Origin of the sequence: Zunongwangia sp. HRR-M8, from assembly GCF_027594405.1 — a bacterium.
Lineage (GTDB): Bacteria > Bacteroidota > Bacteroidia > Flavobacteriales > Flavobacteriaceae > Zunongwangia.
The window spans coordinates 865,069-1,095,754 of sequence record NZ_CP115161.1 but is presented as its reverse complement, the minus strand read 5'-3'; the positions used below and the strand labels follow the sequence as shown (position 1 = coordinate 1,095,754).

At 34.6% G+C, this 230,686-nt stretch carries 189 protein-coding genes and 7 tRNA genes (2 of these 196 running past the window's edge); 69 read left to right on the top strand and 127 right to left on the bottom strand.

Going from position 1 to position 230,686, the window contains the following annotated elements:
* Window positions 1-2,260: the 3' portion of an alpha/beta hydrolase family protein gene (locus PBT89_RS04730; RefSeq protein WP_270063613.1), read on the top strand. Its footprint begins 203 nt before the window's first position; only the last 2,260 of its 2,463 coding nucleotides appear in the window; the start codon falls outside the window, past its left edge; it ends in the stop codon at window positions 2,258-2,260.
* A gap of 120 nt (window positions 2,261-2,380) precedes the next feature.
* Here the strand turns inward: PBT89_RS04730 and PBT89_RS04725 are convergent, their stop codons facing one another.
* Both PBT89_RS04725 and PBT89_RS04720 read right to left on the bottom strand, forming a co-directional pair.
* Window positions 2,381-3,688 (bottom strand): ABC1 kinase family protein, encoded by a 1,308-nt coding sequence (locus tag PBT89_RS04725; RefSeq protein ID WP_270063612.1) that lies wholly within the window; start codon window positions 3,686-3,688, stop codon window positions 2,381-2,383.
* A 53-nt stretch (window positions 3,689-3,741) separates the two neighbouring features.
* Complete coding sequence (locus PBT89_RS04720; RefSeq protein ID WP_270063611.1) at window positions 3,742-4,416, bottom strand: TetR family transcriptional regulator C-terminal domain-containing protein; 675 nt, start codon at window positions 4,414-4,416, stop codon at window positions 3,742-3,744.
* 223 nt (window positions 4,417-4,639) lie between these two features.
* Here PBT89_RS04720 and htpG point away from each other — a divergent pair, with 223 nt between their 5' ends.
* Complete coding sequence (htpG, locus tag PBT89_RS04715; RefSeq protein WP_270063610.1) at window positions 4,640-6,523, top strand: molecular chaperone HtpG; 1,884 nt, start codon at window positions 4,640-4,642, stop codon at window positions 6,521-6,523.
* Window positions 6,524-6,643: 120 nt separating this feature from the next.
* Here the strand turns inward: htpG and PBT89_RS04710 are convergent, their stop codons facing one another.
* On the bottom strand, window positions 6,644-8,791 hold the full coding sequence (locus tag PBT89_RS04710) for a tetratricopeptide repeat-containing hybrid sensor histidine kinase/response regulator (RefSeq protein WP_270063609.1): 2,148 nt from the start codon (window positions 8,789-8,791) through the stop codon (window positions 6,644-6,646).
* Between the two features lie 190 nt (window positions 8,792-8,981).
* Here PBT89_RS04710 and PBT89_RS04705 point away from each other — a divergent pair, with 190 nt between their 5' ends.
* Together PBT89_RS04705 and PBT89_RS04700 are read left to right on the top strand one after the other, a co-directional pair.
* Window positions 8,982-9,341 (top strand): DoxX family protein, encoded by a 360-nt coding sequence (locus PBT89_RS04705; protein WP_270063608.1) that lies wholly within the window; start codon window positions 8,982-8,984, stop codon window positions 9,339-9,341.
* A gap of 1 nt (window position 9,342) precedes the next feature.
* Window positions 9,343-9,921 carry an alpha-ketoglutarate-dependent dioxygenase AlkB family protein gene (locus PBT89_RS04700; RefSeq protein WP_270063607.1) on the top strand — a complete coding sequence of 193 codons (579 nt, stop codon included), beginning with the start codon at window positions 9,343-9,345 and terminating at the stop codon, window positions 9,919-9,921.
* Here PBT89_RS04700 and PBT89_RS04695 read toward each other — a convergent pair.
* The gene (locus tag PBT89_RS04695) at window positions 9,918-10,700 is read right to left on the bottom strand and encodes a S1/P1 nuclease (protein WP_270063606.1); all 783 of its coding nucleotides are present in this window, start codon (window positions 10,698-10,700) and stop codon (window positions 9,918-9,920) included. The two genes, PBT89_RS04700 and PBT89_RS04695, sit on opposite strands and share 4 nt — an antisense overlap.
* 127 nt (window positions 10,701-10,827) lie before the next feature.
* On the opposite strand from PBT89_RS04695, the gene PBT89_RS04690 reads away from it, so the two are divergent.
* The 8 genes from PBT89_RS04690 to mqo all read left to right on the top strand — a co-directional run bounded on the left by PBT89_RS04690 (window position 10,828) and on the right by mqo (window position 18,011).
* Window positions 10,828-11,688 carry an SPFH domain-containing protein gene (locus tag PBT89_RS04690; protein ID WP_270063605.1) on the top strand — a complete coding sequence of 287 codons (861 nt, stop codon included), beginning with the start codon at window positions 10,828-10,830 and terminating at the stop codon, window positions 11,686-11,688.
* 2 nt (window positions 11,689-11,690) lie between these two features.
* Window positions 11,691-12,173, top strand: a complete 483-nt coding sequence (locus tag PBT89_RS04685) for a hypothetical protein (RefSeq protein WP_270063604.1) — start codon at window positions 11,691-11,693, stop codon at window positions 12,171-12,173.
* The gene (locus PBT89_RS04680) at window positions 12,170-13,072 is read left to right on the top strand and encodes an alpha/beta hydrolase (protein WP_270063603.1); all 903 of its coding nucleotides are present in this window, start codon (window positions 12,170-12,172) and stop codon (window positions 13,070-13,072) included. The genes PBT89_RS04685 and PBT89_RS04680 overlap by 4 nt, the downstream gene beginning before the upstream one ends.
* A 3-nt stretch (window positions 13,073-13,075) precedes the next feature.
* Complete coding sequence (locus PBT89_RS04675; RefSeq protein WP_270058878.1) at window positions 13,076-13,246, top strand: Arc family DNA binding domain-containing protein; 171 nt, start codon at window positions 13,076-13,078, stop codon at window positions 13,244-13,246.
* The gene (locus PBT89_RS04670; RefSeq protein ID WP_270063602.1) at window positions 13,246-14,061 is read left to right on the top strand and encodes an HAD family hydrolase; all 816 of its coding nucleotides are present in this window, start codon (window positions 13,246-13,248) and stop codon (window positions 14,059-14,061) included. Before PBT89_RS04675 ends, PBT89_RS04670 begins: the two co-directional genes overlap by 1 nt.
* A gap of 180 nt (window positions 14,062-14,241) precedes the next feature.
* Window positions 14,242-15,507, top strand: a complete 1,266-nt coding sequence (locus tag PBT89_RS04665) for a DUF819 family protein (RefSeq protein ID WP_270063601.1) — start codon at window positions 14,242-14,244, stop codon at window positions 15,505-15,507.
* A 106-nt stretch (window positions 15,508-15,613) separates the two neighbouring features.
* A complete protein-coding gene (locus tag PBT89_RS04660; RefSeq protein WP_270063600.1) occupies window positions 15,614-16,363 on the top strand; it encodes a DUF4369 domain-containing protein in 750 nt (249 codons plus the stop codon).
* A 139-nt stretch (window positions 16,364-16,502) separates the two neighbouring features.
* Window positions 16,503-18,011, top strand: coding sequence for a malate dehydrogenase (quinone) (gene mqo / locus PBT89_RS04655; protein WP_270063599.1), 1,509 nt, complete (start codon window positions 16,503-16,505; stop codon window positions 18,009-18,011).
* Between the two features lie 146 nt (window positions 18,012-18,157).
* Here mqo and PBT89_RS04650 read toward each other — a convergent pair whose 3' ends face one another.
* The 5 genes from PBT89_RS04650 to idi form a co-directional block, all read right to left on the bottom strand.
* Entirely contained in the window at window positions 18,158-19,099 is a 942-nt protein-coding gene (locus tag PBT89_RS04650) for a hypothetical protein (protein ID WP_270063598.1), read from the bottom strand.
* 69 nt (window positions 19,100-19,168) lie between these two features.
* Window positions 19,169-19,242 (bottom strand) — tRNA-Thr (locus PBT89_RS04645).
* Window positions 19,243-19,252: 10 nt separating this feature from the next.
* A complete protein-coding gene (locus PBT89_RS04640) occupies window positions 19,253-19,516 on the bottom strand; it encodes a hypothetical protein (RefSeq protein WP_270063597.1) in 264 nt (87 codons plus the stop codon).
* A gap of 115 nt (window positions 19,517-19,631) precedes the next feature.
* Window positions 19,632-20,042, bottom strand: a complete 411-nt coding sequence (locus tag PBT89_RS04635) for a 6-pyruvoyl trahydropterin synthase family protein (RefSeq protein ID WP_270063596.1) — start codon at window positions 20,040-20,042, stop codon at window positions 19,632-19,634.
* The gene (idi, locus tag PBT89_RS04630; protein ID WP_270064247.1) at window positions 20,042-20,557 is read right to left on the bottom strand and encodes an isopentenyl-diphosphate Delta-isomerase; all 516 of its coding nucleotides are present in this window, start codon (window positions 20,555-20,557) and stop codon (window positions 20,042-20,044) included. Before idi ends, PBT89_RS04635 begins: the two co-directional genes overlap by 1 nt.
* 162 nt (window positions 20,558-20,719) lie before the next feature.
* Between idi and PBT89_RS04625 the strand changes: the two genes are divergently transcribed.
* Together PBT89_RS04625 and PBT89_RS04620 are read left to right on the top strand one after the other, a co-directional pair.
* Entirely contained in the window at window positions 20,720-22,309 is a 1,590-nt protein-coding gene (locus tag PBT89_RS04625) for a peptide chain release factor 3 (protein WP_270058886.1), read from the top strand.
* 192 nt (window positions 22,310-22,501) lie between these two features.
* The gene (locus PBT89_RS04620; RefSeq protein WP_270063595.1) at window positions 22,502-23,869 is read left to right on the top strand and encodes an alanine/glycine:cation symporter family protein; all 1,368 of its coding nucleotides are present in this window, start codon (window positions 22,502-22,504) and stop codon (window positions 23,867-23,869) included.
* 18 nt (window positions 23,870-23,887) lie between these two features.
* On the opposite strand, the gene PBT89_RS04615 is transcribed toward PBT89_RS04620, so the two are convergent.
* The 27 genes from PBT89_RS04615 to PBT89_RS04485 form a co-directional block, all read right to left on the bottom strand.
* The gene (locus PBT89_RS04615; RefSeq protein ID WP_270063594.1) at window positions 23,888-25,453 is read right to left on the bottom strand and encodes a Ppx/GppA phosphatase family protein; all 1,566 of its coding nucleotides are present in this window, start codon (window positions 25,451-25,453) and stop codon (window positions 23,888-23,890) included.
* A gap of 125 nt (window positions 25,454-25,578) precedes the next feature.
* Window positions 25,579-25,893 carry a DUF3467 domain-containing protein gene (locus PBT89_RS04610; RefSeq protein WP_270058889.1) on the bottom strand — a complete coding sequence of 105 codons (315 nt, stop codon included), beginning with the start codon at window positions 25,891-25,893 and terminating at the stop codon, window positions 25,579-25,581.
* A 182-nt stretch (window positions 25,894-26,075) separates the two neighbouring features.
* Window positions 26,076-30,377 carry a DNA-directed RNA polymerase subunit beta' gene (gene rpoC / locus PBT89_RS04605; protein ID WP_270058890.1) on the bottom strand — a complete coding sequence of 1,434 codons (4,302 nt, stop codon included), beginning with the start codon at window positions 30,375-30,377 and terminating at the stop codon, window positions 26,076-26,078.
* A 73-nt stretch (window positions 30,378-30,450) separates the two neighbouring features.
* A complete protein-coding gene (rpoB, locus tag PBT89_RS04600; protein ID WP_270058891.1) occupies window positions 30,451-34,263 on the bottom strand; it encodes a DNA-directed RNA polymerase subunit beta in 3,813 nt (1,270 codons plus the stop codon).
* 129 nt (window positions 34,264-34,392) lie between these two features.
* Entirely contained in the window at window positions 34,393-34,770 is a 378-nt protein-coding gene (rplL, locus tag PBT89_RS04595; RefSeq protein ID WP_270058892.1) for a 50S ribosomal protein L7/L12, read from the bottom strand.
* 57 nt (window positions 34,771-34,827) lie between these two features.
* On the bottom strand, window positions 34,828-35,349 hold the full coding sequence (rplJ, locus tag PBT89_RS04590; protein ID WP_270058893.1) for a 50S ribosomal protein L10: 522 nt from the start codon (window positions 35,347-35,349) through the stop codon (window positions 34,828-34,830).
* 9 nt (window positions 35,350-35,358) lie between these two features.
* On the bottom strand, window positions 35,359-36,057 hold the full coding sequence (gene rplA, locus PBT89_RS04585) for a 50S ribosomal protein L1 (protein ID WP_270058894.1): 699 nt from the start codon (window positions 36,055-36,057) through the stop codon (window positions 35,359-35,361).
* 19 nt (window positions 36,058-36,076) lie between these two features.
* On the bottom strand, window positions 36,077-36,514 hold the full coding sequence (rplK, locus tag PBT89_RS04580; protein ID WP_270058895.1) for a 50S ribosomal protein L11: 438 nt from the start codon (window positions 36,512-36,514) through the stop codon (window positions 36,077-36,079).
* 71 nt (window positions 36,515-36,585) lie between these two features.
* Window positions 36,586-37,137, bottom strand: coding sequence for a transcription termination/antitermination protein NusG (nusG, locus tag PBT89_RS04575; protein ID WP_270058896.1), 552 nt, complete (start codon window positions 37,135-37,137; stop codon window positions 36,586-36,588).
* Window positions 37,138-37,145: 8 nt separating this feature from the next.
* Window positions 37,146-37,343 (bottom strand): preprotein translocase subunit SecE, encoded by a 198-nt coding sequence (secE, locus tag PBT89_RS04570; protein ID WP_270063593.1) that lies wholly within the window; start codon window positions 37,341-37,343, stop codon window positions 37,146-37,148.
* 17 nt (window positions 37,344-37,360) lie between these two features.
* Window positions 37,361-37,433 (bottom strand) — tRNA-Trp (locus PBT89_RS04565).
* Between the two features lie 54 nt (window positions 37,434-37,487).
* Window positions 37,488-38,675: an elongation factor Tu gene (tuf, locus tag PBT89_RS04560; RefSeq protein WP_270058898.1), complete on the bottom strand. Its 1,188-nt coding sequence runs from the start codon at window positions 38,673-38,675 to the stop codon at window positions 37,488-37,490.
* A gap of 57 nt (window positions 38,676-38,732) precedes the next feature.
* Window positions 38,733-38,804, bottom strand: a tRNA-Thr gene (locus tag PBT89_RS04555).
* A gap of 95 nt (window positions 38,805-38,899) precedes the next feature.
* Window positions 38,900-38,972: transfer RNA gene (locus tag PBT89_RS04550), tRNA-Gly, on the bottom strand.
* A 41-nt stretch (window positions 38,973-39,013) separates the two neighbouring features.
* Window positions 39,014-39,096, bottom strand: a tRNA-Tyr gene (locus PBT89_RS04545).
* A gap of 196 nt (window positions 39,097-39,292) precedes the next feature.
* A tRNA-Thr gene (locus PBT89_RS04540) sits at window positions 39,293-39,366 on the bottom strand.
* Between the two features lie 97 nt (window positions 39,367-39,463).
* Window positions 39,464-39,766: a ribosome hibernation-promoting factor, HPF/YfiA family gene (gene hpf / locus PBT89_RS04535; protein ID WP_270058899.1), complete on the bottom strand. Its 303-nt coding sequence runs from the start codon at window positions 39,764-39,766 to the stop codon at window positions 39,464-39,466.
* Window positions 39,767-39,799: 33 nt separating this feature from the next.
* Window positions 39,800-40,693 (bottom strand): tyrosine-type recombinase/integrase, encoded by an 894-nt coding sequence (locus tag PBT89_RS04530; protein ID WP_270063592.1) that lies wholly within the window; start codon window positions 40,691-40,693, stop codon window positions 39,800-39,802.
* A 113-nt stretch (window positions 40,694-40,806) separates the two neighbouring features.
* Window positions 40,807-41,001, bottom strand: a complete 195-nt coding sequence (gene rpsU, locus PBT89_RS04525) for a 30S ribosomal protein S21 (protein WP_270058901.1) — start codon at window positions 40,999-41,001, stop codon at window positions 40,807-40,809.
* A gap of 140 nt (window positions 41,002-41,141) precedes the next feature.
* Window positions 41,142-42,326, bottom strand: coding sequence for an acyl-CoA dehydrogenase family protein (locus PBT89_RS04520; protein ID WP_270063591.1), 1,185 nt, complete (start codon window positions 42,324-42,326; stop codon window positions 41,142-41,144).
* A gap of 124 nt (window positions 42,327-42,450) precedes the next feature.
* Window positions 42,451-43,296, bottom strand: coding sequence for a ComEA family DNA-binding protein (locus tag PBT89_RS04515; RefSeq protein ID WP_270063590.1), 846 nt, complete (start codon window positions 43,294-43,296; stop codon window positions 42,451-42,453).
* A 15-nt stretch (window positions 43,297-43,311) separates the two neighbouring features.
* A complete protein-coding gene (locus PBT89_RS04510; RefSeq protein ID WP_270063589.1) occupies window positions 43,312-45,396 on the bottom strand; it encodes an amino acid carrier protein in 2,085 nt (694 codons plus the stop codon).
* Window positions 45,397-45,551: 155 nt separating this feature from the next.
* Window positions 45,552-45,779 carry a PspC domain-containing protein gene (locus tag PBT89_RS04505; RefSeq protein WP_270058905.1) on the bottom strand — a complete coding sequence of 76 codons (228 nt, stop codon included), beginning with the start codon at window positions 45,777-45,779 and terminating at the stop codon, window positions 45,552-45,554.
* Window positions 45,780-45,795: 16 nt separating this feature from the next.
* Window positions 45,796-47,073, bottom strand: a complete 1,278-nt coding sequence (locus PBT89_RS04500; protein ID WP_270063588.1) for a DUF2851 family protein — start codon at window positions 47,071-47,073, stop codon at window positions 45,796-45,798.
* A 60-nt stretch (window positions 47,074-47,133) separates the two neighbouring features.
* The gene (locus PBT89_RS04495; RefSeq protein WP_270063587.1) at window positions 47,134-47,856 is read right to left on the bottom strand and encodes an SGNH/GDSL hydrolase family protein; all 723 of its coding nucleotides are present in this window, start codon (window positions 47,854-47,856) and stop codon (window positions 47,134-47,136) included.
* A 252-nt stretch (window positions 47,857-48,108) separates the two neighbouring features.
* A complete protein-coding gene (locus tag PBT89_RS04490; protein WP_270063586.1) occupies window positions 48,109-50,202 on the bottom strand; it encodes an amino acid carrier protein in 2,094 nt (697 codons plus the stop codon).
* Between the two features lie 90 nt (window positions 50,203-50,292).
* Window positions 50,293-51,270, bottom strand: coding sequence for a PLP-dependent cysteine synthase family protein (locus PBT89_RS04485; RefSeq protein ID WP_270063585.1), 978 nt, complete (start codon window positions 51,268-51,270; stop codon window positions 50,293-50,295).
* A 142-nt stretch (window positions 51,271-51,412) separates the two neighbouring features.
* On the opposite strand from PBT89_RS04485, the gene PBT89_RS04480 reads away from it, so the two are divergent.
* Entirely contained in the window at window positions 51,413-51,874 is a 462-nt protein-coding gene (locus PBT89_RS04480) for a copper resistance protein NlpE N-terminal domain-containing protein (protein WP_270063584.1), read from the top strand.
* 11 nt (window positions 51,875-51,885) lie between these two features.
* On the opposite strand, the gene PBT89_RS04475 is transcribed toward PBT89_RS04480, so the two are convergent.
* Entirely contained in the window at window positions 51,886-53,118 is a 1,233-nt protein-coding gene (locus tag PBT89_RS04475) for an ABC transporter permease (RefSeq protein ID WP_270063583.1), read from the bottom strand.
* A gap of 13 nt (window positions 53,119-53,131) precedes the next feature.
* On the opposite strand from PBT89_RS04475, the gene PBT89_RS04470 reads away from it, so the two are divergent.
* Entirely contained in the window at window positions 53,132-54,376 is a 1,245-nt protein-coding gene (locus tag PBT89_RS04470; RefSeq protein WP_270064246.1) for an exo-beta-N-acetylmuramidase NamZ family protein, read from the top strand.
* A gap of 4 nt (window positions 54,377-54,380) precedes the next feature.
* Here the strand turns inward: PBT89_RS04470 and PBT89_RS04465 are convergent, their stop codons facing one another.
* Complete coding sequence (locus tag PBT89_RS04465) at window positions 54,381-54,875, bottom strand: YkgJ family cysteine cluster protein (RefSeq protein ID WP_270058912.1); 495 nt, start codon at window positions 54,873-54,875, stop codon at window positions 54,381-54,383.
* Between the two features lie 20 nt (window positions 54,876-54,895).
* Here PBT89_RS04465 and PBT89_RS04460 point away from each other — a divergent pair, with 20 nt between their 5' ends.
* Entirely contained in the window at window positions 54,896-55,600 is a 705-nt protein-coding gene (locus PBT89_RS04460; protein WP_270063582.1) for a class I SAM-dependent methyltransferase, read from the top strand.
* Between the two features lie 29 nt (window positions 55,601-55,629).
* On the top strand, window positions 55,630-56,412 hold the full coding sequence (locus PBT89_RS04455) for a hypothetical protein (protein WP_270063581.1): 783 nt from the start codon (window positions 55,630-55,632) through the stop codon (window positions 56,410-56,412).
* A gap of 76 nt (window positions 56,413-56,488) precedes the next feature.
* On the opposite strand, the gene PBT89_RS04450 is transcribed toward PBT89_RS04455, so the two are convergent.
* Both PBT89_RS04450 and recQ read right to left on the bottom strand, forming a co-directional pair.
* On the bottom strand, window positions 56,489-56,692 hold the full coding sequence (locus PBT89_RS04450; protein ID WP_270063580.1) for a hypothetical protein: 204 nt from the start codon (window positions 56,690-56,692) through the stop codon (window positions 56,489-56,491).
* A 154-nt stretch (window positions 56,693-56,846) separates the two neighbouring features.
* Window positions 56,847-59,042: a DNA helicase RecQ gene (recQ, locus tag PBT89_RS04445; RefSeq protein ID WP_270063579.1), complete on the bottom strand. Its 2,196-nt coding sequence runs from the start codon at window positions 59,040-59,042 to the stop codon at window positions 56,847-56,849.
* An 85-nt stretch (window positions 59,043-59,127) separates the two neighbouring features.
* Here recQ and PBT89_RS04440 point away from each other — a divergent pair, with 85 nt between their 5' ends.
* The 4 genes from PBT89_RS04440 to lptB are packed head-to-tail and all read left to right on the top strand — an operon-like array spanning window position 59,128 to window position 62,065.
* Window positions 59,128-60,093: a KpsF/GutQ family sugar-phosphate isomerase gene (locus PBT89_RS04440; RefSeq protein WP_270063578.1), complete on the top strand. Its 966-nt coding sequence runs from the start codon at window positions 59,128-59,130 to the stop codon at window positions 60,091-60,093.
* Window positions 60,093-60,923, top strand: coding sequence for a twin-arginine translocase subunit TatC (gene tatC / locus PBT89_RS04435; protein WP_270064245.1), 831 nt, complete (start codon window positions 60,093-60,095; stop codon window positions 60,921-60,923). Before PBT89_RS04440 ends, tatC begins: the two co-directional genes overlap by 1 nt.
* 3 nt (window positions 60,924-60,926) lie before the next feature.
* Window positions 60,927-61,283 carry a carboxymuconolactone decarboxylase family protein gene (locus PBT89_RS04430; RefSeq protein ID WP_270063577.1) on the top strand — a complete coding sequence of 119 codons (357 nt, stop codon included), beginning with the start codon at window positions 60,927-60,929 and terminating at the stop codon, window positions 61,281-61,283.
* A 41-nt stretch (window positions 61,284-61,324) separates the two neighbouring features.
* The gene (gene lptB / locus PBT89_RS04425) at window positions 61,325-62,065 is read left to right on the top strand and encodes an LPS export ABC transporter ATP-binding protein (protein WP_270058919.1); all 741 of its coding nucleotides are present in this window, start codon (window positions 61,325-61,327) and stop codon (window positions 62,063-62,065) included.
* Window positions 62,066-62,076: 11 nt separating this feature from the next.
* Here the strand turns inward: lptB and PBT89_RS04420 are convergent, their stop codons facing one another.
* Window positions 62,077-62,817, bottom strand: a complete 741-nt coding sequence (locus tag PBT89_RS04420) for a CDP-alcohol phosphatidyltransferase family protein (protein WP_270063576.1) — start codon at window positions 62,815-62,817, stop codon at window positions 62,077-62,079.
* 175 nt (window positions 62,818-62,992) lie between these two features.
* On the opposite strand from PBT89_RS04420, the gene lnt reads away from it, so the two are divergent.
* Window positions 62,993-64,585: an apolipoprotein N-acyltransferase gene (lnt, locus tag PBT89_RS04415; protein WP_270063575.1), complete on the top strand. Its 1,593-nt coding sequence runs from the start codon at window positions 62,993-62,995 to the stop codon at window positions 64,583-64,585.
* A gap of 159 nt (window positions 64,586-64,744) precedes the next feature.
* Here the strand turns inward: lnt and PBT89_RS04410 are convergent, their stop codons facing one another.
* The 29 genes from PBT89_RS04410 to PBT89_RS04270 all read right to left on the bottom strand — a co-directional run bounded on the left by PBT89_RS04410 (window position 64,745) and on the right by PBT89_RS04270 (window position 96,380).
* Window positions 64,745-66,130 (bottom strand): exopolysaccharide biosynthesis polyprenyl glycosylphosphotransferase, encoded by a 1,386-nt coding sequence (locus PBT89_RS04410; RefSeq protein WP_270063574.1) that lies wholly within the window; start codon window positions 66,128-66,130, stop codon window positions 64,745-64,747.
* 32 nt (window positions 66,131-66,162) lie between these two features.
* Entirely contained in the window at window positions 66,163-67,170 is a 1,008-nt protein-coding gene (locus tag PBT89_RS04405; RefSeq protein WP_270063573.1) for a glycosyltransferase family 4 protein, read from the bottom strand.
* On the bottom strand, window positions 67,160-68,101 hold the full coding sequence (locus PBT89_RS04400) for a glycosyltransferase family 4 protein (protein ID WP_270063572.1): 942 nt from the start codon (window positions 68,099-68,101) through the stop codon (window positions 67,160-67,162). The genes PBT89_RS04405 and PBT89_RS04400 overlap by 11 nt, the downstream gene beginning before the upstream one ends.
* A 37-nt stretch (window positions 68,102-68,138) precedes the next feature.
* Entirely contained in the window at window positions 68,139-69,503 is a 1,365-nt protein-coding gene (locus tag PBT89_RS04395; RefSeq protein ID WP_270063571.1) for an O-antigen ligase family protein, read from the bottom strand.
* A complete protein-coding gene (locus PBT89_RS04390) occupies window positions 69,494-70,552 on the bottom strand; it encodes a glycosyltransferase family 4 protein (protein ID WP_270063570.1) in 1,059 nt (352 codons plus the stop codon). Before PBT89_RS04390 ends, PBT89_RS04395 begins: the two co-directional genes overlap by 10 nt.
* Window positions 70,549-71,661 (bottom strand): glycosyltransferase family 4 protein, encoded by a 1,113-nt coding sequence (locus PBT89_RS04385; RefSeq protein WP_270063569.1) that lies wholly within the window; start codon window positions 71,659-71,661, stop codon window positions 70,549-70,551. Before PBT89_RS04385 ends, PBT89_RS04390 begins: the two co-directional genes overlap by 4 nt.
* Window positions 71,662-71,669: 8 nt before the next feature.
* Window positions 71,670-72,656, bottom strand: a complete 987-nt coding sequence (locus PBT89_RS04380; RefSeq protein WP_270063568.1) for a glycosyltransferase family 2 protein — start codon at window positions 72,654-72,656, stop codon at window positions 71,670-71,672.
* Entirely contained in the window at window positions 72,653-74,188 is a 1,536-nt protein-coding gene (locus PBT89_RS04375) for a glycosyltransferase family 2 protein (RefSeq protein WP_270063567.1), read from the bottom strand. Before PBT89_RS04375 ends, PBT89_RS04380 begins: the two co-directional genes overlap by 4 nt.
* Entirely contained in the window at window positions 74,185-75,339 is a 1,155-nt protein-coding gene (locus PBT89_RS04370; protein ID WP_270063566.1) for a glycosyltransferase family 4 protein, read from the bottom strand. The genes PBT89_RS04375 and PBT89_RS04370 overlap by 4 nt, the downstream gene beginning before the upstream one ends.
* The gene (locus tag PBT89_RS04365) at window positions 75,339-76,736 is read right to left on the bottom strand and encodes a UDP-glycosyltransferase (RefSeq protein ID WP_270063565.1); all 1,398 of its coding nucleotides are present in this window, start codon (window positions 76,734-76,736) and stop codon (window positions 75,339-75,341) included. The genes PBT89_RS04370 and PBT89_RS04365 overlap by 1 nt, the downstream gene beginning before the upstream one ends.
* Window positions 76,736-77,611, bottom strand: a complete 876-nt coding sequence (locus tag PBT89_RS04360; RefSeq protein WP_270063564.1) for an N-acetylneuraminate synthase family protein — start codon at window positions 77,609-77,611, stop codon at window positions 76,736-76,738. Before PBT89_RS04360 ends, PBT89_RS04365 begins: the two co-directional genes overlap by 1 nt.
* The gene (locus tag PBT89_RS04355; RefSeq protein ID WP_270063563.1) at window positions 77,608-78,762 is read right to left on the bottom strand and encodes an acylneuraminate cytidylyltransferase; all 1,155 of its coding nucleotides are present in this window, start codon (window positions 78,760-78,762) and stop codon (window positions 77,608-77,610) included. Before PBT89_RS04355 ends, PBT89_RS04360 begins: the two co-directional genes overlap by 4 nt.
* A gap of 113 nt (window positions 78,763-78,875) precedes the next feature.
* Window positions 78,876-79,691 carry a polysaccharide pyruvyl transferase family protein gene (locus PBT89_RS04350; RefSeq protein WP_270063562.1) on the bottom strand — a complete coding sequence of 272 codons (816 nt, stop codon included), beginning with the start codon at window positions 79,689-79,691 and terminating at the stop codon, window positions 78,876-78,878.
* Between the two features lies 1 nt (window position 79,692).
* Window positions 79,693-80,838 carry a glycosyltransferase gene (locus tag PBT89_RS04345; protein WP_270063561.1) on the bottom strand — a complete coding sequence of 382 codons (1,146 nt, stop codon included), beginning with the start codon at window positions 80,836-80,838 and terminating at the stop codon, window positions 79,693-79,695.
* Window positions 80,831-81,904 (bottom strand): glycosyltransferase family 2 protein, encoded by a 1,074-nt coding sequence (locus PBT89_RS04340; protein WP_270063560.1) that lies wholly within the window; start codon window positions 81,902-81,904, stop codon window positions 80,831-80,833. Before PBT89_RS04340 ends, PBT89_RS04345 begins: the two co-directional genes overlap by 8 nt.
* Window positions 81,897-82,811 (bottom strand): glycosyltransferase, encoded by a 915-nt coding sequence (locus PBT89_RS04335; RefSeq protein WP_270063559.1) that lies wholly within the window; start codon window positions 82,809-82,811, stop codon window positions 81,897-81,899. Before PBT89_RS04335 ends, PBT89_RS04340 begins: the two co-directional genes overlap by 8 nt.
* Window positions 82,811-83,497, bottom strand: coding sequence for a sulfotransferase family 2 domain-containing protein (locus tag PBT89_RS04330; RefSeq protein ID WP_270063558.1), 687 nt, complete (start codon window positions 83,495-83,497; stop codon window positions 82,811-82,813). Before PBT89_RS04330 ends, PBT89_RS04335 begins: the two co-directional genes overlap by 1 nt.
* An 8-nt stretch (window positions 83,498-83,505) precedes the next feature.
* On the bottom strand, window positions 83,506-84,528 hold the full coding sequence (locus PBT89_RS04325; RefSeq protein WP_270063557.1) for a glycosyltransferase: 1,023 nt from the start codon (window positions 84,526-84,528) through the stop codon (window positions 83,506-83,508).
* A gap of 9 nt (window positions 84,529-84,537) precedes the next feature.
* Window positions 84,538-85,332 (bottom strand): glycosyltransferase, encoded by a 795-nt coding sequence (locus PBT89_RS04320; RefSeq protein WP_270063556.1) that lies wholly within the window; start codon window positions 85,330-85,332, stop codon window positions 84,538-84,540.
* The gene (locus PBT89_RS04315) at window positions 85,311-86,078 is read right to left on the bottom strand and encodes a glycosyltransferase family 2 protein (RefSeq protein WP_270063555.1); all 768 of its coding nucleotides are present in this window, start codon (window positions 86,076-86,078) and stop codon (window positions 85,311-85,313) included. The genes PBT89_RS04320 and PBT89_RS04315 overlap by 22 nt, the downstream gene beginning before the upstream one ends.
* A gap of 13 nt (window positions 86,079-86,091) precedes the next feature.
* Entirely contained in the window at window positions 86,092-87,084 is a 993-nt protein-coding gene (locus tag PBT89_RS04310) for a glycosyltransferase family 2 protein (RefSeq protein WP_270063554.1), read from the bottom strand.
* 5 nt (window positions 87,085-87,089) lie between these two features.
* Complete coding sequence (locus PBT89_RS04305; protein WP_270063553.1) at window positions 87,090-88,028, bottom strand: glycosyltransferase family 2 protein; 939 nt, start codon at window positions 88,026-88,028, stop codon at window positions 87,090-87,092.
* Window positions 88,029-88,039: 11 nt separating this feature from the next.
* Complete coding sequence (locus tag PBT89_RS04300; RefSeq protein WP_270063552.1) at window positions 88,040-88,954, bottom strand: glycosyltransferase family 2 protein; 915 nt, start codon at window positions 88,952-88,954, stop codon at window positions 88,040-88,042.
* A gap of 1 nt (window position 88,955) precedes the next feature.
* Window positions 88,956-90,122 (bottom strand): polysaccharide pyruvyl transferase family protein, encoded by a 1,167-nt coding sequence (locus tag PBT89_RS04295; protein WP_270063551.1) that lies wholly within the window; start codon window positions 90,120-90,122, stop codon window positions 88,956-88,958.
* Complete coding sequence (locus PBT89_RS04290) at window positions 90,109-91,368, bottom strand: ABC transporter ATP-binding protein (RefSeq protein ID WP_270063550.1); 1,260 nt, start codon at window positions 91,366-91,368, stop codon at window positions 90,109-90,111. Before PBT89_RS04290 ends, PBT89_RS04295 begins: the two co-directional genes overlap by 14 nt.
* Window positions 91,368-92,228: an ABC transporter permease gene (locus PBT89_RS04285; RefSeq protein WP_270063549.1), complete on the bottom strand. Its 861-nt coding sequence runs from the start codon at window positions 92,226-92,228 to the stop codon at window positions 91,368-91,370. Before PBT89_RS04285 ends, PBT89_RS04290 begins: the two co-directional genes overlap by 1 nt.
* Before the next feature lie 88 nt (window positions 92,229-92,316).
* Window positions 92,317-93,084, bottom strand: a complete 768-nt coding sequence (locus PBT89_RS04280; protein ID WP_270063548.1) for a class I SAM-dependent methyltransferase — start codon at window positions 93,082-93,084, stop codon at window positions 92,317-92,319.
* A gap of 29 nt (window positions 93,085-93,113) precedes the next feature.
* A complete protein-coding gene (locus PBT89_RS04275) occupies window positions 93,114-95,588 on the bottom strand; it encodes a polysaccharide biosynthesis tyrosine autokinase (RefSeq protein WP_270063547.1) in 2,475 nt (824 codons plus the stop codon).
* A complete protein-coding gene (locus tag PBT89_RS04270; RefSeq protein ID WP_270063546.1) occupies window positions 95,589-96,380 on the bottom strand; it encodes a polysaccharide biosynthesis/export family protein in 792 nt (263 codons plus the stop codon).
* 107 nt (window positions 96,381-96,487) lie between these two features.
* Here PBT89_RS04270 and PBT89_RS04265 point away from each other — a divergent pair, with 107 nt between their 5' ends.
* The 8 genes from PBT89_RS04265 to PBT89_RS04230 all read left to right on the top strand — a co-directional run bounded on the left by PBT89_RS04265 (window position 96,488) and on the right by PBT89_RS04230 (window position 105,934).
* Window positions 96,488-98,356, top strand: coding sequence for an ABC-F family ATP-binding cassette domain-containing protein (locus PBT89_RS04265; RefSeq protein WP_270063545.1), 1,869 nt, complete (start codon window positions 96,488-96,490; stop codon window positions 98,354-98,356).
* 357 nt (window positions 98,357-98,713) lie between these two features.
* Window positions 98,714-99,484 carry an O-methyltransferase gene (locus tag PBT89_RS04260; RefSeq protein ID WP_270063544.1) on the top strand — a complete coding sequence of 257 codons (771 nt, stop codon included), beginning with the start codon at window positions 98,714-98,716 and terminating at the stop codon, window positions 99,482-99,484.
* 44 nt (window positions 99,485-99,528) lie between these two features.
* A complete protein-coding gene (locus PBT89_RS04255) occupies window positions 99,529-100,239 on the top strand; it encodes an ABC transporter ATP-binding protein (protein WP_270063543.1) in 711 nt (236 codons plus the stop codon).
* Window positions 100,240-100,457: 218 nt separating this feature from the next.
* Window positions 100,458-100,631 (top strand): hypothetical protein, encoded by a 174-nt coding sequence (locus PBT89_RS04250; protein WP_270063542.1) that lies wholly within the window; start codon window positions 100,458-100,460, stop codon window positions 100,629-100,631.
* Window positions 100,632-100,691: 60 nt separating this feature from the next.
* On the top strand, window positions 100,692-101,264 hold the full coding sequence (locus PBT89_RS04245; RefSeq protein ID WP_270063541.1) for a cob(I)yrinic acid a,c-diamide adenosyltransferase: 573 nt from the start codon (window positions 100,692-100,694) through the stop codon (window positions 101,262-101,264).
* Between the two features lie 155 nt (window positions 101,265-101,419).
* Window positions 101,420-101,641, top strand: a complete 222-nt coding sequence (locus PBT89_RS04240; protein WP_008272287.1) for a DUF2795 domain-containing protein — start codon at window positions 101,420-101,422, stop codon at window positions 101,639-101,641.
* Window positions 101,642-101,730: 89 nt separating this feature from the next.
* Window positions 101,731-105,105 carry a preprotein translocase subunit SecA gene (secA, locus tag PBT89_RS04235; RefSeq protein WP_270063540.1) on the top strand — a complete coding sequence of 1,125 codons (3,375 nt, stop codon included), beginning with the start codon at window positions 101,731-101,733 and terminating at the stop codon, window positions 105,103-105,105.
* Between the two features lie 346 nt (window positions 105,106-105,451).
* The gene (locus PBT89_RS04230) at window positions 105,452-105,934 is read left to right on the top strand and encodes a DUF4199 domain-containing protein (RefSeq protein WP_270063539.1); all 483 of its coding nucleotides are present in this window, start codon (window positions 105,452-105,454) and stop codon (window positions 105,932-105,934) included.
* Between the two features lie 11 nt (window positions 105,935-105,945).
* On the opposite strand, the gene PBT89_RS04225 is transcribed toward PBT89_RS04230, so the two are convergent.
* The 4 genes from PBT89_RS04225 to PBT89_RS04210 are packed head-to-tail and all read right to left on the bottom strand — an operon-like array spanning window position 105,946 to window position 109,289.
* Window positions 105,946-106,644 carry a peptidoglycan DD-metalloendopeptidase family protein gene (locus PBT89_RS04225; RefSeq protein WP_270064244.1) on the bottom strand — a complete coding sequence of 233 codons (699 nt, stop codon included), beginning with the start codon at window positions 106,642-106,644 and terminating at the stop codon, window positions 105,946-105,948.
* Between the two features lie 25 nt (window positions 106,645-106,669).
* Window positions 106,670-108,070, bottom strand: coding sequence for a hypothetical protein (locus PBT89_RS04220; RefSeq protein ID WP_270063538.1), 1,401 nt, complete (start codon window positions 108,068-108,070; stop codon window positions 106,670-106,672).
* Window positions 108,051-108,677 (bottom strand): hypothetical protein, encoded by a 627-nt coding sequence (locus PBT89_RS04215; protein ID WP_270063537.1) that lies wholly within the window; start codon window positions 108,675-108,677, stop codon window positions 108,051-108,053. The genes PBT89_RS04220 and PBT89_RS04215 overlap by 20 nt, the downstream gene beginning before the upstream one ends.
* Before the next feature lie 48 nt (window positions 108,678-108,725).
* Complete coding sequence (locus PBT89_RS04210; protein WP_270063536.1) at window positions 108,726-109,289, bottom strand: RNA polymerase sigma factor; 564 nt, start codon at window positions 109,287-109,289, stop codon at window positions 108,726-108,728.
* 166 nt (window positions 109,290-109,455) lie between these two features.
* On the opposite strand from PBT89_RS04210, the gene PBT89_RS04205 reads away from it, so the two are divergent.
* Window positions 109,456-110,046 (top strand): DUF2911 domain-containing protein, encoded by a 591-nt coding sequence (locus tag PBT89_RS04205; protein ID WP_270063535.1) that lies wholly within the window; start codon window positions 109,456-109,458, stop codon window positions 110,044-110,046.
* An 18-nt stretch (window positions 110,047-110,064) separates the two neighbouring features.
* Here PBT89_RS04205 and PBT89_RS04200 read toward each other — a convergent pair whose 3' ends face one another.
* The gene (locus PBT89_RS04200) at window positions 110,065-110,493 is read right to left on the bottom strand and encodes an organic hydroperoxide resistance protein (protein ID WP_270058964.1); all 429 of its coding nucleotides are present in this window, start codon (window positions 110,491-110,493) and stop codon (window positions 110,065-110,067) included.
* 95 nt (window positions 110,494-110,588) lie between these two features.
* On the opposite strand from PBT89_RS04200, the gene meaB reads away from it, so the two are divergent.
* Window positions 110,589-111,674, top strand: coding sequence for a methylmalonyl Co-A mutase-associated GTPase MeaB (gene meaB / locus PBT89_RS04195; protein WP_270063534.1), 1,086 nt, complete (start codon window positions 110,589-110,591; stop codon window positions 111,672-111,674).
* Here the strand turns inward: meaB and PBT89_RS04190 are convergent.
* On the bottom strand, window positions 111,669-112,610 hold the full coding sequence (locus PBT89_RS04190; RefSeq protein WP_270063533.1) for an NAD-dependent epimerase/dehydratase family protein: 942 nt from the start codon (window positions 112,608-112,610) through the stop codon (window positions 111,669-111,671). The two genes, meaB and PBT89_RS04190, sit on opposite strands and share 6 nt — an antisense overlap.
* A 137-nt stretch (window positions 112,611-112,747) precedes the next feature.
* Here PBT89_RS04190 and PBT89_RS04185 point away from each other — a divergent pair, with 137 nt between their 5' ends.
* The 6 genes from PBT89_RS04185 to PBT89_RS04160 all read left to right on the top strand — a co-directional run bounded on the left by PBT89_RS04185 (window position 112,748) and on the right by PBT89_RS04160 (window position 117,696).
* The gene (locus tag PBT89_RS04185; protein ID WP_270063532.1) at window positions 112,748-113,461 is read left to right on the top strand and encodes a glycosyltransferase; all 714 of its coding nucleotides are present in this window, start codon (window positions 112,748-112,750) and stop codon (window positions 113,459-113,461) included.
* The gene (locus PBT89_RS04180; protein ID WP_270063531.1) at window positions 113,458-114,096 is read left to right on the top strand and encodes a lipid-A-disaccharide synthase N-terminal domain-containing protein; all 639 of its coding nucleotides are present in this window, start codon (window positions 113,458-113,460) and stop codon (window positions 114,094-114,096) included. Before PBT89_RS04185 ends, PBT89_RS04180 begins: the two co-directional genes overlap by 4 nt.
* Window positions 114,086-115,708, top strand: a complete 1,623-nt coding sequence (locus tag PBT89_RS04175) for an ArnT family glycosyltransferase (protein ID WP_270063530.1) — start codon at window positions 114,086-114,088, stop codon at window positions 115,706-115,708. The genes PBT89_RS04180 and PBT89_RS04175 overlap by 11 nt, the downstream gene beginning before the upstream one ends.
* A 117-nt stretch (window positions 115,709-115,825) precedes the next feature.
* Window positions 115,826-116,671: an alpha/beta fold hydrolase gene (locus PBT89_RS04170; RefSeq protein WP_270063529.1), complete on the top strand. Its 846-nt coding sequence runs from the start codon at window positions 115,826-115,828 to the stop codon at window positions 116,669-116,671.
* Complete coding sequence (locus PBT89_RS04165) at window positions 116,664-117,143, top strand: RNA polymerase sigma factor (RefSeq protein WP_270063528.1); 480 nt, start codon at window positions 116,664-116,666, stop codon at window positions 117,141-117,143. Before PBT89_RS04170 ends, PBT89_RS04165 begins: the two co-directional genes overlap by 8 nt.
* Window positions 117,136-117,696 (top strand): hypothetical protein, encoded by a 561-nt coding sequence (locus tag PBT89_RS04160; RefSeq protein ID WP_270063527.1) that lies wholly within the window; start codon window positions 117,136-117,138, stop codon window positions 117,694-117,696. Before PBT89_RS04165 ends, PBT89_RS04160 begins: the two co-directional genes overlap by 8 nt.
* 72 nt (window positions 117,697-117,768) lie before the next feature.
* Here PBT89_RS04160 and PBT89_RS04155 read toward each other — a convergent pair whose 3' ends face one another.
* The 3 genes from PBT89_RS04155 to PBT89_RS04145 form a co-directional block, all read right to left on the bottom strand.
* Complete coding sequence (locus PBT89_RS04155; protein WP_270058973.1) at window positions 117,769-117,945, bottom strand: histone H1; 177 nt, start codon at window positions 117,943-117,945, stop codon at window positions 117,769-117,771.
* Between the two features lie 127 nt (window positions 117,946-118,072).
* The gene (locus PBT89_RS04150; RefSeq protein WP_270063526.1) at window positions 118,073-119,293 is read right to left on the bottom strand and encodes an OprO/OprP family phosphate-selective porin; all 1,221 of its coding nucleotides are present in this window, start codon (window positions 119,291-119,293) and stop codon (window positions 118,073-118,075) included.
* A gap of 120 nt (window positions 119,294-119,413) precedes the next feature.
* The gene (locus PBT89_RS04145; protein ID WP_270063525.1) at window positions 119,414-120,268 is read right to left on the bottom strand and encodes a helix-turn-helix domain-containing protein; all 855 of its coding nucleotides are present in this window, start codon (window positions 120,266-120,268) and stop codon (window positions 119,414-119,416) included.
* Between the two features lie 179 nt (window positions 120,269-120,447).
* On the opposite strand from PBT89_RS04145, the gene hxlB reads away from it, so the two are divergent.
* Both hxlB and hxlA read left to right on the top strand, forming a co-directional pair.
* Window positions 120,448-121,032 (top strand): 6-phospho-3-hexuloisomerase, encoded by a 585-nt coding sequence (gene hxlB, locus PBT89_RS04140; protein ID WP_270063524.1) that lies wholly within the window; start codon window positions 120,448-120,450, stop codon window positions 121,030-121,032.
* Between the two features lie 49 nt (window positions 121,033-121,081).
* Window positions 121,082-121,708, top strand: coding sequence for a 3-hexulose-6-phosphate synthase (gene hxlA, locus PBT89_RS04135; RefSeq protein ID WP_270058977.1), 627 nt, complete (start codon window positions 121,082-121,084; stop codon window positions 121,706-121,708).
* A 109-nt stretch (window positions 121,709-121,817) separates the two neighbouring features.
* Here hxlA and PBT89_RS04130 read toward each other — a convergent pair whose 3' ends face one another.
* The gene (locus tag PBT89_RS04130; protein WP_270063523.1) at window positions 121,818-122,729 is read right to left on the bottom strand and encodes a bestrophin family protein; all 912 of its coding nucleotides are present in this window, start codon (window positions 122,727-122,729) and stop codon (window positions 121,818-121,820) included.
* Window positions 122,730-122,862: 133 nt separating this feature from the next.
* Here PBT89_RS04130 and PBT89_RS04125 point away from each other — a divergent pair, with 133 nt between their 5' ends.
* Window positions 122,863-123,261: a response regulator gene (locus PBT89_RS04125; protein WP_270063522.1), complete on the top strand. Its 399-nt coding sequence runs from the start codon at window positions 122,863-122,865 to the stop codon at window positions 123,259-123,261.
* A gap of 125 nt (window positions 123,262-123,386) precedes the next feature.
* Here PBT89_RS04125 and PBT89_RS04120 read toward each other — a convergent pair whose 3' ends face one another.
* The 7 genes from PBT89_RS04120 to PBT89_RS04090 form a co-directional block, all read right to left on the bottom strand.
* Window positions 123,387-124,427 (bottom strand): LLM class flavin-dependent oxidoreductase, encoded by a 1,041-nt coding sequence (locus PBT89_RS04120; protein WP_270063521.1) that lies wholly within the window; start codon window positions 124,425-124,427, stop codon window positions 123,387-123,389.
* Between the two features lie 21 nt (window positions 124,428-124,448).
* Window positions 124,449-124,733, bottom strand: coding sequence for an ArsR/SmtB family transcription factor (locus PBT89_RS04115; RefSeq protein WP_270063520.1), 285 nt, complete (start codon window positions 124,731-124,733; stop codon window positions 124,449-124,451).
* Between the two features lie 245 nt (window positions 124,734-124,978).
* Window positions 124,979-125,842: a glycerophosphodiester phosphodiesterase family protein gene (locus PBT89_RS04110; RefSeq protein WP_270063519.1), complete on the bottom strand. Its 864-nt coding sequence runs from the start codon at window positions 125,840-125,842 to the stop codon at window positions 124,979-124,981.
* 173 nt (window positions 125,843-126,015) lie between these two features.
* Window positions 126,016-128,235, bottom strand: coding sequence for a pectinesterase family protein (locus tag PBT89_RS04105; protein ID WP_270063518.1), 2,220 nt, complete (start codon window positions 128,233-128,235; stop codon window positions 126,016-126,018).
* Between the two features lie 143 nt (window positions 128,236-128,378).
* Window positions 128,379-130,061, bottom strand: coding sequence for a DUF4957 domain-containing protein (locus PBT89_RS04100; protein ID WP_270063517.1), 1,683 nt, complete (start codon window positions 130,059-130,061; stop codon window positions 128,379-128,381).
* Window positions 130,051-131,859: a RagB/SusD family nutrient uptake outer membrane protein gene (locus tag PBT89_RS04095; protein WP_270063516.1), complete on the bottom strand. Its 1,809-nt coding sequence runs from the start codon at window positions 131,857-131,859 to the stop codon at window positions 130,051-130,053. The genes PBT89_RS04100 and PBT89_RS04095 overlap by 11 nt, the downstream gene beginning before the upstream one ends.
* 10 nt (window positions 131,860-131,869) lie before the next feature.
* On the bottom strand, window positions 131,870-135,175 hold the full coding sequence (locus PBT89_RS04090) for a SusC/RagA family TonB-linked outer membrane protein (RefSeq protein WP_270063515.1): 3,306 nt from the start codon (window positions 135,173-135,175) through the stop codon (window positions 131,870-131,872).
* Between the two features lie 478 nt (window positions 135,176-135,653).
* Between PBT89_RS04090 and PBT89_RS04085 the strand changes: the two genes are divergently transcribed.
* The 4 genes from PBT89_RS04085 to PBT89_RS04070 all read left to right on the top strand — a co-directional run bounded on the left by PBT89_RS04085 (window position 135,654) and on the right by PBT89_RS04070 (window position 140,418).
* The gene (locus PBT89_RS04085; protein ID WP_270058983.1) at window positions 135,654-135,842 is read left to right on the top strand and encodes a hypothetical protein; all 189 of its coding nucleotides are present in this window, start codon (window positions 135,654-135,656) and stop codon (window positions 135,840-135,842) included.
* Window positions 135,843-136,118: 276 nt separating this feature from the next.
* Window positions 136,119-138,560, top strand: coding sequence for a DUF4114 domain-containing protein (locus PBT89_RS04080; RefSeq protein WP_270063514.1), 2,442 nt, complete (start codon window positions 136,119-136,121; stop codon window positions 138,558-138,560).
* 93 nt (window positions 138,561-138,653) lie between these two features.
* Window positions 138,654-139,190, top strand: coding sequence for a YfiT family bacillithiol transferase (locus PBT89_RS04075; protein ID WP_270063513.1), 537 nt, complete (start codon window positions 138,654-138,656; stop codon window positions 139,188-139,190).
* 88 nt (window positions 139,191-139,278) lie between these two features.
* Window positions 139,279-140,418 carry a hypothetical protein gene (locus PBT89_RS04070; RefSeq protein ID WP_270063512.1) on the top strand — a complete coding sequence of 380 codons (1,140 nt, stop codon included), beginning with the start codon at window positions 139,279-139,281 and terminating at the stop codon, window positions 140,416-140,418.
* 45 nt (window positions 140,419-140,463) lie between these two features.
* Here the strand turns inward: PBT89_RS04070 and PBT89_RS04065 are convergent, their stop codons facing one another.
* Complete coding sequence (locus tag PBT89_RS04065) at window positions 140,464-142,524, bottom strand: tetratricopeptide repeat protein (RefSeq protein WP_270063511.1); 2,061 nt, start codon at window positions 142,522-142,524, stop codon at window positions 140,464-140,466.
* A gap of 149 nt (window positions 142,525-142,673) precedes the next feature.
* Here PBT89_RS04065 and PBT89_RS04060 point away from each other — a divergent pair, with 149 nt between their 5' ends.
* Both PBT89_RS04060 and PBT89_RS04055 read left to right on the top strand, forming a co-directional pair.
* The gene (locus tag PBT89_RS04060) at window positions 142,674-143,921 is read left to right on the top strand and encodes an oligosaccharide flippase family protein (protein WP_270063510.1); all 1,248 of its coding nucleotides are present in this window, start codon (window positions 142,674-142,676) and stop codon (window positions 143,919-143,921) included.
* 129 nt (window positions 143,922-144,050) lie between these two features.
* Entirely contained in the window at window positions 144,051-145,250 is a 1,200-nt protein-coding gene (locus PBT89_RS04055) for a glycosyltransferase (protein ID WP_270063509.1), read from the top strand.
* Between the two features lie 5 nt (window positions 145,251-145,255).
* On the opposite strand, the gene PBT89_RS04050 is transcribed toward PBT89_RS04055, so the two are convergent.
* From PBT89_RS04050 to PBT89_RS04040, 3 genes are read right to left on the bottom strand one after another with little or no spacing between them, the layout of a single operon-like run.
* The gene (locus PBT89_RS04050) at window positions 145,256-146,809 is read right to left on the bottom strand and encodes a glycoside hydrolase family 2 TIM barrel-domain containing protein (RefSeq protein ID WP_270063508.1); all 1,554 of its coding nucleotides are present in this window, start codon (window positions 146,807-146,809) and stop codon (window positions 145,256-145,258) included.
* A complete protein-coding gene (locus PBT89_RS04045; protein WP_270063507.1) occupies window positions 146,799-148,025 on the bottom strand; it encodes a hypothetical protein in 1,227 nt (408 codons plus the stop codon). The genes PBT89_RS04050 and PBT89_RS04045 overlap by 11 nt, the downstream gene beginning before the upstream one ends.
* Window positions 148,025-151,114: a hypothetical protein gene (locus PBT89_RS04040; protein ID WP_270063506.1), complete on the bottom strand. Its 3,090-nt coding sequence runs from the start codon at window positions 151,112-151,114 to the stop codon at window positions 148,025-148,027. Before PBT89_RS04040 ends, PBT89_RS04045 begins: the two co-directional genes overlap by 1 nt.
* Before the next feature lie 177 nt (window positions 151,115-151,291).
* On the opposite strand from PBT89_RS04040, the gene PBT89_RS04035 reads away from it, so the two are divergent.
* Entirely contained in the window at window positions 151,292-152,497 is a 1,206-nt protein-coding gene (locus PBT89_RS04035) for a response regulator (RefSeq protein ID WP_270063505.1), read from the top strand.
* 74 nt (window positions 152,498-152,571) lie between these two features.
* On the opposite strand, the gene PBT89_RS04030 is transcribed toward PBT89_RS04035, so the two are convergent.
* The 11 genes from PBT89_RS04030 to PBT89_RS03980 form a co-directional block, all read right to left on the bottom strand.
* The gene (locus tag PBT89_RS04030) at window positions 152,572-152,793 is read right to left on the bottom strand and encodes a hypothetical protein (protein ID WP_270063504.1); all 222 of its coding nucleotides are present in this window, start codon (window positions 152,791-152,793) and stop codon (window positions 152,572-152,574) included.
* Window positions 152,794-153,072: 279 nt separating this feature from the next.
* Window positions 153,073-154,521 carry a cellulase family glycosylhydrolase gene (locus PBT89_RS04025; RefSeq protein WP_270063503.1) on the bottom strand — a complete coding sequence of 483 codons (1,449 nt, stop codon included), beginning with the start codon at window positions 154,519-154,521 and terminating at the stop codon, window positions 153,073-153,075.
* Window positions 154,522-154,580: 59 nt separating this feature from the next.
* On the bottom strand, window positions 154,581-156,107 hold the full coding sequence (locus PBT89_RS04020) for an alpha-L-fucosidase (RefSeq protein ID WP_270063502.1): 1,527 nt from the start codon (window positions 156,105-156,107) through the stop codon (window positions 154,581-154,583).
* Between the two features lie 2 nt (window positions 156,108-156,109).
* On the bottom strand, window positions 156,110-158,359 hold the full coding sequence (locus PBT89_RS04015; RefSeq protein WP_270063501.1) for a glycoside hydrolase family 3 C-terminal domain-containing protein: 2,250 nt from the start codon (window positions 158,357-158,359) through the stop codon (window positions 156,110-156,112).
* A gap of 57 nt (window positions 158,360-158,416) precedes the next feature.
* On the bottom strand, window positions 158,417-160,423 hold the full coding sequence (locus tag PBT89_RS04010) for a glycoside hydrolase family 97 protein (RefSeq protein ID WP_270063500.1): 2,007 nt from the start codon (window positions 160,421-160,423) through the stop codon (window positions 158,417-158,419).
* Window positions 160,424-160,510: 87 nt separating this feature from the next.
* Window positions 160,511-162,880 (bottom strand): glycoside hydrolase family 31 protein, encoded by a 2,370-nt coding sequence (locus PBT89_RS04005; protein WP_270064243.1) that lies wholly within the window; start codon window positions 162,878-162,880, stop codon window positions 160,511-160,513.
* 53 nt (window positions 162,881-162,933) lie between these two features.
* Complete coding sequence (gene galB / locus PBT89_RS04000) at window positions 162,934-165,441, bottom strand: beta-galactosidase GalB (RefSeq protein WP_443089607.1); 2,508 nt, start codon at window positions 165,439-165,441, stop codon at window positions 162,934-162,936.
* A 51-nt stretch (window positions 165,442-165,492) separates the two neighbouring features.
* Window positions 165,493-166,338, bottom strand: a complete 846-nt coding sequence (locus PBT89_RS03995; protein WP_270063498.1) for a hypothetical protein — start codon at window positions 166,336-166,338, stop codon at window positions 165,493-165,495.
* Between the two features lie 23 nt (window positions 166,339-166,361).
* The gene (locus PBT89_RS03990; protein ID WP_270063497.1) at window positions 166,362-167,939 is read right to left on the bottom strand and encodes a RagB/SusD family nutrient uptake outer membrane protein; all 1,578 of its coding nucleotides are present in this window, start codon (window positions 167,937-167,939) and stop codon (window positions 166,362-166,364) included.
* 11 nt (window positions 167,940-167,950) lie between these two features.
* On the bottom strand, window positions 167,951-171,058 hold the full coding sequence (locus tag PBT89_RS03985; protein ID WP_270063496.1) for a SusC/RagA family TonB-linked outer membrane protein: 3,108 nt from the start codon (window positions 171,056-171,058) through the stop codon (window positions 167,951-167,953).
* Window positions 171,059-171,370: 312 nt separating this feature from the next.
* Window positions 171,371-175,456, bottom strand: coding sequence for a hybrid sensor histidine kinase/response regulator transcription factor (locus PBT89_RS03980; RefSeq protein ID WP_270063495.1), 4,086 nt, complete (start codon window positions 175,454-175,456; stop codon window positions 171,371-171,373).
* A gap of 558 nt (window positions 175,457-176,014) precedes the next feature.
* On the opposite strand from PBT89_RS03980, the gene PBT89_RS03975 reads away from it, so the two are divergent.
* The gene (locus tag PBT89_RS03975; protein ID WP_270063494.1) at window positions 176,015-177,391 is read left to right on the top strand and encodes a sialate O-acetylesterase; all 1,377 of its coding nucleotides are present in this window, start codon (window positions 176,015-176,017) and stop codon (window positions 177,389-177,391) included.
* A gap of 104 nt (window positions 177,392-177,495) precedes the next feature.
* Here PBT89_RS03975 and bglX read toward each other — a convergent pair whose 3' ends face one another.
* Genes bglX through PBT89_RS03945 form a run of 6 tightly spaced genes read right to left on the bottom strand, consistent with a single transcriptional unit; the run spans window position 177,496 to window position 186,469 of the window.
* Complete coding sequence (gene bglX, locus PBT89_RS03970; RefSeq protein ID WP_443089606.1) at window positions 177,496-179,793, bottom strand: beta-glucosidase BglX; 2,298 nt, start codon at window positions 179,791-179,793, stop codon at window positions 177,496-177,498.
* Between the two features lie 3 nt (window positions 179,794-179,796).
* Entirely contained in the window at window positions 179,797-181,080 is a 1,284-nt protein-coding gene (locus tag PBT89_RS03965; protein WP_270063493.1) for a glycoside hydrolase 5 family protein, read from the bottom strand.
* A 32-nt stretch (window positions 181,081-181,112) separates the two neighbouring features.
* Complete coding sequence (locus PBT89_RS03960) at window positions 181,113-182,303, bottom strand: AGE family epimerase/isomerase (RefSeq protein WP_270063492.1); 1,191 nt, start codon at window positions 182,301-182,303, stop codon at window positions 181,113-181,115.
* A complete protein-coding gene (locus PBT89_RS03955; RefSeq protein WP_270063491.1) occupies window positions 182,284-183,495 on the bottom strand; it encodes a glycoside hydrolase family 130 protein in 1,212 nt (403 codons plus the stop codon). Before PBT89_RS03955 ends, PBT89_RS03960 begins: the two co-directional genes overlap by 20 nt.
* Window positions 183,496-183,499: 4 nt before the next feature.
* Complete coding sequence (locus PBT89_RS03950) at window positions 183,500-185,341, bottom strand: sodium:solute symporter family protein (protein ID WP_270063490.1); 1,842 nt, start codon at window positions 185,339-185,341, stop codon at window positions 183,500-183,502.
* A 9-nt stretch (window positions 185,342-185,350) separates the two neighbouring features.
* Window positions 185,351-186,469: a glycoside hydrolase family 26 protein gene (locus PBT89_RS03945; protein WP_270063489.1), complete on the bottom strand. Its 1,119-nt coding sequence runs from the start codon at window positions 186,467-186,469 to the stop codon at window positions 185,351-185,353.
* A 191-nt stretch (window positions 186,470-186,660) separates the two neighbouring features.
* Here PBT89_RS03945 and PBT89_RS03940 point away from each other — a divergent pair, with 191 nt between their 5' ends.
* Window positions 186,661-187,536 carry an AraC family transcriptional regulator gene (locus tag PBT89_RS03940; RefSeq protein ID WP_270063488.1) on the top strand — a complete coding sequence of 292 codons (876 nt, stop codon included), beginning with the start codon at window positions 186,661-186,663 and terminating at the stop codon, window positions 187,534-187,536.
* Between the two features lie 76 nt (window positions 187,537-187,612).
* On the opposite strand, the gene PBT89_RS03935 is transcribed toward PBT89_RS03940, so the two are convergent.
* The 5 genes from PBT89_RS03935 to PBT89_RS03915 are packed head-to-tail and all read right to left on the bottom strand — an operon-like array spanning window position 187,613 to window position 195,596.
* The gene (locus PBT89_RS03935; RefSeq protein WP_270063487.1) at window positions 187,613-188,608 is read right to left on the bottom strand and encodes a glycoside hydrolase family 5 protein; all 996 of its coding nucleotides are present in this window, start codon (window positions 188,606-188,608) and stop codon (window positions 187,613-187,615) included.
* Between the two features lie 8 nt (window positions 188,609-188,616).
* Window positions 188,617-189,840 carry a glycoside hydrolase family 27 protein gene (locus PBT89_RS03930; RefSeq protein ID WP_270063486.1) on the bottom strand — a complete coding sequence of 408 codons (1,224 nt, stop codon included), beginning with the start codon at window positions 189,838-189,840 and terminating at the stop codon, window positions 188,617-188,619.
* Window positions 189,841-189,896: 56 nt separating this feature from the next.
* Entirely contained in the window at window positions 189,897-190,928 is a 1,032-nt protein-coding gene (locus PBT89_RS03925) for an IPT/TIG domain-containing protein (protein ID WP_270063485.1), read from the bottom strand.
* Between the two features lie 25 nt (window positions 190,929-190,953).
* Window positions 190,954-192,483: a RagB/SusD family nutrient uptake outer membrane protein gene (locus PBT89_RS03920; protein WP_270063484.1), complete on the bottom strand. Its 1,530-nt coding sequence runs from the start codon at window positions 192,481-192,483 to the stop codon at window positions 190,954-190,956.
* 11 nt (window positions 192,484-192,494) lie between these two features.
* Window positions 192,495-195,596 carry a SusC/RagA family TonB-linked outer membrane protein gene (locus PBT89_RS03915; RefSeq protein WP_270063483.1) on the bottom strand — a complete coding sequence of 1,034 codons (3,102 nt, stop codon included), beginning with the start codon at window positions 195,594-195,596 and terminating at the stop codon, window positions 192,495-192,497.
* Window positions 195,597-195,777: 181 nt separating this feature from the next.
* On the opposite strand from PBT89_RS03915, the gene PBT89_RS03910 reads away from it, so the two are divergent.
* Window positions 195,778-196,017 (top strand): hypothetical protein, encoded by a 240-nt coding sequence (locus PBT89_RS03910; protein ID WP_270063482.1) that lies wholly within the window; start codon window positions 195,778-195,780, stop codon window positions 196,015-196,017.
* 506 nt (window positions 196,018-196,523) lie between these two features.
* Here PBT89_RS03910 and PBT89_RS03905 read toward each other — a convergent pair.
* A tRNA-Ser gene (locus PBT89_RS03905) sits at window positions 196,524-196,608 on the bottom strand.
* Window positions 196,609-196,802: 194 nt separating this feature from the next.
* Between PBT89_RS03905 and PBT89_RS03900 the strand changes: the two genes are divergently transcribed.
* Window positions 196,803-197,510, top strand: coding sequence for an SGNH/GDSL hydrolase family protein (locus PBT89_RS03900; RefSeq protein ID WP_270063481.1), 708 nt, complete (start codon window positions 196,803-196,805; stop codon window positions 197,508-197,510).
* A 97-nt stretch (window positions 197,511-197,607) separates the two neighbouring features.
* Window positions 197,608-198,612: a M28 family metallopeptidase gene (locus PBT89_RS03895; RefSeq protein ID WP_270059017.1), complete on the top strand. Its 1,005-nt coding sequence runs from the start codon at window positions 197,608-197,610 to the stop codon at window positions 198,610-198,612.
* A gap of 173 nt (window positions 198,613-198,785) precedes the next feature.
* Here the strand turns inward: PBT89_RS03895 and PBT89_RS03890 are convergent, their stop codons facing one another.
* On the bottom strand, window positions 198,786-199,430 hold the full coding sequence (locus PBT89_RS03890) for a protein-L-isoaspartate(D-aspartate) O-methyltransferase (RefSeq protein WP_270063480.1): 645 nt from the start codon (window positions 199,428-199,430) through the stop codon (window positions 198,786-198,788).
* Window positions 199,431-199,672: 242 nt separating this feature from the next.
* Here PBT89_RS03890 and PBT89_RS03885 point away from each other — a divergent pair, with 242 nt between their 5' ends.
* The 8 genes from PBT89_RS03885 to miaA all read left to right on the top strand — a co-directional run bounded on the left by PBT89_RS03885 (window position 199,673) and on the right by miaA (window position 208,818).
* On the top strand, window positions 199,673-200,632 hold the full coding sequence (locus PBT89_RS03885) for a Gfo/Idh/MocA family protein (protein ID WP_270063479.1): 960 nt from the start codon (window positions 199,673-199,675) through the stop codon (window positions 200,630-200,632).
* Between the two features lie 21 nt (window positions 200,633-200,653).
* Complete coding sequence (locus PBT89_RS03880; protein ID WP_270063478.1) at window positions 200,654-201,541, top strand: 3-hydroxyacyl-CoA dehydrogenase family protein; 888 nt, start codon at window positions 200,654-200,656, stop codon at window positions 201,539-201,541.
* Between the two features lie 152 nt (window positions 201,542-201,693).
* Window positions 201,694-202,929, top strand: a complete 1,236-nt coding sequence (locus PBT89_RS03875; protein ID WP_270063477.1) for a DUF1015 domain-containing protein — start codon at window positions 201,694-201,696, stop codon at window positions 202,927-202,929.
* Window positions 202,930-203,012: 83 nt separating this feature from the next.
* Complete coding sequence (locus PBT89_RS03870) at window positions 203,013-203,672, top strand: YggS family pyridoxal phosphate-dependent enzyme (RefSeq protein ID WP_270063476.1); 660 nt, start codon at window positions 203,013-203,015, stop codon at window positions 203,670-203,672.
* 17 nt (window positions 203,673-203,689) lie between these two features.
* Entirely contained in the window at window positions 203,690-205,054 is a 1,365-nt protein-coding gene (locus tag PBT89_RS03865) for an exonuclease domain-containing protein (protein WP_270063475.1), read from the top strand.
* A 1-nt stretch (window position 205,055) separates the two neighbouring features.
* Window positions 205,056-207,056 (top strand): DUF3857 domain-containing protein, encoded by a 2,001-nt coding sequence (locus PBT89_RS03860; protein WP_270063474.1) that lies wholly within the window; start codon window positions 205,056-205,058, stop codon window positions 207,054-207,056.
* A gap of 21 nt (window positions 207,057-207,077) precedes the next feature.
* Complete coding sequence (locus PBT89_RS03855; protein WP_270063473.1) at window positions 207,078-207,908, top strand: ion transporter; 831 nt, start codon at window positions 207,078-207,080, stop codon at window positions 207,906-207,908.
* On the top strand, window positions 207,901-208,818 hold the full coding sequence (miaA, locus tag PBT89_RS03850) for a tRNA (adenosine(37)-N6)-dimethylallyltransferase MiaA (RefSeq protein ID WP_270063472.1): 918 nt from the start codon (window positions 207,901-207,903) through the stop codon (window positions 208,816-208,818). The genes PBT89_RS03855 and miaA overlap by 8 nt, the downstream gene beginning before the upstream one ends.
* A 107-nt stretch (window positions 208,819-208,925) precedes the next feature.
* Here miaA and PBT89_RS03845 read toward each other — a convergent pair whose 3' ends face one another.
* The 12 genes from PBT89_RS03845 to dapA all read right to left on the bottom strand — a co-directional run bounded on the left by PBT89_RS03845 (window position 208,926) and on the right by dapA (window position 220,992).
* The gene (locus PBT89_RS03845) at window positions 208,926-209,651 is read right to left on the bottom strand and encodes a response regulator transcription factor (protein ID WP_270059027.1); all 726 of its coding nucleotides are present in this window, start codon (window positions 209,649-209,651) and stop codon (window positions 208,926-208,928) included.
* A 3-nt stretch (window positions 209,652-209,654) separates the two neighbouring features.
* Complete coding sequence (locus tag PBT89_RS03840) at window positions 209,655-211,235, bottom strand: sensor histidine kinase (protein ID WP_270063471.1); 1,581 nt, start codon at window positions 211,233-211,235, stop codon at window positions 209,655-209,657.
* 63 nt (window positions 211,236-211,298) lie between these two features.
* The gene (coaE, locus tag PBT89_RS03835; protein WP_270063470.1) at window positions 211,299-211,895 is read right to left on the bottom strand and encodes a dephospho-CoA kinase; all 597 of its coding nucleotides are present in this window, start codon (window positions 211,893-211,895) and stop codon (window positions 211,299-211,301) included.
* On the bottom strand, window positions 211,892-212,848 hold the full coding sequence (locus tag PBT89_RS03830; protein WP_270063469.1) for a YbbR-like domain-containing protein: 957 nt from the start codon (window positions 212,846-212,848) through the stop codon (window positions 211,892-211,894). Before PBT89_RS03830 ends, coaE begins: the two co-directional genes overlap by 4 nt.
* A complete protein-coding gene (locus PBT89_RS03825; protein ID WP_270063468.1) occupies window positions 212,841-213,848 on the bottom strand; it encodes a glycosyltransferase in 1,008 nt (335 codons plus the stop codon). Before PBT89_RS03825 ends, PBT89_RS03830 begins: the two co-directional genes overlap by 8 nt.
* A 136-nt stretch (window positions 213,849-213,984) precedes the next feature.
* Window positions 213,985-214,812, bottom strand: coding sequence for an enoyl-ACP reductase FabI (locus tag PBT89_RS03820; protein WP_270063467.1), 828 nt, complete (start codon window positions 214,810-214,812; stop codon window positions 213,985-213,987).
* Between the two features lie 77 nt (window positions 214,813-214,889).
* Window positions 214,890-216,545, bottom strand: a complete 1,656-nt coding sequence (gene recN / locus PBT89_RS03815; protein ID WP_270063466.1) for a DNA repair protein RecN — start codon at window positions 216,543-216,545, stop codon at window positions 214,890-214,892.
* Window positions 216,546-216,616: 71 nt separating this feature from the next.
* Entirely contained in the window at window positions 216,617-217,501 is an 885-nt protein-coding gene (gene porD / locus PBT89_RS03810; protein ID WP_270063465.1) for a type IX secretion system protein PorD, read from the bottom strand.
* On the bottom strand, window positions 217,494-218,696 hold the full coding sequence (gene coaBC / locus PBT89_RS03805; protein ID WP_270063464.1) for a bifunctional phosphopantothenoylcysteine decarboxylase/phosphopantothenate--cysteine ligase CoaBC: 1,203 nt from the start codon (window positions 218,694-218,696) through the stop codon (window positions 217,494-217,496). The genes porD and coaBC overlap by 8 nt, the downstream gene beginning before the upstream one ends.
* 30 nt (window positions 218,697-218,726) lie before the next feature.
* On the bottom strand, window positions 218,727-219,059 hold the full coding sequence (locus PBT89_RS03800; RefSeq protein ID WP_270059035.1) for a DNA-directed RNA polymerase subunit omega: 333 nt from the start codon (window positions 219,057-219,059) through the stop codon (window positions 218,727-218,729).
* Between the two features lie 10 nt (window positions 219,060-219,069).
* Window positions 219,070-219,903: an outer membrane protein assembly factor BamD gene (locus tag PBT89_RS03795; protein WP_333474147.1), complete on the bottom strand. Its 834-nt coding sequence runs from the start codon at window positions 219,901-219,903 to the stop codon at window positions 219,070-219,072.
* 198 nt (window positions 219,904-220,101) lie between these two features.
* Window positions 220,102-220,992, bottom strand: a complete 891-nt coding sequence (gene dapA / locus PBT89_RS03790) for a 4-hydroxy-tetrahydrodipicolinate synthase (protein ID WP_270063462.1) — start codon at window positions 220,990-220,992, stop codon at window positions 220,102-220,104.
* Between the two features lie 332 nt (window positions 220,993-221,324).
* On the opposite strand from dapA, the gene PBT89_RS03785 reads away from it, so the two are divergent.
* From PBT89_RS03785 to PBT89_RS03755, 7 genes are all read left to right on the top strand, one after another.
* Window positions 221,325-222,089, top strand: coding sequence for a 5'-nucleotidase C-terminal domain-containing protein (locus PBT89_RS03785; protein WP_270063461.1), 765 nt, complete (start codon window positions 221,325-221,327; stop codon window positions 222,087-222,089).
* A gap of 16 nt (window positions 222,090-222,105) precedes the next feature.
* Window positions 222,106-223,011, top strand: coding sequence for a bifunctional metallophosphatase/5'-nucleotidase (locus tag PBT89_RS03780; RefSeq protein WP_270063460.1), 906 nt, complete (start codon window positions 222,106-222,108; stop codon window positions 223,009-223,011).
* 79 nt (window positions 223,012-223,090) lie between these two features.
* The gene (locus PBT89_RS03775) at window positions 223,091-223,786 is read left to right on the top strand and encodes a nitroreductase family protein (RefSeq protein ID WP_270063459.1); all 696 of its coding nucleotides are present in this window, start codon (window positions 223,091-223,093) and stop codon (window positions 223,784-223,786) included.
* 211 nt (window positions 223,787-223,997) lie between these two features.
* Entirely contained in the window at window positions 223,998-224,909 is a 912-nt protein-coding gene (locus tag PBT89_RS03770) for an AraC family transcriptional regulator (RefSeq protein WP_270063458.1), read from the top strand.
* Window positions 224,910-225,317: 408 nt separating this feature from the next.
* Complete coding sequence (locus PBT89_RS03765) at window positions 225,318-226,373, top strand: efflux RND transporter periplasmic adaptor subunit (protein WP_270063457.1); 1,056 nt, start codon at window positions 225,318-225,320, stop codon at window positions 226,371-226,373.
* A gap of 37 nt (window positions 226,374-226,410) precedes the next feature.
* A complete protein-coding gene (locus PBT89_RS03760) occupies window positions 226,411-229,545 on the top strand; it encodes an efflux RND transporter permease subunit (protein ID WP_270063456.1) in 3,135 nt (1,044 codons plus the stop codon).
* A gap of 69 nt (window positions 229,546-229,614) precedes the next feature.
* Window positions 229,615-230,686: the 5' portion of a TolC family protein gene (locus PBT89_RS03755; protein ID WP_270063455.1), read on the top strand. It continues 209 nt past the right edge of the window; the window shows 1,072 of its 1,281 coding nt (coding positions 1-1,072); its start codon is at window positions 229,615-229,617; the stop codon falls past the right edge of the window.

Here is a 230,686-nt window from a genome sequence, read left to right as displayed (position 1 = left end):
GCTTAGCGAGAAGGAACTACGTCTTGGTGGATTAAGAATTAACCCGGTAACCAATATTAGTAGCCGGGCGCGGTATTACAACGATATAAAAATAAAACCTATAAAAGACAACAAACCTACAGATGTAAAAGGTTTACCAGAAAATCCAAGGATAGCCAATCTAAGCTGGTCGCCAGACGAAAAAAAACTTGCTTTCACGCAAACAACGGATAGCGGAGTAGAGCTATGGGTTATCGATATAAAATCTGCCACAGCAAAAAAACTTACCGATGCCACTTTAAATGCAAATATGGGAAACACCATTAATTGGTTTAAAGATAGCGAAGCAATTCTTGTTAAAATGTTACCTGCAGATCGCAAAGATCTGATAGACGAAGCACTAGCTGTACCAACAGGCCCAACTGTTAGCGTTAGTGATGGTAAAGAAGCACAAAATCGAACTTATCAGGATTTGCTTAAAGATCCTAATGATGAATATAATTTTGAACAATTAGCACGCTCCAGTTTATTCAAGATAGATCTAAATGGAAATCAATCGGAATGGATGACGGCTAAGATGTATGACGATATTAGTTTCTCTCCAGATGGAGAATTTGTTATGGTTAGCCATATAAAGAAACCATTTTCTTATCTAGTTCCTTATTATAGATTTCCTACTGAAACCAATATTTATAAGAATGATGCTAGTTTAGTAAATATGGTTAATGATGTACCTCTTTTAGAAGATTTACCACAAGGTTTCATGTCTACACAAGAAGGTCGCAGAAGCCTGAACTGGCGAGCAGATAAACCAGCAACCTTAATTTACGCCGTGGCTTTAGATGGCGGTGATCCAGAAGTTGAAGTAGATCATCGTGACCAGGTTTTTATGCTAGAAGCTCCCTTTAAAGGAGAAGGAAAAGCATTCTTAAAAACTATTAATCGTTATAGCGGTATAACGTGGGGTGATAACAATACCGCTATCGCGATGGATTACTGGTGGAATACCAGAAATAGAAAAACATATTTAATTGATCCATCAACCAACAACGAAGATCCTAAAATTCTTTTTGATAGAAATTATCAGGATGTATATAGTGATCCCGGAAGTTTTGTAACGCATAAGAATAATTTTGGAAGATATGTTTTAGAACTCGATGGCAAAGATGCCTACTTAATTGGTAATGGCTTTTCTGATAAAGGGCAATATCCATTTATCGACAAAATTGATCTTGAAAATGGAAAAACTGACCGACTATACCAATCAACTTTTGAAGATAAAAAAGAGAGCATAGTTGAAGCTTTAGACATGGACAAAGGAAAAATCTTAGTACGAATTGAAGCTTCGACGGAATATCCTAATTATTACATTAGAAACATTAAAAAGAAAGCTGATTTAAAACAGATCACTAATTTCGACAATCCCTTTAAAAGTTTAGAAGATGTAAGTAAAGAGGTGATCACTTACCAACGTGAAGATGGATTAGAATTAAACGGAACCTTATATTTACCGGCAGGTTACGATAAAGAAAATCCTGAAAAACTACCAATGATCATGTGGGCCTATCCTCGTGAATACAAGGATAAAAATTCGGCTTCCCAAAACACCAGCAATGCTAACGATTTTACTTATCCCTATTACGGCTCTCCTATCTATTGGGTAAACCGTGGTTATGCAGTTTTGGATGATGCAGCATTCCCAATTATAGGTGAAGGTGACGAACAACCCAATGATACCTTTAGAAAGCAATTGGTAGATAATGCTGCTGCCGCAATAGATGCCGTAGATGAAATGGGGTATATCGATCCCAATCGCGTTGCTGTTGGTGGGCATAGCTATGGAGCTTTTATGGTGGCTAATCTTTTATCACATTCTGATCTTTTTGCCGCTGGAATTGCAAGAAGTGGTGCTTACAATAGAACTTTAACGCCTTTTGGTTTCCAAAGTGAAGAACGTAATTATTGGGAGGCTCCAGAAGTTTATTACACGATGTCACCATTTATGCATGCTGATAAAATGAAAACGCCGCTTTTATTGATTCATGGAGAAGCCGATAATAACTCGGGTACCTATCCCATGCAAAGTGAGCGTTATTTTAATGCGCTAAAAGGACTTGGAGCAACTGCAAGATTAGTAATGTTGCCTAAGGAAAGTCATGGCTATAGCGCCAAAGAATCGGTACTACATGTGCTTTGGGAACAAGACCAGTGGTTAGAAAAATACGTAAAAAATAGACCGAAAACGGATGTAAAATCTGGTGATGGGGAAATTAAAGATTAGATAAAACTGACTCAAATTTTACAAAGCCTTCTGAAGTTTCAGAAGGCTTTTTTAATAATAAAAGCGTAATTCCAAATAACGAATTACGCTTTTCAACCTAACCAATAAATCAAAACTTGCTTATAAATAACTTCGGAAATTGTTAATTTCAACCTTTGCTTCTAGGTCGTGAAGCAAATTATATAAACCGAAGAAAGTCCGGTTAATGTAAAGAAAATGCTTACTTCCACGATTTCCGTTCATTTTTCTTAGTTGTTCATCTTTGCTATATTTTTCGCTCAGTTTTGTAATTGAATCCCAAAATTCTTCATTAGAAAAATCAAAAGTTTCAGAGTGAAACGGACTCGTAAACAAATTCAACATTTGATGAAATAACTCAGAAAAATACTTAATCTCATTTTCGGTATCATCTTTCCTTAAAATTTCTAACTCATATAGTTTCTCGTTAAAAAATTCAGGATTATTGATATTTTCTTTTTTCGCTAATTCAAAGTACGGAACATAGAAATCGTCGGGTACTTTTTTTATACATCCAAAATCGATAGCAATTAAATTACCTTCTCGATCCACCAAAAAATTACCAGGATGAGGATCGGCATGTACTTCTTTTAAGCCATGCATTTGAAACATATAAAAATCCCATAATGCCTGCCCTACTTTATTTGCCTTGTCTTGATCTTTATTTTCTTTAGCAAATTCACTTAGGTGCTTTCCGTCCATCCAGTCCATCGAAATAATTCGCTCGCTGGATAATTCTTCGTAATATTTTGGGAATTTTAAATTTGGAATATGGGCACAAGCTTCAGAAATTTCTTTACTCTGCTTTACTTCTAGAATATAATCTGTTTCTTCTAGTAATTTCCCTTCAACTTCTTTAAAATATTTTTCAGAATCCTGCCCTTGTAAATTAAACATTCTAGTAGCAATTGGCTTCACCATCGCTAAATCTGAGCTGATACTATCTGCTACCCCTGGATACTGAATTTTAACGGCCAGTTTCTTTCCGTCTTTAGTGGCCTGATGCACCTGCCCAATGCTCGCAGCGTTTACCGATTCCATATTAAAATGATCGTACAATTCCTCGGGATAATTACCGTTATATGTTTTGAAGGTTTTGCGCACTAACGGAGCTGAAAGTGGTGGAACACTGAATTGTGAAAGACTAAATTTTTCAACATAAGCACTAGGCAGCAAACTTTTCTCCATAGAAAGCATTTGTGCAACCTTTAATGCACTGCCTTTTAAACTTTTTAATCCATCATAAATATCGCTTGCATTATCTCTATCAAGATCGTCTCTCGTTAAATCTTTATTGAATGCTTTTTTACTATAATATTTAATATAATTACCGCCGATTTTGGCCCCGGTTTGAACCAACTTACTGGTTCTGCCGATTTTTCCCGTGGGAATTTTATCTATCGATTTCATCTAATCTTTTCTTTGTGACCTTTCGGCCTTTTTCATAGCAATTTTTGAAGCGTCTATTTTACCATTCTTTCCTTGTATAGGAATTTACCAAAATCTACAACTCTTTCTAGTGGAGAATTATCAAAAACATCGAATACTGTATTTACAGATTTTTCGATTGCAACATCTGTACTTTCAAATTGTGCGGAATTGTCGTCCATCCAGAACTTTAGTAGGAAAAGTAATTGGATCCACGCTGCTTCAGAAAATACTTCTTCAGGTTGTTGTAAAAATTTTAAAGACTTTTCTTTATTATCATCCTGAATTAAACCTTTAGCAAAAGACTTTACATTTTTTCGTAAACCTTTTAATTGCTCCAAATTTTTCATTCGGGTTGTTTCCTTCTTCAACGTGAAAAGCACATAACTTCTATTCGCCGTTAGCACTTCAAAAAAGGTGTAATAAAAGGTTAGCATTTTTTCTCGATTCGAAAAACCAGGATATTCTGGGCTCTTTTCGATAACGTTAATAGTATTTAGATAAAAAGCTTCCCAAATTCCTTTTTCTAAGCCTTCAAAACTTCCGTAGAAATTATAAAATTCTTCCTCTGCAATTCCATTTTCCTTACAAAACTTATATACCGTTTTTGGCGCATGCTCGTTTTCTAGCACGTAATCCATATACATACTTATAAGCTTATGCGAATCTAGTTTCTTTTTTGCTGTAGTTGCTTTCTTTGTCGTTGCCATAATTTCCTTTTTCTCTTATCAAAGATATTAATTGTTTAACTTAAATACATAATTGTTAAACAAAATGTTTGTTAAAAATATTCGCTCTTATTTTTGAACTTCAATCACTTAGATATTTTAGTGTTTATAATGCTGCAAGTCTTATGCCATGTTGACAGCAAATACGTAATGGTATTTTTTTTGGTTAGTAGCAATTGTATTTGACACTAAAAACTAAAAATATATGGCAACTGGAAAGATTAATGTATCTGTAGATAACATTTTCCCGCTGATTAAGAAGTTTCTTTACAGCGATCACGAAATTTTCCTGAGAGAGTTAATTTCTAACGCTACCGATGCAACACTAAAATTAAAGCACCTAACAAACATTGGTGAAACCGATGTTGATTACGGTAATCCTATAATTGACATTAAGGTTGATAAAGAGAACAAGAAAATACACATTACCGATCAGGGTATTGGTATGACGAAAGAGGAAGTTGAAAAGTATATTAACGAAGTAGCTTTCTCTGGTGCTGAAGAATTCTTAGAAAAATATAAAGATTCTGCAAAAGATAGCGGAATTATTGGTCATTTTGGACTTGGTTTCTACTCGGCATTTATGGTTGCCCATAAAGTAGAAATTATAACAAAATCTTACAAGGATGAACCTGCAGCACATTGGACGTGTGAGGGAACTACCCAGTTTACTTTAGAAGATTCTGATAAGCAAGAACGCGGAACAGAAATTATTCTTCATGTAAACGAAGAAGACGAAGAATTCTTAGAAGATAATAGAATTGAAGAGCTTTTGGTGAAGTATAACAAGTTTATGCCTATCCCAATTCGTTTTGGAACCAAAGAAGAAACACTTCCGCTTCCTGACGATGCACCAGAAGATGCTAAGCCGGAAACAAAGACAGTTGATAATATCATCAACAACCCAAATCCAGCCTGGACAAAGCAGCCTACAGAATTAGAAGAAAAGGATTATAACGATTTTTATCGTGAATTGTATCCAATGCAATTCGAGGATCCTTTATTCCATATTCACTTAAATGTAGACTATCCATTTAATCTTACCGGGATTCTTTATTTCCCTAAGATGACACAGGATATGAGCGTTCAAAAAGATAAAATTCAGCTTTACCAAAATCAGGTTTTTGTAACTGATAACGTTGAAGGTATTGTTCCTGAATTTTTAACCATGTTACGCGGAGTTATTGATTCGCCAGACATTCCGTTAAACGTATCTCGTTCTTATCTTCAGGCAGATGGTGCAGTGAAGAAAATTTCAAGCTATATCACAAGAAAAGTTGCTGATAAACTGAAATCACTGTTCAATAATAATCGTGAAGATTTCCAGGAAAAATGGAATGATATCAAAGTAGTTATCGAATACGGTATGCTTACTGAAGATAAGTTTTACGAAAAAGCGCAGAAATTTGCTCTTTACCCAACAATCGATAACGAGTATTATACTTTTGAAGAGTTGAAAGAAACTATTAAAGATAACCAAACCGATAAGGACGGTAATTTAGTAGTTCTTTATGCTTCTAATCAAAATGAGCAACACAGCTACATACAGGCTGCGAAAGACAAAGGTTATAAAGTATTGTTATTAGATTCTCCTATTATTTCTCACCTATTGCAGAAATTAGAATCTTCAGAAGAAAAAGTTACGTTCACCAGAGTAGATTCTGATCATGTAGATAACCTCATCAAAACAGATGAAGAGAAAATCTCTAAATTATCTGATGATGAAAAAGAGAAATTAAAAGGTGATTTTGAAAAAGTGGTACCTAAAGAAAAATATACCATCCAGATGGAAGCGATGGATAGTAATGCCGCGCCACTTATTATCACGCAACCAGAGTTTATGCGTAGAATGAAAGAAATGCAACAAACCGGTGGTGGCGGTATGTTTGGAATGGGTAACATGCCAGAGATGTACAATCTTGTGGTAAATACAAACCACCCATTAACTTCTGAAATTTTAGGTGCAGATGAAGAAACTCAGCAACGTCTAATTAAGCAATCTTTAGATCTTGCGAGGCTTTCACAAAACCTCCTAAAAGGGGAAGAATTAACTAACTTTATCAAGCGTAGTTTTGATATGGTGAAATAATTTTTCGCTTTAAGAATATTCAAAAAGCGTTGCTTTAATAGAGCAACGCTTTTTTATTTCTTTACAAATTTTTCTAGAAAAATTTTGATCTAGAACAATACCAGAAAAGTGAAAAGTACCCTATAAAGTTACTGGCAGAATATTTCTATAAACCACCTGATAAAATTTTTGTGTATCGTAAGGTTTTATAATAATATCATTCATTCCTGCGCTATGTATTTCTTCTCTAAATTCTTCCACTTCTACAGCTGTTAATGCTATTACGGGAATAAGCTCGTTAAATTCACGAATTTTACGAGTAGCTTCCATCCCGGTTATTCCTGGCATATTTACATCCATCAAAATAAGATCAAAATTGCCATTTCTAACTTTCTCTACCGCTTCATTTCCATTTTGAGCAATTTCGCATTCAAAGTTTTTCTGCTCTAAAATTCTTTTGGTAACGATTTGATTAATGCGATTATCATCTACAATTAAAATACGGCTTTTTAAGTCTTTTTGCATTTCTTCCGATATAGAATTGTTTGCGTTATTTATTTCAAGCTGAGGTAAAACTACTTTTTCTTTATCGATTTGTAAATAGATCTCAAAACTAAAATTCGAACCTTTGTTTTCAATACTATTTAAATGAATATCAGATTCAAATAATTTGAGCATCTTTTTTACAATGGGTAAACCTAAACCTGTACCCTGATAATTATAATTGGCAGGTTTTATTTGAGAGAATTCCTGAAAAATTTCCTTTTGTTTGCTTTGCGGTATTCCTATACCATCGTCCTCTACCTCAAATCTAAGTTTGCATTGCTCTGATGTTGCACTTAGGCATTTTACCCGAACCCAAATATTGCCTCTTTCGGTAAACTTTAGAGCATTCCCCATTAAATTTACCATTATTTGGGATAATCTTACCGAGTCTCCTATTAAGAATTGAGGGACATCTTGATCAATTTTAAGATGTATGGTATTTTTATTCTGAATCCTGGTAAATTCTAGTGTTTTAGTAATGCTTTCCAATAAATCGCCTAAATGAAAAGAAATGTATTCTAATTTCGCTTCCTTAGATTCCATTTTATTTATTTGCAATACATCGTTTATTAGAGCCAAAAGATAGTCTGCAGAGAACTTTAGCGATTTAAGATCGTTTTTATGATCCTTTAAACTCTTGTCCTCTAACAATAAAGTAGTTAAACCAATAACACCGTAGAGCGGCGTTCTAAGCTCGTGGCTTACAGTGGAAAAGAATTGCGTTTTTAGGTTTGATAAACGCTCAGAGGCTTCCTTCGATTTTTGTAATTCTAGATTTTTTTCTTTCAGCTCGTTAATCAATATTTTCCGCGAACTATTAATTTTATATAGAAATATCAGGATTATGGATAAAACAATGGCAGCAACCACAAGTAGAATAAGCTTTTCGTTAGACTTCTCGATAATTTTTTGTTGGTATTGCTTATCTTTTTTAACCAGTTCCAGATTTTTTTGATATTGATTTACATCGAATCTTGCATTAGCTGCTTGTATTTGAGTAGTCTTTTGATAATCAGAAACGATAGACTCATATATATTTTGTTTTTTTAAAGCTGAAAAGGCTTCTTTGTAATTTCCATTTCTAAAAAGCATCTCAGCGTACCATTTATAAGCTTCTGCTCCCTCATATTCTAAACTATCACGATCTACAATTTCTACTGAATTCTCAAAATAAACCCTTGCAGAATCAACTTCATTTAATGCTAAGAAATACCTTCCATACAGCGTATTAACCTCGGCGTTTATATAAGACAACGGCCTATTTTCCAGGATTTTCGTGGCATTATCTAAATATTTTTTCGCTTTAGAAGATTGATTTTTATCAAGATACGTCCAGGCAATATTAATGTTTGGCGCTATCAGCTCTTCTTTGTTATCTAACTTGATAGCAAGATCTATTACTCTATTGTAATAAGCGATTCCCTTTTGATAATCTCTATTAGATTCTGAATAGATATTCCCTAAATTATTAAAGGCCCACATCAGTAAAGTATCATCATTTGCCGCGGTAGCATACTTTAAAGACTTTTTATAATGGGATTTAGCTCTAGTTGTATCTCTTAGCTCTTCGTAAGCCGTTCCTAAATTATTATGGGCATGATACAGGTAATAATTATTATCTCCTGCCAATCCTATAATATTCATCGCCGATTGGATACCTTTATGGTAATTGTGATTATCCAAATATTGGACAGATGTATTTAGCAGATTTTCAAGGCTATCATTACTCACCTGAGCATCCATCCGAAAAAATACCAGATTTGTTAATAATCCTAAGATGAATATTTTCCTAATCAAGCCAGATGGAGAATTAAAAATAATAGCATCGAAAATTACACGATTTAAGCCAATTACCAAAAAAAATAAGCTAAACTCGACAAAAACTTAGTCAAACTACCGTAAATTTATTATCTATTTAAAAAAAAGAACTTTTATGCAATATCCTTGGCATTTATATTTAATGGGTTTCATGTATGCTATAGCAGGTATTAATCACTTTATAAAACCAAAAATGTATGTAAACATTATGCCTCCCTATATTCCGGCACACCTCAACATGGTCTATCTTAGCGGTATTGCAGAGATTATTTTAGGAATAGGTGTTTGTTTTGCCTTAACAAAAAACTATGCTATCTACGGAATTATAGCAATGTTGCTAATATTTTTCACCGTTCATTTTCACATGCTTTCCTCTCCTGAAGCCGGAGCAGGTTTACCTAAATGGGTATTAATTCTTCGCATTCCACTACAGTTTTTATTAATTTGGTGGGCATGGTTTTATTTGAAATTTTAAAATGACTGAAGAGATCAATCTTCCACAGGCTAAATTAATTTACATTACCAATTTTATAGAAACTGAGTTTGCAAATTTGGTTTTTGAAAAATTATATACTGAAACCAACTGGATTCAGGAACCTATTAAAATTTTTGGAAAAGAAATGATGCAACCAAGATTGACGAATCTTTTTGGCAAGAAGTCTTATTCCTATTCCAATATTGTAATGAAACCGAATCCTGTGCCTGAAGTACTTCAGCAATTACAAGTTAAGATTGAAGAAGTGACAGATTCAAAATTCAATATTTGTCTAGCTAATTTATACCGCGATGGCAAAGATAGTATGGGCTGGCACAGCGATGATGAGAAAGAACTGGGAAAAAATCCGATTATCGCCTCGGTAAGTTTAGGAGGAGAAAGGATGTTTCATCTTCAGCATAAAACAAAAAAAGAGCTAAAACAAAAGTTTGTTTTAGCTCATGGTAGTTTACTTATAATGGCAGGTGAAACTCAGCATTATTGGAAACATCAGCTTCCTAAAACTAAAAAACAAGTTTCGCCAAGAATTAACCTCACTTTTAGGCAAATCTTGGATTAGCCATAAATTTCATTTAAAATCTTTGCTAAACGTATACCGCCCTTTTGTAATTGTTGTCTAACTGTTGGAAACCACTGGTACATGTATTTGTAGCCAAGGTCATTATCTTCTTCAACAGATTTGTATAATTCTTCCGCAAGATCTCTACTTTCGTGCACCCAATCTAATAAGTTTCCGCTCTCGATAACCTTAATTTGCATTTTGCTTAATTCATCACGATTTTCAGCAAGCTCAGTATAACTCATCTGGTAAGAATCGATCATTTTGCTGTCCCAAACGCTGTGGATATTGGTCTTTTTTCCAAACCATTCTACATCTACTCTATTGCCACCTAAATCTGCAGCATGCCCAACGTGAAATGGCTGATGCAAATCTCCTACAAAATGAACAAGCATTTTTAAATGAAACTGCTTATCTTCTCTGGTTGCGTTTTTATCTTCCAAAACTTCAATACACTTTCTAATTCCCACCACGAGATCTCCATCTTCACTAGCATGCTCAATATCGTACTCGGTTGCCTCTGGATCTATATTCACGTAATGCCAAGGGCTATATTTTCTATAAGAAGGATCACTTTTAATGTCATCACCATGATTTGCTACAAATGCAAGGCTATGCCCATTTAATAATTTATCAATTGCTTTTTTAGCCCTCCTGTTTAAATGAACTTGCGCAATTTCACCAGTAGTTCTATGGCCTGTTTTGCCCCACTCTATACCATTGGCCAAACCAAGATTGCTAATTAATAAAGCACAAAGTACAATCAATACTCTTTTCATTCTGTTCCAATTTTGCTGCAAATATAACTAAGCTTAAGTAATTTAAATGTTAAACATCTAAAGTGACTGGTTTTAATTCAATATATTAGTAATATCATTTTAATATCAATTAAAAATTTAACCACAAATGACACAAGAAAAACCTTCATCTCCATCGAATGGCTATTTCATGCTTTTCATCTTCGCAATTCTATTTCTCGGAAGTATTTTAGGCTTTATTGCTATCAAAAATCCATGGTTTATTTTAGGGATTTTCTTAGCGATATTACTTGCACCGGGATTTATTTTAGTGAATCCTAATGAATCACGGGTGCTATTATTATTTGGAGATTATCGCGGTACTGTAAAAAAGAATGGGCTTTTTTGGGTAAATCCTTTTTACACTAAAAAGAAAATTTCGTTACGTGCCAGGAATTTTGACAGTGAACGATTGAAAGTAAACGATAAACTGGGAAACCCAGTAATGATAAGCACAATCTTGGTTTGGCGTGTAAATGATACTTACAAAGCCTCTTTTGATGTTGATAATTTTGAAAATTTTGTAGTGGTACAAACCGATGCAGCGGTAAGAAAGCTGGCTAGTATGTATCCTTACGATAATTTTGCCGATGAAGGTTTAGATGAAGATATTACCTTAAGAAGTAGTGTTAATGAAGTGAGCGATGCACTAGAAAAAGAACTAGATGAACGCCTGGAAATCGCCGGAATCGAAGTTTTAGAATCGCGTATCGGTTATTTGGCTTATGCCAACGAAATTGCCAGTGCCATGCTTAAAAGACAACAAGCCACAGCCATTGTAGCCGCTCGACATAAAATTGTTGAAGGCGCTGTAAGTATGGTAGAAATGGCTTTGGATGAATTAGGCAAAAAAGAGATCGTGCATTTAGATGAAGAACGCCGTGCTGCCATGGTAAGCAATCTAATGGTGATTCTTTGTGGTGATAAAGATGCCTCTCCCGTTGTAAATGCAGGCACACTTAACCATTAAATATGAGAGTATTTAAAGAAGAGCAACGATTTACACAATGGTGGCTTATCGCAATCTTTACAATAGTCATCCTGGGAATTTTACTAAACTTTTTTTCTTATGAAAAACCGCTACAGCAATTCTCTACCTTCAGTATAGTAAGTAAAACAATAGGGATAATAATTGGCGTAGGTATTTTTTTAGTAAAAATGCACACAAGAATCGACAAATCTGGAATTGAAGTTTGGTTTAGTCCATTTAGATTTACTCGAAAATCTTTTACATGGAAAGAGCTTGAAAAAGCACATACTAGAAAATACAAACCTGTTACCGAATATGGGGGCTGGGGGATTCGTGGCTTAAGCAAACCAAAGGCTTATAATGTAAAAGGAAACAAAGGAATTCAGTTAAAAACAAGAAAAGGACGCTATTTTCTTATCGGCACTCAGCAACCAGATAATGTAGACCGAGTAATTCGTAGATATTTTAATAATTCAGAACAATGAAAAAAATACTATTAATATTATCGATTTTAAGCATTAATTTTTGTTTCGCTCAATTTGAAGATAAAGAAATTAAACTAAACAAATATGTTCACGGAACCCTTTGCCAACCCACTGAAAAAACAGAAACTGCTGCCTTAATCATTGCAGGGTCGGGACCAACAGATCGTGATGGTAATAATCCCATGCTACAAAACCACAGTCTAGAAATGCTGGCCCACGGTTTAGCTGGAAATAATATTGCCAGCTATAGATACGATAAGAGGATCTTTAGAATGCAGGAGCTGCAATTTACCGAAGCTGATCTTTCTTTCGATGATTTTATTGAAGATGCCATAACCGCATTACAGTATTTAAAGGATTCGCTTCATTACAACAAAATAGTTGTTATTGGTCACAGCCAGGGCTCTTTGGTTGGGATGATCGCAGCTAAAGATCGTGCTTCAGGATTTATTTCTCTTGCCGGACCTTCAGAAAAAATGAGCACAAAATTAATTGAGCAGATTAGCAACCAATCGGCAGCCTATGGCGATACCACTAAAGTTTACTTTCAGCAATTACAGGAAAAAGATACTATAGAAAAAGTAAATCCATTTTTGATGAGCATTTTTAGACCATCGGTTCAGCATTTTATAAAAACCTGGGATAAATACGAACCTAAAAAAGAGCTTAAAAAACTCGACATCCCTATATTAATTGTAAATGGCACCAAAGACATTCAGATAAATGTTCACGATGCCGAAGGCTTAAAAAGTGTGGTAAGTGATGCCGAATTATTACTTTTGGAAAATATGAATCATATTTTAAAGTCTGAAGCCGAAACTAAGAAAAATGAAGAAGGAGAATTGATAGTGCATCCAGATCTAATTCCCGCACTTACAAAATTCATTCAGGAATTATAAAATATGGCTAAGAAAAAGGCATTTGCATTACGGGTAGATGAAGACATGCTAAAAGCTGTTGAAAAATGGGCTTCAGATGAATTTCGAAGCACCAATGGGCAGATCGAATGGATGCTTAGCAAATGTTTAAAGGAAGCAAAGAGACATCCTAAAAATAAAAATCAAGAAAAATAATGAATTATAAAATTGTCTTTTCAGACATTGACGGTACACTTTTAAATAAAGAAAGAGAATTATCACCATTCACCATAAAAATAATTAAAGAGGTAAAAGAAAAACTTCCCGTTGTACTCATTTCGGCTAGAATGCCAGATGCAATGCGCCACCTTCAGGAAGAACTTGATATTAGAGATTCACCAATAATTGCTTATAATGGCGGACTCGTTTTGGTTAACGACCAACCAATTAGCTCTGTTGAAATCCCAATGGATGCTTTAAAAGCTATACATCAATTTAATACTGAAAATAATCTTGATGTACACTTGAGTTTATATCACCATGATGAATGGTATGTTCCGCAAACCGATTTTTGGGCAGAGCGCGAAGAAAACAATACCAAAGTGGCGCCACAAATAAAACCAAATGCTGAAGTGATCGAAAAATGGACTTCAGAAAACAAAGGCCCACATAAGATTATGGCTATGGGCGACGAAGCAAAAATCGATAAAATTAGCGAGTTTTTATCTAAAAATTATAGCGAAGATCTACACTTTTACCGCTCTAATAATAACTACCTGGAAATTGCGAATAAGGAAATTTCTAAATTTTCTGCAATCCAATATTTATTAGATAATCATTACAAAATCTCTACGGAAGACACTATAGCTTTTGGTGACAATTATAATGATATAGAAATGGTTGGTGGCGTAGGAATGGGCGTTGCTGTTTCTAATGCTAGACAGGAAGTTAAAGACGTTGCTGCAAAAATTACCGGACACGGTAAAGAAGATGGTGTAGCAAAAATGCTTCAGGAAATATTTTCTTTATAATCTGTTGTGAATAAAATAAAGGCTAAGCAAGCAAGCTTTTTATTTTAATAAATCTATTTAAAGCTATCCCGATATCGATAGCTATCGATATCGGGATTACTATTTAACCCCAATTATCTACTAAAAACTAAATTATGTAGGTAGAATATAATTTGTATTTTGCCTGCAAATCTTAATTTTATGGAAGACATGCCGGTTTTTACTAATGATGCTGTAGTATTAGGTTTATTAATGCTATCGCTTGGTTTTGTTTTTTATACCTCGTCGATCAAAACTGGTTTTTGGGCAAAGTTCTATAAAATAGTACCTGGCGTTTTAATGTGCTATCTAATTCCGGCGATTTTAAATTCTTCCGGACTTATAGACGCATCGGTTTCTAACCTTTACTTTGTTGCTAGTCGATATTTATTACCGGCTTCTTTGGTTTTAATGACTTTAAGTATTGATCTAAAAGCAATATTTAATTTGGGGCCAAAAGCTTTAATTATGTTTTTTGCGGCTACTTTAGGAATTATTATTGGTGGCCCGATCGCTATTCTATTAATTTCTGCAATATCACCAGAAACTGTTGGTGGTGCAGGATTCGATGCTACATGGCGTGGACTTTCTACCCTGGCTGGTAGTTGGATTGGCGGTGGTGCAAACCAGGCAGCGATGTTAGAAATTTACCAATACAACCAAGAAAAGTACGGTGGGATGGTGTTAGTTGATATTGTTGTCGCTAACCTTTGGATGGCCATCGTGCTTTTAGGAGTTGGTAAAAGTGACCGAATAGACAAATGGCTGCAAGCCAATAACTCTGCTATTACTGATTTAAAAAATAAGGTTTCAGCATATTCCGAAAGCGTTAAACGCATTCCCAGTTTACCCGATTTTATGATTATTCTGGCACTAGCTTTTGGTGCTGTTGGAATAGCTCATTTTGGTGCCGACGAGATTTCAAGGTTTCTAATAAGTACTTTTGATGTTTTTCAGGATAAAAAAAGTACACTCGCTTCTTTTTCTTCTGAATTTTTCTGGATGATCACCATAGCCACTGCTATTGGAATTCTACTTTCTTTTACTAAATTTAAAAAATATGAAGGCGCCGGTGCTAGTAAAATAGGAAGCATTTTTATTTATGTTCTAGTGGCAACCATTGGTATGAAAATGGATCTTGGCGCAGTATTCGAAAATCCTGGATTAATAGCAATAGGTTTGGTTTGGATGAGTATACATGTACTTATTTTATTAGTAACCGCTAAATTGATAAAAGCCCCCTATTTTTTCCTTGCAGTAGGCAGCCAAGCCAATGTTGGTGGCGCAGCTTCTGCTCCTGTTGTTGCGGCAGCATTCCACCCATCATTAGCTACGGTTGGCGTCCTTCTCGCTGTTTTTGGATATGTAGTGGGAACCTATGGAGCTATATTGTGTACTATGCTAATGCAGATCGCTTCAGGAAGTTAGGAAAGTAGATAATTTTAACTTCGGTATAATTAAAAAAAATTAAATCTTCAATATTAAGATAAAATAGAAAAATATAGGATATTTGCCTTGCTTAAACCAAGATACAATGAAAAAAACTAGCTTACTTTTACTTACTGTTCTTAGCATTATCGCCTGTTCCCAAAAAGAAACCAATCTTAAAGTTTCCGGAAACATTAAAGGACTTAAAAAAGGTACGCTATTTCTTCAAATGATCGAAGACACTGCTTTGGTAAGCGTAGATTCTGTAGAAATCAACGGAGACTCTAATTTCTTGCTTCAGGCTAATATTGATAGCCCGCAAATGATGTATTTGTACCTGAATAAAGTTGACAATTCTGAATTTGATGATCGCTTAGATTTCTTTGCTGATGAAGGAGAAACCAAAATAACAACCTCCCTTGAAAAATTTGAAACCGATGCCAAAATTACCGGTTCTCAGAATCAGGAAAAGCTTACAGAATACCGTAAAATGATGAGCAGGTTTAATGATAGTAATCTGGATATTATTAAAGAAAACTTTGAAGCTCAAAAAGCTGAAGATGATGATAAGCTAATAGAACTAGATAAGCGCTACGAAAGTCTTTTAAAGCGTAAATATCTTTACACCGTAAACTTTGCTCTTAATAACAAAGATTTAGAGTTAGCTCCTTACCTAGCCTTATCTGAAGTATTTGATGCCAATATTAAATATCTAGATACTATCTATAATTCTTTAGAAAAAAATGTTAGAAAATCTAAATATGGTAAGCAACTAAAAAGTTTTCTAAAAGAGCGTCGCGAAGAAGAAAAATTAGAAGACAAAATAGAAGCAGATAACGAACAATCCAACTCTTAATTGCAACAGATAGAAAATTTACAGCCGCATTATAGCGGCTTTTTTTATTCGCCATTTTAGAAAACATAGCTAAAAAGCTTTAAGAGAACCTTAGTAGTTGTTCGCTAGCCTTTTCTTTAACTTTGAGAAAAAGGCTTATATGATTGCGAAACCTAATCCTAAAGAAAAATATGATTTAATTTGTGTTGGAGGCGGAATAATGAGTGCCACTTTAGCGCTTATGACCAAAATTATAGATCCCGATGCAAAGATTATTATTTTTGAACGTCTTAAAAAAGTAGCTCAAGAAAGTACAGAAGCCTGGAATAATTCGGGAACAGGACATTCCGCATTTTGTGAGCTCAATTACACTCCAGAAAATAAAGATGGCAAAATAGATATTTCTAAAGCCAAACAAATATTTCAGCAATTCGAACAATCAAAGCAATTCTGGTCTTACTTATTAGAAAAAGGATTGCTGAAAAATCCCAAAAACTTTATTCATTCCATACCTCATCATAGCTGGGTTACAGGAAAAGAAAATGTAGATTTTCTTAAAAAAAGACATGCAGAAATGACCAAAAGCTTCATGTTTTCGGAAATGAAATTTTCTGAACAAACTGAAGACTTAAAGAACTGGTTTCCGCTAATAATGAAAGATCGTAACGATAGCGAGCCTATGGCAGGAACCCGAATGGAACTGGGTACCGGCGTTAATTTTGGAAATTTAACCGAGCAATTTTTCCGCATCTTGAAGGAAGAATTTGAAGTTCCAATTCTCTTAGATCATGAAGTATTGGATATCGATCCAGATGGCAAAGATGATTGGTTAATAGAGGTAAAATACAACAAAACCGGTTATAAAACCTACTACGATAGCAAACATGTATTTATTGGAGCCGGCGGTGGTGCATTGCCTCTACTCCAAAAAGTAGAGATCGAAGAAAAAGAAGGTTACGGCGGATTTCCCGTAAGTGGCCAGTGGCTGTTTTGTAAAAATCAAGAAGTAATTGCAAAACATGATGCCAAAGTATATAGTAAAGCTGGACCAGATGCTCCACCAATGTCTACACCACATTTAGATACGCGCTACATTAATGGCAAAAAACAATTGCTTTTTGGACCTTTTGCAGGTTTTAGTACCAAATTTTTAAAAGAAGGATCATATCTAGATTTACCTAAATCGATCAATTTTAAAAATATCCCGTCCATGTGGGGTGTATTTTGGCATAACATTCCGCTAACCAAATATTTGTTGGAACAAATAAAAATGGATCATGAAGACCGAATGAATGAACTTCGGAATTTTGTTAAAGATGCAAAATCGAATGAATGGGAATTAAAAGTAGCGGGACAAAGAGTGCAAATTATCAAAAAAGATGAAGAACAGGGAGGAACATTAGAATTCGGGACCGATGTGGTTCATTCTAAAGACGGAAAAATTACAGCACTTTTAGGTGCTTCTCCAGGTGCTTCGACTACCGTACATATAATGATAGATATTTTAAAGATCGCTTTTCCTGAAAAATTAGAACAAGATGCTGTAAAAGCCAAGTTGGACGAAATGATTCCTTTCTGGAACAGGGAAATTTCAGAAGAAAATAAAGAAGAATTTAGGGAAATTCAGCGAAAAACATCGGAATTATTAGAATTGGATGTGTCGCACTAAATAGATGTGAGATGTGAGATGTGAGATGTGAGATGTGAGATGTGAGATGTGAGATGTGAGATGTGAGAATTTAGACTTTCTAATCTTACAATCCTAAAATATATAAAACAAAAAAACTCCTTAGAAAATCTAAGGAGTTTTTTTGATTATTCTAAAATAAACTCATTAACGATCACTTCGTTATCGAAACCATCATTATAAGTAATTTTTGTAGCAATATTAGTATCAGAATCAATAATGGCTTCTATTGAATATTCTTCATCAGGTTTGAATATGTTTTTCACACGCTGTAAAACATTTTTAGAAGTCTCACTCGTTGCAAAAGCATTGGTTTCACCGCCTAATAAATAGTAAACTTCTTTACCAAAAGTAGCATCATAAATAAATGCTTCGGGATTTAAAGATTCCGTATAGGTGTAAACATATTCTACATATCCAAACTGATTTGCACTCAATTTATTAGAATTCTGATCATACGTTGAAATAACTGTATTATTATCTGAATAATACGGACCATTTGCTTCGTAATAAACTAGATCTCCTTCTTTTGAAAGAATATATTTATACGTTTCAGAATTTTCTATATATTCATCATTAATTTCATTTTTAGTAAAAGAATTAGAATATATGGTATCATTGGCATAAGTATAAACAGATTTATAATAGTTGTCATCATAATCATCTTCAGAAAAATATACGTAACTTTTTAATCGGCCTTCATTGTCGTAGCTAAATTCATAACTACCAAGAACTTTATTGTCTTGTTTCTTCATGAATTTTAAAATTTTCCCATCTGTATCATATTGATATTGTATTGTTGATGTATCTACCGAAACAGTTTCATTATTATAATTTATTCTATAATTATAAGAAACGCTTTCTATTATTTTATTATTTTTTAAATGCGATACCATAGAATCACTAACCTTCCAGGATCCATCGTAATTCCTACGATAGGTTGCCGATATCCATTTACTTATTTCAACATTTTGGTTGGGGGTTTCTTTTATCCCTTTATCATCTGAAGAGCAAGCCTGAAAAAAAATGAAAGACAACATTAAAAATACGATAAAGTAATTTTTTTTCATTTCGATTGGTTTAAATATAAAAAATTAGACATAAAAAAACTCCTTAGAAAATCTAAGGAGTTTTTTTTGAGCCGATGGAGGGACTCGAACCCACGACCTGCTGATTACAAATCAGCTGCTCTAGCCAGCTGAGCTACATCGGCGTCACTCTAATTATAGAGCATTTATTTTTTCAACAAGCTTTTCAGCTTTTACTTTTAAATCTTTTTGAACTGCTTTAAAATGTTGCTTTTTATTTTCAACATCTTTTTTGTTGATTTCAGCGATAATTTCATCAAAATCTGCGATAGCCTCGTCCACTATGGCTTCTGTTTTTGCAGAATCTTCAGGAGTTGTTTCCTGATGGATGTATGCAGCTTCAATAATATCACCGAATACATTATTCGCGTCCCGCTTAAGTAATCTTTTACTTGCCATATCTTATAATTTCGGCTGCGAATTTAATTCATTTTCCGAATATAAAAACACTTTTCTGTAATTTTTTTTCAAAAATCTTAATTTATCAACTTTGTTCAGAATGTAATTTAAAAATTTATTCGCCTTTATACGTCACAAAATTACGTGGTGTTTCGTATAAAGTTACCTGAAGATCTAAGTTTTCTCGTAGTTTATCTCTTAATTTATTCCAGATCACTACCGCAATATTTTCAGCAGTTGGATTTAAACTTTTAAACTCTTCCACCTCAACATTCAAGTTTTTATGATCAAAAGGTGTTTCCACTTCGGTATAAATAAGATCTTTCAATCGCTTAAGATCCATCACAAAACCGGTTTCAGGATCAATCTCTCCTGTGACCGATACGGTAAGCTCGTAGTTATGCCCATGATAATTGGGATTACTGCATTTTCCAAAAATTTCAAAATTCTTTTCGTCACTCCATCCTTTTTTAAAAAGTCTATGTGCCGCATTAAAATGAGCTTTTCTATGTACCGTTAGCCTCATTACGAAATATGATTATAATATTTATCGAATATGATCTTAAACCATTCAGTATAAACATCTGGGTTTGCTTTCATATCTTCTTTCACTTCTTCAAGACTTACCCATTTCCAGGCATTTACTTCATCTGGATTAGGTTTAGGGTCTTCATCGTAATGTCCAACCAAAATATGATCAAATTCGTGTTCTGTGAGTCCATTTTGAAATGGTGCCTTATAAATAAAAGAAATGGTATCTTTAAGTTCTGTCGTAAAACCCATTTCTTCCATCAAGCGACGTTTCCCGGCTTCTACGTTAGATTCGCCTTCTCTTTGGTGACTACAGCACGTGTTAGTCCACAGTCCAGGAGTGTGATATTTGGCAAGCGCTCGCTGTTGTAACATCAGCTCTCCTTTATTATTAAAAACAAAAACCGAAAATGCACGATGTAGCAATGCTTTCTCGTGCGCTTCTATCTTTTCCATCAAGCCGATCTGCTCGTCTTTTTCGTTCACTAATATTACCTGATCTGTTCCCATCATAAAATTTAGAGCTCCAAATGTACAAAATCGTACTTATCTTAAAAACCTATGTTTTTGCTTCCAAAACTCAATATTAGTCATTCAACTTTAAATATGACCAACAAGGCATGTTTAAAATTCCTTAAAATAATAGTATTTTTGCGCCACAAATATCGGTAGATGAAAACTTTTCAGAAAGAATTACGGCGTAGAAGAACCTTTGGTATTATCTCTCACCCAGATGCGGGTAAAACAACGCTTACAGAAAAACTCCTACTTTTTGGAGGTGCAATACAAGAAGCAGGTGCTGTAAAATCGAACAAGATCAAGAAAGGAGCAACCAGTGACTTTATGGAAATCGAGCGCCAACGTGGGATTTCGGTAGCAACTTCGGTTTTAGCATTTGAATATAAAGACATTAAAATTAATATTTTAGACACTCCTGGACACAAGGATTTTGCTGAAGATACTTTTAGAACCTTAACAGCGGTAGACAGTGTAATAGTTGTGATTGATGTTGCAAAAGGTGTTGAGGAACAAACTGAAAAATTGGTTGAAGTTTGCCGTATGCGTAATATCCCAATGATCGTTTTTATCAATAAAATGGATCGTGAAGGTAAGGATGCGTTTGAGCTTTTAGATGAAATTGAGCAAAAATTAAATCTAACGGTAACTCCGCTCTCTTATCCAATCGGGATGGGATACGACTTTAAAGGAATCTACAATATTTGGGAAAAGAACGTTAACCTGTTTACAGGTGATCCAAGGAAAGATATCGAAGATACCATAGAAATTTCAGATTTAAGTTCTTCAGAATTAGATGATTTAATTGGTAGTGATTCTGCAGATGAACTTCGTGAAGAATTAGAACTTGCACAAGGTGTTTATCCTGAATTTGAAAATAAAGCATACTTGGAAGGTCGCTTGCAACCAGTATTTTTTGGTTCGGCTTTAAATAATTTTGGTGTACGCGAACTACTGGATTGTTTTATCGATATTGCTCCGCCTCCAAGACCAAAAGAAAGTGATGTGCGTGTGGTAGAACCTGCTGAAGATAAATTCACCGGATTTGTATTTAAAATCCATGCCAACATGGATCCTAAACATCGTGACCGCCTGGCGTTTATTAAAATCGTATCTGGAAAGTTCGAAAGAAATAAAAACTACCTACACGTTCGCCATGGCAAAAATCTAAAATTCTCTAGTCCCAATGCATTTTTTGCTGAAAAGAAAGAGATTGTAGATACTTCTTACGCAGGAGATATTGTTGGACTTCATGACACCGGAAACTTTAAAATTGGTGATACGCTTACCGAAGGGGAAACTTTAAATTACCGCGGGATCCCGAGTTTCTCACCAGAACATTTTAGATATATCAACAACGCCGACCCTATGAAATCTAAGCAATTAGAGAAAGGTGTAGATCAATTGATGGACGAAGGTGTTGCGCAGTTATTTACTTTAGAATTTAACGGGCGTAAAGTAATAGGAACCGTAGGAGCGCTTCAGTTTGAAGTAATCCAATACCGATTAGAACACGAATACGGTGCGAAGTGTACTTACGAAAACCTGAATGTTTTTAAAGCAACCTGGGTAGAAGCTGAAGATGAAAAGAGTGAAGAATTTAAAGATTTTAAACGTGTAAAATCCAAATTCTTGGCTAAAGATAAACAAGGACAATTGGTGTTTTTAGCCGATTCTCAATTCTCATTACAAATGACACAGCAAAAATATCCATCGATCAAATTCCATTTCACTTCGGAATTTTAAGTTAGGATCATCATAAAAAGATCAAAGGAAACTCCCCTGTTTTTGATAAAATCAGAACTGGGGAGTTTTTATTTCACTTCAGAAAAATTATAGTTTCAATGCTTAAAAAATATTCTGGGTGGTCGTGAAACTTATTCTGAAAAAGCCATGATTAGCGGTTTATTTACTATATTTTCGGCATAAAGCTGAATTATGGAAACTATCGACAAGTTTGTCGCTGATTTTGCCTCTGCCGTTTGGGGATTACCTTTGGTAATCTTACTTATTGGTGGTGGAATATTTTTATTGATCTACTCTAAATTTCTTCCGTTTCGTTATTTAGGGCATTCGATTGATCTGCTAAAAGGAAAATATGACGATCCTAATGATCCAGGAGAAATCAGTCATTTTCAAGCTTTAGCCACAGCCTTAAGTAGTACTGTTGGTATGGGAAATATTGCAGGTGTAGCTGTTGCCATCTCGGTTGGTGGTCCTGGTGCTGTTTTTTGGCTATGGATTAGTGCTATTGTAGGAATGGGGACAAAATTTTTCACCAATACGCTAGCAGTGATGTATCGCGGAAAGGATACTGAAGGCAAAATTCAGGGTGGCGTAATGTATTTTATTACTGAAGGTCTTGGCCGAAACTGGAAGTTCTTAGCTATCTTTTTTAGTATTGCAGGATTAATTGGCGCGTTACCTATTTTCAATGTAAATCAGCTTACAAAAGCCATCAATTTTATTTTATTGGAGCCTAACGGAATCGAAACAGGCAATGTTTCAAATTTTACCATAGGCGTGATTTTAACCATTATAACTTCTATTGTTGTATTAGGTGGTTTATACCGAATTAGCCGAACGGTTTCTAAACTTGTTCCGGCAATGGTAGTGCTTTATTTTATTTCTGTAATCGCTATTTTAGGAATCAATTTCGAGCAACTTCCTCAATATCTATCTTTAATCTTCACCGATGCTTTTGCAGCAAATAACTATCATGGCGATCCACTTTTTGGTGGATTATTAGGAGGTTTAATTTTACTTGGAATACGTAGAGGTGCATTCTCTAACGAGGCCGGTATTGGGACAGCTACGATGGCTCATGGCGCCAGTAAAACCTCACAGCCCATTCGGGAAGGTTTAGTGGCCATGTTGGGACCAGCAATAGATACTTTAGTGGTTTGTACACTTACCGCTCTTACCATTTTGGTTACTGGAGTTTGGCAAACTAGTGAAGCTAGTGGTGTTGCTTTAACCGCCAAAGCATTTGGAGATTCTATACCAGTTTTTGGCCCATATTTACTACTTATTTGTATTGCAGCTTTTAGTATTTCTTCTCTATTTTCCTATTCCTACTACGGAACAAAATGCCTGTCGTTCCTAATTGGTGCAAAGCATAAACATTATTATAATTACTTTTACATTATTAGTATTATGATTGGCGCCACGACAGAACAAAGTATCATATTGAATTTAATTGATGGCTTTTTTGCACTGATGGCGATTCCTACGATGATTTCTACGCTAATCCTTGCTCCAAGAGTAATGAAACAAGCAAAATTATATTTTAAAAAATATGGCTAATTGTTCTTATTTTTCATCTTATTGAAATACATCTACATTCTTACCGGTTAACTTTTCCAGTAAATCGGTTTTGCGCATTGCTCCCCATATTTCTAATTCTGGATCGCTTTGGGTAGTAATAATAAGATTGATTTTTTCTTTAGTTTTTTCAATTTCCAGATTTTGCACATTTTGATAGTGACTTCTATCCAAACCATCAGCAACCCTTATTATTGCTGAAAGTTTTTTAACTCTCTTTCGTAATTTTTTATCTAATTTCTTATATGGCTTGTGGCTTTTTTTTGGCGCCGATTTTCGATGATAACGTGCAACATTTGCCATAATATTAATCTCATCTTCTGTGAAGCCAAGTAAATCTGAATACCTAATTAAATAAAGCGCGTGTTTATGATGTTTTCGATGAGATATATAATAGCCTATATCATGCATCAAACTCGCATATTCCAGTAGTTCTCTATCCCTTTTTTCAAAATCAAGATCTGCCTGAAATTCATCAAAAAGCTGTAATGCAAATTTAGCGACATGTTGGGAATGCTCTTTTGCCCAATTACATTTACGCAATAACTCAAAAACACTTCTACGCCTTGGATCTTCAAAACTTGCAACGAGATCAAGATGAAGCTCGTCTTTTTTCTTATCGATATAGTTTAGAATCATTCCCTCTCGCAAAGCTCCCTCTGAAATTTTGATATTTTCAATAGAAAATTGCTCTATTAAAAATTTCAATAAAATCATTCCGGGATTTATAATATCAACTCTTTTTTCTTCTAAACCCTTCTCTTTTAATCTACCCTTTTTATCAAGTTTTATAAAATCATTATACAACTCTAAAAAAGACGCTGACTCGAAAGTGAGTTCATTTAGCGTTCGTTTTGCAGTAATATCGTTACGTTTAGCAACCATTTCTGCAATATTTTCCATTGTACCAGAAGAACCAATAATAGTTTTTACATTATGTTTCTTGGCTAATCTTAAAACTTCAGCTAATTCTTTTTCAAAATGGTCCTCTAAATTCTTAATAGTCTTTTTATGAATAGGATCTGCATCCATAAAAGCAGCTGCCATTCTTGCTACTCCAAGTTTCAAACTATTATAATAGATAAATTCATTCTGATTCCCAATAATGAACTCAACACTCCCACCACCAATATCTGCCATAAGGACCATCTCTTCCTCTATAACAACACTGTGTTTAATAGCAAGACCTATCATCTCTGCTTCCATTTTACCAGATATAGCCCGAACAATTATACCTACTTCATCTGCGACTTCCTTAATAAAATCACCTCCATTTTTTGCTTCTCTAATGGCACTAGTAGCATAGGCAAGAATTTGCTCAACGTCATGACTATCACAAAGGAATTTAATATGTTTTAAAGCTTCTAGACCACGATCCATCGCTTCTCTACTTAATCGATCTTCCATACCCTTTTCAGCAAGACTAACCATTTCTTTCAGTTTATTGACCGTGCGAAAACTACCGTCGGGATAAATATCTACTAAAACTGCATGAAATGAATTTGTACCTAAATCGACGGCTGCTATCCTTTTGGTGGGTTGTGATTGTGAATTTTGATTGGCCATAAAATGGTTTTAAAGAATGGAATTACTTTTAAGGTTTTCTAAAGTTAAGCAAATATCATGTACTAGTTGTAAAAAGTAAAAAACCCACAGCGAATACTGTGGGTTTTTATTTTTTCAAGAGGACACTAAGCTTGTCCTGTAGGACCAAAATTCATAGGTATTGGTGTTTTCTCGTAATCTTTTATTTCACCATGCTGCTTTTCGAAACGTTCTACATTATCTGCCAATGCTTTTAAAAATCGTTTTGCATGCTGCGGTGTAAGGATAATTCTACTTTTTACTTTGCTTTTAGGCTTGCCAGGCATAATATTTACAAAATCTACTACAAATTCTGAAACCGAATGGTTGATAATCGCAAGATTGGAATAGGTTCCCTCTGCTACAGCTTCATCTAATTCAATATTAATCTGGCCTTGTTTTGGCTTCTTTTCTTCACTCATCTTTAAAAGTTTTTTCAGTTATCGAGAGACTTTCTTTTTTCAAAAAATAAAACTGCAAAATATCGATTTTCGATAATTCTCGATGTACTTATTGGTTTAAAAATACAAAAAATCCCGTCGCTGAAATTTTCAGGACGGGATTTTACTATTTGTAACGTATGTTCGTTTTCAGAACTTCGTTCTTAATTGTAATTTACTTCTTGCTTCTTCTCTAGCATTTCGTCAAATTCTTCTTTAGAACCAACTATAATGCTGTCGTATTTGCGCATACCTGTACCTGCAGGAATTCTATGTCCTACAATTACATTCTCTTTAAGACCTTCTAGAGCATCGATCTTACCGCTTACAGCAGCTTCGTTTAATACTTTAGTTGTCTCCTGGAAGGATGCCGCAGAAATAAACGACTTAGTTTGAAGTGATGCTCTGGTAATACCTTGTAGAACCGGTGTTGCAGTTGCTGCAACAACGTCTCTAGCTGTAGCCAGATTCTTATCTTCTCTTCTAAGTGTAGAGTTCTCATCTCTAAGCTCTCTTAAAGATACGATTTGTCCTGGTTTCAAGTTTTCAGATTCACCAGCGTCTTCGATAACTTTCATTCCGAAGATTTTATCGTTCTCTTCAATAAAGTCAGATTTATGCACAAGTTGGTTTTCAAGGAAAATTGTATCTCCTGGATCAACGATTCTTACTTTACGCATCATTTGACGTACTACAACCTCAAAGTGCTTATCGTTAATTTTCACCCCTTGTAGTCGATATACTTCCTGCACTTCGTTAACAAGATATTGTTGTACTGCGTTTGGCCCCTTGATATTCAAGATATCTTCTGGAGTAATAGATCCATCAGATAATGGCATACCAGCACGAACATAATCATTTTCCTGTACTAAGATCTGGTTAGACAGTTTTACTAAGTATTTTTTGATCTCACCAAGTTTAGATTCCACGATAATTTCGCGGTTACCACGCTTAATTTTACCAAATGATACTACACCATCAATTTCTGAAACTACAGCCGGGTTAGATGGATTACGTGCTTCAAAAAGCTCTGTTACCCTTGGAAGACCACCGGTAATATCACCTGCTTTAGATGATTTACGAGGAATCTTAACCAAAATCTTACCAACTCCAATTTTTTCAGCATTATCAACCATAAGGTGCGCACCTACCGGTAAGTTATAAGAACGAATTACCTCGTCTTTCTTACCTAAAATATGCAAGGTTGGGATAAGCTTTTTATTACGAGATTCAGAAATTACTTTTTCTTGGAATCCTGTTTGCTCATCGATTTCAACCTGATAAGTAACACCTTGTTCTATATTTTCGTATTTGATCTTTCCAGCAAACTCAGAGATAATTACACCATTATATGGATCCCATTGACATACTGTAGTGCCCTCAGCAATCTCTACACCATCTTCTATAAAGATTTCAGAACCGTAAGGAATATTGTTTGTACTTAAAACAACACCTGTTTTCTTATCTTTTACTTTAATTTCTGCTGTACGTGAAATTACAATATCTGAAGTGCTACCATCTGGAGCTTCTCCTTTTACTACTTTAAGATCATCAATTTCAGCAATACCACTAAACTTAGTAATAAGCTTGTTTTCTTCAGAAATGTTTCCGGCAATACCCCCAACGTGGAAGGTACGCAGTGTAAGCTGTGTACCTGGCTCACCAATAGACTGAGCAGCTACTACACCTACTGCCTCACCTCGTTGTACAAGTTTATTTGTAGCAAGGTTACGACCGTAACAATTAACACAAATACCTTTTTTAGCTTCACAGGTAAGAGGAGAACGTACTTCTACACTTTCTATAGGTGCATTTTCTATTGCCTTTACAATATCTTCAGTAATTTCTGCTCCAGACTCAACGATTAGCTCATCGGTACTTGGATTGTAAACATCATTTAAAGAAATACGTCCTAGAATCCTTTCTCCAAGAGATTCTACGATTTCCTCATTCTTTTTAAGCGGCTTAACTTCTACCCCTCTTAATGTTCCACAATCTTCTTCATTTACAATTACATCTTGAGAAACATCTACCAAACGACGGGTTAAGTAACCTGCATCGGCAGTTTTAAGAGCCGTATCCGCAAGACCTTTACGAGCACCGTGAGTAGAGATAAAGTATTCTAAAATTGAAAGACCTTCTTTAAAGTTAGAAAGAATTGGGTTTTCAATAATTTCACCACCACCAGAGTTAGATTTTTTAGGCTTAGCCATAAGACCACGCATACCAGTAAGCTGACGAATCTGTTCTTTAGATCCACGAGCTCCAGAATCAAGCATCATAAACACCGAGTTAAACCCTTGCTTATCTTCACGAATTCGCTTCATCGCTAATTCAGTTAGACCGGCATTGGTAGATGTCCAGATATCAATTACCTGATTGTAACGCTCGTTATTGGTAATAAGACCCATGTTATAGTTACCAATAATTCCTTCTACCTGCTCATTCGCTTCATCAATCATCGTTTGTTTTTCAGCAGGGATAATAATATCACCTAAACTGAAAGACAATCCACCGCGGAATGCAAATCCATATCCAAGAGACTTAATCTTATCTAGGAATTCTGAAGTTTCAGGAACACTAGTTAACTTAAGAATATTACCAATAATCTCACGAAGAGATTTTTTAGTTAGTACCTCATTAATGTATCCAGCAACCTCTGGTACAGTTTCATTAAATAAAACTCTACCAACTGTAGATTCTATAATTTGGTAAACAAGTTTTCCTTCCTCGTTGTAATCTTTTGCTCTAATTTTAATTGGAGCATTAAGATCTACTTTATTTTGATTATAAGCTATTACTACTTCTTCAGCAGAATAGAATGTTAATCCTTCACCCAGTACAGTCTCTTCTTCTGTAGATCGCTTAAGCTTGGTCATATAATAAAGACCAAGAACCATATCCTGAGAAGGTACTGTAATTGGCGAACCATTTGCAGGGTTAAGAATATTGTGAGAAGCCAACATTAAAAGTTGCGCCTCTAAAATAGCCTCTGGCCCTAATGGTAAGTGAACCGCCATTTGATCCCCATCAAAATCGGCGTTGAATGCCGTACAAGCTAATGGGTGTAATTGTATTGCTTTACCCTCGATTAATTTAGGCTGAAATGCCTGAATACCTAATCGGTGAAGCGTAGGAGCACGGTTTAGTAATATTGGATGTCCCTTAAGAACGTTCTCTAAGATATCCCATACTACCGGCTCTTTTTTATCTATAATCTTTTTCGCAGATTTTACAGTTTTTACAATTCCTCTTTCGATTAATTTTCTAATTACGAAAGGTTTGTAAAGTTCTGCCGCCATGTTCTTTGGAAGACCACATTCGAACATTTTAAGTTCTGGTCCCACAACAATTACAGAACGTGCTGAATAATCCACACGCTTACCTAGTAAGTTTTGACGGAAACGCCCTTGCTTACCTTTCAATGAATCTGAAAGTGATTTAAGTGGACGGTTAGAATCAGTTTTTACTGCGGAAGACTTTCTTGTATTATCAAATAATGAATCTACAGACTCCTGAAGCATACGCTTTTCATTACGTAAAATAACTTCTGGAGCTTTAATTTCCATTAAACGCTTTAAACGGTTATTACGAATAATAACCCTTCTATAAAGATCATTAAGATCTGAAGTTGCGAAACGACCACCATCTAAAGGTACAAGAGGTCTTAATTCTGGTGGAATAACCGGGATTACTTTCATAATCATCCATTCCGGTAAATTCTCACGGTTTTTATTTGCGTCACGAAGCGCTTCTACAACCTGAAGACGTTTTAAAGCCTCCGTTTTACGTTGCTTAGAAGTTTCGTTATTTGCTTTATGTCTTAATTCATAAGAAAGTTCATTAAGATCAATTCTCTTAAGAATTTCGATTAGACATTCAGCTCCCATCTTAGCGATAAACTTATTTGGGTCGCTGTCTTCTAAATATTGATTTTCCTGAGGAAGTTCATCCAGTATATTAAGATACTCTTCTTCAGTTAAGAAATCCATTTTCTTTAAAGGCTCTCCATCTTCATTTTTAGCATTACCGGCCTGGATTACTACGTATCTTTCGTAGTAAATAATCATATCTAATTTCTTAGAAGGAAGGCCTAATAAATAACCAATCTTATTTGGTAAAGAACGGAAATACCAGATATGAGCTACAGGAACTACCAAATTAATGTGCCCAACACGGTCTCTACGTACTTTCTTTTCTGTTACCTCTACACCACAACGGTCACAAACGATCCCCTTGTAACGTATTCTTTTATATTTTCCACAGGCACATTCGTAATCCTTTACAGGACCAAAAATACGCTCACAGAACAATCCGTCACGCTCGGGTTTGTGCGTACGATAATTGATAGTTTCCGGTTTAAGAACTTCACCACGAGATTCTGCGAGGATAGACTCGGGAGAAGCTAAACCGATAGAGATTTTATTAAATCTCTGTACTGTATTCTTATCATTATTTCTAGCCATAATAAATGCTGCTATCTAATTATTGTGAAAATCCTGAAAATCGGAGCAGTTTCCCACTCCGATAACCAGTGTTTTATTCTTCTAATTTTAAATCCAGTCCAAGACCTTTCAACTCATGCATCAATACATTGAAAGATTCTGGTAATCCTGGTTCTGGCATAGGCTCTCCTTTTACAATACTTTCGTAAGTTTTAGCCCGTCCTATCACGTCATCAGATTTTACGGTTAAGATTTCACGTAGAGTACTCGACGCACCGTATGCCTCAAGAGCCCAAACCTCCATCTCACCAAAACGCTGACCTCCAAACTGAGCTTTACCACCAAGTGGTTGCTGAGTAATAAGAGAGTACGGTCCAATAGAACGTGCATGCATCTTATCGTCGATCATGTGACCTAGTTTAAGCATGTATATAACACCTACAGTTGCTCTCTGGTCAAAACGTTGTCCTGTACCACCATCAAATAAGTAAGTATGTCCAAATCTAGGAATACCGGCTTCATCAGTAAGCTCATTGATTTTATCTAAAGATGCTCCATCGAAAATTGGTGTAGCATATTTCTTACCTAATTTCTGACCTGCCCATCCAAGAACAGTTTCATAAATCTGACCAATGTTCATACGAGAAGGTACCCCAAGTGGATTTAATACGATATCAACCGGTGTTCCATCGTCTAAGAATGGCATATCTTCTTGACGAACGATACGAGCAACAATACCTTTGTTACCGTGACGTCCTGCCATCTTATCCCCTACTTTAAGTTTACGCTTTTTAGCTATATAAACTTTAGCAAGTTTCAAGATTCCAGAAGGAAGCTCATCTCCAACAGAAATAGTAAATTTCTCTCGTCTTAAATTACCCTGAAGATCGTTCTCTTTAATTTTATAATTATGAAGAAGATCTGCTACAAGTGCATTAGTATGATCGTCTGTGGTCCAGGTACCTTGTGTAAGGTGAGCATAATCATCTACAGAATTTAACATCTTCAATGTATACTTCTTACCTTTTGGTAGTACCTCTTCACCTAAATCATTTTGAACACCCTGAGCTGTTTTTCCACCAACGATTGCAAATAATTTGTCAATTAAATTTGACTTAAGAACCGCAAACTTCGCTTCATACTTCTTCTCTAAAACAGCAACATCTTCCTTATCCTGCGCTCTCTTGCGCTTATCTTTAATTGCACGAGCAAATAACTTCTTATTAATTACTACACCACTTAATGATGGTGAAGCTTTTAATGAAGCATCTTTCACATCTCCTGCTTTATCACCAAAGATCGCTCTAAGAAGTTTTTCTTCTGGTGTTGGATCGCTTTCTCCTTTAGGAGTGATCTTACCAATAAGAATATCCCCAGGCTTCACTTCAGCACCTACTCTAATCATACCGTGTTCATCAAGATCCTTAGTAGCATCTTCTGAAACATTAGGAATATCATTAGTAAGTTCTTCGTTACCTAATTTAGTATCACGAACTTCTAAAGAATACTCATCAATATGAATAGATGTAAAGATATCGTCTCTTACAACTTTTTCCGAAATTACAATCGCATCCTCAAAGTTATACCCTTTCCAAGGCATAAAGGCTACTTTCATATTACGACCTAGCGCTAGCTCACCTTTATCGGTAGCATAACCCTGACATAAAACCTGACCTTTAGTTACTCTATCTCCTACGCTTACAATTGGCTTAAGGTTAATAGACGTTCCTTGGTTAGTTTTACGGAATTTGATAAGATTATAGGTTTTAGAATCTGAATCGAAACTAACCATTCTCTCTTCTTCCGTACGATCGTACTTAATTGTAATTTTCTGTGCGTCTACATATTCTACTTCACCTTCTCCTTCAGCATTAATCAAAACACGAGAATCTGTAGCAACCTGTCTTTCCAATCCAGTTCCTACGATAGGAGAATCTGCTCTTAATAACGGCACTGCCTGGCGCATCATGTTAGATCCCATCAACGCACGGTTGGCATCATCATGTTCTAAGAACGGAATCAAAGAAGCTGAAATTGATGAAATCTGGTTAGGAGCAACATCTGTATAATGAACCTCTTTAGGATCTACTACAGGGAAGTCACCCTCCATACGAGCAATAACTTTATCTGTATCTATCGTACCATCATCTTCAGTAGGAATGTTTGCCTGCGCAATCATTTTTCCTTCTTCCTCTTCAGCACTTAAATAAATTGGCTCTTCAGAAATATTTATTTGCCCTTCTGAAACTTTTCTATAAGGAGTTTCAATGAATCCCATTCCGTTTACTTTCGCATAAACTGAAAGTGAAGAAATTAGACCAATATTAGGCCCTTCAGGAGTTTCAATAGGACATAATCTTCCATAGTGAGTGTAGTGAACATCACGTACCTCAAAACCAGCTCTTTCTCTAGAAAGACCACCTGGTCCTAAAGCTGAAAGACGACGTTTGTGAGTAATCTCTGCTAATGGATTTGTTTGATCCATAAACTGAGAAAGTTGGTTGGTACCGAAGAACGAGTTAATTACTGAAGATAATGTCTTCGCATTAATAAGATCTATAGGTGTAAATACCTCATTATCCCTAACGTTCATTCTTTCACGGATGGTACGAGCCATACGCGCTAAACCAACTCCAAATTGCTGAGATAATTGCTCTCCAACAGTTCTAACACGACGGTTAGACAAGTGATCGATATCATCGATCTCTGCTTTAGAGTTAATTAACTCAATTAAATATTTTATAATGGTAATAATATCTTCTTTGGTAAGCACCTGCTTATCCATTCCGATATCAAGACCAAGTTTTTTATTCATTCTGTAACGACCTACTTCACCAAGACTGTAACGTTGGTCTGAGAAGAAAAGCTTATCGATAATTCCACGAGCAGTTTCTTCATCTGGCGGTTCAGCATTACGTAGCTGACGATAGATATGTTCAACCGCTTCTTTTTCAGAATTTGTTGGATCCTTTTGAAGTGTATTATGAATAATAGCATAATCACCGGTAGAATTGTCTTCTTTGTGAAGAAGAATTGTCTTAGTTCCCGTTTCAAGGATTTCTTCTATGTGATCTTTGTCAAGTTCAGTATCACGATCTAAAACAATCTCGTTACGCTCTATAGATACAACTTCACCAGTATCTTCATCAACAAAATCTTCATACCATGTATTAAGAACACGAGCAGCTAACTTTCTACCTAAAACTTTTTTAAGTCCTGTTTTTGAAACCTTAACTTCTTCTGCAAGATCAAAGATTTCTAAAATATCCTTATCGCGCTCAAATCCAATTGCGCGGAAAAGAGTTGTTACAGGTAATTTTTTCTTTCTATCAATATATGCGTACATAACGCTATTGATATCTGTTGCAAATTCTATCCAAGAACCTTTAAAAGGAATTACTCTGGCAGAATATAATTTAGTTCCATTTGCATGGAATGATTGTCCAAAGAATACTCCTGGAGAACGATGAAGCTGAGAAACAACTACACGCTCTGCTCCATTAATGCAAAAAGTTCCACTAGGGGTCATATAAGGAATAGTCCCTAAATAAACATCCTGAACGATAGTTTCGAAATCCTCGTGCTCTGGATCTGTACAATATAGTTTAAGCCTTGCTTTTAAAGGTACACTATAAGTAAGACCACGTTCAATACACTCTTGAATAGAATATCGCGGCGGATCTACAAAATAATCTAAAAATTCTAATACAAATTGGTTACGGGTATCCGTAATTGGGAAATTTTCAAGGAAGGTATTGTAGAGACCTTCATTTCCCCGCTCTTCTGATTTTGTTTCTAATTGAAAGAAATCCTGGAAAGACTTGATTTGGATATCCAAAAAGTCAGGATAGTCAGGTCTATTCTTTACAGAAGAGAAACTCAATCTTTCAGTTTGCTTTGCTAACATCAATGGACGGATTATAATTTATAAAAAATGGTGCGTTAAAAAGCCTAAACCCTATATACGCAAAAAGGGTTTAGACCTTCAGGAGCGTATCCTGAGGTCTAAACCTAAATAATATTGCTCTCGTCAAGCTTATTTAAGCTCAACCTCAGCTCCTGCTTCTTCTAATTGAGATTTTAAAGCTTCTGCTTCATCTTTAGCAACTCCTTCTTTAACTGGTTTTGGAGCTCCGTCTACTAATTCTTTAGCATCTTTAAGTCCAAGACCTGTTAATTCTTTAACTAGTTTTACTACAGCTAGTTTAGATCCACCTGGAGCTTTAAGAATTACATCAAATTCTGTTTGCTCTTCAGCAGCGTCTTCACCACCAGCAGCAGCACCACCAGCAACAGCTACAGCTGCAGCAGCAGGCTCAATACCATACTCTTCTTTTAAAATATCAGCTAACTCATTAACTTCCTTTACTGTTAAGTTAACTAACTGTTCTGCGAATTCTTTTAAATCTGCCATTTTCTATCGTTTTAAAATTTTTGTAAAAGTTATATTTATTAAAAAGTGCGTACTATACTAGTCCTCTTTTTCAGAAAGAGTTTTAAGGATCCCTGCAATTTTTCCACCACCAGATTTAAGTGCTGAAACAACATTTTTAGCAGGAGATTGTAATAATCCAACAATATCCCCAATAACCTCTTCTTTAGATTTAATATTAGAAAGAGCTTCTAAATACTCATCTCCAACATAAATAGCTTCGTCTATAAAAGCTCCCTTAAGAATTGGCTTTTCGTTCTTCTTTCTAAATTCTTTGATTACTTTAGCTGGTGCATTACCAGTTTCAGAAATCATTATAGAGGTGTTACCCTTTAAAGTTGTAGGAAGTTCTCCAAAATCTTTATCTGAAGCCTCCATCGCTTTAGTTAGTAACGTATTCTTAACTACCGCAAGTTGTACATTAGCTTTAAAACAAGCTCTACGTAAATTAGAGGTTGTTCCGGCATCTAAACCTGAGATATCTGCAATATAGATAGTTGAAGTATCAGCTAACTGGGCAGTTAAATCTTCTATTACTTTTGATTTTTCTTCTCTTGTCATAATACCTTATTATTGCTCAGTAAACCTTTTTGTATCTATTGCAACACCAGGCCCCATTGTACTGGACATGTGAATACTTTTAATGTAAACACCTTTAGCAGCCTGAGGTTTCAGTTTTACAAGCGTAGTTAATAATTCTCTCGCGTTTCCAGCAATCTTATCAGATTCGAAAGATACTTTTCCAACCCCTGCGTGTACAATACCAGTTTTATCTACTTTAAAGTCGATTTTACCAGCTTTTACATCAGATACTGCTTTAGAAATATCCATAGTAACTGTACCTGTTTTAGGGTTTGGCATTAAACCTCTAGGTCCTAAAATACGACCTAATGGACCTAATTTACCCATTACGCTAGGCATGGTAATGATTACATCAACGTCTGTCCAACCACCTTTAATTTTCTCAAGGTATTCATCAAGACCAACATAATCTGCACCTGCATCCTTAGCTTCTTGTTCTTTGTCTGGAGTAACTAACGCAAGAACTTTAACATCTTTACCAGTTCCGTGAGGAAGTGTTACAACACCTCTTACCATTTGATTGGCTTTACGAGGATCAACATTCAAACGAACCGCTAAATCCACTGAAGCATCAAAGCTCTCACTAGAAACTTCTTTTATTAAGGCAGAAGCTTCTGCTACCGAATAGGTTCTACCGTTTTCGATTTTAGACTGAGCTTCTTTTTGTTTTTTAGTCAACTTTGCCATTTTCTAAATTCTTTTTGGATTAAAACGGTGCATCACCTTTTACAGTTATACCCATAGAACGAGCAGTACCAGCAACCATTTTCATTGCAGATTCCACAGTAAATGCATTTAAATCCTGCATTTTATCTTCTGCGATATCTTTAATTTGATCCCAAGACACACTTGCTACTTTCTTTCTGTTTGGTTCTCCTGAACCTTTCTTAGTCTTTGCTGCTTCCATTAGCTGTACAGCTGCAGGTGGAGTCTTGATTACAAAATCAAAAGACTTATCAGAATAAACCGTAATTGCTACTGGTAGCACTTTTCCTTGTTTATCCTGAGTTCTACCATTGAATTGCTTACAGAATTCCATGATATTAACTCCGGCAGCACCTAAAGCAGGTCCAACTGGTGGTGAAGGGTTAGCAGCACCTCCGCGAACTTGTAGTTTTACAACTTTACTTACTTCTTTTGCCATTTTTTACATTTTTAGAAGATAGTTTATTAGAGTGGAAGCAAATAAAAAACTATCAAAAAACTTTGTAACAATTATACTTTTTCAACTTGCATATAACTAAGCTCTAAAGGAGTTTTTCTTCCAAAGATCTTAACCATAACTTCAAGCTTTCTTTTCTCTTCATTAATCTTTTCTACAGTTCCATTAAAACCATTAAAAGGACCATCAATAACTTTAATAGTCTCTCCTAAAGTAAATGGAATTGCAACATTATCGGTCTTAACAGCTAACTCGTCTACTTTACCAAGCATACGATTAACTTCAGATTGTCTTAATGGAACAGGATCTCCTCCTTTTGTTTCTCCAAGAAAACCTATTACGCCATTAATCCCTTTTATAATATGAGGAATTTCTCCACCCAGATTCGCCTGAACCATTATATAACCAGGAAAATAAACTCTTTCCTTATTAATCTTTTTGCCGTTACGAATCTGAATCACTTTTTCGGTAGGAACTAATACCTGGTCTACCCAGTCTTCCATACCCATGTGAGAAATTTCTCGCTCTATGTAATCTTTTACTTTATTTTCTTGTCCACTTACAGCACGAACAACATACCATTTTTTATCCTTAACGTCTGCCATAACTTAGATTACGATTTTACCCATTCAAAATATCCTTCGATTACATTGCTAAACAAAGTATCAACACCCCATATAGCTAAAGAGAATACAATAGAAAAAACTGCAACGAGTATTGTTAACCTTTGAGCTTCAGGCCAACTTGTCCAGGTAACATGGTTTTTTAATTCGTTATAAGACTCAGATATATAATTAACTATTCCTGCCATTCCTTAAAGTATATTTGCACGGGTTGAGAGGCTCGAACTCCCGACACCTGGTTTTGGAGACCAGTGCTCTACCAACTGAGCTAAACCCGTAAGATAAAGAGAAGGTATCCTGATAAACAGGATACCTTATATATTCAAACTATATTAGTCTAAAATTTCAGTTACCTGTCCAGCTCCTACTGTTCTACCACCTTCACGGATAGCAAAACGTAGACCAACATTCATTGCGATTGGCTGGATAAGTTCAACAGTAATAGTAAGGTTATCACCTGGCATTACCATCTCAACTCCTTCTGGAAGATTAATTGTTCCAGTTACATCAGTTGTACGTACGTAGAACTGAGGACGGTAGTTATTATGGAATGGAGTGTGACGTCCACCTTCTTCTTTCTTAAGGATATAAACCTCTGCTTTAAATTTAGCGTGAGGAGTTACAGAACCTGGCTTAGTAATAACCATACCTCTAGAGATTTGAGTTTTCTCAATACCTCTTAATAGGATACCAACGTTATCACCAGCTTCACCTCTATCAAGGATTTTACGGAACATTTCAACTCCAGTAATAGTAGAAGTTAATTTTCCAGCTCCCATACCAATGATCTCTACAGGATCTCCAGTGTTAGCAACACCAGTTTCGATACGTCCAGTTGCTACTGTACCACGACCTGTAATAGAGAATACATCTTCTATAGGTAAAAGGAAATCTTTATCAACATCACGCTGAGGAAGCTCAATCCAGTTATCAACTGCTTCCATAAGATCTAAAACAGACTGCGTCCATTTATCATCACCTTCTAAAGCACCAAGAGCAGATCCAGAAATAACAGGACCGTTATCACCATCATATTCGTAGAAAGAAAGAAGATCTCTAACTTCCATTTCAACAAGCTCTAAAAGCTCTTCATCATCAACAAGGTCAACTTTATTTAAGAATACAACGATTCTTGGAATACCAACCTGACGTCCAAGAAGGATATGTTCACGAGTTTGTGGCATAGGACCATCAGTTGCAGCAACAACAAGGATAGCACCGTCCATTTGAGCAGCACCAGTTACCATGTTCTTTACGTAATCGGCGTGACCAGGACAATCAACGTGAGCATAGTGACGGTTTCCAGTCGCATACTCTACGTGAGAAGAGTTAATAGTAATACCTCTATCTTTTTCCTCAGGAGCGTTATCGATTTGATCGAAAGCTCTTGCTTCAGAAAATCCAGCGTCAGCCAAAACTTTAGTTATAGCTGCAGTTAAAGTAGTTTTTCCGTGATCTACGTGTCCAATTGTACCTATATTAAGGTGCGGTTTGGAACGATCATAAGTTTCCTTTGCCATAATTAATACTTATTTAATCTTAGTTATATATTAGTGTTCAATTTTATACTAAACCAGAGCCAACGACGAGAATTGAACTCGTGACCTCTTCCTTACCAAGGAAACGCTCTACCCCTGAGCTACGTCGGCAAAAAAGGGCTCAACACCCAATTGCTCTAAACAACAAAAACCATAAGCCATTTACAGCTTACGGATATTATTGATCTCATTTAATAATTTCTTAGAGCGGGAGACCGGGTTCGAACCGGCGACATTCAGCTTGGAAGGCTGACGCTCTACCAACTGAGCTACTCCCGCAAAATAAAAAAAATCTTAAAAGATGATTTTTATAATTTAAGTGGGGAGAGCAGGATTCGAACCTGCGAAGGTAAAAACCAACAGATTTACAGTCTGTCCTCGTTGGCCGCTTGAGTATCTCCCCTCAAAATTATTATACCATTATTTCATAGAACCACAACCCAAAAGGATCAGCTTTATGATGGTATCAAATCGGCTGCAAATTAAAGTAATTTATCAGCACCATCCAAAGCTTTTTTCAAAAATTTTTTGAAAAATTTTCAGTCAATTAACTTTCAACAAGTTAAGAAAACCAAAGCTTTCAGATTCAAAATTTCAAGAGCCGATGGAGGGACTCGAACCCACGACCTGCTGATTACAAATCAGCTGCTCTAGCCAGCTGAGCTACATCGGCAACATACTTTCTTTCACAAAAAAGTCCGCTATTTCTAACGGACTGCAAATGTATACAAATTATTCCTTTCTCAAAATAAAATTTGAGTTTTTTTTCACTAGGCGTATAATTTAGATTTCTCTTTCCTTTTAATCAATTGGCGTTGCAAAGAGCTAACACACTCATCTACACATTCTTCAAATCTTTTACAGGTCTTTTTCACCATAATATCTTCACCAGGTATACTTAGTAAAATTTCTGTAATTTTATTTTCCTTGTCGCTTGTATTCTGAACTTTCAGAAAAACATCTGCAAAAACCACCTTGTTATAATAATTCTCGAGTTTATCCATTTTCTTTTGAATAAAATCAATTAGTTTTTGATCTGCATTAAAGTTTACAGACTGCACATTTACTTTCATAACGTCAAAAATTTAATTAAACAATAGGTTAAGCTAGTTCTTACTATTACGGGGATGAGCTGTTTTATGAATGTTTTTAAGTTCTGCAATACTATTATGCGTATAAACTTGTGTTGATGCCAGGCTAGAATGTCCTAACAATTCTTTCACAGCGTTTAAATCTGCTCCCTGATTAAGTAAGTGCGTCGCAAAAGAGTGTCTTAGTATATGAGGACTCTTTTTTAACTTACTCGACGCCTTACTAAAATAGTTATTTATAATTCTATAAACAAGACTTTCACTCATTTTATCTCCCTTGGCAGAAACAAACAAATAATCTTCAGGAAAAACCCCAAACCCTTCATTTTGTCTCTTTTCAATATAATATTGCAAGTTTTGATATACGTTTTCTAGCAAAGGAACGTAACGCTCTTTATTTCTTTTACCCAAGACTTTGAGATTAAGTTGTGACGAATCCAAATCCATTAATTTTAGATTTATCAATTCGCTACGTCTTAATCCTGTTGAATAAAAAACTTCTATGATTGCCTTATCTCTAGCACCCTCAAAGGCATCTATATTTATACTATCTAGTGTACTAAGGATTTCTTTTTCTGAAAATGGAATCTGGATCTTCTTACCCGTTTTAAGAGGCTTATGTTTTTGAAGCGGGGACACAACTACATCTTCAACTTTTTGCAAGAATTTATAAAAAGATTTTAAAGATGAAATTTTACGATTTATACTTCTATTTGAAAGACCTGCTTCAGAAAGGCTTACGATCCAACTCCGAATTTGCGAATAATTTATTTGCTGAAAATCACAGCCACCAAATTCGATTTCAATAAAACCCAGAAAGGAAAGCAAATCAGTCTCATACGCCTTAACGGTATGCGCTGAATAATTCTTCTCCAAGAGAAGGTAGTCTTTAAACTGATTAATAGACATAAAAAAACTGTTGATAAACAAAGTTAAGAAACTTAATTTACCAACAGTTATATATTTTACCAAAGAAGCAGGGCTTCAATGATTACATTCAAACTTTAATAAGAAAGGAGATATTAGATATCTTCTTGATCTCTAAGGTGCTGAATATATTCGGCTTTTTGAACTTGAGCCCTACGTTCTACAGACGGTTTTGTAAAATGCTGACGACTTCTTAGCTGTCGCATTGTTCCTGTCTTATCGAATTTACGCTTAAAACGCTTAAGCGCTCTATCAATGTTCTCTCCGTCTTTTACTGGTATTATTAACATAGATCCACCTCCTTTCGTTGAAAATTAGGCTGCAAATATAATTGAATTTTACTTACAACCAACTAATATCTTATTATTATTAATAAATTATATCTTAAAATCGATCAGCACCGTATAGGCTAAACTTTTAAAAAGTTTTCTTAGGATTTAAAAACTTCTTTTACCGGTGCTTTATACTCTTTTTTATCAATTACCATTTTCGAAATAATCTCTCGTAAAATTTCAGATGTTCCGCCTCCAATAGGCCCTAGCCTACTATCCCTAAACATTCTCGCCAATGGATAATCTTCTGTGTAACCGTAGCCGCCCAGCATTTGTAAACTCCCGTAAATAACCTCGTCGGCTATTTTGGTGCTTAATAACTTAGACATACTAGCTTCTTTAACCGGATACTCACCATTGCCCAATTTATATGCGGTTGCGTAATTAAATTCTTTTATTACCGTAACCTCGCTAACCATATCTGCGATTTTATGCCTTAGCGCCTGAAATTCGTTTATTTTCTTTCCAAAGGCTTCCCGCTCACTCATATAATCTATAGCATAATCTAAAGCAAACTCTGCTCGCGCATGCGCATTCACTCCCATAATTAATCGCTCCATAGCAAAATGCTGCATAATATATGAGAAACCTTTATCCTCTTCACCTAATAAATGATCTGCAGGAACTTCTACATTATCAAATGCAATTTCTCCAGTATCTGAAGCTTTCCAACCCAGCTTATTCAATTTGGAAGCAGAAACTCCCTTAGCATCTCTATCTACAATAAAAATACTCATCCCCTTACTCTTAAGCTCTGGACTTGTTTTCGCAGCAACTACCAAATAATCGGCATAAACACCATTGGTTATAAAGGTCTTTGAGCCATTCAATATATAGGTATCGCCTTTCTTTTCTGCTGTAGTTCGCATACCAGCTACATCAGAGCCTCCAAAAGGTTCAGTAACGCAAAGTGCCCCTATCATCTCTCCACGAATACTAGGCGCTAGATACTTTTCTTTTAAAGCTTCGCCAGCTTCTATTTTAACATGCGTCATTGCTAAATAGGCGTGTGCCCACATAGCCGCTGCAAATCCCCCTGAATTGATCTTTTGTAATTCTTCGAGAAATATTATTGTATAGAATATATCGAGATTAAGACCACCATATTCTTCCGGCTGATATAAGCCAAAATATCCCATCTCGCCAAACTTCTGCCAGATAAAACGGTCGATAGTTCCGGTCTCCTCCCATTTATCGATGTGCGGAACTACTTCTTTCTGTAAAAAATCTCTAAAACTCTCTCTAAAAAGAGCATGCTCTTCGTTAAAATACATGGAATTCATTTAGTCTACTATTGAAAAATCTTCGATATGATTCTATTAAAAATATCGCAAAAATATATCGATTTTTAAAATTAGAATCTAAAACGAACTTAAAATTAAGAACACGTTCTTTTTTTACAATGTATCAATTAAAACTTAAATATAATTGAATTCTATCAATTTTATCAACTGGAAACCCATCTATTTTTATTAAATCTTCAACTGAACTTATCTTCTCATGCAAATTTCTATAATTTACAAGCGCTCTAGCAAGTTCATAATCGAAATATGGAATTTCAGAAAGCTGAATAACATCTACCTCATTAATATTTAACTTCGAAAAATTTTGAGGAATTTTTTTTAAATGCTTTATAAGTTCTAATCTGGTTTCATCGTTTAACCCATAGATATCCTGAAGCTGAATAAAGCTACGATAACCACCAATAAGCGTTCGATATTTTACTATTCTTTCACCAAGGGTTTGCCCTATTCCTTTAATCTGCATAAGTTCTTCTGCAGTAGCGGTATTAATATCAACCTTTGCAACGTTAGACTGTTTTGAAACAGAGGTAACTTTTATCCAAGCTGGAAATTTAAAATTAGGCGAAATAATATCTAATAAGCTATCGGAAACCTTAGTAACCTTTTGAAAATCTGAAGCAGAATTTATCCATTTACCGGAGGCTCTATAGGCTAACAATCGATCAATCTCTTCAACAGACATTCCTAAACGATAAGCTTTATAATCGGTTAGATAATTAGGATTGAAAGGATAAATCGTATCCTTAATACGTTCGGTATTTTTTAAACTATCAAGTTTGTTTTGAAAAGATTTTAATGCAGTAGCTTCTTTTTCTGAAATACGTTCTTCTGAAGCAGAAAAAGGATCGCTAAATTTTATAATTTGAAGAAGAACAATAACAATAACCAAAACAAAAATCCCATTCCGTTCACTTTTATTGAAAACGAAATGGGATTTCCAGTATTTCATAATACTATAATTTCACTATTGCATAGTCGCCTTTGGCTTTCCGTCTTTAGTAAACAATTCTCCTGCTTTAAGCTTTCTAAAATATTCACGAAGATCTTCTCGAACTTCACCGCTCATAATGTAAAGACCAATAATATTAGGGAAAGACATAGATAAGATCATCATATCAGAAAAATCAAGTACAGCACCAAGACTTATTGAAGCTCCTATAACCACAAAAACCAAAAAGAATATTTTGTAGATAAGCTCTGATTTTGTGCTTTTTCCGAAAAGGAACGTCCAGGCTCTCATTCCGTAGTACGACCAAGATATCATAGTAGAAAAAGCAAACAAAAATACCGCTACAGAAAGCACATAAGGAAACCAGTCTATAACACTTGCAAAAGCATCTGATGTTAACTGTGTTCCACCAACACCTTCTACCTCGTGCATTCCTGTAAATATTAGGACTAAAGCCGTTAAAGTACAAACGACAACCGTATCTATAAAAGGTTCTAATAATGCTACAAAACCTTCAGATGGCGGATTATTTGTTTTCACAACACTATGCGCAATAGCTGCAGAACCTACACCAGCCTCGTTAGAAAATGCGGCTCTTTGAAACCCTACAATAAGTACACCTATTACACCTCCTTTTAATGCTGATGGACTAAAAGCACCATCCCAAATTGCATTAAATGCAGGTCCTATATTATCTATATTAATCCCGATTACAACAAAAGCTCCTAAAATATAAACTGCTGCCATAACAGGAACAATTTTACCAGTTACATTCGCAATACTGTTAATACCACCAATAATAACTATACCAACAAGCACAGCTAAGATAATACCGAACCAAAACCCATTACCTTCTAACATTGGGAATTGCCCTGACAAAATTTCGAACGACTGGTTTGCCTGGAACATATTACCTCCACCAAAAGAAGCACCAACTCCTAATATTGCAAAGAATCCTGCTAAAAATTTACCAAGACTCTTCATGTTACGCTTTTCTAAACCGTAACGCAAGTAATTCATAGGACCTCCAAAAACTCTACCTTCAGAATTAATGTGCCTGTATTTAACACCTAAGGTACATTCCACAAATTTTGAAGACATTCCAAGTAAACCTGCAACAATCATCCAAAAAGTAGCTCCTGCCCCACCAAGGGAAACGGCTACCGCCACACCTGCAATATTTCCTAGACCAACTGTAGCAGACACTGCTGTTGCTAAAGCCTGAAAATGCGTAATTGTACCAGGTGCATCTGGATCGTCATATTTACCACTAGCTAATTCAAATGAGTGCTTAAATCCTCTAATATTAATAAAACCCATTCTAATTGTAAAGAACGCCGCTCCAAATACCAGCCATATTACAATAAATGGTATTGGATGGGTTTGAGGATCGCCATTGGGATGCGTTAATATTACCGGCTCATCATATTCTATTTGTCCTAAAAAATGCGCTCCAGTTTCAATTAAATCTTCTGTTTTTTGATAATCATAAATTGTCCCGCCTTCTTTTACAAGATATTTTAAATTACCGGTTGCGCTAGCATACACAGGCCTTTCAGGATTATTAGTTGACGTAACAACAGCGATCTGATCTCCTTTTTCTACATGCTCACCTTCTTCTATAAGCCACTTTTTTAGAACAAATTTATCTTGAACTTCTGCAGTCCAACCTGGAGTTTCCACGTTTTTGACATCAGCATAAACCACAGGATCATACACACCTATAGCTGCAAATGGATCCCAAAAAAGAACAGCGGTTAAACCTTGAACCGCTGGAGTAAAAACACCATTAAAATTTTCTGTAATTGCCTCTGCTTTAACTTTTGCTTCGACTGTTTTAGAATTACCGTTGCTATCCTGAACAACTACCGTATATGGAATACCCTCTGTAAGTCCTTCAGCCTTAGAAGAGCTTAATGGGGTATCTTTATCAGACCATTTGTAAGTATAAGGTGGGGTTCCTCCAGTTACTTCAATATCTATAAAACCGTCGTTAATTTTATTTGTGGGGTTCCCGACTTTGGTATTTACTTCCAGCTCTTGAGCCTGAAGTAATGCTATTGGGAATAGCAATAACATTGAAAGTAAGTACTTTCTCATATAAAGATTAGTGTTTAGTTTAGATTAAAATTTCCGACCAGCAAGATGCTAAAAAATTAGGCTATTTCAAATTTTTAGTAGTTAAAATGTCAAGGTTTTGTTAATGAAACTTCAAATAATCATCAACAGCCCCTAATATTTTAAGGGGACATTTATCAAAGATCGAAAACTGAAGTACGCTTGGTATAAATAAGATCTTTAAGTTTTAACCAGAAAGCAAGCGTTAAATAAACCGCAAAACCAATCCCGAAGGTAAAAAAGGTAACATAGATAAAAAAAAGCCGAACACTTTTAGCCCGCATACCAATTTTATCTGCTAAGCGAGAGGAGACGTAAAATCCGTTACGTTCTAAATAATATCTCAAATTGTACATATTCTTCATCAAAGTCCAAATATAACTAATATTTACCTTTTATAAACTTTGCTCCCAAAGCACATTTTAGACAATTATTAGGATCGCAATAATTTTTTTTAAGCTGAAGTAGCGATTGAGAATGCATCGCATTTGTAAAAAGCCCAGGTTTTAAGCTCTGATAATTCTGAATAATACTATTTTTCTCTAAGCGCACCTCAGAAATTAAGTCAAGAAAATAATCTGTTTTAGATACCTTGCGTTTTGAAAAAGCATACATAACAGGAACTATGGTATTGATAATCACTAAATCGATAAATTTTTCTGACAGCTTTTTATTTCTAGTTTTATGAGCGCTTCGGAAGTTATAGTGCGTTTTCCAAAATTCAGGAACTTCAATAGAAAAAATAGTATAGATATCCTGTTTGTTCTTCACTCTCTTTATTGCTGCAAAAAGAGCCTTGGTTTTAACCAAAACTGAAGCTAACTGAACAAGCCGTATGGTTGGAAAATTATCTGGGCGAAGTCTAAAGAAAACCGGCCTTGTTTCTATAGCGCGACCTAAATTAAATTTCTTCTGAAGATATACATATTCATTTTTTAATCGAATAAAATAAGCGGCTTCGAAATTATCATCTAATAAACCAGAATGCCCCAGTAAAACTGCTTCTAACTGGAATTGATTTTGAGAAAGTTTTCTTATAACTTCAAAATCTATGGAATGAGCAAGGTTTAGAAATGCATCGCCATTTCGATTTAATCCAAAATTTTTAGCTAACAACTTAAATAAAACTGCTTCCCAGTTATTCTTACTTTGGTGAAGTAATTCAGTTATCAAATTGTTCTTAGCTTCTAAACGTTCAAAATATAAACGAGTTAACCAGGCTTCAATATCAAATTCGTTGAAATTGGGAAAAAATTGCTCGCAATTAATCCACTTTTTATCTGGCGCAAACAATTTGTAATAATTATGCTGAATCTCAGTTAAGACGATATCTTTAAGTTCCAGCGTTGGCAAAATTGACTCATCTTTTCTAAAAATATCAACATCATGTTCCCAAACTACATGAAGAATCACATTATCGTATGCGGCATCAATTTCGTGCTGATGGAGATACCAGTCTGAAGATTTTAAATGAATTTCGACGTTGCCGGCCCAAACCTGTGTATCAATTTTGAGTTTAGCAGCAAAAAAATCTGGACCACAATCAATATTATGCATCCCGGGATGATAAATTTCTAAAAACTCGCCATTTACAGTTTCAAGTGGAGACTGATTGAATTTTTGAAATTGCCATATATAATGTAGAAAATCTTCCTTCACCTATTAAAGTTAAGAAAGAAATGATTAAAACACTAATGATCAGATTTTTAAAGGTTTTTTTTAATCCTGAGGTAATTTTTCTACAACATTCAGGATAAAATCTTCCACCCATGTTTTATACATAAGCGCACTGGGATGTAAATCATCATCAGCTACCAAATCAGGATTATCCTCTGCTCTTCTAGAAATAGGAGTAATATTATAGAAGCTAACATTAAAATCTTGGGCAACACGTTTAAAAACTTCATTAAAAGCATCAATATCTCGTCCAATCTCATCTTTATGTGCAGCACCAAATGGCGTAAACCCATAATCGGGAATACTCACCGCGAAAACTCCGGCTTCCATTGTTTTAGAATGATTGATCGCTTTTCTAAAAATTTCTCTTAGTTCTTCTTCGTACTCTGTTATAGGCTTATTCTGATATTGATTATTAACCCCGATAAGAATAGAAACAAGATCGAAATCTCGCTGCACATTTAATTCCGAATTAATTCCCGCAATTAAATCGGCTGTTGTCCAACCTGTCTTAGCTATAATCTTTGGTGCAGCCATGGCATAACCTCGATTTTTTAATTGCTGGGCTAACTGAACCGGCCATCGTTTAGAAGCATCTACGCTTTCTCCAATCGTATAAGAATCGCCCAAAGCCAGGTAACTATATTTTGGCTTATCCTCTGCTTCCCCTGTCGTTGTATTTGTTTGGTTAACACTTTTACCTGAACTACAAGAAGTATTAAAATTGATAAAGATAATTATTGAAAGAAAGTAAAAGATTCTCATAGTTATAGGTTTAGCCAGCAATATTGATGAAAGTAGTTTAGCAGCATTTTTATGCTGTAAAAATAACACTTCAAAAACTTCAGTACCGAAAGATTTTCTTAAAACATCAACAATAAATCGATCCAACACCTATATATATATTAGGCTTATTATTTAAATAGTCTCTAAAAGAGATGTTCTGAATTCCGAAAATTATCACAGAATTCAGAACATAAAGCAATCTATTATTTTGATTGTATAATCTTGATTGATTTAATCTGCATTTCTATATTTTGGATTAATGAAGATTTCACCGTTCTTTAAACGTTTCAAATAATCTTTTAAATCTGCTCTAATTTCCGAAGACATAATATAAAGACCAATAATATTTGGGAAAGACATCGCTAAAATCATCATATCAGAAAAGCTAAGTACTGCTCCTAAACTTACTGAAGCACCTATAATCACGAATATTAAAAACAAGACTTTGTAAATAATTTCAGACTTTTTACTTCTTCCAAAAAGGTAAGTCCAGGAACGCATTCCGTAATACGACCATGATACCATTGTTGAAAATGCAAAAAGGAACACTGCTAAAGCAAGCACCGCCGGAAACCAGGAAATTACGCTACCAAATGCATCGGCAGTTAATTCTACGCCTCCCATTCCATCAACTTCATGCATCCCTGTGAATATTAATACCAAAGCCGTCATTGTACAAACTACCATAGTATCAATAAATGGTTCTACCAGTGAAGTATATCCATCTGCAATTGGATTTTTTGTTTTAGAAGCACTATGTGCGATCGCTGCTGAGCCAACACCAGCTTCACTAGAAAAGGCAGCCCTTTGCAAGCCTACAATTAGCACACCTATAAAGCCACCCTTCATAGCACTAGCAGAGAAGGCTCCGTTAAAGATGGCGCTAAACGCATTTCCAATATTTTCTATATTGGTTCCTATTACTACAAGACATCCTAATACATAAACTAATGCCATAAATGGCACAACTTTTCCAGTTACTTTGGCAATACTCTGTATTCCTCCAAGAATTACAATTCCTACCAAAACGGCGAAACCAATCCCAAAAAAGAAACCATTCCCTTCTAGAAAAGGAAGTTGGTCTGACACAATTTTAAAAGCCTGATTGGATTGAATCATATTACCACCACCAAAAGACGCTCCAACTCCCAGAATTGCGAATAGAATAGCAAGGCCTTTACCCAGACCTTTCATATTTCTTTTTTCCAGACCGTAACGAAGGTAATTCATTGGGCCTCCAAAAATTCTACCTTCATCATTGATATGTCTATATTTTACCCCTAAAGTACATTCTACAAATTTTAAGGACATAGCAAAAAATCCTGCAATAAACATCCAAAATGTAGCTCCCGCTCCACCTAAGGATACAGCTACCGCTACGCCGGCAATATTACCCAAACCTACTGTAGCTGAAACTGCAGTCGTCATAGCCTCAAAATGGCGAATTCTACCAGGAGCATCTGGATTATCATATTTCCCTTTCGCCAATTCTATAGAATGCGAAAATCCTCTAACATTGATAAATCCAAGACGAATGGTAAAAAATATGCTTCCTAAGATAAGCCAGATTACAATGAATGGAATACTGTTTTTCTTTACATCTCCATTAGGATGCAAAACCGGCTGTGGAGAATCATACTTAATCTCTGCCACCTGATCTGCATTTTGTTCGATTACATCAGTTTTGTCTTCAGGATTAAAAATAACGGCTCCTTCATCTACCACGTGTTTTAAAGTTCCCGCTGCAGGCGCATAAACCGGGATACTCTTTTCGCTACCTTTTTGAACTACTGCTATTTTATCTCCTTCTTCTATTTTATTTCCTTCCGGGGCGACCCAGCTCTTTAGGGTATACTTTTGTTCTGTTTTTGCATCAAAATCTGGAATAAGCACGGGACGATTTTCAGTATATACCACAGGATCATATAAGCCTAAAGGCTCAAAAGGATCCCAAAACAAAATACTTTCCAGAAAATCTACTGCGGGTTGCACCCTACTATTTACTTTTTCTGCAATGGCCTTTGCTTCTACTTTAAAAGTCTTTTTCACCTTGTTACCATCAGCATCTGTCACTACAACTTCTTGCTCGCGACCTTCGATAAAACCTGTAGCCTTACTTGCATCTAAAGGCGTTTTTTTCTGGCTCCACTTATATTTGTAAGGAGGGGTTCCGCCCTGTACTTTAACGACTGCTTCAGCGTCATTAATTTCCTGGGACGGATTGCTAGTAGCAATCGTAACTTTAAAATCGGAATCTTCCTGCGCTAACAACGTTACCGAACAGAATTGAAAGATTAAAAGAAAGAAAATGTAATTTCTTATCATAAGTTATGTATTAAATTAGTAGTCCTATACGACCTTAGGCTAATGAAAAGAATGCTAGAAAACAAATAATTTTAGTTAACTTAAAATGCACTATATAAAATCGTGTGCTTTCATCCATTCGTCATTAAACATTTTTCCTACATATCGACTTCCGTGATCGTGAAATAAAACAACCACCACATCATCTTTTGTAAAATGTTCTTTTAATTGTAATAGTCCTTTAGCCGCCGCACCGGCAGAGTTCCCCAAAAAAAAGCCTTCTTCTTTAGCTAATCTTCTGGTAAAAATAGCAGCATCTTTATCTGAAACCTTGGTAAAACCGTCTATAACGCTAAAGTCTACATTTTTTGGTAAGATATCTTCACCAATTCCTTCGGTTATATAAGGATATATTTCATTCTCATCAAATTCTCCGGTTTCGTGATATTTTTTAAAAACTGAGCCATAGGTATCTATTCCCCAAATCTTGATATAAGGATTCTTCTCTTTTAGAAATTTACCTACCCCAGATATAGTCCCTCCGGTTCCGACTCCTACCACAAAATGAGTGACCTTTCCGTCAGTTTGTTCCCAAATTTCTGGCCCTGTGCTTTCGTAATGAGCTTTAGTATTCGCTAAATTATCATATTGATTTACGTACCATGAATTTGGCGTTTCTTTGGCCATTCTTTTTGCAACAGAGTAATAACTTTTAGGATCGTCTGGGGCAACATCAGTAGGACAAACAACAACTTCACTACCTACAGCTTTAAGTATATCTATTTTCTCTTTACTTTGTTTATCAGATAAAACACAAACCATTTTATAGCCTTTTACGATAGCCGCAAGTGCTAACCCCATTCCCGTATTACCGCTGGTTCCTTCTATTATGGTTCCTCCGGGTTTAATTAAACCTTGTGCTTCTGCTTCCTCCACCATCTTTATGGCCATACGGTCTTTAACAGAATTTCCCGGATTAAAAGTCTCGTATTTTGCAAGAACAAGAGCATCTATTTCTTTGGTAAGTTTATTCATTTTAACCAAAGGGGTATTCCCTATAGTTTCAAGTATATTTTCTGCGTATTTCATTAATTTCTTTTGAATTCACAATGTAGGTATTCTAAGATGAGAATAGTGTTTAAGAAAAATTAAAACTTGAAACGAAATTTTAGTATTTTTTTTGATTTGATTTTTTAAAAATCAAATTACTTTTGCGCAAAATTTGGCAGACATGAGAAATTTTATCGCGCAACAGGTTATCTTTCTAGCAGTTACAACTTTATTATTTGGCGTTTCTTGTAAAAACGAAACTGAAGAAAAACCGGAAAATACAAAGGCCGAATGGCAGCAAAAAAGCCCGAAACAAAAATGGGATTATGCTGGAAGCTATCAGGTAACTTTACCCTGTACCGATTGTAAAGGTATCGTTGTGCAACTTCATTTAAAAGAAGATGGTTCTTATAAAATCATACAGAATTATAACGAAAATGACGATACTGCCGGAGAAATTAAAACTGAAAGTGGACAATATAACTGGAGTGAAAATGATTCTTTAATTATATTGGACAATCAAGAATTTCGTGTTTCCGATAATGTACTTGCTTGGAATAATCCTAAAGTTGCAAGAATGGCGGTAGATAGTACTAAGAGCTATACATTAAGAATGATCTCTAAAGATTCGATTAGTAAATAAATCCCAAAGCTTTATTCGAATTTTATTGATTTTACTGGTGATATCTTAGAAATAATCATAGAAGGTATCAAAAGCATTATCATACAAAGTACCAACGTACCAAGATTCACAGCCAAAATATAATCCCATTGGATAGAAATAGGAACTTCACTCACGTAGTAGGTTTCAGGATCTAAAGGAATTAGTTTTAGATATTTCTGAATAAACAATATTCCAAGGCCAATAATATTTCCCCATAACAAACCTAGAAAAATTAGATAACCGGCGTTATATAAAAAGATCTTACGAATCGACCAATCTTGGGTTCCCAAAGCTTTAAAAATTCCAATCATCTGCGTTCTTTCTAAGATCAAAACCAACAAGGCGGTAATCATGTTTATTCCCGCAACCAAAATCATGATACCAATGATCAGCGCAATATTAAAATCGAAAAGTGAAAGCCATTCGAAAATATTATAATACTTCTGACTAATGTTTTGAGCATCTAAAAAAGATCCGGTATTTAAATAAACTTCGTTCCATTTTTCATCCAGCTTATCAAAATCGTCAATAAAAATCTCAAAGTTTCCAACTTGATCATCTTCCCAATCATTGAGTTTTTGGATATGTCTCAAATCGGCTATTAAATACAATTCATCAAAATCCTGAAATCCCGAATTATAAATACCTACTATTTTAAAACCTCTTACTAGAGGGCGATCTTTACCCTCGCGTAAAAAATAGGTTGGAGCACGATCCCCAACTGCCAATCCCAGCCTATTCGCTAAATATTGAGAAACTAAAACCTCATCATTTAGATTAGAAGAAAAATCTGGCAATCGACCTTCTACGAGAAATTCTTGAAAATAATGCCAATCATAATCTCGACCAACTCCTTTAACAATCACCCCTTCAAAATCTTCTGCCGTTCTAATAACGCCAGTTTTAGTTGCAGTACCCTGTATATGGGTTATGCCGCTAACGCTTTCAAAGTCTGGATAAAAATCCTGATTTATAGAAACCGGCTCTAAGGTAACCTCGCTACTATTATTATCGTAATTTGTTATTACGATATGCCCATTAAAAGCTGCAATTTTGTCCCTAATTTTTTCCTGAAGCCCAAGCCCCGTAGCAAAAGAAACCAGCATCATTACTACACCAATTGCAATTGCCGTAATCGCAATTTTTATTATAGGTGAGGAAATACTACTTTTATCCTTATTGGCGTTTATTAAACGTTTTACTATGAAAAACTCAAAATTCAAGATCTGCAATTATATGATTAATCGGTTATTCAAAAGTACATTTTTATTCCCTCTTATTTTAATTCTTTCCTGCGGAAACATGGAAGCGGAAAAAAAAGATCCTGAAAAAAACCCTTCAGTTGAAGTACAAGTAAACGATAAAACTTCAGAAGAAATTGTGGTTGGTGCTAATCGAACTGAAATTTATTTACCGCTTCTTCAGAATAAAAAAGTAGGATTGGTAGGTAATCAATCTTCTTTAATTCAGAATAAAAATAACGCTTCTATACATTTAGTAGATTCGCTATTAGCTTTAAATGTCAATCTAATTAAAGTTTTTGCGCCAGAACACGGATTTAGAGGAAAAGCAGATGCGGGAGAAAAAGTAGAAGATGGCAAAGATCCTAAAACCGGCCTTCCGGTAATTTCGCTCTACGGAAGCAATAAAAAACCCAAAGCAGAACAACTGCAAAATATCGATATTTTAATTTTCGATTTACAAGATGTTGGCGCAAGATTTTATACGTACATCTCTTCGCTACATTATGTAATGGAAGCTTGTGCTGAAAATAACATTCAGCTTTTGGTATTAGATCGCCCAAATCCTAATGGTCATTATGTCGATGGTCCTATCTTAGAAAAAGAGTATCAAAGCTTTGTGGGTATGCATCCCATTCCAACCGTACACGGACTTACAATGGCAGAATATGCAAAAATGATTAATGGTGAAGGATGGTTGAAAAATGGAATTTTATGTGATCTTGAGGTGGTAACCATGCTAAATTATGATCATCAAAAAAAATATAGTTTACCTGTAAAACCTTCTCCCAATTTACCGAACGAAAAATCTATAAACTTATATCCCAGTCTTTGTTTTTTTGAAGGCACTAATGTAAATGCAGGTCGTGGTACCAATAAACAGTTTCAGGTTTTTGGATCTCCTTACTTGAATGCTCAAAAGTTCGATTACTCTTATACGCCAAAATCGATGGATGGTGCTAAAAACCCAAAGCATTTAAATGTAAAATGCTACGGAAAAGATCTTAGCCATACAGAATACCTAAATGAAATCAATTTGGAATGGTTAATAGAAGCTTACCAAAACACTGATGATAAATCGAAATTTTTCAATAACTTTTTTACCAAACTCGCCGGCACGAAAAAGCTTCAGCAACAAATCGAAAAAGGATTAACTGCAGAAGTTATTAAAAAATCCTGGCAGCCGGGACTTGAAAAATTTAAAAGCAAAAGAGATAAATATTTGTTGTATGCCAATTAGGCTTTTAAACCTTTATTCTCCTTTTCATTTCTTCAACAATATTGTAAGCAGCCGGACAAATTGCGGTATTCTTTATGGTAAGATTCGATATTTTATGGAAATCTTTACGATCGGTGTGTGGATATTCTCTGCAGGCCTTTGGTCGCACTTCGTAGATTAAACAATAATTATCGTGCCCTAAGAATGCACAGGGAACTTCTTGCAAAACATAGTCTTTATCCTCGTCGATCCTAAGGTATTGATCGATAAATTGCTGTGGTTTCAATTTTAAAAACTTGCTAATCCTTTCAATATCCTTATTGGTAAAAAGAGGACCAGTAGTTTTGCAGCAATTAGCGCAGTCTAAACAGTTGGTTCGGGAGAATTCTTCATCATGCATTTGCTGCATTTTGACGTCTAAATCTTTTGGTGGTCGTTTCTTTAACTTAGAAAAAAACTTTTTATTTTCCTTCTGCTTATCTTTGGCCTTTCCTGGCAGCTCTTTTAATATTTCGTGCATGCCGCAAAGATAATAAGATTATGAAGCAAAAAGATATCTTCGGGATGGCTATGAAAGCTTTCTATTTCGATAAAGATGAAACCCCTATTACTGTGCATTCGCCAGATTTTGATGACGATGAAATTGCTATCGAGTATCTTTTCAGAAATTATGCTGAAATGCCTAAAACCGAACAAAAAGCATTAAAACTCGCTTATGGTAAAGTTTTAGATGTTGGCTGTGGTGCTGGTAGCCATACGCTTTATCTACAGAAAAAAGAAATTGACGTAAAAGCAATTGACACTTCTGAAGGTGCAATTGCTATAGCAAAAGAACGCGGTGTAAAAAATGCAAATGTCCAGGATTTTTATGCTGAAAATGGATGCTACGACACTTTGTTATTTTTAATGAATGGTACAGGAATCATCGGTAACCTCATCAACACCGACAATTTTTTGAATATCTGCAAAGAAGTTTTAAAGCCTGGTGGACAAATTTTGATCGATTCCTCAGATCTTAGCTTTTTAGAAGACGATGAAGAACCAAACAATGATTTTGATCGTAATTATATTGGTGAAATTGACTTTAAAATAAGTTATAAAGAAGAACAATCGGAATATTTCCCTTGGCTTTATCTAGATTTTGATATGTTGAAATTAGCCGCTGAAAAGAACAATTTTAATTGTGAATTAATTTTAGAAGGCGATCACTTTGATTATTTAGCCAAACTAACACTGAAAAAATGATTAAATTTGAAATCTGAATTCAACAACAAATGAAGAATTTTTATACCTATTTTTATGCAATCTGCCTTTGTGTAATACTTTCATCTTGTTCTAGCGATAGTAATAGCGACGCTGTAGATGATTTACCGGTAATCGACAAAACATTAAATCAACGTGGCTTGGGAGAATCTGCTCATGATCTTTTGAGTGATGATAAGTATACTTCAATGAATATTGAGGTACTTTATGTAAACGGTTTCCAGCCAACTACTGCTGCTATGGAAAATTTTAAATCATTCTTAGAAGAAAGAACATTTAAACCAAATGGCATTACTATTTCTTACCAAGAGGTGGAATCTTCTGGCTTATCGCCTTTCGAAATAGAAGAAGTTTATGATATTGAAAAGGAAGAACGAAGCTTTTATAGTGTTGGAGATGAAATTAGCGTATATATTTATTTTGCTGATGGAAGTAATGAAGGTGACACCGATAAGCGATTTATTTTAGGTTCTGCTTACCGTAATACCTCTATGGTGATTTATGGAGAAACTATCAACAAGTTTGCAGCAAGAGTTAACGCCCCTAGTAAGAGTGTGATAGAAACCGCTGTGTTAAATCACGAATTTGGGCACTTATTTGGGCTCGTAAATGTGGGCACCGAATTACAAAGTGATCATGAAGATGAAGAAAATAATGGTCACTGTACTGAAGAAAACTGTTTAATGCGTGCCTCTCTTGAATTTGGAAGCGGAATTATAGATCAGGTTCGTGGTACACCTCCAGAAATGGGTCCAAAATGTATTGCCGATTTACGCGCTAATGGCGGAAAATAAATTTTGAACAAATCATAAAAAAAAGCCTTTTTAGAAGTTCTAAAAAGGCTTTTTTATGTTCTCTAAATATAATTTACTAATTGCTTTTTGTGGTTTTTAAATTAGTTAAAGCAAATATTGAAATAATCATTAATGAAAATGACAATCCATATATTGCACCATTCCAGAAATCATATTCACCAATAAAGTATTCAAAGCTTCCGCCCAAGGCCAGTAATATTAGACCAACAATCAATAACCAAATAGCTTTATTTTTACTCGGATTAGAAAGTAAACTCATGTATTCTAATTTACATTTAATCTATATTATTCAATTACACCTGAGTTTATTAGATAGATTCCTGCAAGTACTCCAATTACGACTCCACAATAAAGACCGTACTTAAATTGTTTTGTTCGAAAAGCAAATTTTAGTTTATTCATCTTAAAAAATTTTAATTGGCAACTTCACTAATAAACTTAATTCGGTATAAACGAATTTCTTCATCGTCATAATCACCATCAAATTCTTCAAGTGCTTCTTCAATTTTATCGGTTTCAGCCTCTAGAAAATATTCGTGAAGTTCCTCTTGCTGATCTTCATCTAAAACATCTTCCAGATAGTAGTCGATATTCAGCTTTGTACCACTATAAACAATAGCTTCCATTTCCTTTATAAATTCTGGCATAGCCATACCTTTTGCTGAAGCTATATCGTCTAATGGCAATTTTCGATCTACACTTTGTATAATAAACAATTTTAAAGCACTATTTGCCCCAGTAGATTTAACAACCAAATCGTCTGGTCGTATTACTTCGTTATCTTCTACATATCTGGCTATAAGATTTACAAAATCTTTACCATATTTCTTTGCTTTCCCTTCACCTACTCCAAAAATATTTCCTAACTCTTTTAGGTCAACAGGGTATTTCAACGCCATGTCGTCTATAGAAGGATCCTGAAAAACTACAAAAGGAGGCACGCCATTTTTCTTAGCAACCTTTTTTCGCAGCTCTTTAAGCATGCTTACTAATTTATCATCGACTCCTGTTGAGACTTTGGAAGAAACGGCAGCATTATCTGAAGACTCATTAAAAATATGATCGTGAGTCATCATAAAAGGTATAGGATTTTTCAGAAACTCTTCCCCTTTCTCGGTTAATTTAATTACGCCGTATGTTTCTATATCCTTACGTAAATATCCTGCAACAAGTGCTTGTCTTGTAAGAGCCATCCAAAAACTCTCACTTTTATCTTTCCCTTTTCCAAAAAGCGGATTTTGATCGGTTTTATGGGATAAAATCAAAGCATTACTTTTTCCTACAAGCGTCTTTACAACTTCTTTCGATTTATATAACTGCTTTGTTTCTTTGATTACTTGAATTAGTAATCCTAATTCTTCTTTAGCTTCATGCTGTTTTTTAGGATTACGAACGTTATCGTCCATAGAAGCCCCCTCTCCTGTTTTGTCATCGAATTCTTCTCCAAAATAATGAAGAATAAATTTTCTTCGCGACATTGAAGTTTCAGCATAAGCAACTACTTCCTGAAGTAACGCATGGCCTACCTCTTGCTCTGCAACAGGTTTACCACTCATAAACTTCTCTAATTTTTCTATGTCCTTATAGGCGTAGAAAGCGAGACAATGTCCTTCACCACCGTCACGACCGGCTCTTCCGGTTTCCTGGTAGTAGCTTTCGATACTTTTTGGAATATCATGATGAATAACAAAACGCACATCGGGCTTATCGATACCCATTCCAAAAGCAATGGTAGCCACAACGACATCTACATCTTCCATCAAGAACATATCTTGATGTTTAGATCGTGTTTTTGCGTCTAGACCAGCGTGATATGGTATCGCATTAATTCCGTTTACCTGTAGGGTTTGGGCCAGCTCTTCTACTTTTTTACGGCTAAGGCAATAAATGATTCCGCTCTTACCATTATTCTGTTTCACAAAACGAATGATATCGGCATCAATATTCTTAGTTTTAGGCCGTACTTCGTAGTAAAGATTAGGTCTATTAAAACTGGCTTTAAATGTTTTTGCCTTTTGGATACCCAAATTTTTAAGAATATCTTCCTGTACTTTTGGAGTAGCCGTGGCGGTAAGTGCGATAATTGGAATATTTTCGCCTATACGCTGTATTATACTTTTCAGATTTCGATACTCTGGCCTAAAGTCGTGCCCCCATTCGCTAATGCAATGCGCTTCATCAATTGCGAGAAAAGAAATTTTCTGCTGTTTTAGAAAATCGACATAATCATCTTTTGTTAAAGATTCTGGAGCGACATATAAGAGTTTGGTCACACCATTCACAATATCTTCCTTAACCTGCTTTACTTCAGTCTTATTTAGCGACGAATTAAGCACATGGGCAACGCCATATTCCGAAGAAATTCCTCGAATGGCATCCACCTGGTTTTTCATTAAGGCGATAAGGGGCGATACAACAATTGCAGTTCCTTCTTCTATTAATGCAGGTAGTTGGTAGCATAGGGACTTACCTCCTCCTGTTGGCATAATTACAAAAGTATCGTTTTTGTTTACGATACTTGCTACAACATCCTCCTGAAGACCTTTAAATTGGCTAAAACCAAAATATTTCTTCAGTTCTTTATGTAAATCAATTTCAGTCAAACTCATTAAATTGTGTTACAATTTTACATACATTTGCACATCTAAATATACATATTTCTTTAGTATCTGCAATCCATAATTATTTCAAAATTTGAAACTTCAGCAAAAAATTCTAAATACCGCAAAGGAAACTGTAAAAATTGAAGCTAAAGCCATTGCAAATTTAGAACATCTTATTGATAATGAATTTGTAGAGGCGGTAAAAAAAATTTACAATGCTAAAGGCAGAGTAATTGTAACCGGAGTTGGAAAAAGTGCTGCTATTGCAAATAAAATTGTTGCTACACTAAATTCAACCGGAACTCCGGCGATTTTTATGCATGCGGCAGATGCAATTCACGGAGATTTAGGTATCATCCAAAAAGACGATATTGTACTTTGTATTAGCAAAAGTGGAAACAGCCCTGAAATAAAGGTATTGGTACCTTTTATTAAAGATTTTCATAATACGCTTATCGCAATGACAGCAGATAAAGATTCGTTTTTAGGAAAATCGGCCGATTTTATTCTTAATTCTTATGTAGAAAAAGAAGCTTGTCCCAACAACCTAGCTCCTACAACCAGTACCACTGCACAATTAGTAATTGGTGATGCTCTAGCGATCTGTCTTTTAAAACTACGCGGTTTTTCTAGTGAAGATTTTGCAAAATACCATCCCGGTGGCAGTCTTGGAAAAAAATTATATTTGCGAGTTAAAGATATTGCAGCCCAAAATATGAAACCCAGTGTTTCTCCCGGGACTACAGTAACCGATGCTATTATAGTTATTTCTGAAAATATGCTTGGTGTAACGGCTGTTTTGGAAAATAATGAAATTGTAGGCATTATAACCGATGGAGACATTCGTAGAATGCTAAAAAATAATGATGAATTTAAGAATCTTACCGCTGCAGATATAATGAGCAAATCGCCAAAAAGCATTGATGAAGATGCACTGGCTGTGGAAGCTCTTGATGCATTACAGGCGAACAAAATATCGCAGTTGTTAGCTACAAAAAATGGAAAATATATTGGCGTGGTGCATATTCATAATTTAATAAGAGAAGGAATTTTATGATGAAAAAAATAAGCCAGCCTCAACAAGAGGAACCAGAAATGTCTTTTTTAGATCATCTTGAAGAATTAAGATGGCATTTAATACGATCTGTTCTTGCAGTAGTAATTGCAGCAACAGTAGCCTTTCTTTTAAAAGGTTTTATCTTTGATGTACTTCTATTTGGCCCAAGTAAAGGAGATTTCTGGTCGTATAGTATGTTATGCAAAGTATCTGAAGCACTTGGCATTGATGGCGGATTTTGCTTTCAAGAGCTACCGTTTACCATACAAAGTAGAACGATGGGTGGGCAATTCTCTGCCCATGTTTGGACATCTATAACGGCAGGTTTTATAATCGCATTCCCATTTATTATATATGAATTCTGGAAATTTGTTGCCCCGGCAATGCACGAGAATGAAAGAAAACATGCTAAAGGTTTTATATTCGTCACCTCTCTTTTATTTTTTATGGGAGTGCTTTTTGGCTACTATGTAGTAACACCGCTTTCTATCAACTTCCTAGGAAAATATCAGGTAAGTGAGATAGTCTTGAATGAATTCGATTTAAGCAGTTATATAAGTTTAGTAAGATCTTCCGTAATCGCAACCGGCTTAGTATTCGAACTTCCTATCCTTATTTACTTTTTGACTAAAGTTGGGGTAGTTACGCCGCAATTCCTAAGAAAATATAGAAAATATGCATTAGTAATTGTACTTATTATTTCAGCAGTAATAACACCTCCTGATATTGTAAGTCAGATTATCGTTGCAGTACCGGTATTAATACTTTACGAGGTAAGTATTGTAATATCGAAGATTATTTATAAAAGAGAAATTAAAGAAAAAAATTAAGCTATGATTAATCAGGTTCACGAATTTAATTCGTATCGCCAAAAAATGAACGATAAAATTCTTGGAGAGAATAATAAAGTTCTAAAACGTATTTTTAATTTAGATACGAATGCTTTTTCTGAAGGTGCTTTAGACAAAAGAACTAAAGAGCTTTTAGGTTTAGTTGCTTCGCTTGTATTAAGATGCGACGATTGTGTAAAGTATCACTTAGAGAGCAGTTTTAAAGAAGGTCTAAAGCGTGAAGAAGTAATGGAAACGCTAAGTATAGGAACTCTAATTGGCGGAACCATCGTGATCCCACACCTTCGCCGTGCGTTTGAATACTGGGATTCTTTAGAAGAAGCAAATGCCGAAAAATAAATCGGTATAATTTATGTTTATAACTGAACTAAACCTAAGAAATGAAATTAAAAGCCGATAATCTTATAAAACAATATAAAGGTAGAAAAGTAGTTAAGGGAATTTCTCTTGAAGTGAATCAAGGCGAAATTGTTGGTTTACTGGGTCCTAATGGCGCAGGAAAAACAACTTCTTTCTATATGATTGTTGGCTTAATTAAACCTAATAGTGGTAGTATCGTTCTGGATGCTGAAAACATCACCAATTTCCCGATGTACAAAAGGGCGCAGCATGGTATAGGTTATTTAGCACAAGAAGCATCAGTTTTTAGAAAGCTAAGTATAGAAGACAATATTATGAGTGTTTTACAGCTCACAAAGCTCTCTAAGAAGGAGCGGGAAATGAAAATGGAATCCTTAATTGATGAATTTAGCTTAAACCATATTCGTACTAATCGAGGCGATTTATTAAGTGGTGGAGAGCGCCGGCGTACCGAAATCGCACGAGCACTTGCGACTGATCCAAAATTCATTCTTTTAGACGAACCTTTTGCCGGGGTAGATCCTGTAGCGGTTGAGGACATCCAACGTATTGTGGCGCAGTTGAAAAACAAAAACATCGGAATTTTAATTACCGATCACAACGTCCAGGAAACCTTAGCGATTACTGACCGCACTTATCTTATGTTTGAAGGAAGTATCCTGAAACATGGTATTCCTGAAGAACTTGCCGAAGACGAAATGGTTCGTAAAGTCTATTTAGGACAGAACTTTGAGCTTAGAAAGAAGAAATTGTTTGACTAAAAAATCTATTTTCAGCTTTTGTTTCTGGAAAAAATAGATAAAAGCACATAGCTCAAAATGATCATTGGCACTGCCAGAAACTGAAACAACACGATTAAAACTACACAGAGAATTAAGAAAATATACCTGATCTCATTTCCCTTAAATCCATAGTTTTTAAATTTTAGAGCGAACAATGGCAATTCCGCGTTCAAAATAATGAAACTAATGATGGTTAAAGCAAAAAGAAACCATTCGTTTAGAATTATTTCTGTAGCAAAACTATTTGGCTGATAGGTCAAAATGAGTGGTAGCGACAAGATCAATAACGCATTTGCAGGAGTTGGTAAACCAATAAAAGAATCTGTCTGGCGGTCATCTACATTAAATTTAGCGAGTCTGTAACCCGATCCCAATATAATAAGAAGCCCAAATAAAGCTAAAGGGTTAAAAGTAAATTCTAACCAATTCGTTTCCGAAGTCCACTGCGGAACTCCATTTTCACCCGGCAATGCCATTGTAAGCAGCTGAAACATCACAATACCGGGCACCACCCCACTAGTTACAACATCTGCAAGAGAATCCAGTTGTAATCCCACGTCACTTTTAACATTCAATGCTCTAGCCGCAAGACCATCAAAAAAATCGAAAAATATTCCTAAAGCTACGAAAAATGCTGCTGCAACTAAGTTCCCCTGAACGGCAAAAATTACAGCAATACTTCCACTGAATAAATTACAAAGCGTTATAAGATTCGGAATATGTTTCTTCATTGATTAGTTCGATTAGCAATCAACTAAAATAGGTATTTACAATTCAATGTCTAATAAAATTTCCTTAAAACCTTTTTTCTAACTAAGTTTAGTATTTTTGTCTACAAAAATCAAAGGCAATTCCCTTAAAGCTGATAACAGTAAAAAGACAAATTTCAGTTTAATTTTTTTAATTATGAAAAATATTCTATTTGCAATTTTAAGCGGACTTTTGCTTGCTTTTGGCTGGCCTACTAACGGTTTTCCGTTGCTCCTTTTTTTAGGATTTACGCCTTTACTTTTAGCAGAATTCAATATTCGAAATTCTGAAGCGAAGTTTAAGAAATTGAAGATTTTTGGAGTCGCTTATATTAGCTTTTTCATTTGGAATATTATTACTACCTATTGGATCTATTTTTCTACTCCTTTTGGTGGTGCTTTCGCTATTCTGGCGAATTCTTTACTTATGTCTATCGTATTTTTAATATACCATATAATTGCAAAAAGAACAGGTTTTAGAGCTTCTGCCAGTTTTTTTATAAGCCTTTGGATCGTATTCGAAAAAATACATCTTGGCTGGGATTTTTCATGGCCTTGGCTAAATTTGGGTAATGGCTTTTCTGAATATACTAACTGGATACAATGGTACGAATTTACAGGAACCTTTGGGGGAACATTATGGGTCCTACTTGTGAATTTTATATTTTTTAAAGCCATACTTGCTTTCAATGAATTTAAGGAAAAAACGATTTTATATCGCGCCGGTATTAAATCTATCTTAACTATTGGACTACCAATTATCTTATCTTATATTTTGTTGTGGAATTATGAGATGCCACGGGAAAAAATAAATGCCCTAATACTTCAACCCAACATAAATCCTTATACCGAAAAGTATAACACGAACGATACAAAAATTGGCGAGTTATTGCTAAATATGACTTCGGAAAACATCACAGATTCGACCGAAATTGTTTTGGCCCCTGAAACCGTTTTTGCCGACGGAACAATTTTATCAAGATTCAACAAATCTGAAGCTGCATTTTTTGGAAGACAAATTTCACAACTTCAGCCAAATTTAAGTTTTTTAGGAGGAGTTTCATTTTACGAGCGTTTCTCCGATCCTAATTTAGTAAATCCTCAGTCTAATCGGTTAGGAGAGAATGATTGGTTTAATGATTACAATTCGGCTTTTCTAATTAAAAATAATACTGAAAACCAGATTTATCACAAATCGAAATTAGTTGTTGGGGTAGAAAACTTTCCGTACCAGGATATTCTAAAACCAATTTTAGGCGATGTCATGATCGATTTGGGTGGAACAGTCGCAATGAAAACTACCCAAAAAGATAGAGCTGTATTCAATATAAAAGATAGTATTTCAACCGCTCCAATTATTTGTTACGAATCTATTTATGGCGAATATGTTACCGGTTATGTAAAAAACGGAGCCAATTTTTTGAGTATAATCACCAATGATGCCTGGTGGAAAAATACAGCAGGACATAGACAACATGCCAGTTACGCTAAACTTAGAGCAATCGAAAACAGAAGATCGGTAGCAAGAAGTGCAAATACTGGAATTTCAGAAATCATAAATCCAATTGGAGAGGTTCAACAAAAATTAGAATACGAAAAACGCGGAACTATATCTGGTAACATTATTCTTAATAATAAAGTTACTTTTTATTCCAAATATGGCGATTATATCGCTCGAGTTTCGAAGTTTTTAGCGCTCTTTATTTTTCTTTTTGCCATGGTAGGAATTAAGCGCAGCAAGTATTTTTAGTAAAAAACTGTAAGATTTTAAAAATTAACGTCTGATTCATCAAAACTGGATTTATAAAAATTACGTTTTCTATATTTCAGCAGTAAAATACTTTTAATACTGTCTAATCTATATTCTAATTTCTTCTCAATTCAAGAAGCGTAGTGATCTATGTACCGACTACTGCCCGCGCATAGAAATTACGGTACTTAAGGTTTTTAGAATGATATTAAGGTCTAAGAAAATGCTTCGATGTTTTATATAAAATAGATCATACTGAAGTTTTTCTAAAGCACCGGCTTCTTCTCCGCTATAATCTCCTTTTACCTGCGCCCAACCCGTTAAACCAGGTTTGATTACATGCCGAATGTTATAAAAAGGAATACTTTTAGAAAGCTCCTGTACAAATATAGGACGTTCTGGTCTTGGACCTATCAAACTCATTTCCCCCTTTAGTAAATTCAAAAATTGTGGAATTTCATCGATTCTGGCTTTTCGCATAAATTTACCAAAGGGCGTGGTTCGAAGATCATTCTTTTCAGCATATCTTGGTCCCTGCTCTTCTGCATTCTTAACCATCGTTCTAAATTTAATAATCTTAAATGGCTTACTATTTTGGCCAATTCTTTCTTGTGTATATAGCAAAGGGCCGCGATTAGCTAAAGCGTTTCCTATTAATAAAAATGGAACGATTGCAATGCCTATTACTATTCCGATTAATGAAAATAGAATATCAAATAGACGTAAGCTAAAAAGGTAAAATTTGTTTTGATTACTTCGGCTAAAAGGAAAATACCTATAGAAATCGTGATCTACATTTTGCACAGGAATTCTTGCAGTAATATCTTCGTAAACCTGCATATAATCACGAATTGGGAAGCCTTCATTCAGAAGAAAACTGAGTTCATTATACAGCGGAAGCATTAATCCACTATAGCCACTAGATACCACAATTTCTTTTATATGATATTTTTTAACCGCTTTTCGTAAATCATTAACCTCAAATTGTAACAAATTTTCATCTTCAACTTCAACCTGCCCATCGGTATTTACAAATCCTACAACCTCGTAATTTGGATCTGCTTTTTTAAAGGCTTCTGCAATCATTTTAATATCAAAACTATCCCCAACTACAATTACTCTTTTATTAAATCTTGGTGAGGCAATCAAAGAAATATAAGCCCAACGCCACAATAAAATTGTGCATAAAATTGTGAGGAAAAAATATAGAATTTGAATTCTGTTATCGGGTAGACTCGGACTTAACAGCGGTGTTAAAATAAAAAAAAGAACTGTTAAGGAGGTTGTTAGCAATGCATTTTTGAGCACTACATCAAACTGGCTTGCTTTCTGAAGGTCGTAGAGTTCAAAAATATGAGCAAACAGTTTTAAATAGGCGACAAGCAAAACTGTCCAATACCAAAACTCTTTACTAATCCTGAAGTAACTAAAATTGGTGAAAATTTGCAGTAATGTAAGCGTTAAAAGAACAAACAGCACGTCGAATATTCGTAGAAGAACCTTCCTTTCTGAAATTTCGAAATGTAGTAGGGGTTTGTCTGCCATTTCCGTTAATTTACGCAATCAAATATACTCTTTTAAGTCAGTAAATCGTTCCACTGATCTTTTACATTTTCCCAATCAAATTTTTCAACTTTCTTTCTAGCATTCTTCGCTATAGTATTCGCATCTAACTGCTTATCTAATAATTTAAAAGTTTTATCTGCCAAATCTTTAAGATTATTACTTTCAAATAAAATTCCATCTTTACCATCTTCAATCAGGTATGGAATCCCACCAACTTTAGAACTTAGCACTGGTAAACCTAGCGCCATAGCTTCTACAATACTTACGGGTGTATTATCTAAAGTAGAGGTATTCAAGAAAATATCGCATTCTTCAGCGAGTTTATGCCATATTTTTTTATCAAGCTTACCTTTAAAATGAACTGGTAATTTATTTTTTTCAGCATAATTTTTACATTTCAGAAGGCTACCATCTTTGTCAGGACCAACCATGTAAAGCGCTGATTTACCGTATTTCTGTACTAATAACTCGAGTAGCTGAATCGCCAATAGTGGATTATAAATTTCAGCAAAAGATCGTACCCAAATTATTTTTGGCCCAAATTGATGACGTTCTTTAAAATTATATTCATCTAGTTTTATTGAATTTGGAATAAACTTCAAATTCGTTAATCCTACAGCCGAAAATTTTGAATAAAAAAATTCGGATGGCGCGATATTGTATTTAGCGTTGTGGAAAAACGACAAGAAATTTTTGCGTAGTCTTCTCTCCAGATTTCCGCCATGTAAAATATTTATATAATGAACTCCTTTCGCTTTACTAAGCTTTCCGCACAAATAGGCGTACCAAAAATTTTGTGTGCTGTACACATCTATAATGATCCAATCTACCTTATTGCTCAAAACAAGTACACTTTTGAGCATGTCTAGCAGACGTAAAATTTTATTCTCTTTTACTGAAAATGAATATACTACATAGCCCTCTTTTTCGAATAATCCAGGTAAAATATCAGCCGAAGTTGGCGTACGTCCAAGATTCGCTAGTTTATTTCCTATATAAAGAATTTTTTTAGCAGCCATTATTAATAACCTCTAACCAGTCTTTCCTTATCATTTGCCAATCGAAAGATTCGGCCTTACTCCGTGCATTTAAAGCCAAAGATTCTCCTCTTTTTGGGTATTCTATGATCTTAGCTATTTCTGAAGCCATTTTTTCTGCATCTCCTGAGGGAACTAAAATACCATCTTCATTATGATTAATTAAATTGGGCATTCCACCTACATTTGTTGAGATTATGGGCAAACCTAAACTCATAGATTCAATAACACTAATTGGCGTGTTATCAATAGTAGTAGTATTGATGAAAAAATCGTAATCTTTAGATAATTCTGCCCATTCTACTTTTTTTAGCTTACCGGTAAACTTAACATTAAGATTCTTCTTCTTTGCCAGCCGCTTACAATCCTGCATGCTGCCATCTTTCTCGGGGCCAACCATACACAACTCGGCATCCTCATAATTTTCAGCTAAAAGTTCCAAAACATTTAGAGCCATTTTTGGATCATAGCGATACTGAAAGCGCCGCACCCATAACAATCTTGGTCTAAAAACTGTACGAGGTTTAAAAGGATAATTTTTTAAATCTATAGAATTGGGAATAAGGTAGATTCGATTAATATTTCTTTGCTCAAATTCATTTTTAAGAAAATTTGAAGGCGCAATGTTTTGATAAGCATTGCCAAATAAATTTTTACTGAATTTAGGATCTTTATCCAATCGTTCAGGAAGATTCCCACCGTGTAGGATAGGAATATACGGTATATCAAAAAATTGGCAAAATCTTCCTACTAAATAAGCATAGTAAAAATTAGTAGCTCCATAAGTATCGATAAGTACAAGATCTGTAGATTTATGAAATCTAATAATTAAACCAAGCATCTCTATTAGACGTACAGCCTTGTTGCGTTTAGCCGATGCAGTTTTTACCTTAAATCCTTCTAACCTAAGCATTTTACTTAAGAAGGAGATATAGGTAGCTGTAAAACTATTAACGCGCAAGTCGTTTCCTATGTATAGGATCTTTTTTGTCATCTACTATATAAAGTAATGCCAGGCCATATACGAAAGCCGGCAGAGCAATTCGCATGGCCGAATGGTTAATTGTTAAGAACCAAAAGGCTAAAAACGCTAAAAAATAATAATTGTTTTCGAATTTAAACCAAAATACAACAGGAACAAAAATTAAAATCAACAAACTAATAAGACCAAGAATACCCTGTTCTGATAGCATTCGGCTAATTTCGTTATGCGTTGCTATAATAATACCTAATTGATCCTCGCGATATTCTTTCCCTTTCCCTACTCCAATTCCTAGAATTGGATGATTAATGAATGCATGTAATTCGGTTTCTATTAATTCTGATCTTCCGGTCGTAATATCTTCTTTTAACTTACCTGAGGCATCTCTATTTGTATATCGATTCCCTATTAACCCAGAAGTCTTAACTAACGTAAATGACCATACTGCCAGTCCTGCAACTGCTATAAATAATATTTTCTTGAAAATACTTGATCTAGTTTTTGCATTTTGTTTATAATAAAAGAATAGCACAAATGTGCTGATACAAATTACGCCAGTAACAACACCACCCCTAGAAAACGTAACTATTGCACGATAGGCCATCAAACCAAGCAAAACAAAATCCACAAGATTTATTAATTTGTCCCTAACCAGAAAAAGTCGGGTTGAAATAAGAAAGAAACCCATTCCGAAAATAGTCGAAATTTGATTAGGACCATATCCTCCCGTTGCTGAATAATTCGCGGAGACATTTATGAGTGATTCTTTTAAAGAAGGTGTATACAGGTATAAATAAAGCATATTTGAAATTAGCGGTAAGAGCAACATTAAAATTACCTTTTCAAAATCTGCTTTTTTAATTTTTTTGTAATAGCAATAGATTGCCACGACACCTAGACAAACCGGACCACTTAAATTAAATGCAACTAACTTCCTAAACTCAGCACCATAGCTTATATTAATTGCTGAAACCAATATACCAGGTACCATCATAAGAATAAAAAACCAATAGGGTACTGTTTTAGAAGATGTTCCTTTAAAAAACATACCTATAAGGATGTAAACCACAACCATATATTTTCCGGTTTCATAAAATATCATACCGGCAGTCATTCTAAAATACACTTCGCTTCCTGCAACATAGGCTGCTGCCATTAAAGCTTCGTTATTTTTATTCTTTTTCTGAAGAATATAAATTAACCAAAATAATAACATCCCATGGCAAATAAGTACAGAGATAGGTCTATATAAATATATTGCAAATGCTATAGCCACATGGAGCAGCAAAAGTCGAAAGTATTCTTTTCTATTTTGATCTATCGTCAACTGCATCTTTTATAGAACTCAATTGATTGTTTTATAATTTCTTCAGCACCAAATTTTCTTTTCGCTAATTGATGAAATTCTAATGCATTGCTATTTAGCTTTGTACTATCTTCGGCATATGAATTAATGGCCTCCAGCAAGTCATCTTCATTCCCAGAATTAATTATTATTCCAGTATCTTCAACAACGGCTCTACACTCCCCTACATCTGTACAAATAACAGCTAATTCAGCTTCAGCATACTCCAATAGAACTAGTGGTAAGCCTTCTGATTTCGAAACTAAAATACCTATGGAAGCTTGATTTAGTATTTCCCTATTAATGGACTTTGGACCATAATAAAAAACATTAGTCATCTTCTCTACCCGCTCTAAAATCCTATTACCGTATTCATCATTAAAGTGCTTACCAAAAAGGTGTAGACTTAGATCCTTATCGCTCAGTTTAGCAAAAACATTAAGTAAAAATAGATGATTTTTTTGAGGTCTAAAGTTTGCTACACAAATCAATTTTACTTTTTGGTTTCCTTCCAAATTCACGTTTTCAACTGTATTTTCAGCAAGTTGAACAAAATTATTTATTTGGATACAATTGGTGCAATTTAATTTTTTGCTATTCCAATCTGCCAATTTTTTATTTACTGCAATTATGCCATCAAATTGAAAGCTGCATAATTTTAAAACTGAATAGCGCCTTTCGTTAAGAAATTCACTGTTACCATAATGATCATGCCAAATAAGAATTAGACGCGGAATTGCAATCTTCAACAAACTCGAAATAAAATAAGAGCTGCCATGCGCATGAATGTGAGTTATATTTTTTGCTCTAACAAATTTCATAAGAGCATAAATAGCTTTGATATCAATTACTCTTTTCCTTTCTAAAAATAGATAATTTGAAGAAGTCTTTAACTCTTTCTTTAAAATCCCCTCCTTTCTGGTCACCACTAAAAATGAGGTTATGTTTTCTACATTACTTAGGGCATTGTAAAAATTGACAGCCATACGCTCAGCTCCCCCTGCATCTAAAGAATCTATTATCTGCAATACCCTCATAAAAGTTTATATATTTCAGCTTCGAAATATTCTAAAGTATACGTTCTTGACCAATCTCCTGCTTCTTTAGCCATATCATTATAGACTAGAGGATCTTTTATTACCCCATCAATTTTTGCAATATTTTTATCGAAATTTTGATCCATAACTATTCCTCTTTTGCCATAATTGAGCATCCACGGCACACAAGATACAGGAGTAGCAATAGGAACACAATTAAAGAACATAGCTTCAGCGACAGCTTTAGGCCAACCTTCACTTTTTGAAGGTAAAATCGAAAAATGAGCTTCCTGATATTTTCTTTTCAAAAGTTCAAGTGGAATTACTCCGCACAGTTTAATAATATCGGAGAGATTATTTTCAATAATATAACTTTGCAAACTTTCTTTTAAAGATCCTTCACCATACAATTCTAATACAGCATTTATCCCTTTTAGCTTTAAACTTTGTACAATTTTAATAGCTTCTAGAGGTCTTTTACCCTCAACCAAACTTCCAACAAAAATAAATCTAACTTGATTTTCGATGATTTTATCATCTATATGCACACATTCATTTTCAGAAAATGAAGCCGTAAAAAACGATTTGATATTTTTAGTTTGTTCTGGCCAATCTCCATAAACCAACACTTTCATATTCTTGCTTAGAAAAGTATTCGAAATTATCCACTTTTGCAATTTATAACTCCAAGGTTGCTTTGAATTTGGATCCCAATTTCCTGCATATTTTACGGTTTTAGCTTTTGAAGGAAAAAAAACTTGTATCATACTTCCTAATAATCCCATATTACCCGGACACCGTAAATGAATATGGTCGGCCCACTTCATCGATTTCCAAATAGTATAGCTTATAATGGGTAATTTCAATAGCGTTGTGAAAACACTCCGTACTGAAAGCAACGAAAATTGCGGAACTTCTACAAAATCTAGTTGTTTATGTTGGTAGGCGGCTGCGATCTTAGATGCGTAATCAATATTTGCAGGAGCTACTATTTTTACCGCATCAACATAGTTGAACCATCTATTCATTTCCAACACATACGGAGCATAAGCCTGAAAATTAGATCCGACTTTTTTATGAACAACATGAGTGATTACAACAAATTTCATCAGCAAAATTAGTGTTTAAATGGTGTTGCCAACAATGCGCGCATTCTACCCAAAAATTCAGTAAATGCTTCCTGCCTTTTAGAGGTAGAAAATACATTTGATAATCGCACAAAAGTTAATAAATACGCAATTTTATACCACTTTAGCCTCGCTTTTAGCGATGGCTTTTCATATTTAGTTCGCCAAACATGCCAGCCATTTTCAATAACCATTTTGCCATATCTAAATTGATTCGGCCGCCCATCGGGATCGTGATAATGATACAGACGTGCTGAGGTATTTACATATAATTGCCCTAATTTAGAAACTCGCAGGCAATACTCCATATCTTCATACAAGCCATAACCTTCAAAATAATTTGAAAATTTTATATTTTTAACTTTACTAATTCGGAAAGACATTGCGCAGCCTATAAAAAATTCAACAGAATAGGTTTTTCCGCTAGGCGGTAAAAAACCTATTGAAAAACCATTAGAAAACGCCGGCATAATACCAGGTGCACAATCGCTTAATAAATTTAGTTTTTTTCTTAAAACATTTCGACTCCCTAATTTTCGTTTCCAACCGTCAAATTCATATTCATCATATAAAACAGGGCCATTTTCAGCTTTCTGCCAATTAATAGAATCATCTAATATATAGCCTCCGACTCCTAAAGCATCTGGATAGTTTTTGTAAGTATCCAATATATTTTCAAAATAATCAGACACTAAGTCCACATCATCATCAAGAAAAAAAGCAATATCTAGTTCAGAAGAAAGTTTTGCTATTCCAAAATTTCGCTGCCTGGTTAAACCACGATGCTTTTCTTGAACATAATAATAGTCTAAGTTTGGAATAGAATACGCTTGTAATGCTTCCTTAGTATTGTGAGTCAGCGATCCATCTATTATAAGAATTTGATTAGGATATACCGCTTGGGCTTTTACTGAATCTAACACCCGAAGTAAAGCCGTTGCTCTTTCAAAAGTACATATTATTAAACCAAACTTCATGATCTTCTATTTTGCTGCAATTTAGCGGCCCAACGCTCGCTTACTGCCCAGCGTTTTTGCATAATCCTTTTATACTTAAATGGATTTTTTATTTTTTGCGATTTATAAAATTTAAACCATAAAATAAGCTGATATCCTCTTTGCTGTTCTACCGTATAATTCTTTTGAATATACGTCATTACTGTAGGTGAGGGTTTGGGAATTGGTTTTGTTTGCTCCCAAGGTTTAGTAGTTTTAGTCCTAAAACCTCCCATTGGTGCTTTAAGATGAATAATTTCAATTTCCGGATGATAGATAATATCAACACCTTGATTGCGCAATTGCATCCCAAAATCTTTATCTTCTCCATAACCATATTCTAAAGCGATATCAAAAGATAGGCTTTTAAGCTTTTCTGAATAAACAAAACTGGTACCTGAACCAAAGCTCGCCCATTGTTTTACTTTAAAATAGGTATTCTTTTCGTTTTCTTGTTTACAATTCAAGTTTAATGCTCCTACTCCAAATTGGTCTACGCAGATAAAAGCTTCATGTATGATGTTACTCTTAAATCGAATATCATCATCACAAAAAAACACCCAACTTGCTGTTACTTCTTCTAAGGCTAAATTCCGAGCATTACAAGCTCCAGTTTGATGGGTAAAAATATGCTGAATTTCAAACGGCCAATCTTCCGCAGCAAAATCAAAATCGCTTGTACTCCCTACATCCGGATTTTGCTCTACTACAATAACTTTTTGAGGAAGCAAGCTTTGCTTCTTTACATCTTTTAAAACATTCAATAAATGTTTAGGGCGACCTATTGTTGGAATTATCACATCTATTGAATGATCCGTTTTCGGCTTAGAAGATTCAATTGAGATATCAGAAAAATCAATTTCAGTAGCAAAAAAATTCAGCTTAAAACAATTAAAAATGAATGATTTAAAAGGGTATTTCTTCTTGTATTGCATAAAACACAAAAACAAGATAACCGCTCTTATTTTTTTATACAACTGACATGTAAACGAAAATAAATCGGCTTCAACAGCTTTATAATTTATATTTTCGCTTCTTTTTATGGCTAATTGGGGCGAATGATAGCAAAAAAGTCCGTTATGCTGCCCTAATTTTGCTATTGCATTTAATAAATATTCAAAATCAGAAAATCTACTAAAGTTTTTTTGAAATTTCAATACTACAGTAGCATGTATGGCTCCCATGTCGCTACTCATTAACCAAGTTGGGTAATTTACGGATCTATTAACAACTGCAAACGGAAATTGATCGACATAACCAATGTCTTTATTAAAAAAACTGGTTTTAACCGCACAAGAAGCCATGATTAATTTGTGATGAAAAATTTCTGAAAAAACCAGTTCATTAAAATTATGAACTTGCTCTTCTTCCAGCCAACAAATCCATTGATCGGGATAATCGTTGGCTACTGCCCAAAAAGCTGTTACTACCTCATCAGCATACCCTTCTAATGGCTTAGCATCTTTATAAATGGCTACTATTTTTGCGCTATGTCGATGAACGAACTTAATCATTTTTGTGTAGCTAAAATTTCCTTATAAAATTCAATATTTTCAATTGCTTTTTGCTGAATATCAAAATTTGCTTCAACTTTTAATCGCGCATTTTTTTGAAGTTTTTCTCTTAAATCATCCCCGTCAAAAATTTGCTTTATCGCTTCTGCAAAAGCTTCATGATTTGATGGATGTGCCATAAGCCCATCTTCTCCATGAGTTATTATTTCTTTAGCCCAACCAATATTAGTATTTACCACTGCTTTTTGTAAAGCCATAGATTCTATAGATACCATCCCTAAAGTTTCTGCATAGGATGGAAAAACACAAACATGCGCTTTTTTAATATGCTTTTTTACGTCAGAATAGGGCATTTTGCCTAAATACTGAATTCCGGAAAGTTGTTTTTCTTTTACCTTTTGCTGAAGTAACGCCCAGGTTGATGTACTTCCGGTTTTGATATCTGTACTATCGCCACCTATCAATAGTAATATTGCTTTTGGATATTTTTGCTGAACCTTTTCAAAAATATCAGGCAATTCTAAAACGCCCTTTTTACGAATTAACGTGCCTAAATATAAAATTGTAAATGCCTCAAATTGCTCTGGATTTTCATTATTGAATTTTTCCAAATTCAATCCATAATGAATGGTTTTTACAGTTTTATTTTTAATAAGAAACTGTTCTTTTGAAACATTACCGGCAAAAGTAGTAGGTGCAATAAAAGCGTTTGCATTAGTTACCGCTTGCTGTTCAAAAAATCGGTTTTTGAATTTTTGAGATCTATTTTCTAAGTGACAAAAATAAGTATCACTACCATGAAACCGCATTATTACTGGAACTGAAAAGTTCATGAAAGCTGTAATCCCTGTCCAATCCGGAACTTCTAATAAGTCTATCTTGGTATTTTGGATCCAATAATTTAGTTTTTTATTTATATATTTTCGATATAGATAGAATCCGCCGATTTTAAAGGTTTTCTGTTTAATGCAATAAAAATGAATCCCGTTTTCTTCAAAATCGGCATCCTCTTTTTGACCATATACAAAAACACTAATAGTTACCGCTTGTGCTTGTAAAGACAGTACCAAATTTTGCAAACTACTTCCTAAACCACCGGAGTGACTTATTTTTGGGTGTGGATATTCGGGAGTTAGAAAACCTATATGCATTAGTTCAAAATATTTTTTATAGTTTCCCAAATCTCTAAAGAGGAAGTTTTCGGATGTTTACCGGCCACCACTGTAAACCATTTTAGTACCTGAGCTACAATAGGTTTCGGATTCTTTAATACATTTTCTAAAGTAGCTTGTAAACTTTCTTTTGAAGTTGCCCAAGCTACTGCATGTTCAGAAGGCATCGATCTAAAATGTACATATTTATAATTTTGACCGATATCTCGAATTCCGCTTTGCAATTGCGGTTGTTCATAATTAATATAGATGCAAGGTTTATTATGTATTGCAAAATCGAAAACCATAGAAGAACAAATATTCACCACAAGTTCTGAATGTTCACAAACTGTTGCTAACAATGAAAAATCGTAAGGTTCAGGAAGAATAGTATTCCATTGTTTTCCCATTGCTTTCCAGGCCGGGGCTATTTCCGTAATTTCCTGTTTATACTTTTCTATAATTTCTTGATACCTCCCCGTATGATCTACCGGTGCTTTTCTAAAAATGATTCCTAAATTATAGCCCGCTTTATTAAGATTTTGTACTGCACTGGCCAAATCTTCTAAATAATATTGATCTAAAGGTGACGTAGTTGTATCATCTCCTGAAAAACAAATATATTTTTTGGTTTCATCTAGATCATATTCTGCAAAAAATTTAGCCTTAGGTGTAATCCGATTTGGATCAAAATGAGGTTCAAATTGTGGCGTACCGGTCACAATAACCTGATGATCTTTCAGATAAGGATAATATTTTAGCATTTCAGCTTTCATCAAATCGCTCCACACAAAATAATAATCGCTTTCTACCACTAACATCGCTTTAGGCACATTATCCCAACTATAAATAAATGTAGCCGTTGGAATTCCTAAATCTTTAGCAGCTAATAATGCGCTTATTGCTTGAGTAGCTCGCTGCGTTGTACATAAAACTAAATCAGGTTGATGCGCTTCTAATTGTGCTTTGCAATAGTGATATTTAGAATTTTTACGTTCTAATTTTGCTATTTTCTCTTTAATTGCACCTAATCCTTTTCGAGAATTATGTGTAGCAATTAAAAGCTTGGTTACTATGCTGCGAGTGGCTTTTTTGGTGGTATGATATTGAAAAGGGAATTTATAGGTTTTATAAACCGAATCTTTAAATTCTTTTTGCCATAAATTAAGCTCTATTCGTTTTCGCGCTCTGGAATAAATAGGTGTTAATGGATGTAAATTATCGGATGCTATTTTAACTTCCTGTAGTCCTAATTTTTCGTGTAATGGAAAAACACTATTATTCCAATACACTACATCCATTCCTAATTCCTCACCGAAATCATTAAAATTAGTATACGCGAAATTACGTAAGCCGACACCATCCGGTAAAAAAACAAAAACTTTTTTTTTAGCCATTAATTTTTTCTGAATTTCAATTTCTCACGCTGAACCGCTTCTATATCTAAAATATCTTTTTCTTTAAAGGTTAAGGACTGGTAAACGGCACTTAAATCTCGTTTTAATTTACGCATCCCCGAAGGTTCTAACGAAGCCGCATGATCGGTTCCCTTCCAAGTTCTATCTAACGTATAATGTCGTTCCACCACATTGGCTCCTAAGGTAAACGCGGCTACATCTACAGCAATTCCTAAATGATGACCAGAAAACCCGATATGCTTTACTTTATCTTCATAAAGTTGTTTCATTCTTGAAATTTCTAACAGACATACATCATCAAAAGGAACCGGATAGCCAGAAGTACAATTATAAATTACTAAATCTTTATTTCTCCCCTTTTCAGTGAAAAAGTCAACTAAATATCCTATTTCGTTTTTAGTAGTCATTCCTGTAGAAATATGAATTTCGCCGGAATAATTTTCGCACAACCAATTCAACATCTCATAATGATTATTACAAGCCGAAGGAATTTTAATAAAATCAGGTTGCAAGCTGGCAATTTCTTGAGCTGAGGTTAGATCCCAAACTGAAGTAGCATAGGTAATTTCCATTTCTTCACAAAAAGATTTCAATTCTTGATGTTGTGCTACTGAAAATTCTAAAAACTCACGATGTTCCCCATACGTATCGCCATATGCATTTACCGGATTAGGGTGTGGCGCGTTGTACTGACTTTCAGTTAGTAACTCTTTATTATTACGTTTCTGAAATTTTACAGCATCTACTTTGCAAAATATTTTGGCTACCTTAATTAGCTCTTTTGCAATTTCCATATCGCCTTTGTGGTTACATCCAATTTCGGCGATTACGTAAGGTTTTTTATAAGTATTCAAAATCTAGTATTGTATTTTTGTATAAATTGAGCTACTTCTCGAATAGCACCCTCTCCTGATTTTTTTGCCAAATTTACGTCGGCAATTCGTTTAATTTCATCCATAGCATTTGCGGGAGCAAAAGACCAACCTACACGGCACATATTAGCCATATCGTTAACATCGTCTCCTACGTACGCTAAACTGCTCATCTCTAAATCATTTTTCAAGCAATAATCTTGAAGCAATCCGAATTTATCTTTTGCTCCTAAAAACACGGTATCGATTTTGAGTTTTTTCATTCTTGCAGCAACCAAAGCAGAATTTTCTGATGTCATTACCATTACTTTTACTTGGTGTTGACGCAAAATTTCTAAGCCCATACCATCGCGCATATCGAAAGATTTCGCTAATTCTCCATTTTCAGAAAATAACACTTTTCCATCAGTAAACACACCATCTACATCTAACACTAAATGCGTGAGTTTTTGATTCGTTTTCAGTTTCTTTAATTCGGTTGCCAAAAGATTTTCAACACTTATCCAATCGGCTTCGCTATCAATTTCAGTATAGGAAACTTCTGGCATTTCAAACGGAACTATGTTTCCACTTATTCGATTTTTGCTAGTCTGAAGGGCTTTTTTAGTGGTACAATATATCGCACCATTTTCAACTAACAAGCCTTCGAAATCTTGCCTTCTTGGTCGAGTTTTATAATCATAATTCAACGATTTACCGTTATGATTCCAGATAAAACGATGGGTTTTCACTACGCTTAATGAAGCATCGGCTCCTTCTTCAATTTTTGATATTCCGTTGTTAATGGCATCCGCTTTTGTAAACGGGGAAGTAGCTTGCAATAAACAGAACACATCAAAATTATAGTGTACAGACTCACAATAATTTAATATTGCCATTTCGGTAGAAGCCGTATCGGTAGCCGTATTTTCGGGACGAAAAATTGCTTTTACTTTTGAAGACCACTGAAACTGATTTTCGATAAATTCAATAACTTCAGTATCGTCAGTAAATACAATTACCTCATCTAGTTTCGAAAATATAGCTTCGGTTAAGACCCAACAAAATAAAGGTCTGCCAAGCATTTTACGCTTATTTTTACCGGGAATACCTTTAGAGCCTTTTCGTAATGGAATAAAACCTACTGCCTTCATTAATTTGTTAATTAAATGCTAATATACTATTTATAAATTCCTCATAAATTAATTTCGATGAATGCTCAAATTACTCCATAATTGATCGGTTTTCGACGACGAGTAGTACTTTTTTATTTTTCAAAAGGACAAACTTCGATTAAACCTTCCTTGAGATTTTTCATTATTTGCGCATTCGGTAAGCTAGGATAATTGATAAATAACATTTCTAATTCTGAAAATGTATACGGAGTTTGTCGAATTTCGGGTTTATAGAAAGGAATTTTAACGGATTCCATATAATCTTGATATTTAATATCGTCACCAAATACTTTGTCTGAAAATTTTTGCCAAACTGCCGGTATTCCATACGCATGGCTCACAATAAGACCATGCAAAGAAGAGGATACAATACGCTCACAGGCTAAAATTTCGCAAGTAGTTTTTTCCACATCATTGGTCATAAAGTCTATCACAATTATGCCTGGCACTCCTTTCAGTAATTTTTTAGCCGTTTTATAATCATTATAATGTGGAATAATACCCAACGTATAGGCTTTAGGTATTTCAGGTGTATAAAAATCAGGCAGTAAAATGGCCGGATCGCCATATACTTCGGGAACCTGATATCCTTTTTCTATTAAAAATTTCCGAGTTTGTGGCCCTCTTACTGCTAAAAAAGTAGCCTCTTTTACAGGATCTGTTTTATTAATAATACCACTTCCCCAAACAATACATTTTTTATTTATGTGAGTTAAAATACTGCCTACAGTCACATAGATTGGGGAAAAATAATCCTTATAACTCCACTTTTTTGGCCAGGCAAATTCAACGTTCTTACCTGATATTTTTTCAATCAGATATTTCCCCAACATATCGCCATAATTCTCTTTAGCTTTATGTTGAATTTTACGCTCGTTCCACCAAAAAAGTCGGACTTTATTTGGCATATTAATTTAATAAAGAGTTATACGTTTTTATAATATGTTTTTTTATAGTATAAAAATCTAATGACTGTTTTAAAGATTCATCATTAAATTTAGGGTAATTAGAAACTTCTTCAATAATTGTTTGCTTCAACAAAGAAAAAATTTCTTCAATATCATTACAATCAGAAATCAGAAATCCATTTTTACCGTGTTCAATAATTTCGGCAGTTACACCTCCGGGATTGGACTGGATTGGGAATACATCTAAACAAATGGCTTCTAATAATGTATTGGGCATTCCGTCAGAATTACTATTGCCAATATAGATTTTGGATTTACCCATTAACTTTAAAACCTGTTGATGAGATATTTTCCCTAAAATCTTGAAATTATTCCAATTTTTTAAGTCTTTTTGGTTTACCCATTGAAAAACCTCCGGATCGGCTCCAAAAACAACAATTTGATACGGTTGAAATTCTACTTTTAATTTTAAAATAGCTTTTAAAACCGGTATTGCTCTTCCCGACCTGCCTTGATAGCCTTTAATTAAAATTATATTTCTATCTTCTTTTGATTTTTTATAGGTATTTATCTCTTCTAATTTAAATCCGCCACCACCGGGAAAAACTCCTAAAAATTGTCCTTTGAAACCATGCTTTTCGGCTATTGTAAAATCTCGCTTACAATCGGTTATTAAATAATTTACACGCTTGAGTACCTCCTTTATATCGGCTAAATAATCAGTTTTATTTTGAAAATAAAATAGATCGCTCCCCCAAGAACTGTATATCCATTTCAACTGATCATATTTCTTCATAACCGATAAAATAGGCGTACAAGCTACATATAAAGCAAAACTATGTACAAAATCGGGTTTGATTTCAGCAATTGTTTTTTCAAACTCTGAAGAAATACGGCGTTCATTAATTTTTTGTAAGTATCGATATAGGCTTGGAAATTTCGATTTTATGAAAATCCGACCCGGAAAATCCCATCGCATCTTCCATTTGGTAATTTGGTGTACCCAGTTAATACGTTCTATTTTATTTCCGGCTCCAGTAATATCAAACCAATACACGTCAAAATCGCTATCTTTTAGCTGATCCACCCACCTAAAAAAATGCAAACTGGGCATCGCCACCATTAGTATTTTCTTTTTGTTAGGCATTGGGTACTATTTTTAATAGTATCGCTTCTTTTTCCCAATCGATATTATAACGATAAAGAGCTAAGCGATGATGCTGAATTATTGCTTCTAAAAGCCTATTATTGATACTTTCTAGCGAATAGGTTTGTATATGTTTTTTACCGCTAATTTTTTTTATCTGATTTTTGACTGATTTTGAACGAGTATCGGCAGTAATTTTAATTTCAGAAGCTTCTTTTAATCCTGAAAAAATTCCGACCATAAAAGCATCGAATTGAAAACATTCGGAACTGATTTCGAATTTGTGTATCGGTCTTTGTAAATCCTTCCATTTTGCTGTATCAGGCATTTTGCCCCATTCAAACTCGCCATTAGCTCGGGTAATTTTATGCTGATATTGCAACAGCATATACTTATGATTAATTTTTTCGAGATTGGTATGGAAAGGATAGTTGCTTTTTTTACTCCGGTACTGTTTTAGATGCCATTGGTGTTTTACCAAAATTTCACGATCGTAGAAATGCACCGAATATCCGGCATTTTTCAATCGTAAATGCACATCGGTATCCTCGGCACCCCAACCATGATAAAACTCGTCGTAACCGTTTATTTTTTTTAAAATTTCCGTTTTGTATACAGTAATACCGGTAACTTCTTTATTGCTACTAAACGAGATAGAGGCTTTATTGAAATTTAGGTTTTTCTGGGTAGTTTCTTTATCGAGAAATCCTGTTTTAAAATAAACGATTCCTATTTCTTTATGGAGTTGTTTTGATTTCTCAACAAAATGTGGATGAAATAATAGGTCGATATCGGCTACGCATAAAAGCAATGTATCACATCTTTTCAAAGCAATGTTAATGGCTCTACTTTTATTCCATAATTGCCCGTAGGTGGGCACAAAAATATATTCTATAAAATCGTATAATTTTAAAAGCTTTTCCAGCTCTGCTGTATAGTTTTCTGAGCTTCCATAATTCATCAGAAAAATTTTAAAATCTTGATCTTTTTGAACTTTTAAGGATTCTAAACAACGCTTTACGATTTTTAAATCCCGATCACGGTATGTTAAAACAAGGCTAAGCATTAAAAGATTTCATTAAGGAATAAAAATACATTTTGGTAAATTTAATTTTTCTGTTAAACAAAATCAATTTAAAATATTCTTGAAAGGCTTTTATGTAATCTCCCTCCCGATTGTAAGCTAGAATTAAAGACTTCTTCTTGTTTATAATAGATTTCTGAAAATGTTCATCCCATTTTTCAAAACCTTGTTCTTCATTTAAATTTTCTAAAATAAATAAATCGGTATTAAATAAAGTGCTTAACTTTTTTCTCAACTTAAAAGATTGCCCTACCTCGACTCTATAAACCGCAAGATATTCATCCAAAAAATAGATTTTCTTTCCACCCACAACTGTATAAAGATATAAAGGCCAATCTCCATAAGGTAATCTTGAGAACCAAGATGGCAGATTATTCAAAATGGCTGAATTTTTAAATAAAACTGTAACGGAAGGAATAAAGTTCTCCATTACTAAATCAGTAAAATCAAAACTATTCCTTTTTAATGTTCTGGATTTTTCAATAAGTTTCCCATTCGAATATAATCTTCTACATTTACCAAATACTATCGAATAATCATCATGATTTTCTAATAAATCGACTTGTTTTTGTAATTTATAATCATCTGTCCAGTAGTCGTCTCCATCACAAATCGCTACATATTTTCCAGTCAAATGCTTAGCAGTTTCGATAAAATTTTTAATTAGTCCAATATTTTTATCCCGGCTTATTAATTTAATGACGTCTCCAAATTTTCTCTGATAATTTTTACAGATGTTTAACGTATCGTCAGTACTTCCATCCTCGCCTATTATCAACTGAAACCTAAAATTAGTTTTTTGGCACAAAACTCCTTCTATAGCTTGTGCAATCATATTTTCTTGATTATAAGTAAGCATAAAAACACTAACGATAATTTTAGACTTCATTAAAGATATTTATATAGTTTTGAAAAACCTTTTCTTTTATCTTCGAAAGAATAATTAAGCAAATCAATATCCTTTCGAAATAGTTCTTCTACACGGTTCTTATTGGATTCTGTAAAAAACCTTGAATAATGTTTTCTTTTTTTCTTGCGTTTATTAAGATGAAGTGTAAAATCATCTTCAATTTTTAGATTTTTAAGTAAAATTTCTAAATCACTTTCTAAAGATTCAAAACGTCCTACAAAATCTAACTTATATTCGCCTTCGATGTCGAAAAATGAAGTTTGAGGATATAAATGATCTCCTCTATATTTTAAAACTCCTTTCTGAGTTAAGGTTGGCTGAAATTCTTTTTCTCGGCATAAATACTCTTTTAGATTACCTTTTATATTTTGATCTTTCTGCAACCAAAAATAATCGGATATAACTCGATCCCACGGATTTCGAACAAATGTAAACTTATAATAGTCGCTCCATTGATTTTCTGTAATTAAGCCTTTTTCGACTAAAAATTTTGCAGGTGCATGTTGCAAAAAAGTTTTATTCCTGGGACACCAACCATATAACACATCATAATTTGCCTTGTTCCAAGCTATAGACTCACCTTCTCCTAATAAAAATTTGGTGATACTAATCCCTGCGCATTTAGGTATATGGATAAAAATACATTTATGTTTATGAGAAATCATATTATTATTTAATAATAAGTTCTACCATATTTTAGTAAAACATTTTTAGGCAACCCTTTATATTTAAAAAAAGTATCATTTACAATCTTGATCCGCAATAGTTTTTTAAAGATCCTATTCTTAACTAAGAAACTCAATTTTGAAGTGTTATTTTTTTTTAGACCGTTTGATTGGATTTCAACTCTCTTTTTTAAAAAACTAACTTCATCCATCCAGTCCTCATAAACGTTCCCCATATGGTAGGCGTAATTTTTAAAGGTGGTCAGTTTCCATAAGTCCATATTTAATGCAGCAATATCTAATAAACGTTCACTATTCTGGCCCATTTTCGAAGGAACATATTTTTTTATTAAGTTTAAAATTTCTTTTCTATAGGTTGCCACAAAATGACTGGAACCGATACAGGCTTTTACTTCACCTTTTTCAATACCCAAAATATACTGTAAATAATAATGATCTTCTTTCATATTCCACCCAATACTCTGATAAAATTTTTGCATTTTCGTTGGTTCCGCTACCTTAAAAAATTGCATTCTTTTTTGTAGAAAATTATCGAATATCACATTGGTGCAAAAATTAGCGTACATATTAAATTGAGGTACAATACCAACTGTACCGGCCTTTGGAAAAGCATTAAAAACACGAATAGTTTCCTGTTGCCAACCAGACAAAAACATCGTGTCGGCATCTGCAATTGTAATTAAATCAAAATTATGACCTACTACACCTTTATAAATTGCATTTAATTTCCCTATATTAGAAGTATTTACAAGCTCTTGAATTTCACCTTTTTCTTTTAAAATTAAAAGGTATTTTTCAACTTCACTACAACTCCCATTATTTATAATAGAAATATAGGTGTACTCAAAATCTACCGTTTCTAATATCGATTGAAGACACTTTTTGAAGATTTTAAAAGCATCTTTAAAATAATCTTTTTGATTAGGGATATAAACCGGGATAATGATCTGATGCATAAACTTGTCATCAGAGGTAACTTTATCTTTATTGGGATTATTTCCTTTCCGCATGAGATGAAACTAATATTTAAATTTTTCAGGCTTTTTTATCTTAAACTTCAAAACAAAGAATAAGAATTTAATGGCATAAAAAGTGTCTATAAATAAGTTCTTAGATCCGTTTAAGAATGTACCAACAATGCTATTAAAGGCCTGTCTCATTTTTACTTCTTTATGCCATATTTGATAATTTCCTAACAAATCATTTTTTCTTCGAAAATAAGACTGTGCCTTCGTTCTCCTTACTTCGTAAGCAAATACTACAGGAGCAAATTCTATTTGGTATCCCTTTTTTAGTACTCTTTTTGTCCAGTCTTTATCTTCAAAAGTGGGTACTTTATCGTTGAATGGAATTTGTTGCCAAACACTTTTTCTGAATGCTGAACCTGTAAAAATTAAGCCCGATTTATTAGGGTCCTTTTCAGCATCGATGCTAAGAATATAATTTCGATAATCGTTTGGGGTATGCAAGCATCTAACACCAGCCAATCTTTTATTGGCATCGAATTTTTCTTTTATAACATCAAAGAATTCCGGACTAACAGGATAAGAATGTGCACTAAATATTACTACAATATCGCCTTTAGCCTTTTCAGCTGCAAAATTTGCACTCCCACCATAAGAAAAGTTTTTTATGGTTTCGAAACGTGCACCATATTTTTCAGTTATTTTTTCACTTTCGTCTGTAGATTCGTTATCTATAACTATAATTTCATCTATGGTGTCAGAATATCTATCGGTAAGATTGAATAATAAAAACTCTAAATCTTTGGCTTCGTTCTTATTTCTAATTGCTATAGAGATTTTATCTTCCATGTATTTGAATTGTTAGAAGTTTTAAAATAATACTGCTGCTCCACACTCAAGTTTTCTGCATCAATATACCAACCACCGTGTCTAGCTATTAAAGGATATCCTGTCCTAATTGCAGTAAAGAAATTTTTTTCCAATTTCTGATCATAAGGTCTATAAAGAGCAAAAGTTGTATCAATTTCTGCTAAATAATCTCCGTCTTGTGTTTTTTTATGCCAAAATTGTTTTTCCCAATTGAGAATTTTAATTTTTAAGGGGTTGGCATCAGGTATATCTTCCAGAGACAAACTAAAACCAACTTTAGAAACTTCAGTATGCTTATCCAATTTGGCTTTAAAAATAGCTAAAAAATCATCCGGACAAGAACTTATAGGTACAATGTCTGGGTCTGTTACAACATGATATCCTTGACCATAAAACATCCTAAACTCCTTTTTCTTCCAAAATACTAAATGCCCATAATTTTTATTCAATCTATGAATTCTTACAGATTTATCTTTTTTAAGAAATTCTAAATACCGTAGTAATTCAGGATACGTAGAAGCATTATCTATAATTACAATATTTTCATATTTCGTTTTTTTTAAAAAGTCAATTAATTTCTTTAGGTAAAAAAATTGATTAAAACTTATAATAACAACTGGATATGTTTTAGGATTCTCAATTTTATAACGAAAATTACGACAGAAAGTTTTCAGAAAAAACAAATTAAAAACAACCTGCAATTTTTTTAATATATTCTTTATCAATTTCAGAAGTGTTTTAAATTAACTCTCGGTAGGATTTTTTTAAAACATCTCTCCACTTCTTTTCAAAAGTATAACTACTCAAATTTAAAAGCATTAAAATTCGACCTAAAGTTACAAATTCGAAAAAGTATAGTTTATTACATAAAAAGAGCTGTGATTTAATCCATTGATACCCTTCCAGACTTAAGCTTTTATCCTTATTTAACAAGCTATCTTTATAGTATTTAAAAATTAATGAGGTATTGAGTGCAATAAGATAATTATCTTTAATTTCTATTGATCTTTTAAAATTTTGTTTTGCAATTTTAAATTGAGATGCTCGATAATGTGGAACATAATTTATGCTATTTTTTCCAGTTATTGAGTTTGGATGTATTCGATAGTCAAATAACGGTTCATCAATAATTATATAATTTTCTTTTTTTTCTTTATAAAATAATCTACAAAAAAACTCGGTTTCCTGCCCTCTGGCAATCGTCTCATCAAAAAGTTTTTTTTCTTCGAAATAGGATCTTCTGAAAAGAATTGAATTAGTAACTATTATATTTCTAAATAGTATTATTTCCTTAAATAAACTAAAATTTTTATTCCGTATACTATTATAGGGATTTCTTTTCTTGTCATTTATTACGCGACATCCACAAATTGAGAATTGAAAAGAAGAAATATGTAAAGGAGAAATTTTTTTTTCAATAAATTGGGGTATCATCAGATCATCACTATCAAACCAATTAATATATTCCCCTTTACTAAGTTCGAAACCATAGTTCCTACAGGCATTGGCTCCTTTTGGCTTATTATCGGGACGATGATGATATTGAATCCTGGAATCTTTTACGCGATAAAATTCCATTAGCTCATCAGTATAATCGTTGGAACCATCATTTACTACGATACATTCCCAATTTTGATAGGTTTGCTCAATAACAGATTCCAAAGTTTCTCCAATAAAATGAGCCCGATTATAGGTTGGAATAATTATGGAGACTAATTTTGAATCAACCACTTATTCTATAATTGTGTTTTAAATTTTTGTCTAAAAAAATATCCTCTTCCTAAATATTTTTTGAAATAGATCATTAATCTATATTTCAAGGCGCCATTTTTGAAATTTTCATTCAAACTATCAAGAAAGAAAGATTTATCCGGCACTAATGTTTTACCTGATAAATAACATAAATCCAGAATATTGAATAAAACCTTTCGTTTCGTTGTAATACTCATTTTAGATTCTAAATCTAAATAAGTAAACCAAGATTTCAATATTGCACTTTCTGTTTCAGCTTTTTTGTCTTGTTTTAATAAACCTTGTTTGGATATTTCATGTCTTCTTCTTAAACTAAGATAATTATCAAGAATAAAACAACTTTGAGAACTAACTACCAATTTACAGTAATAATTATATTCTTGCCCTGTTCTTAGATTTTCATTGAACGAAATTGATTTAGCTAATTCTTTTTTTACAATAATGTCAAGCGTTAGCCAATTTATTCTTTGAATTATATAGTTATGGGGAGTTACTTCATATTCATCAAATTTATAATAACGATCCATACTTTTGTCTGTAGAATTTAAAAATTTGGTTTTTGCTATTACATAATCAACTTTATGACTAATTATAGCATTGAGTTTAACTTCAATATGATCTTCTGTCATTAGATCATCACTATCAAAAAAAATAATATAATCTCCATTAGCAAGATTCAAACCATAATTTCTAGCTCCATTCCCTCCAGGTAAATAATCGTTTGTTCTTCTATAAAACTTAAACCGACTATCTTTTTTAATATAAAAATCTAATAACTCAGCAGTATAATCCGTAGATCCATCGTCTACTACAATACATTCCCAATTAATGTAGGTTTGAAAAAATATAGAATCAAGAGTTTCTCCTATTAAATGAGATCGGTTATATGTAGGGATAATGATAGAAACAAGATGTGGATGCATGAACTTAATTATTAAATTTTAATTGAATTTCTATTCCTACTATTTTTTAAGGATGTATACAGTCCTTTTAGAATTCTATATTTAGAAAAATTCTCTTTTGCTTTTCGAAATTTCAATTTGAAAAGTAATTTAAAATAGCTTAGTCTAATTTGTTTTAATTGCAATGAAAATTTACTATCAAAGTTTTTTAAGTTTATATCAGCCCATTCGACTTTAGCATATCTTATATATTCTTCATAATAGTCATCTGAATATTTCAATACGGGTTTAACCTCTCTAAATTCACGATCATGAATCATTTTAGCCTTAGGAACAATTCCAATTTTCATATTATGATACAAAACTCTTTGGCAATAATTTCGATCCTCTCCATAATGAAAAAATAGCGAATCAAAATAGCCTACTTTTTTGAGTGTTCTTTTAGGTATAAGCCAACCGGCAGCATTTACAAAGGGAATTGAATAGATATCTTTTATCTTGCTCTCATTTGCATCGAAAATATAATCCCTGGAAATATTATATCTTGACATAAACATTGAAAAATTTGCATCTAATCCTGTAAAACTTTTTTTATAATGGAACGGACTTAAAATTCCATATTCAAATTTGTCCTTACTGATTTTTATTAATTTTTCTAAACAATCTTCTATTAAATAAGCGTCCTGATTTAATAAGAAAACATAATCTGCACCATGATTAATAGCATACTCAATTCCTATATTATTAGCTTGCCCAAAACCTAAATTTCTATTTTGTTCTAAAAGATGAACATCCGAATAATTATTTTTAATAAAATCTATTGTATTATCCGAACTATTGTTATCGACTACAACTACAGGAAAATCACCACATGAATGCAAGCATTTATCAATCCATTTTAGACCATTGTAAGTAACAATGATGATATAAAATTTAGGCTCTTTCAATTTAAATTAAATTTGAAAAAATTAAAGTCAAATTCTTACTAACCATTAATTTCTGCTCTCTAGTATATCGCACTAGAGCATTTGAGCTCCATTTATTCATTAGGGTTGATAATTTATTAATTTCAGTAAAGTCTAAATTGTAATCTTGATAAGCGGGCATCCAAGTAGATATATAAACTTTTGATTTTACTACTTTTCGATTAAGTGCTACGAAAGGTCTATTAAAACTTTGAGCTGTTATGATTCCATGAAGACTTGTTCCTACAAAAATTTTAGATCTCGCAATTAAGTACATTATTTCATAAATACCTTTAGGTATGACCAAATTGAAACTATCAGATATTTTCGCCATTTCATTTAATATCTTGTGATCTTCATGATTTGGAGCCATACCAATAGGACATAAGATGATTTCTAATTTTAGTTTTGTTGCTTGTTTTAAAATTTGTGATGCAAAATCTTTCAAATTTTCTGGTCCTTTATTTATTCCTACTTGCAATAACAAGTAATCTTTATTATCAAATATTAAATTTGAAGAAGTTTTACTTTTTAAAAATTCAATTGAAAATAAATCTGACATTAGAATAGCAGAATCTGGCACTAAGATAGAATCCACATTATATTCTTTAAGTGAGTTTTTAGTTCGTTTGTCTCTTACACTTATAAAATCTGCTTCCTCTAATAAATTAGCGATATATTTATTATTATCTGTTTTTCCATAAAAACGACCACCGACTGAACTAAAAAAAAGTTTTGAATTGTTTTTCAATGGTACAAATGGACTCATTGAAGAGTCTTTAGATAATAATCGTTTAGGAAAATTAATCTTTTCATCTAATTTTTTAAAAATTTCAAATTTTAAAAGATGTGCATAATAAGGATTTATGAATGAATAAAGCGTTCTCCAATTCGCAAAGAAAACTTCCCCCCCACCAACAACTATGTTACCTTTGTTCTTATTAACTTCTTCTTGAAATTTTTTATAAGATTTAGTTGGTAATGCACCAAAATGTGAAAGGTCACTTTTTACAATCCCATAATTATAAAATTCTGCTTCAATATTATAGATCTTCAGCATCTTTTTAAAAATTATTGGAAATAATAAATCTCCGTAGTTTATTCTATCTGATGCCGATAGAAAATGGATTATCTTTTTATTTCCACTCATATCCAATCATAAAACCTTTATTCCAGCTTGGTAAAAAACCGGTGTTATAAAAATCGCCTTTTTCAGATTTTATCCAAATTGCCTCTTTTATATAATCGATAGTTTCATCTTCGTATCTCAAATAAATATTAAGATAATAGCTTCCTGAAGCTAAGGGCCATTTAGGTATTTTTAAGTAGACACTGCTTTCTCCTTTTTTAATATTAAAGTAAGGTTGATTCAAAGTTTCTGTTGAACAATGAAACTGAGGGATTTCTTCATTACTATAAACTCCCAACCCAAGGTGCAATGAATTTAGATTTTCAGATGCATTCAATTTAATTTCAAAATAAAGCGTTTCTCCCGATAAAATTGTTTCTATTTCTGTATTAAATTCATTTAAAATTCGAAGATTTTGGATGCTTATTTTATCTGACTTTTTAACTTTTCCAGAAATATTAAATCTAAATTTTTGATCCTTTGATGACAGGTAATTATTGATAGCTTCTCCTATACTTCCCTCAAAAAAAGTTTCCCCATTCTCCAAAACTATACCTCGTGTACATAGATTTTGAACACTAGCCATATTATGACTTACAAAAAGCACAGTTCTTCCCTCGCCTGTAGATAGATCTTGCATTTTGCCAATAGCTTTTTTTTGAAATTCGGCATCACCCACGGCTAATACCTCATCGACTACTAATATTTCAGGTTCTAGATGCGCTGCTACTGCAAAACCTAAACGAACACGCATTCCGCTACTGTATCTTTTTACGGGAGTATCAATATACATTTCGCAACCAGAAAAAGCAATAATTTCGTCTATTTTCGCACGTATTTCCGGCTTTGTCATTCCTAGAATAGCACCATTGAGATATATGTTTTCCCGACCGGTGAGTTCTGGATGAAAACCCGTTCCAACTTCAAGCAATGAGGCAATGCGTCCTTTTGTTTTTATGCTTCCAGTAGTGGGAGAAGTTACTCTAGAAAGTAATTTTAATAAAGTAGATTTTCCGGCACCGTTTTTACCAATAATACCTAAAACCTCACCTGTTTTTACTTCAAAATTAATATCTCGAAGCGCCCATACATAATCTTCATTTGCTTTTGCAGATCGATCGTTTACCGCTCCTACCTTCAGATAAGGATCTTCTTTCCCTCTTATTTGATGCCACCATCGATTAAAATCATGGCTTATAGTGCCTGTACCAACCGTACCCAATCGATACTGTTTTGAAATATTTTCTGCTTTTAAAATGACACTCATTATACGGTATCTATAAAATTCTTTTCAGTTCTATTAAAGGTAATTAACCCAATAAGAAATAAAGCTAGACTAATTCCTATAGTGTATAAGAAAGATCCTAGGTTAAAAATACCTTCATCTAATATCATATATCGAAATCCTTCTATAATCTGAGTTAGTGGATTTAAACGAACAATCCATGCAATGTCTGGCATTTTTTCTTCTACCTGACTCAAAGGATAAGGTACCGCTGAAATATAAACTAACAAAGAAGTCGCAAAACCGATAAGTACGGTAAGATCACGATATTTAGTTGTCATTGCTGAAATAATCATCCCAAATCCTAAACCCATAAAAGCCATTAATATCACATATACCGGAAATAGAATGATATTAGCATTCGGTGTTACCGAGCTGCCTTGATAAATATAATAAATATAGAAAACTATCAGAATTAATAACTGAATTCCAAATTTTACTAATCCAGCAATTACTTTACTAAGAGGAACAATAACCCGAGGAAAATACACTTTACCAAAAAGGGCTGCATTTTGGTTGAATGTGTTCGATGTACTGGTAAAGCATTGATTGAAATAATTCCATGCTGTAATTCCTGTAAGATTGAATAAAAAATTAGGAACGCTGCCTGTAGATATACTTGCGATATTATTGAACACCAACGTATATATTACAGAAGTAAATAGAGGCTGAATAAAGAACCAAAGCGGCCCAAGTATAGTTTGCTTATAAACCGTTGTGATATCACGCTTTACGAACAAAATCAACAGATCCCTATATCGCCAAATCTCTTGGAAATTAAGGTCGATTAGCTTCCTTTTGGGACTAATTTCATATAACCAGTTATCTTCTATGGAATTCATAAACTCTTTGGAGGATTTGCAGCTTTTTGATTTATTATTCTCGCTATTTTCTAATAATTTGAATTCTATTTCAACTTAAAATTTATTGCTATTTTTTATTACCGTAAAGGATGACTCTGGCGAAGAGCACATAAAAAAAAGGAATTTTTGAAATAAAAATATCTAAGTTAGACGCCAATTTATTTATCCAGTTATCGTAGTTTTTATCACCATAAATTTTTAGAGAAATGACTCCAAACATTACAGTGAAAAAGTCAAAAAAATAATGATTAAATGTAAATTTCTCTTTTATTATTTTAATGTCTTTTGAAACCAAAGCGTGTTCATCTGGTGTTCTTTCTTGCGGATTCATTTTTCTGTAAATCTTATATATTGGATTCATATTTAAGGGTTCCAAAAAAATAATCTTACCGCCAGGCTTTAATACTCTATGAATATGGGTTATTGATTTCTCGATATCCAAATGATGAAGTATTGCTCCCCCAAACACAATATCAAAAGATTCATCTGCAAAAGATAAATCATTTGCATCCATCAAATAATGGTTTATTGGAAAATCTCTCGAAGTTGCGTGCTTTTTACCATTCTCTAATTCCTTTTCTGAAATATTTATACAGGTTAAACTTTTAGGTCTGGTGGATTTATCAAACCAGGCCGCCCAGGTATAAGAACCAATTTCTAACACATCCTTATCATTAAAATCCAAAAGTAGTTTATTGATAATCTTTCTCTCTCGCTTGTAGGAATAAAAAAAAGCATGCCTTCTTAGCTTCTTAATTTTAGTTCTGTCCAATTTATTCTGATTCCAATAATCTCTTTCGGTCTGATTTATTTCTTCTCTGGTTCTCGCTTTCATAATAGATAGACAGTCACTAATAGCTTATTTTATTCAAACTTGCGCTTAAACTTCTCCCATGATTTCTTAAATTGAGATCGTGTAGATGGCGCTTCACCATACCCGTTATTATAACGATTATAGCCATAGCCGTAGCCATAACCATAGCCGTAACCATAGCCGTAACCATAGCCATATTTCGCTCGATGTACAAAATGATTCAGTACAAAACTTATATTTTTTATCTCTCCTTTGGCATATTTCTGATTAATCGACTCTAGCATTCCTCTTTTCGTATAATCTTGTCGCACCATATAAATAGTGGCATCGGTGAATTTTACTAGATTTAATGCATCTGCTACCAAACCGATTGGTGGCGTATCCAAAATAATATAATCATAAGTTTGCCGAAGCTCTTTTATTAGTGCTTCCATTTGATCATTCATCAATAATTCTGATGGATTTGGTGGCACTGGCCCGGCAGTGATTACATCCAGAAAAGGAATTTTACTTTGCTGAATAATTTCTTTAGAACTTGCATCTTGAATCAAATAATTACTAACTCCTAATTCATTATTCAATCCAAAATCATCAAAAATCTTGGGTTTACGTAAATCCAGCCCCACAAGTATTGTTTTCTTTTCGCTCATCGCAAAAACCGTCGCCATATTCATCGCACAGAAGGTTTTCCCTTCTCCTGAAACAGAAGAAGTGATCAAAAGCGTTTTTGCACCTTCAACACCCTGTTTTTTGTACATAAACTGCAAACTGGATCGCAAACCTCTAAAGCCTTCAGAAATTGAAGCCTTGGGACTTTCAAAAACCGCAAGATTACTCGTCATCTTGCTTTTACCTATCATTCCTAAAATTGGTATGGGAGATAAACGCTCTACTTCCTGGGCGTTGTGGATATTAGTATTTAAAAAAACCAATAAAAACACAAAGGTCAACGGAATAACTCCCCCAACCATTACTGCCATTACATAATTCAGCTGCGTATTAGGACCTATTCTTCCGCCTCCAATGTCTTTAGCTTTGTCTATAATTAAAACATCACTAACGTTAGCCGCTTTTATAAGTCCCGCTTCATTACGTTTTTCTAAAAATAAATTATAGGTTTTTTCACTAATATTATATTTACGCTGAATTTTAAGTAAATCCTGCTCTTCCTTTGGTAGCTCTCTAATTTTTGATTCAGCTGTAGATATCTGCCCGTTGATATCTCTCAATTCACTTTGAAGCAATCCTTTGGAACTTGTAATATTTTCAAGCAAAACTGATTTTACACTATTAATTTGCCTGTCAATATCTGCGAAAATCGGAGCTCCTTCTTTTAACGAATACTGGTAGTTGCTTCGTTCTTCTGCTAAAGTTATTAATCGGGAAACAGCACTAGCTATACTACCTTCAGAAATTCCTGCTACTGATGGTGCCGGAATATCTGAATAATCTGTACGTGTTTCTAAATATGTCCTCAGTGTTTGGTAATATGATAACTGCCTGCTTATATTCTCTTTTCTAGAATCAAGATCCAAAAGTTTACTAGAAAGCTGCTGACTTTCCGCCGAGATATCTAAAATCTCGTTGTCATTTTTATAAGAATTAAGTTCGCTTTCCACTAATCTCAATTCTCGAGATTTCACATTTAAACTACTGTCTATAAAAGCTATAGTTTTTGTAGCAAAAAGGTTTTTTCTTGCTAACATATTATCGCTAAGAACCTTAACCGATCCATTTAAATAATCAACTAATCGAGCCTTGTTATTACCTGTTTGAGATAAGCTAAGTACCGAAGCACCATTAGACTCAGGCTTTACAGAAACATTTTTATATCTAGAAACAGCAGAGTCAAAATTTAGAAAACGAACATAAAAGCTCTTATCTTCCTGGAGTCCGTTTTCTGAGCGTATTATCCTAGCATTCAAAAAAGGAGTTTCAATTTTTTCTCCAAACTTATACGTTTTACTAAAAGCTATTTCTTCTTGTGTTCCACTAACTTTTTTGTCCTTAGAACCATAAGATTGTAGTGTAAAACTGCCGGGGATTGCTGCTGTAATTTGAAAATTGTCCTCACTTACAGCCACAATTTTATAAGTGATATTTAAAGCTTGGAACTTTGTGGTATCAACAATTACTTCAAAAGGAGTCTCTCCATAGGCATCTACGCGTTGATATTCTCCATCCTTTCTATAATCAACATAAAATCCCAGTCGTTCAACAACTTCTTCATTATGGGTTCTAGATCTTAAAATGGTTATAGCTGTATTAACTTTATCTGATGTTCCACCCCAATTAAAAGTCAAACTCGTATTACTGGTAAAAAAAGGATTTTGATCGTCCTTTATAGAAATCGAATTCCCTAATTGATAAACCGGTAGTTTCCTAACATTGTTGTAATAAGCTACGGCTAAACTTACCGTTACTGAAAACAATATAAGTTTCCAGTAACTAATCACTTTTAGCACAAAACCTTTAAAATCGAAGGTTGAACCTACATCTGAAATATGATCTTCTTCATTCGCCATTTAAAACCTAGTAAATAATAAGATTGTTGTTGAAATTAACGAAAAAACTGTACCTATGGTTCTAAAACTCTCAATTCCGGTTGTACCAGCACCCAATGATTTTTGTGGCAAGGGATCGACGATTATCATATCGTTGGGCTGTATGTAGTAATAGGCACTCTTTACAGCATCCAAATTTGTTAAATCTATATGGTGCACTTCCTCGCCGTGAGGATATTGTCTTAAAATCTTCACATCTTCTCTATTCCCAACGTCGCTAATCCCTCCTGCATTAGCTATCGCTTCCATTATCGTAACTCGCTCTTTATATAATACATTACTACCTGCTCCTATTTCACCGATAGTCGTATATCGTATTCCCGCAAGCTTTACAGTGACAAAGATGTTCGCCTCAGCTCTAAAATATTCAGATAGTAATCTATTTTCTATTTTTTTCCTTATTTCTTCAACAGTATACCCCATCACATTAACTTCACCCAAGGTAGGAACGCGAATATTACCATGTTCATCTACAGCAAAACCATCATAGTACATTCTTTCTTCTCCTGTTGCATTGGCATTCCCTTCGTTAACAGGATTAAACATCCCTACAATATCTTGATCTAGAGCTTTCACTCTTATACTCAGAAGATCGCCAACTTGGACACGGTAAGGTTTATTTAGACGATGTACATCTACAATACTATCAACGCTCGCCTTATCTTCCTGAAGATAAGATAACTTCTTTGTAGAAATACAAGAAGTAGACATTAAAGATAGTACGAGTACTAGTACTAATAGAATTCTAGTCATAAGGGGCTTCACAAATTTTTAACAAATATAATTCTTGCGCATTAATAATAAAATAATTAAGATGATTATCGATAATTTAACTTTATTTGCGGTTAAACTGAAAAATTGTGAATTACCTTTCTGTTGAAAATATTGCAAAATCTTATGGTGAACGTATATTATTCACCGACATATCCTTCGGAATCAATGAGGGGCAAAAAGTAGGCTTTGTCGCCAAAAATGGGACGGGAAAAACTTCGCTTCTTAACATCCTTGCCGGGTTCGACACCCCAGATGAAGGAAATGTAGTCTACCGTAAGAATATTAAGACGGCTTTTTTACCTCAGGAACCCGACTTAAATCCAAATTTAACGGTAGAACAAACTATTTTTTCTGCGGAAAATGAAACTCTAGAAATTATAAAGCGCTACGAAGCTGCTTTAGAAAATCCTTCAGATGCTGAAGCTTATCAAAAAGCTTTCGAGGAAATGGATGCCGCCCAGGCATGGGATTTTGAAACCCAATACAAACAAATTCTTTTTCAGTTAAAACTGGAAGACCTTCAAAAAGAAGTGAAAAATCTCTCTGGTGGGCAAAAAAAGCGATTAGCTTTAGCCAATATGCTTTTGCAAAAACCAGATTTTATAGTAATGGACGAACCTACCAACCATTTAGATCTGGATATGATCGAATGGCTGGAAGAATTTTTCAGAAAAGAAAATTTCACCATTTTTATGGTAACGCACGATAGATATTTTTTGGAGCGTGTGTGTAATGAAATTGTAGAGCTAGATGAAGGAAATTTATATACTTATAAAGGAAATTACTCCTATTATCTAGATAAAAAAGAATCGCGAATTGAATTAGAAAATACCAATACCGATAAGGCAAAACAGCTTTTTAAAAAGGAATTGGACTGGATGCGTAAACAACCCAAAGCACGTACTACAAAATCGAAATCCAGAATCGACGATTTTCACGAAATAAAAGATCGAGCTTCCAAAAGACGCAAAGACCATCAGGTTCAATTAGAAATTAACATGGAGCGGCTGGGGAGTAAAATGGTAGAACTGCATAATATTTCCAAAAGTTTTGAAAATAAAGTGCTTTTCGAAAATTTCGATTACAATTTTCAAAAAGGAGAACGTGCCGGTATAATTGGTAAAAACGGTACGGGAAAATCTACGTTTTTAAATATTCTTACTGGTGATCTTCAGCCAGACACCGGTAAAGTAGTGGTTGGCGAAACCATAAAATTTGGATATTATACCCAGCGCGGTATTAAAGTAAAACCAGGACAGAAAGTTATCGATGTGATTCGAGAATTTGGGGACTTTATTCCGCTTAAAAAAGGAAGGCAAATTTCTGCTCAGCAATTGTTAGAACGTTTTCTTTTCGATAGAAAAAAACAATATGACTTCGTAGAAAAATTAAGTGGTGGAGAGAAAAAAAGATTGTATTTGTGTACGGTTTTAATTCAGAATCCAAACTTTTTAATTCTGGACGAGCCTACCAACGATCTAGATATTGTTACTTTAAATGTTTTGGAAAACTTTCTATTGGATTATCCTGGCTGTTTGCTGGTTGTTTCTCACGATCGTTATTTTATGGATAAGATTGTAGACCACCTTTTTGTTTTCCCTGGAAATAAAACAATTGAAGATTTCCCCGGCAATTATTCAGATTATCGTGCCTATGAAGGAAGTTTAGATGCTGCTGAGGATAAAAATGAACCTTTAGAAAAATCAACTAAAAACGATTGGAAAGACGAAAGTACAGGAACCAAATTAAGCTATAACGAGCAAAAAGAATATCAAAAATTAGAACGGGAAATCGCTAAACTGGAGAAGAAAAAAGAAGAAGTTCAGAAAAAATTTCTGGAAGAGCTGAGCGGAGAAGAAATCGATAAAACTTCTTTAGAGTTAAAAGATATCGAGAAACAGATCGAAAACAAAACCGAACGCTGGTTTGAATTGATGGAGAAAATGGAGAGTTAGAATGTTGATATAATACCGTCTTCATTTAAGATTTTATTTCTGAAAGCAAAAGAAAAAACAGACCAGAGACCAGAGACAAGAGATAAGAGATAAGAGATAAGAGATAAGAGATAAGAGATAATAATTTGAAGATGTGGTGATGAAACTGCACAAAAAGAGTCATTCTTAATGTTGAATGATGAATTTTGAATGATTTCATGTTAAGCCTAATAATTTTGAAACCTGGACTTATCGAAAATTGCTTGTAAAATTAGAAGTGAAAGATACAGAAATACGAAATTGTATATTTTTGAGCTGCTTTTTATTAAAGCAAGATTAAAAATTCATTATTCAAACCGTAACGTCCTAACAAAAAAATTGCATCAATTAAAAGCTTACATAAAATTTCTGCTTGCTTCGCAAAATCAGCACGGATTGCATTCTCCTTTTGTGTACGATTTGGTGACTAATTGTTTTTACGATAAAAATAAATATCCCGAATATCAACAAATCAAAAAATACAAAGTTGATCTTCTAAAAAACACTTCTGAAATTGAGGTTACCGATTTTGGTGCGGGTAGTCGAGTTTTTAAAAGCAATAAAAGAAAGGTTTCTGATATTGCTAAAGTCGCCGGAATTACTACAAAAAAAGCTGAATTTTTATTTAGAATCACGCAATATCTTCAGCTTAAAAATTGTCTGGAACTTGGTACAAGTTTAGGTATTGCTTCCGCAGCAATTGCTTCCGCAGAAAAATCAAGTTTAACCACTATAGAAGGCTGCCCTAAAACCGCCAATATTGCGCAGCAGCAATTGAAGAAATTCGGTTTTAAAAATATTGAACTTAAAATTGGCGAATTTCAACACTATGTATCTGATTTCTCAAATTCACAAAAATTCGATTTAATTTATTTCGATGGTAATCATCAAAAAACAGCTACACTTCAGTATTTCAAAGCACTTTTGCCAACCGCACATAATGATTCTGTTTTTATTTTTGATGATATTCACCTTTCCGAAGAAATGGAACAAGCTTGGTTAGAAATTCAAAATCATCCTAAAGTACAGGTTACTATCGACACCTTTCATTTAGGCTTAGTTTTCTTCCGCAGGGAACAAGCAAAGGAACATTTTAAAATTAGATTGTAACAAAAACAAACTCTTAGCGTCATACCTTTATAAATTGATTTTCTATGAGCAAGAAGGTTATCGAAATTAGAAATATTATTCGAAATTTCCCTTTAGGACAGGAAGTTGTAAAAGTGCTTAAAGGTATCGATCTGGATATCGATCGCGGTGAATATGTAGCATTCATGGGTCCCTCTGGTTCAGGGAAATCAACTTTAATGAACTTATTGGGATGCTTAGATACACCAACCGGTGGTTCTTATATCTTGAACGGAAAAGATGTTAGCCAGATGACCGATAGCGAACTTGCCGAAGTTCGTAATAAAGAAATTGGTTTCGTTTTTCAAACTTTTAATTTACTTCCACGAACAACTGCTTTAGATAATGTTGCGCTTCCTATGATCTACGCCGGTGCCTCAAAAGCCGATCGTAAAAAAAGAGCCGAAGAGGTTTTAACCGATGTTGGCCTTGGTGATCGTATGGATCATAAACCCAATCAGCTTTCAGGAGGGCAGCGACAACGTGTGGCTGTAGGTAGAGCTTTAGTAAATAAACCTTCGATTATTCTTGCAGATGAGCCTACAGGAAACCTGGATTCTAAAACTTCTGTTGAGATTATGAGTCTTTTTGATGCTATCCATGCCGCAGGAAATACCGTAATTCTTGTTACTCACGAAGAAGATATTGCAGAACATGCACATAGGGTAATTAGACTTCGTGATGGGGTAATTGAAAGTGATACCAGGAAAGAAGTAGTTGATACGCAAAATATATAAATTCGAAGCTAAAACTATTTATTTATCTGAAATCTTGAATGCTGAATTTTGAATGTTTTATTTCAAAATATTCTCAGACTATTTTAACTGAAGAATTTTTGTTTTTTTCTTCTTAAAGCATTTATTTCAACTAAAGAAAACTTGTAGTTGATCACTAAGAGTTATTTGCTTTCCATAAAAATCATAACTTTGCAGTCTTAACCTAGAATCTTAAGCTTGTGTTTCATTTAGATCAAGAATCTTATATTTATCTCGTTATCATAGCCATTGGTTTGCTTGTATTCTCTATGGGCGCGAAACAACGCAAAAAAAGACGAAACGAAAACACCGACTTCCGTAGAAGATATCAGGCTCGCAAAAAAGAAGAAGAAAAAGATAGAACTACTAAATAAGCTACACTATTTACTTTTGTAACTTCGCTCTCCTATTTGTTCTTCTGAAAAAAATACTAAATGAAAATTTATACTAAAACTGGCGATAAAGGAACAACCGCATTATTTGGAGGAACTCGTGTCCCTAAGCATCATATTCGTATCGAAAGTTACGGTACCGTAGACGAACTTAACGCCCATATTGGTCTTATAAGAGATCAAAAAATTGATAAAATTACTGCGGAAGTTTTACTGGATATTCAGCATAAACTTTTTACCATTGGTTCAATTCTCGCAACAGATCCCGAAAAAGCAACCCTGAAAAACGGAAAATCCCGTCTTAATATTCCCAGAATTTCTGAAGAGGATATTCATCTCTTAGAAACTGAAATGGATAGAATGAATGAAGAACTTCCTGAAATGACGCATTTTGTGCTACCGGGTGGGCATCAAAGCGTGTCATTCTGTCACATAGCCAGATGCGTTTGCAGGCGCGCAGAACGCTTAAGTACAGCATTATACAATGAAGAAGCTTTTGATGAAGAAGTTTTAAAATACTTAAACCGACTGTCTGACTACCTCTTTGTGCTGGCACGACTATTGACTAAACAACTGCAAGCTGAAGAAATTAAATGGATTCCAGAAAAATCTTAAGAAATCGGTAAATTAAAAATCCGTAAATCGTCTTTTTCGCTGCATTTTAGTTCTTTCACCTATGTTCTTAATAATATTGAATAAAAATTAGACTTTTTTCTTGGGAATTTCAGTAAAAAAATTATTTTTGCAGAAATTAAAAACCCGATTAACTAATGTACTGGACTTTAGAATTAGCATCTTATCTTAGTGATGCACCATGGCCGGCAACCAAAGATGAGTTAATTGATTATGCCATTAGAACAGGAGCACCACTAGAAGTTGTGGAAAACCTTCAGGCCATAGAAGATGAAGGTGACTCTTATGATTCTATCGAAGAAATATGGCCCGACTATCCAACAGATGAAGATTATCTGTGGAACGAAGATGAATATTAAATTACATTTATACCTATAAAGTTAAAAGTCTCATTATTTAATGAGGCTTTTTTTTTGCGTATATTTGAACCCCTAATAATAGGAAAACTATGAGTTTTTTAGAATCTGTATTAAAAGTATTTGTTGGCGACAAATCCAAAAAGGATGTCAAAGAAATACAACCAATAGTAAATAAAATTAAAGCGCTTGAGGCCGATTTTGAGGCATTAACTTTAGATGAGCTTCGCGCTAAAACTACTCAGTTTAAATCAAAAATAGCAGATGCTTTAAAAGATGTAAATCAACAGATTGAAAATCTTGAAAAAGAAGCAGATACTTCTGATGATATCACGCGTAAAGAAGATATTTATGCTGAAATCGACGGATTAAAAGATAAATCTTACGAAATATCAGAAGGTGTTCTTAATGAAATTTTACCGGAAGCTTTTGCAACGGTTAAAGAAACTGCGAAACGCTTTGCTAATAATGAGACTTTAGAGGTTACTGCTTCTGCTTACGATCGTGAAATTTCTGCAGAGAAAGATTATGTAAATCTTCAGGACGATAAAGCGATATGGAACAATTCCTGGGATGCAGCCGGTAAACCGGTAACCTGGGATATGATTCACTACGATGTACAGCTAATTGGTGGTGTTGCTATGCACCAGGGAAAAATTGCAGAGATGCAAACCGGGGAAGGTAAAACCCTAGTAGCTACCCTTCCTGTTTATCTTAACGCGCTTACCGGTAACGGGGTTCATCTGGTAACTGTAAACGATTATTTAGCAAAACGTGATAGCGCATGGATGGCACCTATTTTCGAATTTCATGGCCTAAGCGTAGATTGTGTAGATTATCACCGTCCTAATTCTGCCGCGCGTAGAAAAGCATATAATGCAGATATAACCTACGGTACAAATAACGAATTTGGTTTCGATTATCTAAGGGATAATATGTCTCATGCTCCAGACGATTTGGTGCAACGCCCACACAACTATGCGATTGTCGATGAGGTGGATTCAGTTTTAATAGACGATGCTCGTACGCCTTTAATTATTTCAGGACCTATTCCTAAAGGAGATGTACACGAATTTGACCAGCTTAAACCAGCAGTTGCTAATATCTTCGAAATTCAGCGTAAAAAGGCTACCGAGTTTTTACAGGCTGCAAAGAAATTAATTGCTGAAGGCGATCAAAAAGAAGGCGGATTACAACTTTTACGTGCTTATAGAGCGCTTCCGAAGAATAAAGCATTAATTAAATATTTGAGTCAGGAGGGTAATAAACAATTACTTCAGAAGACCGAAAATCATTACATGCAGGACAACAACCGCGAAATGCATAAGGTTGATGCCGAATTGTACTTTACTATTGAAGAAAAAAATAATCAGATTGATCTTACCGATAAAGGTATTGAATATCTTTCTGGTTCTAATGATCCTAACTTTTTCGTACTACCAGAAATTGGTATGGAAATCGCCAAAATCGAAAAAGAAGATCTTACTAAAGAAGAGGAAGCAGAGAAAAAAGAAGAGCTTTTCCGTGATTACAGCGTGAAAAGTGAACGTATCCATACGCTTCGCCAGCTTCTTAAAGCCTATACGCTATTCGAAAAAGATACCGAGTATGTGGTAATGGATAATAAAGTAAAAATCGTAGACGAGCAGACCGGTCGTATTATGGACGGGCGTCGTTATAGCGATGGTTTACACCAGGCGATAGAAGCAAAAGAAAATGTAAAGATTGAAGATGCTACGCAAACTTTTGCAACCGTAACCCTTCAGAATTACTTTAGAATGTACCGCAAGCTTTCTGGTATGACGGGTACTGCGGTGACTGAAGCAGGAGAATTCTGGGAGATTTACGAATTAGATGTTGTTGAAATACCAACCAACCGTCCAATTGCTAGAAACGATAAAGACGATCTTGTTTATAAAACAAAACGTGAAAAATACAATGCGGTAATCGATCACGTTACCGAGCTATCCAGAGCTGGGAGACCAGTGCTTATTGGTACAACTTCCGTAGAAATTTCTGAGCTTTTAAGTAGAATGCTAAAACTTAGAAATGTTCCGCATAACGTATTAAATGCGAAATTGCATAAAAAAGAAGCCGATATTGTTGCCGAGGCTGGTAAAGGTGGTATCGTAACCATCGCAACGAACATGGCAGGTCGTGGTACCGATATTAAACTTTCTAAAGAAGTAAAAGATGCAGGTGGTTTGGCAATTATTGGTACAGAACGTCACGATTCTCGTCGTGTCGATCGCCAGTTAAGAGGTCGTGCCGGTCGTCAGGGAGATCCAGGTAGTTCTCAGTTCTACGTTTCTTTAGAGGATAATTTAATGCGTCTATTTGGATCTGAAAGGATTGCTAAGCTTATGGACCGTATGGGTCTCGAAGAAGGAGAAGTGATCCAACACGGAATGATCTCTAAATCTATCGAAAGAGCGCAGAAAAAAGTCGAAGAGAATAACTTTGGTATCCGTAAACGTCTATTAGAATATGATGATGTTATGAATGCCCAACGTGAGGTAATCTATAAACGTCGTTACCATGCCCTATTTGGTGAGCGATTACGTGTAGACCTTGCTAATATGATATTCGATATTTCTGAATTAATTTCTGAAACAAACAAGCAAGCCAACGATTATAAAAATTTCGAATTCGAATTGATTCGTTATTTCTCTATGAGTTCGCCAGTTTCTGAAGCTGACTTCGGAAAAATGAACGCGCAAAAAATAACTGCTGAAGTGTATAAAGCAGCCTATGAGCATTACCAGGAAAAAACAAAGCATAGTGCAGCTCGTGCTTATCCTGTAATCCAACAAGTTTACGAAGATGAAACTAATAATTTCGAAAGAATTTCAGTTCCATTCTCAGACGGACAAAAAACACTTCAGGTAGTCACAAATCTTGAAAAAGCTTACGAAACCAAAGGTGAGCAGTTAATTAAAGATTTCGAAAAGAATATTACGCTTGCCATTATCGATGATGCCTGGAAAACGCATCTTCGAAAAATGGATGAATTGAAGCAAAGCGTTCAGCTAGCGGTACACGAGCAAAAAGATCCTTTGTTAATTTACAAATTCGAAGCATTCGAACTTTTTAAAGCGATGTTAGAAGATGTAAATCGCGATGTAATTGGATTCTTGTTTAAAGGCGAAATTCCTGAAGGAAACATGTCTAATATTCACGAAGCAAGAAAACGCCGTCAGGAAAAGATTGAAGCTTCTAAAGAAGAAATTCAGAATCTTGATGAGCGTGCGGCACAAAGTCGTGCGGCAGGACAAGCTGCTAGTGGTGCACAGCAACCACAACGCCCTCAGGTAACCGAAACTATTAAACGTGAACAACCAAAAATTGGTCGTAACGATAAAGTAGTTATTAAACATGTAACCAAAGGTGAAAGCAAAACAGTAAAATTTAAGCAAGCGATCCCGCTAATCGAAAGTGGCGAATGGGTTGTCGTTAAAAAAGCTTAAAAAATTTAGCAATCAAGTATTGAAAAGCTGTCTTTACAAAAAGGCAGCTTTTTTTATTTTAAAACTAAGGCTTTTGAAAAAATTCAGTTTGATTGAGGAACGAGTTGAATTTTTTAAATATCTGAATAAAACGTTACAAGACCGTCTTCTTCTAAAAACAAAGTCTTGATTAATATTTCTAAAATACTTTATAAAGATTTCTCTCTATAATCTATTTTAAGTTCTATCAGGAAAGCGATCTAATAGATTCTGAAGATCTCAAATAAACAATATAAAATTCCACCTGCACCGGTTCAATCTTAATAAAGGCTTTCTTATTTTTGTGGTATTAAAAGGTTTAAGCGCGATGAAAAAATTTAAGGTCGAAGTAAAATGGGGAATCACTTTTGTTATTGCTCAACTTATCTGGATTGCTTTTGAAAAAGTGATGGGCTGGCACGATGAGCATATCAATGTTCAAGGAGTATATTCATTATTTTTCGCGGTAATTGCTTTTTTAATTTACTATGCAGCCTTAAAAGAAAAGCGTGACAAATATTTTACAAACGAAGATTTTGGATGGCAACAGGGTTTTATGAGCGGAGTTATACTTACTGGTGTAATTACAATTCTTACTCCTCTTATCCAGTATTTTGCGATTACTGTTATTAGCCCTAATTATCTTCAGAATATGATTGCTTTTTCAGAGCAACAAGGCATGACTGTAGAAAATGCCGAGACGATGCATAGCACAAAAATGTATCTATTTATGCAGATTTTTAATGCGCTTGCTATGGGAATCGTGACCGGAGCGATTGTAGCGCTAATTACTAAAAAGAAGGAAAAATAAATTTTTAAAAACTATATTTTTAGCAACAAATTAGGATCGGGACAATTCTCCAGATAAAAATCCAGATCTTTTTTAGAAGCTACACCCGGATAATCTCCACTATTTCCCTGAAGATCTTTAATAAGTTGAAAATGTAAATGTGGAGCGTAATCACCATTTTCTTCGGCAGCGCCGAGTTCAGCTATTTTTTCTTGAGCTTTAACTTGCTGGCCTACTCTCAGGTTTTCTAATGATCTTCTGCTTAAGTGCCCGTAAAGTGAATAAAATACTTCATCTTCAACTGTATGCTTCAAAATAATTGTTGGTCCATAATCTCCAAAATTGGCATTATCCTGAAAGCTATGGATTTCGCCATCTAAAACTGCTAGCACATCGGTACCTTCCGCAGTCCAGATATCAAGACCAATATGGATATTTCGGTTTAAAAATTCATCTACATTTTTATTGAAAAGTTGGCTGCGCTGATATAGTTTTCTTACTTCGTTATAACCACCAAAAGCAACCTTTTTACCAGCCACTTTAAGATTATGATCTATAAAAACCGAAAAGGCTTCAGAAGAAAGTTGCTCTAATTTTAAAAGTTCCGGGTTATTTGCAGATAGGTCGATGGCAATAAAATCTTCCTTTTTAAGTTCTCCTCCAACAACTGGAGTAAAACCTGCAGTTAACCCGGAAATATATTCAGCGAAACTTGCTTTCATAGAGTGCATTTTCGCCAAATGTAATCTTTGTGTCCTAATTTAGCAACACATCGCTAAATCTTGCTGAGATAGAGATTTGTCGATCTGCATTAGAACTTTTGTAATATCCTTTTAGAATCTCGTTATCGTAAGATGAAGTTTTATCTACATTTAATGCTGCTGGATAGTCTAAATCACTTTGATTACCGTTATAATTAAACCTAAATGCCGATTGAGGTAATTTTAATCTTAAATCGCTATTTTCTAAAGTAATATCAAGATTCTTAAAACTCCCTCCTAGATTTTTGATTGTTAAGTTACCAAAGGTACCAGACAAAATACCGATTTCGTTTAATCTATTAATATTGACATCACTACTGTTCGAAATCAATTTTATACTTCTGGCCGTGTTAATATAACAGCTTGGCAAATAGCTTGCATTAAGTACACCGTAATCCCAATTTGAGATGCTAACCGGTGTGTACGATACTTTTACGTGAGTATCTTTTCCGGTGATTGTATTCGCCTTAAAATTTGCGTGAGATAGTTCTGCAATAAGATTATCTGCATTATCCAGTTCTATTTTACCATAGCGTACATTAAGTCTTATTTGAGCATTTTTAGGCGCTTTTATTTTTATGGTCTTATGGGCGTTGGCACCTTCTTTATTTCGATTTAAAAAGATCACATTAGGCATTTTTTCACCAGCTTCTTGTTTAGCGGTCATTTTCTCTTCAAAATTCTTTCCCCAGGCTTCCATTTTCTTTCCAAAGGATTCTCCCCACTTCTCCATACTGGCTCCAAAAGAATTCCCCCATTCTTCCATGCTTTTCTCAAACTCCTCGCTATTTCCCTCTACATTCTTTTCAAAGTTCGCCGCCCATTTTTCCATTTTCTTCTCTAAGTCTTTTCCAAACTTTTTATCGACCTGCTTTTCATAACGATCTAAATAGGCATCACCTTCTTCCTGATAGGCTTGATAATCAAAATTTAAAGCTCCCATATTTGCAAAAAGATCTGGTGGCAAAGGGTTTTCAGAAATATTTTGTAATAAAGGGGTTACAAGATCATTCATTATTGGCCCCATAATTTCTGGCAATTGCGCCAGGGCATCATTAAGCTCTTCATCATTAATATCTACATTCCAATTAATTTGCATGTCAGATTTAGAAGATATCTGTACTTTATTTTTTGATCCCTTAGTATTAAGCTTCCAGCTATCCATAATTTTGGCAGCTTCATTTTGTGGAACACCACCATCAATATAAGCTTCGATCGCTACGGTATTTTTATCCCAATTCTCAATAATAATATTGGTGTTTTTCGCATTTACTTCTACAACAACATCACTATTCACATTGTAGTTTCTCTGCATCATATCCTGTGCGGTGACGGTGACATGCAACGTGCATCCCAAAAGGAATAAAAATATATAATTAAGCTTGTGCATTTTCATAACTGTTGTCTTTTGATTCTTTAATTTCTTTTAGCTTTTGTTTTAGTTTGAACAACAACTCTAACCTAAGCTGTAAGTTAGCAACCATTGCTTCGATGGTTTGTTCGTTTGGCCCTAACTCATTTAATTCGTTATTTAATCTTTTATATTCTTTATCCAGCTCTGCCAGTTGCTTCATAAAAGAGTCTATAAGTGCTTTATTCTCATTATTCACATCTAGCTTTGCCAACTCCATATTAAGGCTCGCCATGTAATAATCTTCGATCTTTTTATACTGTGGCGACACATCACTTAGCTGAAATTGTTTTGCTGAATTTTCGCTTTTCTTCTCTTTCTCTTCTGCTGGGCTTTCTTCTGAATTTTCTACAACCTGATTCCCGTAAGCATCTACTGAATTACCCGAACTGAAGTAGAAAAATCCTCCTACTGCCAAGGCAACCACTAGTACGGCAGCGATCTGTAAAAACCATTTATAGTTACCAGACTTTTTCTTTTCAGGAAACGATTTATTCAATCGATCTTCAAATCTTGCATGATGCCCTTCTGGAATTTGAAACTTTTGTTTTTCTTTATCATCCTGCAGCATCTTTCTAATATCCTGTCCCATATCTCAATTTTTTATGTTTGATCTGCTGTAAGCTAAACAGCTTCTCCTCTACAATTTTGTTTGTCTTTTTATTCCTCCCAATTGCTTCTCAAGATTACTAATCTTTTCCTGCAATTTTTTCTTTCCGCGGTGCACCAGTGTTCTGGAAGCGACCTGAGTAATATTCAGTATTTCTGAAATTTCTTCATGATCATATCCTTCAACTAAAAATAGCATTAAAGGATATCGATACTTTTCTGGAAGCTCGCTAATCGCTTGCTTAATGTCTTCAACGGTAATTCCGTCGTTAACATGCCAGTCTTCTTCGTCGGTTTTTCCAAGAATATGCTCGTTCATCGCAACTAGCTCTAACTTCTTTGCTTTTAGCTTATCCAGACATTTATTTATAACGATTCTTTTAAGCCAGGCGCCAAAAGTAACCTCTCCGGTAAATTGATGCAGTTTTGCAAAAGCCTTAATAAAAGCTTCCTGCATCGCGTCTTCTGCCTCCTGGGTATCGTTCATAAACCTAAATGCCACGTAATACATACCTTCACAGTATTTATTGTAAAGCTTTAGCTGCGCTTTGCGGCTATTGTTCTTACAATCTTCTATTAACTGATGTTGTAACAAAATGGTTTTTTGATTGGTTGTTGTTCACTTTAAAGACGAGCTAAATTTAAGCATGTTGCAAAAACTCAATTTTTTTTAATTAAAAATGTAGAATCAATTTATATGCTTATTTTAGAATATTAAACATGCAAGATGAAATTGCTAAGTTTAGCGCTAATATCTGTATATGAATAATAACCTGAAGTTACTACTAAAAATTTTAGGAATCAGCCTTTTGGTGTTCGCCGTCATATTTTTTGTAGTTCACTATAACACCAAAGCATACAGTCCAGAGGATAACGTATCTTACACGAATGACGATCTTACATTAGAAGTTTTTTATAATAGACCTTATAAAAAAGGCAGGGAGATTTTTGGGAATCTTGTTCCATACGACTCTATTTGGCGAACCGGTGCAAACGAGGCGACGGTTTTTAAAACCAATAAAGATATTCTGGTAGATGGCAGTTTGTTACAAAAAGGAGAATATACACTATGGACGATCCCTAAACAAGATAGCTGGAAAATTATCTTTAATAATAAAATGTATCCCTGGGGAATTGACCTTAAAGGAAATGCATATCGAGATCCTGAATTCGATGCGCTTGTTGTTGAAGTTCCCGCAAGCAATCAAAACATTAGTGTAGACCAATTCACTATTTATTTTGAAGAAGCTAACGACTTAGTATTTTTAGCCATATCTTGGGATAAAACGAGTGTAAGAGTTCCTATAAAAATAAAAGAGACTCCTACGATAGAAGCCTCTTCAAATAATTAAACCGATTGTTATCTAATCTTAATCTTCGTCGATAAGTAAATTTAAAGTCACATCGATATTATCTCTTGTTGCTCTAGAATAAGGACAAACTTCGTGAGCTTCATTAATTAAGTTTTCCCCAGTCTCTACGTCTATATCTGGGATATAAATGTCCAATATAGCAGAAAGCTCTAAATCTTTATCTTCATTTTGCCCAAGATCGATTGTAGCAGTTACACTATAATCGCCAAGATCTACATCTGCATTTTTAGCAATCATTTCTAAGGCACTACCAAAGCAGGCAGAGTATCCTGCTGCAAATAGCTGCTCGGGATTGCTATGGTCTCCACCTTCTCCTCCAAGACTTTTTGGCTTGGATAGTTTCATATCTAATATTCCGTCTTCGCTAGTCGTTCTACCATCTCTACCACCTTCTGTAGTTACTTTAGCTGAATACAAAGTTTTCATCTTTTTGAATTTTTATATTATTCTACAACAATATACTATTCCATAAATTCGCATTCAAAGAATGTATTCATAAATTTGTCATAAATCAGCACACATTGACAACGCCTTCCAAAAAATCTACATTATCCCAAAGCAACAGCATTCCTGCTTCGGCTAATGTTAGCACTAATGCCGCAGAAAAAATTAAATCACTTCGGAAGGAAAAAAAAGATCATTCTGTAATTTTAAATCAACTTCTTCAGGGTAACCATACAGCACTGGGTAAAGCGATCACTTTAGTTGAAAGCAATAATGTAAATCACCAAGAGCAAGCTTCAGCCATTATTGAAGGTGCCATAGCTTCCGCAGGAAAATCTATAAGAATAGGAATTACAGGTGTCCCAGGCGTAGGGAAAAGCACTTTTATAGAAAGTTTTGGAGGTTATTTACTCAAATTAGGAAAAAAAGTTGCCGTGCTTGCTGTAGATCCTAGCAGTACTATTTCTAAAGGAAGTATCCTTGGAGATAAAACACGAATGGAAAATCTGGTAAAAGAACAAAATGCCTTTATTCGCCCAAGTCCATCTGGTGATTCTTTGGGTGGTGTTGCCAGGAAAACGCGAGAGAGTATCCTTTTATGTGAAGCAGCCGGCTTTGATGTTATTTTGATTGAAACCGTGGGCGTAGGACAAAGTGAGACCACCGTACATAGCATGTGCGATTTCTTTTTATTATTGAAATTAGCAGGAGCTGGTGATGAACTTCAAGGCATAAAACGCGGCATCATGGAAATGGCTGATGCCATCGTGATCAATAAAGCAGATGGCGAAAATATTAAGGCTGCCAATAATGCAAAATTAGATTTTAAAAGAGCCTTACATCTCTACCCTCCTAAAGAAAGTAGTTGGTTACCGGAAGTTCTACTCAGTAGCGCTTTATACAACGAAGGCATTCCAGAGATATGGGAACTTATCGAGTCTTTTAATAAAATCACCACAGAAAATGGCTATTTTCAACTAAATAGAAAAGAACAAAGTAAATTTTGGTTATTACAAACCATTAACGAACAGTTGAAGCATTCTTTTTATCAAAACCCTGAAATTAAAGTGGCTTTAGAAAAACAATTAAAGGCAATTTTCGATAATAAAACAACTGCTTTTATCGCTGCAAAACAGCTGTTAGACAAGTTTTCTAAACTATAGAAAATTACTTTTATACCAGTTAATTTGTTTTTGCAGGCCTTCTTTTAAAGTCATTTTAGGATTATATTCAAGTATTTTTTTTGCTTTAGTAATATTGGCTCTAGTGTGCCATTGATCGCCCTTCCGCTTCGGAACAATTTTTAATTCGATCTTTTTACCTAAAAGTTCTTCGACATAATCAATACCCTCCTGAGTAGTATACTCTGCTTCTGTACCTAGATTGATAATTTCACCATTTAATTCGTGATGCTTTTTAACTGCAGAAAGTAGTCCATCTATTATATCACCCACATAAGTAAAGCTTCTTAAATGTTTTTCGCTTCCGGAAAAAAGCGGAAACTTCTCATTGCGATATGCGCAGGATATTAATTTGGTATAAAGCTTCTCAGGACGCTCTCGAGGTCCATAAACTGAATATAATCTTAAAGAACTACTATTTAGTCGTTTCGCACGAGATTCGGCCAAAACTAATTGCTCTGCAGCTAGTTTGGTGACTCCGTAGTAGGAAGCCGGTTGCGGTGCAGTATTTTCAGGAAAGGTAGCCTCTAAACCGTAAACTGAAGATGTAGAAATATTAAAAAAATGCTTCAGTTTTCTATTTTGATGAGCAAACTCTATTAGATTCTGCGTTCCGATTATATTATTTTGAAGGTATTGATCAAAAGTGCTACTGTTAGAAATTCCTGGTTGTGCTGCAAAATGAATAATAAAATCAAAATTGGTTGAAAGCTTTTTGAAATCTTCGGTTTCTCTTAAATCTGCATTAATAACTTCTACATTATATTTTTGCAGACACTCAGCATTCAGCTTTTTCAATTTGACATCATAATATTCTGAGAAATTATCTATTCCTGTAACCTGATAACCTTCTTTATTAAGTGCCTCAGCAGCATGGGATCCAATAAAACCGGCAGCACCTGTAACTAAAACTTTCATAAATTTAATTGTGAAAATACGAGTAAAACAAAACTATTGAGTCCAAATTACGTCGATTTTCACTTATAATCTATATTTATCTTTATAACCTTCTTACTTTTTCTATTAAAAGATACATTTGTAAATAATTTGTAAGCATGGAATATCAATTTACGATTATTGTACCAATTTATAATGAGGAAGAAAATCTGGAAAGATTAAAAGAACAACTTTCTCTGTACCTTAAAATTGCAAGCAAACCAACCTGTATACTATTAGTTAACGATGGATCCTCGGATAATAGCCTTTCCTTTATAGAAAAGATTTGTAGTCTAAATGAGTCTTTTTATTTTATCTCTTTTGAAAAAAATTGCGGACTGAGTGCCGCCATAAAAGCTGGGTTTGATCACGCCAATACACCTTTAATTGGTTATATAGACTCTGACCTTCAGACAGATCCCGAAGATTTTAATCTTTTAATGAAAGATATTGGTGAGTATGATCTAGTTACTGGATGGCGCGCTGATCGCAAAGATTCTTTCATTAAAAACATGTCTTCGCTTATTGCTAATGGAATTCGTAAAAGTTTCACCCAGGATGGAATGAATGATACCGGTTGTCCATTAAAAATAATAAAAGCAGATTATGCAAAAAGAATCCCGATGTTTAAAGGATTACACCGTTTTCTACCAGCAATGATAATGTTACAAAATGGAAAAGTAAAACAGATACCCGTAAGACATTATCCGCGGATTGCTGGTGAAGCTAAATTTCACCTTTGGAATAGGCTTTTGGGGCCACTAGTAGATTGTTTTGCTTACCTCTGGATGAAGAAAAAGTATATTAATTACAATGTAGCGAAAAAAGGATGAATCCCTGGCTTATATATAGTGTAGGCTTTATTGCTCAAATTCTTTTTTCTGGACGTTTATTGTTGCAATGGATCCTTTCTGAAAAACATCAAAAAGTCTTGACGCCGAGTATTTTCTGGAAGTTGAGTTTAATAGCGTCTTTTCTGCTCTTTATTTATGGCGATTTACAGGATGATTTCTCGATCATGTTTGGACAGGCTATTACCTATTATATCTATATTAGAAATTTACAACTGCAAGGAGAATGGGATAAAATTAAACGTATATTTCAGTTACTCATATATACATTTCCTGCTTTTATACTACTTTACAATTATAATAATGGCACATTAGATTTGCAACGTTTCTTTGGTAATGAAAGCATTCCTATCTGGCTGGTGATATTAGGTACGATTGCTCAAATTATTTTTAATCTTCGGTTTCTATATCAATGGATCTATTCTGAAAGAAAAAAGGAAAGTGTTCTCCCATTGGGGTTTTGGATATTAAGCCTTATTGGCGCCAGTTTAATTTTAGTTTATGCTATTATTAGAAAAGATCCCGTTTTATTTACAGGACATATTTTTGGAAGTATAGTTTATGTAAGAAATATTATCTTACATAAAAAAGCTAAAAGACAATTAAATGAAGCTTAAATTTCATAGATATTTGCTTGCCATCATTTTTGTTTGCATCCTCATATTTTTCATTAATCTGGATGCTATTTACATAAATATTATGGAGGCTCGAAATTTTGGTTCGGCTAGAGAAATGTTAACTTTAGATCATTGGCTACTTACCACTTTAAACGATATTCCTAGATACGAAAAACCTCCTTTACCGACCTGGTTAACTGCAATTTCGGCTAAAATATTTGGTATTGAAAATTTATGGGCTTTACGCATACCGGCTGCATGCGCGGCAACTTTACTTACAGTTTCTTTATACAAATTTTTAGAATTACTAAATATTACCCGAAAACAAGCATTTATAGCAGCGCTTATTGAAGTTACTTCTTTTTATATCATCTTTTCTGGCAGAAATGGACAATGGGACATTTTTACTCATTCGTTTATGATGGTATCTATTTACTTTTTATTTCGATTATTTAATGATGACAAAAAACTATGGCACAACACATTGTTGGGAGGAATTTTCTTTGGATTCTCTATATTAAGTAAAGGTCCAGTTTCTGTTTACACGCTATTTTTATCCTTTTTAATTGCTTATAGTATAATTTACAAATTTCAGAATTTTAAAAGAAAATGGCCTGCTCTGATCGTGTTTTTATTTCTTGGTTTATCAGTTGGATTATGGTGGTTTGCTTATATAAGAATAGCTGACCCTATTGCATTTTTAGATATCGCTAAAGATGAAGCATCAAACTGGGGAAGTTATAACATTCGGCCGTTTTATTATTATTGGAGCTTCTTTACGCAAAGTGGCATTTGGACAATTCCATCTTTCGTTGCGCTGCTTTACCCTTACTTAAAAAATAAAGTTAGCAATAAAAAAGTATACCAATTTGCTATTCTATGGACACTTATTTCAGTAATACTTCTCTCCATTATTCCCGAGAAAAAGTCTAGATACCTCTTACCGGTACTGATTCCTATGGCAATAAACACTTCATTTTACATAGAATATTTATTCAGAAATTATTCAATTTTAAAGCTGAAAGAGAAATGGATTGTTTATTTTAATTTTGGACTCATTGCGATAATAGGTATTACTTTTCCTCTCATTGCTCCATTTTTTCTAAAACTTAGCGGAATTTATTATTTATGGTACACTCTAACATCTATTGCCTTAGCAGGTATTGGGTTTGGAATATTCTACTTCTTCAAAAAGAAAAAAATTGCAAAGATTTTTTATCTCACTATAAGCTTCATCTGTGTGATCATAATTTTAGGTTTTCCGCTTGTGGATACTCTTATTAATAATCCTAATTACAAGGCATTTTCTGAATTAAGAAAGCTGTCCCAAAAACAGCAATTTGAAGTTTACGAATACAAGTCTTTTAGTCCGGAAATTATCTGGAATTATGGTGAGCCGATTCCAATATTAAAAGATAACGCTAGTTTCTCTTTGCCGAAAGAGAAAATTTTTGGTTTACTCATATCTCCAAATGACACTATCACTTCAGAAAAATTTTCTAAGTATTCTATCGAGAAAGTTGATCGGTATGACTTAAATCAAGTAAACCCGAACAAATCTGGATATAAAGATCGCCTGATTCGCGATTTTTATTTACTCAAAAAAAAGTAATAATATTGGATTAAAGATTTAAGTAACTCAATCCACTCTCTCCTGAAAAATATTTAAATTACCCATGTAACATTTGGCGCAAAAAGTATCTAAAGGATAAATCTTAAATCTTTTCTTATGAAAAATTTCATTTTACTCTTTAGTTTTTGCTTTCTGCTTTTTACAAACCATACATTTAGTCAAAGCAGTTTTAAAGTCACAAAATCTGGTAGCGGTGAGCCAATTTTACTTTTTCCCGGTTTTACAAGTACATCTTCAGTTTATAAAAGTCTTATTGAAGACCTTTCTAAAAATCATGAAATACATGCATTCACTTTTGCAGGTTTCGGCGATGTTGCTCCTATCCCTTTTCCATGGCTTAAAACAATTAAAAAGGATATCGAAACTTACATTATAAAAAATGAGCTAAAAAATCCTGTAATAATAGGTCACAGTATGGGTGGTACTTTAGGATTGTGGTTGGCTTCAGAACACGCAAACTTTAAAAAATTGATCTTAATCGACGCCTTACCTGCCATGGGTGCATTAATGTTGCCTGACTATAATAGTGATTCCATAGAATATGAAAATCCTTATAATGAGCACTTGTTAAAGATGGATACTTTAGAATTTAAAAATATGGCTACGCAAATGGCAACTGGGATGAGTACCAATCCTGAAAGCCAAAAGTTGATTATTGAAGATCTAATGAAAGCTGATCGCAAAACCTATGTTTATGGGTATACTGATCTTCTGAAATTAGATTTACGCCAGAAATTATCTAATATTGATATTCCGGTTTATATTCTTGCTGCAGATCTTCCTTACGGAAAAGAAACAGCTGAGAGAAATTATAAAAACCAGTACGAAAACCTGAAAAGCTACGAACTTACTTTTGCTAAAAATTCAAAGCATTTTATAATGTTTGACCAACCAGAATGGTTAAAGAATCAAATTAATATCACCTTAAGTATCGATGAATAAAAAAATCATATTCGAGGATATATATGCCGCCAATTACCCAAGAGTTTTTCGCCTTTGTTTAGGGTATCTTAGTGGTAACGAAGATTTATCTAAAGATTTAGCGCAAGAAGTTTTTATAAAAGTGTGGCAATATTTAGATGATTTTAGGGGTGAAGCTTCCACTTCTACCTGGATTTATAGAATTACCGTAAATACGTGTTTACAGGAACTACGGAAGAAAAAGACCAAACCGCTAAAAATAGAAATTGCCGGCGATAATCCCATAGAAGAATCTGAAACCGAAAGTCAGTTTGCTAGCATGTATCGTTGTATCGACCAGCTTTCAGCAGAAAATAAATCGATCATATTATTAGAACTTGAAGGTTTGCCGCAAAAAGAAATTGCCAAGGTGATTGGAATTAATCATGCTTCAGTAAGAACAAGAATTCACCGAATTAAAGATCAACTTTCTAAATGTGTAAAAAATGAATGATTTTGAAAATATAAAGAATCAATGGTTGCTAAAAGAAACACCAGCGCCAAAAAACAATTCCGAAGAAATTATAAAAAAATCAAATTATATAAATCGTAAACAAAAAATAACAAAATTCGTTTTAGGTATCACGATTATTATTTTGATTGGATTTTTCTTCTATATCTCAGCTTATAAATATTCACAGACATTTTTAGGCTTAGGATTGATGCTTGCATGTCTTAGTATTCGAATGGGGATTGAATATGCGAGTGGAATTAAAAAAGAAAATTTTGCCAGTCACCAAAGTATGAAAGCATTTGATAACCAATTGCTACGCTATTACAAATCCAGAAAAAAAATTCATTATATCTGGACACCAATTTTATTTGGAATATACGTTATTGGATTCTTATTGCTGCTGCCCGGTTTCAAAGAAAGTCTTTCCTCGGGATTCTATACTTATATTATAGTTTCAGCTGTGTTAACATTCGTAGCCCTCCTACTATTAATTGCTTTTCAGATAAAAAAAGAAATGAAAATTATCAAAAATTTAGAGCAAATACATTCTTAAAAAGGAAGCGAAGTGATATTATTAGACAGGCATTAAGTAAAAAGCCTCTCCAAATTGGAGAGGCTTTTGCTTTTATTTTTTAGAAGCTGCGATAGATTCCTTACGGAATTCTTTAAGAAGCTTTTCTAAAGCTAATGAAGTTTTTCTAGCGCGAGTTCCGGCTGCTTTGTTACCAGATTCTAACTGTGCATCAGCATCAGCTTTAAAAGATTCGAATGTCTCATTGATATTTTCTACCAATTTTTCCATGTTATAATATTTATAAGATTAATTAGACAAGCGAAAATAAAATAATATTCGATTTTTACAGGCATTTATATCAAAATTCCCTCGTAGGATGCCCAATTTTAGCATATTATTAGTCTTGCTAATAATATTAGATGGAAATATCCCACTGTATTCGGAATCTTAACTCGTCTTTTATCCCCATATCTTCAGTTTCCAGATCAAATTCAGATATCTCCATGGTGAGTTTATTGCGATGCCCTTTAAAAAACCAGTTTAAGGCCAGGGTTAATTCATCTAAATTAGATTTTACTCTTGTATTTGGAGTATAACTGGCATAACGTGCGGCTATTTCTAAAGGTTTTGGCCACCAGCTAAAACTTTGATGTGCCAAATATCCCGCCTGTAGATAGTAACCACTCAAATTGGTTGCTCTTAGATTTATGCGGTCTTCAATTTTTTTCCAATGAATTTCTGATTGCCAACTGAATCCCTGATAAACTAAAGCTGTTTCGATGTTAGCCTGATTTAGGCGATATTGCCCCGGGTTTTCCGACTCGTAACCTTCTAAAAATCCACCGCCAGATGAAGAAAACCGGGTATGCTGACTTGTATTGGTAGATCCGGCAACAGCGATAATGGCTCCAGGTTTTTCATGAATACTTAAATCGCTACCTGTAAAGCCAATATTTTCTCCGAATACATTCCATTGTAAACGGCCAAAATACATAAGATCTTTGTTGTCATTTTCTGTAGCCCCACGACCTGACCCAGTAAATACACCAAACCAATAATTAAAATCGACAGCTCCCACAGTTCTTAGTCGTCCATAAAGTTCTATTCCCTGCTGCCGATCGACCGTAAAAGCCCTATTTAAAATAGAACGATCTACTGTTTGCTGTGCGCCACTACTAATACGACGTTCTCTACTATATTCTACTTTAAATTGACCAATTTTAAAATTAAGGAATTCCCACGGCTCAATCATCAGTCTATAATCCAGCAAATTAGATTGTCCCAAATCGTATTCCCAGTAATATTTAAGCCAAGATTTGTAAGCGTGTCCACCTACTTTTATCCGAGAACGATTTACTTTGAATACATTACCAGGATTATCATCAAAGTCATTAAAAGATAATGGATCTTGATCGCCCGGCGTTGCATAACGAAACTGAAACCTACTTTGGATCTGAAGTGAATACTGATTGTCATTGGTTCTAAATTCAAAACCATTAGCCCCATAATTAACCTGTAAATCTTTTAGTACATCTCCTGAACTTTCCTCGGCGCTTTGAGAAAAAACGGTATCTGAATCTAAGACACCTAAAAAAAGTATTAAAAAACTAAGAATACTATAAAAACCACACTTCATAAACTTATACTAGTATGGCTTCAAAAATATAAATAATTAATCTCTTAACGTTCAATTAGCGTTAAAGTAACACTTAATTTACATAATCATATGTAAAAACATACGCTAAAACACAAAATATCAATTAATTAAAGTATTTTCATGCTGAATAACATGACTCTTTACACTTGACTGAAATTCCTGTGGTGTCATTCCTGAATGTTGTTTAAAAAATCTGCTGAAATACGATCTGTCTTTAAATTTTAGATTAAATGAAATTTCTTTAATAGTATTCTCGCTATGTATAATTTGCCGTTTCGCTTCCAAAATTAGTCGATCATGAATTAGTTGTAAACCGGTTTTTTCTAATTTCTCTTTAAGAATTTGATTTAATCGCTTAGCACTTATTCCTAATTTTTCAGCATAAAAAGAAGTATCTCGTTCTTCTAAATAATTAGATTCTAACAGTAACATAAACTCATAAATTCGTTTTTCATTTATATCATGTTGGGTAAAATGTTCATCTTTCAACTGAATTAATTGCAACAAAAAAACCTTCAAAAGTGCTTTCATCATAATTAAATTCATTTCATCTTTTTGATATTCTTCTGTCAACAAATTATAGACAGAATTTAATCCTTTAGAACTTTGCTCGGTGACCTGTAAACAAGAAAATTCTCCCTGGATATTGAACATTCTAAAAACGTCCAATAAAAATTCTTTAAGATCATCTTCTAGCAATTCTCTTTTAAAAGATAGCAGTACTCCCTTTTTCCCTGCTTTATTCAATTGATGCACGCGGTACGGCGGGATTAAATAAATCCAATCTCCCTGCACGGTCTGAAATGAATGCTGAGGAACGTGTAAAGCTTTTTCATTTTTAAGCCATACAATCTCAAAAAATTCTCTCCTGCCGGGATCATCCAAATAAGAAGGAGGACAATCAATTAAATCGCGTATATATAAAACCTTATCACTTAGCATATTCTTTGTCATAAAAGATTGAAAAAAAAGACTTTTCCAAAAAGTACCACAAAACTAGCTAATTTCACCCAACAAAAATGATGATATGGCAAATTGTACCACATATCTGCCAGATTTTATACCAATTTGATCTCTTGCGTAGATTAATTTTGTCCCTCCCCAAAAAGGGGGATAATTTAAAGACGATCATAATGGATAATAACAATCACGATAACAAAAATGCTAGCATCCAAAATGCTTACGAGATCATTATAAATGAGCATGTAAATCTATATCACTCTTTAAATTTAGAAAGCCTTAAGGCTATAGAAAAGCCAATTAAAAATGCTAAAAAAATATTTTTAACGGGCGCAGGAAGAACTGGTTTTATGGTAAAAGCAGCTACAATGCGCTTGATGCATTTAGGATACCATGTATATGTTGTTGGAGAGACTACTACACCAGCAATTACCAAAGATGATCTTTTAATCGCGGTATCGGGTTCTGGAACTACAAAATCTATATTGAACGCTGCTGAAACTGCTCACAAAAATGAAGCAGATTTAGTATGCTTTACAACAGATGAGTCTTCTCCGCTCGCTAAACTGGCAGATCATACTGTAGTTATTCCGGCAGCAGGAAAGCAAGAACATGGTAATTCCATTTCTCAGCAATATGCAGGCAGTCTTTTTGAACAATCATTTTTATTGATTTTCGATGCCCTTATCCATTATTTATGGAAACAATCTGATAGCAGTGCCGAACAATTATGGGAGATGCACGCCAATATGGAATAGATTAAAAAGTAAAATAAAAAAGAAGAATATAAATTAAACATAGAGGATTATGACTAAATTACAAGTAGCAATCGACCTACTAAATACAGAAGATGCAATAGCTTTAGCTACAAAAGTGGCTCCTTATATCGATATTATTGAATTAGGAACACCACTTATTAAAAGTGAAGGTGTACGTGCAATTACTGCGATGAAAGAAGCATTTCCAGACAAAATGGTTTTTGCTGATTTTAAAACTGCAGATGCAGGTGGATTAGAAGCTGAAATGGCTTTTAAAGCAGGAGCAGATTATATCACTATCTTAGGATCTATTGATGATGCTACTATCATTGGTGCTGTTGAAGCGGCTAAAAAATACGATAGAGCTGTAGTTGTTGATACTATTGGTGTTAAAGATCGTGTGCAACGTGCGCAAGAAGTAAGTAAACTAGGTGTAGAATTCGTAGAATTACACGCAGGTTTAGATGAGCAGGCAAAACCAGGATACTCTATTGATGTTCTTGTAGAAGAGGCTTCTAGAGCTGGTGTACCAGTATCTATCGCAGGAGGAGTTAATCTTGACAGTATCACTAAAGTTAAAGAATCTGGAGCAGTTGTTGCCGTTGCCGGTGGAGCTATTTATGGAGCTGAAGATCCAGCAGCAGCAGCTAAAGCATTAAAAGAAGCTTTAAACTAGTTTCAAGATATTACATTATTCAAAATGTAGATTTGTCTTAGGGCTGGTAATAACCAGCCCTTTTTTACTCTTAATTTTTGAGGCTACTTCTTATTTCATGCCTATCTTTTTAAAGTACATATTCTTCATTTACACTTTCCACTTGTCCTGGAACATTTTTAGCTCTAATCATTTCCAATAAATTGATTTCTATAGTTCGTGATATTAAGTTTAAAGGAATTCCGGTAGGTAATATTTCAAAAGGATTAAGTAGCGATACTCCAATTTTGTGAATCGTAAGAAATACATAACCTATTAAAGTTCCAAAAACCACAGACCATATTCCAATACTTTCAGCAGTTACAAGCGTTGAGCATACAATAAATATCCATACAAAAACTCTTGTATAATAATTATATGTAGTTGGAAAAACAGTATTCGCAATACGTTCAGATTTGCCCATTTGATCACAAAAGTTAATAAGCATTTGGTTTAATTGCATAAATTGAAAACCATCAACCTTTCCTTTTTGATACCATTCGTTTAAATCTCTTGTCTGAAGATTTAAAACCGCATTCGCTTTATTAGATTCATGTCTTAAGTATTCAAAATCATCATCATTTAAGAAATTTAAATAATCGGTTTCTGAAGATTTCCTCAGGCCTCTGTTTAAAGCGTAAACAAAACCTATATGTCGGCGTACTAAAATTTCAATGAAATTTCTGTCTTCTCCTTTAATTTCTTCCGTAGTTTTCTTCAGAAATAATAATTGTCTCGCCCAGCTTCTACTATCATTTACGAGTCCGCCCCAAATTTTTCTTGCCTCCCACCAGCGATCATACGCCTGATTATTGTTGAAACCGATAAAAAACGCAAGTGCTGTACCAAGAATTGTTGGCAATAATGCGGGGATGGGAATATTTATAATATTGAAATACTCAGATAAGGCATAGGTAACGCTACAAGTTAAAAAATCAATTAAAAAATAAGTCCAGGAACCTTCAATAATTCTGGAGATTCTAACTTTATTGGAAATTAACATTCAGTTTTTTATCTAAATTAAATAAAATTTGATATTATTTAAATTTTTACAAATATTCTTAACTACTTTAATACTTTTATTCATTATTAAAAAGACTTATAACGTTAAAACCTAAAGATCACTAATATTCTTTATGAAATATTTTAAGCAACCTATTAAAATTTTGGCGGTAGATGATAATCCGGTTAATCTATTTTTAGTAAAGACGATTATAAATAAAATTTTTGATTGTGCTGAAATTATAACTGCTGCTACAGGTGAAGAAGGCGTAGCTATTTATAGAAATTCGCCAATTTTTGATCTTATTTTAATGGATATCCAGTTGCCGGGAATTGACGGATTTGAAGCGAGTAGATTGATAAAAGAAATAGAAACTAAGCACTCCACACGTATAGTAGCACTAAGCGGTAATAAATTGGAGAATATGATGGAAAAAGGTAAAATGGTTGGTATGGATGGTTATCTTAGTAAACCGATTAAAGTTGAACCAAGTAAAAATCTATTTAAAAAACTCTTAGTAGAAAAAATTTAGCACCTCTACGTTATAATAAAAATTGGAACATGCCGTCTAAGAATCCCTTATCATCAATAAAAAAGCTGACTCATTCATTTTCAGAATAGTCAGCTTTAAGAAGTGTGATTTTTATTTTTCAAGAATTACAGCACTTTTTGATCTTCATGTTTCTTGGATTCTTTATTGATTTCCTGCATTATTTCAGAAAATGTACTTACAGATTTTTTTCGATCTTCAGCATCATACATCGCAGAAACTGCTATTAATTCATCTACGTTAGTTTCCTCCAAAAATTCATGTACTTGTCTTTTTACGGTTGCTTTGCTTCCTACAAAAGAATACTTAAGCATTTGCTGAACTGAAGGATGTTCTAGTACTCCTTTTAATTCAGATGTCATAGGAGTAGGTGGTTTTAATCCGTCTCTTTCTCCGGTTAAAATTCCAAGAAACATTCGTATTAATGTTGTAAATAATTCATTTGCTTTTTCATCGGTTTCAGCAATTATTACATTTACACCTGCCATACAGTAAGGCTCATCTAAAACTTCTGAAGCAGAAAATTCTTCTCTATAAATTCTTAACGCATTTTGTAAATGCTTTGTCGCAAAGTGGCTGGCAAAAGCATACGGTAGTCCTTTTCTGGCAGCTAAGTGCGCACTATCTGTACTAGAACCTAAAATATAAAGCGGCACATCTGCACTTTCAGCTATGGGAGCTCTAACTTCTGAAGTTTTATTCTCTGACGAAAAATAACGTTCAATCTTAGCAATTTCGTTTGGGAAAGATTGTGCAGCCTGCATAAAATCAGATCGTATTGCACTCGCAGTTTTAGGATCTGTTCCGGGAGCTCTTCCTAAACCAAGATCGATACGGCCAGGATATAATTGTGCTAGAGTTCCAAACTGTTCAGCAATCACCAATGGTGAATGGTTTGGTAGCATAATTCCTCCAGAACCTACTTTAATTTTAGAAGTATTATCAGCAATATAGCCCATAAGAATTGAAGTCGCAGTACTCCCTACGTGCTCCATATTATGGTGTTCTGCAAACCAAAACCTATGATAACCTGCATCTTCAGCTAATTTTGCTAATTCCAGCGAATTGTTTAAAGTTTGTTTATATGTATTTCCTTTTGAAACATGAGCAAGCTCAAGTATCGAGTATTTTATGTCTTTACTATTCATATATTTAAATGTTTCAATATATTAATTATTGAAGCTTTGTAAGTTCTTGAGAGTCGCTAAATAATCGTCCAGAATTTTCTGATTCAGAGAATAAAAATAAAATCGCCCTTCCTTATGCGGAATTATCAAATCGGCTTCTATCAGTCTTTTAATATGATGACTTATTGAAGGTTGTGATAAATCTAATGAATCGACAATCGCAGAACAATCCAATTTCCCTTCGTTTTTTTGGATCGCCTTCAAAATGAGCAGTCGATTTCGATCACTTAAAGCCTTAGCTATTTTCTCTACTTCTTTTAAATTCAAATTCTCTAATTAAATAATTTATCTAACAAAGCATTACACATAGTTTGTAGCAAATAGTGCAAAAACCTTACATAATCAAAGAATTAATTTGTTTCCGAAATCTATTTTAAGCTTGCTATAAAAAAACTAGAAATGTTGAAAAATAGACTATCATTTATTAGAAAATATTCACCTCCTGCTAGCAATAGCGTTTTAGAGAAATATTTGAAGAATACAAAGATCAATTCTACGTCAGTATAATTTCACTACCGATGCTTATCATTAGACTTAAGATATTCCAATACAACATCGGGTTTATCGGTTTGAATAATATTGATTTTTTTATTTATAAAATAATTGAGGGTATCTGGACTAACTTCCAACGATTCGTCCAATTTGCCTAGAGCGTTTGCAAAAACAGGTTTTCGATATTTTTCTTGCATTTTTTCTATAAACGATAATTCCCTTTGGCTTTCTGAATTACCAAGATGAATAATATCTGGGTTAACACTTACCATTGCTCTTTTTATAGCTCGTCGATTGGGATTCACTTTTGTCATGCGCATCGCTGACGGAAGATACTTCACTATTTTTCGCAGCACAGCATATCTGCTTTCATAGAAAAATACGGAATTAACGGCCTTGCAATCTTCTATAACCTGAGCCACCTTTTTAGTATGTCTGGACTTCACTTTAAGATCAATATCAAATACGACCTGATTCTTACCAAAATCTAAAGCTTCTGCGAGTGACGGAACTTTAAACTCAGTAGGCGTTCCATCTTTATCCAAAAGATATAATTCGCAAATTTCCTGATAAGTTAAATTTTTCACCTTACCTGAACCTGTAGTGGTGCGATCAACTTTCCTGTCATGAATTAGAATCGGAATTCCATCTTTGGTTAAACGAACATCAACTTCAACAATATCAATGTTATGAACTATAGCATCTTCGATAGACTGTAATGAATTTTCAGGAAAATTAGTATGCATCCCTCTATGTGCAGCTACTAGAATTACAGTGGGAGAAGGATCAAAAAGATTTTCGCTAGTGTACTCAAATGAAGAGTTAGATTGCGCTCCACAGAACCTAGATATTAGCAGGAATATGAATAAAGCTTGGGATTTCATGGATTTTCAATATATGATTTCACTATTCAGTTTAGAGTTAATTGCAGACAATAAAAAATAAAAATACTATATAATTTGAATAGTTAAATTGATGTTTAGAAAATTGAGGAGAAATAGCTCCTCAATTTCTAAACCAGAATGTCATAATATTTTTAAAAGCTTTCTATTTTTTTCTAATCCATTTCTTTTCTATCCTTCAATAATCTTAGAAAATTATTCGCTTGTTCTTCTGTTAAGTTTTTTGCCCAATTAACCCGATTATTTGAAGCTCCTGGCCCAGTTGAATTATATTCGGCATAAAATACGGTTTCTTCAGCTTCTGGCTTTTCCCAATTATGCCATCCTTCAAGTTTTATGTGATCTTGAAGTTCACAATTTACAAGTACAGTTTGAGCATAATTCCTCCATGGCCTTCCTAAATACACTGAATTCGGCCCAATCCCTTCTGCAGTAAAATTACATTCGATAAAAACAATTCCATAGCTAGCTCCTTTTTCCGTAGAAGCGGCGGTAACGTAACCATCACGCTTACTTTTTATTTCGCACTGGTAAAATATTGCTGAAGACCAACCGAATATAAAATCAACTGTACCTTCTATGTAGCAATTTTCATAAAATTGATTGCTGTTTTGACCATGTAAATAAAGGGTATCCTGATTACCTAAGAATTTACAATTTTTAAAATGAGCATTGTTTCCATCTACTCTAACCGCTACAGCTTGACCAACCTGACCGGCACTATTTTCAAAAGTGATATTTTCTGCAGAAAAATTGTCACCGAAAATAAAAAAGGATGTCGATCCTGTTGTTCCCAAACCTTCACCAAAACTATTTAGTTTACTAGCATAATCATCGTAAGTGATAATGGTTCGGTTTTTATCTTCTCCAATAAATTCGATATTGGTCTTGGAAGCCGGCAAAACCAGTTTTTCTTTATATACACCGTTTTTGATATAAACTCTGGTGATATTTTTTCTAAAATTGGGCAAGTTATTTATAAGTTCTGTTAATGTACTGAAATCACCGCTACCATCTTTAGCAACGACAAAATCAAACATTGGAGTCTTTGTGATATTTTGAATATAGATTTCGATATTAGTGTACCTATTATCCAAATTATTTGAAGTAGCATCCTTTTTATGGGGATTTAAGTTTTTATTCTTTTCCCAATCGTCGGGCATTCCATCGTCATCGCTATCTTTTTTACTTTTTCCATTTTTTAAAATAGGCCATCCTCCAACATCTTCCTGAGAGTCTATAATACCGTTTTTGAAAGTCGTTTTACCTGATCTTACTTCTGTAATGATTCGCCTGTCCACCTCATCTCTATACAAACTGGCGCCAGCATTTTTAAGAACATTATTGTAAGCCGTTGTGGCATCTTCAGTATCGATATTATTTAAAATATCGAACATTTTTGATGCTTTGCTTTTCATCGGATCGTCGCATTGTATTCCACCCTGCCAATTATTTCGGCTAACGGTTTGTGAACCTTCTACATAATTTCCCTCTACGAAGAATTGACCATATGGCTTACTGGGATTTAAGATTCGTGCTTTCACATCTTCTTTTGTAGCCGGTCCTGGTTTAAAATAATTATTTACGACATTATAGCGTCCATTTTCACCTCCATAAATACTATTAAACCCCCAATTAAAAACGACATTATTCCGAAAATCAACCAGTTCATCTTCTTTATTTGGAACTGAAGATGACCCTCCAAAGCGAGGATTCCTACTACTATTGCTCGCAATTAAATTATGATGAAAACTGGCGTTCTGGCCTCCCCAGATTCCGCCATAACCATGTGCACCTTTATGATGTACAGACCTGTTTAATGCTTCTGAAATTATACACCATTGCATGGTAAAATTTTTGTTCCAGTAGAATGAAGAATTTTCGTCTGTTGCCCAACTTATCGAGCAATGATCGATCATAATATCTGAATTACCACGACCTCCAAGAGCATCATCTTCAACACCATTTATATCTCCCATTCTGAAACGCAGATATTGAATAATCACATTATCCGCCTTCACTTTCACCGGATATCCTTTTAAAGTGATTCCTCCACCGGGCGCTGTTTGTCCAGCAATAGTAAGATTTCCTCGATTGATATCTAAAGAGGATTTTAAATTAATAGTGCCTGAAATCTCAAAAACAATTGTCCTAGGCTCTTTTTTTTGAATTCCTTTTCTAAGACTACCCTCTCCGCTATCGTTAAGATTTGTAACTTTATATACTTGACCTCCTCTTCCTCCACTAGTATATTTACCAAATCCTTCAGCTCCCGGAAAAGCTAATATCTGTCCTTGCAATGAAGCATTTAAGAAAAATAGTATCAAATTCAGCACAAAAAAAGAATAATATTTTATTGATTTTCGATTTTTCATAATGATATTTTCGGATAATTTGGAAGCTGGGATTTCTCTTTTCTTAACCCCAGAATTGCTATGAAATCAAAATATGCTTTTATATTATTTTGAATTAAAAAAATCAAAGCTGGAAGATTCCAGCTTTGATTGTCATGAACAGGCTATAATTCAATTCTCCATCGGGGATCACCGGTATCAAAACGACCTGCAAATCCTCTATCCTGGAAATTAAAATTGTTTTGATCTTCTACATTCATCCAGAGGTCATCTTGAGTACCTCTATAATTGGCTATCGGAAATCCTGGAATTTCACCTCCAGTAAATGAAAAATTAGCGGTAGAATAGTTGTTTACGATATTGAAGCTAGTATTACCCAGTCCTTGGCCAATCCCCACTATTCCATAATTATCGCTATCACTTAAATCCCAACTATGCCCAAAAATAGAATTACTTATGGTGATTCCATTGGTCACGTTATCATTGCCATCACCTCCTCTATATCTAAAAAATTGACCACCAGTATTGATAAAATTAGCAAACGAACATCCTTCTATCGTGATCGATTGTGAATTATTTCGAGATTGAATTCCCGTATCGATATAATTAAACGAACTGTTTAAAAGATTTATTCTTTGTACAGATGCAGTTGGTGTATCTGAAGATGGATCAGTATCTGTAGTAAATATCCCATATCCACCTATTGAGTCTACAATAGAATTGCTAATAGTGAATTCTTCTACCTGAACTGTAGTTCTTATTCTCATAATACCTCTAAAATTGGAGATATGACATTTCTCAAATAAAACTTCTCCTACATTTACATTATTCCGATTAGGATTAAATACATAATCCCCAGTATAATCTGCCCCTCTAAGTTCTAAATCGATAAACCTAACATGATCAATATTGGCGTTATCTTCTATATCCCAATTACCTGTGGTATATAACATAGCTTGTTTTTCGCCAAAACCGTAAGAAGCTCTAATTGTAATTGATTTATTCAGGTTTTGCTCTGGAAATTTATAAACACTTCCTCTTGAAACTAACACAACTCCTCCGTCTGGTGCAGATGCTACTGCGTTTGAAACCGCTAAAGAATCTGTAGCTCCTCTAATATCTATTACATTAGCATCATTAGGATTTATATCCATTGGTAAAGTGGTATAATTAACCCAGCCTCTAAGAACATCTTCACTATACAACGCAATTTGATATTCCGTATCTGGATCTAAGCCTGTGACAATAGCTTCTGTAGAATCCCGCTCCTGGTCATTCACCGATCGCTCGGCAAAAAGAGGATTATTTAGCGATAGATCTTCTGCCGAATAAACCTGAATCCCGGTAACAGGATCTCCTGCTGATGTCCAGGTTACTCGTGCTGCTGTATCGATTACATCAAAACGACTTGGAACATTCAAGATTGATGGAAATCTTTGAGTTCTTACATTTCCTAAATCTGAAATTTTACTATCAAATTCAGGATTATCGGCATGAGCCGTGGCTCTAATTTGATATAAGGTATTCCAATAGAGTTCTTGCCCGATTAAATCTTCGTTAATCTCTACATAATTGGTATCTGTCTCAATTGTAAAATCCACATTTGCAAACGTATCACGGCTTACTTCAATCGTATATGATTCAGCGCTACGCATATTGCCTAGATTTACAATAATTACGTTTCCCTCTGAATATAAATCTTCATTTAAAACAGGTCTAAAAAGACGTGTTCTATCGAACATCTCTTCATCTTTTTCACAAGCGCTAAACATTATTAATCCTAAAAGAATAAACAAAATATTTAATGTATATCTATTCTTCAAATCTCGAATATTATTAAAATCCATAACCATCATTTTTTAAAGTTCCCTGACTGTTCTCGATAGCAATTGTTGGAATTGGGAATATATATCTTGCTACACCTGGATTTGGTCCATTGTAATAATTTTCCCAATCATAAAGTATCCATTCCTGATATTGTGTTTCGTCACTATGTAGACTAAGTAAAAACGGAACCTGATTCCAGGTATCGTCTGGTGGCGCTACTACTTTTCGGTTTGGATTTAAAATTTCAAAATCTCCACTTTCATCCGTTTTCCAATACATATAAATTGGTAAATCTGTGGTACCATTATAAGCAGCATCAGCAAGATTTTTTAGTTCTTCTACTGTTTCCTGCGTTTTTTCAGCATAAATACCCCATCGAATTAACTCATATTTTCTAATCATTTCTCCACCAAATTCCCAGGCTCTTTCATCTACAATAGCTTCAAAAAAACTTTCTTTTGATCCTGAAATAGAGTTTATATATTGATCTACCTTTTCTGGCCAGTAGGTGTCTTCAAAAGCACGCTGTCTTACTCTTGCTAAGGCTTCCTGTGCTAAATTTGTGGGGCCATTCAACTCATTTTCTGCTTCTGCGTACATCAATAAAACGTCAGAATACCGCATCATCGGCCAGTTTATCCCTGTTCCTTTTGCTGAAGAGGCTCCCGGCGGGTTATCCAAAAAGTGTCTACTCCATTTACCTTGTGAAATATCGTAAGAAGCTTCTACAAATTCTTTTTCAAATTGTTCATTTATTTGATACAATCCACAGGTAACATCTCTACGAATATCCAATGTATCAAAGGAGAAATAATAGGTAGGAGGAATAGACATATAATTGTTTCCTGAACCATAATCATGAGCTGCTGTTGGACCTCCTATTACGGTAATACCTATATTCCAACCTACATCTCCACTGTTTAGCGAAAATGGGACTTCAAAAAGAACATCACTATTCACAGGTGAAATAAATTTAGCCTGATTTAAAAACACTTGGCGAAAATCTCTTGGCAATGGTCTATCTTTTAATTCTACTAATTTCTGAGAATATTCTTTTGCTATTTGATAGTAATCCAAATAGTCACTCTCCCTATCCATAGTTAAATCAGGTTTAAGAAAATATCCACCTCTCTGTAGAGATAATCTTGCAATCATTCCCATAGTATATTCACGGCTTACTTGTTCTATTCCATAAGGTAACTCATCTGCCCATTTCATATTAGACTCTATATCTATTAAATCCTGAATAACTCCTGAAAGAATCTCATTTCTATCTGTTTTAGGCAAATTGAAATCGTCTCCTGCTACAGGTGCGGAAGTTACATATGGCACATCTCCAAAATAAAAAATAAGCATACTGTACCAATAAGCTCTTAACGTATAAGCTTCCCCTAGTAATTGATAAAAATCTGCTTGCTCATTGGCATCTGTTGATTCTAAAGAACCACTTGCACGAATACTTTCGATAGAAATATTTGCATCTCTAATTGCTCTATAGGCGTATGTCCATACAATATCGAGATCACGATTACTTGGTAAAGCTTCCAGATCCCAAATTTGATATCGATCTGCTTCACTAGTCCAGCCAGAAGAATGCTCTATATCTGTATTTCCCGCCATATTATTAGATAATCGGGATCTAAAAGCATCTTGATTAAAATAGGAATAAATAGCGTTAACTCCATTTCTTGCATCATCTACATTAGAATAAATGTATTGATTATCAAAGGTGGATCTTGATTCCGGTTCCATAAAATCATCTGAACAGGAAGTCACCAAAATCCCTAAAAATATGATATATAAAATTCTATTCTTCATAGTATTTTTTTTAGAAAGTTAAATTAAGTCCCAATGTATAAGACCTACTTCTAGGAAAAGACGAATAATCTACCCCAGGAGTTAAATTGTTTCCTGACGTACTAACTTCAGGATCATAACCTGAATAGTTTGTCCAAATATGCAGGTTTCTACCACTCGCATATATCCTTAACTGATCCATACCTACCTTAGAAATCAAGTTTTTTGGTAGGCTATAGCCAAAAGTTAGGTTGTTCAATCGTATAAAAGAACCATCTTCAATCGCCCACGAGTGAACTACTGCACCAGCAATACCATGACTTGCATGAGACCAGATATTTTTATCCTGATTTAATTCGGCTAATTGATCTAGATCTGTAACGATTCCTCCCGGTGTCCCGGTAATATCTCCACCCTCATCAATATAAGTATAACGATTGTCTGTACTCATAGTTTGTAATAAATTACCATAAGTTACACGCCGAAATTGATTAAATTGAATTTTACCGGTATTGTAAACATCATTACCATATTGAAAATTAAAGAATATCGAGGCGTCAAAACCTTTCCAGCTTGCATTAAATCCTAAACCTCCCTGGAACTTTGGTAAGGTATTTCCAATTACCTGACGATCGTCTGCATTAATTTCGCCATCACCGTTTAAATCTTTTAATTTAAGAAATCCTGGGCGAATATCTTGATTACCTACAACTGCACCAGATGCCGGCACACCTTCCCTTAGAATGTATTCCTCGGCAACCTCATCGTAACTTTCAAAATCATCAACCGTATAATATCCATCGGTAACGTATCCATAAATATCTCCAATAGTTCCACCTAATTTTAAATAATAATCGTTGATATTATTTAAATCTGTACTTGCCCAGTTTGATCTAAAAAAGCGCTCATCAGTACCATCCAATTCTTCTATTTTAGCTCTGTTTAAACCGAAATTAAAAGTTGTTGAGAAATTGAAATTTTCATTTTCAATAATATATGCATTTAAACCAAGTTCTATACCTCGATTGGAAGTGCTTCCTATATTATCCCATTCTTCATTAAATCCTACGGTATTAGAAATTGCAGATTGCAATAATAAATCTTTAGTGGTATTATAATATGCATCCAAGCTTCCGTTTACCTTGTTTCCGAATAATCCAAAATCTAAACCTAAATTTCGAGTTATCGTGGTTTCCCAAACCAAATCAGGATTATATAGTACATCGCTGCTTGGCGTATAATACACATTATCTGCATTACCAAAACCAGGACCTCTATTAGTTGTTGCACTGAATAAGAACTGTGTCGCCGTTGCATCGATTCGATCATTACCGGTTTCTCCATAACTAAGCCTTAACTTCAAAGAATTTATAGCTTCTGAATCCTTCAACCAATTTTCTTTATCAATCTTCCATGCCAATGCTACTGCAGGAAATATTCCAAGACGATTTTCTTTTGAAAATTTACTAGACTGGTCTGCTCTAACGGTAACAGTCGCTAAATACTTGCCCATAAATTGATAGTCTAATCTTCCAAAGTATGACAACCTATTACTCTCTGTAAACTCGCGAGTATATTGATTATCCACTCTACCGAAAGCCATATTTGCAAAAAGTTCTTCAGGAGTAATAGATAACCTAAAATCTTCTGCTCTAATAAAAGATTGATCTCCTCCACTAGAATAAACTTCATGACCTAGAAGTAAATCAAAACTATGATTTTCTAATTCTTTATATGTAAAATTCAATGTATTTAGCCATCGATAAGAGTAGCTCTCTCTGTTATCCTTATACCCCAATGGTAAGCTACCTCCATTATTGAAAGATTCTCCTGTTAATGGACCGTAGAAACGTAATTCTTCTCTATAATCTTTAGATCGTGTATACGTTGTTTTATAGCTCAAATTATCGAGAATGTTCCAATTTAAGGCGGCATTTAGAACATAATCATTTTCCGTTCTTTTTCTCCAATCTTGCTCAGATAGTTCTACCGGACTTATAAGGCTTAATAAAAACTGCTGAAAATCATTATCAGAACCTAATTGGTTAAGATCAATATCAAGTTCATCGGCCAAACCATTTACAGGTCGTGTTTGTACAGCCTCTTTAATTCCGATCTGAGCATTTCTGGAAGTTCCAGCACCGTCTATTTCCGTATCGGTTATACGTGCTGAAACATCAAGATCTAATTTATCTTCAACTAATTGCTGATTAAGTTTAAAGTTTATTGCTGTTCTTTCGTAACCTGAGCCAAGTAATAAACCTTCATCATTATTATTACTAACGCTTAGACGTACTTTTGTTTGTTGAGTTCCACCACTAACTGTTAAATTATGAAATTGAGAAATTTTTGCATCGCCAAATAATTCTTCCTGCCAATCGGTTCCGTTCATCGAACGGTACAAATCGATATCATCGTAAACACCAAAATAGCGCTCATAATTCCGAACATCAGCTTCAGACCTTAATTTAGCATATTCATAGTTTGCAAAAACGTATTCGTAAGGAGATAAAACGTCATATTTCCGATCTTTAGGTAGAAAATTCCACTGTAAAAAGTTATTATAATCTATAGAAACTCTCCCAACAACCGGACTCTTAGTTGTTACAACTACTACTCCGTTAGCTGCTTGGGCTCCATAAATAGCGGTAGCTGCGGCATCTTTTAGAACGTTTATAGTTTCGATATCGTTGGGTGGAATATCATCGATCCCACCAACAATAAATCCATCAACAACATATAGAGGCGAGTTGTCCTGCGTGATTGATCCACCTCCACGAACTCTAATATTAATTGCAGCACCTGGCTCTCCATCTGCAGTTTGCACATTAACTCCAGGGAGCCTACCTGCCAAAGCTTCGGCCGCACTGGACACCGGTATTTTCGAAAATTCTTTGCTGGTCATCGTGGCTACAGAACCAGTCATATCCTCCTTTTTGACATTGCCATACCCATAATCGACGATCACAACCTCTCCCAACTGGTTTAAATCTTCTTCTAGAGATACATTTATAGAGGTATTTCCATCTAAAGATCTTTCTAATGTTTTAAAACCTACGTAAGAAAACACTAATATCGCATCCGTACTTGAGACCGTAATGCTGAAATTACCATCAAAATCTGTTACGCTACCATTCTGAGTACCCTTTTCTAATACGGTGACTCCCATTAAAGGCTCACCAGTGGTAAGATCTTTTACTGTTCCAGTTATTTCTTGACTATAACTGGTAAAAGCAAATAAAATAAAAGTCACAAAGCATAAAATTTTACTTTTTTTAATTTTGAAATTTGTGATTTTAAAGTTGGAATTTTTCACCTTATGGTATTTGTGTTTCATAAGTAAATTCTTTTTTGCAATCGATTACACATTTGTTTAAAATTTTTTATAAATCCTTTTTTAATAAAAACTACATCGTTTTCGATTAAATGTTATAAAATAGTTAATTGTACTACAAGTTTACACAATAGATATCTAATTATCAAATATTGAATTTAAATTTTATCAAATTATTTTAAACGTATATTAAACATTAATAATTTATCAAAACAAATAATCGTTTTAGCAATACTCAAAAAGCCGCTGTAATCAATTTCACAAATTATTACTCAAGATTATTCTGCTTAACTACATAAATTAAATAGCACACATATTAAATATTAGATCTGGATTAATTGAAAGATATTTTAAGAAGAAAGCATTAAAAGTTGATTGCGATTATCTTTCTTAAAAAAATGCATAAAAGAAGGTATAGTTACAATAATGTGATGATGGTCTTCGTTGATGCGAGAAACTATTAAACTATAAATTTTAAATAATGCAGAAGATTTTTAATCTGGAAATTCATGAACCTATTGATTTTGAAAATCCTTTTATAATAGAAAACCTTGTTAGAGAACGAATGCTGAATCATTTGGAAGAGAAATACACCATTCAATCTGTTAATCTCTCAATGAACCGTAAAGACAATTATGTGCTTATCGTGGTTGTTAATTTAGAAAAGTAAACTTCTACAGTCGAGTCGATAATAAATTCGATTCAGACAGTTTCAATTAATATTATATGATGTGTTGACTTATCAGCCGTAATTTTTCGTTGGATAAGTCAACACACTCATTATTTTCTTTCCTACTTCTACGAATTCATTTTTGTAAATCGTAAAATTCCATTTCAGTTTACCTCAAAACAAATACCACTCGTCGAAACTAAAAAATAGCTCAACGATTTAACTTAATATAAAAGTAGTTACTAATTTATTTTCGTGATGTGAATAAGTCGCGTTATGAAACCACTACTACTTCTTTTTAGCCTTTTGTTTTCTTTAGCCTTAAGCGCACAGAATTATAAATTCTTAGGAACTTATGATGACCAAGGAGTGCCAGATTACTTAGTTGGTCGAGATGATATAAGTGCAGAAACCATGCAAATGATTTCTGATGCTCTTCCTGAAGGTTATCCTGTACCAGATTATAATCCTCACTACATTAGTGCCGGCTATGATACCGATCTAATTCTGGATAAAGATGCTGCGGTGTGGGTAACATTCGTAAAAGAAGGTGCAGGATACAAAAATGTATTAGGTTTTTATACGTATGATATTAACTCATCAAAAGTTCCAAAACCACAACCAGAAGACATTACAATCATTTTCCCTAACGTATCTGGAGCTGGTTCTGGCGGCGGACTTTACGCTGGGGATAAAGTTAAAATAGGTGATTTTAAAGCAGGTACCGCAATCGGCTGGGTACTTCTAGCAAATGCATGGAAAGGCCAGGTAACCGATGGGCTATGGCAATTATTTTCTAATCCAAATTATAACCCTGAAGCAGATGAGGATTTAAGATATCACAATGTATTATTAGAAGATCCAGAAAATAAACGTGTAATTCTTGGATTCGAGGATATAAGAAGAGATTACGCCAGTTGTGATCAAGATTTTAATGATGCCCTTTTCTATGTAACAGCTAATCCTTACGATGCGATTAGAACCGCCAATTTTGTGGATATAAAATCTGCTACAGATGTAAGTTCTGCAAATTTAGGCGGATTAGAAAGTAATGGCGATTTAGCTTCCTTAATCGCAAAAAGAAACTTCAACAGAATTAAACAAAACAACTTTAAAACCAGTAAAAGAAAACAATCTAAGTATAAAGCTCAGAGCCATTTCATGAAAAACTCACAGGTAAATCTGGGATCCCTACTACCAGAGACTGGAATGTTTGGTTCTGAGCAATCTTACGAGTCGAGCCCTGAAGACTTACTTGCGATCACTAATGCCAAAGAAATATTTTCGGTAGATTATTATGAAGGAGACAAAAGAGTCGCGGCAGCGCTGGCTACATTAACCGATGGCGGAATTTACGATCACTCTAAGGTAATTTGTGACCGATTAAATAGTTCTAGCTTAGAAGATATTAGAACAATAAAGTTGGCGGGACACAAGATCATTATGATCAAAATACTTAGAGCTAGCGGGCAGTTAGAATATGCGCTTAACTTTTCTATTCAGTTAAATAATTCTGGGAACAGATTATACAGCTTTTGGAATATTGGAGATTATCCTGCCGGTAACTATGCAAACTTTCAGGTTTGGGGAGGTTCTATGGGACAGGTTAGCACTTTAGCAAAGCATGTTATTGATACCTTCCAATCGGTTAATGGATTAAGCTTTAGGAATCAAAATAACGAAATTCCAAGTGTATTTGTAAAAAAAGGAGTTTATAAAAACGGAAATCTACATTTAAAAATAAAGAATAATTCGGGCGCTACCGCAGTAAATCTTCAGGGGAATATTCGCGCTACTGAAGTTGCTTCAGAAAATGAATTTATCCAAAATGTAGGTTTAAATGCAACATACGAAGAAGAAATAGTGGTAAACGCCGGAAGTTTATTTGATGTAGGTTTAGAAATTCAGGGGAATAATTCACCAAAAGCAGATGCGCTTTATCTTGCTGATGGACCATGGGGAATTAATTATGCCGATACCGAAACTAAAATTAATTCTTTCAGTATAGAAGAAGCGAAATTAGATAATTTCAGCCATAATTCTTACCAAATCGAAAGAAACGTACAGGTAAATGGTGAGCTTTATGGAACCTTAAATATCTTCAGAAATATTCTTGCAGGTGATCAACATTTTTATGCTGAAAATTTTGAAGCTTTGGAATTCATGACTAAAACTAACCTTCCTATTGAAGTGATCTTAGTGACAGAAGGCTTAACAGACTGGAATAAGAGATATCGCTACGCCATAGAAACTAATGAAGACGAAAAAACCTACAACCTAAGATTATCAGATTTCAGTAATGATGCTGAAAGTTTTAAAGGAGAGGCGTTAAAAGGAATAGTATTTTCTGTACAGGGGAATTATAGTGCATTTCAGCAATTTAAGGTAAACATAGAAAATGTCCAGTTTACCAATTTCAGAGAAATTCCTTCACAGGAAAATCCAATTGCGATAGTAGACACTCCTGTAAAGAAAGCCTATAATTATCCAAATCCTTTTAGAAATAATACCTATCTGGTTTTGCCAAAAAAAGGTAAAAAAGTAAAGGTAATGATCTTTGATATGATTGGTAAAATGGTACATAATAAAGAATACGAACTGGAAAACGGAAAAATAGAAGTCCCAATACAATTAAAAAGTGTTTCGCCGGGAATCTATAACAGCATAATTATCGTAGATAATAAAGAGAAGTCACAAATTGGTTTAGTTGTGAATTAATGATTGGTTAGTTGGTTAGGTTAGTTATGAGTGAAAATGCCGGGAGTGGTTACCCGGCATTTTTTTATTAAATTCGCTTTTCAATTTAAGAAAATGACACTCGAGCAATTAAAATATCCCATTGGTACATTTCAAAATCCTACTGAAATTACTTCGGAAAAAATTAAAACCTGGACTAAAGACATTGCAGAATTACCCGCCAAAATAACGAATCTTACCAGTAGTCTTTCTGAAGAAGAATTATCCTGGCAATATCGCCCTAAAGGCTGGACGATAAAACAGGTGATCCATCATCTAGCCGATAGCCATATGAATAGCATCATCAGGTTTAAAATAGCTTTAACCGAAGAAGATCCTGCGATTAGAGGTTATGATGAAACTGCGTGGGCAGAACTCGATGATTATTCGTGTGATATTCACCAAAGCCTAATTTTGTTAGAAGGTATACATTATCGTTGGGTAAAATTGATAGAGAATTTTAGCGAAGATGAACTTCAAAAAACTTTTTATCACCCAGAAAGAAATCAGAAATACACTTTAAAAACCGCTATCGGGATGTATGCATGGCATTCTAATCATCACCTTGCGCATATCGAACAGGCAATTAAATTTCAGGGGAAATTTGAGTAGTTTAAACGTAATCTGAAAAATTAAATTTTAGGCATTGCCGTTATAAGTCTTTTAACTAATTTACCCCATCAGTTTAAGACTTTATTCTATGATTTATCGTTCTCAGGTTTTCAGAGTACTTGTGTTGGCAGTCTTTATGACGTGTTCCGCGACAATGTTATCCCAACAAGCGCTGGTTTTAGATTCGCTAAGCCTAGAGCCTATTCCCTACGCCAATCTAGAGTATGGCACTAATCAGGGAAGTGTGAGCAATCAGGACGGGATTATTTTCACGCCTAAGGATTTTAAAGACTATAAACTTTCTCATGTAGGCTATCAAACACGCAAATTGACTGCTACACAGTTAAAGGACACCTTGTATTTAAAAGCGCTCGCTTATAATTTGGATGAAGTTGTTTTGCACAATTTTAATGCGAAAGACAGCATTTTAAAAGCATTTGAGAATATACCGAAGAACTTTCTCTCACAGCCTTTCAATCAAGAAGGAATATTTAGATATAGCTTAAAGAAAGATGGAAAAGGAGTAGAAATGATCGAAACCGACTTTCTATCCTACAAAGCGTCGCTGGAAGAGGAAACCAAAACCAAAATTTCTGAGGTTAAAAAGACAGAAAAATATGAGCCTTTGAATCTTTTAAGTGGTGTAGCTGAGTTTTTAAACATAATGGATCCTAGCATAAAGAACGCTCCGGTATTAGAGAAACTAAAAACAATGAACTTTAGCTATGCCGGCCGAATTGAAAACGACGAAGAAGAAATCTATAAAATTGACATATCTGGAGAAGAAGAAAAAGACTCAGCAAACGGACATATTTTTTTAAATAAAAACCAACTCGCCATAAAAGAAATAAAAGTTGAATATCTAAGAAACGAGCTACCAGAATTAACACGTAAGGAACCAAATTATACTACACGAGTTGCTTCGTTCATTAAATTCAACACCGATAAGAACAGTAAACAATTTTTGTCTTATGCAGAAATCACAAATGATAAAACAGCGCTTTTTAAAAATGATTCCATCTATCATTTTGAGATGAAGGGCAAGATTGCCTTCAATAAATTAATTCAAGGAAAAAACGTCAAAAAATTTAAAAGCAACTATAATTCTAAAAAAGCGTTCAATAAAACCGTGGCTAAATTCAAACAAAAGCAGCAATGGACCAATAGTGAGATGCTCCCTATGACCACAGAAGAACTGGAAATTCTAAAAGATATTTACGGTAATTAGTACTAAAATCAGGAATAGTTAAATTCCCCATTCCTGATCATTATTTTACTTCGTTTCAAAAACCGGCTTATTCAAAAAGATCCACTTCAGTCTAAATCCAAATTCAGTAAATGTAAATCCGGCTGCAGTGGCTGAAGCTATGTTACTTCTTGTTCCGTAGAAATTGGCTAAACAACGCTCAGAAAATTTATATCCAAACTTTCCCTGGATTCGGTAAGTCGACTGTTTAGGATCATCTTCGATAAACTGATATCCTATGGCTGCGGTTAAACCGTAATACAAACTTTTGGCTTCCACCGCATTTTCATCCATTAAGAAATCTGCAAAAACTTCAACCGCATTAAATCGTGACGGACTAAAATAAACCGTTGGCACCTGATTTTTAAAACTCAAGAATTGATAATTTACACCTCCTTTTAAAACCGGTTTCGACAAGAAATTATAATATAAAGAAGTAAACAGCAAATTTCTGCTATTTTCATCGCTCTGCGAACTGTAGTAATATTGTGTAAACCAACCTAAATTAAAATTAGTTCCCATATTATAATTCAGATAGTAATTATTTACTACAATTTCTCGATCTAAAAGATCGGCGTTAAAATTCTGCACTTCGCGGTTATACCCAACTTCTAAATCCTGTAACTTGTAAGGCTTTATCTTGAAAAAAGCCTGCGCCAAAAATTGGTTATAATTATTGCTGAAAGAGTTTGCCGAATTGATTCCTCCCAAAACATGAAAACTTGCTTTTGGATGAAATTTATAACTTCCTCCTAAACTAAAATTATTTGAAGTTGCTTCATTTTCAGTAATGCTATTTCTGGTTTTTCGGTAGTTGTAATTCGCATTGAAGCTCAATTTTGTACTTACCGGAAATTCAATATTCGTATTGGTAGCATAGGCCTTGTTATCTCCATTATCGAAGGTGTAATTTATTTTTTCTTCTACCGTTGGCGTAAAACTTCGATCTAATTTCCCTATAAAACTAGTCGCATCTTTTTGATTAGGAAACACTTTTAAAGTCTCATAAGCGGCATCGTATGCATTTTCGGTTTCACCATCTGCAAAATACGCATTGGCAATTCCCAAATTCCCATCAAAAGAAGCCGTATCTTTTTCTAATATTTGTCGATAATCAGAAATACTTTCTTTAAAATCACTTCGGTACATTCCTAAAGTCGCTCTCAAGGACAAAACCCAATTTTCTTCGCCGTATTCTTTTATTAATTCTGAAATATAAGCTTCAGCATTTTTAAAATCTTTATTCCAAACCAAAGTCTGGACATAGCGCTCTCTTGAAGCCTGTATTAAAGTGGAATCTCCTAAAGTTTCAGCTTTTTCAATCGCTTTTTCAGCAAGCGCCTGTGCTTCTTTTTCATCTTCAGCAATATGCGCGGCAAGCGACATTCCGTTTAAAGCTACGATACTGTCTTTGGCGTTTTTGGCTAATTCTAAATATACATTTTTAGCTTCGTCAGTTTCCTTAGTTATTAAGTAGATATTGGCTTTATTCAGCAAAGATTCTCTATCGCCCGAAAAATCTTCTAAATTTTCGTTCAATAAACTTATCGCCGGCTCGTATTCTTGATTTTGCATTTTTTGATAAGCAAATCCCAACCTTATATATTTCTTAGAAACCATAGCATTAGGGTTTTCAGGAGAAGTCTCCAAAGCACGGTTTACGTAAATTAATGCGTTATCGTATTCTTTTAAATTAGAAAGTGTGTTGGCAAAACCTAAAAGCGCCGCAAAGTTTTCTGGATATTTTTTTACGAGATCACTATAGTAATTTTTCGCATCATCATAATGCTTTCCCCATAAAAGAGATTCGGCATAATTAAGTTCAATTTCTATATCGCCGGGGTACTCTTTAAGCAAATCAGTAAAAATTGCAGTCGCTTTTTGCGCCTGCCCATTTAAACCTACTGCTCTACCGTAACAAAGATTTGCGGTTTTATTATCGGGATAGTCTTTAAGGATAGCTTCAAAAAAAGTTTCTGCTTTTGCAAAATTGCCTTGTTCCAGATATCCAAAACCTTCTTTCATGTCTTGGGCAGAAACTAATTGAATTCCAATAAATAAGAATAATAATAGGCTAAGTTTTTTCATGGGTATTTGGTTAATTTTTGTAGTTGCAAGTTAAGCCTGTTTTGGTCTTCATTCATCTACATAAAACTTCCGCTCAACGAAATAGAATCCCTTCTCATTGAAATGTGAGAGATATTTGCTCCAATATCTAATCTAAAACCGAACTGAAAATGATTTTATCACAACTAAAGGTAAGAAAAATAACTCCCGAACAGTTCTTTATGTTGAGCGCAATGGGAGTAAATGTAGGAAACTACCTCTACAACCTATTGTTAGGTAGAATTTTAGGGCCAGAGCAATTCGCCAATGCTGCGATTTTAATCACTTTTTTACTTGTTTTGTCGTTTATCGCCATGACATTTCAGTTGACCGTAGCAAAATTTACAGCTGGTTATGAGACTGAAAAACAACTTCATTTTCTTAACTACGTAAAAAAAGCAAGTCTAATTATTGGGATTATTGCTTCGCTTGCAGTTGTTTTATTTGCAGGGCAACTACAGCAGGTTTTTAATACCGATAGTAAATGGATGTTTGTTATTTTTGGTGTTGGTATTCCGCTTTACTTTTTAATGAGCGTAAATCGTGGTTTTTATCAGGGAAGCAAAAGTTTCTACAAACTTTCAGCAACCTATCAAACCGAAATGTTTAGCCGATTAGTGATCACTTTGTTATTGGTAACGCTCTTGGCTAATGGTTCTTCGGTTTTAATTGCTTCAGGAATTTTAATCTCCTTTGTTTTTGGGTTAATTCCGTTTAAAAAAAGTGGTAACTTTTTTACCAAAGTGACCTTAGAAGCGTCTGATCGTAAAAGCTTGGTGAACTTTATCGCTATTACTGCTTTTTACGAGCTTACACAGATAATTATTAATAATAGCGACATCTTATTGGTTAAACATTATTTCGACTCTTACGATGCAGGATTATATGCTTCTTTAGCTTTGATTGGTCGATTAGTTTACTTTGTAGCCTGGATGTTTGTGATGATCTTATTGCCAACCGTTGTGCAAAAAAAGAAAAATGGCGAGAACACCTTGCCAGTACTTTTTAAATACGTTGGTTTTGTTAGTCTTTTGGCGATAAGCATTATTACGGTAACCTATTTCGTTCCAGAATTAATTATAGATATTATGTTCGGTGATGCTTATACAAGTATCGCACCATTGCTTTGGAAGTATGCTTTAGCAACCTCTTTATTCGCGATCTCGAACGTATTTGTGTACTACTTTTTATCGATCGATACCTATATGCCCGTTGCTTTATCTGGAGTATTTGGATTAGGCCAGGTAGGATTAATCGTTTTCTTCCATGATTCTTTAGAGCAAGTGGTTATTGTACAGATTATTATCATGGTTTTATTGCTTTTAATTCAGCTTGGTTATTTCTTTTACCAACACAAAAAGAAAGCTCATCTACAGTAAATTACCGTTTATCGAAGAAGAAAAAATAAAGAGAAGTTTTAAAAGATATTTGATTTATCAATAAAAATTAATCGAGGTACTCCTCACATAACTAGCTCCTGTAAAAAGGAATTTTAAAACCAAATTACCATGAAACTAGCAATTGTAACAGCGTTCCCTCCTAGCAAAGTAACATTAACGGAGTATGGATACCATTTGGTAAAGCATTTTGCTTTAAAAGATGAAGTTGAAGAGATCGTATTAATTACAGATCATACTGAAGAAGAAAAGCAAATTGACTTTGATGCGAATTGCAAAATCACGGTTAAAGATTGCTGGAAGTTTAATAGCTATGCAAACATCTTGAATATTTACAAAGCAATTTCAGCTGAAAAACCAGATGCTATTTTATTCAATCTGCAATTCATGAAATTTGGTGACAAGAAAATTGCAGCAGCTTTAGGCTTAATGCTCCCTATGATTTTCAGAATAAAGAAAATCCCAACTATAGTTTTATTACATAATATTCTTGAAACGGTAGATTTAGAAAAGGCAGGATTTACTCAAAATAAATTGATGCAAAAATTATACAATGGCATCGGTACAACGCTTACAAGATTAGTTTTACAGGCAGATCTTGTGGCCGTAACCATTAGTAAATATGAATATATTTTGAAGTCAAAATACAAAAAAAAGAACGTAATGTTGATTCCGCATGGTGCTTTCGAAACGCCACCAGAACCAACTTACGATCTACCAGCAGGTCCAAAAAAGATTATGACTTTTGGCAAATTTGGAACTTATAAGAAAGTTGAAATCTTAATCGAAGCTATAGAAAAACTAAGAAAAACCTCGAATGAGGAAATGGAAATTGTAATTGCAGGAACAGATAGCCCTAATACACCGGGTTATATAGAAAGCATGAAGGAGAAGTATAAAGATGTTCCTAATCTTACATTTACCGGTTATGTTGAAGAAAAAGACGTACCGGTAATCTTCGGAGAGAGTGCGGTAGTTGTGTTTCCCTACACCTCAACTACCGGCAGCTCCGGAGTATTACACCAGGCAGGAAGTTACGGTAAAGCTGTTGTGCTTCCAGACTTAGGCGATTTGGGAATTTTAGTAAGAGAAGAAGGTTATCGTGGGCAGTTTTTCACGCCTTCTAATGTAGATTCTCTTGCAAAATCTATAGATGCCATTGTCTCTAACGATGGTTATCGAAGAGAACTAGGTAAAAAGAATTACGAAGCCTCCTGTTCTTTACCAATGGAGAAAATAGCAGACATGTATTTAGAAGAATTTCAGAAAATTATACATAGAAACTTAAAAAATGGAGTTAGCGTAGTGTGATGATGTTAGTGAGTAATGTGGTTAAAGGCAGGTTTAGGTTCTCCCCGTTGGTCTAGAAATCCAAAGAATCTTTGCCTGCTTTTCCTCCATGGCAATCTTCCTACCACATCAGATGGAACTTCCTCAAAATCATACAACGTCCAAGACATAAATGCGAGATCTTCTTTTTTAAAGAAATCTTGCATTTTTTTATGATATTGAGCCTGATCTTTTTCATCAGTACCAAAAGGATTCCATAAACCATGATAAGAGCTCATCCCAAATTCCTGCATTACTAGCGGCTTATCCGGAATCTTTTGTTCCAAAATTTCAAAATCTGGACCTAACTTTTCAAGATCTTTATAGAAATGAAAAGACACAAAGTCTAATTTCTGCTGAAGATTTACTGCAGCTTCTGGAGAAGACCATCCTACCGTAATTAGATGATTTGGATCGTATTTTTTAACCTGATCGGCAATATGGGACAACCATTGCAAAACCAAATCTTTACCTCTACTATCAAAATCGAGATCGGGTTCATTTTTTAGATCCCAGGCCAAAATTGCCGAATGATCTTTAAAAGCTGAAGCGATCTGATCGGCATGGCGATGTGTTAACGTCCAATCTAAAACCGAATAATCACCATAAAAATCAAACAAGGTTACCACTACTTTTAGCTGATGTTCTTCAGCCAAATCTAAAACGGTTCTAAGCTTTTCTAATTTCTGCGGAAGCACTTCTGCCTTCCCAAAATCCTCATACTGAAGAAAAATTCGGATACTATTTAATCCTGCATTTTTAATAATTTCAAAATCCTGAGAAATCGTATCTCGACTGAAGTTTTCCCCAAACATATCCCAGGGCGAATCCTTTGGATAATAATTGATACCCTTTATCTGAAATTCTTTATTTTCTATATAGATTTTTTTGCCTTTAACTTCAGCAAGTTTATTGGTAGAAACAGAATCTTTTTGCGCTTTCGCCGATTGTTTTACCATATGCCGAATGCGCCAAAAACCATCTTCCAACAACAGCATCACCCGGTAAGAAGAAGTATCCTGATGCGTCAATAACTTTTGATCCTGCTCGTAAATTTCCTGATACTCGATTACCTCGTTATCGGTAATTACCACTAACTGTCCATCGGCACTATAAAACTCTAAGTTTGGACGATGATTTAAAGTCGTTGCCTCTAAATGAATATCATTTTCTTTGTTAAAAGCAATAGTTTTAAAAAGGTTTACGCGAGAACTATCGGTATAATAATCTTCAATTCCGTATGGATTATTGGTTTTGTAGGCCACGTGTTTTACATACCAGGCGTTTAAATAATCTTGCTGAATTTCACCCAAAGTCTGCTGCTCCATTGGCCGGCCGGGATTTTCTAAACTTTCCCATTCGATATTCGGCAAATACACGTCTTTGCTCAATACTTCAGTATGTAACATTCCCGTGCGCTCGGCTCCCGTATTTAACCACGCCAAAACCGAACTCAACCCAAAAAGTACCAATGCATTTAGGGCCACAAAAGTGACAATCAAACCTGCGCGATAGATATTTTTACTCAATTTATTCTTCATAATTCAGTACTTCTGTGGTTTTGCTTTTGCCCAAAGCTTCAATTTTAAAACTATAGCTGTTTTCAGGATAAAAACTTTTGGTTAATCGAAAAGTCACAAAGCCTTCATTTGAGGTCTCTTGCTTTATCTCAACCAATTTATTTTGATGAAAAACATGCAATTTCACCACTGCTCCATCTGGGATTAACTGCTGCATAAAACTTTGCAATGGCCCAACTTTAATTGTTCGATTTCCGTTAGAAAATTCAACTTCAAAATCTTTTAAAGCTTGTCTAAAACTAATTTCAATCTCATTACTTTCAGCTAAACCGGTCACGTAGCCTTTTATTTTCCAGGTGTCGGGATGATCTGGATGAATAATTTTTGCCGTTGCCACACCCTCAATCGAACTTCCTCTTGTGGTAAGTATCGTTCCGGCGTCATTTTCTATATAAAACGACACCAAAGTCCCATCGCTAATGGTATTTCCCCATTCGTCTTTAATTTCTGAAGTGGTAAATTCTGCAATCTGATTACCATCGGCAAAATCATGATTTCTGAATGATGAGATCTGAAAATCTGTAGCGTTTGAAGGAAAAACATTAGTCGTTAATTCGATCGAATTTATACCCAAAACTGTTGAAGAAACATTGATATTTCCTGTTTTTCGATAGGCCATAATATTTCTCCAGGCCATCAATTTATTAGTAAATATTTCAAGGGAATCGATCTCCTGATAAAACTGTTTGTGCAACATCACACTTGTACTATCGGGCAAAGGATTGTCCATCGCGTCCATAGGTACCACCACTAACATTGAATAATCGCGATCACCGGCTTGTATACTTCGCGGCCCAAAATAACTTTCAATCACCGTTTTTGATGCAACTTTTGGAAAAATCTCGAAACTTCCGGTTTGTAATTGCTCGTTATCCTTCAGCAAAATCCAGTTGACTTTCCCGATCTTCGAACTTAAAAATTCAGGTAGCACAAAACTTAACTTATTTTCTGTTCCCTTCGGTTTTAATATGGTTTGTGAATACGAATGGTGAAGATAGAGTTTAAAACTTTCATCGATATTGCTAAAATTCAGCTGAATTTTTTCACCCGCTATATACCGATCTTGATCATTTATAAGTCCGATTTTTTCAATAGGAACTTCAGTATAAAAAAATCCAAAAGACGAGCCTAAAAAGACCAAACTCAGCAATATGATGAATCTTATTTTTAGCCTCATTATTTTGGATTTCCAACGTAATTATTCAGTTCTAATTTAATGAAATTATAGCCTTTACCTTCTAATTGTTGCATTTGCTCTTTTGGATGTTCTTCCTTTCGATCGGGAATTACTTTAATAGCAATCTCTTTATTTGGTAATCCATTCACGAAAATATTTTCCATGGAAGAATTGATGATTTCCACTTCCTCTAGATTCGGTAAATCATAGTCAAAATACTGTTTACGCTGTACTCGTACGCCTTCTCGCATAAAATCCTGATTTACCCAAATTAGTTCTTTATTCTCGTCATAATAGGAAAAAATAAGCTCGGGAATGGTTACTTCCTGTATTCCGTAGTTAAAAAGCGTTCCCGAGATTTGATCTTTAGCATAATTTACATCTGCTAAGGCTACATATTTATACAAATCGGTATTCGCAACATTTCCTGCGCATTGCAAATTGAATTTGGTTGGCGGTTCTGGTAATTCTACCGGCGTAAATTCGTCTGGATTAAAAGTCTCCGGAATTTTATCGTCCTTTCCTAACCAGGCAATTCCCTCAAAATCCACTCTAAAACTAGTAATTTCTTTAGGAAGTAATTTGTGACTCATTACATATTTAGCGCTATAACCTGCCAATGCTTTATTCTCGTTGTTGTAAAGGGTTCCTTTAATCACGATATCTGCAGGTACATTATCTACATTTTGTATCTCACCAATTATTGCATAACGATCACCTTTTTTAACCAATTTGGCTGTTAGAACTTCTAGAACCGGTTGTTTTAAAACATCCTGATGGTAGGTTTGCTGTGTGGTTATTCTGCGCCGACCATGATTATAAAACTGCGTTAGATTATCAGAAAATAATTGATCTGGCGGAATATCTAAATCATAAGTATTGGGTTTTATAAACCACTTTCCTCCTATCTTAATTACATCATGCTCGTAGGTTTTATCGATATTTTCTAAAGGGGTAATCCACTCGGTATGCGCTAAGATCTTCGCCCTATTTTTAGATTCACTTAAAACTTCAAGCCCAATCGAATCCATTTTAGCATAGGAACTTAAAATTCCATCTGTCACAGACACTTCAAGCATATATTGGGCGATGGTGACATCACTTTCAGGATCTAAATAGGAATGTGCTCTTTCAAATTCTTTAAAATCGAGGGCGTCGTAATAAGATCGCACGACATTTTCAGCACTAATCTGTGTCGCATTTTTAATGTAAAAAAGGTAAATTCCGTAGAAAATAACTCCGCATAAAATTACTGCCCAAAGATGACTAATCTTAATAAGCTTCCAGCTGAAGCCGTTATAACTGGTTTTAAATTTTAAAAAATCTGGTTTCTCGGGAATTTTGATCTTTAGCGTCTGAAACCAGATCAACTGAATATTGATAAAAAAAGCGATCAAAACGGTTAATACCGGTATTACACCCCACATTATTTTTAGGAAAACTGGAACATCGTCTTTTGGAAGAATTTGGCTTAAAGGCGGAACATTTAATCTTTCCCATACCATAATCCCATTTTCTAATTGCTGAAGCCGCTGCCAACCCGAAAAGTACAATATAGGATCGTAAAATTTATCGTTGGAAAATATATACTTTAGATTATACTTATCCGGTACCGTTAAAAATTGTTGCAAAGACCCAATCCCTTCTACACCTCGGAATTTTGAATTCTCCAATCGCTCTATAGCCCTGGTAGTTAACTCGGGCAAACGCCTAGCACTATGATAATTTCCATCAACAGTTAATGCGTTGGTTTGTGCTGAAAGCCATGCCATCTGATCCCCAAATCCTAAGGTTAAAAATCGCCAGTGATCGTGTTGATCCTGACTAAGAAAATTAGTAATAGGCAAAGTTTTGATCTTTTGCGGCTGCATAGGCCTAAAATAGCCCAAAGTTATAGTGAATATTGCCATAAATAAGAACAACCCAACTAAAAATGCGCCCAAAACCCGATGATAAACCGCGCCTAATTTCTCCTGAATTTTGAGTCGCAAATCGCCTTCAGCAAAACGATAGCCAAATTCCCCGAATATCGGCAAAGCCATAATCGATGCCCAAAGCGTAAATCTATCTAAAGTGAGAATATTAAAAGCGGTATCGCCCAACATCATTCTTGGAATTGGCGTAGTTCCACCGGTTCCTAAAATGGTTAACAATGTAAATGAAAGACCAAAAAAGATGTATCTTTTTGAATAATATCGATAAAATATATATGGCAATAGAAATAGCAATATGCCCCAAGGAATGGTAAAAAATACCAAACCAGATGAGGTGACTTCCAGAAAATTATCCCGACTACCATGCGGAATAGGTACCTGTGTAATTGGATTTTTCTTTGAATTTACCCAGTAAGGCAAAATACAGGTTACGATGATCACCAACGAAATTCCGCCGAACAAGACGATACGTTTAAAAGCTTCAAAAAAAGATTTCAGAAAAACCTTAAAAGTGACTTCTTTAATATGATTTACTCGTTCTCGAGAATTATCCATTACTGCCATGCCAATTAGTGGAAAAATAAAAAATACCATTCCAAAGATTGGCGTTACGTGATGCGAAGTTACGGTTACCGCTAATAATGAAATCGCTCTTACTAGTGATCCCAGCTTTCCTGTTTTTATCCACATATAAATTTCGGGCATACAATGCATCAAAACCGAAACTCCTACGATGCTAGGCAACTGGCCAAAGATATGCAGTGTTTCTACAAAAGAAGAAGAAAAAACTGCTAATAGCGCTGCATAACCGGCTGCCTTACGATCACCCAACATCATTAATGAAAATCGATATACACCGGTAATGAAAAGAATGATGCCTATAACCCCAACCGTGAATAATCCAAATTTGAGTCCGCCAATATAACTAAGCAGTCCCATCGCCTGGTGTACCAGCGGCGGATAACCCATAACGGTAAAACCTGTGTACCACTCGTAATTCCAGGGTTCCCACCAACTGTTGGCATAATGATCTGCAAAAAATAAATGAATTAAAGCATCATAAGTATTTTCTATAGTAAAGAAGATTGCCGTTCCGTGAAAAAGAACGCCAATAATCAATGCTACTATTAAATATTTATTAGTCTTTTCCTTCATTTGATATAAATACATCTATAAAACTACGATAAATATAAAAGAATGTTTAACGCAACGCTTATCCATTTATCGATAGAAGCTCACCATTCATCTAACTAAAAATAAAGCTTCGTCTAATTACAAAGCTAACTAACTCTAAATCAATCTATTTTTGAACCACATTAATAAACCAAAGCCATGAAAATTTTAGCCATCGACGATCAGCAATTAGTGCTTTTACCATTAAAAAGAAGATTAACCGAACTTGGTTATGAAGTTATCACTGAAACTGATGCATTAAAAGCCAAATCTATCTTTGATAGTTTTGAACCCCAGTTAGTGATTGTGGATATTAATATGCCAGTAATTTCAGGAATTGAAATTATTAGATATATAAGAGGTACAAAAAATAAGCAGACACCAATAATGGTACTATCCGGCAACACCGATGATAATCTAATTGTTGAAAGTTTTGATCTTGGTGTTGAGGATTATATGAAAAAGCCTTTAAGTCTGGATGAAGTTTCAGCCAGGGTGAAGCGTTTAATAGGTTCAGTTAATCAGGAAAGAAAACAAGTTTCACAAAATACGATTATCGAAAAAAGGTGTGTTGGTGTTGTAATCCCATGCTATAACGAAGAAGACCGATTATTAAGCAAAGAATTTACCGATTTTGTTGAAGGACATTCTGGCTATCATTTGTGTTTTGTTAATGATGGAAGTAAAGATAATACTCTAAAAGTTTTAAAGGATCTTAGAAAGGGACGTGAAGACTATATTACGGTTTACGATTGCGAAAAAAATGGTGGCAAAGCTGAAGCGGTTAGATTGGGCATGTTGCATATGGCAGAATATACCGATCTAGATTATATTGGTTTTTTAGATGCCGATTTATCTACAGATCTTACTGATTTTGATGATTTAGTAAAGACAATAGAAAATTATAATTTTAAAATTGTTAGCGGTAGTCGCATTTCCAGAATGGGCGCTGACATTGCAAAAGAATCGGCTAGACAAATTATTAGCTTAACAATTAATTTTATTATCCGTAAAATTCTAAGAATGAATTTTAAAGACACGCAATGTGGTGCCAAGATTATGGATAAGGAAATTATTAAAATAGCATTTCAGGATCCATTTATTACCAAATGGCTTTTTGATGTTGAAATTTTTATGAGAATGAAGAAATATTTTGGCGCTAAAAAAGCAGAATCTTTTATATGCGAACAGCCGCTAAAAAGATGGGTACACGCAGATGGTTCTAAATTATCGATGAAAGATTCATTCAAAATCGTCTTTCAACTAGGACATATTGCTACTCATTACAATAAAAAAAATACAGAAAATATAAAAAAGGAAAATTACAATTACGCTATTAAACCAGGTAAGCAAAAGGTTATTTAAAATAAAAATTCAATAGTTAAGGTCTTAAATTTAAAGGTCTTAACTATTGAATTTTAAACTATAACACAGTTTCCTTATTCCTTATTTTTGAAGCAAACCTGACATTTTTCAAGTTCGTCATACTTATCTTTCAACTTACGTATAGTTGCATCTATTTCCGGTAAGTTACTCATTTCAATAAAATCTGAATTATTGGGAATTAAAGGACAATCACTTTGATGTACGATATGATAAAGACCTAGAGTTCGCCTTTTTTCAATATAAACTTTATTTATTTTTTGCACTACTACCTCCATTGTAAACTAATAATTCACAATTATATAACTTTTCGTTAACTTATAATTAAGAAGTGTATTAAGTTTTGCATTTCACAACCAAACTTAACATTAAGAAATGATAAGTTTTTGAGATACAAATAGTTATTAAATATAGAATATCCTTCGCAGCATTTTTTATTGAAATTCTACTTAATTGTCGTTTCTAATGATCGAAGCTTATCTTTTACGCTTCAATTATGTCGAAAAAAAAGAGCTCAAATATTGAACTCTTTTTTGCTTTATTATACTTATATCCAATTATTGATTGTTTCCCACCAATGTTTCTAATAAATCTGGGTATAATATTGCTCCTGTATTTCGGTTGAACATGGCAAAGCCATTTTCGCCATTGTCTCCATTATCCCAATAGATTGGCACCAAACCATTTGTTTGTGCTGCCTGGGTTACATATTCCAAATAATCTTGCCTGTACTGCTTATGTCCATTTATATTTGTCCTTGCTATAGCACCATACTCCCCTAAAATAACAGCGATACCTTGGTCTATAAAGTTAGTTTTCATTCGTTGAAATTGTTGATCTACGTAAGATTCGTTAGCCCAACTTTCTACTTTATTAGGATCGGTAGCATTACTTCCCCATTGCGTAATATTGCTATCTGCATTTAGCGCAAAATTGTAAGGATCGTAGTAGTGCACTTCTATCATCAATCGTTCTTCTACAACATCATCAGGAATTTCAGCAAAATTAACAGTATGATCTATGTTTGTATTGAACCCCTGCACCACTAAATATCGATACGCGTTTTTCCCGCCTGTAGATCGAACGGCATCTACAAAAGTTTGATTAAAACTATTTTGAACCGTGTAAAATTCTTCGGTAGGAGTATTATAATTATTTTCCACCATAACTTCATTTGTACCTGCAAATAAAAGTTTTGGGCCATAATCCATAAAATGATTACCAATTTGCGTCCACATAATATCTAAACGCTCATTTACTTCATCTTGATCTGCATAGGTTGGTTGCATCCATCCGCCATCCCAGTGAATATTCATAATAACATACATATCGTTATCAAGTGCATAGTTTACCACTTCTTCTACTCTGGCCATCCAACTATCCTTAATAACATAATTAGCAGCATCTGAAAACTTACTCCAGGCCACCGGAATACGAACAGCCTCAAATCCAGCTGCCTTTACAGAATCTATTAGACGCTTCGAAACCATAGGATTTCCCCATTCAGTTTCTCCTCCAATAGCTTCTAAAGAATTTCCTAAGTTCCATCCAATATCTATTTGACTCGCAAATTCAACAGCACTCATTGTAGTCATACCAGTACTATCGGGCTCTACTGCGAAAACAATTTCATCTGAAGGTTCTGGAACCATAGCTTGCTGAGAAATATTAACGTCGAACGAATGGTCTCCTGAAGTTATAGTGATCATCGAAGAGCGCGCAATAGTGTCTTGATTTTGTGAAGCGCTTAAATTCACTTTTTTGCTTCCTCCTGCGGAACCTTCAGACCAAGAAAGCCATTCTCCTCCTCCGTCAATAGTCCAGGCTTCGTTACTATTGATATTTAGAACATTATTCCCTCCATTGGAAGCGAAATCGATTTCGTTAGGATACACAGAAAAATCTAATGACTTTGAAGCAACAACCTCATCGTCATCTGAGCAAGAGACTAAAAAAGGTATGGCTAATACAGCCAAAAAAATAAATGTTAGTTTTAGTAATTTCATAATAACAGTTTTAGGTTAATATTTTAATCAGCAAATCCTAAGATTTGCTGATTATCAATTTATTTAGTAGTAGTTTCTAATTTTAAAACCCATGCACTTTCGCTAAGCTTTTTTGAAGGTGTAGATAATTTTAGACCATCAGCTTGCAATTTAAATTGAACTTCTTCTTCACTACCTAAGAAATGTGCATTTACAATAGAGAATTTCTTATTAGAAGATAATTCTGCAAAAGATTTTAATAATACCTCTTTATTACTTCCCGGCCATCCTAAGAAAATCACATAAACAGTATCTCCTTTTCTAGTGTATCGAACATCTTGCGGGGTATAGGTGATTTTATCTAAAAACATCCCCGATTTTTCCTGTTTTGTAGGGCCCTCGCCATAAACATTCCAAGTATCGGTGTCGTAAATAGCTTCTCCGTTAACATCAAGCCACTCACCGATTTCCAACAAAATTTGTTGTTGATTTTCAGGAATTACGCCATTAGCCATAGGAGAAACGTTCAGCATTAAAGCACCGTTTTTACTTACAATATCAGCTAGTAAATCAATAATTTCGTCTGAAGTTTTTAATCCAAGATCATTGGTATAACTCCAGCTTCCCACAGATACAGTTTCATCTGTTAACCAATATTCTTCGGTTTTCTGGTTCATTCGACCTTTTTCCAGATCTTCCAGACTTACCGATTTAGGTAACTCTCCTTCTTTATGAGTGATAACGACTTCTTTATCATTCTTTTCAGCATAATTAAAATAATCGGCTACAAATTGTACTTTGATTGAATCTGGAATTTTATCCAGTTTACTGTCAAAATAGATCAAATCTGGACCATATTGATGAATTACTTCATGAAGTTCCGATAGCCAATTTTTGTAAAATTGTTCTTTAGGAATATTCCCATACATAATACTTAACAACGAATCCTTTGATGAGGTTGGCATTTCTGGATCGTAAGGGAAATAAGACGTATCATCCTCCCATTTTGTAGAATCTTGTTGAAATAATTGTAATGTTCTCGCTTTATGGAAAGAAGTGATAAACTTCATCCCATTGCCATGAATAGCTTTCTCCAACTCTCCAACCAAATCACAATGGGGTCCCATATCTGCCGCATTCCAAGGATTGGTTTCACTATCCCAGTTACTCCAGCCATCGTGATGTTCTGCTACAATTCCGGCAAATCTTGCACCAGCCTTTTTAAATAATTTCGCCCAGTCTTCAGCATTAAACTTTTCAGCTTTAAACATCGGTACAAAATCATGATAACCAAATTCTGATGGTTCGCCGTACGTAGCTACATGATGTTTATATTCGTCACTCCCTTTAATATGCATATTTCTGGGATACCAGTCGTTCGCATAAGCAGGAACCGAAAGAACTCCCCAATGCGCGTAAATACCGAACTTGGCTTTCTTAAACCAATCTGCGGCTTCGTTATATTTCGCCAGAGAATCCCAATCTGCTGCATATTCTTTTGAAGTAACTGTATCCTTTTCTGCTGAACTCGTTTTCTTATCGTCTTTACAGGACGCAAAAATAATGAAGATCGAAAACAGCCAATATTGAAGAAATTTTGATTTCATAATTACTGAATTGTAATCTCTAATTCCTCTAAAATATTTCTGGAACTATTTCCTAATTTCAAATTATAGATGCCCGGTTCTACAACCCAATCTTTCGATGAAACATCGTAGTAAGCAAGTTCTTTTACTGGAAGCTGAATATTTACACTAGCTTTTTTACCTGCTGAAACCTCAACTTTTTTGAATGCTTTTAGTTCTTTATCGGCTCTTTCAACTGCACTTTCTATTTTGGAAACGTACACCTGAACCACTTCTTTTCCAGCTAATTCCCCTGTATTTTCAACATTTAGACGTATTGAAATTGTATCGTTTTGAGTATAGGTTTTAGTATTTGTTTCAACATCAGAAAAATTGAAATCTGTATATGAAAGTCCGTATCCAAAAGGATAAAGCGGAGCTATATTTTTAGTATCGAACCAGCGGTAACCCACTAGTATTCCTTCGTCATAACTTACCGTTTCATCACCCGGAAAGCTGTTAGTTGCATGGGCTGGAGAATCTTCCAGCTTTTTAGGCATTGTCCATGGTAATTTTCCTGAAGGATTTACATCTCCCAACAAAACATTTGCTAACGCATTTCCTCCTTCTGAACCATTAAACCAACTCCACACTAAAGCTGAAGATTTCTGACTAATCTCGTCTATATCGTATGGTGCTCCCGCAATCATCACAACAATGGTGTTTGGATTTGCTTCTAATACTTTTTCTATCAATTCTTTTTGACCAAATGGTAAATCTAAGCTTGCACGGTCTGAAGCTTCTGTTTCGTAATCTCTATTAGAACCGGCAAATATGATTGCAGCATCTGCATTTTTAGCAGCGTTCACAGCTTCTTCTACCAATGCGGGATCAAGTTCGTCGATAGTTACAGGACCACTAAGCGTAACATCTCCTAATTTTGCTTTTTCGGTTTTAGAATAACGCTCTTCGTATCCCTGGGCGAATTGAATATTCACTGATTTTGGTAAACGATTTTGCAATCCTTCTAGCGGAGTAACTTCACGTTTGGTTTTTACACCGGCACCAAATCCTCCCAGTGCATTTTTCTTCTTTGCATTATCACCAATCACCGCCAAAGTTTTAATTCTGCTAGCTTTCAATGGCAATAAATCGTTCTCATTTTTCAGCAAAACAACCGATTCTGCTGCAATATTATAAGCGTCTTTAAAATGCGCTTCTGTGCTTATACTTCCTTTCTTGCGATCATCAGATCCCATACTTTTTACAGAGTACATTACGCGAAGTACACGCTTTACATGCTTATTAATTTCTTCTTCAGAAATTTCACCGGCCTTAGCAGCATCTATAAGCGGCTGGGCTAAGAAAAATTCATCAAAATCTTTAGGCGTTCCCATTTCAATATCGAGTCCGCTTTTTAAAGAATTTACAGTAGTATGTACTGCAGCCCAATCTGAAATCACTACTCCTTCAAATCCCCACTCGTCTCTAAGAATCTGATTCAGCATATAATCATTCTCACAAAGATATTCACCTCTAAATTTGTTGTAAGCGCCCATCATAGAATAAGCATGAGCTTCTTTAACAGTAGCTTCAAAAGCTGGTAGGTAGATTTCACGCAAAGGTCTTTCAGCGATTTTCACATTTACATAATCACGATGAGTTTCTTGATTATTGGCAGCAAAATGCTTTACACATGCAGCAACATTATTATCCTGAATTCCAACAACAAAAGGAACAGCGAGTTTTTTATTCAAAAAAGGATCTTCTGTAAAGTATTCGTAAGTTCTTCCTCCAAGCGGTGTACGGATAATATTTATAGCTGGCGATAAAAGCACATCTTTACCTCTAGCTCTTGTTTCTTTGCCAACGCTATTCCCAAAGGTATAGGCTAGCTCTGGATTCCAAGTTGCCGATAAACCGGCACCAGCCGGATAGTAGGTTGCATAATCATCATCAAGACCTAATGGTGTCCAGGATTCTTTTTCCAATTCTTCTCTAACTCCTAGGGGACCATCTGCCATCTTTAATTCAGGAATTCCTAAACGCTCTACTGCTGCGGTAGCAAACATGCTATTACCATGTAAAAGTCCGGTTTTTTCTTCCAAGGTCATTTCAGCGATAAGCTCATCTATTTTGGAATCAAAATCTTTAGTGACCGGTTTTCCTAAATATCTCTTTTCTGTACTCTCATTTTGGTCATTTTTAACAAGCTTTTTATCGCCTTTACAGGCCATAAAATTCAGGAAAAGACTCAAACTAAAGACAGTTATTATTTTAGATTTAATTTTCATATAAAATCAGTTTATAGTCGCTATGAAAGCTTTTAATTTTTTAATTGGTATGGTTAATTATTGTTTCTTAAATCTGATGGCCGCCCCACCGCTCTCACCAAGCTGCAATTTTATACGGTCACCAGCGTTTACTTTTTTCTTATCAATAGTGACTGCCGTTGGATTGTTTTCCTGCCCGGTACCCGGTGCATCGGCATAAATTTGTGCTTCGTAAGTTGCTCCTTCATCCAGAAAATCAAGTGTTATTTCTAAATTTCGGGATTCTTCGTTGGTAATACTTCCTAAATACCAATCCTCACCAGCTATATCTTTTCTTACGGTAGTGATATATTTTCCAATTTCGCCATTTAGAACTTTGGTATCCTCCCAATCGGTAGGAACATCGGTAAGAAATTGAAAAGCCGGTTTGTCTATATAATTTTCAGGAAGATCGGCCAGCATTTGCAAAGGAGAATATAGCACCACCATTAATGCTAACTGCTTAGCGGTAGTACTATGCACCCTTCTTCCCGGGTAACCCTGTTTTACTTCTACATCGAAAACTGCAGGCGTAAAATCCATAGGTCCCGCAAGTAAGCGTGTAAAAGGTAAGATTGCAGTATGTGATGGCGGATTCCCGTCACTCCACGCGTTATACTCCTGTCCTCTGGCACCTTCACGCGCCATCATATTGGGATATGTTCTACGCTCTCCGGTATCTTTTATAGGCTCGTGGAAATAAATTTCCAGTCCATATTCCGCAGCCTTTTTCACCACATATCTAAAATAATTCACGCCATACTGGCCATGATGCCATTCTTTCATATTCAGCTTAGAACCTACATGACCAATTTTTACGGTGTGAATTCCTCGTTCTTTATATAAAGCAAAAGCTGAATCTATCTGACTCAAATAATTCGCAAGATTAGATCCTGTTTCGTGATAACCAACGATCTCTACTCCATTTTCAGCAGCATAATCGGTAACCTCTTTAAGGTCAAAATCATCAGCGTCTTTAGTAAAACTAAACTGATGCATTGCATTTTCGTACCAGGAAGGTGTCCATCCTTTATTCCATCCTTCAATTAAAAGGTGATCTATTCCTAACTTATTAGAATAGTCTACATACTCCTTTGCATTTTTTGTGGTAGCTCCTTGCTTTTCTCCTTCCCAAAAGCTGAATTTACCAATATGCATACCCCACCATATTCCTAAATATTTAAAAGTTTCTATCCAACTAGTATCTGCTATTGCATTAGGCTCATTTAAATTTAGAATCAAATAACTTGTAATTAAATCTGTAGGTTTAGAAGCTATTTGCAAAGTTCTCCATGGCGTTGTAAAAGATTTAGTAGTTCTTACTTTTACTCCATCTGCCCATGGCACTAAATCGGTTTTAAGCGTAGTGCCGCCAGTATGAGCCAAAGTAGTGCTAGCAAAATCTACAAGATTAGCTTCATGAAAACTGATAGCCAATCCACTCTCACTCTCAATAGTTAACGGCGTATGAACAGTATCTAGTGTACTTACTTTAGAATCTGTAAATAGATTCTCATAGCGTTGCTCATCGTAAGCAGGAATCCACCACGCCTTGCCATCATCGGCTAGCTGAAACGTGGTAAGCTCGTCCATTATAAAAATACTGTCTTTGATACCTTGCTCTGGGAAGACATACCTAAATGCAATACCATCATCGAAAGCACGAAATTCAATATTCAATTTTCGCTGTTTTTCAGCCTTTTCTTTTAGATGAACTGTAAGCTGATTATAATGATTCCTAATCTTTTTTTTCTCTCCCCAAACTTGCGTCCAAGTTTCATCAAAAGAAGATTCTTCAACATCAACAATTTCTAAATTTTGCTGAAGACTATCGCCATCTTTAAAGACAAAACCCATTTCTGAAGGTAAAATAATTTTGGTTTCACCATGATTCACGGCATATTTTGGGGAATTTCCGTCTAAACTGAAGGTTATACTATTCTTACCTTCTGGAGAATCTAAAGTATAAGATTGTTTTTTTTCTTGCGACGTACAGCTGAGAAATAGCAAGTTTACCGCAATAATAAGGGGTATTTTATTATACATTTTGAATGGATTTTTATTTTAATTTTTTACTACGGAATTCATCTAATTTCAGTTGAAGACTGTAAGTGAAATTTCAGGTTTCTGGGGTTATTTTATTATTGTTTCTGTTTTGAAATTGATTTTATCTGATAAAGAAGTCTGTTTCAGCTTAAATGAATTCCCATCTTTTTCAACTGAAATATTTTCTATTTTTTTTCCGTCAGGTAAATAAATTTTTCCGTTGGCTGCATTTGTTGTCTTATCAGCAAACACCTGAAGTTCCAAATTAGTCCAGTCCATATCTTTTGTCGATTGCGCTAGTTTAATATGCGGTAAAATGGTACCGTTTTTAACTAAAGCTATTATGGGAATATCACCAGCCTCGATCGTGTGCCATCCACCTTGATAAATTTTATGCGTTTGATAATCTATCCAGGTGCCTTTTGGCAAATACACCTCTCTGGCAGTTTCCTCTTCAAATAAAGGAGCCACCAGCATGCTTTCGCCAAATAAATATTCGTTATCAATAAGCCAAGATCCCGCATCATTGGGATATTCTACAAATAATGCTCTCATCATTGGAAGTCCTTTTTCTGAACTTTCTTTAGCCTGTGCGTAGATATAAGGCATAAGTTTGTACCTCATATTATCTGCGTTTCTAAAATCTTTCAAGAAACTTTTGCTATATTCCCAAGGCTCTGTAGGTGGCTCGCCGTGACTTCTTACATGGGAAGATAACATCCCAAATGGTGTCCATCTTCTGTAAATATTTTCAGGAGATTTGGTTACAAAACCACCAACATCATGACTCCAAAAGCTAAAACCACTAAGTCCTAAAGACAAACCACCTCTTAAGGTTGCAGACATCGCTGAATTTGTAGTGGCAGCATCGCCACCCCAATGTAAAGGATAACGTTGGCTCCCCGCCCAGGTACTTCTTGCCCATATTAGTGTATAGCCATTAATTTTTTTAGTAATTTCTGCAACTGCTTTATTGTAGCGTAATGGGAATAAATTGTGTTCGTAAAAACCAGTTCTTCCAGAATGATAGATACCGCTATAAGGTGCTGCTTCTCCAAAATCTACTTTAAAGACACTTACACCAAGATCCAGTAAATGTTTCAGTTTTCCCTGATACCATTCTACGGTTTCAGGATTCGAAAAATCAAGTATTGCATCTTCGTAAGGGATATTTCCTTTTCGATCTTTAACCGCATAGTTATTATCTACGATTTCATTAAAAAGAGTGTTTTTAGGTGTAAAGTATGGTAATTGCCATAGGCTTACATGAAAACCATCCTCCTTCATATCTGCCATCATGGCTTCAGGATCATCAAAACGTTCTTTGGCAAATTCGTAATTATTTCTCCAATCAACATCAAACCATCCCGTATCAAAGTGGATTACATCACTCGGGATTTTATAATCTCTTAAGTTTTTAGCAACTTCCCGCCCTTCTTTTTCAGAAAAATAAGTGATTCTACTCATCCAAAAACCAAATGACCAAAGTGGTGGCATTGCGGCTTTACCAGTTAGATCTGTATATTCATCCAAAATATCTTTAGGGTCTCCCAGGAAGAAAAACAAATCTGCAACATCATCGCCCAGCATCATCTTATTTGCTGCATTAAAATACTTTCCAAAATCTACTGTAATCGGAGAGGAAGTATGCATAAATACTCCGTAACCTCGACTACTCATGTAGAAAGGAATTGGTTTGTACATCGTTTCGTTCTGTACTCCATTAGCATCATCGGTATACAAAATAACTTTTTGCCCTCGTTTATTGAACTGGGTAAAAGATTCCCCACATCCAAATATTTTCTCATCTGGTTGAAGGCTGAAAACCGGACTAAAACTTCTTGAATAATCACTGTTTCTTCTTACAAAAGAAAAAGGCAGTACAGGTGTGTAGGTGTTTTTAACATCTGAATTGTGCAACGTACTGGTTAGCAGCTTCCCATTTTCATCATAAATATTTACGTGCCATGGTTTAGCAATAATTTCTACTTTACCGTGCTCACTTTTAAATTGATGTCCTTTATCTATTATTGAATACGTCCATAATTCAGGATGATTTGGCGCAGTACCATCAACCAGCATAAGAGAAGATTCTGATTGATTGAATTGCGGACCGGAAGTCATTTTTAAGCGAACTGTACGATCTGAAACAAACTGAATTTCAAAAGGAAGTTCAGGCGCTTCTGCGTATTCTGTAGAAGGAAATTCATTTGCAGCAACGGTATCTGGCTTCATCAACATATTATTAAATGCCTGCCGAGTTTGATACTCGTAACGCTTATACTTTAAAGTTCCTTTCCCTGTTTTCGGATTAAAATCCATCAACTCATCAGCGAAATAAAAAGTATTCTGATAGTTTTCAAAATCCTTACTTACATCTACGGGTTCGTTCAAAACATCTGTGTTCTGAACTTGTGAAAATCCCAGAGAACTAATACCTAATGCTACGGATAGCATTATCTTAAATGGACTAGGGTAATTTTTAAGCGTTTTAAAGATCATTGGGTACACTATTTATTTATCGATTGTATGATTACTGAAGTTTTTTCTAAACCTTCAGCAGTTGCAGTTAATTTTAATTCTCCGGCTTCTTCATCAGCTTTCAGGATCACTAGGCATTTTCCGTTTAGGGCAGTATGCTCGGTTCCTTTAAAAGATTGATGATTCGTGGGATCGCCGCTGGCAACTCCATAAATTTCTCCAGGCCCCTCTAAGCTGAAGGATATGTTATGATTCGCTTTAGGAACCATAATGCCCTGTTTATCGGTAATGGTCACCGTAACAAATGATAAGTCTTTTCCATCTGCTTTTATTGTTTTTCGATCTGGCGATAGCACTATTTTTTCCGCATTACCTGCAGTTTCGATAATGGTTTCTTTGACGATTTCCCCATCTTTTCTAGAAACCGCTTTAAGCGTTCCTGGTTGAAAAGGGAAACGCCACATTACATGAAGATCTTCGTCTTTCTTCCGTTTGGTTCCTTGCGACTCTCCATTTAAAAACAATTCAACTTCATCTGCATTATTATAATAAGCCCAAACATCTACAGTTTGTCCTTTCTCCCAATTCCAGTGAGGTAAAATATGAAGAACGGTATCCTTAGTCCATTCACTTTTATACATATAATACACGTCTTTAGGAAAACCAGCCAAATCGACCACTCCAAAATAAGAACTTCTTGAAGGCCACTCATAAGGAGTAGGTTCACCTATATAATCAAAGCCTGTCCAGATATAAAATCCAGAAAGGAAATCGTTCTTTTTAATGATTTTCCAACTGGTTTCATGCAACGATCCCCATGGTGTACGCACCTGATCGAACGCAGAAACTGTATTGTCTTTATTACCACCAGTAAACTTTTTATCCCAGCGTACCGGCCAAACTTTGGTTGTATCTGAAGGAAATTCGTAATAGCCTCTGGTTTGTAGGCCAGAAGTAGTTTCGGTAGCAATAAATGCTGTGTTTGGAAAATTTAGTTGATGTTTCTCCCAGGTTTGATGTGCATAGTTATAACCGATAATATCTAAAGCTCCAGAGCCTGCAAGCGAATTAGGTTGATCTGCAGTTTCTTCAAATTGTATGGTAACCTCTTCATCAGAAACATGTACTGGTGGATTCATCCCTGCGGTAACCGGTCTTGTGGTATCCATGCTCTTTACCATTTCAGATAACTCATTACCTATATTAGCACCTTCTTCACTCCATTGTTCCTGAATTTCGTTACCGATACTCCAAATAAAAACACTGGCATGATTACGATCCCTTTTAATTAGATCTCTTAAATCTTTCTCGTGCCATTCTTCCCAATATTGGCTATAATCGTTTTCAGTTTTAGATTTAGTCCACATATCAAATGCTTCGTCCATTACGATAAATCCCATTTGATCACACAAATCAAGTAATTCTGGAGCCGGTGGATTGTGCGCAGTACGTATACCGTTAACGCCCATTTCTTTCAGAATTTCTAACTGACGTTCTATAGCGCGGGTGTTAATCGCTGCTCCTAATGGTCCAAGATCATGGTGGAGACAGACACCTCGAATTTTTAAGGATTTTCCATTTAAGATAAAACCCTTTTCTAAGTCAAATTTAAAATCGCGGATCCCAAATTTAGTTTCGTAGCGGTCTAAAACTTCATCTTCCTGAATTATATTTATTTGCGCCGTGTATAGGAAGGGCTTATCTACCGACCATAATTTTGGATTTGTAATCGTAAGCTGCTCTTCTACTTCATTCTCAGTATTTGAAGATATCTGAAATTCTGAACCTTTGCTTTTAGTAATAAGCTTATCATCTTCCAAAATTTTTATTTCTACGGAAATATCTTTTTTCGTTGAAAATTGGTTTGCAATCTGAGTTTTGATATTTACAATGGCCTTTTCATTATTGATTTCAGGAGTGGTCACAAAGGTTCCCCATTGTGGAACGTGTACTTTATTCAACTTTTTAAGCCACACATTTCTATAAATACCGCTACCCGAATACCATCTGGAATTTGGCTGATCTTTATTATCTGCTTTTACCAAAATAATATTCTCTTCCTCTCCAAATTTTAAATATCTGGTAATATCATATTCAAAACCGATATATCCATTAGGCCGTTTACCAAGATTGGTTCCGTTGATCCAAACCTCACTATTCTGATAGACTCCATCGAATTGAATTTTGAATACAGAAGAACTATCTTTAGTTGAAATTGCAAAGCTTTTTTTGTACCAGCCGATACCACCACGAAGCGCTCCACCTCCTAAACCTGTAGGACTATTTTTATCAAAATCTTTATAAATACTCCAATCATGTGGTAGGTAGACATCTTCCCAACGATCTGACTCTAATATCTTTTTGACATTGGTTATATCGTCATTCTGTTGAAATTGCCATCCTTCTGTAAATAAGACTTTACGATCCTCAAAATCAGATGTTGTAACCTGACTATTACAAGAAAGAAAACACAATGCGAATAAAATAAATAGTCCAATTGAGAAGTAACGAGTAATGTACTGTTTCAAAGCAATCATAGTTAGTTTATAGAAAACCGGTAGATGTTGTTGCTACCGGTTTATTGATATCTATTCCTTTGGTCTGTAGTGGAAAACGATCTGAGCCATGCCTTCTCCACTTCTGGATTGATCACGAACTACTGCTAATCTTAATGAATTGTTTGAAATCTCAACTACATTTACAGAAGTCCAGTTACTCACATCGCCATAATAATCACCTCCGTAAAGTAACTCTACACCACCATTGAATCTTATTCTGTGATTATCGATGTTATAATTAAAAGTTCCTGCCGAACTTGTTTGGCTATCAGAGTTTAATGCTGTTTGTGTTACAGATACATTGTAACCACCATCAAGATTAAATGAAATCTCTCCCCAATCTTTATTTTCCATTACCCATTCGTTACCAGCATAATCTGGAAACCAGTTCCAATAATCTGCTCCGCTTTCGTTATGGGGATAGTCCAAACCTGCCCATCCAATAGGGCTAGCCATATCTAAAACCCAGGTTTTCCCTTCAACACCATTGGTTAGCATTGCCCACTCGTCTGCGCTAAAATATTCTTCATCATTTGATGATACTTCTACAGTAACAGGATCGGCTTCAACTGGGCCACCTTTTGTGTAAGCGGTATAGTAAACATTGTAAGTACCCGCAAAAGGAAAGGTAATGCTTAGACTATCCTCATTAGATGTACCTATTTCATTTCCTTCGGAATCGGTATAACTCCAGTAGGAAATAAAGTTTGACTCCATACTACGAAGATGTATCTCATTGTCATTTCCATTAGCCTGAGTTACCATGAAATTTAGCTGATCACCTTCTAATGCTACTTCTGGAAAGCTATATTCATCCTGGCAAGAAGCCAGCAACAAACCGAATATTGCAAGTACGATGTAATTAATATTTTTCATAATTTCTTGAATTTAAATTAGAATTACCAACCTGGATTTTGCTCTATTGCACCATTAGATAAAAGAATTTGAGATTGGGGGATTGGAAACCATCCATTAGTTTCAGTTCTAAAAGTCACATCGAATTGTGCACCGTCACCAGAATTATCAATCGCTTGTTTTGCACGATCTAATCCCCAACGAATAAGGTCGAAATAGCGTTTTCCTTCTAAAGCAAGCTCTAGCCTTCTCTCTTCCATTATATTTTCTTTGGTTACAGCTATAGAATGATCGTCGTCTTGAAATGCTCTTGCTCTTACCCGGTCTAAACAATCCTTCGCAAATCCCTGATCGCTATCCATATTTAATTCTGCAGCCATTAATAGGACATCTGAAAAACGGATCACTGCAAAATCTTCGTAACCATCAATTTGAATATCACCTCCATTTGCTGCTACTACTGCTTCCCCAGCTTCATTGGTAATAGGTGCATATTTTTTCCAGGATAATCCTGTATGCTGGCGTTGACTTCGAACATCGTTATCAAATTCCAGCCCTTCTTCTTCGTAGTTGATTATTGTAGCATCACGTCTGGTATCACCTATTTGGTAGGCATCGTAAAGTTCAGGATTTACCGGCGCACCTCCCCAACCGTAAGCGTATGGCCCTAAATTACTTCCTCGGGTTGCAATGTTTACTTGAAAGCGATTTCCTTCGTTAAGTCCCCAATCTCCATTACCGGAACCATTAAATCGAATTGCCCAAACCATCTCAGCATTACCTTCTCCTACGTAATTTTCCATAGAAGAAGCGAGCCAAAGTCTTGAGAAATCTTCAATTAGTTCGTGACCGCTATTATTAACAACATCATTAATATAGGTTGTTGCTTCTTGTTTAGAAACGACTCCTGCCAAATCTGAAGTTTCGTAATAATCGTTATAGAATAAGAATGTTTTCGCTAAATATGCTTCAGCTGCCCATTTTGTAACTCTACCATAATCGGCACTATTATTTAAGCTGTAATTGTCGTCGCTTAGATTATCTGCGGCAAATTTAAAATCTTCGGCTATCAGTGCGTAGGTTTCTTCTGCAGGAGCTCGTGGACTTTCAAATTCTTCTGGACTTAAAGAATGATCTAAAGGCACAATTTCTCCGAACATTCTAGCAAGCTCAAAATGATAATGTGCTCTTAAAAATCTCGCTTCTGCTTCATATTGAATTCTTAGATCTTCATTTCCTGTCCAATCGATACCGTCCAGATTTTCAAGTACGATGTTGGCTCTATAGATACCCATGTAAGAAATTTCCCAAACAGGGCGATTCATCTCTAAATCAGATCCATATTCAAAACGGTCCCATTCTAAAGAAACCTGATTATCGGCTGTACCAAAACCTCCGAAGCAATTATCGGAAGCTATTTCTGAAACCATCAAGAATCCTCCATAACCTTCTCGTTGCAAAACATCGTAAGCTGCAACTAAACCTTCGAAAGCATCATCTGGAGTTTTGTAAAAATTATCCTCAGTTCTTTCAGTATAAGGACTGTTTTCTATAAAATCATCAGAACAGGAAGACATAATTCCTAATGTAACTATCCCTAATATCTTTATATACTTTTTCATTATTTTATCTTTTAGAAATTCACATTTAAGCCTACCATATAAGTTCTAGGTTGTGGATAATATCCTACATCTATTCCTCGAGCCCATGATTGATTAGCATTTCCGAATCCGATTTCAGGATCCATACCTTTGTAATTTGTAAATGTGTACAGGTTGTTGCTTGTCACGTATATACGGAATCTTGAAAAGGCATCAAGTTGATCGGTAAGTTTGGTTAAATCTACACCTAAATTAACTGTTTTGATTCTCAAGAAATCGGCATCTTCTACGTAAAGATCAGAGAAGCGGGTATAATTTCCGTTTGAAGTTGTTCCCCAGGTTGTTCGTGGTAATGTGTTAGAACTACCTTCTCCTGTCCAACGATTTACAATTTCTGTAGTATAATTATTAAACGGTCTTGAATAATCTCTTACCCCGTAAACATTTTGGAAACCTGCCATCCCGTAAGTGTAAACAGAGAAATCAAATGCTTTGTACTGTAATTGCACATTAAAACCAAAGTTTACATCTGGATTTGGATTTCCGATTTCAGTTTTATCATCTTGATTAATTCGACCGTCACCATTTAAATCTAAAAATCGAACATCACCGGGTTGAGCATTTGGTTGAATTAAAGCTCCGTTTTGAGCATATTGCTGAATCTCATCTTCATTCTGAAAAATCCCGTCGGTTTTTAAACCGTAGAAATAACCAATTGGATGCCCAACTTCAACTCTATTCATCTCGTCCAATCCCTGAAACAGTAAATTACTATCTCCATGAATTATCCCTTCAGAATTCGCAATTCTTAGAACTTCATTCTTGTTATAAGAAATATTACCATTTACAGTAAGACTCCAATCTTCACCTAAATCGGTGTTATAACTAGCACTAAATTCTACCCCTTCGTTACGAATATCACCTCCATTGATAAATGGAGCATTGGCTCCGGCGATAAGAGGGACAGATGCTTGTACTAACCAGTCTTTAGTTTCTTTACGATAATAATCGAAGGTTACGTTTATATTTGAAAATATTCTAGCATCAAAACCAAGGTCAAACTGTTCTGAAGTTTCCCATTTAAGGTCTGGATTCGATAAATCATCTGGACTGGATCCTACCTCTAACGGCATCTCGTTATCACCAGTACCAAAATGGTAATTTTTGTTATAAGAACTAATTGTAGAAATATAAGCAAACTGCTGGCTAAATTGATCATTACCATTTTGTCCCCAACTTCCTCTTAATTTAAGAGAATTTATAAAAGAATTATCTGGGAAAAAATTCTCTCTATCGATATTCCAACCTACAGAAAATGCAGGGAAATAGGCGTATTTATTGTTACTACCGAACTCGGAAGAACCATCTCTTCTTAATGTTGCTGTAAATAAATATTTGCTGTCATAATCGTATAATAATCTTGTAAAATAAGACTGAATACTATAATCTACTCTTTGCCCGCTTACAGAATTTTGAGTTTGATCTGTAGCATTAGATAGATAAGCATGCTCAAAATCATTGAAGGTTAGATCTCTTCCGGTAGCCGATTGACCTTCGTAAATATTTTGTCTTGCTGAAGTACCTAAAAGAACATCAATATTATGAACATCTGCTAATGTAGTTTGATAATTCAAGGTGTTTTCCCAAATCCAAGAAATCGATTTGTTCGCGCTTTGAGTAACTTGAGAGGTATTATTATAAGCTACACTTGAAAGCTCATAAATTGGATTAAAAGCTCTATACGTGTTGTCATTAATATCTGCTCCAAAACTAGTTCTAAAGGTAAAGTCGCTATGAGAAACTTCAGCAAAAATATTACCTACTGCTCTATTCGTTTTGCTTTCATTAAAGTTACCGTAATAAAGTGAGCCTAATGGATTTGTAATATCAGAGCTAATATCTGAACCTGCATAATCTTCGTTTTCATCATAAACCGGCATTGTAGGCGGAGCATTCAAAAACCCTCTTATATTATTACTATAAATTCCGGCATCAGAAACCCCTTTATTATATTCATTTGCGAAAGAGAAATTTTCTCCGATTTTCAAATGATCTTCAATTATCTCATAAGTGATGTTATTATTGAAAGTAATACGATCGTATTGTGACTGATCGGTTTGGCTACCAATAATTCCTTCCTGCCCATAATAAGAAAGTCCTGTAGAATAATTTACTTTTTCAGTTCCTCCTGAAATCAATACTGAATGATTTTGTTTGATGGCACCATTATTAAACAATTCGTCTTGCCAATCTGTATTTGCCGCATTATTCAACTCTTCCTGAGTATAAAGCGGAGCATATCCTGAATTTACTCGGGCTTCATTCATTATTAATCCATATTCCCGGCTATCCAATAAATCAAGGGTTCTGGCTACTTCCTGAAAACCTACATAACTATTCACAGAAACACTAGTTACACCTTCCTTACCTTTTTTAGTAGTTACCAGTACTACACCATTAGCAGCACGAGCCCCATAAATAGAAGCAGCGGAAGCATCCTTAAGAATATCTACTCGTTCTATTATTGAAGGGTCCAAATACCCAATACCGTTTTCTACCACAACTCCATCTACAACATATAAAGGAGAATTATTACCAGCAGTTCCTACACCTCTAATATTTACGGTCATATTAGCCCCAGGTTGTCCTGAAGTTGAAGTAATATTTACTCCAGAAGTTTGGCCCTGCAAAGCACTTGTTGCATCTATACTTGCAGTTTGTATTAAATCTTCAGATTCTACCATAGATGTGGCAGCGGTAGATACTTTTTTACGCTGCGTACCATAACCAACTACTACAATTTCATCTAACTCTGATGTTGATACTTGTAGACTCACATTTAATTCAGTTTGATTTCCAACACTAAGTGTTTGAGTTTCGAAACCGATGTAGCTAAATGATAAACTTTCTGTAGATGAAGCCTCTATTTGATAATTACCATCAAAATCTGTAGTAGTACCTCTACTGGTTCCTTCTATAATAACACTAACTCCGGGAATCGGCATTCCGTCGTCAGCGGAGGTGACTACACCTGTGATCTCCTTTTGCTGTGCCCAAACAGTAAACATGCTGCACATAAAAAAAATCGTAGCTAAGAAATAAGGTTTTAACCTAATTTTAAAAATAGTTTGTTGTTTCATATACACTTCTTTAATAAGAAATTCTTAAAATTACCCTGCGTTTTATTCCAATTCAAAAAATTAATAGCTTATAAAATGGATATACATTAACCTAAAACGTTATCGTAATGACTGCGAAATTATCGAATAGAAGCTCTGTTCTAGGGTATCAAATCGTTTTATAAGGGGATAATATGTTTTCAGGTTCGATCACAAACCGCTGAAACACTGCAGGCAGCAAATTTTAACAATTGGACAATTTGATTTTATATATAAAATTGAAAACATTTTTTCATGAAAAATCAGAATAGGCAAATTGTATTAAAATTTTATCTAGGAATGTTGCTTTTTATATACTGAAGGCAACATTTTGTATTTTTTCTTGAAATTTTTTGTGAAGTACTTTGGATTATTGAAACCTGTCTGAAAAGCTATTTCTGAAATAGTAAGTTGGCTATGTTTCAATAGTTCCTTTCCCTTTTCTAATCTGATATCGGTAATAAGCTCTAAAGGAGATTTCTCAAAAAGACTCATCGATTTATTGTATAAAAACGATCGGCTTACTCCAATACCGGAAGCTAATTGCTTCACGGTAAAATCTGGATCTTGATATTTCTTTTTCACAAGCTGAAGCACTTTACGCATCAATTTTTCATCTTCACTCTCAACTTGTACCCGGTTCACAACATCCGGTAATTCAATTTTTTTTCGATAGGCCTCTTGAAATGATTTTCGCTGCTGTATAAGGTTTTCTATTCTAGATTTTAAAACTTCTACTTTAAAAGGCTTCGTCACATAATCATTGGCTCCTGCCTTTAAACCTACCAATTTATAATCTTCATTTTGATTTCCCGATAATAATATAAAAGGGATATGCTTAGTACGAGAATCATTTCTAATTTTTAAACATAGATCTGTACCTTTCATTCCAGGCATTTCCCAGTCGCAAACGATTAGATCTGGTATTATGGATAATGTTTTCTTCCATCCTGTTTCAGCATCTGTAGCTATAAAAATATTGTATTGTTCTTTTAACTCTTGCCCTAAATAATTTAAAAATTCTCGGGAATCATCTATGATCAATACGGTAGGGAGATTATCATCCTGTCCTATTATTTTATTGGTGTTTTTCTGAAAAATGTTAGACATTTCTTTTTCAGGTATGTCCTGCAATGGCAATTTGATAGTGAAGCTTGTTCCTTTACCTGGTTCACTAACACATGAAATTTTCCCATTATACAACTTCACATATTCCTTTACCAAGGCTAAACCAATGCCACTACCTGTTTTATTAATATCAGTCTTTAGATTTGCTTTATAAAACCGATCAAAAATATGTTCTTGATCTTTTTCAGCAATTCCTACTCCAGTATCTTCAACTTCAATAATTACCCATTTTTTATTCTCTTTCGGACTATTTGAGAGTGATCCCTGAACATCTAAATGAACACTGATTTTCCCTCCTTTCGGTGTAAATTTAACTGCATTTGATAATAAATTATAAATGATCTTATCCAGTTTATCCAGATCGAAGACGGTATAAAATGTTTTTTGTTTACTATGAAAATTGAGCTTGATACCACGATTTTCTGCATACTCCCTAAAATCGGTAACGATGTCGTCTATAAATTCAACAATATTAGCTTTTGAAGAATTAAGAAGTGTATCATTCTTGACGTTACCTAAATCCAGAATTTGATTTATCAAGTTTAGTAAACGCTGAGCATTATCGTTAATCGTATCAATTTGTTCCTTTACATGAGTACCTAAATGTTGCTGTTCTTTCAGTTTTGAAATTGGAGATAAAATCATTGAAAGCGGCGTTTTAAACTCATGACTAATATTCGTAAAAAATCTAATTTTCATTAGATCCATTTTGTGTAAATGGTCTGCTTCTTGCTTTTCCTGTCTTATTTCGAAACTACGTTGTTGCTTTTTAATAATTCTTCTTCGAGCAAAGTACAATAAGCTTAAAATGAATACTACATAGAGTATATAAGCGTAAATGGTTTTATAAAAAGGAGGCAAAATCGTTATCCTCAACTGCTTCCCTTCCCTATTCCAAACCTGATCATTATTAGAAGCCTGGACTACAAAAGTATACTCACCGGGATCGATATTAGTATAGGATGCTGTTCTTTGCGAACTTCTTAAGTTTTGCCATCCATTATCTACACCAATTAATTTGTAGCGATAATTATTTTTAGAAGGCTGAAAAAAATCTAAAGCAGCAAATTCAATCGAAAAGAAATTCTGATTATGCTTCAGGGTAATTGCTTCAGTTTCATGTAAAGGTTTTTCTAAAATGGTTCTTTTTTTTACAATTTCACCTGCTTTGATTTCCTGGTTAAATAAGTTGAATTTAGTAAAAATGATTTCTGGTTGTTCCTGATTATATTTAAATTCTTGCGGTTTAAAGACATTATAACCATGCAAACCCCCAACTAAAATTTCACCCTCACTATTTTTAAAAATAGAATTCTCATTAAAGAGATTGCCCTGTAAACCATCAAGATCATTATATATTTTGAAATTGGAATCGATTTTACTTTTTAAAGAATCTCGATTACCTTTCTTCAATTGTGCAATACCGAAAGAAGAAGTTATCCATAGATCTTTTTCGTTATCTTCAACAATACCAATAATTTTCTCGCCGGGTAAACCGTCCTGTTTTCCGTAGTGATAAAAAACTTTTTCTTGGTGATTATACAAATTTAATCCCTGCTGTGATCCTACCCAGATATGATTATCATCGTCTTTATAAATGGCTAAAATGTTATTATCACTTAAACTCGACTTATCATCTGGTCGATGCGTTAAATGATTGACAGTTCCCTTTTCTTTATTTATGACATCTACGCCGTTAGAAGTTCCTATCCAAATTTGACCATACTGGTCTTCTGCAATAGAAGATATATAATTTGCATGGATTGGATATTTACCTCCGCTATCGTAGGAATGGATAAAACGATTTCGTTCTTCATCATAAACATCAACACCACCGGTAAGTGTCCCTATCCATAATTTGCCGTTAGAATCTTCAAAAAGCTCCCAAATATTATCCCCTGCAATAGTCGTACTATCTTTAGAATTACTACGGAAATGTTTAAAACCATTCTTAGTCATTAAATTTAAACCTCCCAAATAAGTTCCTATCCACAACCGGTCTTTACTATCATATAACATACTAACCACTACATCACTGGAAATGCTGGTTGGATCATCAGGATTATTTTGATATTGTATATATTTTCCTGTTTTTTTATTTAATTCAATTAAACCACCGCCATTAGTACCGATGAATAGATTACCTGCTTTGTCTTCAGCAAAAACATTTACATCATTAAAAGGTAAACTTTCGGGATCAGACAGTATTTTCTTTTGTAAAGGAAAACGTATGATATTGGGATGATAATAATCAATTCCGTTTTTAAAGGTACCCACCCACATTATTCCTTTATCATCGCAATAGAGTGAAGTAATACTGTTCTGGGATAAAGAGTTTCCAATTTCTGGATTATTTTTAATGTATTTTACAGACAGTTCTTTGGGATTAATCACATTAATTCCACCTAAATCTGATCCTATCCAAATATTACCTTCGGCATCTTTTTCAATATCACTAACCAGATTGGTACTTAGCTGAATCTGTCCTGAATCTTTAGTAAAATTGAACAATTTTGCCTCTCTATATTTAAAGTAAAAAACACCATAATCCTCAAAAAGATGAATCCAAAGATCTCCTTTGCCATCGCTTATCATTCTAAAATCATGGTAAGTATTATTGAATTTCTTTTGAAGTTGATCGAATTCCGCTATAAGGGAAAGCTTCTCTGAGTTAAGTTGATGAATCAGCCCATTTTTAAAGATTATAAATATACTACCATCTCCTTGCGTTACCAAAGAAGAGATTTCTAAGTCTTTCTTTTTTAAAAGTGAGTTATATTCATCTGATACAAAAACCTTTTTGCTGTTGCGATCATACCTCGTTATCTCATTTTCCTCATGAATAAACAAAAAAATATCGCCCTCTATTTCCACAATATCTCTTATAGGCTTACCAGAAACCCCTAATTTATTCAGAATCTCGGTTTGATCTGCAGTAAAACTTTCAGAAACAGGATCAAATATATTGATACCTTCCGGCGTTTTGCACCATATGTTACCTAAAGGCCCACTAAAAACTCTCCTGAAATGTCTTGATTGAATTGCTGATGCATTCGAAGTTTTAGGACTATAAAGATCAAATTCGTAACCATCGTAACGATTTAATCCAGAAGTTGTCGCAATCCATAGAAACCCCTTGTTCTCCTTATAAAAATCATTAACTACTCCGGGTGAAAGACCGTCGATGACGCCTTTATGAGAAAATCTATATCTTGAATCTAAGGCATCTAGAACATTACCTGACTGGGACAAGCAGGTAGGAGAAAAACTAAACAGAAGAAAAAATAAGAAGAAAACACCTCTCATTATTGATTTTAATTTTATTATGAAATTAGAAAATTAAAAAATTGAACGTTATGAATTTATAAGATAAGCTTGAATAAAAGTTAAATGCTAAGGCACGAAATAATATCGATAAAATTATAATGTTTAGATTTAAAGATACTATGTACAAATGAATTTAAACGATTTCTTTTGTCCTAAAACCTAATAGTTTAAATGACTACAAGTTTAATTTATTTTTATAATGTAGCCAAATATGGATTGTAAATTAAAAATTTCTATTGCTAAAAGGCCATGAGTAACAGTCAATATGGATCGCAATACAGATCATATAAATTAAAGATAAGCATGTAGCTTTTTTATCGAATTTTAATGTTGATGTTTTTAGAAGCTTCCAATTATAAAATTGTGCCGATTTGAATATAAAATAATATAAGTAAATGATCTTTTATAAGTAGTCATTTTTAATTGAATATCATATTTTAGAAGGCACTTTATGTAATTTCCTAAAGAAAAAATTCAAATCAAATGAGAAATCTCAGTATTTACATTATACTATTTTTAATTAGCATTAATGCTATCGCAAATGTTAGCCTTCCCGGTATATTTTCAGACAACATGGTGTTACAAAGAAACAGCGATGTTGTAATTTGGGGATGGGCTGATCCTGGTGAAGAAATTAAGCTTGTTGCTTCTTGGAATGCTAATGATACCCTTACCACAACCACGAACAGACATGCGCAATGGAAACTGATCCTAAAAACAACCGATACTAAAAAACCGGTTTCTTTAGACATTTTTGGCTACAATCATGTACAACTAAAAAATGTATTGTTAGGAGAAGTTTGGCTGGCTTCCGGACAATCGAATATGGAATGGAGCGCTTCTGCCGGAATAGTTGGTGATAGCTTAGCTATTAAAAATGCAACCAATAAAAACATTCGCTTTTTTAGAGTTCCCAAACGTACTGCAAAAACTGCACAAATCGATATCGATGCTACTTGGCAAGTTAACAGCCCGGAAACCATGCAGTATTTTAGTGCTATCGCTTATTTTTTTGCTGAAAAATTAACGAACGAATTAGATGTTCCGGTTGGAATTATCGGGTCGTATTGGGGAGGAACGCCTGCAGAAGTTTGGATTCCCTCTGAAGCTTTTCAAAAAGATTCGACTTTGGCGCAAGGAACTAAATATTTACCGAAAGAAAAATGGTGGCCTACTGAGCCTGCTTATAGCTTTAATGCCATGATTGCACCACTTATTCCTTTTAAAATATCCGGTGTTTTGTGGTATCAAGGAGAAAGTAATACAGAGAATACCAGCTATTATAAAAATGCATTTACGACTCTAATTCAGTCTTGGCGAAAGCAATGGAATGATAATTTCCCTTTTTACTATGCACAAATTGCTCCTTATAATTATGGAGAAGATCATGATACCGGCGTTCAAATTCGTAATATACAGCGTGAAGTTTTAAAACTACCTTATACGGCTATGGTACCAACGGGAGATGTAGGAAATTTAGAAGATATCCATCCCAGAGATAAAAAACCGGTAGGCGAACGCTTTGCGAATATCGCTTTACAGCAAAAATATCATCAATTTTCAGGAGAAATATATGGGCCTTTAGTAGAAAATGCAAATCTAAAAAAGAATAAAATCATCCTTAGTTTTTCGCATTCCGAAGGATTAAATTTTAAAAATTCAGACCGTCAATTTGAAGTTGCCGGAGAAGATAAAGAATTTGAAACCGTAAAAGCTAGAATTAAAAATAATACGGTTATTCTGAAATCTTCTATAAAGAATCTGGTTTATGTTCGATATGCATGGAAAAATGCGATTGTTCCTAATCTTTATAATAAAGCTAATTTACCAGCTTCTAGTTTTGAGATTAAAATTGACTGATTTCTTCAAAAAAATTAGTCGTCAAACTATATAATATTAACTTATTTACAATGAAAAACCCTCGTTTGCAAACGAGGGTTTTTAGTTCATGATAAAAGCAAATACTACTCTTTAATAGTAAATTCTTTTTTTAAATCAGCTTCAGAGCTTCTGCCAACAAATACTGAAAATTCTCCGGGTTCTACTTTATAATTTCCTTCAGCATCATAAAAACCAAGTTCTTTTTCGGTTAACGTAAACTGAATGGTTTTTGATTCCCCTTTTTCTAGAGTAACTAACTCAAATCCTTTTAATTCTTTTATGGGCCTAATTATACTAGCGTATTTATCGTGTATATAAAGCTGTGCCACTTCTCTACCAGCATAGTTACCGGTATTGGTAACGGTGACGCTTACTTTTATTTCTTCTGAAGATTTAATGGATTCTTTATTCAATTTTAAATCTGCATATTCAAAAGTGGTGTAACTCAATCCAAATCCGAAAGGATATAATGGCGAATTTTCTTCATCGATATATTTTGACCAAAATACTTGCTCTTGTCCTGGTGCAGGATCTACCGGCCTTCCGGTATTTCTTTTGTTATAATAAATAGGAATTTGCCCGACGCTTCTCGGGAAAGTCATTGGAAGCTTTCCACTTGGGTTATAATCGCCATATAAAACCTGAGCAATCGCATTTCCGCTTTCGGTACCTAGTTGCCAAGCTTCTACAATGGCAGGAATATGCGCTGCAGCCCAATCGATCACCAATGGTCTACCGTTATTTAAAATAAGTACTATGTTTTTATTTACTTCGTACACTTTTTCTAACAATTCTTGTTGTACGCCTGGCAAACCTAATTCGGTTCTACTTCTTCCCTCTCCGGTTTGGAAACCATGCTCGCCAAGCACCATTACAACTACATCAGCGTTTTTAGCTGTTTCTATAGCTTTAGAAAACTCCCTTTTATTAGACGTATTTACATGTAATTCTTTGGTAAATTGTGGATCGTTTTTAATTAAATCAGCTCCTTTTGCGTAGGTAATCGTATTGCTTTTATACGCTTTCATTCCTGCTAAAAAACTAACTGCCGTATGATCGTCTGATCCTAAACGCCAGCTTCCTAGCGGACTATTATCATCTTCGGCTAACGGACCTATTACGGCTATATTCTGATTTTTCTTTTGAAGTGGCAATAGGTTATTTTCATTTTTCAATAACACGATCGACTTTTTCGCCATATCCAATACAGCTTCACGATTTTCTTTACTTCCTATGATGTTTTTTTCCCGTTCTTCATCGCAATATCGATACGGATCGTCAAACAATCCTAATTCAAACTTTACTCGCAAAATTCTTTTAACAGCATCATTTAAAACTTCTTCATCGATAGTTTCGTTAGCCACCAATTCTTCTAAAGCTTCATTATAAACATAGCCTTCCATATCCATATCGGTTCCGGCTGTCATGGCTCGTAAAGCGGCTTCTTTTTTATCTTTAGCATAACCCCAGGTAATCATCTCTTCAATAGAAGCCCAATCGGATACCACAAATCCACTGAAATCCCATTCATCTTTTAACACATCACGCAATAAATATTTATTTGCAGTAACCGGGAGGCCGTTCCATTCATTAAAACCATTCATTAAAGTGCGTGTTCCTGCTTCTACAGCTGCTTTAAAAGGTGGTAATACCACGTTATGTAAAGTGACTGCGCTAAAATCGGCTTTATTATATTCTCTTCCCGCTTCTGCAAATCCATATCCTGTAAAATGTTTTGCACAAGCCGCGATAGTTAATGGATCGGCAAGATTTTCTCCCTGAAATCCAGTTACGCGAGCAGCAGCAATTTTACTTCCTAAAAACGGATCTTCACCTCCGCCTTCCATTACTCTACCCCAGCGCGGATCTCTAGAAATATCGACCATCGGAGCAAACGTCCAATTGATTCCGGAAGCTGCTGCTTCTGAAGCGGCAACTTGAGCTGATTTTTTAATGGCTTCCAAATCCCAGCTAGCGGCTTCAGCCAACGGAATTGGGCTTAAGGTTTTATACCCATGAATAACATCGAAACCAATAATTAACGGAATACCCAATCTACTTTCTTCTACTGCAATCTTTTGTACCGCTCTCACTTCTTTTACTCCGCGAACACTTAACATAGAACCTACCCTTCCATTTTTTAAGTCTTCATATTTTTTAGCTTCGTTAGAACCGTTAGGCGCCGGGCCTGTTACATCCCAAAATCCGTTATATTGAACGGTTTGACCAACTTTTTCTTCCAGCGTCATTAAGCTGAGTAGCGAATCGACTTTTGTAGTTATTTCTTCTTCGGAAAGTTTCATTGATGATGGAGTTTGTGCATGTGCAGTAAAACTTATAGCTGCGATAAAAATAGGAGTTGTTATCGATTTTAATTTCATGGCTTACTTTTTAGAAAAGATCGTGTTATACTCTTTTAGCATTTTTAAAGTAGAAATATCTTCAGCAAAAACAGAATTTAAACCTTGAGGTTCTTGTGGAGGATCAGCTGTAAAATCGTCACCTTTTTCCCATTTAGCTTGCCCCGATGTAGTTTTAGCTATTCCGGCAAATCCCCAAAAATTCAATCCGCTTAACTCATTTTTATGTTCAAAACTTGTCTTTAATTCTTCTAATATTGATTTATAAAACTGATCGCGATAATGTACCGAAGAACCTCTCTCTAAACTTTCACCATCACGAGGAAATCCAAATTCAGAAAGCACTAAAGGTTTTTGAAGTTCTTTTGCTACCCTTTTATGCTCTTCAATATAATCATGAGCATTTTTTATAGATGTTTGCAAAGTAGCTTCTTCATTATCTTTATCGTACCAACCCCAATTTTTTGGCCACATGTGAGCCGTTAAATAATCGATTTTGGGGTTTGCATGCAAGTTTTTATAGGTCTCTAAATCTTGCAGATAACTGGCTTTTCCTTCGGCGCCCGTAGAAATTAAGGTATTCGGATCTAATGAATCCATATAATCTACAGTTTCTGATAACCAGGATGCAAAAGGCTCCCGATCTTCTTCAGAAAAAATTCTTGGTTCGTTAGCTACTTGCCAAGACATAATAGTATTATCATCGGTATACACCAATCCGTTAACCGAATTGGTTCTGGTCATTATAAATTTAATATGCTTTTTGAAAGCTTCTTGGCAAGGTTCGCAAGTGTGAAATTGCTGTGTATATGCAAAATATTCTGGCCAGGTATATTCCTCTAAAAATGGATTAGGAACGTCACCGTAACCATTCCAACGTAAATAAGTAGACATTCCGCCAGACCAAATCCAGTTATTATTTAAATATAAAACCGCATACATGTTACGCTTGCGCATTTCGTTCAATAAAAAATCAAGCCCTTCTAACAAATCTTGATTATATTTTCCTTGCTCGTACTGTAAAGCCGGTTTTACCTGAGAATCTTCAATACCTCCTTCTCCTCCTACCAAAATTCTTAAATTATCAACTCCCAAACTATCAAGCATGTCTAATTCCTTAATTAACCGATCTCGATCGCCAATATTAGGCGCTGCAATTAATGGCCCATACCAATAATTAGCGCCCACAAAATAGTACGTTTTTTTTCCTTTATAAAACTGGCCGTCTTTAACGCTTATTGGTTTTAAACTTTGGCATGAATAGCAAACCATACAAAGTATACATATTGAAAAAAGTCGTTTTATCATGATAATTTTAGTTAGGGTGATTGTTACAGATTTTAATAATTTTCAATCATTTCGATTAGCGCTCGACTATTGTGATATGGGCATTTCCACATTCCTAATCGATTTTCTGTTTCGTAAGGCTTAAAATTTTTATCGATTCTGAAATGCCATTCGCCACGTTCTTCATCGATAATGTATTTTTTAGTGAAATTCCAGATATCTTCTATAGCTTCTCTGTATTTTTTTGAAGTTTGAATATTGTTAGCATACGCCAAACCTACCATTGCTTCAGCTTGTGGCCACCAATGCCTGTCGGTATCTATGTGGTTGGTTTCTAAATCTTTTTCATTAATTATACCGGCAGATTTTTTGTAAGCTTCAGCTAAAAATACATCGGCGATTTGGATAGCCGCTTTTTGTACTTTTTGAAGCAGATTTTTATTGTTAACCTGATTTGCTGCTATTAACAGCAACCAAGCTGCTTCAATATCATGCCCGTAAGAAACTACCTGTGTTTGGACATTCCACTGATCATTAAAAAACAACTGAAAATGGCCAATTTCAGCATCAAAAAATTTCTCTAAATGAAGATTTATTAAACTTTCTAAGGCCCTTTTTACCTTTTCAGAATGAGTTACTTCGGCCAATGTAGTATACGCTTCTAAAATATGAAGATGCGTATTCATAGTTTTTGAAGCATTTAGATCTTTCTCACTAAGCCGCATATCCTCTATCGGAGACCAATCTTGATTAAAAGCCTCTATATATCCGCCAAACTGAGCTTCTAAAGCATGTTTTTCGATTAATTCAAAAACAGCTAATGCCCAAATAATGGCATCTTCGTTTTTAGATAATTTATAATATTCTGATAAAGCATAAATTAAAAAAGCTTGCGCATAAATCTGTTTTCTTCGATTTTTAGGATTTCCCTGATAATCTAACACCCAATATACGCCACCAAATTCAGCATCGTTAAAATACTGCTTCAGATATTGAAAAGCGCGATCGGCTTCTTTTTCAGTATTAAAATCTTTATTGAAATTAGCAATTTTCGAAAAGGTCCATAATAAGCGTGTATTTAGAATGATTCCTTTATCAGCTTCAGCATAAGGAGTATTAAAATGATCACGCCTTCCTATAAATCCGCCAAATTCAGTATCAATACTATTGTTTTGCCAATATTGAACAATGTTTTTTAATTCCTGCTGTAATTCTTCTTTCAATTTAGCTTTTTGAATTTCCATAGGCTTTATTCCGATTTATTAAATCGATAATTTGATTGACAGAACTAGCTGATGTAAAATTATCTTTAGGGGTATTTTTTACGTAATCTACTAATCGTTCTACCGAACTTACCGCTACATGACAGCGTGTATCTGAAGAAGCATAGTAAATATATACTTTTCCATCTTCATCTTTAATCCATCCATTTACAAACAATACATTAGGAACATCACCAACCGTTTCCTGATAATTAGGCGCCATAAAATACCCTGCTGGTTGATAAATCACTTTTGAAATATCTTCTAAATCGCTCATAAACATATACAAGGTATATCGTAAACCTCCTGCGGTATTACGAACTCCATGCGCTAAATGCAACCATCCTTCTACGGTTTTAATTGGCGCAGGACCTTGCCCGTTTTTCATTTCATAAATAGTATGATACGCTTTATGATTGATAATCGTTTCGTCTTCTAAAACAGGATTCGACATATCGGTGATATAGCCCAAACCAATTCCGCCGCCTTTTCCTACTTCGATAAATCCATCTTGCGGGCGTGTGTATAATGCATATTTACCATTGACAAACTCAGGATGCATTACTACGTTACGTTGTTGCCCAGAATTTGAAATTAAGTCGGGTAAACGTTCCCAACTCACTAAATCTTTAGTACGAACAATACCAGCATTTGCAACGGCTGCGGTTGTATCTTCTAAATGATCTTTATCTTTACGTTCGGTACAAAAAATTCCGTATACCCAACCATCTTCATGCTTGGTTAATCGCATATCGTATACGTTGGTATCTGGCTCACCATATTGCGGTAAAACTACCGGCTTTTCCCAAAACTTAAAATTATCGATTCCGTTAGGGCTTTCTGCAATACCAAAAAACGATTTACGATCGTTACCTTCTACCCGTACAGCCAAAAGATATTTATCACTCCATTTAATTGCGCCTGGATTAAAAGTAGCATTAATTCCGATACGCTCCAATCCGTTTGGGTTGGTTTCCGGATTTAAATCGTACCGCCATTCTAAAGGCGTGTGTGCATGCGTTATTACCGGATTTTCATAACGCTGATATATACCATTAAAAACTGATGATGGTTTGTTTGACTTCTCTAGCAATTTGCGATGGCTTGCCTGTAACTGGGCAAAATTAGGAATGGTTTTCATCGAACTAATATTTATATCTACTGACTTTTTCATTGAGTTACATATTTACAGATTTGGAATTTTCTTTTTTTACTCTATCCCACCAATTAAACTTTAGAATAACTATAGAAATACTTAAAACGATAGTACAATAGAGTACTAGCGAGTATTCACGTATTATTAAATAAATAGGGATAATTACTAATAAGGTTTGGGCTAATGTTCCAATCACTACGTTAAACATATCACGTGAAAAACCTTTATTTTTCTTGAAATTTGAATTTACCGATTGTACTTTAGTAGCAATTGGTTTCCAAAACCCCCACGGATTTGTTTTCTCGTAAAAATTCATTAGTACTTTATCGTTTGTAGGAGGAGCTGTGTAGGTTCCCACAATAGCTCCAACTAGAGAAATAACAAGAATAATCGGGAAATAATACAAATCGAGTGTATCGGTAAATATTGGAAATATTAAAGCCGGAATAATACCAGACAACATTCCCCAGAAATAGCCCTCTCCATTAAAACGCCACCAATGCCATTTTAACACGTTAGAGATTACGTAGCTCCCGTATAGTGCAGAAACAATCCATTGTAATATAGAGTTTACATCTTGAACGAAAAAGCCAAGTACAATACTGATAATTACCACCACGATACCGCTGAGATAATTCATCTTTTTAATTTTTTTAGAAGAGGCATCAGGTTCTTTATATTTCAAATAAATATCATTAACCAAATAGGCTTGTGCAGCATTTAATGTTCCCGCAAAAGTCGACATAAAAGCAGCCAATAAACCCGCTAACAACAAGCCTAAAAGACCTACCGGAACAAACTGCTCAATGGCTGCCGGTAAAATTTTTTCGAAATCGAGTACCCCGGCAGTTCTCAAATCTAGCTGATCGTAAAAAAGAACGGCTAAAATAGAAAAACCACCTACCATTAAATATCGAGTCGGGATTAACGCTCCTAAAGAGAAAGCACTCATTTTAGCCGCTTCTAATGGAGATTTTGTAGAAAGGATTTTTTGCATATCGTAATTAGGTGCTGGCCCAGCAATACTCGATAAAATACCTTTGAAGAGCATCAACATAAAAAAGAGACCAAATAAGGAATAGCCATCTTCTGCTATCTTGGTGTTTACCTCATCAATGATGCCCGTCCAATCGAGATTGAGTTCCCAACCAAAAAACGGATTCATCCAATCGTTAGGTACATTTAACGTATTTTCTCCAAAAGCATTCCATGCAATAATTGCTATAGCAATTGAAGAAATCGTCATTATTCCGTATTGTAAAACATCGGTCCAAACAATACCGGACATCCCCCCTAACACGGAATAAAAAACAGCAAATAATGTAAAAATGATACCGTAAAAATGAGGAATATAAGCTGGCGCGACCTCAAAAGGAACGTAAGGTGAAATTAATTCCCAAGGAATAAAAATTTCAACAAACTTCCCTAATCCTATAAAACCATAGGCTAAAAATCCTAAGCAACTTAATATGGCAAATATCACGATAATGGTATGCGATCGTTTCCCTCCTTTTCCACTATCAAACCGAAATAAAATCCATTCGGCTCCTGTTGTTACGTTAGATCGGCGTAACCACATCGATAAATAAACCATTAAAAAAACTTGGTTAAAAACAGGCCATAACCAAGGGATCCAAATACTTTTAAACCCATAAACAAAGGTTAGGGTTACCAACCACATGGTACCGGAAATATCAAACATTCCCGAAGCGTTAGATAAGCCTAGCATATACCACGGAAGGCTTTTCCCTCCCATTAAATAATCATCTTTACTTTTTTGAGCTTGCTTTCTAGCAGCAAGTCCAATTATTATTGTTCCTGCTAAATAGGCAAGAATAATAAGAATATCGGTTAATTGTAACATAGGGCTAAATTAGTTGTGTATAGTTTTGAGCTCGGGCAAGAATAATATATCTTGTTTTTGCTCAAACTTCTTAAAGTTAGATTCGGTTTTTTCGGACGGATAGGTACTAAAATAATGATCTTTTCGGGCATTTCTCCACACCATCACCCAAGCAATTCCGCTTTCTTTTATGGCAGGATATAATACTTCTGTCCACCACTTGGCATTACTTGCCATACTAAAATTTCCGGTTTCGGTTAAGGCAAAAGGCTTATTTTTGGCAATGCTTTTCTTTTTTAATAGTTGAAGGTTTTGAGTAACAGATCGAATAAATTCTTCATCACCGCTATGGTTATAGATATCAACACCCAGCACATCTACGTATTGGTCTCCCGGATAAAACCTGTCAAAATCTTCAGCAGAAGACATGGTGTTAGGAGAATAAGCATATAAAAGATTGTGAACCCCATTTTCAAAAAATAACTGCTGTGTTTTTATCCAAAGTTTTTTATAATCTTCAGGAGTACACCGTCCTTTTCCCCACCAAAACCAGGCACCATTCATTTCGTGAAAAGGTCTAAAAATAACAGGAATTGCTTTTCCTTCTTCATCTTTTAAAGAATTAAAGAATAGGCTAAGTTGCTTTACCCAACCTTTATATTTTTGACTTACTGCTCCTTCTTTTAAAATTTCTGAAACAGCTGAAGTAGTATCCCAAGAGCTTCCCCCACTTACCGGATTATTTAAATGCCAGCTAAATGTCACTAGACCACCTTCTTTATACATTTTTTGAGTATGCTGCTTCATCATAGCAAATGGAACGGTATCTAAATTAAAGGTGTTTCCTAATTCTAAGTGGCCTAAATCAAAGCCAAATAAAGCCGGTTGTTTTGCTACTACTTTTTTAATATCGCTCGTTAAGACTTGCGGCTCTTCTTGTAAATACCAGTTTAAACCATAAGCGGTGGCATCTTGCTGCCCAAAGGCCATTCCTTTTTTTGAAATATTTTTCAAACGTTCTCGTAACTTAATAACATTACTATTTGCGTAGCGATCTGAAAGAATACTATTCGCATTTCTAGACATTGTAGCGCACGAAATCATTAAAATAAGATTAAATAGTATAAGTATTCTGATAAAATATTTCATTTCAATTTTTTATTTTCTATGCTAAATGTATATTAGACACAGTTTTAAATATATAATGTTTGAAGCATTATTTTAATAATTCCTTTCGAATTAGCATCATAAATTATCAATTCTCAAAATTAACAGCGGAAGCGATCATCTATTAATAGAATTTTATCATTTAATAATTATTTTTTTTCTTTTTGACTCATATGATACAAACTAATGTACACCGCGAAATCACACCACTTGCTCCTGAAGATAGCTTTTTAGTTTTTGACAGAATTAAAGATGAATTTGATTTTCCTATCCATTTTCATCCAGAATATGAATTAAATTTTTTAAAAAATGGGAAGGGTGTTAGACGTGTGGTTGGTGATTCGATGGAAGAAATTGGTGATATTGAATTAGTACTTGTTGGCCCTAATCTTCAACACGGCTGGGAACTTCATAACTGTGAAAGTTCTAAAATCCACGAGATAACTATTCAGTTTCACAATGATTTATTTGACACCAAACTTTTGGACAGACGTATCATGAAACCAATAAAAGATATGTTTGAACGATCTGCACACGGTATTTTATTTTCAGAAAAAATATCTGACGAAATCGCACCAAGAATCATGAATTTATCTAAAATCGATAGTATAGATTATTTTTTAGAACTTATATCAATACTTCATGATTTAGCGCGATCAAGAAATCAAAAATTACTTTCTACGTACACTTCAGATTTCAAAAATTTTGAGAACAGTGATAAAATAAAAATCATTTATGAGTATGTTCAGCTTAATTATCACAAAAAAATAAGCTTAAATGAAGTAGCCGATCTGGTAAATATGAGTCAGGTCTCGTTCAATAGATTCATTAAAAAAAGAACCGGAAAAACATTGGTGGAATATGTTAATGATACACGCATTGGTTACGCTGCAAGATGGCTAATTGAAAAAGATTTAAGCATTGCTGAAATTGCATATAAATGCGGTTTCAATAATATTGCAAACTTCAACCGGGTTTTTAAGAATAATAAAAAATGTACTCCAAGTAAATATAGAGAAGAATTTAGCGGAATAAAAAGGGTGCTTTAATTGATAATTTTAAGTGAAATAATGACAAAATATAATCAAGCCAAATAAGTAGTATGGTATCATTTAAACTTTAATTTTAATAACTAAGCATTTTTTCCTTGAAATATTTACCCTGACGGCTTGGTGTAAATTTTTTATCCTTAAACATTCTGGGTGCCCAATCTTTATCGAATACCCAAATTAAGTAGGAGATGTTATTGTTATCTGAATAATTAGTTATTGCTTCTCCATAACCTTCGTCACCTATTACAGGTTCATGTGCACCAGGGGAAAATTTATCACAAAAACCAATTTCAGTTAAAACAACAGGATATTTTTCCTTTGCAAATCCCCAATCTTTTGACCATTTTCGCTCCCAAGGCTTCTTCTTTTTTTGTGGATAAGGGTGAGCTACATACGCAATATTAGTTGCATTAATAGGGTTTTCTTTAATTGGCTTCAAATCATACGCCCAGTTAAAACCGGCAACCAAAGGAATTCCTTCTCCTCCATTTGCACGGATTACCCTTATAATGTTTTCCATCAGTTTTTTCCATTCTCCCCAGGAAATTGAACCAAATTTCTTATTATATGTAGTAGGTTCATTAAAAAGCTCGTAAAATGCAACAGTTGAATTTCTTCCGTAATGCTGAGCCATAAGTTTCCAAAAATCGCGTGTTTCTTGCATTGTGGTAAAATACATCTGGTCCAGATAAAGTTCTGTTTTAAGATTACCGATACTATGCCAATCCAAGATTACATACAAACCGTTTTTATTAGCCCATTCAATCCCCTGATCTAGAATTTTTAAATATTCTTTCTCTCCTCTTTCTCGCCATGCTTTAGGATGAATTGGAAATCGCACAATTGTTGCTCCCCAATTCTTTATTTCTTTAAAATAATCCTCGTTCCATAAATCGTCTTTCACCAATTTATCTGGATCGCTCGTATTTACGCCTCTAAATACTAAAACCTCTCCTTTTGCATTCACAAATTCATTTTGAGCTACTTTCAAACGATCCATAGACTTTTGTGCCCATAAATCGAAACAGACCAAAATCAAAATAGCGAAAAGGCTACATTTAAAATTCATATCAAAATTTACGACTTTGGAGTTAAAGTAACCATCAAAACATCGTGTACACCAATTGATGTTTTTAAATTCTTACCGGTATTCCCAATATTTTTATGCTGAAATAAATCTCTGATTGCATATTCTTTAAATGAAGGCTTGAAGTACTGCTGACTTAAATCATCTGCAAGTTGATATTTCTTCCAGTCGAAATCCAGATCTACCGATTCTTCATTACGATTTATGAAAGTAATTGCCCAAGCATCATTTTCCAGTGGTTTCGCCCAAATTTCTATATTGTCTTCATTATTAAATCGAAAAGCCGGCACGGCTAAAGGATCTTTGTTTACACCAATCACTTCTTTATTTGTTAATGTTTTCAAGGTTTCTTTGGACATTGCCCTAAGATCGTTTCCCATTATTAAAGGCGAATTTAGCATACTCCACATGGCAAAATGACTACGATCCTCGGCATCTGTCATTCCATTACCAACTTCCATCATATCGTAATCGTTCCAATGTCCTGGTCCTGCTACTTCTCTTGTTTTTTCCTTTTCTCTTAACTCTATTATTTTCCAGATTCCGAAAGATGCCCAGGATCCATGTCCTACTGCACAATCCCAACAATCAATAATATCGCCAGTTATTCGCCACATATGGCCTACATCTTCTCCCCATTCCCAAGGATCGTTGTCTCCCCATTCGCAAATACTAAACAAAACAGGCCGACCTGCTTCATAAAGGGCGTCTCTCATTGTAATATAAGATTCCTGTGCATTTAATTTCCCGGTATCGCACCAATCATATTTTAAAAAATCTACTCCCCAAGAGGCATATAGTTTAGCATCTTGATATTGATGCCCTCTGCTACCGGGGTATCCTGCACAGGTTTTTCCTCCTGCGCAGTTGTATAACCCAAATTTTAAACCTTTAGAATGCACATAGTCTGCTATGGCCTTCATACCATTGGGAAATTTTTCTGGATCTGCTACAAGATTTCCCTCTTCATCTCTTTCTCTAGCCATCCAGCCATCATCAAGAACTATATATTCATAACCAGCATCCTTAAGCCCTAGTTCTAAAAATTTATCTGCAATATCTTTTACTAACTGCTCATTGATATTAGTTTCGAAAGTATTCCAGCTGTTCCAACCCATAGGGGGTGTTTCAGCCAGGTTATCAAATTTTTGAGCGTGAATATTAAGCCCTGAAAAATATATAAATACAATGGCTAATATTAGTTTATTATTCATCTTGATTTTCAGATTCTAAAATTGATTGATTGTTTTTAAAAGTCGCTGATAAACCTTTACAGTAAACCAAAATCATCGATATAATAAACATTACCGGTACCATTAAATTCTTGCAGTACCACGTTATCTAAGGACTCTAGCCCTGCCAGACTTAAATTTTCTATTGGTATTGAAACTGTTTGCCATTCTCCCCCGGTAATAGAAATTAAATAACCATTTTCATAATCATTATTCGTTACCACCATAATATTACCGTCATTTTCAGGATAAATTTCAAACTGCAAGGTATTATAGTCTTCAGCTAAAACAGGAGCTCCTCCGTTACCAATTTGAAAACCAGACCATGCCGCTATTTCAACTTTTAAAGAAACCTCACCGGTAAGTACATTTTCTGTATTAGCAAAATCATTAGTTACACCCCAGCCGCCTATCCACCAATCTGGATTTAACTGTTCGTCATAAAATTTAAATAAAAGACCTCCGAATAGTTTTTCTGAGGCTGTAGACCCACCGGCTGTTGTCACGATAACTGGAGACGGCGCGGAAATCGCTGGAGCTTCTACAACAATTTCTGTATCAGAATTAGATAATATTGTTGCTTCGTTTTCACCAAAAAAAACACTCTCTAAATTTTCGAAAACACTTCCTAAAATGGTCACCTGTGTTCCTGCATCTCCTGTTTTAGGGCTAAAAGACGTTATTCCCGGTGCCGGTTGTAAAATATCAAATTCGTATTCCACTTCTGCTGAGTTTGTTACCAGTCTCAACATTTCTGAAGATTGATCGTATGGTGTATTTGCATCGATCGTCACAAAAATCACCTCATCAGTTACAAGAGTTGGGTTAAAATAAGTATCATAATCATTGAAATATATTTTTTCTAAAGAACTAAAGCCTCTTCCTCTAACTATATACATATTTTGTCGCATACCGCCCATTACTACAGAATCATTCGCTGCAAGGCTTATACTTTCTATTTCTGGCGTTGTGACTAAATCATCATTATCTTCACAAGAAGTTAGTATTACGCTTAGTAACAAACCAACCAGCAAAATACCATATTTGATATTATTCTTTATATTTTTCATTTTGATTCGTTTTTATATTATTTGATTAATCTTCAAAATCATATGGCACCGCTTCCTCTAATAGCAATGGGTTTGATGCTGATTCGTTTGCAGGGATAGGATATATTAGATCTTCTGCAGTAGCCGTATAAAATTGATCAAAATTTTTGTCTCCTCTGTTTTGAGAATTCAAAAGTTCAATCGCATCACTAGTAGATAGCAAACGCTGAATATCAAACCAGTATTCTCCCTCAAAAGCAAACTCTCTTCTACGTTCTTCTAATAAGGTTTCGTTAGTTATACTTGGCAACTCAACCAATCCAGCTCTTTGCCGTATCATATTAAAATACATAAGTGCAGTAGCATCTGAGGTTGCACCTGTCCCAGCCATAGCAGCTTCTGCATAAATCATAAGCAAGTCTGCATAGCGCATCACGTAAGTATTATTAGATGTCATACCCCAGTTATCATAAGGATCGTCACCTCCTACAACGTATTTTTTAATAGCTGAACCCGATGTCGCAGCATCAATATCTTCTGGGACAGTAAATTGTTCTCCAGAGGAAGTATATAGGTTTTCGTAAGTATATCCAGGAACCATTATGTTTTCTACTTCTCGTAGATCTCCGTTAGGATAGATATCCTGAATGTCCTGAGATGGACCAAAAACATTCCAATCCCCTATATTGCCAAGTCCATAACCACTGGCAGAATTAGCAATATTACTTTGGTTACCAGATCCATAATCGGTAGAAATCGTCCACTGTATAGCGAAAATCGATTCTTCGTTATTATTATTATCAGTTAAAAATAAATCGGCATAATTATCTAAAAGCTGAAATTCTCCAGAGTTAATTACCTCAGCTGCTAAATTTTTAGCTTCAGCAAATTTCTCCTGAGATAAATATACTTTTGCAAGAATCGACTTAGCTGAACCTACTGAAACTCTTTTATTACTGGCATAATCTGCACCTCTAATTTTCTCTGGCAATAAATCTATTGCCATAGCCAAGTCCATTTCTATAAATCTGTAAACATCCTCTTTAGGATTTTTAGGAACTTGTGGACTATAGATATAAACATACGTATTTTCTATAATTGGAACTTCTTCCCAAAATCTAACAAGATAGAAATAAGCTACTGCTCTTAGAAAATAGGCTTCCCCTTTTACGATGTCTATAGTCTCTTGGTCCACTTCTCCACCAGCACGATCATCTAGATTATTTATTAGTTCATTAGATTGTGTCACAACAGAATATAAACTACCCCAAGTATCTTCTAACATCGAATTAGAAGAAGTAACCGTGAACTGCGTAAAAGATAAGTGCGTGTAATTAAACATGTTCCCGGAAATTGTCTCTGTCATAGGCCAGAAAGAAGTACTAAACATGTTCCACCAAGGCTTATAATATAATGGAGCAATTCTAGAATTTACCTGATCATTAGTATAATAAAAATCGTTATCTGAATAATTATCTTCTGGTGGTCGTTCTAAAAAATCGCTACAAGAAGAAATACCAGCTAATAAAACAAAGCCTAAAGCAAGTCTACGGACGTTATGTAAAAATTGTATCATGTTTTATTAAATTAGAATTCAAGATTTAGTCCCATGGTATATGTTACCGGCGAAGGATATCTACCGTTATCGATCCCCATGAGTAAGGAATTTTGATTTATCGATCCCACCTCTGGATCATATCCACTGTAATCTGTAAGTGTATATAGGTTTTGAGCACCTACATAAATTCTTAATCTGGATAAATTTATTTGAGAGATCGCATTTGTAGGCAAATTATAACCTAGCGTTACATTTTGTAATCTTAAATAAGAACCATCTTCAACAAAACGTGAAGATAATCGATTATTATCGTGGTCTACTAACTGAGGTCTTGGTAAGCTAGCATCGGTATTTTCTGGAGTCCAAAAATCACCTGCTTCTCCTAATTGATTAATGTAAAGATTTGCATTAAAAGTTCCGTACTTTCTGGTTAAGTTAAGTAGATCATTCCCGTAAGAACCTTGTAAAAATACAGAAAGTGTAATTCCCTTGTATTCAAAATTGTTTGTGAAACCAAAAGTAAAGTCTGGATGTGGATTTCCTATAAATGTAAAATCATCTTCAGATATATTCCCATCATTATTAATATCTACATATCTAACGTCTCCAACTTCGGGGGTTTCACCAAAGTAACTCCCTACATTCCCAAGTTCTTCTGCTGTGATCAATCCATCGGCTTCCAATCCGTAGAATTGTCCAATTGCCTTTCCTATTACTGAATTGGTTACCGTTAAATCATTATAATTTAAATCTGCAATTTCCTGAATCAAATTAAGATTCTCATTTATTTGCGTCAATTCATTATTATATTGAGATACGATTAAGGAAGTATTCCAAGAGAAATCATGATCGGCAGCAGTATTATACTTTAAAGAAAAATCCCATCCAATGTTTTCCATTTCACCAACATTAACAGTTGGATTGTTTACACCGCCTTCGTAACCTTGATCTCCTGTTAGATAAGCTGGTAACGGAATGGTATATAAGAAGTCTTTTGAAACTTTGTTATAACGTTCTACCGTTAACTGCAGCCTATTCTCAAAAAATGCCATATCCAAACCAAAGTTGGTTTGTTTCATAGATTCCCACTTCAAATCTGGATTTGCCAAATTGGACACCAAAAATCCAACCCCGTCTAAAGAATTAAAAGAAGACAATGCACTACCGTAAGAGTAATTTCCGATATTTTGATTACCCGTTTCTCCATAACCTGCACGTAATCTTAGATCATTTAAAAATTCTAGATTATCCATAAAAGATTCTGATGATATTCTCCAAGATCCAGAAACACCCGGAAAATATCCCCATCTATTTCCTTCAGCAAATTTTGAAGAACCATCAGCTCTGTAAGTAGCACTAATACTATACTTGTTATTGAAATCGTACATTACACGACCAAAGAAGGAAAGTAGCGCGGCGCTTCCTTTATAATCTGTAGAAGTAGTAACATCGGCAACATTCAATGCTCTAATTTGGTCACTAACAAAGCCATTTCCCTGAGAAATAACTCCAGACCAAACATTCTCTGAAGACTCTTGTCCTAATAATACATTTAGGTTGTGTTTACCGAAGCTTTTATTATAAGTTAATAAATTCTTCAGGTTCCAGCTATACCAATTTTGCCGTCTTACATTAAGGACAGCCTCTTCAGTATTTAAAAATTCTGCCTTTGGTGTGTATTTATCAAATTCACTAAATTCAGTATTGGCACCAAACTCAAATCGGTACTTTAAACCATCAATGATATCGGCTTCTAAATAGGTATTTCCTAAAAAACTTTTACGGATAAGATCGGTATCAATCGACAATGCCATTCCTAAAGGATTATTGAAAAAGATATTTAAGTCGTTGTTTTCCTGAACCTGGAATTCTCCATCGCCAGTGTATGCCGCTAAATCTGGAGCAGATAGTACGGAGTAATTTATAATACCATTACTACTAGAATTAAATACCAAATCTTCATTAGTTACCGATGTAGATAAATTAGCACCTACACGCAACCAATCTCTAACATTACCATCTAAATTGGTTCTAAAAGTATAGCGCTTTAAACTAGAGCCTTCGATAGTACCTTCTTGATCGTAATATCCTCCTGAAAGGTAATAGGTAAAGTCTTTTTTTCTTCCAGAAAATGATAATTGATGATTTTTTGTGGCAGCTGTTCTAAAGAGCTTTTCCTGCCAATCTGTACCTTCTCCTAACAAATCTGGATTTTGAAATTCTATTCTGGTTTCCAAACCGTAAATATCAGCCAATGCATTTTGTTGTACTGCATACTGTCTAAGATTCATTACATCCAAAAGTTTAGATTGTGATCTAAATGCGATATAAGAATCGTAAGTAATTTTTCCTATTTCATTTTTCCCTGATTTTGTAGTGATCAAAACGACACCATTAGCACCACGTGAACCATAAATTGCGGTAGCCGATGCATCTTTTAAAACTGTCACATTTTCTATATCGCTAGGGTTGATAGAAGCTAGTGGGTTTACTGTAGTTTCCCCATCACCTGCAAAATTCCCACCTGCTATGGGGCGTCCGCTAGTAGCGGTATTACGCGCATCTCCTGAAACTGGTATACCATCTATAATATATAAAGGTTCGTTACTACCGGTTAAAGAAGTTGCTCCTCTTATTTTAACTGAAACGGCCGCACCGGGTTTTCCAGAATCGTTTGTTACTGTAACACCAGCAGCCTGTCCTTGTAACATTTGATCTATAGTGGCTTGAGGTTGATCTTTTATATTTTCCATATCTACTACAGAGACCGCACTATTAATCTGCTCTTTCTTTTGGGATCCGTAACCAATAAGTACTACCTCTCCCAAACCTTCTATATTTTCTTCTAAAATTAAATTAATGGAAGATTTGCCGGCAACATTAAATTCTTTAGAATTGTAACCTACATAGCTAAATAAAATAGTTGCTCCTTCACTAACTTCTATACTGTAATTACCATCAAAATTGGTGATAACACCATTATTTGTTCCTTTTTCTATTACAGATACACCAGGTAGCGGAATGCTATCTGAATCTCTTACTGTTCCCTGTATGGTCTTTTGTTGACCAAAGACAGTTACAGTAACCATTAGCAAAAAAGGAATCCATAAGCCTTTCCTTAATACGTTCATTTGATCTAATTTAAATTGATATATAATTAAACAACTACAACCTTTTCGTAATGAATTTTAAGTATTCACTAAAAAAAGACATCTAGAATACTAAAATCAAATTTATAGTTAATATCACTGGCTTATTAATATTATTTTGTCAATTTGTTATCAAAATCATAAGATAATTAATAATTCCAAAATGAGTTCTTTTATCCTTTTTGTTAAACATTTTTCCAACCTGAATATCATTTCTTTACAACTTTTGGATTGTTATTCGCATAGTAGGCTGAAGCGTTTAGAAATAAATTTAACTGAATTAAAAGAATCAATTTGTGATATTGACCAACTAACTAAAAAAGCTTTTAGCGAGATTGATTTTGATCCTATTTATTGTATTCAATTAATTGATGATTCTAACAAAGAAGAAATGAAGAAATAGGGAAAGCTTTTAAAGCTGCTAAAGAAAATAAATTCGAAGATCGCTGTTATTCTAAGTTTAATGAAAGATCTAGCAAAACACTTTATGTAGGGATAAGTCAAGAAATGAGTTTCCAGAAAAGAATGCGTGAACATTTGGGGGCCGGAGCTAAGTCTACTTACGCTTTAAACTTAAACTATTGGATTCCTGATAATGTTTCATTTAAAATTTCAGTATTCAAACCTATCATTCCTGAATACAATGAAAAAAAATTTTAATCTATTGGAAGTATTGGAACAACCATTATGGGATAAACTAAAACCAATGATGGGAAAGCGCAGCGGCCAAGTTTAGAAGCAATAACCATTTTATTTAAGAAACTCCCATAAGTAAATTTCTCCGGGGCAAGCCCACGGAGTATTTTAGCTGAACGCGTTTTCAAACTTTAATTTACTAACGAGACAAGTCTCGGGGTATTTACCCTCCTAGAATAAAAAAACCACAGATAAATCTGCGGTTTTTTGTTGCGGAGAAAGAGGGATTCGAACCCCCGGAGGTGTGACCCTCAACAGTTTTCAAGACTGCCGCATTCGACCACTCTGCCATTTCTCCTGAGTGTCTCATCAGCTATTCGCTGATTGCGGGTGCAAATATAGTAAGCTTTTTCATTTCTACACAAGAAAAATTGAAAAAAAATTCATTCAATATATACAAAACTGATTTTCAACAAAAAAGAAATGAATTTTTCAACATAGAAAGATTCCAGCCTACTTTTAGTTAAATTTACGCTATAACTTAATAACATCATGAAACTTAAACATTTAATATATTTAGGCGTTTTAACCATCAGTGCCGGAGCTTTCGCTCAGCAACAACAATACAAAAAACTTATGAGCCAGGATTGGGCAAATTTAAAATGGTATCGTGAAGCCAACAATAAAGTAAAAATGGAAGGCAAACCGGTTACCGCTGCTTTTATGGGTAACTCGATCACGCACGGTTGGTATGACAAACATCCAGAATTTTTCAAAGAAAACAATTATATAGGCCGCGGGATTGGCGGACAAACAACACCACAAATGCTTATAAGATTTACCCAAGATGTAATCGATCTTCAGCCAAAAGTAGTTGTGATTTTAGCGGGTACAAATGATGTTGCGGGTAACACAGGATATTCTTCAGTAAAAATGATTACCGACAATATTAAGGCTATGGCGCAACTAGCCAAAGCCAATAATATAAAAGTGGTGTTAAGTTCTATTTTACCGGTAGAAGATTATCCATGGCGACCAGGACTAGAGCCAGTTGCTAAAATTGCTGAAGTAAATAACTGGCTTAAAAACTACGCTGAGCAGAACAACCATGTTTATTTGGATTATTTTCCTGCTTTGGCTAACGATCAACAAGGAATGAAAAAAGAATACGCTACAGATGGTGTTCACCCAACTTCAGCAGGATACGATGTCATGGAACCTATGGTGAAGAATGCTATAGAAAAGGCACTGAAGGAGTAATAATCATCTTACTTCCGAAGAAAAAAACAAGCAGAACTCCCTAATATCAGATAAACTGCTATATTGTGCAATCTTATATAAAATTCGATAAATTCATATGAAAAAAATTCTAGTATTTGCTTTAACTGCAAGTTTAGTAGGCTGCGGCGCTCATCAAAAAGATGTAGACAACGCCGATCCAATGAAATATGCTGAAACTATTACTCCTTCAGATCTAAAAGAACGCGTTTACACTTTTGCAAGTGACGAATTTGAAGGTCGTGAAACAGGAGAACCAGGACAGAAAAAAGCTGCCGAATACTTGAAAGAGCAATATAAAAAGTTTGATATCCCTTCTGCTTTGGGAGGCGATGATTATTTTCAAGAAGTTCCAAAAAGCTACTTTAGAGGAGACACTAAAGCTTCTGAAAATGTAGTAGCATATATCAAAGGAAGTGAAAAGCCAGAAGAAGTTTTAGTAATTTCTTCTCACTACGATCACATAGGAATGGATAGCGAAGGGAATGTATTTAATGGAGCAGATGATGATGCCTCTGGAAGTATGGGCGTTGTAGAAATCGCTCAAGCATTTTCTGAAGCTATAAAAGATGGTTACACTCCAAAAAGATCTATCCTTTTTCTTAACAACACAGGAGAAGAAAAAGGTTTAGTGGGTTCTAAATTTTATACCGATAATCCAATTTTTCCATTAGAGGAAACTGTTGCCAACCTCAACATAGACATGATTGGTCGTATCGATCCAGATCACGAAGGAAACGACAATTATATTTACCTTATTGGTAGCGATAAATTAAGTACAGATCTTCATGAACTTAGTGAAAATGTAAACGCTAATTTCATGAATATGGATTTAGATTACACGTACAACGATGAGAATGATCCAAACCGTTTTTATTATAGAAGTGACCATTACAATTTTGCAAAAAATAATGTTCCTGTAATTTTTTACTTTAACGGGGTACATGCCGATTATCACAAAATCACCGACACACCAGATAAAATTAACTACGAAGCATTATCTAAAAGAGCCCAACTTGTGTTCTTAACCGCTTGGGAAATTGCTAACCGCGACGAACGTTTAGTTGTGGATAAAGCTGAATAATATTTTCTGCGGAAAAAATCAAAAAAGCCTCATGAACTTCCTGAGGCTTTTTTATTTATAAATCGTACTGAAGTAATTTTCTGAACGGATATTATTTACCAATTACTGCTTATTGAAAAATGATAATTGGTAATTGTTAATTGTTAATTGATTACTGCTAACTGATAATTGATTCAATTTTTATCCTCCAATAGCGGTACAAATCGAAATTCTCCAAACTCAGTTTTGTCAAATTCAGTTGGCGATTTTCTTACAAACAAAGTCATAATCTGCACATTGTCCCCTACCGGGATCACCAGCCTTCCTCCTACTTTCAACTGCCCTAACAAATCTTTTGGAACAAACGGCGCTCCTGCAGTCACAATAATCTTATCAAAAGGCGCAAAAGAAGGCAAGCCTTTATATCCATCACCAAAACTTAAATATTTAGGACGATAGCCAATTTTATTTAAAAATGTCTTGGTTTTACGATACAACTCTCTTTGACGCTCGATACTATACACTCGCGCTCCCAACTCGCATAAAACTGCGGTCTGGTAACCACTACCCGTCCCAATCTCTAAAACATTTTCTCCTTCAGAGATTTCTAAGAGCTCACTTTGGAATGCCACCGTATAAGGCTGAGAAATTGTTTGATCTGCAGCAATAGGAAAAGCTTTATCTTGGTAAGCATGATCTTCAAAACTACTGTCCATAAAAAGATGACGCGGAATTTTACCAACCGCCTGCAATACACGACGATCTGTAATTCCTTTCTTGGTTATTATGTTTACCAATTGTTGCCTTTTCCCTTTATGTCTAAAAGTATCTTTATACAATTCTCAGCAGTTTTTTTTATTGTTCGAACCGTCTAAAACGGCTTAAAATCGGATATTCTAAGTTTTAAAAAAGCCTAATATTCCTAATCCATTTCAATTAAAAATAGCTCTTTCAACTAATAATTATCGAGCAAAAATAGGGAAACAAATTCTATTGCTCCAAGCAAAAGCAGCCATGATATTAAGATAAAAATATAATCTGTTTACAATCAAAATAGTATTTTTGTAAAAAATCGAAGCTTATGCTTAAAGTTGGGGTACTAGGTGCCGGCCACCTGGGTAAAATCCATTTAAAATTACTAAAACAATCTTCAAAATATAATCTTATTGGCTTTTACGATGCCGATAAGGAAAATTCAGAAAAAATTGCAGCAGAATTTGGCTACACACCATACGACAATCTAGACCAGCTAATTGCAGATGTAGATGTGGTAGATGTAGTAACGCCCACGCTTGCTCACTTTGATGTAGCAAAAAAGGTGATTTTAGCCAAGAAACATCTATTTATAGAAAAGCCTATTACCAACACTTATGAAGAAGCAAAAGAGCTTATAAAAATGGCTTCGGAAAATGGTGTAAAAGGGCAGGTGGGGCATGTAGAACGTTTTAATCCGGCTTTTCGATCGGTTGTAAATCGTATTGAAAATCCTATGTTTATTGAAGCGCATCGTTTGGCTGAATTTAATCCTCGTGGCACCGATGTTCCCGTAGTTTTAGATTTGATGATTCACGATATCGATGCCATTCTTAGCGTTGTAAAATCTGAAGTAAAAAGCATTAACGCCAGCGGAGTCTCTGTAATTAGTGATACTCCAGATATTGCCAATGCAAGAATTGAATTCGAAAATGGCTGTGTGGCGAATTTAACGGCTAGCCGAATTTCGATGAAAAACATGCGTAAATCAAGGTTTTTCCAAAGAGATGCCTACATTTCGGTAGATTTCTTAGAGAAAAAATGCGAGGTGGTAAAGATGAAAGATGCACCTAGCGAGCCAGATGAATTTGCCATGATCCTGCAAAATGCTGAAGGCGTTAAAAAACAAATATATTACGATAACCCATCGGTTTCTCCAAACAATGCCATCCTGGATGAGCTAGAAACTTTTGCCGATGCAATTAATAACGATACTACCCCGATCGTGACTTTAGAACAGGGCGCAAAAGCGCTTAAGATTGCCAATGCGGTGATCGCTAATTTTTAAACCACACAAAAACGGTACAGTATGAAAACTATTGCAGTTATTGGCGCAGGAACAATGGGAAACGGAATTGCCCATACTTTTGCCCAATTTGGATTTAAGGTACATCTTATTGATATTTCTAAAGAAAATCTTCAAAAAGGAGTGGATACGATCACTAAAAATTTAGATCGTATGTTGGCCAAAGAGAAGATTTCTGAAAAAGATAAAGAACAGACTTTAGCTAATATTTCAAGTTTTATCGATATCCCTTCAGGTGTAAAAAATGTTGATCTTGTTGTTGAAGCGGCTACCGAAAATGAAAATTTAAAACTAAAAATCTTTAGTCAGCTAAACGATATTTGCGATGAGAATACAATTTTAGCATCGAATACTTCTTCGATCTCGATCACTAAAATTGCTTCAGTAGTAAAAAATCAAGAGCGTGTTATTGGGATGCATTTCATGAATCCGGTGCCGATTATGAAACTGGTTGAAATTATTAGAGGTTACAACACTTCTGATGAAGTGACTGAAAAGATCATGAAACTTTCAGAAAAACTAAATAAAGTTCCTGTTGAAGTAAATGATTACCCGGGATTTGTAGCCAACAGAATTTTAATGCCAATGATTAACGAAGCTATCGAAACACTTTATAACGGTGTTGCCGGTGTTTACGAGATCGATACGGTAATGAAATTAGGAATGGCACATCCTATGGGACCTTTACAATTAGCCGATTTTATTGGTTTAGATGTTTGTCTTTCTATACTGGAGGTAATGTATAACGGCTTTAAAAATCCAAAATATGCACCTTGCCCTTTATTAGTAAATATGGTACAGGCCGGAAAAATGGGTGTAAAATCGGGAGAAGGATTTTATGATTATTCTGAAAACAAAAAGGCTGAAAAAGTATCAGCTCAGTTTGTTTAAAATTCAGATTAGTATTATTTCGTCTCTCATGCCAGACACCTTACGGGATCTCACTTAATTAATATTGTTATTTCTACTTGCCATGCATAATATGTCTTTTAGCAAGGCAGGTTAGAAATTACAGTAAAATAAGACTAAAAAGACCAAAAGAATTGGTAAAAATAACTCCTTTTAAAGCAGTACGACCTCAACGCGCTAAGGCGGGTCTGGTAGCTTCGCGCCCTTACGGTGAATATAATGAGGCCGAAATGCGTGCTAGATTAGATTACAATCCATATTCTTTTCTTCACATTCTTAATCCTGGCTATAAATTTCAGCACACCATTAGCGGTACGCAGAAATTTCAGCTGATTAAAAATAGGTACCTTGAATTTAAAGAAGAAGACACCTTTATTCAGGATGAAAATCCTTGTTTTTATGTTTATAAAATGGAATCTCGTGATCTTTCCTGCTGCGGAATAATCGCTGCTGCAAGTGCCGAAGATTACAAAAATGGTATTATTAAAAAACATGAAGATACTATCGCCAGTCGCGAGATTTTATTTAAAGATTATGTAAAAACGGTAGGATTTAATACCGAGCCGGTATTACTAACGTATAAGGACCAACCTGAAATTCAGGCATTTCTTGCTAAAATTATGCAACAAAATCCTGAATATGAATTTGCGACGCGACAACGAGAAATGCATTATCTGTGGAAAATTGACAATAAGGCTGAAATTGAGCAAATTCAGCAGTTCTTTTCGAATATGGATAGTATCTATATTGCCGATGGTCACCATCGTTGCGCCTCTTCTTTTTTATTATCGCAGGAATCTGCTAAAAATAACGAAAATCATACAGGTAAGGAATCTTACAATCATTTTCTAAGCTATTTTATTCCTGAAAATGATTTAAAAATATATCAATTCCGACGTCTAATTACCGATTTAAATGGCTATTCTAAGGAAGATTTTCTAATTAAACTTGATGAGCATTTTAGAATTGAAAATAGAAAGCTAGATGCATATCAACCAGAAAAAAAACATCATTTTAAAATGTATCTTGATGGCGAATTTTATTCGTTATACCTGCGTAAAACAAGCATGAATTTCACCGATACGCTTAGCCAATTAGATAGCCAAATTCTTTACGATCTTGTGCTAAAACCAATTTTAGGAATCAACGATCTACGTAAAGATAAACGTATCAATTACATTCCGGGAAAAAGAGATATTCTGGAAATGAAGAAATTAATCGATAGTGGCGAATTTTCGGTTGGTTTTGGTATGCTACCGGTTTCTATTTCAGAAATTAAAAAAATTGCAGATGAAGGCCTCACCATGCCTCCAAAAAGCACCTATATCGAACCAAAATTAAGAAGCGGACTTACCATTTACGAGTTTTAAGAAGTAAAACTTTATTTGATTCTATTAATTATTATCTTGCAGTAGTTAAAGAAGTACCTAACTAACCGAAGAAATAACGCAGAATGAGTGTTGCTGAAAATATCAAAAAATATACTGAAGAACTTCCTGATACCGTAGATCTTGTGGCGATAAGTAAAACTAAGCCCAATGAAGATATCATGGAAGCCTATGAAGTGGGACAACGCATTTTCGGAGAAAATAAAATTCAGGAAATGACGGATAAGTGGGAAGCTTTACCCAAGGATATCGAATGGCATATGGTTGGCCACGTACAAAGAAATAAGGTAAAATATATGGCGCCTTATGTTGGCCTGATTCATGCGGTTGATAGCCTTAAACTTTTAAAAGAAGTAAATAAACAAGCTAAAAAACATGATCGGGTGATTAGATGTTTGCTTCAGATAAAAATTGCTGAAGAAGATTCTAAATTTGGGATCACGGCTGGTGAAGCTGAAGAAATTTTACAGTCTGCTGAATATAAAGCCTTCGAAAATGTAGCGGTTGTAGGTTTAATGGGAATGGCAACAAACACTGAAAATGATGATAAAGTTGCTGAAGAATTTGATTATCTGCATTCAGTTTTTAAAGATTTCAGAGTAAAATACCCGGCAATTAAAGAGCTTTCTATGGGTATGAGTGGCGATTATAAAGTGGCTTTAAAGCACGGAACCACTATGATAAGAATTGGAAGTTCTATATTTGGAGCTCGCAATTACAACTAAAAAAGAGGGATAATTTTTTGTACGCAATTTTAGACATAGAGACGACTGGCGGTAAGTATAATGAAGAAGGCATAACCGAAATTGCTATTTATAAATTTGATGGAGAAAAAGTGATTGATCAGTTTATAAGCCTGATTAATCCAGAACGGCCTATACAACCATTTGTAGTTGGTCTTACCGGAATCAATAACGAGATGCTTCGTAATGCGCCTAAGTTTTACGAAGTGGCCAAACGAATAATAGAAATCACAGAAGATTGCATTATTGTAGCTCACAATGCAAAATTTGATTACCGAATTCTAAGAACAGAGTATAAACGTTTAGGATTCGAATTTCAACGAAAGTCTTTATGTACCGTAGAACTTTCTAAAAAATTAATCCCAGATATGCCTTCTTACAGTTTAGGAAAACTGGTAAGAGCATTAGGAATTCCGCTTAGCGATAGACATCGTGCAAATGGTGATGCTCAGGCTACCGTTAAATTATTTAAGATGCTTTTGGCTAAAGATACCCAAAAAGACATTTTAAAAGATAACGTTAGGCAAGAGCCCAAACGGCAATTAGATAGTAAATTAGTGTATATCCTGGATGATCTACCAACCATTACCGGGATTTATTATCTACATGACGAAGACGGCGAGATTATTTATATAGGTAAAAGCAAAAATATTAAAAAACGGATTAATCAGCATTTTACTAACGACCATGCTAAGGCTCGCGAAATGCAAAAAGAAGTAGCATCGGTTTCTTACGAATCTACCGGAAATGAACTTATAGCGCTACTTCGCGAAAATCAAGAAATAAAAAATAATAAGCCTAAGTATAACAGAGCTCTAAAGAAGAATATATTTACTCATGGCCTTTATCATTATACCGATAAAGATGGCTATATCAATTTAAAAATAAGCAAAGCAAGATCGGCTAAAAATTGTATCACTACTTTTAGCAGTTTAAGATCTGCTAGAAATACGCTTGCCAATTGGATCGAAACCTATGAGCTTTGCGCAAGACTTTCTGGTGAACATCCCGGTTCGGGCAGCTGTTTTAATTATACTATTAAAACCTGTCATGGCGCTTGTGTAGGCGAAGAAAGTCCTGAAGATTATAACGAAAGAGTGCTACAACTTATTGAGAAATATTCTTATATCGATCAAAATATGCTGGTTATTGATCGCGGGCGGGAAATCGACGAAAAAAGTGCACTGTTAATTGAAGATGGTCAATTTAAAGGAGTCGGTTATTATAATTTGAATCATCAAATTAATAATTTAGAAATTATCAAATCTATCATCACCCCTATGATTAATGATAGAGATGCCCAACACATCATCCAAAGCTACTTAAGAAGAAATAAAAAACTTAAAATCATCAATTTTCAGTAAAATGAATAAAATAATACTTGCGCTTTTGCTAATTTTTAGCATTAGCCTTTTCGCTCAAGAAGCAGATTCTCTTTTCAACAAACAAAACTTCAATGTAGATAACATAAGAGTTACCAAAGAAGATCTAGCTGCAAAAACTTATTTGCCAGACACTACTGCAAATGCTTTTTACATTTTTGAAAATGGTTTTAGCAAAATTGAAGATGGTGACGATTATCATTTATTTATCAATTACGAAGCAAAAATTAAAATTTTAAATAAAGAAGGCTATGATGAAGCCAGTATTGTTATACCTCTTTATAAAGGAAGTAGCAAATCTGAAAAAATTCATGATTTAAAAGCTTCTACATATTATCTGGACGGCTCAAAGATTAAAAGCACCACGTTATCCCAAAATAAAATTTTTACTGAAGAGGATGAAAAATATGATTACATAAAATTCACCTTTCCAGACATTCAACCTGGCGCTGTATTGGTTTATTCTTACACGAAGGAAACTCCGTATAAATTCAATTTTAATACCTGGTGGTTTCAAAAGGAAATTCCAAAAGCCTACAGCCGATATAAAACTGAAATTCCGGCAAATTACGAATACGGCATCGTAAAAATGGGAGAATTGCAATTAGACCAAAATGATGCTGAAATAAAGAAAAATTGTTTTTATGCAGGCCAATCTCAAAATGCTGGAGATTGCGTTGTGACCACTTATGCGATGAAAGAAATTCCGGCATTTATTGAAGAGGATTATCTTACATCTAAGTATAATTATATCTCGCGTATCGAATACGAGTTGAAGCAAATCACCATGTTAGATGGCTATGAACGCAAGTACACAAAAGAATGGAAAGACGTAGACAAAGAATTTAGAACAGATAAAAACATTGGTAGACAACTAAGAAAAAACAGACTGGTTAAAGAATTGCTCCCAGCCGAAATTGCATCTCAAGAAAATAATCTTGATAAAGCTAAAGCCATTTACAATTTTGTAAGAGAAAATTACAAATGGAATGAAGAATATGGGATTTTTGATAAAATGAATCTAAAAGATCTTTTGGAAGAGCACACAGGCAATGTTTCCTCATTAAACGTACTTCTACATAATTTTTACGACAATGAAGGCTTTAAAGTTTATCCTGTTATTAGTGCTACACGCAACAGAGGATTCCCTAAAAAAATAATCCCAGTACTATCCGATTTCAATTACCTATTTGTTCTATTAGATATTGATGGCAAAGAATATATGCTAGATGCCACAGACGAGTTTGTTGAATTTGGTCAACTCCCATTTAGGGCACTTAACCAATATGGCAGAAAACTAGATTTCGATAACGAAAGTAGCTGGATTGATATTAATCCTGAAGGCTATTCTCAAATCGCTTACCGCGATAGTTTAATTGTGCATGATGATGGAAGTTCCACTACTAAATCTATCCAAAATCTTGTAGGTTATCACGCCTCTACAGCACGAAAAAAAATTGAAAAAAATACCGAAAAAGAAAATCTTTTTAAAGCACTCAATGAGATTCGTGATTCCTATAACCTTATTGATTTAAGTTATAAAGGTGAAAAAGATACAGATGAAAATTTAATTATCAATTACGAAGTTAAAAACCCTTCACAAAAACTCAACAATAAAATTTACCTTAATCCATTTACTTTTCTATTTTGGAAAGAAAACCCTTTTAAATTAGAAAGTAGAAAATATCCAATAGATTTTGGTTATAAAGATGTTTATTCCAGCAGTATATTAATTAGCATACCGGCTAATTATGATATCGAAGAAATACCTTCGCAAGAAGTTGTGGCAGTCCCTAACAGTGCTGCCAAAATTCAATTTACGGCACAAAAATTAGATGCTAATAATATATTTGTAAATTTAAGAGTAGTATTTTCACAAACCATGTATGCTTCAGAATATTATCCTTATCTTAAAGAGTTTATGGACAAATTGGTCACTATTCAAACCCAATCTATCATTGTGTTGCAAGAAAAGAATATTTAAATTCGCTAAAACTAATTGCGCTTGAAGACCAAAGACAATAGACCTGAGTGGAAAAAAAGGCTTTACGAAATCATCTACGAAGCCGATACTCCCATGGGAAAAATCTTTGATATTGTACTTTTAGTGCTTATCGTTTTTAGTGTCGCCCTAGTCATGTTAGAGAGCATAACTCAACTACATGTAAAATATTATTGGGAGTTTTTTATTGCCGAATGGATTATCACAATTTTCTTTACTATAGAATATATAGCCAGGATAGTGGTTATTAAACGACCTAAAAGTTACATCTTTAGTTTCTACGGAATTGTTGACCTGCTTTCTACTTTGCCAAGTTACCTCGGCTTTTTTATGGGCGGTAAAAATTTATTTTTTGCCATAAGAGCCTTAAGATTGTTACGCGTTTTTAGAGTACTAAAAATTACCCGTTATGTTGGCGAGTCTAATAAATTAATGATTGCACTTCAAAAAAGTAAAGCCAAGATTCTTGTTTTCTTATTTGCGGTTTTTATAATTTGTATTATCACCGGCACTTTAATGCATCTTATAGAAGGAAAAGCCGGCGGCTTTACAAACATCCCTATAAGCATTTACTGGTGTATTGTAACACTTACTACGGTAGGATTTGGGGATATCGCACCTATTACGCCTCTTGGGCGACTACTGGCTTCGCTATTGATGATTGTGGGCTATGGCATTATAGCAGTGCCTACTGGAATTGTTGGCGCTGAATATAGCAGAGCTACCGACGAAAGTATCGCCGATAATACTCAGGTTTGCCCTCATTGCAATGAAGAACAGCATTTAGCCGATGCCGAATTTTGCCATAACTGCGGAAATAAATTAAATGACTGATAAAATACTTATAAGTGTTGTTGGGCCAACTGCGATTGGAAAAACAGCACTGGGAATACAAATTGCTAATTATTTTGATACTGAAATTATTTCAGGCGATTCAAGACAATTTTTTAAGGAAATGAATATAGGTACCGCAGTGCCTGATCCTGAAGAATTATTAGCTGCAAAACATCATTTTATACAACACATATCGATAGAAGATCATTATTCGGTTGGGGATTTTGAAAAAGAGGCGATTTCTAAAATTTCTGAATTATTTTTAGATCACGATGTAGTAGTTCTAGTTGGCGGAAGTGGATTATATGTAAAAAGTATAATTGAGGGCTTAGATGATTTCCCAGATATCAATCCTGAAATTCGCAAAGAGCTCAATGAAATATTAAATAACGAAGGGCTAAAACCACTTCAGGAAAAACTGCAACATTTAGATCCTGAATACTTTGCAAATGCAGATATCGAAAATCCGCATCGTATAATACGAGCTCTTGAAATTTGTATGGGAACCGGCAAAAAGTTTTCTTCTTTCCGCAACCAGAAAAAAGCACAAAGAAATTTTAAAACTATAGAAATTGGTCTAAAAGCAGATCGACAAATAATCTACGATCGCATTAATAAACGAGTAGATTCGATGATGCAAAGCGGACTTTTTGAAGAGGCCAAGAACCTCTATCCCAAAAAACATCTAAACGCCTTAAATACTGTTGGCTACAAAGAACTCTTCAGTTATATAGATAACGAAATCGAACTGGATTTTGCCATTTCTGAAATTAAAAAAAATACGCGCCGTTTTGCCAAAAGACAACTTACCTGGTTTAGAAAAAACGACAGCATTTATTGGTTTGATTATCAAACCAAACCTGAAGATATTAATGCATTTATTTCCGAAGAAATAAAAAAACTACAATAACTTGATAATTTAGACAAAGCTAATTCAGTAAAGGTATCGGAATATTCTGCTTCCAATGAAACAGAATATTCCTTCCCTCGAAACTGAAAATTTTTATTTTATTAAAACTATGCTTTGCTTTCTTCTTCCTTGTTTTTTACAACAAGTCTAAATCCTTCACCGTGAATATTTAAAATTTCCACGTTTTCGTCTTTTTTAAGATACTTACGTAACTTTGCGATGTAGACATCCATACTTCTAGAAGTAAAGTAGTTATCATCTCTCCAGATCTTAGTTAAGGCTAATTCTCTTGGCATTAAGTCATTTTCATGCAAAGCTAAAAGACGAAGCAACTCGTTTTCTTTAGGAGAAAGTTTTTGTGCTTCTTCATCCTTATAAGTTAAAAATCTAAGTTTAGAATTTAGATGAAATCCTCCAATTTCAAACTCAAATTGCTTACTATCGGCCACGCTATCGGTAGCTTTGCGTTGCATGATAGCCTTAATCTTCATAAGCAATACTTCGCTATCAAAAGGCTTGTTTAGGTAATCATCTGCTCCTACTTTGTATCCTTTTAATACATCTTCTTTCATCGCCTTAGCAGTTAAGAAAATGATAGGAATTTCTTCATTCTTTTCTCGAATTTCTTTTGCCAAAGTAAATCCATCCTTATAAGGCATCATCACATCAAGAATACAAAGATCGAAATCGTCTTTTTTGAATTTTTCGAATCCTTCCATTCCGTTTTTTGCGTGAGTTACCTCGTAATCGTTCATTGCAAGGTAGTCTTTAAGAACAGTTCCGAAGTTTGGATCGTCTTCTACTAGTAAAATTTTCTTGTTTTCAGTTTCCATATATTATGATATTAGTGGTAATTTAATTATAAACGTACTTCCTTTTCCTTTTTCGCTATTAACGCTAATTTGACCGTGGTGATCATCTAAAATCTGTTTTACATAAGCCAGACCTAGACCATGTCCTTTCACATTGTGGATATCGCCAGTATGCTCTCTATAAAATTTCTCAAATATTTTTTTCTGAACGCCTCTTGTCATTCCAGCTCCCTGATCTCTTATTTTAACGATAATATAATTTTTTACATTCTCTGTATAAATATCGATTCTGGGGTTATCTTCACTGTATTTAATCGCGTTGTCAAGAATATTTACGATAACATTAGTAAAGTGATCCTCGTTGGCTAAGATTGATGATTTTAATGCTCCAAAATGAGTTTGAATATAACCACCGCGATCTTCTACGATAAGCTCTACATGTGTTATAGCATCTAAAATTATATCATGCAGTTGCAAACGTTCTTTTCTAAGATCAAGCTCATTTCGCTCTAATTTTGAAATACGCAACACATTTTCTACTTGCGCATGCATTCTTTTATTCTCATCTCTAATCATTTTTAGATATCGAAATACTTTAGTCTCATCTGCAATAATTTTAGGATTTTTTATTGCATCTAACGCAAGATTTATAGTGGCAATTGGCGTTTTAAATTCATGCGTCATGTTATTGATAAAATCGGTTTTTATCTGAGATATTTGACGCTGTCTTATTAATTGCGATAATGCACTGGAATATGCAATAACTATAATCAATGTAAATACAATAGATAAAACGGCCATTAATGTAACCGATGATAATACAACACCTTTTTTGCCTTTAAAATTTACAAGCAATTGATAACTACTATTCCCTGCTCTATCTAAAAATAAAGGAACACCGTAAGTAGCAGGATGAGCTACATCAAAACCATCTGAATGTACTCCTGTTTCTATTGAATTACTATATACAGCAAACTCAAATTTAGTATCAAGATCGCGGCTTGCTAATTCTCGTCTTAGCAAATTACGTATCGTTTTCTCTGAAACCCGTTTCCTTAACGGTTGTCTTCCAGCTGCTTCAGATATAACATCTCGCAAGATTTCTTTCTCATAATCCTCCAAACGCATTACACGCTCCATAATATCTGAAGGTGTTCTAGCAGCACCTGTATCCTTACCTACATCTTTTACAATTTTGGTAACTTTACGGTTTATAAGTTTCTTCATCTGAATGCTATCGTTCTTTTGTTCGGCACCCAGAAAATCAGAAGAAATTTTATAATCTGCTTCCTGTATACTACCAAAGTTAAAAACCTCTTCATTCTTCAGCTCGTCACGTGTAGCAATTAGATATTCGGTTAGTGTAACCTTATCTATCGTTTGTTCAGTATTTTTTAGCTGAGATTCGTATTCAAAAATATAGCGTTCAAACTCTTTGTTTTGAATTTGTTCTGAGACTTTAATTAAAACCTGTTTTGCGCTGTAAGAAAACTGTTCCTCTCTGTCTTCAACTGTACTCTTAATCCAGTAGCCCTGTACAAAAATGATACCTATAAGGGATAAACTCATTAAGACAACGAGTAGTACAAACAACTTCTTATTCATGTCCCAAAAGTAATATTTTAACATTTAGAGCATAACTGGTTTAACCAAATGTTAACAGAGAACTTAGGAAATTTTAGCCGACTTTAAGATTATATCGTTTAATTGTACAACTTGTTTCTTAGAATCTTCGATTTCTTCATTTATTATCTCGAAATCGGCTATTCTACGCTTGGTGGCATCATCCCATTGATTATCCATTCTGGATTCAATATCTTCTCTTTTTAGACTATCCTCTCGCTTAAGCAGCCTTTTAATTCTTATTTCTTTTGGCGCTGAAACCAAAACAGTATAATCGAAGTTCTTCTGACTACCCTTTTCGAATAAAATTGCAGCTTCGTATATGATATAGGGGTAAGTTTGTCGCTTAAGCCACTCTTTAAAATGCTGGGCTACAGCAGGATGAATTATAGCATTTAGTTTTTCTAAGAGCTCTTTGTCGTTAAAGACTTTGGAAGCAATAAAAGCTCGATTGGGCAAATCCTTGTTGTAAGATTCTTCACCCAATAAATCGATTATTTTCTTACGAATCTCGACAGATGTGTTCATCAGTTCTTTACCCGCATCATCAGCAATATAAACGGGAACTCCAAGTTCCTTAAACATTTTAGAAATTGTTGTTTTTCCACTGCCTATGCCTCCTGTTAGCCCTACTTTAATCATCTTTTAATGATAAATTGAATTTTCCGCTCGTTTAAACGTACATTATTTACAATTCTAGGTTTCTTACTTACTTTAGCCAACATATACCCAACACCTTCCTGAATTTCGGTAAAATCACATATTACTTTAAACTGTTCTCCCTTTACGTATTCGTAATTTTTAAGATTTACCTGATAGTATACCATTACTTTTTTGGGGAATATTGTAAGATTTGTACCTCTTGGAACATTAATTACCTCAACAGGAATTTCAACATTTCCTTCCGTAAATTTTTCGATTTTCTGGTTATAGTCTACTGTATTTCGGTAAAAATTAAGCATCCCAAGATTGCTGGTATCGATAGCCACCGTACCAGAAATGCTTTTATTCAAATTATCACCTTTAATGGACTTCGTAGTAATACTGGTTAAGGTATCTATAATATTTTTAGGGCCGCTAACTGTTACGCTATCGGGTTGAAGATGCACATTTTCTATAGCCGAGAATCCTACATCATAATTTAAATCGGTTTTCGGTAAAACCACGATGCGTTTTTCTTTTCTGGGCTGAAAATCGAAAACTAAAGAATCTTTAAGGAAATTAGCATTATCGAAATCTATATTTAATTGATTCTCTATAGTATTTCTATTATCCCGAATATTGTATACCAATTGCGAACCAACTTCTTTTGTATTACTTAGATCTATCGTTAATCCCGGTTTAAATAGCTGATATTTCCAAATCAATAAAAATCCTTTTGCTTCCAGATTAAATTTTAAACTTTTAGGAGAGTCTTGCAGGCTTTTATCAAGAGGCATATTTACATATGTAAGAGGAATTTCCACATTACGGTTATACTCTTTAGAGAGTTGAACTAAAACCCATAAAATTGCAGAAAAAATTAAAAAGAAACCAAACACCTGTACGTTGGCTTTTTTGATTTTTTTACCTCCTATGTTTCCGTAACTACGCATCTTTAAAAAATAATCCCGGATAAGCTTCCTCCGGATCTGTTTTACGAATTAACATGGTATATGAAGATTTTATGAATCCATAACCATATCCAAAAAACTGAATAATAGTTGCAATAACAGCTAAAAGGCCTATTCTAAGACTTTTGGTTTTTATGCTCGCTGCTAAAAACAATATCAGGAAATATAATACATATAATCCTAACATCCACCAAATATCTAAACGAGTAGCCATTGCAGATATTACAAAACCAGTTATAAATATGGACGGAAACCAGTAGGTGATTTTAGAGCTACCTTTATGCCAACGGTTTAATATTGGCCGCGTAAGTCCAAATTTATGAACCTGATTATAAAACTTTTCCCAATCTATTCTTCTTTTATGAAATACCACTGCCTTGGGGATAAGACAGGTTTTAAAACCAAGTTTTTCCAAACGTAGTGAAAGATCTGGATCTTCACCGGGATGAATACTACCAAAACCGCCGGTAACTTCAAAAGCTTCTTTAGAAAGCCCCATGTTAAAACTTCTTGGTTGAAATTTGTTAACAGCCTTTTTTCCTCCGCGAATTCCTCCGGTAGTAAGAAAAGAGGTCATGCTAAAATCTATCGCTTTTTGAATATTGCTAAAAGTTTTATGAGCTCCATCGGGACCACCAAAACAATCACAATAATTGTTTTCTAAGCCTTCATCAACTTGTGCTAAATAATCTTCAGGTAAAATAACATCGCTATCTAAAATAAGAAAGTAGTTTCCTTTAGCCCTTTGCATTCCATAGTTCCGTGATTTACCCGGGCCAGAATTATCTTTAAAATAATAGCTAATATGAAGTTTATCTTCAAACTCTTTAATAACCTCTTTTGAGGTATGGCTAGAACCATCTTCGATAATAACTACCTCAAAATTCCGATTAAAGTTTAGAGCCGTCATGCTTTGTAGCAATTCTGTAGTCTCTTGAGGACGGTTATAAACAGGAACGATAAAAGAATATTCTCTATTCATCTGATGAATAATAGCAAGATGATTTAATAAGTGAAGTTAAAAAAGAAAAACTGAATTTATCTCAAATTAAGCTAAGCTTAACGATATTGCCAAGCCATAACTTCAAGATAAATTCAGTTTTAAATTTCAGCAAAAATTACTTTTCGCCTTCTTTCTCTACAAAAGCTTCCATAACTTCCTGGCTTACTCCTACATTAGAGAAACCTCCGTCGTGATATAAATTCTGTAAAGTTACTTTTTTTGTAAGGTCAGAAAATAATGTAATTGTGTACTCTGCACACTCTTGTGCTGTTGCGTTACCTAGTGGAGACATTTTATCAGCGTATGCGATAAAACCATCAAAACCTTTTACACCCTGTCCTGCTGTAGTTGGTGTTGGTGATTGAGAAATAGTATTTACTCTTACTTTTTTGTCTTTCCCAAAGAAATAACCAAAACTACGAGCTATACTTTCTAAATATGCCTTATTATCAGCCATATCATTATAATCTGGAAATACACGCTGTGCTGCCATATAAGAAAGCGCTACGATACTCCCCCACTCGTTCATAACGTCTTTTTTATAAAGCGCCTGCATGGTTTTGTGAAAAGATACTGCAGAAACATCCCAACCTTTTGCTGTGAAATCATAATTTTGATTGGTGTAGTGATTACCCTTTCTTACGTTTACAGACATTCCGATAGAGTGAAGTACAAAGTCGATTTTTCCGCCAAGAATTTCTACCGCTTTATCTACTAGATTTTCAAGGTCTTCAACTTTTGTTGCATCTGCAGGAATAATTTCAGATCCGGTTTGCTCAGCTAATGTTTTGATGCTTCCCATTCTCATGGCAATTGGTGCGTTAGTAAGCACAAATTCTGCACCCTCTTCATGTGCTTTAACGGCTGTTTTCCATGCAATAGAATTCTCATCTAAAGCCCCGAAAATGATTCCTTTTTTTCCTTTTAAAAGGTTATATGACATGTCGAAATATGTTTTTAGATTCTTTCAGCCGGTAAATATAGTAAAATTCACTGCAGCCAAAGGTTTTTTAAAATCTATTAATTCTCAAGAAGCGATACCGCATGCGCCCGCGCAGATTCTCCTATGGATTTTCCACCAAGCATCATAGCCAGTTCGTCTATACGTTCCTCGCGCTCTAATTTGCGTATTTTGGTACTTGTAATTTCGCCGGTATCTTCTTTAAAGATTTTAAAATGAGCACTTCCTTTACCAGCAATTTGTGGCAAGTGAGTTATAGCAAGTACTTGCATACTCTGTCCCATTTTCTGTAAAATTTCTCCCATTTTTTGTGCAATATCTCCAGAAACACCGGTGTCAATTTCATCAAAAATAATAGTAGGCAAATTACTTTGGGCTGCTAAAATACTTTTAACAGCAAGCATTATTCTGGACAGCTCACCACCAGAAGCTGCCTTGCGTATTTCTTTAAAGCTGCCGCCCTTATTTGCGGCTAAATACCATCCTAAAGTATCATTTCCATTAGCAAAAAACTTTTCTCCTTGTTCTAAGCTAATTTTCAATCTGGCATTTGGCATGCCCAATCCGCTTAATATTTCTTCCGTTTCTTTCACGAAAGGGGTGATTATTTTCTGTCTGCGATCGTGAAGATTTTTAGCCAATTTTGATAATCGATCTTCTTGTTTTTTTATTGCTGAAGCAATTTCAGCTAAAGCTTCGTCTGCATTTTCACTTACCGCCACCTGCTTTCTAAGATCTTCTGCTATTTCCAGTAATTCTGAAATCTCTGAAACATTATGCTTTTTTTGAAGATTGTAAATTAGCTGAAGCTTATCGTTGGTTTTCTCTAATTCCTGAGGATCGGCTTCGGTATTTTCTAAAGCGGCTTCTAATTCTGCATTGATATCATCTAATTCGATGATAACACTTTGCACACGTTCGTGCATACTTTCATAATTCGCTGAAAATCTTGATATTTTAGCTAAATTATTTCGAACCTCTTTAAGCGTGCTTAAACTTCCTATCTCCTCTTGAGTGATAAAGTTGATCGCTGCATTTAATTGCTCTGTTAATTCTTCAACGTTATTCAGCTCTTCATATCGCGTCTCTAGCTCTTCCAGCATTCCAGATTCTAATTTTGCTTCATCTATTTCATTCAGCAAAAACACATTATAATCGTATTCTTTAGTTGCCTGCGCCTGCTCTTCTTTTAAAACGTCCTGACGCTTTTGTAAAGCCCGAAGTTCTTTTAAAGCTTCCCGATAGTCTAAATTTAAAGCTTCATTGTTGGCAATAGTATCGATCACCTGAAACTGATAATCAGTATTTCCTAAACTTAAAGTTTCGTGCTGACTATGGATGTCTATTAAATAATTCCCTAAACTATTAAGACTTGCCAAGGTTACCGGCGTATCATTTACGAAAGCACGCGATTTGCCTGAAGCTAGAATCTCTCTTCTAATTATCGTTTTAGGTTCGTAATCTAAGTCGGCTTTTTCAAAAAAGTTTGTTAGACCATAATTAGAAACATCAAAAACTCCTTCTATCACACATTTTTTATCGGGATTTTTAATCGAACTATAATCTGCTCGATTTCCCAAAAGCAAACCTAATGCACCTAGCATAATAGATTTTCCTGCGCCGGTTTCTCCAGTAATAATGGTAAAACCGGGTTGCAAATTCATGTTGATATCTTCGATCAACGCGTAATTTTTAATAGATAAAGATGTAAGCAATTTTCTTAGAATTTGAGTCTAAATATAAGGGAGATATTGGCAGTAATCAACCGCCAGCTAAATAAATATTATTACTTAATTTGTCGCCACTTACGAGCATAACTTGGCGCCATACTGGTTAACTTTTGAGTAAGACCTCGGGTGCCCACATCGGGACCACCAGTAAAAACAGCTACAATTTCGTCTGATTTTGCGTCAAAAAACATTCGTAACAATAACGAATTTCGACGTATAGAATTCATAGTTCTTAAACTTTCTAGAGCTGCAGCTATAGATTTTTTTCCTTCATCAAGATTCTCATGCATTCTATCTAAACCCTGTCTATGATAAGTGTACATGGCATTCCTGTATTCTTTGAATGAATTTGAAAGTAAATCTGCATTCATTCTAAAACGAGAGCTGGTATTACCGCTTGGTTGCCAGCCACCACTATTACTTTGCTGGGCAACGGTAACAATTTGTTTAGCTTCCTCAAAAAAAGGTGTCCCACCATCCTGCTGAAAAGAATCGGCATCTAAACCAAGAATAGTATAAACATAAAAACTTACTACAGAAACTAAATTAGAGCTATAAGAATTCTGGTTATAATTTAGTGGCTGATATTCTCGGTATGCAAAATTGAAATCGTCGTCATTATAATTGAATATCGGTGAGACCATATCTGAACCAAAAACAGGTCTTGAAGATTGCACCTGAATACTGGCTGAAAAATTTTCTCCTTCAAAGGAATTAATCGTGATAAACATACTACAATTAATTCGTTGCTCTGGTGGTAATTCACGGCCCGTCCAGCTAGTAGTATTCACAAATTCCTGAAGGGAACTTTTTAAGGTTTTAAATACGCTTAAGTTCGCTTGCCCTGTTTGCTCTGCATTAATTTGAATACTGCAATTAAGTTCCTGTGCCTTCAACTGAAAGCAAGAAAACAAAACTAATATTGCAATTATCCTATTCATGAAACAGATTAATTAATTCGTTTAGAATGTCCTGCGCAACCTCAGACTTCTGTTTTAACCCAAAAGTTTTAACTTCTTCAGCAAAAACAAAACTTACTTTATTAGTATCACTTTGGAAACCCGCGCCTTTATCCTGTAAAGAATTTAGCACAACAAAATCGAGATTCTTTCTTTTCAGCTTAGATTTTGCATTTTCTAACTCGTTATTAGTTTCTAAAGCAAATCCAATTAATTTCTGATGACGCTTATTTTCACCTAAAGCTTTTAAAATATCCTGAGTTTTGACGAGTTTTATAGTTAAATTCTCATCTGCTTTTTTAATTTTTTGATCAGCTACTTTCTCTGGAGTGTAATCTGAAACTGCCGCTGCTGCTATAACCGCGTGCACACTTCCAAAATGTTCCATAACTGCATCGTACATTTGCTGAGTATTGGTGACTTTAATCAAATTCACCAGATCTTTTTCTATCTGCAAATGTGTGGGACCAGAAACCAAAATTACCTCAGCGCCCAAATTTGCGGCAACTTTTGCAATTTCATACCCCATTTTACCACTACTATGATTGCCTATAAAACGTACGGGATCGATAGCTTCGTAAGTTGGCCCAGCTGTAACCATTATCTTTTTACCTTTTAAAGGTAAAGATGCGGACAAATCATTTTCTAAAAACCTAATTATTTGTTCGGGTTCGGCCATTCTTCCTTTACCGCTTAATCCACTAGCAAGTTCTCCTGTTCCCGCAGGAATCATAAGATTACCGTAATTTTCTAAAGTTTCGAAATTATTTTTAGTAGAAGGATGCTTGTACATATCCAGATCCATAGCAGGTGCATAATAAACCGGACATTTGGCCGAAGCATATGTTGCGAGTAACAAGTTATCACTATTACCCGAAACCATCTTGGAAAGTGTATTGGCTGTGGCGGGCGCGATAAGCATAATATCTGCCCATAATCCTAATTCTACATGATTATTCCAAACGTCGTTTTCTTCTTCAGTAAAAGAAGAATAAACTTCGTTTTTGGAAAGTGTAGAAAGGGTAAGCGGAGTAATAAATTCTTTTGCAGCCGGCGTCATCACCACACGGACTTCTGCGCCGGCTTTAATAAAAAGTCGAACTAACGAGGCCGTTTTATAAGCCGCAATACCGCCGGTTATACCCAAAAGTATTTTTTTGCCTCGTAGTACAGACATAATATTAGAATCTATTATTAAGAATCTTAATTAGATTGCTTCTTCTGAATCTTTGGTGTTACGATAGTAAATCTTATCGCTTAACCACTCTTCTACTGCCAAAGCATGTGGCTTAGGAAGTCTTTCGTAAAACTTAGAAACTTCAATTTGCTCCTTATTTTCGAAAATTTCATCTAAACTATCGTTGTAAGTTGCAAACTCATCCAGCTTTTCCAATAGCTCTTTTTTGATCTCTGAATTGATCTGATTAGCTCTTTTAGCGATAATTGAAATTGCCTCGTAGATGTTATCTGTAGGCGCATCAATCTTGTTTTTGTCGAGCGTAGTAGTATTAACCGCTGCTTCAGTTTTTTTAATATCCATTTTCCTTAAACTAATTAAAAGTTTTCAACCTTGCTTGTATCTCTTCGTATGCTTCGTCTACATTCGCAAGATACTCACCATCAGGATAACTCTTCTTGTACGCCTGATAATATTCTTTTGCTTCTTGTAAACGTTCTTGCATTAAATTCCTATAACTATTAATAGCATAAGAATATGCTGCGTCAAATCTTAGGTAAAACGCTTCTTCGCGATATGGTGTCCCAGGATAATCTGCTATAAAATTATTGAATGAGGTAATTGCCGCGGTAAAGTTTCCTTCGCGATAATTGCCCCCAATTCTCCAATATTGTTTAGCTATTTCAAATGCTTTTTTCTCTAATTTTAATCGCAGCTCGGTTGCCATAACATTGGCTTCCTCTGCATATTCACCATCAGGATACTTGTTAAGATAATTTTGTAGTGCCTCTACAGCCTTATTTGTATCTGTTTGATCTAAATCAAAACGTGGTGATTCTTCATAGTAACTTTTAGCCGATTTAAAAGATGCTTCTTCTACCTTATCACTATTTGGGTAAGATTGAACAAATCGCTCAAACTCGAAACTTGATAAATAATAATCCCCAACCTGATAATAAGAATCGGCATAAAGATAGCTTAATTTCTCACCCTGAGGTTTGCCACGGTATTGGGGTAAAATCTGTTCAAAAAGACGAAGCGCTTTTCTATATTTACGGTTGCTATCTTCTTCTTTAGCCTCGTTGTAAAGTTTTTCAGCAAAGGTGTATTTATCACCCGCATTCTCACTTTTCAACACTTTTTGGTAGTCACTACAGGACTGAAGAATAAAAATAAAACCTAGTAAGAGTAATCCTTTTCTCATCATTTGTAAAAACATCTTGCAAAAGTACAGTTTTTGGAATTATAAAAAAAACTTTCCGTACGTACAACATTAACAGTAAAAGCCTTTATTTATTATAGCTGAGCGAAGTTTATTTTTCTATTCGGAAATTTTCTTCTGCTCTAAACGAAAAAAAGCTGCCTAAAGCAGCTTTAATTTATATCGAAATTAATCAAATTCTTGCTAAACAATAGCGGTATGAAATTGATTAATAAATTCACCTATTTTGTTCTGCAATCCTTCTGAAGCATTTACCAAAGGTAATCTTACATTCTTACTACATATTTCTTTCTTTTCTAGAATAGCTTTGATACCTACCGGATTTCCTTCAGCAAAAGCCAAATCTATAGAAGGCGCTATTTTGTAATGTATTTGGTAGGCTTCTTTTGCGTTTCCTTCCAAACCTAATTGCACCATGTGAGAAAATTCAGCAGGAAATGCCTGCCCTATTACAGAAATCACTCCTGCTCCACCAGCAAGCGTCATTGGCAGTGTAATCATATCGTCACCAGAAATCACTTTAAAATCTTCTGGCACAAGACTAATCAACTTCATAGCCTGTACTATATCTCCCGCTGCTTCCTTCACTCCTATTACATTATCACATTCCAGAGCAATTCTAGCAATAGTTTCTGGCAACATATTAGATGCTGTTCTTCCAGGTACATTATATAAAATTATAGGTAGCGGAGAAGCTTCTGCTACCATTTTAAAATGCTGAAAAATCCCTTCCTGTGATGGTTTACTATAATATGGAGAAACCGATAAAACTGCCTGAAAATCTTTAAGGTTTGTAGATTTAACTTCGTCTACCACAGCCATAGTATTATTTCCTCCTATCCCTAAAACCAAAGGAAGACGACCATTATTTACTGTAACAATACATTTAATTACCTGTTCTTTTTCCTGTTTAGTAAGCGTTGTATATTCTCCTGTAGTTCCTAAAACTACAAGATAATCGATACCATTTGCGATTTGATCTTCTACCAATCGCTCTAAAGCTTCAAAATCTACACTTAGATCATTTTTAAAAGGAGTTACTAATGCTACTCCTGTGCCTACAAACGCGCTCATCTTCTCGTATTCGTTTAATTTTATCAATATTTCAGCGTCATTTTTAAATAGTAACCTATACTAAATCTCACTCTTCAGTTAATAAATTCCTATTTTATCAAAAGCTTTATTCAAGCAAATTTCACATGATGCTGGTCGACAAATGTAAATAATTTCATATAGAATTTTACTAGCAGGAGATCCTCAATATCGCTACCTATTTCTATATTTAACAGGTTTGTTTTTTTTGTTACAATAAATACACATTATCGCCTACCTCCATTAATTTCTTCGGAAGAAAAACGGCATACTTTCTGAATCTGTTTACCTTTGTAGCGCAATTTTAAATTTCTATGAAAAGAAACATTCTATTATTTTTTTCAGCAATAAGTATACTTACTTTTTCGGCCTGTAAATCTAGCCCCGGAAATTCCAAGACTCAAATTGAAGCCAAAGAAATTCCTATCGATAGCACAATTTCAGCAGATAAAGAAATCGAAGATTACATTGCTCCTTATAAAGAACATCTTAATGAAACCTTAGATACGCCCATAGCCTATAATCCAACTATTTTAAGCAAAGGAGAAAAGGGGATGAATACCGGTATTGGTAATCTAATGGCCGATATTGTGATGGAACAATCTAATCCTGTTTTTGAAAATCGCACCGGTAATTCTATTGATTTTGTTTTGCTGAATTATGGCGGAATTCGTGCCGAATTAAACAAAGGGGATATTACAACGCGTGATGCCTACAACATGATGCCTTTTGAAAATCAAATTGTAATTGCTGAATTATCTGGAAAAAAGGTAAAAGACTTACTTTCTTATCTTGAAAAAGGAAAATCTGCACATCCTGTTAGCGGCATAAAAATTAAAATGGCTAAAGATTATCATATTACTGAAGCCAGCGTAAACGGACAACCAATTAATGAATCTCAAAATTATTTTGTAGCAACTTCAGATTATTTACAACAAGGTGGAGATAGCATGAACTTTTTTAAAGATCCGGTTAATTTATACAATATCGATTATAAATTGAGAAATGCTATTATCGATTATTTTGAAAAAACCGATACCATTACGGCAACACAAGACGATAGATTTATTAAAGAATAGCTGAAAAATAAACATTATGAAAAGAAGAAATTTTATTCAGCAAACATCAGCAGCTTCAGCATTTGTAGGATTAGGTGGTTTATCTTCACTTAGTTTTACTGAAGCTCCAAAACATATTACAATCCTGCATACTAACGATGTGCACAGTCATATCGAAGCATTTGGCCCAGATCACCATAGAAATCCAAACATGGGCGGAGTAGCTAAAAGAGCTGTTTTAATTGAAAAAATAAGACAGGAAAATCCTAATACGCTTTTGTTGGATGCCGGAGATATTTTTCAGGGAACACCGTATTTTAATTTTTATGGCGGCGAGCTGGAATTCAAATTAATGAGCAAATTAAAGTATGACGCTTCTACTTTAGGTAATCATGATTTTGATAACGGAATTGATGGTTTATATGCTCAACTTCCTCATGCAGATTTTGATTTTCTGATCTCAAATTACGATTTCAGTAATACCATTATGGATGGGCACACAAAACCGTACAAAATTTTCACAAAAAGCGGTATTAAAATCGGCGTTTTTGGTGTAGGAATAGAATTAAAAGGTCTGGTTAACGATAAGCTATACAAAGAAACGAAGTATCTGGATCCTATCGAAATGGCCACAGACATGAGTAAGGTTTTGAAAAATGAAGAAAACTGCGATCTCGTTATTTGTCTCTCACACCTGGGATATAAATATGACAGCCAAAAAATAGATGACCATAAATTAGCCGCTAAAACCGATAATATCGATTTAATTATTGGAGGTCATACCCATACTTTTTTAGACAAACCTACTGTGATTAAAAACAAAGTAGACAAAGAGGTAATGATTAATCAAGTAGGATGTTACGGACTTTATCTAGGCCGAATTGATTTTTATTTAAATGGAAAAAAAACTTCTGTTAGCAACGGTAAAAGTATGCAGGTTTAATTCAGAATATCTAAAATTGTTTATTTTGTAAGCAAATGATCTTTACAACGCCTAAGGCACTACTTAAAAAAATAGCACAATGAGTTTATTAGAAGATTTACATTGGCGATATGCCACCAAAAAAATGAATGGCAAAAAAGTGCCTCAAGATAAATTGGATTATATATTAGAAGCGGCACGTTTAGCTCCTTCTTCTTCAGGCTTACAGCCGTATAAGATTATTGTAATTTCAGACAAAGCTTTATTAGAGAAAATAAAAGGAATTTCTTGGAATCAGAGTCAGGTTACCGATTGTTCTCATCTTCTAGTTTTTGCTGCATGGGATCATTACAGCAACGAACGTGTTTCTGAAGTTTTTAATTACACCATGGACGAGCGTGGTTTGCCACATGAAACGATGGACGATTACAAAGCTAATATCTTAAGTTTATATGAGCCATTAGGACAAACTTGGCAAGCCGAACATGCTTCTAAGCAAAGTTATATTTCTTTCGCCATGGCTATCGCCGCAGCTGCAGAGCAAAAAGTTGATGCTACACCGGTAGAAGGTTTTGTGCCTGAACAACTGGACAAACTTCTTAAATTAGAAGGAAGTGGTTATAAGAGTACGCTGTTATTACCATTGGGATACCGTGAAGAAGAAAACGACTGGTTGGTAAACATGAAAAAAGTACGTACGCCTAAAGAAGATTTTATTAGTGAAATGACCATAGCTGATGCCGCTGAATATAACGAAGAGCCTATGGATAAATCTATTGGAGATTTGAAGAAATAATTTCTTGATTTATAAAAGCTTTTAAAGCATTGAAAAAGCCTTATCGATATGATAAGGCTTTTTTTTATTATAAAATTATTTCTTCAAATTCTCATCTTTAAAATACACATTTTACAATTACTGCTTACTGAAGTATTTTTTAATGATTTCAACCTAATTTATTCAATTAAAAAAAGTCAATTATATTTGACAAAATTATTTCATTTTTTAAATGAACGAATGGAAACCATATGCAATTAAGGAATATGATCAGCAAGAGCTTCATTTATTAAGAGGTAATAAAAATTTCCTAGAGGGTTTTAGCATTTTTGAAGAAAGCCATTCAAAAGGAGAAGCTTCTGGCTTTGCATTTCCCTTCCGTACCAATCATCACCTTATCATATTACTTTTAAAGGGTAAAGTTAAATTAGAGCTTAATTTAAATACGCATATTCTAGAGCCTAACGACCTAATTTCGGTTTCGGGCCATATGGTCACGCAATCCATAGATTTTTTAGAGGATTCAAAAGCAATCATCCTCACGTTTACAAAAAAATTTGCACTCAAAAATACACTTCAAAGCAGGACGCTAGAATCCTTTAAGCTACTTTCTTCGACTAACAGTAAAAAGGTTTCTTTAAACGCTGATGAATTAGAAATTTTTATTTCTATAGCGACCTATCTTCGCCTTAAAACAAAAAATATTGAGGAAGATCATATCGAGCATAAGATCATTCATGCCTTCAATTTAATTTTTTATGAATTAAGGGCTTTATATGAAAAGCAACATCCCTTGTTACCAATTGAAGTTTCGAGAAAAGAAGAACTTTCAGCAAATTTCATCCATCTATTAAAATCACACCTCAAAGAAGAGCGCAGTGTATCTTTTTATGCCGATGCTTTAAACGTTACTCCGGGACATCTTACTAAAGTTCTTAAAAGTATTTCAGGAAAAACAGCCCGCCAATTAATTGATGAAGCCGTGATACTTGAAGCAAAAATTTTAATAGCCAATAGAAGTTTAAGCATCGCTCAAATAGCAGAATCTCTTAATTTTAGCGATCAATCTTTTTTTGGTAAATATTTTAAAAAGGCAACCGGATATTCACCGTCTGCCTATCGCAATAATCTTGCTCAAGGTTAAACTGCTACAAGAACTTTTTTAGACCATTTTTTTTATAAGGCTTACTCTGTTATAATTATTGATCTTAATTGTTTACTCCTGTATATTTTAATAAAAATACACTTTAAGTAAATTACTTCGAGGCAAGGCAATTCAACATTCAATTAAACAATACGTTTTAGAACGAGACAAGTATTGGAGCATTTAAAACGCTATTATCAAGTAATATTTCTGACTATGACAAACCAAAAACTTGTCTTGTTTACGAATACAAAATGATGGTTTTAGACCAATTTTAGCTGATTTCTAACCTTACTAGAACTTCAAATATACCGCAATTTTGCACCCCGAAATGAATACCGTCAAATTTTCTAAAAATCACGGAAACTCATCAGATAAATCAATATTCATAACATTTAGAAGTTTACTATGAAGCTTAATTTTTTTTCAAAAAAGAAAAACAAGTACCATTTAATAATAGGTATGTTGTTAATGATTACAACATTAACGAGCTGTAAAGACTCTGCTCAACAAAAACAACAAAAAACTCCTAATCGAGTATCTGTACAAAAAGTTACTAAAAATAAAGGATCAGAACAATTTAATTATAGTGGTAATCTAGAAGCCGATAACACTGTTAATTTATCCTTCAGCGTTGCGGGTAGGGTTCAGACTATATATGCAGAGGAAGGTCAACATGTCAAAAAAGGACAGCTTTTAGCTTCTTTAGAACAAACGCGCTACCAAAGCGCCTATGTTGTTGCTGAAGCCAATTATACACGAGCTGAAGATCAATTTAAACGTAGTCAAGATCTATTTGATTTAAAAAGCTTACCAGAACGTGATTTAGTTGTTACTAAAGCAAATAAAGCTCAAGCGAAAGCCAACATGAATTTAGCAGCCAAAGATCTTGAAGACACTAAATTAGTCGCCCCTTTTACAGGCATAATCACTAAAAAAGTAACAGAAGCCGGCGCTATACAATCTCCCGGTTCTCCAGCTTTCGTACTTACAAAAACCAATATCATGTACGCTACCGCTTCCATTTCTGAAAGTGATATTGCTCATGTATCTATTGGTGATTCTGTAGAAGTTGAGATCCCTGCTTTAAACGAAAAGCGTAAAAGCCAAGTAAGTATTTTGGTTCCTCAGGCAGATAACTACTCTAGAACTTTTGAAGTGAAAGTAAAATTGGAAAATAAAAATGGAGCCATTCTGCCGGGTATGTTAGCTCAACTTCATATTAATACGGGAGTTTCCCAAGACAGAATCAGCATACCAACTACTAGTATTTTGAAAGATACCGATAATATCGCTTATGTTTTTCTTGCACAACCTAATAAAACAGCAATTAAAAAACGTATCACTATAGAACGTGCTACAGGAATGAATCAGGTAATTATTTCGAGTGGACTAAAAGAAGGAGATCTTCTAATTACACAAGGAAACTCTAAGCTGGTTGATGGAAGTCCTATTCAGTATTAACAGATCAAATTTTTAAAAATTCTAAGAGCATTTTAATATGACAAAGAAAAGAAAAATACACTACTTGGAATCGGTGATGAAACATAACCAAGTGGTGAAAGTAGTTATTGTGCTGTTACTCATATTTGGTTTGTATTCACTTTTCAATATGCCTAGAAGTGAAGATCCGGATATTGTAATGCCTACTGCGATGATTTATGCATTCTATCCTGGAGCAGATGAGTATCAAGTAGAACAGGAAGTAACTGATAAGATTGAAGAATACCTTTTTTCTTTTGAAGAGATAAGAAAGGCTAAAACAAAATCTGAAACCCGAGAAGGACAATCTTTTATTACAGTAGAGATTTATTCTTCAGTAAAAAACAGAAAACAATTTTGGCATACGCTACAATTAGACATGCAGTCTAATTTGCTGCCCAACCTACCTAAAGGAGTTGTTGGGCCTTTTGTAAATAGCAATTTTAGTGATGTTACCGCTATGATCCTTTCTGTTTCTTCATCAGAACGTAGTTATGCTGAAATTGAAGAATATGCAGATAAGTTAGATGACGGACTTAAAGTAATCCCTACGGTTTCTAAGATTAACAGAAGTGGAGAGCAACAACGTCAAATTTACATTAGTGTAAACGATGAAAAATTACGCCAATACGGCTTTGATATGAGCTTGTTAGTTAACAAACTTCAGCAAGCTAACGTCACTCAATATACTGGAGAACTGAATATGGGATCAAACACCTTGATACCTGTTTACAGTTCTGGCAGATTTCAGTCTGAAAAAGAAATCGCCAATCAAATTATTTACACCACTCCAGAAGGGATTGTAGTTCGTTTAAAAGATGTAGCAACGATAGAACGCCGTTTTGAAGAAAGAGAATCTTATGTACGTGTAGGTGAAGAGCAAGCGATGGTTTTGTCTATCAATATGCAGCCCGGCAATAATATTGTTGCTTTTGGAGAAACCGTGCAAGAAAAAATAGATAAGATTAGAGCAGAGTTTCCTTCAGATATTCATATTAAAACCATCGTCAATCAACCTGAAATTGTAGACGATAGTATTGGTCATTTTATGATCGAATTTGGGATGGCTATTGCTTCAGTAATTATTGTGGTAATGCTTTTATTACCGTTTCGAGTAGCTGCAGTAGCCTCTATTACCGCCCCTATATCTATTATCATCACCTTTGGATTGATGAATATGGTTGGCTTGTATTTACATCAAGTAACTTTAGCCGGTTTAATTATTGTTCTCGGGATGGTGGTAGATGATGCTATTGTGGTCGTAGACAATTACATTGAAAAACTAGATGAAGGTGTCACGCCCTGGACGGCGGCGTGGACATCTGCTAAACAACTTTCGCTACCTATTTTTACAGCGACTATTGCAATTATTTTTGCCTTTGCTCCATTAGCTATTTTTATGGATGGTGTTGCTCAAGATTTTATGTCTTCTTTACCGGTAGCTATTGGTTTGGCTTTATGTACTTCTTTAGTGGTTGCTTTAGTATTTACGCCTTACACCTGCTATGTGTTTATCAAAAAAGGACTTAAACATAAAATGAGCGAACGTAAAGTGCGTAAAAAGAGTTTGCTAGATTATTTACAGCTGTTTTTTGATAAATGTATTGAAACGGCTTTCCGCTGGCCAAAAACAACTTTATTGATTGGTTTTCTATCCGTCATTAGTGCCTTTGGAGTTGCAGGAAATTTAAAAGAGAAATTCTTCCCTAAGAGTGAACGTAATCAATTCAATTTAGAAGTTCGTTTACCGGTAGGGGCAAGTCTAGAACGTACCGAAGAAACGGTTGTTGAGCTGGAAAATATCTTAAGAAAAGAAGATCGAATTACCGATGTCACCAGTTTCATAGGAATGAGTTCTCCGCGTTTTCATACCGCTTACGCTCCCGAAACACCACGTAGAAATTACGCGCAGATTTTCATTACCACAACGAGTAATGATGATGCAGATGATCTTGCTAAAGAATACTTAGAGAAATTTAAAAACTATTTACCAGATGGGCATATTCAGGTTAAACAATTGAGTTTACAAGAAGGTGCACCAATTGCGGTAAGAGTTTTTGGAGAAAACGATAATGATCTTAAAAAAGTAGCGCTTCAGGTTAAAGATATTCTTGAAAATGCTGAAGGTCCTAATTATGTAAGATTAGATTCAGAAAACGATTATTTAGGACTCAAATTAGATATAGATGAAGATCGTGCTGCCCGATTAGGCATAAGCAATTCTGCGATCACTCAGGCATTAGGTGCCGGTTTAAAAGGTTACGCATTATCTACAATGTGGGAAGGTGATAAACCCGTTGATATTTTTGTTCGCTATGATTCTATTAACCGAAAAGATTTTGATGCCTTATCTAACATTCATATTAGCTCTTCCTATGGTAAAAAAGTTCCGCTTAAAGATGTAGCAAGTTTAAATATGTCTTGGCATACAGGAATGATCGCTCACCGCAACGGACTTAAAGCTTTATCGGTACTTTCTGAAGCGCAAATGGGGGTCACTCCATCTAGTATTCTTAGAGCTATTCAACCTAAAATAGAAGAGATTGAATTGCCTAGAGGCGTACATATTGAATATGGAGGGGATGCAGAATCTACGCGTGATAATCAACCTAATATGATGACTTCTTTGGGAGTGAGCTTGATTCTTATTTTTCTAACGCTACTCTTTCAGTTTAAAAACTTAGGAAAAAGTTTAATCGTGCTGAGTACGTTTCCATTGAGTTTACTAGGAGCTTTTACCGGATTATTCGTCACCGGAAATCCTTTAGGAATGACCGCCTTTATGGGAATTATAAGTCTCATAGGTATTGTGGTACGTAACGGAATAATTCTGGTCGATTATACCGATGAGTTGATTTTAGATCACGGCTATTCTATAAAAGCAGCAGCTATGGCCGCTTCTAAACGTAGAATGCGACCTATTTTCTTAACCTCTGGAGCGGCAGCCGTTGGTGTGATCCCAATGATAGTGAGCAAATCTCCTATGTGGGCACCGCTAGGAAGTGTACTTGCCTTTGGCTTGTTATTTTCTATGGTGCTTACGCTCTTTGTAGTGCCGGTATTATATAGTCTTTGTATAAAGCCTAAACAAGATGTGGATAGAAATCAATCTGATGTTGACGATCCTATTCTTTACAAACCCAAGCATTCTTAAATAAATCAAGATGAGCAGTATGGATAAAGTATGAAATACTGCTCTATTCTTTAATTGAAAATAAAACACATGACTATTTATAAAATCATAATACGCTTATTTTGTGTTAGTGTTTTTCTGTTGAGTCTGAACAGTACAGCACAGCATATAAAAATAGAGCTAGATGATGCCAAACAAATGGCACTATCTAATAACCGAGAGATTAAACAAGCTAATGAAGAGTTAAAAGCTGCTTTCGAAGCTTTATCGTCAGCACAGGCAAAGAACAAACCCAGTTTGGAAGCAAGTGTTGTAGGCTTATATTTAGGCGAGCCAATGCAAACTATGTTACCTGAAACGAGTTTTAATGGGAGTTTGGCGTTAAGTGAAGTGCTCTATGCCGGCGGAAAAATACGTAACGGAAAAAAATTAGCTGAATCTTCTGTACAATTACAAACCTCACAACAAGAGTTAACAGAGCAAGAGATTCTACTAGAAACCGAAACCCAATATTGGAATTTAGTAAGTATTTACGAAAAAGTAAATTTGGCTAAAAAATCTTTGCAGTTATTAGATACGCTGCATACAGATCTTACCAATAAATACAATGCTGGATTTATAAATAAAAATGATGTGCTACGTGTTAAAGTAAGACTTAATGATGCCGAAATACAATTACAAAAGGCTAAAGATGGTCTAATTGTTTCTAAATATTCTTTTGCGCAACTCATTGGTTTAAATACAATGGATTTTGTTCTGGAAGATGAATTTAACGAGTTAGAAATCATTCCAAAAAATATTGAAGATCCAAGTGTATTTGTAAACCAACGCCCAGAAATTAATATGTTAGAAGAAGCTGTGGAAATACAGAACCTCCAAACCGATTTATTAAAAGCAGATCGTAAGCCTTCCCTTTCTGTTGCGATAAATGGTATCTATTCCGCAGGGAAACAAATAGATTTTTCTGATGGTTCAGACAGTTTCACTTCTGCCATCGGACTTGTAAATTTAAGCATTCCTATTTTTGATTGGGGTGGTCGCAAACACAAAGTAACTGAGCAACAAGCTCACGCGAAAGCTCAAAAACTTAAACTTGAAAATACCAAAGAAGAATTAGGTATCGAAATCAAGAATGCTAGTCTACGTTTAAATCGTTCTATGC

What these genes read in the sequence shown, in the direction of transcription:
- PBT89_RS04725 (WP_270063612.1), bottom strand. Translation starts at nt 3,688, where the DNA reads ATGAAATCGATAGATAAAATTCCCACGGGAAAAATCGGCAGAACCAGT.
- PBT89_RS04720 (WP_270063611.1), bottom strand. Translation starts at nt 4,416, where the DNA reads ATGGCAACGACAAAGAAAGCAACTACAGCAAAAAAGAAACTAGATTCG.
- htpG (WP_270063610.1), top strand. Translation starts at nt 4,640, where the DNA reads ATGGCAACTGGAAAGATTAATGTATCTGTAGATAACATTTTCCCGCTG.
- PBT89_RS04710 (WP_270063609.1), bottom strand. Translation starts at nt 8,791, where the DNA reads ATGGATGCTCAGGTGAGTAATGATAGCCTTGAAAATCTGCTAAATACA.
- PBT89_RS04705 (WP_270063608.1), top strand. Translation starts at nt 8,982, where the DNA reads ATGCAATATCCTTGGCATTTATATTTAATGGGTTTCATGTATGCTATA.
- PBT89_RS04700 (WP_270063607.1), top strand. Translation starts at nt 9,343, where the DNA reads ATGACTGAAGAGATCAATCTTCCACAGGCTAAATTAATTTACATTACC.
- PBT89_RS04695 (WP_270063606.1), bottom strand. Translation starts at nt 10,700, where the DNA reads ATGAAAAGAGTATTGATTGTACTTTGTGCTTTATTAATTAGCAATCTT.
- PBT89_RS04690 (WP_270063605.1), top strand. Translation starts at nt 10,828, where the DNA reads ATGACACAAGAAAAACCTTCATCTCCATCGAATGGCTATTTCATGCTT.
- PBT89_RS04685 (WP_270063604.1), top strand. Translation starts at nt 11,691, where the DNA reads ATGAGAGTATTTAAAGAAGAGCAACGATTTACACAATGGTGGCTTATC.
- PBT89_RS04680 (WP_270063603.1), top strand. Translation starts at nt 12,170, where the DNA reads ATGAAAAAAATACTATTAATATTATCGATTTTAAGCATTAATTTTTGT.
- PBT89_RS04675 (WP_270058878.1), top strand. Translation starts at nt 13,076, where the DNA reads ATGGCTAAGAAAAAGGCATTTGCATTACGGGTAGATGAAGACATGCTA.
- PBT89_RS04670 (WP_270063602.1), top strand. Translation starts at nt 13,246, where the DNA reads ATGAATTATAAAATTGTCTTTTCAGACATTGACGGTACACTTTTAAAT.
- PBT89_RS04665 (WP_270063601.1), top strand. Translation starts at nt 14,242, where the DNA reads ATGGAAGACATGCCGGTTTTTACTAATGATGCTGTAGTATTAGGTTTA.
- PBT89_RS04660 (WP_270063600.1), top strand. Translation starts at nt 15,614, where the DNA reads ATGAAAAAAACTAGCTTACTTTTACTTACTGTTCTTAGCATTATCGCC.
- mqo (WP_270063599.1), top strand. Translation starts at nt 16,503, where the DNA reads ATGATTGCGAAACCTAATCCTAAAGAAAAATATGATTTAATTTGTGTT.
- PBT89_RS04650 (WP_270063598.1), bottom strand. Translation starts at nt 19,099, where the DNA reads ATGAAAAAAAATTACTTTATCGTATTTTTAATGTTGTCTTTCATTTTT.
- PBT89_RS04640 (WP_270063597.1), bottom strand. Translation starts at nt 19,516, where the DNA reads ATGGCAAGTAAAAGATTACTTAAGCGGGACGCGAATAATGTATTCGGT.
- PBT89_RS04635 (WP_270063596.1), bottom strand. Translation starts at nt 20,042, where the DNA reads ATGAGGCTAACGGTACATAGAAAAGCTCATTTTAATGCGGCACATAGA.
- idi (WP_270064247.1), bottom strand. Translation starts at nt 20,557, where the DNA reads ATGGGAACAGATCAGGTAATATTAGTGAACGAAAAAGACGAGCAGATC.
- PBT89_RS04625 (WP_270058886.1), top strand. Translation starts at nt 20,720, where the DNA reads ATGAAAACTTTTCAGAAAGAATTACGGCGTAGAAGAACCTTTGGTATT.
- PBT89_RS04620 (WP_270063595.1), top strand. Translation starts at nt 22,502, where the DNA reads ATGGAAACTATCGACAAGTTTGTCGCTGATTTTGCCTCTGCCGTTTGG.
- PBT89_RS04615 (WP_270063594.1), bottom strand. Translation starts at nt 25,453, where the DNA reads ATGGCCAATCAAAATTCACAATCACAACCCACCAAAAGGATAGCAGCC.
- PBT89_RS04610 (WP_270058889.1), bottom strand. Translation starts at nt 25,893, where the DNA reads ATGAGTGAAGAAAAGAAGCCAAAACAAGGCCAGATTAATATTGAATTA.
- rpoC (WP_270058890.1), bottom strand. Translation starts at nt 30,377, where the DNA reads ATGGCTAGAAATAATGATAAGAATACAGTACAGAGATTTAATAAAATC.
- rpoB (WP_270058891.1), bottom strand. Translation starts at nt 34,263, where the DNA reads ATGTTAGCAAAGCAAACTGAAAGATTGAGTTTCTCTTCTGTAAAGAAT.
- rplL (WP_270058892.1), bottom strand. Translation starts at nt 34,770, where the DNA reads ATGGCAGATTTAAAAGAATTCGCAGAACAGTTAGTTAACTTAACAGTA.
- rplJ (WP_270058893.1), bottom strand. Translation starts at nt 35,349, where the DNA reads ATGACAAGAGAAGAAAAATCAAAAGTAATAGAAGATTTAACTGCCCAG.
- rplA (WP_270058894.1), bottom strand. Translation starts at nt 36,057, where the DNA reads ATGGCAAAGTTGACTAAAAAACAAAAAGAAGCTCAGTCTAAAATCGAA.
- rplK (WP_270058895.1), bottom strand. Translation starts at nt 36,514, where the DNA reads ATGGCAAAAGAAGTAAGTAAAGTTGTAAAACTACAAGTTCGCGGAGGT.
- nusG (WP_270058896.1), bottom strand. Translation starts at nt 37,137, where the DNA reads ATGGCAGACGTTAAGGATAAAAAATGGTATGTTGTTCGTGCTGTAAGT.
- secE (WP_270063593.1), bottom strand. Translation starts at nt 37,343, where the DNA reads ATGGCAGGAATAGTTAATTATATATCTGAGTCTTATAACGAATTAAAA.
- tuf (WP_270058898.1), bottom strand. Translation starts at nt 38,675, where the DNA reads ATGGCAAAGGAAACTTATGATCGTTCCAAACCGCACCTTAATATAGGT.
- hpf (WP_270058899.1), bottom strand. Translation starts at nt 39,766, where the DNA reads ATGAAAGTAAATGTGCAGTCTGTAAACTTTAATGCAGATCAAAAACTA.
- PBT89_RS04530 (WP_270063592.1), bottom strand. Translation starts at nt 40,693, where the DNA reads ATGTCTATTAATCAGTTTAAAGACTACCTTCTCTTGGAGAAGAATTAT.
- rpsU (WP_270058901.1), bottom strand. Translation starts at nt 41,001, where the DNA reads ATGTTAATAATACCAGTAAAAGACGGAGAGAACATTGATAGAGCGCTT.
- PBT89_RS04520 (WP_270063591.1), bottom strand. Translation starts at nt 42,326, where the DNA reads ATGAATTCCATGTATTTTAACGAAGAGCATGCTCTTTTTAGAGAGAGT.
- PBT89_RS04515 (WP_270063590.1), bottom strand. Translation starts at nt 43,296, where the DNA reads ATGAAATACTGGAAATCCCATTTCGTTTTCAATAAAAGTGAACGGAAT.
- PBT89_RS04510 (WP_270063589.1), bottom strand. Translation starts at nt 45,396, where the DNA reads ATGAGAAAGTACTTACTTTCAATGTTATTGCTATTCCCAATAGCATTA.
- PBT89_RS04505 (WP_270058905.1), bottom strand. Translation starts at nt 45,779, where the DNA reads ATGAAGAATATGTACAATTTGAGATATTATTTAGAACGTAACGGATTT.
- PBT89_RS04495 (WP_270063587.1), bottom strand. Translation starts at nt 47,856, where the DNA reads ATGAGAATCTTTTACTTTCTTTCAATAATTATCTTTATCAATTTTAAT.
- PBT89_RS04490 (WP_270063586.1), bottom strand. Translation starts at nt 50,202, where the DNA reads ATGATAAGAAATTACATTTTCTTTCTTTTAATCTTTCAATTCTGTTCG.
- PBT89_RS04485 (WP_270063585.1), bottom strand. Translation starts at nt 51,270, where the DNA reads ATGAAATACGCAGAAAATATACTTGAAACTATAGGGAATACCCCTTTG.
- PBT89_RS04480 (WP_270063584.1), top strand. Translation starts at nt 51,413, where the DNA reads ATGAGAAATTTTATCGCGCAACAGGTTATCTTTCTAGCAGTTACAACT.
- PBT89_RS04470 (WP_270064246.1), top strand. Translation starts at nt 53,132, where the DNA reads ATGATTAATCGGTTATTCAAAAGTACATTTTTATTCCCTCTTATTTTA.
- PBT89_RS04465 (WP_270058912.1), bottom strand. Translation starts at nt 54,875, where the DNA reads ATGCACGAAATATTAAAAGAGCTGCCAGGAAAGGCCAAAGATAAGCAG.
- PBT89_RS04460 (WP_270063582.1), top strand. Translation starts at nt 54,896, where the DNA reads ATGAAGCAAAAAGATATCTTCGGGATGGCTATGAAAGCTTTCTATTTC.
- PBT89_RS04455 (WP_270063581.1), top strand. Translation starts at nt 55,630, where the DNA reads ATGAAGAATTTTTATACCTATTTTTATGCAATCTGCCTTTGTGTAATA.
- PBT89_RS04450 (WP_270063580.1), bottom strand. Translation starts at nt 56,692, where the DNA reads ATGAGTTTACTTTCTAATCCGAGTAAAAATAAAGCTATTTGGTTATTG.
- recQ (WP_270063579.1), bottom strand. Translation starts at nt 59,042, where the DNA reads ATGAGTTTGACTGAAATTGATTTACATAAAGAACTGAAGAAATATTTT.
- tatC (WP_270064245.1), top strand. Translation starts at nt 60,093, where the DNA reads ATGAAAAAAATAAGCCAGCCTCAACAAGAGGAACCAGAAATGTCTTTT.
- PBT89_RS04430 (WP_270063577.1), top strand. Translation starts at nt 60,927, where the DNA reads ATGATTAATCAGGTTCACGAATTTAATTCGTATCGCCAAAAAATGAAC.
- lptB (WP_270058919.1), top strand. Translation starts at nt 61,325, where the DNA reads ATGAAATTAAAAGCCGATAATCTTATAAAACAATATAAAGGTAGAAAA.
- PBT89_RS04420 (WP_270063576.1), bottom strand. Translation starts at nt 62,817, where the DNA reads ATGAAGAAACATATTCCGAATCTTATAACGCTTTGTAATTTATTCAGT.
- lnt (WP_270063575.1), top strand. Translation starts at nt 62,993, where the DNA reads ATGAAAAATATTCTATTTGCAATTTTAAGCGGACTTTTGCTTGCTTTT.
- PBT89_RS04410 (WP_270063574.1), bottom strand. Translation starts at nt 66,130, where the DNA reads ATGGCAGACAAACCCCTACTACATTTCGAAATTTCAGAAAGGAAGGTT.
- PBT89_RS04405 (WP_270063573.1), bottom strand. Translation starts at nt 67,170, where the DNA reads ATGGCTGCTAAAAAAATTCTTTATATAGGAAATAAACTAGCGAATCTT.
- PBT89_RS04400 (WP_270063572.1), bottom strand. Translation starts at nt 68,101, where the DNA reads ATGCTTAGGTTAGAAGGATTTAAGGTAAAAACTGCATCGGCTAAACGC.
- PBT89_RS04395 (WP_270063571.1), bottom strand. Translation starts at nt 69,503, where the DNA reads ATGCAGTTGACGATAGATCAAAATAGAAAAGAATACTTTCGACTTTTG.
- PBT89_RS04390 (WP_270063570.1), bottom strand. Translation starts at nt 70,552, where the DNA reads ATGAGGGTATTGCAGATAATAGATTCTTTAGATGCAGGGGGAGCTGAG.
- PBT89_RS04385 (WP_270063569.1), bottom strand. Translation starts at nt 71,661, where the DNA reads ATGAAATTTGTTGTAATCACTCATGTTGTTCATAAAAAAGTCGGATCT.
- PBT89_RS04380 (WP_270063568.1), bottom strand. Translation starts at nt 72,656, where the DNA reads ATGAAGTTTGGTTTAATAATATGTACTTTTGAAAGAGCAACGGCTTTA.
- PBT89_RS04375 (WP_270063567.1), bottom strand. Translation starts at nt 74,188, where the DNA reads ATGATTAAGTTCGTTCATCGACATAGCGCAAAAATAGTAGCCATTTAT.
- PBT89_RS04370 (WP_270063566.1), bottom strand. Translation starts at nt 75,339, where the DNA reads ATGCATATAGGTTTTCTAACTCCCGAATATCCACACCCAAAAATAAGT.
- PBT89_RS04365 (WP_270063565.1), bottom strand. Translation starts at nt 76,736, where the DNA reads ATGGCTAAAAAAAAAGTTTTTGTTTTTTTACCGGATGGTGTCGGCTTA.
- PBT89_RS04355 (WP_270063563.1), bottom strand. Translation starts at nt 78,762, where the DNA reads ATGAAGGCAGTAGGTTTTATTCCATTACGAAAAGGCTCTAAAGGTATT.
- PBT89_RS04350 (WP_270063562.1), bottom strand. Translation starts at nt 79,691, where the DNA reads ATGCCAAATAAAGTCCGACTTTTTTGGTGGAACGAGCGTAAAATTCAA.
- PBT89_RS04345 (WP_270063561.1), bottom strand. Translation starts at nt 80,838, where the DNA reads ATGCCTAACAAAAAGAAAATACTAATGGTGGCGATGCCCAGTTTGCAT.
- PBT89_RS04340 (WP_270063560.1), bottom strand. Translation starts at nt 81,904, where the DNA reads ATGCTTAGCCTTGTTTTAACATACCGTGATCGGGATTTAAAAATCGTA.
- PBT89_RS04335 (WP_270063559.1), bottom strand. Translation starts at nt 82,811, where the DNA reads ATGAAGTCTAAAATTATCGTTAGTGTTTTTATGCTTACTTATAATCAA.
- PBT89_RS04330 (WP_270063558.1), bottom strand. Translation starts at nt 83,497, where the DNA reads ATGATTTCTCATAAACATAAATGTATTTTTATCCATATACCTAAATGC.
- PBT89_RS04325 (WP_270063557.1), bottom strand. Translation starts at nt 84,528, where the DNA reads ATGCGGAAAGGAAATAATCCCAATAAAGATAAAGTTACCTCTGATGAC.
- PBT89_RS04320 (WP_270063556.1), bottom strand. Translation starts at nt 85,332, where the DNA reads ATGGAAGATAAAATCTCTATAGCAATTAGAAATAAGAACGAAGCCAAA.
- PBT89_RS04305 (WP_270063553.1), bottom strand. Translation starts at nt 88,028, where the DNA reads ATGCATCCACATCTTGTTTCTATCATTATCCCTACATATAACCGATCT.
- PBT89_RS04295 (WP_270063551.1), bottom strand. Translation starts at nt 90,122, where the DNA reads ATGAGTGGAAATAAAAAGATAATCCATTTTCTATCGGCATCAGATAGA.
- PBT89_RS04290 (WP_270063550.1), bottom strand. Translation starts at nt 91,368, where the DNA reads ATGAGTGTCATTTTAAAAGCAGAAAATATTTCAAAACAGTATCGATTG.
- PBT89_RS04285 (WP_270063549.1), bottom strand. Translation starts at nt 92,228, where the DNA reads ATGAATTCCATAGAAGATAACTGGTTATATGAAATTAGTCCCAAAAGG.
- PBT89_RS04280 (WP_270063548.1), bottom strand. Translation starts at nt 93,084, where the DNA reads ATGAAAGCGAGAACCAGAGAAGAAATAAATCAGACCGAAAGAGATTAT.
- PBT89_RS04275 (WP_270063547.1), bottom strand. Translation starts at nt 95,588, where the DNA reads ATGGCGAATGAAGAAGATCATATTTCAGATGTAGGTTCAACCTTCGAT.
- PBT89_RS04270 (WP_270063546.1), bottom strand. Translation starts at nt 96,380, where the DNA reads ATGACTAGAATTCTATTAGTACTAGTACTCGTACTATCTTTAATGTCT.
- PBT89_RS04255 (WP_270063543.1), top strand. Translation starts at nt 99,529, where the DNA reads ATGAGCAAGAAGGTTATCGAAATTAGAAATATTATTCGAAATTTCCCT.
- PBT89_RS04245 (WP_270063541.1), top strand. Translation starts at nt 100,692, where the DNA reads ATGAAAATTTATACTAAAACTGGCGATAAAGGAACAACCGCATTATTT.
- PBT89_RS04240 (WP_008272287.1), top strand. Translation starts at nt 101,420, where the DNA reads ATGTACTGGACTTTAGAATTAGCATCTTATCTTAGTGATGCACCATGG.
- secA (WP_270063540.1), top strand. Translation starts at nt 101,731, where the DNA reads ATGAGTTTTTTAGAATCTGTATTAAAAGTATTTGTTGGCGACAAATCC.
- PBT89_RS04230 (WP_270063539.1), top strand. Translation starts at nt 105,452, where the DNA reads ATGAAAAAATTTAAGGTCGAAGTAAAATGGGGAATCACTTTTGTTATT.
- PBT89_RS04225 (WP_270064244.1), bottom strand. Translation starts at nt 106,644, where the DNA reads ATGCACTCTATGAAAGCAAGTTTCGCTGAATATATTTCCGGGTTAACT.
- PBT89_RS04220 (WP_270063538.1), bottom strand. Translation starts at nt 108,070, where the DNA reads ATGAAAATGCACAAGCTTAATTATATATTTTTATTCCTTTTGGGATGC.
- PBT89_RS04215 (WP_270063537.1), bottom strand. Translation starts at nt 108,677, where the DNA reads ATGGGACAGGATATTAGAAAGATGCTGCAGGATGATAAAGAAAAACAA.
- PBT89_RS04205 (WP_270063535.1), top strand. Translation starts at nt 109,456, where the DNA reads ATGAATAATAACCTGAAGTTACTACTAAAAATTTTAGGAATCAGCCTT.
- PBT89_RS04200 (WP_270058964.1), bottom strand. Translation starts at nt 110,493, where the DNA reads ATGAAAACTTTGTATTCAGCTAAAGTAACTACAGAAGGTGGTAGAGAT.
- PBT89_RS04190 (WP_270063533.1), bottom strand. Translation starts at nt 112,610, where the DNA reads ATGAAAGTTTTAGTTACAGGTGCTGCCGGTTTTATTGGATCCCATGCT.
- PBT89_RS04185 (WP_270063532.1), top strand. Translation starts at nt 112,748, where the DNA reads ATGGAATATCAATTTACGATTATTGTACCAATTTATAATGAGGAAGAA.
- PBT89_RS04180 (WP_270063531.1), top strand. Translation starts at nt 113,458, where the DNA reads ATGAATCCCTGGCTTATATATAGTGTAGGCTTTATTGCTCAAATTCTT.
- PBT89_RS04175 (WP_270063530.1), top strand. Translation starts at nt 114,086, where the DNA reads ATGAAGCTTAAATTTCATAGATATTTGCTTGCCATCATTTTTGTTTGC.
- PBT89_RS04170 (WP_270063529.1), top strand. Translation starts at nt 115,826, where the DNA reads ATGAAAAATTTCATTTTACTCTTTAGTTTTTGCTTTCTGCTTTTTACA.
- PBT89_RS04165 (WP_270063528.1), top strand. Translation starts at nt 116,664, where the DNA reads ATGAATAAAAAAATCATATTCGAGGATATATATGCCGCCAATTACCCA.
- PBT89_RS04160 (WP_270063527.1), top strand. Translation starts at nt 117,136, where the DNA reads ATGAATGATTTTGAAAATATAAAGAATCAATGGTTGCTAAAAGAAACA.
- PBT89_RS04155 (WP_270058973.1), bottom strand. Translation starts at nt 117,945, where the DNA reads ATGGAAAAATTGGTAGAAAATATCAATGAGACATTCGAATCTTTTAAA.
- PBT89_RS04150 (WP_270063526.1), bottom strand. Translation starts at nt 119,293, where the DNA reads ATGAAGTGTGGTTTTTATAGTATTCTTAGTTTTTTAATACTTTTTTTA.
- PBT89_RS04145 (WP_270063525.1), bottom strand. Translation starts at nt 120,268, where the DNA reads ATGACAAAGAATATGCTAAGTGATAAGGTTTTATATATACGCGATTTA.
- hxlB (WP_270063524.1), top strand. Translation starts at nt 120,448, where the DNA reads ATGGATAATAACAATCACGATAACAAAAATGCTAGCATCCAAAATGCT.
- hxlA (WP_270058977.1), top strand. Translation starts at nt 121,082, where the DNA reads ATGACTAAATTACAAGTAGCAATCGACCTACTAAATACAGAAGATGCA.
- PBT89_RS04130 (WP_270063523.1), bottom strand. Translation starts at nt 122,729, where the DNA reads ATGTTAATTTCCAATAAAGTTAGAATCTCCAGAATTATTGAAGGTTCC.
- PBT89_RS04125 (WP_270063522.1), top strand. Translation starts at nt 122,863, where the DNA reads ATGAAATATTTTAAGCAACCTATTAAAATTTTGGCGGTAGATGATAAT.
- PBT89_RS04120 (WP_270063521.1), bottom strand. Translation starts at nt 124,427, where the DNA reads ATGAATAGTAAAGACATAAAATACTCGATACTTGAGCTTGCTCATGTT.
- PBT89_RS04110 (WP_270063519.1), bottom strand. Translation starts at nt 125,842, where the DNA reads ATGAAATCCCAAGCTTTATTCATATTCCTGCTAATATCTAGGTTCTGT.
- PBT89_RS04105 (WP_270063518.1), bottom strand. Translation starts at nt 128,235, where the DNA reads ATGAAAAATCGAAAATCAATAAAATATTATTCTTTTTTTGTGCTGAAT.
- PBT89_RS04100 (WP_270063517.1), bottom strand. Translation starts at nt 130,061, where the DNA reads ATGGATTTTAATAATATTCGAGATTTGAAGAATAGATATACATTAAAT.
- PBT89_RS04095 (WP_270063516.1), bottom strand. Translation starts at nt 131,859, where the DNA reads ATGAAGAATAGAATTTTATATATCATATTTTTAGGGATTTTGGTGACT.
- PBT89_RS04090 (WP_270063515.1), bottom strand. Translation starts at nt 135,175, where the DNA reads ATGAAACACAAATACCATAAGGTGAAAAATTCCAACTTTAAAATCACA.
- PBT89_RS04085 (WP_270058983.1), top strand. Translation starts at nt 135,654, where the DNA reads ATGCAGAAGATTTTTAATCTGGAAATTCATGAACCTATTGATTTTGAA.
- PBT89_RS04080 (WP_270063514.1), top strand. Translation starts at nt 136,119, where the DNA reads ATGAAACCACTACTACTTCTTTTTAGCCTTTTGTTTTCTTTAGCCTTA.
- PBT89_RS04075 (WP_270063513.1), top strand. Translation starts at nt 138,654, where the DNA reads ATGACACTCGAGCAATTAAAATATCCCATTGGTACATTTCAAAATCCT.
- PBT89_RS04070 (WP_270063512.1), top strand. Translation starts at nt 139,279, where the DNA reads ATGATTTATCGTTCTCAGGTTTTCAGAGTACTTGTGTTGGCAGTCTTT.
- PBT89_RS04065 (WP_270063511.1), bottom strand. Translation starts at nt 142,524, where the DNA reads ATGAAAAAACTTAGCCTATTATTATTCTTATTTATTGGAATTCAATTA.
- PBT89_RS04060 (WP_270063510.1), top strand. Translation starts at nt 142,674, where the DNA reads ATGATTTTATCACAACTAAAGGTAAGAAAAATAACTCCCGAACAGTTC.
- PBT89_RS04055 (WP_270063509.1), top strand. Translation starts at nt 144,051, where the DNA reads ATGAAACTAGCAATTGTAACAGCGTTCCCTCCTAGCAAAGTAACATTA.
- PBT89_RS04050 (WP_270063508.1), bottom strand. Translation starts at nt 146,809, where the DNA reads ATGAAGAATAAATTGAGTAAAAATATCTATCGCGCAGGTTTGATTGTC.
- PBT89_RS04045 (WP_270063507.1), bottom strand. Translation starts at nt 148,025, where the DNA reads ATGAGGCTAAAAATAAGATTCATCATATTGCTGAGTTTGGTCTTTTTA.
- PBT89_RS04040 (WP_270063506.1), bottom strand. Translation starts at nt 151,114, where the DNA reads ATGAAGGAAAAGACTAATAAATATTTAATAGTAGCATTGATTATTGGC.
- PBT89_RS04035 (WP_270063505.1), top strand. Translation starts at nt 151,292, where the DNA reads ATGAAAATTTTAGCCATCGACGATCAGCAATTAGTGCTTTTACCATTA.
- PBT89_RS04030 (WP_270063504.1), bottom strand. Translation starts at nt 152,793, where the DNA reads ATGGAGGTAGTAGTGCAAAAAATAAATAAAGTTTATATTGAAAAAAGG.
- PBT89_RS04025 (WP_270063503.1), bottom strand. Translation starts at nt 154,521, where the DNA reads ATGAAATTACTAAAACTAACATTTATTTTTTTGGCTGTATTAGCCATA.
- PBT89_RS04020 (WP_270063502.1), bottom strand. Translation starts at nt 156,107, where the DNA reads ATGAAATCAAAATTTCTTCAATATTGGCTGTTTTCGATCTTCATTATT.
- PBT89_RS04015 (WP_270063501.1), bottom strand. Translation starts at nt 158,359, where the DNA reads ATGAAAATTAAATCTAAAATAATAACTGTCTTTAGTTTGAGTCTTTTC.
- PBT89_RS04010 (WP_270063500.1), bottom strand. Translation starts at nt 160,423, where the DNA reads ATGTATAATAAAATACCCCTTATTATTGCGGTAAACTTGCTATTTCTC.
- PBT89_RS04005 (WP_270064243.1), bottom strand. Translation starts at nt 162,880, where the DNA reads ATGCTATCCGTAGCATTAGGTATTAGTTCTCTGGGATTTTCACAAGTT.
- galB (WP_443089607.1), bottom strand. Translation starts at nt 165,441, where the DNA reads ATGATTGCTTTGAAACAGTACATTACTCGTTACTTCTCAATTGGACTA.
- PBT89_RS03995 (WP_270063498.1), bottom strand. Translation starts at nt 166,338, where the DNA reads ATGAAAAATATTAATTACATCGTACTTGCAATATTCGGTTTGTTGCTG.
- PBT89_RS03990 (WP_270063497.1), bottom strand. Translation starts at nt 167,939, where the DNA reads ATGAAAAAGTATATAAAGATATTAGGGATAGTTACATTAGGAATTATG.
- PBT89_RS03985 (WP_270063496.1), bottom strand. Translation starts at nt 171,058, where the DNA reads ATGAAACAACAAACTATTTTTAAAATTAGGTTAAAACCTTATTTCTTA.
- PBT89_RS03975 (WP_270063494.1), top strand. Translation starts at nt 176,015, where the DNA reads ATGAGAAATCTCAGTATTTACATTATACTATTTTTAATTAGCATTAAT.
- bglX (WP_443089606.1), bottom strand. Translation starts at nt 179,793, where the DNA reads ATGAAATTAAAATCGATAACAACTCCTATTTTTATCGCAGCTATAAGT.
- PBT89_RS03965 (WP_270063493.1), bottom strand. Translation starts at nt 181,080, where the DNA reads ATGATAAAACGACTTTTTTCAATATGTATACTTTGTATGGTTTGCTAT.
- PBT89_RS03960 (WP_270063492.1), bottom strand. Translation starts at nt 182,303, where the DNA reads ATGGAAATTCAAAAAGCTAAATTGAAAGAAGAATTACAGCAGGAATTA.
- PBT89_RS03955 (WP_270063491.1), bottom strand. Translation starts at nt 183,495, where the DNA reads ATGAAAAAGTCAGTAGATATAAATATTAGTTCGATGAAAACCATTCCT.
- PBT89_RS03950 (WP_270063490.1), bottom strand. Translation starts at nt 185,341, where the DNA reads ATGTTACAATTAACCGATATTCTTATTATTCTTGCCTATTTAGCAGGA.
- PBT89_RS03945 (WP_270063489.1), bottom strand. Translation starts at nt 186,469, where the DNA reads ATGAAATATTTTATCAGAATACTTATACTATTTAATCTTATTTTAATG.
- PBT89_RS03940 (WP_270063488.1), top strand. Translation starts at nt 186,661, where the DNA reads ATGATACAAACTAATGTACACCGCGAAATCACACCACTTGCTCCTGAA.
- PBT89_RS03935 (WP_270063487.1), bottom strand. Translation starts at nt 188,608, where the DNA reads ATGAATTTTAAATGTAGCCTTTTCGCTATTTTGATTTTGGTCTGTTTC.
- PBT89_RS03930 (WP_270063486.1), bottom strand. Translation starts at nt 189,840, where the DNA reads ATGAATAATAAACTAATATTAGCCATTGTATTTATATATTTTTCAGGG.
- PBT89_RS03925 (WP_270063485.1), bottom strand. Translation starts at nt 190,928, where the DNA reads ATGAAAAATATAAAGAATAATATCAAATATGGTATTTTGCTGGTTGGT.
- PBT89_RS03920 (WP_270063484.1), bottom strand. Translation starts at nt 192,483, where the DNA reads ATGATACAATTTTTACATAACGTCCGTAGACTTGCTTTAGGCTTTGTT.
- PBT89_RS03915 (WP_270063483.1), bottom strand. Translation starts at nt 195,596, where the DNA reads ATGAACGTATTAAGGAAAGGCTTATGGATTCCTTTTTTGCTAATGGTT.
- PBT89_RS03910 (WP_270063482.1), top strand. Translation starts at nt 195,778, where the DNA reads ATGAGTTCTTTTATCCTTTTTGTTAAACATTTTTCCAACCTGAATATC.
- PBT89_RS03900 (WP_270063481.1), top strand. Translation starts at nt 196,803, where the DNA reads ATGAAACTTAAACATTTAATATATTTAGGCGTTTTAACCATCAGTGCC.
- PBT89_RS03895 (WP_270059017.1), top strand. Translation starts at nt 197,608, where the DNA reads ATGAAAAAAATTCTAGTATTTGCTTTAACTGCAAGTTTAGTAGGCTGC.
- PBT89_RS03885 (WP_270063479.1), top strand. Translation starts at nt 199,673, where the DNA reads ATGCTTAAAGTTGGGGTACTAGGTGCCGGCCACCTGGGTAAAATCCAT.
- PBT89_RS03880 (WP_270063478.1), top strand. Translation starts at nt 200,654, where the DNA reads ATGAAAACTATTGCAGTTATTGGCGCAGGAACAATGGGAAACGGAATT.
- PBT89_RS03870 (WP_270063476.1), top strand. Translation starts at nt 203,013, where the DNA reads ATGAGTGTTGCTGAAAATATCAAAAAATATACTGAAGAACTTCCTGAT.
- PBT89_RS03860 (WP_270063474.1), top strand. Translation starts at nt 205,056, where the DNA reads ATGAATAAAATAATACTTGCGCTTTTGCTAATTTTTAGCATTAGCCTT.
- miaA (WP_270063472.1), top strand. Translation starts at nt 207,901, where the DNA reads ATGACTGATAAAATACTTATAAGTGTTGTTGGGCCAACTGCGATTGGA.
- PBT89_RS03845 (WP_270059027.1), bottom strand. Translation starts at nt 209,651, where the DNA reads ATGGAAACTGAAAACAAGAAAATTTTACTAGTAGAAGACGATCCAAAC.
- PBT89_RS03840 (WP_270063471.1), bottom strand. Translation starts at nt 211,235, where the DNA reads ATGAATAAGAAGTTGTTTGTACTACTCGTTGTCTTAATGAGTTTATCC.
- coaE (WP_270063470.1), bottom strand. Translation starts at nt 211,895, where the DNA reads ATGATTAAAGTAGGGCTAACAGGAGGCATAGGCAGTGGAAAAACAACA.
- PBT89_RS03830 (WP_270063469.1), bottom strand. Translation starts at nt 212,848, where the DNA reads ATGCGTAGTTACGGAAACATAGGAGGTAAAAAAATCAAAAAAGCCAAC.
- PBT89_RS03825 (WP_270063468.1), bottom strand. Translation starts at nt 213,848, where the DNA reads ATGAATAGAGAATATTCTTTTATCGTTCCTGTTTATAACCGTCCTCAA.
- PBT89_RS03820 (WP_270063467.1), bottom strand. Translation starts at nt 214,812, where the DNA reads ATGTCATATAACCTTTTAAAAGGAAAAAAAGGAATCATTTTCGGGGCT.
- porD (WP_270063465.1), bottom strand. Translation starts at nt 217,501, where the DNA reads ATGAATAGGATAATTGCAATATTAGTTTTGTTTTCTTGCTTTCAGTTG.
- coaBC (WP_270063464.1), bottom strand. Translation starts at nt 218,696, where the DNA reads ATGTCTGTACTACGAGGCAAAAAAATACTTTTGGGTATAACCGGCGGT.
- PBT89_RS03800 (WP_270059035.1), bottom strand. Translation starts at nt 219,059, where the DNA reads ATGGATATTAAAAAAACTGAAGCAGCGGTTAATACTACTACGCTCGAC.
- PBT89_RS03795 (WP_333474147.1), bottom strand. Translation starts at nt 219,903, where the DNA reads ATGATGAGAAAAGGATTACTCTTACTAGGTTTTATTTTTATTCTTCAG.
- dapA (WP_270063462.1), bottom strand. Translation starts at nt 220,992, where the DNA reads ATGAGCGCGTTTGTAGGCACAGGAGTAGCATTAGTAACTCCTTTTAAA.
- PBT89_RS03785 (WP_270063461.1), top strand. Translation starts at nt 221,325, where the DNA reads ATGAAAAGAAACATTCTATTATTTTTTTCAGCAATAAGTATACTTACT.
- PBT89_RS03780 (WP_270063460.1), top strand. Translation starts at nt 222,106, where the DNA reads ATGAAAAGAAGAAATTTTATTCAGCAAACATCAGCAGCTTCAGCATTT.
- PBT89_RS03775 (WP_270063459.1), top strand. Translation starts at nt 223,091, where the DNA reads ATGAGTTTATTAGAAGATTTACATTGGCGATATGCCACCAAAAAAATG.
- PBT89_RS03770 (WP_270063458.1), top strand. Translation starts at nt 223,998, where the DNA reads ATGAACGAATGGAAACCATATGCAATTAAGGAATATGATCAGCAAGAG.
- PBT89_RS03765 (WP_270063457.1), top strand. Translation starts at nt 225,318, where the DNA reads ATGAAGCTTAATTTTTTTTCAAAAAAGAAAAACAAGTACCATTTAATA.
- PBT89_RS03760 (WP_270063456.1), top strand. Translation starts at nt 226,411, where the DNA reads ATGACAAAGAAAAGAAAAATACACTACTTGGAATCGGTGATGAAACAT.